This is a genomic window from Kribbella sp. NPDC048928 (assembly GCF_043197975.1).
GTDB lineage: Bacteria > Actinomycetota > Actinomycetes > Propionibacteriales > Kribbellaceae > Kribbella.
Genome location: NZ_JBICUC010000004.1, coordinates 337,602 through 564,461 on the forward strand (window position 1 = coordinate 337,602; position 226,860 = coordinate 564,461).

225 protein-coding genes, 4 tRNA genes and 2 pseudogenes (2 of these 231 running past the window's edge) are annotated in these 226,860 nt (G+C 68.4%); 81 read left to right on the forward strand and 150 right to left on the reverse strand.

All coding sequences use genetic code 11. The features are described 5' to 3' along the window. The 34 genes and pseudogenes from rplP to ACGFI6_RS19705 form a co-directional block, all read right to left on the reverse strand. Positions 1-341, reverse strand: the 5' portion of a protein-coding gene (gene rplP / locus ACGFI6_RS19540; protein WP_393120359.1) for a 50S ribosomal protein L16. The gene continues 79 nt to the left of window position 1, outside the view; only the first 341 of its 420 coding nucleotides appear in the window; it begins with the start codon at positions 339-341; its stop codon lies beyond the left edge, outside the window. Positions 342-345: 4 nt separating this feature from the next. Continuing rightward, positions 346-1,224: a 30S ribosomal protein S3 gene (rpsC, locus tag ACGFI6_RS19545; RefSeq protein ID WP_393120361.1), complete on the reverse strand. Its 879-nt coding sequence runs from the start codon at positions 1,222-1,224 to the stop codon at positions 346-348. A 145-nt stretch (positions 1,225-1,369) separates the two neighbouring features. After that, positions 1,370-1,831 (reverse strand): annotated as a pseudogene (gene rplV / locus ACGFI6_RS19550) (50S ribosomal protein L22); the annotation flags it as partial. A gap of 55 nt (positions 1,832-1,886) precedes the next feature. Beyond that, a complete protein-coding gene (gene rpsS / locus ACGFI6_RS19555) occupies positions 1,887-2,168 on the reverse strand; it encodes a 30S ribosomal protein S19 (protein WP_329003461.1) in 282 nt (93 codons plus the stop codon). A gap of 15 nt (positions 2,169-2,183) precedes the next feature. Next, on the reverse strand, positions 2,184-3,017 hold the full coding sequence (gene rplB, locus ACGFI6_RS19560; RefSeq protein WP_393120364.1) for a 50S ribosomal protein L2: 834 nt from the start codon (positions 3,015-3,017) through the stop codon (positions 2,184-2,186). Then, on the reverse strand, positions 3,017-3,322 hold the full coding sequence (rplW, locus tag ACGFI6_RS19565; protein ID WP_393120366.1) for a 50S ribosomal protein L23: 306 nt from the start codon (positions 3,320-3,322) through the stop codon (positions 3,017-3,019). The genes rplB and rplW overlap by 1 nt, the downstream gene beginning before the upstream one ends. Further along, positions 3,319-4,011: a 50S ribosomal protein L4 gene (gene rplD, locus ACGFI6_RS19570; RefSeq protein ID WP_393120368.1), complete on the reverse strand. Its 693-nt coding sequence runs from the start codon at positions 4,009-4,011 to the stop codon at positions 3,319-3,321. The genes rplW and rplD overlap by 4 nt, the downstream gene beginning before the upstream one ends. After that, positions 4,008-4,664, reverse strand: coding sequence for a 50S ribosomal protein L3 (gene rplC / locus ACGFI6_RS19575; RefSeq protein WP_393120370.1), 657 nt, complete (start codon positions 4,662-4,664; stop codon positions 4,008-4,010). The genes rplD and rplC overlap by 4 nt, the downstream gene beginning before the upstream one ends. Before the next feature lie 16 nt (positions 4,665-4,680). Continuing rightward, positions 4,681-4,989, reverse strand: a complete 309-nt coding sequence (rpsJ, locus tag ACGFI6_RS19580; RefSeq protein ID WP_012923688.1) for a 30S ribosomal protein S10 — start codon at positions 4,987-4,989, stop codon at positions 4,681-4,683. A gap of 373 nt (positions 4,990-5,362) precedes the next feature. After that, positions 5,363-6,556: an elongation factor Tu gene (gene tuf, locus ACGFI6_RS19585; RefSeq protein WP_393120372.1), complete on the reverse strand. Its 1,194-nt coding sequence runs from the start codon at positions 6,554-6,556 to the stop codon at positions 5,363-5,365. A gap of 72 nt (positions 6,557-6,628) precedes the next feature. Further along, on the reverse strand, positions 6,629-8,689 hold the full coding sequence (gene fusA / locus ACGFI6_RS19590) for an elongation factor G (protein WP_393121263.1): 2,061 nt from the start codon (positions 8,687-8,689) through the stop codon (positions 6,629-6,631). A 121-nt stretch (positions 8,690-8,810) separates the two neighbouring features. Further along, positions 8,811-9,281, reverse strand: coding sequence for a 30S ribosomal protein S7 (gene rpsG / locus ACGFI6_RS19595; protein ID WP_184840555.1), 471 nt, complete (start codon positions 9,279-9,281; stop codon positions 8,811-8,813). After that, a complete protein-coding gene (rpsL, locus tag ACGFI6_RS19600) occupies positions 9,281-9,655 on the reverse strand; it encodes a 30S ribosomal protein S12 (RefSeq protein ID WP_130384649.1) in 375 nt (124 codons plus the stop codon). Before rpsL ends, rpsG begins: the two co-directional genes overlap by 1 nt. 329 nt (positions 9,656-9,984) lie before the next feature. Continuing rightward, positions 9,985-11,268 (reverse strand): nuclear transport factor 2 family protein, encoded by a 1,284-nt coding sequence (locus tag ACGFI6_RS19605; RefSeq protein ID WP_393120374.1) that lies wholly within the window; start codon positions 11,266-11,268, stop codon positions 9,985-9,987. A gap of 141 nt (positions 11,269-11,409) precedes the next feature. After that, complete coding sequence (locus ACGFI6_RS19610; protein ID WP_393120376.1) at positions 11,410-15,270, reverse strand: DNA-directed RNA polymerase subunit beta'; 3,861 nt, start codon at positions 15,268-15,270, stop codon at positions 11,410-11,412. Positions 15,271-15,338: 68 nt separating this feature from the next. Next, positions 15,339-18,821 (reverse strand): DNA-directed RNA polymerase subunit beta, encoded by a 3,483-nt coding sequence (rpoB, locus tag ACGFI6_RS19615; RefSeq protein WP_393120378.1) that lies wholly within the window; start codon positions 18,819-18,821, stop codon positions 15,339-15,341. A 263-nt stretch (positions 18,822-19,084) separates the two neighbouring features. Further along, the gene (locus ACGFI6_RS19620) at positions 19,085-19,804 is read right to left on the reverse strand and encodes a hypothetical protein (protein ID WP_393120380.1); all 720 of its coding nucleotides are present in this window, start codon (positions 19,802-19,804) and stop codon (positions 19,085-19,087) included. Then, on the reverse strand, positions 19,804-20,298 hold the full coding sequence (locus tag ACGFI6_RS19625; RefSeq protein ID WP_393120382.1) for a hypothetical protein: 495 nt from the start codon (positions 20,296-20,298) through the stop codon (positions 19,804-19,806). The genes ACGFI6_RS19620 and ACGFI6_RS19625 overlap by 1 nt, the downstream gene beginning before the upstream one ends. After that, positions 20,295-21,581: an MCE family protein gene (locus ACGFI6_RS19630; protein ID WP_393120384.1), complete on the reverse strand. Its 1,287-nt coding sequence runs from the start codon at positions 21,579-21,581 to the stop codon at positions 20,295-20,297. Before ACGFI6_RS19630 ends, ACGFI6_RS19625 begins: the two co-directional genes overlap by 4 nt. Beyond that, positions 21,578-22,807 carry an MCE family protein gene (locus ACGFI6_RS19635; protein ID WP_393120386.1) on the reverse strand — a complete coding sequence of 410 codons (1,230 nt, stop codon included), beginning with the start codon at positions 22,805-22,807 and terminating at the stop codon, positions 21,578-21,580. The genes ACGFI6_RS19630 and ACGFI6_RS19635 overlap by 4 nt, the downstream gene beginning before the upstream one ends. Beyond that, complete coding sequence (locus ACGFI6_RS19640; RefSeq protein ID WP_393120388.1) at positions 22,804-23,991, reverse strand: MCE family protein; 1,188 nt, start codon at positions 23,989-23,991, stop codon at positions 22,804-22,806. The genes ACGFI6_RS19635 and ACGFI6_RS19640 overlap by 4 nt, the downstream gene beginning before the upstream one ends. Then, positions 23,991-25,004, reverse strand: a complete 1,014-nt coding sequence (locus ACGFI6_RS19645) for an MCE family protein (RefSeq protein ID WP_393120390.1) — start codon at positions 25,002-25,004, stop codon at positions 23,991-23,993. Before ACGFI6_RS19645 ends, ACGFI6_RS19640 begins: the two co-directional genes overlap by 1 nt. 160 nt (positions 25,005-25,164) lie before the next feature. After that, complete coding sequence (locus tag ACGFI6_RS19650; protein ID WP_393120392.1) at positions 25,165-26,196, reverse strand: MCE family protein; 1,032 nt, start codon at positions 26,194-26,196, stop codon at positions 25,165-25,167. 160 nt (positions 26,197-26,356) lie between these two features. Continuing rightward, positions 26,357-27,685: an MCE family protein gene (locus tag ACGFI6_RS19655; protein WP_393120394.1), complete on the reverse strand. Its 1,329-nt coding sequence runs from the start codon at positions 27,683-27,685 to the stop codon at positions 26,357-26,359. Continuing rightward, a complete protein-coding gene (locus ACGFI6_RS19660) occupies positions 27,682-28,512 on the reverse strand; it encodes an MlaE family ABC transporter permease (RefSeq protein WP_393120395.1) in 831 nt (276 codons plus the stop codon). Before ACGFI6_RS19660 ends, ACGFI6_RS19655 begins: the two co-directional genes overlap by 4 nt. A 1-nt stretch (position 28,513) precedes the next feature. Beyond that, positions 28,514-29,287, reverse strand: coding sequence for an MlaE family ABC transporter permease (locus tag ACGFI6_RS19665; protein WP_393120397.1), 774 nt, complete (start codon positions 29,285-29,287; stop codon positions 28,514-28,516). Between the two features lie 115 nt (positions 29,288-29,402). Further along, the gene (locus ACGFI6_RS19670; RefSeq protein ID WP_393120399.1) at positions 29,403-30,350 is read right to left on the reverse strand and encodes an ABC transporter ATP-binding protein; all 948 of its coding nucleotides are present in this window, start codon (positions 30,348-30,350) and stop codon (positions 29,403-29,405) included. A gap of 199 nt (positions 30,351-30,549) precedes the next feature. Beyond that, positions 30,550-30,939 (reverse strand): 50S ribosomal protein L7/L12, encoded by a 390-nt coding sequence (gene rplL, locus ACGFI6_RS19675; RefSeq protein WP_393120401.1) that lies wholly within the window; start codon positions 30,937-30,939, stop codon positions 30,550-30,552. Positions 30,940-31,002: 63 nt separating this feature from the next. After that, on the reverse strand, positions 31,003-31,617 hold the full coding sequence (gene rplJ, locus ACGFI6_RS19680) for a 50S ribosomal protein L10 (protein ID WP_393120403.1): 615 nt from the start codon (positions 31,615-31,617) through the stop codon (positions 31,003-31,005). A 194-nt stretch (positions 31,618-31,811) separates the two neighbouring features. After that, positions 31,812-32,996 carry an MFS transporter gene (locus ACGFI6_RS19685; protein ID WP_393120405.1) on the reverse strand — a complete coding sequence of 395 codons (1,185 nt, stop codon included), beginning with the start codon at positions 32,994-32,996 and terminating at the stop codon, positions 31,812-31,814. Next, positions 32,996-33,811 (reverse strand): IclR family transcriptional regulator, encoded by an 816-nt coding sequence (locus tag ACGFI6_RS19690; protein WP_393120407.1) that lies wholly within the window; start codon positions 33,809-33,811, stop codon positions 32,996-32,998. The genes ACGFI6_RS19685 and ACGFI6_RS19690 overlap by 1 nt, the downstream gene beginning before the upstream one ends. 82 nt (positions 33,812-33,893) lie before the next feature. Further along, positions 33,894-34,298 carry a RidA family protein gene (locus ACGFI6_RS19695; protein ID WP_393120409.1) on the reverse strand — a complete coding sequence of 135 codons (405 nt, stop codon included), beginning with the start codon at positions 34,296-34,298 and terminating at the stop codon, positions 33,894-33,896. A gap of 15 nt (positions 34,299-34,313) precedes the next feature. After that, on the reverse strand, positions 34,314-35,048 hold the full coding sequence (locus tag ACGFI6_RS19700) for an IclR family transcriptional regulator (protein WP_393120411.1): 735 nt from the start codon (positions 35,046-35,048) through the stop codon (positions 34,314-34,316). Beyond that, positions 35,045-36,007, reverse strand: a complete 963-nt coding sequence (locus ACGFI6_RS19705) for a sugar kinase (protein ID WP_393120413.1) — start codon at positions 36,005-36,007, stop codon at positions 35,045-35,047. The genes ACGFI6_RS19700 and ACGFI6_RS19705 overlap by 4 nt, the downstream gene beginning before the upstream one ends. A 133-nt stretch (positions 36,008-36,140) precedes the next feature. Between ACGFI6_RS19705 and ACGFI6_RS19710 the strand changes: the two genes are divergently transcribed. Genes ACGFI6_RS19710 through ACGFI6_RS19720 form a run of 3 tightly spaced genes read left to right on the forward strand, consistent with a single transcriptional unit; the run spans position 36,141 to position 39,669 of the window. Next, the gene (locus ACGFI6_RS19710; protein WP_393120415.1) at positions 36,141-37,442 is read left to right on the forward strand and encodes an amino acid deaminase; all 1,302 of its coding nucleotides are present in this window, start codon (positions 36,141-36,143) and stop codon (positions 37,440-37,442) included. Between the two features lies 1 nt (position 37,443). Beyond that, complete coding sequence (locus ACGFI6_RS19715) at positions 37,444-39,024, forward strand: amidohydrolase family protein (RefSeq protein ID WP_393120417.1); 1,581 nt, start codon at positions 37,444-37,446, stop codon at positions 39,022-39,024. Positions 39,025-39,036: 12 nt separating this feature from the next. Then, a complete protein-coding gene (locus ACGFI6_RS19720) occupies positions 39,037-39,669 on the forward strand; it encodes a bifunctional 4-hydroxy-2-oxoglutarate aldolase/2-dehydro-3-deoxy-phosphogluconate aldolase (protein ID WP_393120419.1) in 633 nt (210 codons plus the stop codon). 13 nt (positions 39,670-39,682) lie between these two features. On the opposite strand, the gene ACGFI6_RS19725 is transcribed toward ACGFI6_RS19720, so the two are convergent. Genes ACGFI6_RS19725 through ACGFI6_RS19740 form a run of 4 tightly spaced genes read right to left on the reverse strand, consistent with a single transcriptional unit; the run spans position 39,683 to position 43,729 of the window. Further along, positions 39,683-41,113, reverse strand: a complete 1,431-nt coding sequence (locus tag ACGFI6_RS19725; protein ID WP_393120421.1) for a serine hydrolase domain-containing protein — start codon at positions 41,111-41,113, stop codon at positions 39,683-39,685. Positions 41,114-41,161: 48 nt separating this feature from the next. Further along, complete coding sequence (locus tag ACGFI6_RS19730) at positions 41,162-41,860, reverse strand: DUF4097 family beta strand repeat-containing protein (RefSeq protein WP_393120423.1); 699 nt, start codon at positions 41,858-41,860, stop codon at positions 41,162-41,164. Beyond that, positions 41,860-42,504 carry a response regulator gene (locus ACGFI6_RS19735; RefSeq protein WP_393121265.1) on the reverse strand — a complete coding sequence of 215 codons (645 nt, stop codon included), beginning with the start codon at positions 42,502-42,504 and terminating at the stop codon, positions 41,860-41,862. The genes ACGFI6_RS19730 and ACGFI6_RS19735 overlap by 1 nt, the downstream gene beginning before the upstream one ends. 13 nt (positions 42,505-42,517) lie before the next feature. Beyond that, entirely contained in the window at positions 42,518-43,729 is a 1,212-nt protein-coding gene (locus ACGFI6_RS19740; protein WP_393120424.1) for a sensor histidine kinase, read from the reverse strand. Between the two features lie 231 nt (positions 43,730-43,960). Between ACGFI6_RS19740 and ACGFI6_RS19745 the strand changes: the two genes are divergently transcribed. Further along, positions 43,961-44,473, forward strand: coding sequence for a hypothetical protein (locus ACGFI6_RS19745; protein WP_393120426.1), 513 nt, complete (start codon positions 43,961-43,963; stop codon positions 44,471-44,473). Here ACGFI6_RS19745 and ACGFI6_RS19750 read toward each other — a convergent pair. Beyond that, positions 44,463-45,584, reverse strand: coding sequence for a hypothetical protein (locus ACGFI6_RS19750; RefSeq protein WP_393120428.1), 1,122 nt, complete (start codon positions 45,582-45,584; stop codon positions 44,463-44,465). The genes ACGFI6_RS19745 and ACGFI6_RS19750 overlap by 11 nt on opposite strands. A gap of 226 nt (positions 45,585-45,810) precedes the next feature. Here ACGFI6_RS19750 and ACGFI6_RS19755 point away from each other — a divergent pair, with 226 nt between their 5' ends. Next, positions 45,811-46,863 (forward strand): alpha-hydroxy acid oxidase, encoded by a 1,053-nt coding sequence (locus ACGFI6_RS19755; RefSeq protein ID WP_393120430.1) that lies wholly within the window; start codon positions 45,811-45,813, stop codon positions 46,861-46,863. Next, entirely contained in the window at positions 46,860-47,699 is an 840-nt protein-coding gene (locus ACGFI6_RS19760) for a methionyl-tRNA formyltransferase (RefSeq protein ID WP_393120431.1), read from the forward strand. Before ACGFI6_RS19755 ends, ACGFI6_RS19760 begins: the two co-directional genes overlap by 4 nt. Before the next feature lie 79 nt (positions 47,700-47,778). Here ACGFI6_RS19760 and rplA read toward each other — a convergent pair whose 3' ends face one another. The 5 genes from rplA to ACGFI6_RS19785 form a co-directional block, all read right to left on the reverse strand. Further along, complete coding sequence (gene rplA, locus ACGFI6_RS19765; protein WP_393120433.1) at positions 47,779-48,501, reverse strand: 50S ribosomal protein L1; 723 nt, start codon at positions 48,499-48,501, stop codon at positions 47,779-47,781. 108 nt (positions 48,502-48,609) lie between these two features. Continuing rightward, entirely contained in the window at positions 48,610-49,041 is a 432-nt protein-coding gene (gene rplK / locus ACGFI6_RS19770) for a 50S ribosomal protein L11 (RefSeq protein WP_130441571.1), read from the reverse strand. A 12-nt stretch (positions 49,042-49,053) separates the two neighbouring features. After that, positions 49,054-49,953, reverse strand: coding sequence for a transcription termination/antitermination protein NusG (gene nusG / locus ACGFI6_RS19775; protein ID WP_393121267.1), 900 nt, complete (start codon positions 49,951-49,953; stop codon positions 49,054-49,056). A 373-nt stretch (positions 49,954-50,326) separates the two neighbouring features. After that, entirely contained in the window at positions 50,327-50,569 is a 243-nt protein-coding gene (secE, locus tag ACGFI6_RS19780; protein ID WP_344191576.1) for a preprotein translocase subunit SecE, read from the reverse strand. A gap of 55 nt (positions 50,570-50,624) precedes the next feature. Next, a tRNA-Trp gene (locus ACGFI6_RS19785) sits at positions 50,625-50,697 on the reverse strand. Positions 50,698-50,976: 279 nt separating this feature from the next. On the opposite strand from ACGFI6_RS19785, the gene ACGFI6_RS19790 reads away from it, so the two are divergent. From ACGFI6_RS19790 to ACGFI6_RS19805, 4 genes are all read left to right on the forward strand, one after another. Beyond that, on the forward strand, positions 50,977-52,170 hold the full coding sequence (locus ACGFI6_RS19790; protein WP_393120436.1) for a pyridoxal phosphate-dependent aminotransferase: 1,194 nt from the start codon (positions 50,977-50,979) through the stop codon (positions 52,168-52,170). Between the two features lie 147 nt (positions 52,171-52,317). After that, complete coding sequence (locus ACGFI6_RS19795; RefSeq protein WP_393120438.1) at positions 52,318-53,352, forward strand: adenosine deaminase; 1,035 nt, start codon at positions 52,318-52,320, stop codon at positions 53,350-53,352. Then, positions 53,319-53,918, forward strand: coding sequence for a histidine phosphatase family protein (locus ACGFI6_RS19800; RefSeq protein ID WP_393120440.1), 600 nt, complete (start codon positions 53,319-53,321; stop codon positions 53,916-53,918). Before ACGFI6_RS19795 ends, ACGFI6_RS19800 begins: the two co-directional genes overlap by 34 nt. 63 nt (positions 53,919-53,981) lie before the next feature. Beyond that, a complete protein-coding gene (locus tag ACGFI6_RS19805) occupies positions 53,982-55,352 on the forward strand; it encodes a TrpB-like pyridoxal phosphate-dependent enzyme (RefSeq protein ID WP_393120442.1) in 1,371 nt (456 codons plus the stop codon). A 9-nt stretch (positions 55,353-55,361) separates the two neighbouring features. On the opposite strand, the gene ACGFI6_RS19810 is transcribed toward ACGFI6_RS19805, so the two are convergent. Beyond that, on the reverse strand, positions 55,362-55,862 hold the full coding sequence (locus ACGFI6_RS19810) for a hypothetical protein (protein ID WP_393120444.1): 501 nt from the start codon (positions 55,860-55,862) through the stop codon (positions 55,362-55,364). A gap of 259 nt (positions 55,863-56,121) precedes the next feature. Between ACGFI6_RS19810 and ACGFI6_RS19815 the strand changes: the two genes are divergently transcribed. From ACGFI6_RS19815 to ACGFI6_RS19825, 3 genes are read left to right on the forward strand one after another with little or no spacing between them, the layout of a single operon-like run. After that, positions 56,122-57,453 (forward strand): hypothetical protein, encoded by a 1,332-nt coding sequence (locus tag ACGFI6_RS19815; protein ID WP_393120446.1) that lies wholly within the window; start codon positions 56,122-56,124, stop codon positions 57,451-57,453. A gap of 13 nt (positions 57,454-57,466) precedes the next feature. Beyond that, positions 57,467-58,117, forward strand: a complete 651-nt coding sequence (locus tag ACGFI6_RS19820) for a 2'-5' RNA ligase family protein (RefSeq protein WP_393120447.1) — start codon at positions 57,467-57,469, stop codon at positions 58,115-58,117. Further along, on the forward strand, positions 58,114-58,752 hold the full coding sequence (locus tag ACGFI6_RS19825; protein ID WP_393120448.1) for a hypothetical protein: 639 nt from the start codon (positions 58,114-58,116) through the stop codon (positions 58,750-58,752). The genes ACGFI6_RS19820 and ACGFI6_RS19825 overlap by 4 nt, the downstream gene beginning before the upstream one ends. 19 nt (positions 58,753-58,771) lie before the next feature. Here the strand turns inward: ACGFI6_RS19825 and ACGFI6_RS19830 are convergent, their stop codons facing one another. The 9 genes from ACGFI6_RS19830 to ACGFI6_RS19870 all read right to left on the reverse strand — a co-directional run bounded on the left by ACGFI6_RS19830 (position 58,772) and on the right by ACGFI6_RS19870 (position 67,572). Beyond that, the gene (locus ACGFI6_RS19830) at positions 58,772-60,982 is read right to left on the reverse strand and encodes an FAD-dependent oxidoreductase (protein ID WP_393120450.1); all 2,211 of its coding nucleotides are present in this window, start codon (positions 60,980-60,982) and stop codon (positions 58,772-58,774) included. 11 nt (positions 60,983-60,993) lie between these two features. Next, complete coding sequence (locus ACGFI6_RS19835; RefSeq protein ID WP_393120451.1) at positions 60,994-61,869, reverse strand: MurR/RpiR family transcriptional regulator; 876 nt, start codon at positions 61,867-61,869, stop codon at positions 60,994-60,996. Position 61,870: 1 nt separating this feature from the next. Beyond that, a complete protein-coding gene (locus ACGFI6_RS19840; RefSeq protein ID WP_393120453.1) occupies positions 61,871-62,686 on the reverse strand; it encodes a carbohydrate ABC transporter permease in 816 nt (271 codons plus the stop codon). After that, positions 62,679-63,608: a carbohydrate ABC transporter permease gene (locus ACGFI6_RS19845; protein WP_393120455.1), complete on the reverse strand. Its 930-nt coding sequence runs from the start codon at positions 63,606-63,608 to the stop codon at positions 62,679-62,681. The genes ACGFI6_RS19840 and ACGFI6_RS19845 overlap by 8 nt, the downstream gene beginning before the upstream one ends. Further along, on the reverse strand, positions 63,608-64,780 hold the full coding sequence (locus ACGFI6_RS19850; protein WP_393120457.1) for an ABC transporter substrate-binding protein: 1,173 nt from the start codon (positions 64,778-64,780) through the stop codon (positions 63,608-63,610). The genes ACGFI6_RS19845 and ACGFI6_RS19850 overlap by 1 nt, the downstream gene beginning before the upstream one ends. Positions 64,781-65,161: 381 nt before the next feature. Beyond that, positions 65,162-65,716, reverse strand: a complete 555-nt coding sequence (locus ACGFI6_RS19855) for a hypothetical protein (protein ID WP_393121269.1) — start codon at positions 65,714-65,716, stop codon at positions 65,162-65,164. A gap of 13 nt (positions 65,717-65,729) precedes the next feature. Beyond that, positions 65,730-66,755 carry a UDP-N-acetylmuramate dehydrogenase gene (locus ACGFI6_RS19860; protein WP_393120459.1) on the reverse strand — a complete coding sequence of 342 codons (1,026 nt, stop codon included), beginning with the start codon at positions 66,753-66,755 and terminating at the stop codon, positions 65,730-65,732. Continuing rightward, complete coding sequence (locus tag ACGFI6_RS19865; protein ID WP_393120461.1) at positions 66,752-67,153, reverse strand: MaoC family dehydratase; 402 nt, start codon at positions 67,151-67,153, stop codon at positions 66,752-66,754. The genes ACGFI6_RS19860 and ACGFI6_RS19865 overlap by 4 nt, the downstream gene beginning before the upstream one ends. Further along, positions 67,150-67,572, reverse strand: coding sequence for a MaoC family dehydratase N-terminal domain-containing protein (locus tag ACGFI6_RS19870; RefSeq protein WP_393120463.1), 423 nt, complete (start codon positions 67,570-67,572; stop codon positions 67,150-67,152). Before ACGFI6_RS19870 ends, ACGFI6_RS19865 begins: the two co-directional genes overlap by 4 nt. A 70-nt stretch (positions 67,573-67,642) precedes the next feature. Here ACGFI6_RS19870 and ACGFI6_RS19875 point away from each other — a divergent pair, with 70 nt between their 5' ends. After that, positions 67,643-68,389, forward strand: a complete 747-nt coding sequence (locus ACGFI6_RS19875) for a hypothetical protein (protein WP_393120465.1) — start codon at positions 67,643-67,645, stop codon at positions 68,387-68,389. 83 nt (positions 68,390-68,472) lie between these two features. Here the strand turns inward: ACGFI6_RS19875 and rpmG are convergent, their stop codons facing one another. From rpmG to ACGFI6_RS19895, 4 genes are all read right to left on the reverse strand, one after another. Further along, on the reverse strand, positions 68,473-68,640 hold the full coding sequence (gene rpmG, locus ACGFI6_RS19880) for a 50S ribosomal protein L33 (protein WP_167205752.1): 168 nt from the start codon (positions 68,638-68,640) through the stop codon (positions 68,473-68,475). A gap of 63 nt (positions 68,641-68,703) precedes the next feature. Further along, positions 68,704-68,777, reverse strand: a tRNA-Met gene (locus ACGFI6_RS19885). A gap of 45 nt (positions 68,778-68,822) precedes the next feature. Next, positions 68,823-68,895 (reverse strand) — tRNA-Thr (locus ACGFI6_RS19890). A 112-nt stretch (positions 68,896-69,007) separates the two neighbouring features. Next, on the reverse strand, positions 69,008-70,024 hold the full coding sequence (locus ACGFI6_RS19895; protein ID WP_393120468.1) for an NAD-dependent epimerase/dehydratase family protein: 1,017 nt from the start codon (positions 70,022-70,024) through the stop codon (positions 69,008-69,010). A 122-nt stretch (positions 70,025-70,146) separates the two neighbouring features. Between ACGFI6_RS19895 and ACGFI6_RS19900 the strand changes: the two genes are divergently transcribed. From ACGFI6_RS19900 to ACGFI6_RS19910, 3 genes are all read left to right on the forward strand, one after another. Next, entirely contained in the window at positions 70,147-70,779 is a 633-nt protein-coding gene (locus ACGFI6_RS19900) for a DUF899 family protein (RefSeq protein ID WP_393120470.1), read from the forward strand. Between the two features lie 266 nt (positions 70,780-71,045). Further along, positions 71,046-71,981 (forward strand): M23 family metallopeptidase, encoded by a 936-nt coding sequence (locus tag ACGFI6_RS19905; RefSeq protein WP_393120472.1) that lies wholly within the window; start codon positions 71,046-71,048, stop codon positions 71,979-71,981. 185 nt (positions 71,982-72,166) lie between these two features. Next, a complete protein-coding gene (locus ACGFI6_RS19910; protein WP_393120474.1) occupies positions 72,167-72,352 on the forward strand; it encodes a hypothetical protein in 186 nt (61 codons plus the stop codon). Here ACGFI6_RS19910 and ACGFI6_RS19915 read toward each other — a convergent pair. The 3 genes from ACGFI6_RS19915 to ACGFI6_RS19925 are packed head-to-tail and all read right to left on the reverse strand — an operon-like array spanning position 72,349 to position 74,648. Further along, positions 72,349-72,858, reverse strand: coding sequence for a GNAT family N-acetyltransferase (locus tag ACGFI6_RS19915; RefSeq protein ID WP_393120476.1), 510 nt, complete (start codon positions 72,856-72,858; stop codon positions 72,349-72,351). The genes ACGFI6_RS19910 and ACGFI6_RS19915 overlap by 4 nt on opposite strands. A gap of 42 nt (positions 72,859-72,900) precedes the next feature. Further along, the gene (locus ACGFI6_RS19920; protein ID WP_393120478.1) at positions 72,901-73,989 is read right to left on the reverse strand and encodes a sensor histidine kinase; all 1,089 of its coding nucleotides are present in this window, start codon (positions 73,987-73,989) and stop codon (positions 72,901-72,903) included. Further along, positions 73,986-74,648: a response regulator transcription factor gene (locus tag ACGFI6_RS19925; protein WP_393120480.1), complete on the reverse strand. Its 663-nt coding sequence runs from the start codon at positions 74,646-74,648 to the stop codon at positions 73,986-73,988. The genes ACGFI6_RS19920 and ACGFI6_RS19925 overlap by 4 nt, the downstream gene beginning before the upstream one ends. 88 nt (positions 74,649-74,736) lie before the next feature. On the opposite strand from ACGFI6_RS19925, the gene ACGFI6_RS19930 reads away from it, so the two are divergent. Beyond that, entirely contained in the window at positions 74,737-75,363 is a 627-nt protein-coding gene (locus tag ACGFI6_RS19930; protein WP_393120482.1) for a M15 family metallopeptidase, read from the forward strand. Here ACGFI6_RS19930 and ACGFI6_RS19935 read toward each other — a convergent pair. Further along, a complete protein-coding gene (locus tag ACGFI6_RS19935; RefSeq protein ID WP_393120483.1) occupies positions 75,360-75,881 on the reverse strand; it encodes an arsinothricin resistance N-acetyltransferase ArsN1 family B in 522 nt (173 codons plus the stop codon). The genes ACGFI6_RS19930 and ACGFI6_RS19935 overlap by 4 nt on opposite strands. A 39-nt stretch (positions 75,882-75,920) precedes the next feature. Here ACGFI6_RS19935 and ACGFI6_RS19940 point away from each other — a divergent pair, with 39 nt between their 5' ends. Continuing rightward, positions 75,921-76,484 (forward strand): helix-turn-helix domain-containing protein, encoded by a 564-nt coding sequence (locus tag ACGFI6_RS19940; RefSeq protein WP_393120485.1) that lies wholly within the window; start codon positions 75,921-75,923, stop codon positions 76,482-76,484. Here the strand turns inward: ACGFI6_RS19940 and ACGFI6_RS19945 are convergent. Further along, positions 76,451-77,965, reverse strand: coding sequence for an FAD-dependent monooxygenase (locus ACGFI6_RS19945; protein ID WP_393120486.1), 1,515 nt, complete (start codon positions 77,963-77,965; stop codon positions 76,451-76,453). The two genes, ACGFI6_RS19940 and ACGFI6_RS19945, sit on opposite strands and share 34 nt — an antisense overlap. A 67-nt stretch (positions 77,966-78,032) precedes the next feature. After that, positions 78,033-78,641: a TetR/AcrR family transcriptional regulator gene (locus ACGFI6_RS19950; RefSeq protein ID WP_393120488.1), complete on the reverse strand. Its 609-nt coding sequence runs from the start codon at positions 78,639-78,641 to the stop codon at positions 78,033-78,035. A 100-nt stretch (positions 78,642-78,741) separates the two neighbouring features. Between ACGFI6_RS19950 and ACGFI6_RS19955 the strand changes: the two genes are divergently transcribed. After that, positions 78,742-79,953, forward strand: a complete 1,212-nt coding sequence (locus ACGFI6_RS19955) for a TerC family protein (RefSeq protein ID WP_393120490.1) — start codon at positions 78,742-78,744, stop codon at positions 79,951-79,953. A gap of 51 nt (positions 79,954-80,004) precedes the next feature. On the opposite strand, the gene ACGFI6_RS19960 is transcribed toward ACGFI6_RS19955, so the two are convergent. From ACGFI6_RS19960 to ACGFI6_RS19975, 4 genes are read right to left on the reverse strand one after another with little or no spacing between them, the layout of a single operon-like run. Then, positions 80,005-80,835, reverse strand: a complete 831-nt coding sequence (locus ACGFI6_RS19960) for a carbohydrate ABC transporter permease (protein ID WP_393120491.1) — start codon at positions 80,833-80,835, stop codon at positions 80,005-80,007. 2 nt (positions 80,836-80,837) lie between these two features. Further along, complete coding sequence (locus ACGFI6_RS19965; RefSeq protein ID WP_393120493.1) at positions 80,838-81,788, reverse strand: carbohydrate ABC transporter permease; 951 nt, start codon at positions 81,786-81,788, stop codon at positions 80,838-80,840. Then, positions 81,785-83,095 (reverse strand): extracellular solute-binding protein, encoded by a 1,311-nt coding sequence (locus ACGFI6_RS19970; protein ID WP_393120495.1) that lies wholly within the window; start codon positions 83,093-83,095, stop codon positions 81,785-81,787. Before ACGFI6_RS19970 ends, ACGFI6_RS19965 begins: the two co-directional genes overlap by 4 nt. 2 nt (positions 83,096-83,097) lie before the next feature. After that, positions 83,098-84,948, reverse strand: coding sequence for a glycoside hydrolase family 127 protein (locus tag ACGFI6_RS19975; RefSeq protein WP_393120497.1), 1,851 nt, complete (start codon positions 84,946-84,948; stop codon positions 83,098-83,100). 158 nt (positions 84,949-85,106) lie between these two features. Here ACGFI6_RS19975 and ACGFI6_RS19980 point away from each other — a divergent pair, with 158 nt between their 5' ends. Next, positions 85,107-86,105: a LacI family DNA-binding transcriptional regulator gene (locus ACGFI6_RS19980; protein ID WP_393120499.1), complete on the forward strand. Its 999-nt coding sequence runs from the start codon at positions 85,107-85,109 to the stop codon at positions 86,103-86,105. A 78-nt stretch (positions 86,106-86,183) separates the two neighbouring features. Then, the gene (locus tag ACGFI6_RS19985) at positions 86,184-87,371 is read left to right on the forward strand and encodes a hypothetical protein (RefSeq protein ID WP_393120500.1); all 1,188 of its coding nucleotides are present in this window, start codon (positions 86,184-86,186) and stop codon (positions 87,369-87,371) included. On the opposite strand, the gene ACGFI6_RS19990 is transcribed toward ACGFI6_RS19985, so the two are convergent. From ACGFI6_RS19990 to ACGFI6_RS20040, 11 genes are all read right to left on the reverse strand, one after another. Continuing rightward, positions 87,334-88,302 carry an acetylxylan esterase gene (locus tag ACGFI6_RS19990; protein ID WP_393120501.1) on the reverse strand — a complete coding sequence of 323 codons (969 nt, stop codon included), beginning with the start codon at positions 88,300-88,302 and terminating at the stop codon, positions 87,334-87,336. The two genes, ACGFI6_RS19985 and ACGFI6_RS19990, sit on opposite strands and share 38 nt — an antisense overlap. A 122-nt stretch (positions 88,303-88,424) precedes the next feature. Further along, positions 88,425-90,734, reverse strand: coding sequence for a polysaccharide lyase 8 family protein (locus ACGFI6_RS19995; RefSeq protein ID WP_393120503.1), 2,310 nt, complete (start codon positions 90,732-90,734; stop codon positions 88,425-88,427). Positions 90,735-90,870: 136 nt separating this feature from the next. Then, positions 90,871-91,686: a GDSL-type esterase/lipase family protein gene (locus tag ACGFI6_RS20000; RefSeq protein ID WP_393120505.1), complete on the reverse strand. Its 816-nt coding sequence runs from the start codon at positions 91,684-91,686 to the stop codon at positions 90,871-90,873. 446 nt (positions 91,687-92,132) lie between these two features. Next, positions 92,133-93,185, reverse strand: a complete 1,053-nt coding sequence (locus tag ACGFI6_RS20005; protein ID WP_393120507.1) for a nitrous oxide reductase family maturation protein NosD — start codon at positions 93,183-93,185, stop codon at positions 92,133-92,135. 136 nt (positions 93,186-93,321) lie between these two features. Then, the gene (locus tag ACGFI6_RS20010) at positions 93,322-93,843 is read right to left on the reverse strand and encodes a DUF624 domain-containing protein (protein ID WP_393120509.1); all 522 of its coding nucleotides are present in this window, start codon (positions 93,841-93,843) and stop codon (positions 93,322-93,324) included. A 110-nt stretch (positions 93,844-93,953) separates the two neighbouring features. Next, positions 93,954-95,954 carry a hypothetical protein gene (locus ACGFI6_RS20015; protein WP_393120511.1) on the reverse strand — a complete coding sequence of 667 codons (2,001 nt, stop codon included), beginning with the start codon at positions 95,952-95,954 and terminating at the stop codon, positions 93,954-93,956. Continuing rightward, positions 95,947-97,611, reverse strand: a complete 1,665-nt coding sequence (locus ACGFI6_RS20020; protein ID WP_393120513.1) for a heparinase II/III family protein — start codon at positions 97,609-97,611, stop codon at positions 95,947-95,949. The genes ACGFI6_RS20015 and ACGFI6_RS20020 overlap by 8 nt, the downstream gene beginning before the upstream one ends. Further along, positions 97,608-98,366 (reverse strand): SDR family NAD(P)-dependent oxidoreductase, encoded by a 759-nt coding sequence (locus tag ACGFI6_RS20025; protein ID WP_393120515.1) that lies wholly within the window; start codon positions 98,364-98,366, stop codon positions 97,608-97,610. The genes ACGFI6_RS20020 and ACGFI6_RS20025 overlap by 4 nt, the downstream gene beginning before the upstream one ends. Positions 98,367-98,389: 23 nt before the next feature. After that, positions 98,390-99,271, reverse strand: coding sequence for a carbohydrate ABC transporter permease (locus tag ACGFI6_RS20030; RefSeq protein ID WP_393120517.1), 882 nt, complete (start codon positions 99,269-99,271; stop codon positions 98,390-98,392). Next, complete coding sequence (locus ACGFI6_RS20035) at positions 99,258-100,232, reverse strand: carbohydrate ABC transporter permease (RefSeq protein WP_393120519.1); 975 nt, start codon at positions 100,230-100,232, stop codon at positions 99,258-99,260. Before ACGFI6_RS20035 ends, ACGFI6_RS20030 begins: the two co-directional genes overlap by 14 nt. After that, entirely contained in the window at positions 100,229-101,518 is a 1,290-nt protein-coding gene (locus ACGFI6_RS20040; RefSeq protein ID WP_393120521.1) for an ABC transporter substrate-binding protein, read from the reverse strand. The genes ACGFI6_RS20035 and ACGFI6_RS20040 overlap by 4 nt, the downstream gene beginning before the upstream one ends. A gap of 223 nt (positions 101,519-101,741) precedes the next feature. Between ACGFI6_RS20040 and ACGFI6_RS20045 the strand changes: the two genes are divergently transcribed. Together ACGFI6_RS20045 and ACGFI6_RS20050 are read left to right on the forward strand one after the other, a co-directional pair. Next, positions 101,742-102,809: a LacI family DNA-binding transcriptional regulator gene (locus ACGFI6_RS20045; RefSeq protein WP_393120523.1), complete on the forward strand. Its 1,068-nt coding sequence runs from the start codon at positions 101,742-101,744 to the stop codon at positions 102,807-102,809. Between the two features lie 40 nt (positions 102,810-102,849). Then, complete coding sequence (locus ACGFI6_RS20050; protein WP_393120525.1) at positions 102,850-103,650, forward strand: TrmH family RNA methyltransferase; 801 nt, start codon at positions 102,850-102,852, stop codon at positions 103,648-103,650. Here ACGFI6_RS20050 and ACGFI6_RS20055 read toward each other — a convergent pair. Then, entirely contained in the window at positions 103,633-104,427 is a 795-nt protein-coding gene (locus tag ACGFI6_RS20055; RefSeq protein WP_393120526.1) for a class I SAM-dependent methyltransferase, read from the reverse strand. The genes ACGFI6_RS20050 and ACGFI6_RS20055 overlap by 18 nt on opposite strands. A 165-nt stretch (positions 104,428-104,592) precedes the next feature. On the opposite strand from ACGFI6_RS20055, the gene ACGFI6_RS20060 reads away from it, so the two are divergent. Together ACGFI6_RS20060 and ACGFI6_RS20065 are read left to right on the forward strand one after the other, a co-directional pair. Further along, entirely contained in the window at positions 104,593-104,889 is a 297-nt protein-coding gene (locus ACGFI6_RS20060) for a putative quinol monooxygenase (RefSeq protein ID WP_393120528.1), read from the forward strand. After that, on the forward strand, positions 104,886-105,638 hold the full coding sequence (locus ACGFI6_RS20065) for an isocitrate lyase/phosphoenolpyruvate mutase family protein (RefSeq protein WP_393120530.1): 753 nt from the start codon (positions 104,886-104,888) through the stop codon (positions 105,636-105,638). Before ACGFI6_RS20060 ends, ACGFI6_RS20065 begins: the two co-directional genes overlap by 4 nt. A gap of 150 nt (positions 105,639-105,788) precedes the next feature. Here ACGFI6_RS20065 and ACGFI6_RS20070 read toward each other — a convergent pair whose 3' ends face one another. Continuing rightward, positions 105,789-107,066 (reverse strand): AlkA N-terminal domain-containing protein, encoded by a 1,278-nt coding sequence (locus ACGFI6_RS20070; protein WP_393120532.1) that lies wholly within the window; start codon positions 107,064-107,066, stop codon positions 105,789-105,791. Between the two features lie 84 nt (positions 107,067-107,150). Between ACGFI6_RS20070 and ACGFI6_RS20075 the strand changes: the two genes are divergently transcribed. Beyond that, positions 107,151-107,690 carry an AAA family ATPase gene (locus ACGFI6_RS20075; protein WP_393120534.1) on the forward strand — a complete coding sequence of 180 codons (540 nt, stop codon included), beginning with the start codon at positions 107,151-107,153 and terminating at the stop codon, positions 107,688-107,690. 104 nt (positions 107,691-107,794) lie between these two features. Here the strand turns inward: ACGFI6_RS20075 and ACGFI6_RS20080 are convergent, their stop codons facing one another. Beyond that, a complete protein-coding gene (locus tag ACGFI6_RS20080) occupies positions 107,795-108,679 on the reverse strand; it encodes an LLM class flavin-dependent oxidoreductase (RefSeq protein WP_393120536.1) in 885 nt (294 codons plus the stop codon). A 93-nt stretch (positions 108,680-108,772) separates the two neighbouring features. On the opposite strand from ACGFI6_RS20080, the gene ACGFI6_RS20085 reads away from it, so the two are divergent. After that, positions 108,773-109,195, forward strand: a complete 423-nt coding sequence (locus ACGFI6_RS20085) for a MarR family winged helix-turn-helix transcriptional regulator (protein WP_393120538.1) — start codon at positions 108,773-108,775, stop codon at positions 109,193-109,195. Positions 109,196-109,209: 14 nt separating this feature from the next. On the opposite strand, the gene ACGFI6_RS20090 is transcribed toward ACGFI6_RS20085, so the two are convergent. From ACGFI6_RS20090 to ACGFI6_RS20115, 6 genes are all read right to left on the reverse strand, one after another. Next, positions 109,210-109,728, reverse strand: coding sequence for a YciI family protein (locus tag ACGFI6_RS20090; protein ID WP_393120540.1), 519 nt, complete (start codon positions 109,726-109,728; stop codon positions 109,210-109,212). After that, positions 109,725-110,810: a hypothetical protein gene (locus ACGFI6_RS20095; protein ID WP_393120542.1), complete on the reverse strand. Its 1,086-nt coding sequence runs from the start codon at positions 110,808-110,810 to the stop codon at positions 109,725-109,727. The genes ACGFI6_RS20090 and ACGFI6_RS20095 overlap by 4 nt, the downstream gene beginning before the upstream one ends. 72 nt (positions 110,811-110,882) lie before the next feature. Further along, a complete protein-coding gene (locus tag ACGFI6_RS20100) occupies positions 110,883-113,075 on the reverse strand; it encodes a PQQ-binding-like beta-propeller repeat protein (RefSeq protein ID WP_393120543.1) in 2,193 nt (730 codons plus the stop codon). 88 nt (positions 113,076-113,163) lie between these two features. Beyond that, a complete protein-coding gene (locus ACGFI6_RS20105) occupies positions 113,164-116,580 on the reverse strand; it encodes a phosphodiester glycosidase family protein (RefSeq protein WP_393120545.1) in 3,417 nt (1,138 codons plus the stop codon). A 176-nt stretch (positions 116,581-116,756) separates the two neighbouring features. Then, the gene (locus ACGFI6_RS20110; protein ID WP_393120547.1) at positions 116,757-117,440 is read right to left on the reverse strand and encodes a hypothetical protein; all 684 of its coding nucleotides are present in this window, start codon (positions 117,438-117,440) and stop codon (positions 116,757-116,759) included. Positions 117,441-117,552: 112 nt separating this feature from the next. Then, positions 117,553-118,182 carry a TetR family transcriptional regulator gene (locus tag ACGFI6_RS20115; protein ID WP_393120548.1) on the reverse strand — a complete coding sequence of 210 codons (630 nt, stop codon included), beginning with the start codon at positions 118,180-118,182 and terminating at the stop codon, positions 117,553-117,555. A 47-nt stretch (positions 118,183-118,229) separates the two neighbouring features. Here ACGFI6_RS20115 and ACGFI6_RS20120 point away from each other — a divergent pair, with 47 nt between their 5' ends. Continuing rightward, positions 118,230-118,670, forward strand: coding sequence for an ester cyclase (locus ACGFI6_RS20120; RefSeq protein WP_393120549.1), 441 nt, complete (start codon positions 118,230-118,232; stop codon positions 118,668-118,670). Here the strand turns inward: ACGFI6_RS20120 and ACGFI6_RS20125 are convergent, their stop codons facing one another. Then, the gene (locus ACGFI6_RS20125) at positions 118,671-119,441 is read right to left on the reverse strand and encodes a hypothetical protein (RefSeq protein ID WP_393120551.1); all 771 of its coding nucleotides are present in this window, start codon (positions 119,439-119,441) and stop codon (positions 118,671-118,673) included. A gap of 856 nt (positions 119,442-120,297) precedes the next feature. Here ACGFI6_RS20125 and ACGFI6_RS20130 point away from each other — a divergent pair. Further along, complete coding sequence (locus tag ACGFI6_RS20130) at positions 120,298-120,699, forward strand: hypothetical protein (protein WP_393120553.1); 402 nt, start codon at positions 120,298-120,300, stop codon at positions 120,697-120,699. An 83-nt stretch (positions 120,700-120,782) separates the two neighbouring features. On the opposite strand, the gene ACGFI6_RS20135 is transcribed toward ACGFI6_RS20130, so the two are convergent. The 4 genes from ACGFI6_RS20135 to ACGFI6_RS20150 all read right to left on the reverse strand — a co-directional run bounded on the left by ACGFI6_RS20135 (position 120,783) and on the right by ACGFI6_RS20150 (position 125,016). Beyond that, the gene (locus tag ACGFI6_RS20135) at positions 120,783-122,813 is read right to left on the reverse strand and encodes an ATP-binding protein (RefSeq protein WP_393120555.1); all 2,031 of its coding nucleotides are present in this window, start codon (positions 122,811-122,813) and stop codon (positions 120,783-120,785) included. A 107-nt stretch (positions 122,814-122,920) separates the two neighbouring features. Next, positions 122,921-123,451: a flavoprotein gene (locus ACGFI6_RS20140; RefSeq protein ID WP_393120556.1), complete on the reverse strand. Its 531-nt coding sequence runs from the start codon at positions 123,449-123,451 to the stop codon at positions 122,921-122,923. Then, a complete protein-coding gene (locus tag ACGFI6_RS20145; protein ID WP_393121271.1) occupies positions 123,448-124,641 on the reverse strand; it encodes a helix-turn-helix domain-containing protein in 1,194 nt (397 codons plus the stop codon). The genes ACGFI6_RS20140 and ACGFI6_RS20145 overlap by 4 nt, the downstream gene beginning before the upstream one ends. 138 nt (positions 124,642-124,779) lie before the next feature. Further along, on the reverse strand, positions 124,780-125,016 hold the full coding sequence (locus tag ACGFI6_RS20150; RefSeq protein ID WP_393120558.1) for a hypothetical protein: 237 nt from the start codon (positions 125,014-125,016) through the stop codon (positions 124,780-124,782). A 110-nt stretch (positions 125,017-125,126) separates the two neighbouring features. Here ACGFI6_RS20150 and ACGFI6_RS20155 point away from each other — a divergent pair, with 110 nt between their 5' ends. The 15 genes from ACGFI6_RS20155 (at position 125,127) to ACGFI6_RS20225 (ending at position 136,495) form a co-directional block, all read left to right on the forward strand. Then, positions 125,127-125,333 carry a hypothetical protein gene (locus ACGFI6_RS20155; protein WP_393120560.1) on the forward strand — a complete coding sequence of 69 codons (207 nt, stop codon included), beginning with the start codon at positions 125,127-125,129 and terminating at the stop codon, positions 125,331-125,333. A 98-nt stretch (positions 125,334-125,431) separates the two neighbouring features. Continuing rightward, on the forward strand, positions 125,432-125,680 hold the full coding sequence (locus ACGFI6_RS20160; RefSeq protein WP_393120562.1) for a DUF6284 family protein: 249 nt from the start codon (positions 125,432-125,434) through the stop codon (positions 125,678-125,680). Then, a complete protein-coding gene (locus tag ACGFI6_RS20165; RefSeq protein WP_393120563.1) occupies positions 125,677-125,901 on the forward strand; it encodes a hypothetical protein in 225 nt (74 codons plus the stop codon). The genes ACGFI6_RS20160 and ACGFI6_RS20165 overlap by 4 nt, the downstream gene beginning before the upstream one ends. Continuing rightward, positions 125,898-126,881, forward strand: coding sequence for a hypothetical protein (locus ACGFI6_RS20170; RefSeq protein WP_393120565.1), 984 nt, complete (start codon positions 125,898-125,900; stop codon positions 126,879-126,881). The genes ACGFI6_RS20165 and ACGFI6_RS20170 overlap by 4 nt, the downstream gene beginning before the upstream one ends. Then, positions 126,881-128,473, forward strand: coding sequence for a DNA cytosine methyltransferase (locus ACGFI6_RS20175; protein WP_393120567.1), 1,593 nt, complete (start codon positions 126,881-126,883; stop codon positions 128,471-128,473). The genes ACGFI6_RS20170 and ACGFI6_RS20175 overlap by 1 nt, the downstream gene beginning before the upstream one ends. Continuing rightward, positions 128,470-128,694 carry a hypothetical protein gene (locus tag ACGFI6_RS20180; protein WP_393120569.1) on the forward strand — a complete coding sequence of 75 codons (225 nt, stop codon included), beginning with the start codon at positions 128,470-128,472 and terminating at the stop codon, positions 128,692-128,694. Before ACGFI6_RS20175 ends, ACGFI6_RS20180 begins: the two co-directional genes overlap by 4 nt. Next, a complete protein-coding gene (locus ACGFI6_RS20185) occupies positions 128,691-131,012 on the forward strand; it encodes a cell division protein FtsK (protein ID WP_393120571.1) in 2,322 nt (773 codons plus the stop codon). Before ACGFI6_RS20180 ends, ACGFI6_RS20185 begins: the two co-directional genes overlap by 4 nt. Positions 131,013-131,262: 250 nt before the next feature. Continuing rightward, the gene (locus ACGFI6_RS20190) at positions 131,263-131,577 is read left to right on the forward strand and encodes a hypothetical protein (protein WP_393120573.1); all 315 of its coding nucleotides are present in this window, start codon (positions 131,263-131,265) and stop codon (positions 131,575-131,577) included. A gap of 27 nt (positions 131,578-131,604) precedes the next feature. Next, positions 131,605-131,799: a hypothetical protein gene (locus ACGFI6_RS20195; protein ID WP_393120575.1), complete on the forward strand. Its 195-nt coding sequence runs from the start codon at positions 131,605-131,607 to the stop codon at positions 131,797-131,799. Beyond that, complete coding sequence (locus ACGFI6_RS20200) at positions 131,787-132,152, forward strand: hypothetical protein (protein ID WP_393120576.1); 366 nt, start codon at positions 131,787-131,789, stop codon at positions 132,150-132,152. Before ACGFI6_RS20195 ends, ACGFI6_RS20200 begins: the two co-directional genes overlap by 13 nt. After that, entirely contained in the window at positions 132,149-132,448 is a 300-nt protein-coding gene (locus ACGFI6_RS20205) for a hypothetical protein (RefSeq protein WP_393120578.1), read from the forward strand. The genes ACGFI6_RS20200 and ACGFI6_RS20205 overlap by 4 nt, the downstream gene beginning before the upstream one ends. Positions 132,449-132,642: 194 nt before the next feature. Then, complete coding sequence (locus ACGFI6_RS20210; protein WP_393120580.1) at positions 132,643-133,119, forward strand: DUF2742 domain-containing protein; 477 nt, start codon at positions 132,643-132,645, stop codon at positions 133,117-133,119. Beyond that, positions 133,116-134,786, forward strand: a complete 1,671-nt coding sequence (locus ACGFI6_RS20215; RefSeq protein ID WP_393120581.1) for a YfjI family protein — start codon at positions 133,116-133,118, stop codon at positions 134,784-134,786. Before ACGFI6_RS20210 ends, ACGFI6_RS20215 begins: the two co-directional genes overlap by 4 nt. A gap of 66 nt (positions 134,787-134,852) precedes the next feature. Beyond that, positions 134,853-135,053 carry a helix-turn-helix transcriptional regulator gene (locus tag ACGFI6_RS20220; RefSeq protein ID WP_393120582.1) on the forward strand — a complete coding sequence of 67 codons (201 nt, stop codon included), beginning with the start codon at positions 134,853-134,855 and terminating at the stop codon, positions 135,051-135,053. Between the two features lie 11 nt (positions 135,054-135,064). Next, positions 135,065-136,495: a tyrosine-type recombinase/integrase gene (locus tag ACGFI6_RS20225; RefSeq protein WP_393120584.1), complete on the forward strand. Its 1,431-nt coding sequence runs from the start codon at positions 135,065-135,067 to the stop codon at positions 136,493-136,495. Between the two features lie 115 nt (positions 136,496-136,610). Here the strand turns inward: ACGFI6_RS20225 and ACGFI6_RS20230 are convergent. Then, a tRNA-Tyr gene (locus tag ACGFI6_RS20230) sits at positions 136,611-136,693 on the reverse strand. An 81-nt stretch (positions 136,694-136,774) separates the two neighbouring features. Here ACGFI6_RS20230 and ACGFI6_RS20235 point away from each other — a divergent pair. Continuing rightward, a complete protein-coding gene (locus ACGFI6_RS20235; RefSeq protein ID WP_393120586.1) occupies positions 136,775-137,266 on the forward strand; it encodes a YajQ family cyclic di-GMP-binding protein in 492 nt (163 codons plus the stop codon). Positions 137,267-137,345: 79 nt separating this feature from the next. After that, positions 137,346-138,284 (forward strand): phosphotransferase enzyme family protein, encoded by a 939-nt coding sequence (locus ACGFI6_RS20240; protein WP_393120588.1) that lies wholly within the window; start codon positions 137,346-137,348, stop codon positions 138,282-138,284. Here the strand turns inward: ACGFI6_RS20240 and ACGFI6_RS20245 are convergent. Then, positions 138,268-139,509, reverse strand: a complete 1,242-nt coding sequence (locus tag ACGFI6_RS20245) for a vanadium-dependent haloperoxidase (protein ID WP_393120590.1) — start codon at positions 139,507-139,509, stop codon at positions 138,268-138,270. The genes ACGFI6_RS20240 and ACGFI6_RS20245 overlap by 17 nt on opposite strands. Continuing rightward, positions 139,506-139,796, reverse strand: coding sequence for a hypothetical protein (locus ACGFI6_RS20250; protein ID WP_393120592.1), 291 nt, complete (start codon positions 139,794-139,796; stop codon positions 139,506-139,508). Before ACGFI6_RS20250 ends, ACGFI6_RS20245 begins: the two co-directional genes overlap by 4 nt. A gap of 139 nt (positions 139,797-139,935) precedes the next feature. On the opposite strand from ACGFI6_RS20250, the gene ACGFI6_RS20255 reads away from it, so the two are divergent. After that, a complete protein-coding gene (locus ACGFI6_RS20255; protein ID WP_393120594.1) occupies positions 139,936-140,688 on the forward strand; it encodes a LuxR C-terminal-related transcriptional regulator in 753 nt (250 codons plus the stop codon). Here the strand turns inward: ACGFI6_RS20255 and ACGFI6_RS20260 are convergent. Beyond that, positions 140,685-141,416 carry a hypothetical protein gene (locus tag ACGFI6_RS20260; RefSeq protein ID WP_393120596.1) on the reverse strand — a complete coding sequence of 244 codons (732 nt, stop codon included), beginning with the start codon at positions 141,414-141,416 and terminating at the stop codon, positions 140,685-140,687. The two genes, ACGFI6_RS20255 and ACGFI6_RS20260, sit on opposite strands and share 4 nt — an antisense overlap. Before the next feature lie 10 nt (positions 141,417-141,426). After that, positions 141,427-142,206, reverse strand: coding sequence for a helix-turn-helix domain-containing protein (locus tag ACGFI6_RS20265; protein WP_393120598.1), 780 nt, complete (start codon positions 142,204-142,206; stop codon positions 141,427-141,429). A 99-nt stretch (positions 142,207-142,305) separates the two neighbouring features. On the opposite strand from ACGFI6_RS20265, the gene ACGFI6_RS20270 reads away from it, so the two are divergent. Next, a complete protein-coding gene (locus tag ACGFI6_RS20270; protein WP_393120600.1) occupies positions 142,306-143,175 on the forward strand; it encodes a phytanoyl-CoA dioxygenase family protein in 870 nt (289 codons plus the stop codon). Beyond that, positions 143,172-143,468, forward strand: coding sequence for a hypothetical protein (locus tag ACGFI6_RS20275; RefSeq protein WP_393120602.1), 297 nt, complete (start codon positions 143,172-143,174; stop codon positions 143,466-143,468). The genes ACGFI6_RS20270 and ACGFI6_RS20275 overlap by 4 nt, the downstream gene beginning before the upstream one ends. Positions 143,469-143,479: 11 nt before the next feature. Here the strand turns inward: ACGFI6_RS20275 and ACGFI6_RS20280 are convergent, their stop codons facing one another. Beyond that, positions 143,480-144,493 carry a lactonase family protein gene (locus ACGFI6_RS20280; protein WP_393120604.1) on the reverse strand — a complete coding sequence of 338 codons (1,014 nt, stop codon included), beginning with the start codon at positions 144,491-144,493 and terminating at the stop codon, positions 143,480-143,482. Between the two features lie 68 nt (positions 144,494-144,561). Here ACGFI6_RS20280 and ACGFI6_RS20285 point away from each other — a divergent pair, with 68 nt between their 5' ends. Continuing rightward, positions 144,562-145,416, forward strand: coding sequence for an arylamine N-acetyltransferase (locus ACGFI6_RS20285; protein ID WP_393120606.1), 855 nt, complete (start codon positions 144,562-144,564; stop codon positions 145,414-145,416). On the opposite strand, the gene ACGFI6_RS20290 is transcribed toward ACGFI6_RS20285, so the two are convergent. From ACGFI6_RS20290 to ACGFI6_RS20345, 12 genes and pseudogenes are all read right to left on the reverse strand, one after another. Further along, positions 145,400-145,921: a hypothetical protein gene (locus ACGFI6_RS20290; protein ID WP_393120607.1), complete on the reverse strand. Its 522-nt coding sequence runs from the start codon at positions 145,919-145,921 to the stop codon at positions 145,400-145,402. The two genes, ACGFI6_RS20285 and ACGFI6_RS20290, sit on opposite strands and share 17 nt — an antisense overlap. A 54-nt stretch (positions 145,922-145,975) precedes the next feature. Beyond that, on the reverse strand, positions 145,976-147,427 hold the full coding sequence (locus ACGFI6_RS20295; protein WP_393120609.1) for an NADH-quinone oxidoreductase subunit N: 1,452 nt from the start codon (positions 147,425-147,427) through the stop codon (positions 145,976-145,978). A gap of 115 nt (positions 147,428-147,542) precedes the next feature. Next, positions 147,543-149,090 carry a NuoM family protein gene (locus ACGFI6_RS20300; protein ID WP_393120611.1) on the reverse strand — a complete coding sequence of 516 codons (1,548 nt, stop codon included), beginning with the start codon at positions 149,088-149,090 and terminating at the stop codon, positions 147,543-147,545. Beyond that, positions 149,087-150,853: an NADH-quinone oxidoreductase subunit L gene (locus ACGFI6_RS20305; protein ID WP_393120613.1), complete on the reverse strand. Its 1,767-nt coding sequence runs from the start codon at positions 150,851-150,853 to the stop codon at positions 149,087-149,089. The genes ACGFI6_RS20300 and ACGFI6_RS20305 overlap by 4 nt, the downstream gene beginning before the upstream one ends. After that, positions 150,850-151,167 (reverse strand): NADH-quinone oxidoreductase subunit NuoK, encoded by a 318-nt coding sequence (gene nuoK / locus ACGFI6_RS20310; protein WP_393120615.1) that lies wholly within the window; start codon positions 151,165-151,167, stop codon positions 150,850-150,852. Before nuoK (ACGFI6_RS20310) ends, ACGFI6_RS20305 begins: the two co-directional genes overlap by 4 nt. A gap of 2 nt (positions 151,168-151,169) precedes the next feature. Beyond that, the gene (locus ACGFI6_RS20315) at positions 151,170-151,664 is read right to left on the reverse strand and encodes an NADH-quinone oxidoreductase subunit J (protein ID WP_393120616.1); all 495 of its coding nucleotides are present in this window, start codon (positions 151,662-151,664) and stop codon (positions 151,170-151,172) included. A 161-nt stretch (positions 151,665-151,825) separates the two neighbouring features. Next, positions 151,826-152,041, reverse strand: a pseudogene (locus tag ACGFI6_RS20320) (4Fe-4S binding protein); the annotation flags it as partial. Between the two features lie 181 nt (positions 152,042-152,222). Further along, on the reverse strand, positions 152,223-152,981 hold the full coding sequence (locus ACGFI6_RS20325) for a methylenetetrahydrofolate reductase (RefSeq protein WP_393120618.1): 759 nt from the start codon (positions 152,979-152,981) through the stop codon (positions 152,223-152,225). Positions 152,982-152,991: 10 nt separating this feature from the next. Further along, a complete protein-coding gene (locus ACGFI6_RS20330; RefSeq protein ID WP_393120620.1) occupies positions 152,992-154,203 on the reverse strand; it encodes an RNA polymerase sigma factor in 1,212 nt (403 codons plus the stop codon). After that, the gene (locus tag ACGFI6_RS20335; protein WP_393120622.1) at positions 154,200-154,541 is read right to left on the reverse strand and encodes a YciI family protein; all 342 of its coding nucleotides are present in this window, start codon (positions 154,539-154,541) and stop codon (positions 154,200-154,202) included. Before ACGFI6_RS20335 ends, ACGFI6_RS20330 begins: the two co-directional genes overlap by 4 nt. Positions 154,542-154,574: 33 nt before the next feature. Then, positions 154,575-155,891 (reverse strand): sensor histidine kinase, encoded by a 1,317-nt coding sequence (locus ACGFI6_RS20340; RefSeq protein ID WP_393120623.1) that lies wholly within the window; start codon positions 155,889-155,891, stop codon positions 154,575-154,577. Then, the gene (locus ACGFI6_RS20345; RefSeq protein ID WP_393120625.1) at positions 155,888-156,544 is read right to left on the reverse strand and encodes a response regulator transcription factor; all 657 of its coding nucleotides are present in this window, start codon (positions 156,542-156,544) and stop codon (positions 155,888-155,890) included. The genes ACGFI6_RS20340 and ACGFI6_RS20345 overlap by 4 nt, the downstream gene beginning before the upstream one ends. Before the next feature lie 106 nt (positions 156,545-156,650). On the opposite strand from ACGFI6_RS20345, the gene ACGFI6_RS20350 reads away from it, so the two are divergent. Genes ACGFI6_RS20350 through ACGFI6_RS20365 form a run of 4 tightly spaced genes read left to right on the forward strand, consistent with a single transcriptional unit; the run spans position 156,651 to position 160,160 of the window. Further along, positions 156,651-157,184 carry a hypothetical protein gene (locus ACGFI6_RS20350; RefSeq protein ID WP_393120626.1) on the forward strand — a complete coding sequence of 178 codons (534 nt, stop codon included), beginning with the start codon at positions 156,651-156,653 and terminating at the stop codon, positions 157,182-157,184. Continuing rightward, positions 157,184-158,236: a peptidoglycan-binding protein gene (locus ACGFI6_RS20355; protein WP_393121273.1), complete on the forward strand. Its 1,053-nt coding sequence runs from the start codon at positions 157,184-157,186 to the stop codon at positions 158,234-158,236. The genes ACGFI6_RS20350 and ACGFI6_RS20355 overlap by 1 nt, the downstream gene beginning before the upstream one ends. Further along, positions 158,233-158,898, forward strand: coding sequence for an ABC transporter ATP-binding protein (locus ACGFI6_RS20360; protein ID WP_393120628.1), 666 nt, complete (start codon positions 158,233-158,235; stop codon positions 158,896-158,898). Before ACGFI6_RS20355 ends, ACGFI6_RS20360 begins: the two co-directional genes overlap by 4 nt. Then, complete coding sequence (locus tag ACGFI6_RS20365; protein WP_393120630.1) at positions 158,895-160,160, forward strand: ABC transporter permease; 1,266 nt, start codon at positions 158,895-158,897, stop codon at positions 160,158-160,160. Before ACGFI6_RS20360 ends, ACGFI6_RS20365 begins: the two co-directional genes overlap by 4 nt. Here the strand turns inward: ACGFI6_RS20365 and ACGFI6_RS20370 are convergent. Next, complete coding sequence (locus ACGFI6_RS20370) at positions 160,157-161,107, reverse strand: NADH-quinone oxidoreductase subunit H (RefSeq protein WP_393120632.1); 951 nt, start codon at positions 161,105-161,107, stop codon at positions 160,157-160,159. The genes ACGFI6_RS20365 and ACGFI6_RS20370 overlap by 4 nt on opposite strands. Positions 161,108-161,169: 62 nt before the next feature. Between ACGFI6_RS20370 and ACGFI6_RS20375 the strand changes: the two genes are divergently transcribed. Then, entirely contained in the window at positions 161,170-162,366 is a 1,197-nt protein-coding gene (locus ACGFI6_RS20375) for an NAD(P)H-binding protein (protein ID WP_393120634.1), read from the forward strand. 250 nt (positions 162,367-162,616) lie between these two features. On the opposite strand, the gene ACGFI6_RS20380 is transcribed toward ACGFI6_RS20375, so the two are convergent. The 3 genes from ACGFI6_RS20380 to ACGFI6_RS20390 are packed head-to-tail and all read right to left on the reverse strand — an operon-like array spanning position 162,617 to position 164,867. Continuing rightward, positions 162,617-163,540 (reverse strand): GNAT family N-acetyltransferase, encoded by a 924-nt coding sequence (locus tag ACGFI6_RS20380; RefSeq protein WP_393120636.1) that lies wholly within the window; start codon positions 163,538-163,540, stop codon positions 162,617-162,619. Continuing rightward, positions 163,537-164,313, reverse strand: a complete 777-nt coding sequence (locus tag ACGFI6_RS20385) for an NADH-quinone oxidoreductase subunit C (RefSeq protein ID WP_393120638.1) — start codon at positions 164,311-164,313, stop codon at positions 163,537-163,539. The genes ACGFI6_RS20380 and ACGFI6_RS20385 overlap by 4 nt, the downstream gene beginning before the upstream one ends. Continuing rightward, positions 164,310-164,867: an NADH-quinone oxidoreductase subunit B gene (locus ACGFI6_RS20390; protein ID WP_393120639.1), complete on the reverse strand. Its 558-nt coding sequence runs from the start codon at positions 164,865-164,867 to the stop codon at positions 164,310-164,312. The genes ACGFI6_RS20385 and ACGFI6_RS20390 overlap by 4 nt, the downstream gene beginning before the upstream one ends. 97 nt (positions 164,868-164,964) lie before the next feature. Here ACGFI6_RS20390 and ACGFI6_RS20395 point away from each other — a divergent pair, with 97 nt between their 5' ends. The 7 genes from ACGFI6_RS20395 (at position 164,965) to ACGFI6_RS20425 (ending at position 171,684) form a co-directional block, all read left to right on the forward strand. Further along, positions 164,965-166,425, forward strand: coding sequence for a purine-cytosine permease family protein (locus ACGFI6_RS20395; RefSeq protein ID WP_393120641.1), 1,461 nt, complete (start codon positions 164,965-164,967; stop codon positions 166,423-166,425). Next, entirely contained in the window at positions 166,422-166,937 is a 516-nt protein-coding gene (locus tag ACGFI6_RS20400) for a cysteine hydrolase family protein (protein WP_393120643.1), read from the forward strand. Before ACGFI6_RS20395 ends, ACGFI6_RS20400 begins: the two co-directional genes overlap by 4 nt. Further along, positions 166,934-167,635: a GntR family transcriptional regulator gene (locus ACGFI6_RS20405; protein WP_393120645.1), complete on the forward strand. Its 702-nt coding sequence runs from the start codon at positions 166,934-166,936 to the stop codon at positions 167,633-167,635. Before ACGFI6_RS20400 ends, ACGFI6_RS20405 begins: the two co-directional genes overlap by 4 nt. Before the next feature lie 184 nt (positions 167,636-167,819). Then, positions 167,820-167,978, forward strand: coding sequence for a hypothetical protein (locus ACGFI6_RS20410; protein ID WP_393120647.1), 159 nt, complete (start codon positions 167,820-167,822; stop codon positions 167,976-167,978). A 346-nt stretch (positions 167,979-168,324) separates the two neighbouring features. Beyond that, entirely contained in the window at positions 168,325-168,453 is a 129-nt protein-coding gene (locus ACGFI6_RS20415) for a hypothetical protein (RefSeq protein WP_393120649.1), read from the forward strand. Positions 168,454-168,466: 13 nt separating this feature from the next. Continuing rightward, a complete protein-coding gene (locus tag ACGFI6_RS20420; protein ID WP_393120650.1) occupies positions 168,467-168,628 on the forward strand; it encodes a hypothetical protein in 162 nt (53 codons plus the stop codon). Between the two features lie 116 nt (positions 168,629-168,744). Then, positions 168,745-171,684 carry an AAA family ATPase gene (locus ACGFI6_RS20425; RefSeq protein ID WP_393120652.1) on the forward strand — a complete coding sequence of 980 codons (2,940 nt, stop codon included), beginning with the start codon at positions 168,745-168,747 and terminating at the stop codon, positions 171,682-171,684. A 26-nt stretch (positions 171,685-171,710) separates the two neighbouring features. Here ACGFI6_RS20425 and ACGFI6_RS20430 read toward each other — a convergent pair whose 3' ends face one another. Next, on the reverse strand, positions 171,711-171,941 hold the full coding sequence (locus tag ACGFI6_RS20430) for a hypothetical protein (RefSeq protein WP_393120654.1): 231 nt from the start codon (positions 171,939-171,941) through the stop codon (positions 171,711-171,713). Positions 171,942-172,160: 219 nt separating this feature from the next. On the opposite strand from ACGFI6_RS20430, the gene ACGFI6_RS20435 reads away from it, so the two are divergent. Further along, positions 172,161-173,063: an ornithine cyclodeaminase family protein gene (locus ACGFI6_RS20435; RefSeq protein ID WP_393120656.1), complete on the forward strand. Its 903-nt coding sequence runs from the start codon at positions 172,161-172,163 to the stop codon at positions 173,061-173,063. On the opposite strand, the gene ACGFI6_RS20440 is transcribed toward ACGFI6_RS20435, so the two are convergent. Then, positions 173,060-173,416: an NADH-quinone oxidoreductase subunit A gene (locus ACGFI6_RS20440; RefSeq protein ID WP_393120658.1), complete on the reverse strand. Its 357-nt coding sequence runs from the start codon at positions 173,414-173,416 to the stop codon at positions 173,060-173,062. The genes ACGFI6_RS20435 and ACGFI6_RS20440 overlap by 4 nt on opposite strands. A gap of 10 nt (positions 173,417-173,426) precedes the next feature. Then, a complete protein-coding gene (locus tag ACGFI6_RS20445; RefSeq protein ID WP_393120660.1) occupies positions 173,427-174,236 on the reverse strand; it encodes a hypothetical protein in 810 nt (269 codons plus the stop codon). Positions 174,237-174,506: 270 nt separating this feature from the next. On the opposite strand from ACGFI6_RS20445, the gene ACGFI6_RS20450 reads away from it, so the two are divergent. Next, complete coding sequence (locus ACGFI6_RS20450; RefSeq protein ID WP_393120662.1) at positions 174,507-176,522, forward strand: 2-oxoacid:acceptor oxidoreductase subunit alpha; 2,016 nt, start codon at positions 174,507-174,509, stop codon at positions 176,520-176,522. Next, complete coding sequence (locus ACGFI6_RS20455; protein ID WP_393120664.1) at positions 176,519-177,598, forward strand: 2-oxoacid:ferredoxin oxidoreductase subunit beta; 1,080 nt, start codon at positions 176,519-176,521, stop codon at positions 177,596-177,598. The genes ACGFI6_RS20450 and ACGFI6_RS20455 overlap by 4 nt, the downstream gene beginning before the upstream one ends. Here ACGFI6_RS20455 and ACGFI6_RS20460 read toward each other — a convergent pair. From ACGFI6_RS20460 to ACGFI6_RS20470, 3 genes are all read right to left on the reverse strand, one after another. After that, the gene (locus tag ACGFI6_RS20460; RefSeq protein WP_393121275.1) at positions 177,591-178,337 is read right to left on the reverse strand and encodes an alpha/beta fold hydrolase; all 747 of its coding nucleotides are present in this window, start codon (positions 178,335-178,337) and stop codon (positions 177,591-177,593) included. The two genes, ACGFI6_RS20455 and ACGFI6_RS20460, sit on opposite strands and share 8 nt — an antisense overlap. Positions 178,338-178,339: 2 nt before the next feature. Further along, complete coding sequence (locus ACGFI6_RS20465) at positions 178,340-178,993, reverse strand: HAD family hydrolase (RefSeq protein WP_393120666.1); 654 nt, start codon at positions 178,991-178,993, stop codon at positions 178,340-178,342. A 127-nt stretch (positions 178,994-179,120) separates the two neighbouring features. Beyond that, positions 179,121-180,272 (reverse strand): alpha-hydroxy-acid oxidizing protein, encoded by a 1,152-nt coding sequence (locus tag ACGFI6_RS20470; RefSeq protein ID WP_393120667.1) that lies wholly within the window; start codon positions 180,270-180,272, stop codon positions 179,121-179,123. A 136-nt stretch (positions 180,273-180,408) separates the two neighbouring features. On the opposite strand from ACGFI6_RS20470, the gene ACGFI6_RS20475 reads away from it, so the two are divergent. The 3 genes from ACGFI6_RS20475 to ACGFI6_RS20485 are packed head-to-tail and all read left to right on the forward strand — an operon-like array spanning position 180,409 to position 183,870. Continuing rightward, positions 180,409-181,407: a hypothetical protein gene (locus ACGFI6_RS20475; RefSeq protein ID WP_393120669.1), complete on the forward strand. Its 999-nt coding sequence runs from the start codon at positions 180,409-180,411 to the stop codon at positions 181,405-181,407. After that, positions 181,385-182,587 carry an MFS transporter gene (locus tag ACGFI6_RS20480; protein WP_393120671.1) on the forward strand — a complete coding sequence of 401 codons (1,203 nt, stop codon included), beginning with the start codon at positions 181,385-181,387 and terminating at the stop codon, positions 182,585-182,587. Before ACGFI6_RS20475 ends, ACGFI6_RS20480 begins: the two co-directional genes overlap by 23 nt. A gap of 35 nt (positions 182,588-182,622) precedes the next feature. Then, entirely contained in the window at positions 182,623-183,870 is a 1,248-nt protein-coding gene (locus tag ACGFI6_RS20485; protein ID WP_393120673.1) for a DUF445 domain-containing protein, read from the forward strand. Between the two features lie 29 nt (positions 183,871-183,899). On the opposite strand, the gene ACGFI6_RS20490 is transcribed toward ACGFI6_RS20485, so the two are convergent. Then, the gene (locus tag ACGFI6_RS20490) at positions 183,900-184,628 is read right to left on the reverse strand and encodes a D-Ala-D-Ala carboxypeptidase family metallohydrolase (protein WP_393120675.1); all 729 of its coding nucleotides are present in this window, start codon (positions 184,626-184,628) and stop codon (positions 183,900-183,902) included. A gap of 172 nt (positions 184,629-184,800) precedes the next feature. Between ACGFI6_RS20490 and ACGFI6_RS20495 the strand changes: the two genes are divergently transcribed. Together ACGFI6_RS20495 and ACGFI6_RS20500 are read left to right on the forward strand one after the other, a co-directional pair. Then, positions 184,801-185,340: a SigE family RNA polymerase sigma factor gene (locus tag ACGFI6_RS20495; protein WP_393120677.1), complete on the forward strand. Its 540-nt coding sequence runs from the start codon at positions 184,801-184,803 to the stop codon at positions 185,338-185,340. After that, positions 185,337-186,707, forward strand: coding sequence for a hypothetical protein (locus tag ACGFI6_RS20500; protein WP_393120679.1), 1,371 nt, complete (start codon positions 185,337-185,339; stop codon positions 186,705-186,707). The genes ACGFI6_RS20495 and ACGFI6_RS20500 overlap by 4 nt, the downstream gene beginning before the upstream one ends. Here ACGFI6_RS20500 and ACGFI6_RS20505 read toward each other — a convergent pair. Both ACGFI6_RS20505 and ACGFI6_RS20510 read right to left on the reverse strand, forming a co-directional pair. After that, a complete protein-coding gene (locus ACGFI6_RS20505; protein ID WP_393120681.1) occupies positions 186,704-187,456 on the reverse strand; it encodes a sugar phosphate isomerase/epimerase family protein in 753 nt (250 codons plus the stop codon). The two genes, ACGFI6_RS20500 and ACGFI6_RS20505, sit on opposite strands and share 4 nt — an antisense overlap. A 62-nt stretch (positions 187,457-187,518) precedes the next feature. Continuing rightward, positions 187,519-188,067, reverse strand: a complete 549-nt coding sequence (locus ACGFI6_RS20510) for a hypothetical protein (RefSeq protein ID WP_393120683.1) — start codon at positions 188,065-188,067, stop codon at positions 187,519-187,521. Between the two features lie 124 nt (positions 188,068-188,191). Here ACGFI6_RS20510 and rarD point away from each other — a divergent pair, with 124 nt between their 5' ends. From rarD to ACGFI6_RS20530, 4 genes are all read left to right on the forward strand, one after another. Then, positions 188,192-189,109, forward strand: a complete 918-nt coding sequence (rarD, locus tag ACGFI6_RS20515) for an EamA family transporter RarD (protein ID WP_393120685.1) — start codon at positions 188,192-188,194, stop codon at positions 189,107-189,109. Between the two features lie 43 nt (positions 189,110-189,152). Beyond that, positions 189,153-189,635 carry an RrF2 family transcriptional regulator gene (locus ACGFI6_RS20520; RefSeq protein WP_393120686.1) on the forward strand — a complete coding sequence of 161 codons (483 nt, stop codon included), beginning with the start codon at positions 189,153-189,155 and terminating at the stop codon, positions 189,633-189,635. A 94-nt stretch (positions 189,636-189,729) separates the two neighbouring features. Next, positions 189,730-190,185 (forward strand): cupin domain-containing protein, encoded by a 456-nt coding sequence (locus ACGFI6_RS20525; RefSeq protein ID WP_393120688.1) that lies wholly within the window; start codon positions 189,730-189,732, stop codon positions 190,183-190,185. A 422-nt stretch (positions 190,186-190,607) separates the two neighbouring features. After that, the gene (locus ACGFI6_RS20530) at positions 190,608-191,945 is read left to right on the forward strand and encodes a cytochrome bc complex cytochrome b subunit (protein WP_393120689.1); all 1,338 of its coding nucleotides are present in this window, start codon (positions 190,608-190,610) and stop codon (positions 191,943-191,945) included. Here ACGFI6_RS20530 and ACGFI6_RS20535 read toward each other — a convergent pair. From ACGFI6_RS20535 to ACGFI6_RS20640, 22 genes are all read right to left on the reverse strand, one after another. Further along, on the reverse strand, positions 191,923-193,077 hold the full coding sequence (locus tag ACGFI6_RS20535) for an XdhC family protein (protein ID WP_393120691.1): 1,155 nt from the start codon (positions 193,075-193,077) through the stop codon (positions 191,923-191,925). The genes ACGFI6_RS20530 and ACGFI6_RS20535 overlap by 23 nt on opposite strands. Next, positions 193,070-193,552 (reverse strand): (2Fe-2S)-binding protein, encoded by a 483-nt coding sequence (locus tag ACGFI6_RS20540; RefSeq protein WP_393120693.1) that lies wholly within the window; start codon positions 193,550-193,552, stop codon positions 193,070-193,072. Before ACGFI6_RS20540 ends, ACGFI6_RS20535 begins: the two co-directional genes overlap by 8 nt. A 7-nt stretch (positions 193,553-193,559) precedes the next feature. Continuing rightward, entirely contained in the window at positions 193,560-195,908 is a 2,349-nt protein-coding gene (locus ACGFI6_RS20545) for a molybdopterin cofactor-binding domain-containing protein (RefSeq protein ID WP_393120695.1), read from the reverse strand. Positions 195,909-196,033: 125 nt separating this feature from the next. Further along, the gene (locus ACGFI6_RS20550; RefSeq protein ID WP_393120697.1) at positions 196,034-197,188 is read right to left on the reverse strand and encodes a PucR family transcriptional regulator; all 1,155 of its coding nucleotides are present in this window, start codon (positions 197,186-197,188) and stop codon (positions 196,034-196,036) included. A 105-nt stretch (positions 197,189-197,293) separates the two neighbouring features. Further along, positions 197,294-197,746 carry a hypothetical protein gene (locus ACGFI6_RS20555; RefSeq protein ID WP_393120699.1) on the reverse strand — a complete coding sequence of 151 codons (453 nt, stop codon included), beginning with the start codon at positions 197,744-197,746 and terminating at the stop codon, positions 197,294-197,296. A 51-nt stretch (positions 197,747-197,797) separates the two neighbouring features. Next, positions 197,798-198,790 carry a polyprenyl synthetase family protein gene (locus tag ACGFI6_RS20560; protein WP_393121277.1) on the reverse strand — a complete coding sequence of 331 codons (993 nt, stop codon included), beginning with the start codon at positions 198,788-198,790 and terminating at the stop codon, positions 197,798-197,800. Positions 198,791-198,816: 26 nt separating this feature from the next. Beyond that, a complete protein-coding gene (gene nuoN / locus ACGFI6_RS20565; protein WP_393121279.1) occupies positions 198,817-200,397 on the reverse strand; it encodes an NADH-quinone oxidoreductase subunit NuoN in 1,581 nt (526 codons plus the stop codon). A gap of 5 nt (positions 200,398-200,402) precedes the next feature. After that, complete coding sequence (locus tag ACGFI6_RS20570; protein WP_393120701.1) at positions 200,403-201,926, reverse strand: NADH-quinone oxidoreductase subunit M; 1,524 nt, start codon at positions 201,924-201,926, stop codon at positions 200,403-200,405. Next, positions 201,923-203,791 (reverse strand): NADH-quinone oxidoreductase subunit L, encoded by a 1,869-nt coding sequence (gene nuoL, locus ACGFI6_RS20575; protein WP_393120703.1) that lies wholly within the window; start codon positions 203,789-203,791, stop codon positions 201,923-201,925. The genes ACGFI6_RS20570 and nuoL overlap by 4 nt, the downstream gene beginning before the upstream one ends. A 12-nt stretch (positions 203,792-203,803) precedes the next feature. Then, positions 203,804-204,103 carry an NADH-quinone oxidoreductase subunit NuoK gene (gene nuoK / locus ACGFI6_RS20580; RefSeq protein ID WP_130384807.1) on the reverse strand — a complete coding sequence of 100 codons (300 nt, stop codon included), beginning with the start codon at positions 204,101-204,103 and terminating at the stop codon, positions 203,804-203,806. Further along, entirely contained in the window at positions 204,100-204,936 is an 837-nt protein-coding gene (locus tag ACGFI6_RS20585) for an NADH-quinone oxidoreductase subunit J (RefSeq protein WP_393120705.1), read from the reverse strand. The genes nuoK (ACGFI6_RS20580) and ACGFI6_RS20585 overlap by 4 nt, the downstream gene beginning before the upstream one ends. Further along, positions 204,933-205,493 (reverse strand): NADH-quinone oxidoreductase subunit NuoI, encoded by a 561-nt coding sequence (gene nuoI, locus ACGFI6_RS20590; protein WP_393120707.1) that lies wholly within the window; start codon positions 205,491-205,493, stop codon positions 204,933-204,935. The genes ACGFI6_RS20585 and nuoI overlap by 4 nt, the downstream gene beginning before the upstream one ends. Beyond that, a complete protein-coding gene (gene nuoH / locus ACGFI6_RS20595; protein ID WP_393120709.1) occupies positions 205,486-206,817 on the reverse strand; it encodes an NADH-quinone oxidoreductase subunit NuoH in 1,332 nt (443 codons plus the stop codon). The genes nuoI and nuoH overlap by 8 nt, the downstream gene beginning before the upstream one ends. Then, the gene (locus tag ACGFI6_RS20600; protein ID WP_393120711.1) at positions 206,814-209,246 is read right to left on the reverse strand and encodes an NADH-quinone oxidoreductase subunit G; all 2,433 of its coding nucleotides are present in this window, start codon (positions 209,244-209,246) and stop codon (positions 206,814-206,816) included. Before ACGFI6_RS20600 ends, nuoH begins: the two co-directional genes overlap by 4 nt. Next, a complete protein-coding gene (gene nuoF, locus ACGFI6_RS20605; protein ID WP_393120713.1) occupies positions 209,243-210,553 on the reverse strand; it encodes an NADH-quinone oxidoreductase subunit NuoF in 1,311 nt (436 codons plus the stop codon). The genes ACGFI6_RS20600 and nuoF overlap by 4 nt, the downstream gene beginning before the upstream one ends. A gap of 2 nt (positions 210,554-210,555) precedes the next feature. Then, positions 210,556-211,371, reverse strand: coding sequence for an NADH-quinone oxidoreductase subunit NuoE (gene nuoE, locus ACGFI6_RS20610; RefSeq protein WP_393120716.1), 816 nt, complete (start codon positions 211,369-211,371; stop codon positions 210,556-210,558). After that, positions 211,372-212,709 (reverse strand): NADH-quinone oxidoreductase subunit D, encoded by a 1,338-nt coding sequence (locus ACGFI6_RS20615; protein ID WP_393120718.1) that lies wholly within the window; start codon positions 212,707-212,709, stop codon positions 211,372-211,374. Beyond that, positions 212,709-213,416, reverse strand: coding sequence for an NADH-quinone oxidoreductase subunit C (locus ACGFI6_RS20620; RefSeq protein WP_393120719.1), 708 nt, complete (start codon positions 213,414-213,416; stop codon positions 212,709-212,711). Before ACGFI6_RS20620 ends, ACGFI6_RS20615 begins: the two co-directional genes overlap by 1 nt. Next, positions 213,413-213,967: a NuoB/complex I 20 kDa subunit family protein gene (locus tag ACGFI6_RS20625; RefSeq protein ID WP_393120721.1), complete on the reverse strand. Its 555-nt coding sequence runs from the start codon at positions 213,965-213,967 to the stop codon at positions 213,413-213,415. Before ACGFI6_RS20625 ends, ACGFI6_RS20620 begins: the two co-directional genes overlap by 4 nt. Before the next feature lies 1 nt (position 213,968). Beyond that, positions 213,969-214,328: an NADH-quinone oxidoreductase subunit A gene (locus tag ACGFI6_RS20630; protein WP_393120723.1), complete on the reverse strand. Its 360-nt coding sequence runs from the start codon at positions 214,326-214,328 to the stop codon at positions 213,969-213,971. Between the two features lie 97 nt (positions 214,329-214,425). Continuing rightward, complete coding sequence (locus tag ACGFI6_RS20635) at positions 214,426-215,739, reverse strand: geranylgeranyl reductase family protein (RefSeq protein WP_393120725.1); 1,314 nt, start codon at positions 215,737-215,739, stop codon at positions 214,426-214,428. A gap of 163 nt (positions 215,740-215,902) precedes the next feature. After that, complete coding sequence (locus ACGFI6_RS20640; protein WP_393120726.1) at positions 215,903-216,601, reverse strand: demethylmenaquinone methyltransferase; 699 nt, start codon at positions 216,599-216,601, stop codon at positions 215,903-215,905. Positions 216,602-216,743: 142 nt separating this feature from the next. Between ACGFI6_RS20640 and ACGFI6_RS20645 the strand changes: the two genes are divergently transcribed. Together ACGFI6_RS20645 and ACGFI6_RS20650 are read left to right on the forward strand one after the other, a co-directional pair. Continuing rightward, positions 216,744-218,006 (forward strand): isochorismate synthase MenF, encoded by a 1,263-nt coding sequence (locus ACGFI6_RS20645; protein ID WP_393120728.1) that lies wholly within the window; start codon positions 216,744-216,746, stop codon positions 218,004-218,006. Between the two features lies 1 nt (position 218,007). Continuing rightward, positions 218,008-218,625, forward strand: a complete 618-nt coding sequence (locus tag ACGFI6_RS20650) for an MBL fold metallo-hydrolase (protein ID WP_393120730.1) — start codon at positions 218,008-218,010, stop codon at positions 218,623-218,625. On the opposite strand, the gene ACGFI6_RS20655 is transcribed toward ACGFI6_RS20650, so the two are convergent. Together ACGFI6_RS20655 and ACGFI6_RS20660 are read right to left on the reverse strand one after the other, a co-directional pair. Further along, positions 218,604-219,350, reverse strand: coding sequence for a GNAT family N-acetyltransferase (locus ACGFI6_RS20655; protein WP_393120732.1), 747 nt, complete (start codon positions 219,348-219,350; stop codon positions 218,604-218,606). The two genes, ACGFI6_RS20650 and ACGFI6_RS20655, sit on opposite strands and share 22 nt — an antisense overlap. A gap of 36 nt (positions 219,351-219,386) precedes the next feature. Further along, on the reverse strand, positions 219,387-219,914 hold the full coding sequence (locus tag ACGFI6_RS20660) for a GNAT family N-acetyltransferase (RefSeq protein WP_393120733.1): 528 nt from the start codon (positions 219,912-219,914) through the stop codon (positions 219,387-219,389). Positions 219,915-219,970: 56 nt separating this feature from the next. Here ACGFI6_RS20660 and ACGFI6_RS20665 point away from each other — a divergent pair, with 56 nt between their 5' ends. The 4 genes from ACGFI6_RS20665 (at position 219,971) to mptB (ending at position 224,367) form a co-directional block, all read left to right on the forward strand. Continuing rightward, positions 219,971-220,600 (forward strand): PadR family transcriptional regulator, encoded by a 630-nt coding sequence (locus ACGFI6_RS20665; RefSeq protein ID WP_393120734.1) that lies wholly within the window; start codon positions 219,971-219,973, stop codon positions 220,598-220,600. Positions 220,601-221,006: 406 nt separating this feature from the next. Beyond that, complete coding sequence (locus ACGFI6_RS20670; protein ID WP_393120736.1) at positions 221,007-221,996, forward strand: ATP-binding cassette domain-containing protein; 990 nt, start codon at positions 221,007-221,009, stop codon at positions 221,994-221,996. Beyond that, positions 221,993-222,757 carry an ABC transporter permease gene (locus ACGFI6_RS20675; protein ID WP_393120738.1) on the forward strand — a complete coding sequence of 255 codons (765 nt, stop codon included), beginning with the start codon at positions 221,993-221,995 and terminating at the stop codon, positions 222,755-222,757. Before ACGFI6_RS20670 ends, ACGFI6_RS20675 begins: the two co-directional genes overlap by 4 nt. 206 nt (positions 222,758-222,963) lie before the next feature. Further along, a complete protein-coding gene (gene mptB, locus ACGFI6_RS20680) occupies positions 222,964-224,367 on the forward strand; it encodes a polyprenol phosphomannose-dependent alpha 1,6 mannosyltransferase MptB (protein WP_393120740.1) in 1,404 nt (467 codons plus the stop codon). Here the strand turns inward: mptB and menD are convergent. Both menD and ACGFI6_RS20690 read right to left on the reverse strand, forming a co-directional pair. Continuing rightward, positions 224,354-225,994, reverse strand: a complete 1,641-nt coding sequence (menD, locus tag ACGFI6_RS20685) for a 2-succinyl-5-enolpyruvyl-6-hydroxy-3-cyclohexene-1-carboxylic-acid synthase (protein WP_393120741.1) — start codon at positions 225,992-225,994, stop codon at positions 224,354-224,356. The two genes, mptB and menD, sit on opposite strands and share 14 nt — an antisense overlap. Continuing rightward, positions 225,991-226,860, reverse strand: the 3' portion of a protein-coding gene (locus tag ACGFI6_RS20690) for an o-succinylbenzoate synthase (RefSeq protein ID WP_393120742.1). The gene runs 57 nt beyond the window's last position; the window shows 870 of its 927 coding nt (coding positions 58-927); its start codon lies off the right edge, out of view; the stop codon is at positions 225,991-225,993. Before ACGFI6_RS20690 ends, menD begins: the two co-directional genes overlap by 4 nt.

A 226,860-nucleotide genomic window follows, 5' to 3' on the forward strand; every position in this document is an offset into this window, starting at 1 on the left:
GCGATGTCCTCCGGGACACCGGACAGCTCGAACAGCACGCGACCGGACTTGACGTTCGCGATCCACCACTCCGGCGAACCCTTACCGGAACCCATCCGGGTCTCGGCCGGCTTCTTGGTCAGCGGGCGGTCGGGGTAGATGTTGATCCACACCTTGCCGCCACGCTTGATGTGCCGGGTCATCGCGATACGCGCGGACTCGATCTGCCGGTTGGTGACGTAGTGGCTCTCCAGGGCCTGGATGCCGAACTCACCGAAGGCGAGCGTCGTTCCGCCCTTCGCCGCACCAGTCCGCTTCGGGTGGTGCTGCTTGCGGTGCTTGACCTTGCGGGGGATGAGCATGTTGTCAGCTCTCCGTTCCGGTCGTCTCGGCGGCCTTGTCGGCTACCGGCGCGCTGGTCTCGGCGGCCTTGTCGGTCGCCGCGGCAGCGTTGTTGTCGTTGCGCGAGTCCCGACGGTCGCCACCGCGACCGCCACGGCCACCACGGTCGCCTCCGCGACCGCCACGGTCACCGCGGTCGCCGCCGTCACGGCGGGCCGGACGGCCACGCTGCTGGGTGGCGGCCCGGGCCGCTGCCTGCGCCTCGCGCTCCGCGCGGGTGCCGGCGACGTCGCCCTTGTAGATCCAGACCTTCACGCCGATCCGGCCGAAGGTCGTCCGGGCCTCGTAGAAGCCGTAGTCGATGTCGGCCCGCAGCGTGTGCAGCGGGACGCGGCCTTCGCGGTAGAACTCCGACCGCGACATCTCCGCGCCACCGAGCCGGCCGGAGCACTGGATCCGGATGCCCAGGGCGCCGCCACGCATGGTGGTCTGCATCGCCTTGCGCATCGCGCGGCGGAACGCCACGCGGCCGGACAGCTGCTCGGCCACGCCCTGCGCGACCAGCTGAGCGTCGACCTCGGAGTTCTTCACCTCGAGGATGTTCAGCTGCACCTGCTTGCCGGTGAGCTCCTCAAGGCTGCCCCGGATCCGGTCCGCCTCGGCGCCACGGCGACCGATGACGATGCCCGGACGAGCGGTGTGGATGTCGACCCGGACCCGGTCACGGGTGCGCTCGATCTCCACACGGGAGATGCCGGCGCGCTCCATGCCCTTGCTCAGCAGGCGACGGATCTTGACGTCCTCGCCCACGTAGTCCTTGTACAGCTTGTCGGCGTACCAGCGGCTCTTGTGATCGGTGCTGATGCCGAGACGGAACCCGTGCGGGTTGACCTTCTGTCCCACGTCAGGACTCCTTCTTCTCAGCGGTGGCCTTCTTGGCGGCCTTCTTGGCGGTCGCCTTCTTGGCCGGCTTCTCCGCGCCTTGGTCCTCGGCCGGCTTGTCGGCGGCCTTCTTGGCCGCCTTCTTCGCCGGCGCCTTCTTGGCCGTGGCTGCCTGGTCCGCGGTCTTCTTGGCAGCGGCCTTCTTGGCCGGTGCCTTCGGAGCCTCCTCCTCGGTGACCCGCGGCTCGACCACGACGGTGATGTGGCTGGTCCGCTTGTCGATCCGGGTGGCCCGGCCCTGGGCGCGAGGACGGTGACGCTTCAGCGTCGGTCCCTCGTCGACCAGAACCTTGGACACGACCAGGTCGGCCCGGCTCAGGTGCTCGGTGCCCTCGGCGTTCGCCGCGGCGCTGTCGACGACCTTGTACACGGTCGCGGCAGCAGCCTGCGGGGCGAACTTCAGAGTGGCGAGTGCGTCGTCGACGCCCAGACCGCGCACCAGATCGCCCACGCGGCGCGCCTTCATCGGCGTCACGCGGACGAAGCGCGCGACCGCGAAGGCCCCGGGCTGCTCGCCCAGCAGGCTCTCGCGACGGGCGCTGGTCGCCCTACGCTCTTGAACGCTCATGATGTTCGAATCTCTCCGTAGATTGCTATCGCTAAGTCACTGAACCCTGCGGGGATCAGCGACGCCGTGACTTGCGGTCGTCCTTCTCGTGACCCCTGAACGTCCGGGTCGGGGCGAATTCGCCGAGCTTGTGCCCGACCATCGCGTCCGTCACGAACACCGGCACGTGCTTGCGGCCGTCGTGCACCGCAATCGTGTGGCCGATCATGTCCGGCACGATCATCGATCGGCGGGACCAGGTCTTGATGACGTTCTTGGTGCCCTTCTCGTTCTGCACCTCCACCTTCTTTGCCAGGTGGTGGTCGACGAACGGGCCCTTCTTGAGGCTGCGTGGCATTCTGGCCGGCTCCTATCAGCGCTTCTTGCCGGCCTTGCGGCGCCGGACGATCATGCGGTCGCTTTCCTTGCGGGTGCGGGTCCGGCCCTCAGGCTGACCCCACGGGGACACCGGGTGACGACCACCCGAGGTCTTACCCTCACCACCACCGTGCGGGTGGTCGACCGGGTTCATCGCGACACCGCGGACGGTCGGGCGCTTGCCCTTCCAGCGCATCCGGCCCGCCTTGCCCCAGTTGATGTTGGACTGCTCGCCGTTGCCGACCTCACCGAGGGTGGCGCGGCAGCGTACGTCGACCATCCGGACCTCGCCGGACGGCATCCGCAGGGTGGCCATCCGGCCTTCCTTCGCGACCAGCTGGATGCTGGAACCGGCGGAGCGGGCCATCTTGGCGCCACCGCCCGGTCGCAGCTCGACCGCGTGGATGGTGGAACCGACCGGGATGTTGCGCAGCGGCAGGTTGTTGCCCACCTTGATGTCGGCGGCCGGGCCGTTCTCGACGACGGTGCCCTGCTGCAGGTTCGACGGGGCGAGGATGTAGCGCTTCTCGCCGTCCACGTAGTGCAGCAGCGCGATCCGCGCGGTGCGGTTCGGGTCGTACTCGATGTGCGCGACCTTGGCCGGCACGCCGTCCTTGTCGTAGCGCTTGAAGTCGATCAGCCGGTACGCCCGCTTGTGACCGCCACCGTGGTGCCGGGTGGTGATCTTGCCCGAGCTGTTCCGGCCGCCCTTCTTCGGCAGCGGACGCAGCAGCGACTTCTCGGGGGTCGAACGGGTGAGCTCGACGAAGTCGGCCACGCTCGAGCCACGGCGGCCCGGCGTCGTCGGCTTGTACTTGCGGATTCCCATTACGACTGGCCTCCGAAGATATCGATGCGGTCGTCACCCTTGAGGGTCACGATCGCCCGCTTGGTGTCCGGGCGCTTGCCGAAGCCGGACCGGGTCCGACGGCGCTTGCCCTTGCGGTTCAGGGTGTTCACGTCGCTGACCTTGACGTCGAAGACCTTCTCGACCGCGAGCTTGATCTCGGTCTTGTTGGCGTCCGGTGCGACCTCGAACGTGTACTTCTGCTCGTCGAGCAGGCCGTAGCTCTTCTCGCTGACGACCGGCCGGAGCAGCACTTCCCGCGGGTCCTTGTTGACTCCGTGGCTCATGCCTCTACCTCCTCGGCTTCAGTCGACGTGGCGACGGCCTTGACGGACTTGCCCTTCGGGGCGCCGGCCACGAACGCGTCCAGCGCTCCCTTGGTGAACACGACCGCGTCGCTGACCAGAACGTCGTACGCGTTCAGCTGGTCGGCAGCGATCAGGTGCACGTGCTGCACGTTGCGCAGGCTCAGCCAGGTGAGCTCGTCCGCGCGGTCGACGACAACCAGGGCCTTGCCCGGGTCGGTGACCTCGCTGAGCACCTTCAGGGCCGACTTGGTCGACGGCGTGTCGCCGTCCACGAAGCTCTCGACCACGAACACCCGGCCGTCACGGGCCCGGTCGGACAGCGCACCGCGGAGCGCGGCGGCGATCATCTTCTTCGGGGTCCGCTGGCTGTAGTCGCGCGGCACCGGGCCGTGGACGACGCCACCACCGGTGAACTGCGGCGCGCGGGTCGAACCCTGACGGGCGCGACCGGTGCCCTTCTGGCGGTACGGCTTGGCGCCACCGCCGGACACCTCGCCCCGGGTCTTCGCCTTGGCCGTGCCCTGACGGGCGGCGGCCAGCTGCGCCACCACGACCTGGTGGATCAGCGGCACGTTGACCTGGACGTCGAACAGCTCGGCCGGAAGCTCGGCGGAACCCTTCTTGCTGACCTTGTCGCCCTTGACGACGACGACGTCGACGGTGCTCACTTGGCAGCTCCCTTCGCGGCGTTGCGGATCAGCACCAGGCCGCCCTTGGGGCCGGGAACCGCACCCTTCAGCAGGATCAGGCCGCGCTCGGTGTCGATCGCGTGCACGGAGATGTTCTGCGTGGTGACCTGCTCGTGGCCCATCCGGCCCGCCATCCGCAGGCCCTTGAAGACCCGGCCCGGGGTGGCGCAGCCGCCGATGGAACCCGGCGAGCGGTGCTTCTTGTGCACACCGTGGGTGGCGCGCAGGCCGTGGAAGCCGTGCCGCTTCATGACACCGGCGAAGCCCTTGCCCTTGCTGGTGGCGGAGACGTCGACGCGCTCACCGGCGGCGAAGGCCTCGGCCTTGATCTCCTGGCCCAGGGTGTACTCGCTGGCGTCGGCGGTGCGCAGCTCCAGCAGGTGGCGCCGCGGCGTCACGCCGGCCTTGTCGAAGTGACCGCGCATCGGCTTGGTCACCTTGCGGGGGTCGATGTCGCCGAAGGCGATCTGGACGCCGTCGTAGCCGTCCCGGTCCGACGTACGGACTCCGGTGACGACACAGGGTCCGGCCTGGACGACGGTGACGGGGACGACGCGGTTGTTCTCGTCCCAGGTCTGGGTCATGCCGAGCTTGGTGCCCAGCAGCCCGCGCGTGTTCTTCACGTGGCTCATTGGTCTTTCCGCGTCCTCAGAGCTTGATCTCGATGTCGACACCAGCCGGCAGGTCGAGACGCATCAGCGAGTCGACGGTCTTCGGCGTGGGGTCGATGATGTCGATGAGCCGCTTGTGAGTGCGCATCTCGAAGTGCTCGCGGCTGTCCTTGTACTTGTGCGGCGAGCGGATGACGCAGAACACGTTCTTTTCCGTCGGCAACGGCACCGGGCCAGCAACCTTCGCACCAGTACGCGTCACCGTGTCGACAATCTTGCGCGCCGAGCTGTCGATGACCTCGTGGTCGTAGGCCTTCAGCCGGATGCGGATCTTCTGTCCCGCCATCGCTTCGCTTCGTCCTTCTCTATCGTCTTCCGTTGCGTTGCTCCGACCCCCGCGGTCGGGTGTGTCGCCGATCGAGTGCAAAACTGCGCCGCACACACGTGACTCACCGCTCTTCGACCCTGGTGGGAATCGGGGCCCCGGTCTCGGACCGGAGCCTCGGCTTGGTCTCCGGTCCGGCGCACCAGCCAGATCAAGAAGATCTGGGGCGCACCCCGGCGGCCTAGCCTGAGCAACCTGAATATTGTGCCAGAGATCAGCGCCGGAACGCCAATCGGTGGCTTTGCCGCCCGATCCGGTACCACCTGAGCGCCGGATCGGGCGCAAAGCAGAGGTCCGCGGGGCTCAGGATCGAGCCCTCGCGGACCTCATGAGATCACTTGATGATCTTGGTGACCCGGCCGGCGCCGACGGTACGGCCACCTTCACGGATCGCGAACTTGAGGTTCTCCTCCATGGCGATCGGCTGGATCAGCTCGACCGTCATGTCGGTGTTGTCGCCCGGCATGACCATCTCGGTGCCCTCGGGCAGCGTGACGACACCGGTGACGTCGGTGGTACGGAAGTAGAACTGCGGGCGGTAGTTCTGGAAGAACGGCGTGTGACGGCCGCCCTCCTCCTTGGAAAGGATGTAGACCGACGCCTCGAAGTTCGTGTGCGGGGTCGTGGTGCCCGGCTTGATGACGACCATGCCGCGCTCGACGTCCTCGCGCTTGGTGCCACGCAGCAGCAGACCGACGTTCTCACCGGCCTGGCCCTCGTCGAGCAGCTTGCGGAACATCTCGATGCCGGTGACCGTGGTGGTCTGCTTGGCGTCGCGGATACCGATCAGGTCGACAGTCTCGTTGACCTTGACGACGCCGCGCTCGATCCGGCCGGTGATGACCGTACCGCGACCCGTGATGGTGAAGACGTCCTCCACCGGCATCAGGAACGGCTTGTCGATCTCGCGCTCCGGCTGCGGGATGTAGGAGTCCACCGCGTCCATGAGCTCGAGGATCGACTCGGCCCACTTGGCGTCGCCCTGCAGCGCCGGGTGAGCGGCGACGCGGACGATCGGCGCGTTGTCGCCGTCGAACTCCTGCTCCGAGAGCAGCTCGCGAACCTCGAGCTCGACGAGCTCCAGGATCTCCTCGTCGTCGACCATGTCGCACTTGTTCAGGGCGACGACCATCGCCGGCACGCCGACCTGACGGGCGAGCAGCACGTGCTCACGCGTCTGCGGCATCGGGCCGTCGGTGGCGGCGACGACCAGGATCGCACCGTCCATCTGGGCCGCACCGGTGATCATGTTCTTGATGTAGTCCGCGTGACCCGGGCAGTCGACGTGGGCGTAGTGCCGGGCCTCGGTCTGGTACTCGACGTGCGCGATGGAGATGGTGATACCGCGCTGGCGCTCTTCCGGCGCCTTGTCGATCTGATCGAAGGCCGATGCCTCGTTGAGCGTCGGGTACTTGTCGTGCAGCACCTTGGTGATCGCCGCGGTAAGAGTGGTCTTACCGTGGTCGATGTGACCGATGGTGCCGATGTTGACGTGCGGCTTAGTCCGCTCGAACTTCGCCTTAGCCACTGGGGCCCTCCTGGAAAATGTTGACTTACGCCGTACGCCGACGCGCTGTGGGTTGGTTGGTCCGGGGCGAGATTACTCGCCGCGAGCCTTCTTGATGATCTCTTCCGCCACGTTCTTCGGAACCTCGGCGTAGGAATCGAACTGCATCGAGTACGACGCGCGGCCCTGGGTCTTCGACCGTAGGTCACCGACATACCCGAACATCTCGGACAGCGGCACCGAAGCCTTGATCGCTCGGCTGCCACCGGGGCCCTCGTCCATGGACTGGATCGAGCCACGACGGGAGTTGAGGTCGCCGATCACTTCACCCATGTAGTCCTCGGGCGTGATCACCTCGACCGCGAACATCGGCTCCAGGATGACCGGAGTCGCCCGCCGGGCGGCGTCCTTGAAGGCCATCGAACCGGCGATCTTGAAGGCCAGCTCGGAAGAGTCGACATCGTGGTAGGCACCGTCGGTCAGCGTGACCTTGACGTCCACCATCGGGTAGCCGGCCAGTACGCCGAACTCCATTGCCTCCTGGGCGCCCTCGTCCACCGACGGGATGTACTCCCGGGGGATGCGGCCACCGGTGACGGCGTTGACGAACTCGTAGCCACCCTCGCCACCGGCCTCGACCGAGGTCGGCTCGATGTTGATGATCACACGCGCGAACTGACCCGAACCACCGGTCTGCTTCTTGTGCGTGTAGTCGACCTTCTCGACCTTCTTCTTGATCGTCTCGCGGTAGGCGACCTGCGGCTTGCCGACGTTGGCCTCGACGCGGAACTCGCGCTTCATCCGGTCGACCAGCACCTCGAGGTGCAGCTCACCCATACCGGCGATGATCGTCTGGCCGGTGTCCTCGTCGGTCCGGACCTGGAAGGTCGGGTCCTCCTCGGCGAGCCGCTGGATCGCGACACCCAGCTTCTCCTGGTCGGCCTTCGACTTGGGCTCGATGGCGACCGAGATGACCGGGGCCGGGAACTGCATCGACTCCAGGACGACCGGCTTCGAGGCGTCCGCCAGCGTCTCACCGGTGGTGGTGTCCTTCAGACCCATCACCGCGACGATGTGGCCGGCGCCGATCGAGGCGATCTCCTCACGCTTGTTCGCGTGCATCCGGTAGATCTTGCCGATCCGCTCCTTGCGGCCCTTCGTCGGGTTCAGCACCTGCGTGCCGGTCTCCAGCTTGCCGGAGTACACCCGGATGAAGGTCAGCTTGCCCAGGTGCGGGTCGGCCGCGATCTTGAACGCCAGCGCCGAGAACGGCTCGCTGTCGTCCGGCTTGCGCAGCACGACCTTCTCCGGGTCCTTGACGTCGTGGCCCTCGATGGCCGGGACGTCGATCGGGCTCGGCAGGTAGGCGTTGATCGCGTCGAGCAGCGGCTGGACGCCCTTGTTCTTGAAGGCGGTACCGGTCAGGACCGGGGTCAGCTTGCTCGCCAGGGTCGCGCGACGGATACCCGCCACGAGCTGCTCCTGGGTCGGCTCCTCGCCCTCGAGGTACTGCTCCATGATCTCGTCGTCGGCCTCGGCCAGCGTCTCGATCAGCTTGTCGCGCCACTCGGCGACGATCTCGGTGTGGGTGGCCGGGATCTCCTCGACGGTGTAGTCCTCACCCATCGTGGTCTCGCCGCGCCAGGTCAGCGCGCGCATCCCGACCAGGTCGACGACACCGATGAAGTCGCCCTCGGAACCGATCGGCAGCTGCAGCACCAGCGGCACCGCGGCCAGCCGGTCGACGATCATGTCGACCGTGCGCATGAACTCGGCGCCGGTCCGGTCCAGCTTGTTCACGAAGCAGATGCGGGGTACGCCGTACCGGTCAGCCTGGCGCCACACGGTCTCGGACTGCGGCTCGACACCGGCAACACCGTCGAACACCGCGACGGCGCCGTCGAGGACGCGCAGCGAGCGCTCCACCTCGACGGTGAAGTCGACGTGCCCGGGGGTGTCGATGATGTTGATGGTGTGGTCTTTCCAGGTGCAGGTCGTCGCGGCGGACGTGATCGTGATGCCGCGCTCCTGCTCCTGCTCCATCCAGTCCATCGTGGCGGCGCCGTCGTGGACCTCACCGATCTTGTAAGTGATACCGGTGTAGAAGAGGATCCGCTCGGTCGTCGTCGTCTTGCCGGCGTCGATGTGGGCCATGATCCCGATGTTGCGGACCTTGGCCAGGTCGGTGGTGATTTGTACGGCCACCTCGGTGGTCTACCTCTCGATTCTGTACTGCGTCAAAGGGTGTGAGCTGGGGTCCGGATCGGACCCCGGATCACCAGCGGTAGTGGGCGAAAGCCTTGTTGGCTTCGGCCATCTTGTGCGTGTCCTCGCGGCGCTTCACCGATGCACCGAGACCGTTGGACGCATCCAGGATCTCGTTCATCAGGCGCTCGGACATGGTCTTCTCGCGACGAGCCCGCGAGTACGACGTCAGCCAGCGCAGCGCGAGCGTGGTCGACCGGCCCGGCTTGACCTCGATCGGGACCTGGTAGGTCGCGCCACCGACGCGGCGGCTCTTCACCTCGATGCTCGGCTTCACGTTGTCCAGCGCACGCTTCAGCGTGATCACCGGGTCGGTGCCGGTCTTGGTGCGAGTGCCCTCGAGCGCGCTGTAGACGATGCTCTGCGCGATCTGCTTCTTGCCGTCGACCAGGATCTTGGAGATCAACTGGGTGACGAGCGGCGAACTGTAGACCGGGTCGATGATGACCGGGCGCTTCGGGGCCGGGCCCTTGCGCGGCATTAGCTCTTCTCCTTCTTCGCGCCGTAAAGGCTGCGAGCCTGCTTCCGGTTCTTCACACCCTGGGTGTCGAGCGAACCGCGGATGATCTTGTACCGGACACCCGGGAGGTCCTTCACCCGGCCGCCGCGGACGAGCACGATCGAGTGCTCCTGCAGGTTGTGGCCGACGCCCGGAATGTAGGCGGTGACCTCGATACCGCTGGTGAGGCGAACACGCGCAACCTTGCGGAGCGCCGAGTTCGGCTTCTTCGGCGTGGTCGTGTAGACGCGCGTGCACACACCACGACGCTGAGGGGAACCCTTCAGGGCCGGCGTCTTGTTCTTGGACACCTTGTCCTGGCGGCCCTTGCGGACCAGCTGGTTAATGGTGGGCACCGCGTGGGTCTCTTTCTGTCGTCCGGCTGGGTTTGTAGCTTTTACCTGACCCCCGCGGTCGGGTGTGTCGCGTGCGCACGAGCAGACCGACGCCGTAATCTTCCAGACTGTCGGCGGGAGTCCCGTGCCACGCGGCCCGGTTCGTTGGACGAGGGGCACGCATGACGGCCCAGGAAAGACCCCGGGCACGATCGTTAAGACTAGCGGGTGCCTCAAGCACGGTCAAAATGAGTAACCGGCCGCGGTCGAGGACCCTCCGCCTGACCAGTGTACAGGGCCTCCGGGACAACCCTTGGCAAACGCTTCCAGAGGCCCTGCGCAGGTGTCGTTCAGACGCGGAACTCGACGTCGGTGATGAGGCCTTCGCTGACCCGGTACAGAGCCAGTTGCGGGACCGCCGCGCCCTCGTCGTAGGTGAGGACGTGCTCGACCACCCACTCCCCCAGCGTCAGCTTCTGGATGATCTCGGTCTTGCAGCGGCCGGCGTCGAAGCGCGGGCGGTAGAACTCCCGCAGGAAGCGCCGGCCCTTGAGCTCCGAGCCGTCGGCGAGCCGGATCCGGGCGGTCGGCGAGTACATCGCGAGGAACGCCTCGAGGTCGTGCGCGGCGTACGCGGCGTGCTCCCGGGCGACCGCACGCGCGGCCGCTGTCTCGGCGGTGACGGCCGCAACGGTCGTCACCCCCAGGTCGGCCGGCGGAGGCTGTACAGAGCCGCCTACGGGCGTCGGAGCGGGCGCGGACACCGGTGCAGGGACAACGACCGGAGCGGGCGCCGGAGCGTTCTTGACTGCCAGGGCTTCCCTGGATCTGGCGGCGGGTGTGGTCCGCCGGGGCGTGGTGGTCTTCTTCTTGGCCGGGGGTGGGACGAGGAGCTTGCCGTCGGTGCCGGGCTCCTCGCCGAGGTGGGCGATCGCCCAGTCGAGAGCCTTGGTCACGGCGGCGCGTGATTCTTCGGTGTGGTCGAGCATGTCGAACCCGTGGTGCCCTTTCGGTACGTCGATGATGTCCAGCGCGGTGCCACCCGCGGAGACGAACTCCGCTACCGGACCGGCGAGCTCCTCACGCTCGAGTCCAGCTCTTGTCAGTAGCACCGGCAGGTCCTTGAGGTTGCCGATCACGTCGGCGGCGGTTACCAGATCGTCGACACCGGGCGGGGTGGCGAGCAGGGGGTAGCTGAGAGCCACGAAGCGCAGCCAGTCGGGGCGGCTGTCCAGCCACTCCCCGGCCAGCAGGCCGGCGCCCGAGAAGAACCACAGCCCGACCCGATCGGGGTCGACTCGTGGATCCGAACGCAGTACGCCGACCGCAGCCTCCACCTCGTCCGCGGCCTCGACCAGGCGGTCGAGTCCGTGGATCAGGCTGTGGTCGACGACTGCGGCCACCAGGCCTCGCCTGGCGGCAGCGGTCGCGTAGCCCTTGTAGACCGGCCAGTCCCGAGGCATCACCTCGAGCTCGGCCGGTCCGGGTCCCCCGTGCACGAAAAGAATTGCGCCGCCTCGGGCGGTACCGGGCGGGCGGTACAGGTCGATCTCCCCCAGGCGATCGACGCGTACATCAGAACCTTCCAGAACCCCCAAGACGAAAGGCCGCAGGTAGGCCGGCAGATCCGTCATGCACCAATCTTGGCGCATGACGGGCACACTTTCAGCCGCCACCCCGAGTGTCTTTTCCGGCACCCGCCGTACCGGCTGGTAAAAGCCGCGAGGGCGGCACCTCCCGTTGGGGAGATACCGCCCTGCGCGGAGTGACTCGGCTCAGTTCTTGTAGGAACCGAGGTCGAAGTCGTCGAGCGGGACCGACTGTCCGGACGACGGGCCGAAGTCGTAGTCGTACGACTCGTAGCCGACCATCGAGTACATCGCGGCCTTCGCCTCCTCGGTGGGCTCCACCCGGATGTTGCGGTACCGGTCCATGCCCGTACCGGCCGGGATCAGCTTGCCGATGATGACGTTCTCCTTCAGACCGACCAGGGAGTCGGACTTGCCGTGGATCGCGGCCTCGGTCAGGACCCGGGTCGTCTCCTGGAAGGAGGCGGCCGACAGCCACGACTCGGTGGCCAGCGAGGCCTTGGTGATACCCATCAGCACCGGACGACCCGAGGCCGGCGTACCGCCCTCGGCCACGACGCGGCGGTTCTCCGCCTCGAACATGATCCGGTCGGCAAGCTCACCCGGCAGCAGGTTCGCCTCGCCGGACTCGATCACCGTGACCCGGCGCAGCATCTGCCGGACGATGATCTCGATGTGCTTGTCGTGGATGGCCACACCCTGCGACCGGTACACCTCCTGGACCTCGTCCACCAGGTGCTCCTGCGCCTTGCGGACACCCAGGATCCGCAGAACCTCCTGCGGGTCCGGCGTACCCTGCGTCAGCTGCTGACCGACCTCGATGTGCTGACCGTCCTCGATCAGCAGGCGGGCCCGCTTCGACACCGGGTAGGCGACCTCCTCGGAACCGTCGTCCGGGGTGAGCACCAGCTTCCGGGTCTTGTCGGTGTCCTCGACGGCGATCCGGCCGGCTGCTTCGCCGATCGGCGCCTTGCCCTTGGGCTGACGTGCCTCGAAGAGCTCGACCACACGCGGCAGACCGTGGGTGATGTCATCACCCGCGACACCACCGGTGTGGAAGGTACGCATCGTCAGCTGCGTGCCCGGCTCACCGATGGACTGGGCCGCGATGATGCCGACCGCCTCGCCGATGTCGACCGGCTTGCCGGTCGCCAGCGAACGGCCGTAGCACTTCGCGCAGGTACCGGTCTTGGCGTCACAGGTGAGCACCGACCGGACCCTGACCTCTTCGATCCCGGCCGCGACCAGCTTCGCGATCGACACGTCGCCCAGGTCGGCGCCACCGGCGAGCACGACGTTGCCGTCGGCATCGATGGCGTCGGTGGCCAGGGTCCGCGCGTACGCGCTGGTCTCCACGTTCTCGGCGTGCACGACCTTGCCGCTCGGGTCCTTCTCGCCGATCTGCTTCGGCAGGCCCCGCTCGGTCCCGCAGTCCTCCTCGCGGATGATCACGTCCTGCGACACGTCCACCAGACGACGGGTCAGGTAACCCGAGTCGGCGGTCCGCAACGCGGTGTCGGCCAGGCCCTTCCGGGCACCGTGGGTGGCGATGAAGTACTCGACCACCGACAGGCCCTCGCGGAAGTTGGACTTGATCGGCCGGGCGATGATCTCGCCCTTCGGGTTGGCCACCAGACCACGCATACCGGAGATCTGCCGGATCTGCATCATGTTGCCTCGGGCACCGGAGTGCACCATCATCCAGATCGGGTTGTCCTTGGCGAAGTTCTCCTCCATCGCCTTACCGACCTCGGCGTTGGCGCCGGTCCAGATCTCGATCAGCTCCTGACGCCGCTCGGACGAGGTGATCAGACCCCGCTCGAACTGCTTCTGGACCTTCTCGGCCTGGGACTCGTACCGGGCCATGATCTCGGGCTTGCTCGGCGGGGTGCTGAAGTCGTCGATCGACACCGTGACACCGGACCGGGTGGACCAGTAGTAGCCGAGGTCCTTCAGCGCGTCCAGCGCGTGCGCCACCTCGACCTTGGTGTACCGCTCGGCGAGGTCGTTGACGATCCCACCGAGCTGCTTCTTGCCGACCTCGGTGTCGACGAACGGGTAGTCCGCCGGCAGCGCCTCGTTGAACAGCGCGCGGCCCAGGGTCGTCTCCATGCCGAAGCCACCGCCCGGCAGCTCGATCGCGTCCGCCGGAGCACCCGAACCGCTCAGCCGCAGCGTGATCTTGGCCTGCAGCGCGAGCTCACCGCGGTCGAAGGCCATGATGCCCTCGGCCACCGAGCCGAACGCCCGGCCCTCGCCCTTGGCGCCGTCCTTCAGCATCGTCAGGAAGTAGATGCCGATGATCATGTCCTGCGTCGGCATCGTGACCGGACGGCCGTCGGCCGGCTTCAGGATGTTGTTGGTCGACAGCATCAGGATCCGGGCCTCGGCCTGCGCCTCGGCCGACAGCGGCAGGTGCACCGCCATCTGGTCACCGTCGAAGTCCGCGTTGAACGCGGAGCAGACGAGCGGGTGGATCTGGATCGCCTTGCCCTCGATCAGCTGCGGCTCGAACGCCTGGATGCCGAGCCGGTGCAGGGTTGGTGCACGGTTCAGCAGGACCGGGTGCTCGGTGATGACCTCTTCCAGTACGTCCCAGACCTGGGCGCGCTGGCGCTCCACCATCCGCTTGGCGGACTTGATGTTCTGCGCGTGGTTGAGGTCGACCAGCCGCTTCATCACGAACGGCTTGAACAGCTCCAGCGCCATCGCCTTCGGCAGACCGCACTGGTGCAGCTTCAGCTGCGGGCCGACCACGATGACCGAACGGCCCGAGTAGTCGACGCGCTTGCCCAGCAGGTTCTGACGGAAACGACCCTGCTTGCCCTTGAGCATGTCGGACAGCGACTTCAGCGGCCGGTTGCCCGGGCCGGTGACCGGACGGCCACGGCGGCCGTTGTCGAACAGCGCGTCGACGGCCTCCTGCAGCATCCGCTTCTCGTTGTTGACGATGATCTCCGGCGCGCCCAGGTCGAGCAGCCGCTTGAGCCGGTTGTTCCGGTTGATCACCCGGCGGTACAGGTCGTTCAGGTCCGAGGTGGCGAACCGGCCACCGTCGAGCTGCACCATCGGGCGCAGGTCCGGCGGGATCACCGGGACGCAGTCCAGGACCATGCCCATCGGGCTGTTGTTGGTGGCCAGGAACGCGGTGACGACCTTGAGCCGCTTCAGGGCGCGGGTCTTGCGCTGGCCCTTACCGGTCTTGATCGTCTCGCGCAGGTTGTCCGCCTCGGCCTTCAGGTCGAAGGTCTCCAGCCGGCGCTGGATCGCGGCGGCACCCATGGCGCCCTCGAAGTACTTGCCGAACCGCTCCTTCATGGCGCGGTAGAGGATCTCGTCGCCCTCGAGGTCCTGGACCTTCAGGTTCTTGAACCGGGTCCAGACCTCGTCGAGGCGGTCGATCTCGCGCTGCGCACGGTCGCGCAGCTGCTTGACCTCACGCTCGGCGCCTTCCTTGACCTTGCGGCGGACGTCGGCCTTGGCGCCCTCGGCCTCGAGCTGCGCCAGGTCCTCCTCGAGCTTCTTCAGCCGCGTCTCGATGTCGTTGTCACGACGGTTCTCGAGCTGCTTGCGCTCCACGTCGACCCGACCCTCGAGCGAGGACAGGTCGCGGTGCCGCGACTCGTCGTCGACGTCGGTGATCATGTACGCCGCGAAGTAGATGACCTTCTCGAGGTCCTTCGGGGCGAGGTCGAGCAGGTAGCCGAGCCGCGACGGGACACCCTTGAAGTACCAGATGTGGGTGACCGGCGCGGCCAGCTCGATGTGGCCCATCCGCTCACGGCGCACCTTGGAGCGGGTGACCTCGACGCCACACCGCTCGCAGATGATGCCCTTGAAGCGAACGCGCTTGTACTTGCCGCAGTAGCACTCCCAGTCCCGGGTGGGACCGAAGATCTTCTCGCAGAACAGACCGTCACGCTCGGGCTTGAGCGTCCGGTAGTTGATCGTCTCCGGCTTCTTGACCTCGCCGTGCGACCACTGGCGAATCTCGTCCGCAGTGGCCAGGCCGATCCGAAGCTCGTCGAAGAAGTTCACGTCGAGCACGATGTGTTATCTCCCGTTGCTAAAGGTGGTCTGAGTGAGTTGGTTGTTGATGTCAAGCGGCAACCCGCTCAGACCTCCTCGACACTGTTCGGCTCGCGCCGGGACAGGTCGATTCCCAGTTCCTCTGCCGCCCGGAAGACGTCCTCCTCGCTGTCGCGCATCTCGACCCGGCTTCCGTCGGACGAGAGCACCTCGACATTGAGGCAGAGGGACTGCATTTCCTTGACCAGAACCTTGAACGACTCCGGGATACCCGGCTCCGGAATGTTCTCGCCCTTGACGATCGCCTCGTACACCTTGACCCGTCCGACGACGTCGTCGGACTTGATGGTCAGCAGTTCCTGCAGCGCGAAGGCGGCACCGTAGGCCTCCAGGGCCCACACCTCCATCTCGCCGAACCGCTGGCCACCGAACTGGGCCTTACCGCCCAGCGGCTGCTGGGTGATCATCGAGTACGGACCGGTCGACCGTGCGTGGATCTTGTCGTCGACCAGGTGGTGCAGCTTCAGGATGTACATGTAGCCGACACCGATCGGGTCCGGGAACGGCTCACCCGAACGGCCGTCGAACAGGCGCGCCTTGCCCTGCCCGTTGACCATCCGGACACCGTCCCGGTTCGGCAGCGTGGAGGACAGCAGGCCGGTGACCTCGTCCTCGGTCGCACCGTCGAAGACCGGGGTGGCGACGTTCGTCATCGGCTCGGCCGCGCCGGCGCCGATCTTGATCAGCCGCTGCGCCCAGTCCTCCTCGTTCTCCGGGTCGACCTCCCAGCCGCGGGAGGCGATCCATCCGAGGTGGGTCTCCAGCACCTGGCCGACGTTCATCCGGCCGGGCACGCCCAGCGGGTTGAGGATCACGTCGACGTGGGTGCCGTCCTCGAGGAACGGCATGTCCTCGACCGGAAGGATCTTGGAGATGACGCCCTTGTTGCCGTGCCGGCCGGCCAGCTTGTCGCCGACCGAGATCTTCCGCTTCTGGGCCACGTAGACGCGGACCAGCTGGTTGACGCCCGGCGGCAGCTCGTCGCCGTTGTCGCGGTCGAAGACCCGGACACCGATGACGGTGCCCTCCTCGCCGTGCGGCACCTTCAGCGACGTGTCGCGGACCTCGCGCGCCTTCTCACCGAAGATCGCCCGGAGCAGCCGCTCCTCCGGGGTCAGCTCGGTCTCGCCCTTCGGGGTGACCTTGCCGACCAGGATGTCACCGGTGGTGACCTCCGCGCCGATCCGGATGATGCCGCGCTCGTCCAGGTCGGACAGCATCTCGTCGGAGACGTTCGGGATGTCCCGGGTGATCTCCTCCGGGCCCAGCTTGGTGTCGCGGGCGTCGACCTCGTGCTCCTCGATGTGGATCGAGGTCAGCAGGTCCTGCTGCACGACGCGCTGGCTGAGGATGATCGCGTCCTCGTAGTTGTAGCCCTCCCACGTCATGAACGCGACGAGCATGTTCCGGCCGAGGGCCATCTCGCCCTCGTCGGTGCACGGACCGTCGGCCAGCGGCGTCCCGATCTCGACCCGCTGCCCGGCGTCGACCAGCGGGCGCTGGTTGATGCAGGTGCCCTGGTTCGAGCGGCGGAACTTCGCCATCCGGTAGGTCTGGTACGTACCGTCGTCGGCGGCGATCTCGATCAGGTCGGCCGAGACCTCCTTGACCACGCCGGGCTTGTCGGACACGACCACGTCGCCGGCGTCGACAGCACCGCGGAACTCCATGCCGGTACCGACCAGCGGGGCGTCCGAGGTGATCAGCGGCACCGCCTGGCGCTGCATGTTCGAACCCATCAGCGCGCGGTTGGCGTCGTCGTGCTCCAGGAACGGGATCAGCGCGGTCGCGACCGACACCATCTGGCGCGGCGACACGTCCATGTAGTCGACGTCGTCGACCGGGACGAGCTCGACCTCACCGTGCCGGCGGCGAACCAGGACGCGCTCCTCGGCGAACCGGTTCTCGTCGTTCAGCGCGGCATTCGCCTGCGCGATGACGAACCGGTCCTCCTCGTCGGCGGTCAGGTAGTCCACCTGCTCGGTGACCTGACCCTCGACGACCTTGCGGTACGGCGTCTCGACGAAGCCGAACGCGTTCACCCGGCCGTACGACGCGAGCGAGCCGATCAGGCCGATGTTCGGGCCTTCCGGGGTCTCGATCGGGCACATCCGGCCGTAGTGCGAGGGGTGCACGTCGCGGACCTCGAAGCCGGCCCGCTCACGGCTCAGACCACCCGGGCCGAGCGCGTTCAGGCGACGCTTGTGGGTCAGACCCGCGACCGGGTTCGTCTGGTCCATGAACTGCGACAGCTGGGAGGTTCCGAAGAACTCCTTCAGCGCCGCAACCACCGGACGGATGTTGATCAGGGTCTGCGGCGTGATCGCCTCGACGTCCTGAGTCGTCATCCGCTCGCGGACCACCCGCTCCATCCGGGCCAGGCCGGTACGGAGCTGGTTCTGGATCAGCTCGCCGACGGTGCGCAGGCGACGGTTGCCGAAGTGGTCGATGTCGTCCTCTTCGACCACGATCTCGCCGCGCGGGGCCGGCAGCTCGGTCTTGCCCTCGTGCAGAGCGACCAGGTACTTGATCGTGGCGACGATGTCGTCGACGGTCAGCACCGCCTGGTCGTGCGCCTCGTCACGGCCGAGCTTCTTGTTGATCTTGTAGCGACCGACCTTGGCCAGGTCGTAGCGCTTGCCGTTGAAGTAGTAGTTCTCCAGCAGCGCCTGCGCGGCCTCGCGGGTCGGCGGCTCACCCGGACGCAGCTTGCGGTAGATGTCGAGCAGCGCGTCGTCCTGCCCGGAGGTGTGGTCCTTCTCCAGGGTGAGGCGGATCGACTCGTAGTCGCCGAACTCCTCGAGGATCTGCGCGTCGGTCCAGCCGAGCGCCTTCAGCAGGACGGTGACGTTCTGCTTGCGCTTGCGGTCGAGGCGGACGCCGACCATGTCGCGCTTGTCCACCTCGAACTCCAGCCACGCGCCGCGCGACGGGATGATCTTGGCGGTGAAGATGTCCTTGTCCGAGGTCTTGTCCGGCGTGCGCTCGAAGTACACACCGGGAGACCGGACGAGCTGCGAGACCACGACACGCTCGGTGCCGTTGATCACGAAGGTGCCCTTGCGGGTCATCAGCGGGAAGTCGCCCATGAACACGGTCTGGCTCTTGATCTCGCCAGTCTCGTTGTTCATGAACTCGGCCGTGACGAACAGCGGGGCGGAGTACGTGACGTCCCGCTCCTTGCACTCGTCGACCGTGTTCTTCGGCGGCTCGAAGCGGTGGTCGCGGAACGACAGCGACATGGTGCCGCTGAAGTCCTCGATCGGGGAGATCTCTTCGAAGATCTCTTCCAGGCCGCTGGGGCCGGACAGGTCCGACCGCCCCTCGGCCTCGGCGGCGGCCACACGGGCCTGCCACGTTTCGTTACCGACCAGCCAGTCGAAACTATCCACCTGCAACGCAAGCAGATCCGGAACCTGAAGAGGCTCGGAGATCTTTGCGAAAGAGATGCGGCGGGGGCCGGTGACGTTGGAAATGCTGTCGGACTGGGGGTTGCGCGAGGCGACCAAGGGGCGTCCTTCCACGGGCTCGCAAAATCACATCGGTGCTGGGAGCGCACGCCAAGCCGCCCCAGTCAAGTCGAGAACTCGAGCGAGGGCGAGAGAAAAGGCAGCGCAAAGGAATAGGCTACATGATCCGGGCAAGCCTGTCCAATGGGGTCCAACAGTTTGCCGTCGGACCACCCTCTCCGTCAAGGACCGACCCGGAATCTCCAGTGAGCAGATCACTCACGAGACTTCCGGCGCCCCTCTGGTGCGGAGTCACCTAGAGATTACAGTCCGGCGATCTCCTGGACCAGCCATCGGCCGCCGTTTCGGACCATTGTGAACCGGGTCCGGTTCAGGTCCACCCGGGGACTACCCTTCGTGATCGTGCTGGTGGTGGTCTGGTTCACGAAGATGATCAGCGTGACCCGGTCGGCGTCGCCGTCGCGGACCGCGACCTCGCGGACGTCGGCCTTCACCGTGGCCTTGGTCTTGGTGGCCAGCTCGCCGGCCACCTTCGCGGTCGCGTCGAACTTCGCGGCGAAGTCCGGGGTCATCGTCGCCCGTGCCGCGGCGAAGCTTTTGTCCAGGTCACGGTAGTCATAGCTGAGCGCGGTCTCGGCCGCCTTCCGGCCGGCCACCGATGCCTGGTCACGGGCGTCCTCGGCCTGCTTGCCGTGCCACGCCTTGACGCCGAGCACCGCCGCCACGGTCAGTGTCAGGACAACGACGACAGCCAGGGCCGCGGTCAGCAGATTACCCAGTCCACGATTACTGTCCGTAGCCGAAACCGGCTCGGGCGGGGGCTTGGGTACGACCTTGGACGCCTCCGTTGTGGCCGGGGTCACAGTGTCTTGGACACGCTCCTCAGCGACCGGCTCGGTCTCGACGGCCTCGGACTCGGTGGTCTCGATGTCGGTGCGGTCGTCCGGGGTCTCCGGTTTGGCGGTCCGGCGCTGGCCGGCGATCCGGGGGCGATTGCGGGGGCTGCCGCTGGGACCGGGCATCAGCCCACCGCCTGGAGGTCGGCGGTCAGCCAGCGGTTGTTGTCGCGGACCATGTCGAGCTTGAAGCGGTACCGGCGCTCGGTGCCGGTGGTCGAGGCGGTGTTGGTGATCACGGCATCCACGATCAGCAGCACCTGGGCGGAGTCCTTGTCGTTGGACACCACACCGACCTCCTTCACGTCCCCCTTCGAGGTCGCCTTGTTCTGCACGATGGCCGTCTTCACCGCGGCGATCCCGTCCTGGAACTCCTGCTTGAACTGGCCGGTGGACTCGTCGGTCACGCGCTTGAGGTCCGCGTCCGACGTTTTGTAGTCGTACGTCGTGAAGTCCAGCGCCAACTGCCGCGCCGCCTTCATCGCGCCGTCGCGCTGCGAGTCGTCGGCCCGCTGCTTGCGCAGCGCCACCACCGACAGCGTCAGCCCGGCGAGTGCCACCACGAGCAGCACGCTGAGCGCCCAGGCCAGCACCAGCCGGCCGTTGTTCCGTACCTTCACTTGCCGGTCACCGGTCCGAGAATGAGTGCCTTCCAGGAGTCGCTGCCGAGCAGCTCCTGCTGTCCGCCGGTCGAGCCGAGCACGATGTCCGGCATGCCGGCCGTCCCACCCGCCTCGCCGGTCGCCGGGTCGTAGCCGATGCCGTACCCGGTCCGATTCAGGTTCCGCGACGACGGGGACGGCTTGTTCTGCGAGCCGCGGACGTTGATCCCGCTCGACGGGCTCGCCGTACAGCCGGCCTTGACGTTCGCCTTGGTGTTCCCGAGGTCCTGCGGGACCCGCTTGTCGGTACCGCCGTACCCGGGCCGGCAGGCCGGCGGGCTGAGCCCGACGACCAGTCCGAAGTGCGCGTCGTAGTGCCCGTCCGCGTTCTTCGCCGGTACGACGTACCCGCCCATCGCCACCGCCGGGTAGACGACCATCAACTGCTCGACGGCGTCCAGCCGGACCGCGGTCAGCTGGCTCACCGTCAGCAGGTTGCCGAGCAGCACCGCGACGTCCGCGCTGTTGTCCTTGATCAGGCCGGTGATCTGTGTCGAGGCCAGCGAGCCCTGGTCGATCACCGTCCGCAGACTGGTGTCCGAGCTGACCAGGGTGTCGGACAGCAGCGCCAGGTTCTTCGCCCAGGTCTTGATCGCGTCGCCGCTGGCCACCTGGGTGGCGAGCACGGTGTCGCCGTCGTTGATCAGCTTGATGGTCTGCAGTACGTTCGCGTCCGCGTCGTCGATCAGCTTGCCGGAGCTGTCGATGATCTTCTGCAGGTCGGTGCCCTTGCCCTTCAGCGCCGCACCGAGCTCGCGGACGGTGGTCTTCAGGCTCTCCTTGTCGACCGAGTTCACCAGCTGGTCGAGGTTCAGCAGCAGCTCGGTGGTGTCGATCGGGACCGCGGTGTCCTTGCGGGCGATCTTGGAGTTGTCCTGCAGGTACGGCCCGCCGTCGCGGCGCGGCTGCAGGTCGACGTACTGCTCGCCGATCGCGGACCGGTCCGCGACCACCGCGATCAGGTCGTTCGGGATCTTGAACTTCTTCTCGATGTCGAGGTTCACGTCGACGCCGTCGGGCAGCAGCTTCAGGTCACCGACCCGGCCGACCGGCTGGCCGCGGTACGTCACCTCGGCGCCGGAGAAGATGCCGCCGGACTCCGCGAAGCTGGCGCTGACCGTGTAGTCCTTGTCGACCACCAGCCGGTCGACCTGCGCGTACCGGGCGCCGACGAACGCGACGCCGACGACGGTGATCAGCAGGAACACCATCAGCTGGATCCGGACCGCTCTGGTGATCATCCGACCGCCCCCGGCATCAGTGCGCGGGCCAGGTCGGGATCGAGCCCGGCGCGCTTCAGCTGTGGTGTGCAGACCGGCAGCCCGAGCAGCGTGATGCAGCTCGTCGCGGTCGAGGTCGGGACCGGCAGCGGCGGCACTGCCCCGCTCTTGGCCGGCTGGGTCGGCAGGTGCACCGGGAGGCTGATCCGGCCGGTCGGGAGCGCGGTCGGGCCGACGGTCGGCAGGTTCAGGTTCAGCAGGCTCTTGAGTGCCTTCTGGGTGTTCACGTCCAGCGTGATCCCGAGGTTGGTGAAGTCGCCCTTCGCGGCCTTGGCGGCCTGGTCCGGGAACGGATAGGTGAACAGCAGCTCCAGCGACTTCGGCAGGTTCGCGCCCGCCTCGGCCAGCTTGGTCAGGATCGGGTAGAGCGACTGCAGGTTCGCGACCAGGTCCTTCTGGGCCGAGGTGATCACCCGGGTCGCGGTGTTGCCCAGCGTGGCGAGTGCCTGCAGCGTCTTGACCAGTGCGGCGCGCTGCTGGTCGAGCGTCTTGATCGACTTCGGCAGCGAGTCGATCGCGGTCGCCAGCGTCGCCTTCTGCGCGTTCAGCTTCTTGGCCAGCGCGTCCACCGACTTGATCGCGGTGATGATCCGGGCTTTGTTCTTGTCCAGCGTGCCGACGAAGATGTTCAGCTGGGTCAGTACGCTGCGGATCGCCGGCTCGTTCCCGGTCAGAGCCTTGTTCAGCTCCTGGGTGATGATCTGCAGCTGGGCGACACCGCCGCCGTTCAGCAGCAGCGAGAGCGCGGACAGGACTTCCTCGACCTCGACGTTGCTGGTCGTCCGGGACAGCGGGATCAGCTCGCCGTTGTCGAGCTTGCCGCGCGGCTGCTCGGCCCCGGTCGGCCGCGACAACGACACGAACTTCTCACCGAGCAGGCTGGTCTGGCGGATCGTGGCGTGCGTGTTGTCCGGCAGGTCGAGGCTCTTCGGCAGCTTGATCCGTACCTTGGCGACGTACCCGTCCAGCCAGACCTTCTGCACCGTGCCGACGGTGACGTCGTCGACCTTCACCGACGACTTCGGCACCAGGTCCAGTACGTCGGCGAACTCGACCGTGACCGTGTACGACGGCCCCTTGATCTTCGCGCCGCCGGGCAGCGGCAGCGAGTAGACGGAGAAGTCGCAGCCGGTCAGCAGCATCGCGAGCGCCGTCACTCCGGCCACCAGTGCTCCACGCTTGCTCATTTGACCAGCCCCCCGAGTGTCGGGTCCACCGGGTCGGGGCGGTTCAGCGGGGCCTTCGGCGCGGGCGCCCAGGGCGTACCGGCCGGGCCTCCGCTGACCGGTCCGGTGCCGGTCAGCCCCTTGATCAGGGGCAGCTTGGCGAGCGCGTCGAGCACCGGCTTCAGGGTCGAGCACAGCGACTTCGACTGGCCGGCCTGCAGCAGCAGCGAGCAGACGAACGTGGCCGGGTCGTCGAGCTGACCGGGGTTGATCCGCTGGTCCAGCGTTCCGAACTGCGGGTTGTAGATCCGGGCCAGGTTGCCCAGACCGAGCGGTGCGGTGTCGAGGACCTCGGCGATCGCGGTCTTCTCGTTCACCAGGATCTGCGACAGCGCGGTGGCCTGGGAGACCGTGCCCTTGATCAGGGTCCGGTTGTCCTTCACGAACGAGGCGACCTCGCCGAGCGCGGTCGCCAGCAGCGACAGCGCCGAGCCCAGGTCCTTGCGTTCGCCGGCCAGCGTGGTCGAGACCGCCGCGAAGTTGGAGTTGAACTGCTTGACCAGCCCGTCGTTCGCGGCCAGCGCCGACACGAACGTCTGCAGCTGACGGATCGTGTTGAACAGCGCCGACGAGTTCCCCGACAGGGTGCTGGTCAGCTTGGACACGTCGGTGATCGTCTGGTTGAGCTTCGCGCCCTGGCCGTTCAGGTTCTTCGCCGAGACGTCCAGCAGCCGGGCCAGCGCGCCCTGGTCGTTGGCGCCCTTCGGACCGAGTGCCACCGACAGGTCGTTGAGGCTCTGGTAGATCTGGTCGAGCTCCAGCGGTACGGCGGTCCGGTCGAGCGGGATCTGGGCCCCGTCGGCCATCACATCGCCCTTGGTGTACGCCGGCGTGAGCTGCAGGTACCGGTCCGCGACGATCGACGGCGAGGCGATCACCGCCTTCGCGTTCGCAGGCACCTTGTGCTTCGCGTCCCACCAGAACTTCACCCGTACGGAGCGGCCGGCCGGCGTGATGCTGTCCACCTCGCCGACCTTGATGCCGAGGATCCGGACGTCCGACCCCGGGTACACCGAGACCGCGCGCGGGAAGTACGCCGTCGCGGTCACGCGCTCGGGCTTCGGCCAGAGGGTGACGGCGCTGACCGCAATGATCACGACGACCACCGCCGCCGCGATCAAGCGGGAGATTGCGTTGATCCGCATCAGCCGCCACCTCCCAGGATCGGCGGCAGCCCGGGCGGCAGCACCTTGGGCAACGGGATCTCCGGTACCGGCGCCAGGTTCTGCAGGTACGTGTCGAACCACGGCCCGGTGCCGAGCGTGTTGGTGAAGACGCGGACGAACGGCGCCAGGCCCTTGATGCTCGCGTCCAGTGAGGTCTGGTTCTGCAGCAGTACGCCGAGCACCGCGTTCACCTTCTGCAGGGTCGGCGCGAGGTCCTTGCGGTTCTCCCGGACCAGCGCGGTGATCTGCGCGGACAGCGCCTGCGTCGACACCAGCAACTGGTGGATCAGCGCACGCCGCGCCTGGACGGCCTGGAAGACCTTGTTGCCGTCCTTCATCAGCTTGATCAGCTGCGCGTTGCGGTCGGCAAGGACCTTGGTGACCACGTTGGAGTGCTGCAGCAGCAGCTTGAGCTGCGCGTCCCGGGCGGCCACGTTGCGCGACAGCCGGGACAGCCCGGTCAGCGAAGCCCGTACCTCCTCGGGGGTGTTCTTGAACGTCGCCGACAAGGTGTCCAGCGCCTTCGCGAGCTGTGCGGTGTTGATCCGCTCCGTGGTGTTGGCCAGGTCGGTGAAGGCGTCCACGACGTCGTACGCGGCAACCGTCCGGGCCAGCGGGATCTCGGAGCCCGGCTTCAGCACGCCCGAACCACTCGGGTCCAGCTTCAGGTACTTCTGGCCGAGCAGTGTCTTGATCTTCATCTCGGCGCCGGTCTCGTCGCCGAGCTTCACGCCCTTGTCGACCACGAAGTCGACCCGGACGTGGCTGCCCTCGAGCTCCACCTTGCGGACCTTGCCGACCCGTACCCCGGCGACCCGGATCTCGTCGTTCGCCTTCAGGCCGCCGGCCTCGGAGAACTGCGCGGAGTACTTCGTCCCGCCGCCGATCAGCGGCAGGTCCTGCGCCTTGAACGCGGCCAGCATGATCAGCCCGATCACCGTCAGGCCGATGACGCCGATCGTCACCTGGTTCTGCTCGCGGAAGGGCTTCACGGAGTGACCCCCCTCGGCTGTTGGTGCGTAGCTCCGGTGTCCAGGTGGGTGCATCGCAAGGCGGAGGAGGTGCTCGATGCGGGTTTCATCGTGCGCCGACGACAACGCAGCGAGGCGCCCGCCTGGGCGCCGGAGCTGCGTGCCGAACAGTCGAGGGGGGTCACTTTGTGCACCTCGCCGAGTTCAGGTCGTAGGCGACCGGGATGCGGGTGCCGGTGGGCAGCGTGACGTTGCCGTCGAAGTTGCACAGGTAGAAGTTGAACCAGGAGCCGTACGACGCGGTGCGGGTCATCGTGTTCAGCTTCTGCGGCATGAACTGCAGGGTCTTCACCCAGATCGCCTGGGTGTCGTCGAGCGTGGTCGCGACCGCGCGGAGCTTGTCCAGGTCGGACTTGATCGGTACGCGGGTCTGCTTCAGCAGGCCGGCGGTCTTGGTGTTCAGCGAGTTGATCGACGTCAGCGAGCTGAGGATCGGGTTGATGTCCTGACTCAGGCCGGTGATGAACTGCTGCAGGTTCACCAGCAGGGTGGAGAAGTTCTGCTGCCGCTGGGAGACGATCTGCAGCGTGCCGGTCAGGTTCGTGATCAGGTCACCGATCACCTGGTCCGCGTCGGCCAGCGTGGTGGTCAGCGACGCGGTCTTGGCCAGCAGCGACTCGATCGTGCCGCCCTCGCCCTGCAGCACCTTGATCACCTCGAACGCGAACTGGTTCACGTCCGCAGGCGTCAGTGCGGTGAACAGCGGCTTGAAGCCGTTGAACAGCACCGACAGGTCGAGCGCCGGCGTGGTCCGCTCCTTCGGGATCACGCCGTTCTTCTTCAGCCGCGCGCCGCCGCCGACGCCGTCGGTGAGGGCCACGTACCGGTTGCCGACCAGGTTCCGGTAGCGCAGCGTCGCGTGTGTCGAGGCGTCGAGCACCTGGTCGGAGTCGACGCTGAACGACACCATCGCGAGCTTGTCCTGGTACAGCTGGATCTTGTCGACCTGGCCGACCTTCACGCCCGCGATCCGGATGTCGTCACCCTGGTTCAGCCCGACCGCGTCGGTGAACACGGCGCGGTACTTCGTGGTCGGGTTGAAGCTGATGTTCCCGATCGTCACCGCCAGCAGCGCGGTCGCGATCGTGGTCACCACGACAAAGATCCCGAGCCGGATCGTGTCGAACGTGGTCTTCCGATCGAGAAAGCTCATTGGGTGACGCCCCTCGGCTGTTGGTGCGCAGCTCCGGTGTCCAGGTGGGTGCATCGCAAGGCGGAGGAGGTGCTCGATGCGGGTTTCATCGTGCGCCGACGACAACGCAGCGAGGTGCCCGCCTGGGCGCCGGAGCTGCGTGCCGAACAGTCGAGGGGGGTCACCTTAGATTCACCTGCCCGCCGCGGAGGAGGGGGCCGACTAGCAGCGTGGTCAGATCCGGTACGTCGGTTGCCGGGATGCCCATTTTCGGCGCGACGACCGCGTCGACGACCTGCTGCTCGGCCGGCGTACCGACGCCCTGGGTGTCCATCGCGAAGCCAGGCATCGCGCGGTTCAGCTGCAGATTCACCGGGAAGCGCTGGTTCTTGTTGTGGTCGCCGATCACACCGTCGTCACCGGTGATGTACGGCGCCGGGTTCTGCTGCGTGTACGGACCTGGCTTCGAGCCCGGGTGGCTGTAGTTCTTGCCGACGCAGGTCGGGCCGCGATGGTCCTTGTACGCCGGGAGCTCGTTCGGCTCGTACGGCGTCGGCTGGTTGGTGATCAGCTCGAGGTTGATGTTCAGCCGGCCGTCGCGGAAGGTGTCGTTCAGCGCCGGGAGGGTGTCGGTCATCACCTGCAGGAAGCACGGGATCTCCGGCGAGTACCGCTCCAGCAGGTCCAGCACCGGACGGCTGACCTGGCCGAGCCGGATCACCCGGTCCTCGTTGGACTTCAGGAACGCGTCGCCGGTGGTCGACAGCGTCTGGACGTTCGCGAAGAACGCCTGCAGCTGTTGCTGCTTCTCGACGACGGTGTTGCCGGTGATGGTCAGGTTGTGCAGCGCGCGGACCAGGTCGGGCGTCGCGTCCCCGTACAGGTCCGAGACCTGGGTGAGCTTGGCGAGCGCGTCCATCAGCTTCGGGACGCTCGGGTTCAGCTTCTTCAGGTACGCGTCCAGCTGGGTGAGCGTGCCGGCGATCTCGGTCCCGCGGCCCTCGAGCGCGGTGGCGAGCGTGTTCAGCGTGGCGTTCAGGTCGGCCGGGTCGACCGCCTGGAGCAGCGGCAGCGCGTCGTTCAGCACCTTCTCGATCTCGATGCCGACCGCGGTCTTGTCCCGGCTGATCACATCGCCGGCCTTGATGTGCGCACCTTCCGCACCGGTCGGTGGCACGAGCGCGACGTACTTCTCGCCGAACAGCGTCTTCGGCAGGATCCGGGCGCTGACCGCGGCGGAGATCTCGCTGACCTGGTCGGGCTTGAGCGCCAGGTCGACGGTCGCCTCGTCGCCGTCCGTGGAGACGCCGCGGACCTCGCCGACGATGATGCCGCGCAGCTTCACGTCCGCGTGCTCGTTGAGCTGCAGGCCGATGTGGCTGGTCTTCAGCTCGACGTTCACGGTCTTCACGAAGACCTTCGCGTAGAACGCGTACGTCAGCCACAGCAGGAACACCAGGACGCCGATGAACGCGACGCCCAGCACCTTGTGCGAGATCAGTCTGGTCATCCGGCCAACCTCACGGTGGTCGTCGTACCCCAGATGGCCATCGACAGCAGCAGGTCGACGACGTTGATCACGACGATGGACGTCCGTACGGCGCGACCGACCGCGACGCCGACGCCCGCCGGACCGCCCGTGGCGTGGTACCCGTGGTAGCAGTGCACCAGGATCACCAGCACCGAGAACACCAGCACCTTGCCGAACGACCAGAGCACGTCTCCGGGTGGCAGGAACAGGTGGAAGTAATGGTCGTACGTGCCCGTGCTCTGCCCGTAGAACGTGGTGACGGTCAGCCTGGTGGCGAAGTACGACGAGAGCAGACCGACGACGTACAGCGGGACGACCGCGATCAGCCCCGCGATGATCCGGGTGGTGACCAGGAACGGCAGCGACGGGATCGCCATCACCTCGAGGGCGTCGATCTCCTCGCTGATCCGCATCGCGCCGAGCTGCGCGGTGAACCCGCAACCGACGGTCGCGGCGAGCGCGATGCCGGCGATCAGCGGGCCGATCTCGCGGGTGTTGATGTAGGCCGACACGAAGCCGGCGAACGCCGACGTACCGATCTGGTTCAGCGCCGAGTAGCCCTGCAGACCGACCTCGGTCCCGGTGAAGAAGGCCAGGAACGTGATCACGCCGACGGTGCCGCCGATCACCGCCAGCGCGCCGGTGCCGAGCGTGACCTCGGCGAGCAGCCGGAAGATCTCCTTGCGGTACCGGGTGACGGACTTGCCGGACCAGGCCAGCGCCTTGATGTAGAACGCCAGCTGCTCGCCGAGATGGTCGAGCGAGTTCAGCGGCTTCTTGACCAGGGTGTCCATCAGGGCCGACATGTCAGGCCCCCTTCGGCGGAACGAGCTGGAAGTAGATCGCGGTCATCGAGAAGTTCGCGACGAACAGCAGCATGAACGTGATCACGACGGACTGGTTCACCGCGTCGCCGACGCCCTTCGGACCGCCGCCCGCGTTGACACCCTTGTACGCCGCGACGATCGCAGCGATCGCCCCGAACACCAGGGCCTTCGCCTGCCCCTGCCACAGGTCCGGGAGATGCGCCAGCGCCGTGAAGCTCGCGATGTAGCTGCCCGGCGTACCGTCCTGGAGGACCACGTTGAAGATGTAGCCGCCCATCACGCCGACCACGCTGACGAACCCGTTCAGGAAGAACGCCACCAGCATCGTCGCCAGCACCCGCGGTACGACCAGGCGCTGGATCGGGTCGATGCCGAGCACCATCATCGCGTCCAGCTCCTCGCGGATCTTCCGCGAGCCGAGGTCCGCGCAGATCGCCGACCCACCCGCGCCCGCGATCAGCAGCGCGGTCGCGATCGGCGACGCCTCCCGGACCACGGCGAGGACCGCGGCCGAGCCGGTGAACGCCTGCGCGCCGAACTGCTTGATCAGGCCGCCGACCTGCAGCGCGATCACCGCGCCGAACGGGATCGCGACCAGCGCGGTCGGGACGATCGTCACGCTCGCGACGAACCAGGCCTGCTGCAGGAACTCCTTCAGCTGGAACGGCCGCCGGAACATCGCCCGGCCGGTGTCGAGCGCAAAGGCGAACAACGACCCCGCGTGCTTCAGCGGAGCGGTCGCGCTAACGGTCACGGGGCCTCCCAGTCTGGACTGAGGAGCGCAGGGAGCGAAGCGACTGGAGCGACGAGGGAAGACTGGGAGTTGAAGCCCCGTGACCCGCCGCGCGGCAGCGCGGCATCCAATACGGTCACCGCGCCCCCACCGTTGCAGTCGCGAACGAGCCGGGTGGCGGCGTGATGCCGTTCTCGCGGCACCACTCGCCGGGCGGGCGCTGGGTCGGGCGGAGCATGCCGCTGCTGGGCAGCTGCTGGATCGGGATCGGCGGCAGCGGCGGGAGCTCCTGGCCGGCCTCGGCGGCGAGCTCGTCGGCGTCCTTCTCCTCGGACATGCCGATCGGGCCGACCATCTGCGCGTTCAGGAACTGCCGGACGACCGGCTCCTCGCTGGACAGCAGCATCTCCCGCGGGCCGAACATGGCCAGGTGCCGGTGATAAAGCATGCCGATGTTGTCCGGCACGGTCCGCGCGGTGTTCACGTCGTGCGTCACGATCAGGAACGTCGGGCTGAACGCCTCGTTGAGGTCGATCATCACCTGGTTCAGGAACGACGTACGGACCGGATCCAGACCTGAGTCGGGCTCGTCGACGAGCAGGATCTGCGGATCCAGGACCAGCGCACGGGCGAGGCCGGCGCGCTTGCGCATCCCGCCGGAGATCTCGCCCGGAAGCTTCTTCTCCGCGCCGACCAGGCCGACCATCTCCATCTTCTCCATCACGATGGAGCGGATGTCGGACTCGGACTTCTTGGTGTGCTCGCGGAGCGGGAACGCGACGTTGTCGTACAGGTTCATCGAGCCGAACATGGCGCCGTCCTGGAACAGCACGCCGAACAGCCGGCGGACCTCGTACAGCTCGCGCTCGCTGCAGGTCGCGATGTCGGTGCCCTCGATGAACACGTGGCCCTTGTCGGGCTTCAGCAGGCCGATCAGCGTCTTCAGGAACACGGACTTACCGGTACCGGAAGGGCCGAGCATCACGCAGATCTCACCGGCCGGCAGCGTCAGGGACACATCGCCCCAGATCAGCTGGCTGCCGAAGGACTTGGTGAGACCTTCGACGCGGACTTCTACGCCCACCGGCCCTCCTCACGGGATGTCTGCTCGTCCCCGTCAACGGGGCAGTGGCCTAGGTTACGCACGAGTACGGTTTTGCGTAACCCCTGGAAGTCAAGCGATTGCGATAGTAACCATCGCCAAATGCAAGAAGAGCGGCCCCCTGGCAGGGACCGCCCTTCTCTACACATTCGTTACGTCCCGAAACGGAACGTAGCGGAGGTCACTTCAGGGAGACGGTGGCGCCGGCGCCCTCGAGGGCCTCCTTGGCCTTCTCCGCGGCGGCCTTGTCGACCTTCTCCAGAACCGGCTTCGGGGCCGACTCCACGAGGTCCTTGGCCTCCTTCAGGCCGAGGCTCGTGAGACCGCGCACCTCCTTGATGACCTGGATCTTCTTGTCGCCGGCCGACTCGAGGACGACGTCGAACTCGTCCTGCTCGGCGGCTTCCTCGGCGGCCGGGGCACCCGGCGCGCCTGCGGCGGCGGCAACGGCGACCGGGGCGGCGGCGGTGACGCCGAACTCCTCCTCGAAGGCCTTAACGAACTCCGACAGCTCCAGCAGGGTCAGTTCCTTGAACTGGCCGAGGAGCTCTTCGGTGCTGAGCTTCGCCATGATGGCGGTCCTTCCTGACAAATGGTGCTTGGTGATCACTGATGGGGTGTTGCATGAGCTGCCTCAGCTGTCTGCTGCGGCAGTCTCCTCGGTGCTCGCCTCGGCAGGTGCCTCGACCGTGTCCTGCACCTCTGCCACTGCGTCCTGCACAGCGGCCGGGGCCTCGGCCGGCAACTTGTCCTGCAGCGCCGCGAACAGGCGCGCGGCCTGCGACAGCGGAGCAGCGAACAACGACACCGCTTGCTGCGGAGCCGCCTTCATCGCACCTGCGAGCTTCGCGAGGAGAACCTCACGCGACTCCAGGTCAGCGAGCTTGCTGATCTCGTCAGAGCCGAGTGCCTTGCCTTCCAGCACTCCACCCTTGATGACGAGCAGGGGGTTCGCCTTGGCGAAGTCCCGCAGACCCTTGGCCGCAACCACCGGGTCGCCCTTGATAAAGGCGATTGCCGAGGGGCCTTCGAGCAGGTCGTCGAACGTGTCGACGCCGGCGTCCTTGGCCGCGATCTTGGTCAGCGTGTTCTTCACCACGGCGTAGTTCACGTCGTCACCGAGCGAAACTCGAAGCTGCTTGAGCTGCGCAACGGTGAGACCGCGGTACTCGGTCAGCACGGCGCCGTTGGAGCTACGGAACTCGTCCGTCAGCTCCGCGACAGCGGCTGCCTTGTCCGGCCTCGCCATGGGGGTCTCCTTCTATCGGCTTCCACGCCTCGGACCCCTGAACAAAAGAGAAACGCCCCTGCGCAGGCGCAAGGGCGTGAACATTCGTGCTTCACTTCCAAGTCACCTGCGCGGGCCGCCCACCTGAGTGGGACTTTCAGCTACCTAGGGCAGCAACCAGCGGTCTTCGGCAAGGTCCAGAGTAATAGCTGAAGTCACTCAGACAAAATCGGTCGTGGGTGCGGGGGAATCCAGCGGTGCATGGCGGTCGCCGCGGCCCAGCCCGTTCCGGCCATGATGACGATCGCCGGTCCGAGCCCGAGGAGTGCGGTCGCACCGGCCAGCAGCAACGGTCCGGCACCGTTTCCGGTATCCGCGAACAACCGGAACGCCCCCAGGAACTGGGCTCTGCCGACCGGTGGCGACGCGTCCGCGCCCAGCGTCATGATCACGCCGGCGCCCAGACCGTTCCCGATCCCCATCAGCAACGCGACCAGAGTCAGCGTGACGGTCGTGTGCGTCAGCGGCAGTAGGAGATGTGCGAGCCCCAGCACGATCATCGACGGTACGGCGACCCACTTGCGGCCGAGGCGGTCCATCACCGACCCAGCTGGATAGAACAGCAGCATGTCCACCGCACCGGACAGTCCGAAGATCACGCTGGTCGTCTGCGCATCCAGTCCGATGTGCAGCGCCCACAGCGGGATGACGACCTGACGCGAGGCCCGTACGGCCCCCACCAGCAGCGCACCGACGCCGAGTGTCCGCAGTACCGGGAAGTGGTCGCGGATGACGATCCAGGTCGACTGGGCTGCGACCGGTCCGCGCCCACGCCGGTGCTCGACGTCCGGCAGGCTCAGGAGAACACCACAGGCCAGTACGGCGGCCACCAGGTGCACCCAGTACGCGCCGTCCGTACCGAGGAACTTCATGACACCGGCACCGAGGAACGGGCCGATGAACGACCCGATGCGCTGTACGCCGCCCAGTGTGGACAGTGCGCGCGCCCTGAGCTCGATCGGTACCGCCTCGCTCAGGTACGCCTGCCTGGCAAGGCCCCAGACTGCACCGGCCAGCCCGGTGCAGCCGATGGCGATGGCCAGGCCCCAGACGTTCGTGACGAGCAGACAGGCTGCCAGTGCGAACGCTACGAGGACAGTGGCGGCCAGCATCGCGCTGCGCTCACCAATGCGGTTCGTCAGCGCACCAGCTGGGATGTCACCGATCACCTGCCCCAGACCAGCGGCCGCAACGACCAGACCGGCGACAGCGACCGAGGCGCCGAGGTGGGTGGCCGACAACGCCACGACGGGCGCAATAGCGCCCTGCCCGATGCCGTAGAGCAGTGCGGGCAAGTAGACAGCAGGTGCGATCTTCCAGAGAGTACGGGCCTGTGACATCACCGGCCGCCGGCCAGTGCCGTACTGCGATCCCGTGCGGCCGGGGTGGCCCCCAGCAGCTCCGACACCGACCAGGCACCGTCAGCGACCCGCATCCCGAACTCCTCCATCCGCTCCACCGGCATCCGCATCTCGGGGCCGGACACACTCAGACAGCCCGCCACGTCGCCGGAGTAGCCGAAGACCGGTGCGGCCACGCTGCAGATCCCTGCGGTCCGCTCGGTCCGTGACATCGCAAAGCCGCGCCGGCGGATCTCCGCGAACTGCTGAGCAAGCACCTCGGGGTCCGTGATGGTTGCCGGCTGCACCTGCTCCAGCGAGCCCTTCAGTACCTCTTGCTGCTGCTCGAACGGCAGGAACGCCAGCAACGCCTTGCCCGGCGCACCCAGCGGCAGCGCGACGGGCAGGCCGAACTCCGTGTACGTACGGCGCAGTTGGTGGTAGCTCTCCACCTGGTCGAGCACGACGCGCTGCCCGGACGGCAGCAACTCGTGAACCGCCGCGGTCTCCCCTGTGTCATCGCGGAGTGCACGCAGCACCGGCAGGGCAGCGTCGCGCAGGTCGGCCGGGATACCGCCGCTGTGCGCCAACTGGACGACCAGCGGGCCGATCGCGTACCGCCGGTGGGCGGTCTGGCGGACGAGCCCGTTCTCCTGCATGGCCAGCAGCAGCCGGTGCACGGTGCTCGTCGACAACCCGGTCGCCCGGGCCAGATCACTGATCCCGAGGTCCGGCGTCCGCGCGTCGAAGCAGCGGAGGATCGCCACCGCACGGTCGATCGACTGCACCGACCCGCGCTTCCCGTGTTCCTGCATGCCGAAATCATATCCCGCGATACGGGAAGCTGCGCGGGCATTCCAAAGCCCGGACCACCGGGCCCGGGCTCTGGAAGGGGGTTCAGCTGAGAACGGCGAGCGCGTCGATCTCGACGAGCATGTCCGGCAGCGGCAGGCCGGTGAACACGGTGGTCCGCGACGGCAGCACACCGCTCGGCGTCCGGGTCGACACGAAGTCGGCGTACGCCTCGTTCATCGCGGCGAAGTCCTCGCGCTGGGTCAGGTAGACGCGGAGCATCACCACGTCGTCGAGGCTCGCCCCGCCGGCCTTCAGGATCGCCTCGATGTTCTGCAGGACCCGGGTGGTCTGGCCCTTGACGTCACCGGCGAACACGAAGTCGCCGCTGGCCGGGTCGACCGAGCCCTGGCCGGACACCTGCAGGATGTTGCCCTTGCGAACGCCCTGCGAGAACACCGGCATCGGCGGCGGCGCGTCGGTGGTGGAGACTGCGCTCTTGTCGGACATCAGGTCTGACACCTCTCAGTTGTAGTCGGCAGTGATGGCTTCAGCGGTGGCGAGCAGGTCAGGCAGCAACTCGAGCACCTGCTCATAGTTCAGCAGTACGTCGGGTACGGACAACGACACGGCCCCCACAACGCGGCCCGTGCCGTCCTTGATCGGCGCACCGATGCAGTTGATGAACGACTCGTGCTCAGCCTTGTCCTGGGCCCAGCCACGCTCTTTGGTGGTCAGCAACTCATCCCGGAAGCGGTCCGGATCGGTGATCGTGTTCGACGTGTACGCCTTGTAGTCCAGCGTTGCGAGCACCGCGTCCCGCTGCCGCTTCGGCTGGGCTGCAAGGAGCACCTTGCCGACCGCGGTGCAGTGGAGTGCAGCCGGTACGCCGACCTGCGAGTACATGCGTACTGCGCGCATGCTGTCCAGCTTGTCGACGTACACGACCTCGCCGTTCTCCCACGCTGCCAGGTGGACCGTCTGGCCGGTCTTCTGGTTCAGCTCGCGCAGGTGCGGTGCAGCCACCTGCCGTACGACGTGCTGCTCGCGGGCGACGTCTGCCAGCGCGAAGAGGCGTGAGCCCAGGCGGTACCGGTGGGCAGCGTCCCGTCGTACGAACCGGTCCGCCTCCATGGTGCGCAGCAGCCGTAGCACTGTCGTCTTGTGAACGCCCAGCTCGGCAGCAAGCTGGTCGAGCGACCGCTCCCCCTCACCGAGGCTGGTGAGGATCTGCAGCGCACGGCCGAGGCTCTGGCTCATGCGGCACCGATCTTTGTTGCCGCCCACTCCTCGTCCGTCGCGTTGAGCAACCTCTCGCGCTCAGCTGCCACGGGAGGTGGCGCATGGTCCTCGGCGACCGTCAGCACAGCCGCAGCCGTGAGATGCCCCAGCCGCAACCGCTGCACCGCAGGCAACCCCTGCAAGGTCCCCGCCAAGAACCCGGCCGCGAACGCGTCACCGGCCCCGACAGTCTCCACAACCTCGACAGACAGTGCTGGGACCTCAGTGCGTCCGCCTGGCTCCAGCAGGATCGCGGTGTTCGCGTCGTCCTTCACGATCAGAGTCTTCGCGCCCAGCCGTTCGTACAGCTCGTCCGCATCGCCCGTACCGGCGAAGACCTCAGCCTCATCCGCCCCGATCAGCACGATGTCGGCGGCCTTCAGCAACCGCCACAGCGGCTCCGGGTCGCGCTCCCGCCACAACACCGGCCGCCAGTTGAGGTCAACGCTCAGCAGGAACTCCCGCGGCTCCGTCGCCAGCCGCTCCAGCATGTCCGAGCTGCTCGCCGAAATCGCCGCAGTGATCCCCGTGGTGTGTACGAGCTTCGCCTGCGCCAGCCGCTCACGTACCTCCGGCCGATCCAGGAACCCAGGCGCCATCGCAGCAGCCGCTGAGCCGGTCCGGTAGTAGTGCATCCGGGACCGGCCGTCCTCGGACTCCTTCACGTAGAGCGCCGTCGGCCGGTGCGGATCCAGCTCCACGCCCCCGACGTCGACGCCACGCGCCTGCAGGTCCCGGAGCACGTGCTGGCCGAATCCGTCGTCACCCAACCGGGAGATCCACCCGGTCGGTACGCCGAGCGCGGCCAGTCCGCCGGCCACGTTGCACTCCGCGCCACCGACCGACCGCCGGAAGATCTCGACGTCCGCCAGCGGCCCGGCGCCACCCGCGAGCATGATCATCGCCTCACCCAGGCAGATCGCGGCCGTTTCGGGCATCGGCACTCCTTTGCGGGCAGAGGTGATGGGATAGGTGTGCGTTGACGCGACTTCGGGCGCGATGCTACAACCGACGAGTCAGAATACGCAATGAGCGTTGCGTATTCTGCAATCCTAAACCCCAGGGGGTCTGATGCCTGCTTACGATGCCGACGCCGTCGCCGCTCTCGCCGATCAGCAGGTGAGCTGGCGGGACAAGGCGCTGCCGCCGGGTTTCTGGGGCCGAACGGTCGCCGAGGTGCTCGCCGACCGGCCGCGGCTGTCCCAGCTCCCCACGCCGCTGATGACGCTGTCCGCGTCCGGCCTGCGGCACAACGTCGACACACTTGCCACCTGGTGCACCCGGCACGGCGTCGAGCTCGCGCCGCACGGAAAGACAACGATGGCCCCCGCGCTCTGGGCGATGCAGCTGGACGCCGGCGCGTGGGCGATCACCCTCGCCAACGGGTTCCAGCTGGGGGTCGCCCGCGCGTACGGCATCCAGCGGGTCCTGATCGCGAACGCGGTGATCTCGCCGCTGCAGCTGCGCTGGATCGCCGACGAGCTCGCCGCCGACCCGTCGTTCGAGGTCTCGGTCTGGGCGGACTCGGTGCGCACCGTCGAGCTGATGGAGGAGGCCCGCTCGGCGTACGTCGGACCCGGCGCGCGGCCGCTCGACGTGATGGTCGAGGTCGGTGGCCTCGGCGGCCGGACCGGTGCCCGTGACGCCGAGACAGCACTGGCTGTCGGGCAGGCGATCGCCGACGCGTCGACGCTCCGGCTCGTCGGCGTGGCCGGGTACGAGGGCGCGATCGGGCACGGAGTCGACGAGGCCAACCTGGAAGAGGTCCGCGCCTATCTACGTGACCTGGCATCCGTCCACCACCGGCTCCGTCCGCTGTACGACGCGGACCTCGTTCCCGTGGTCAGCGCGGGCGGCAGCCAGTACTTCGAGCAGGTCGCGAAGGTCCTCGCAGCCGAGGCCGGCGAAGGTGCTCGCGTGGTCCTGCGTTCCGGCGCCTACATCTCCCACGACGACGGTCTGTACCGCCGGGTGTCGCCGCTCGGCGAGCACCCGCGAACCGATGGCGAGCAGCTCGTCGCCGCCATGCACGGATGGGTGCGGATCACGTCGCAGCCCGAGCCCGGCCTGGCGATCTTCGACGCGGGCCGCCGGGACTTCCCGTTCGACCAGGACTGGCCGGAGCCGCAGCTGATCCGGCCGCGTACCGCCGATGCAGAGGTGCTGCCGGCTACCGGGATGACGGTGACGAACCTCAACGACCAGCACGGTTTCCTGCACTTCGGCGACGTACCGGTGGTGATCGGCGACGAGCTGCGCGTCGGCCTGTCGCATCCGTGCACCGCCTTCGACAAGTGGGGTCTGATCCCGGTCGTCGACGATGCCGACGCCGCGGACCCTGTCGTGGTCGACCTGGTCCGGACGTTCTTCTGAGATGCTGAACATCACGGGGGCGCTCGTCGTCGACGGGTCCGGATCGCCCGGGTACCAGGCGGACGTCGCCGTCGACGGCGGCCGGATCGTGGCGATCGGCAACGACCTGCCGGCCGCGCACCGGACGATCGACGCGGACGGGCTGGTGCTGGCGCCCGGCTTCATCGACATGCACTCGCACTCCGACCTGCAGATCCTGGCGAATCCCGACCACACCGCGAAGGTCAGCCAGGGCGTCACGCTGGAGGTGCTCGGTCAGGACGGCCTGTCCTTCGCGCCGATCGACGACCCGACGCGCGCCGTCGTACGCCGGCAGATCGCGGGCTGGAACGGGGAGCCGGACGACTTCGACTTCTCCTGGTCCACCGTCGCCGGGTACCTCGACCGGCTCGACCAGGGCATCGCGTGCAACGCGGCGTACCTGGTCCCGCAGGGCACGTTGCGGATGATGGTCGTTGGGACGTCCAACCGTCCCGCGACGGCCGCCGAGCTGTCCCGGATGCAGCAGTTGCTCGCCGACGGGTTGCGGGACGGTGCGGTCGGGATGAGCAGCGGGCTGACGTACACGCCGGGGATGTTCGCGAGCTTCGACGAACTGGTCGCGCTGTGCACGGTCGTCGCGGCCCATGGCGGGTACTACGCGCCGCATCAGCGCTCGTACGGGAAGGGCGCGCTCGAGGCGTACGGCGAGATGATCGAGGTGGCGCGCCGTTCGGGCTGCGCGCTGCACCTGACCCACGCGGTGATGAACTTCGCGCCGAACGGCGGCCGCGGGGCCGATCTGGTCGCGATGATCGACAAGGCGCTGGCCTCCGGCGTCGACGTCACCACCGACACCTATCCGTACTTGCCGGGAGCAACGACCTTGGCTGCTGTCCTGCCGAGCTGGACCGCCGAGGGCGGGCCGGACGCCCAGCTCGCGCGGCTCCGCGACCCGTCCGCGCGGGAGCGCATCACGTACGAGCTCGAGCAGGTCGGCACCGACGGCTGCCACGGGTGCGTCGTCGAGTGGGACACGATCGAGATCGGCGGCGTCCGCAACCCGGCGCTGTCCGACGCTGTCGGCCACACCGTCGCAGTCCTCGCCGAGCAGTCCGGGAAGCCGGCCGCGGACGTGTTCTACGAGCTCCTGCTCGCCGACGACCTCGCCACGTCGATCCTGCAGCACGTCGGCCACGAGGAGAACGTACGCACGATCATGCGGCACCGGTCGCACACCGGCGGCTCGGACGGGATCCTGGTCGGCGGCAAACCGCATCCGCGCTCGTGGGGTACGTTCCCGCGCTACCTGGCGCACTACGTCCGCGAACTCGGCGTACTCGAGCTCGCCGACTGCATCCACCACCTCACCGGCCGCCCCGCCCGCCGCCTGCGCTTGACCGACCGCGGGCTGATCCGCGACGGGTACGCCGCGGACCTGGTGCTGTTCGACCCGGACACGGTCCGCGACGCCGCGACGTTCCCGGAACCTCGTCAACCGGCCGAAGGGATCCCGTACGTACTGGTCAACGGGGTCCCGGTCATCGACAACAACCACCGCACCGAGGCCAACCCCGGCCACGCGGTGCGCCGTACCACCTGAGAGGAAGCTGTTGTGAACACTCTGGACCTGCTCCGCGCCGACCGGGTTCTGACTGTCGTCCGCGCCCCGGAGATCTCGGACGCCCGCGACCTGTGCGCCGCGCTGGTCGCCGGCGGCATCCACGTCGTCGAACTCACCTACACCACCCCCGACCTCCCGCGACACCTCGAACGCGCCGCCTCCACGGCCGCCGAGACCGGCGCAGTCGTCGGCGCCGGCACCGTGCAGACCGCGAACCAGGCCACGCAGGCGATCAACGCCGGCGCCCAGTTCCTCGTCACCCCAGGTCAGGGGCCCGAGGCGGCCGCGATCGCCCAGGCCGCGGTGGCCGCCGGCATCCCGGTCGTCCTCGGCGCCTTCACGCCGTCCGAGGTGATGACCGCGCTCGCGCTCGGCTCCACCGCGGTGAAGATCTTCCCGGCCCACCACCTCGGCCCGAAGTACTTCAAGGACCTCAACGGCCCGTTCCCCGGCGTCCCGCTGATCCCGTCCGGCGGCGTCAACGCCACCAACGCGCACGACTTCCTGGCCGCCGGCGCCCTCGCCGTCAGCGCCGGCACCGACGTCGTCTCCCCCGCCGACGTCGCCGCCGCCAACTGGCAGTCCATCACCACCAAAGCCAAGTCCTTCTGCGCCGCCCTGTAGCTGCGTCGAGACGTCAGGCGACGTCTGGGCGTGTCATCAACGGCGCACGCAGGTGCAACTCGAGACTCGAGGTAGTCAACGGCAGGACGTTCCACGTCGCCGTAGCGATCCCCGCATCGGAGTCGACAACCAGCCGCACCCGATGCGGGCTCGTGATGACGAAAAGATCGGCCACGAACCTGCCGCCCTGCCAACCGCCGCTCGCCACGACAGGACGGCCGAGCGGCGAGCTCTCGCGCCACTCGCCATTGCCGACCGCGACCTGCAGAGCCGGCCCAAGCCGCACGAGCCAACCGCCGTCCACAGCTTCGACGGCAACCTCGGTCCCATCAGGCAGTGCCGAATCCTGAGCAGACGCGTCGATCTTCGCTGCACCGGACCTCGACTCCGCAGCCGAGCCCGGCACCGGAACGAACGACAGAGTCCGCAGCCGATCATCGAGGAGCTCATCGTCAGCTGCACTCGCGGCGATCCCCAGACTGGGCAACAGCAAGTCCCAGAAGACGCCCGGCACCGCAGCTGTTTCCTCGATCGCACCGGTGACGACAACCACGAGATCGTGCTCCGGGACGACCACGCAGTACTGACCGAACGCCCCGTGACCGTGGTAGCCGTGCCGCGACATCCAGAACTGGTAGCCGTACCCGCACAGGAAATCGGGATTCGGCGACCAGTTCGGCAACGGCACGCAGTCGACGTGCCGCCTGGTCGCGAGCTCCACCCACGCGCGCGGCACGAGCTGGCGATCGCCCCACAGACCTCCGCGCAGCAGCAGCTCACCGAAAGCGGCAACGGCCTCGGTCGTGAGATGCAGCCCATGGAATCCGAACGCGGCACTACTCGCCACCCGATCCCATTCGGCCCCCTCGATCCCCATCGGCGCGAAGATGCGCTCGTCGAGGAACTCCGGAAGGCCCTGGCCCGTCACTCGTTCGACCATCCGGGCGAGCACGAACGTGGTCGCGTTGTCGTACGTGTGCCGGGTCCCCTCAGGCTCCGCGGCCGGCACGCGCAGGAAGCCCTTTACCAGGTCGTCGGGCTCGAGCTGCCAGGCCTCGGCGAGGCTGTCCTCGTGGTGCCCGGCCGTCATGGACAGCAGGTGGTGAACGGTCAGGCGACGTCCCTGCTCCGAGATGTCGGCCGGTACGTGCTCGGGCAGCACGTCCACCACGCGGTCGTCCAGCGAGAGCAGGCCGTCCGCGATCGCGATTCCCACAGCGATTGAGGTGAACGACTTCGTCAGCGAGTAGAGCAGATGCGGCCGCTCGGCCGAGTACGGCGCCCACCAGCCCTCGGCGACGACGTGTCCGCGATGCACGATCATCAGGGAGTGACACTCGATGGACAGTTCGTCGAGCCGGTCCAGCAGCGCAATCACTGCGCGGGACGAGATCCCCGACGCAGCCCGCGGCGCCCGTGGCAGTAGTTCGCGTTGCGGAGACATCCCGGCACCATAACCGGCAGCTGCCCGCTCGCGCTCCGGAATTCCAACCTACTGCACGGTGATGCTGCCGTAGCTGGTCCGCAGGTAGACGTGATGCGAGGCCGAGGCATCGTTCGGTACGGCGACATGGGTCGACCCCTGCGCCGCGACAGCATCGATCGCGTAGTTCGTTGTCCGGGGCAACTGCAGCGTGATGGAGCCGTCGCTGGCGGTCGCGGCGAGCTGGTCCGGCGGGGCGTCGAACGCCATCGAGATGGAGCCTCGCCGGACGTCCACCGACACCTGCGTGCTGCGCACCCGCGCCAGGTCCACGGACCCGTCGCTGACATCGACCGCCAGCGGCGACGACAACCCGGCGACGTTGACCGTTGTCCCCTCGATCTTCGCCTTCACCGCTGCGACCGCCGGCACCTCCACCACCAGGTCCACGTGGCAGTGCGAGTCGGGGCACGTCGCCTGTACGACCAATTGACGACCGGCCGACGCGACTTGGACGTCGGGCCGTTGCGCCGTGTATGTCCCGTCGACCGTGACGTGCACCTGGCCGTCGAGGCTCGCCTCGATCTGCGTCGGCACATCGGCCTTGATCTGGACCCCGTCGGCACCGGGCGTGAAGGCCGCCGAATAGCTGTACGGCAGCTTCCCGCGGATCGTTCCGACCGTCACTGCCGCCCCGCCCACGACAACCGCGAGCAACGGCAACAACCCGACCAGCAACATCGTCCGCTGCGCCTTGGTGAGCTTCATCAGGTCCCCAAGTACCTGAGGACCGCGAGTACGCGCCGGTGCTCACCGTCTGTCGGCGCAAGCTGGAGTTTGAGGAAGATGTTGCTGATGTGCTTCTCGACCGCGCCCTCACCGACCACCAGCGCCTGTGCGATCCCGGCGTTCGACTTTCCCTCCGCCATTGCGCGGAGAACGTCCTGTTCCCGTCGGCTCAGCACAGCCAGCGGATCCGCCTTCCGGGACCGCACCAGCAGCTGCGAGATCACCTCCGGGTCCAGCGCCGCGCCGCCGGCCGCGACCCGGCGCAGTCCGTCGAGGAACTGATCCACGTCTGCGACCCGGTCCTTGAGCAAGTACCCGACACCGCCCGGGTTCCCGCCGATCAGTTCGCTCGCGTACCGCTCCTCGACGTACTGCGACAGCACCAGCACACCGACGTCGGCGTACTGCTCGCGGATGACCAGCGCCGCCCGCAATCCCTCGTCGGTGAACGTCGGTGGCATCCGTACGTCCACCACGCAGACGTCCGGCCGCTGCGCCGCGACCGCCTTCAGCAACGCGTCGCCGTCGCCGACCGCCGCGACCACCTCGCAGTCCTGCTCGTCGAGCAGCCGCACGATCCCCTCGCGCAGCAGCACCGAGTCCTCGGCGATCACGACCCGCATCCGTTGAACCTCCTCAGCCACACGGCACCTCCGCGATCAGCGTCGTACCGCCGCCCGGTGGACTGTCCACCGTCAGCCGTCCGTCCACCCCGGCCACCCGATCGGTCAGCCCCTGCAGTCCAGTGCCGCCGGCCGGGTCCGCTCCGCCGCGGCCGTCGTCTCGTACCTCGACCCGCAGGACGTCCTCCTCCCGGGTCACCCGCACCTCGGCGAGCGCGGCGTCGGCGTGTTTGGCGACGTTGGTCAGCGCCTCGGTCACGACGAAGTACGCGATCGACTCGATCGTCAGTGAAGGCCTGGGCCGTACGTCGACGCTCAACCGGACCGGTACCGGCGATCGGGCCGCGACCGCCGACAGCGCCGCGTCCAGACCGCGATCGGTCAGCACCGGCGGATGCAGTCCCCGGGTCAGGTCGCGGATCTCGGCGATCGCCTGCATCGCCTCGGAGTGCGCCTCCTCGATCAGCACCCGGACCGCCGGGTCCTTGTCACCGAGCCGGTTCTTCGCCCGGCCCAGGGTCATCGCCAGCGAGACCAGCCGCTGCTGGGCACCGTCGTGCAGGTCACGCTCCATCCGGCGCCGCTCGGACTCGACCGAGTCGACCACCTGCTGCCGGCTCTGCACCAACTGGTGGACGCGCTCGGCCAGTGCTCCGGACTCGGACGGCCCGAGCAGCTCCTTCACCAGCCAGCCGTCGAACGCCGACGCGGCCCGCATGATCAGCGGTGAGACGAAGATCAGGAAGACGCCCGCGAGCACGGCCACGATCGTGGCCGACGTCATGTTGTCGATCACGAACGGCCCGAGCTGGGCCTGGGACGCGGCGAAGCGCGTGTAGTACGCCGGGAGTGCGATCAGTACGGGCGGGATCGACCAGGCCACCACGACCGCGAAGATCCAGACTGTTGCCAGCAGCAGCAGTGCGACGTAATACGCGAACTGGCGCCAGAGTCCCGGATCGCCGAGCGCCAGCAGTGCGTCGTCGGTGCGGGAAGCGGTCGGCTGCCGCGGTACCAACGGCTGGACCTGCTGCCCGCGGGTGATCCGGGCGCGAGCCCGCTCCCAGCCGGCGATGACGTAGACCAGACGGTTCGCCCACATGCTGAGGGGGATCCCGATCAGCGCGAACGGCAGGCCGAGCAGGACCACGACGGTCGCGCACAGCACGAGCAGACCGGACGTCAGCACGACCACCGAGTCACCGAGCAGGTGGATGGTTGCCAACCACAAATAGGGGGACCGCCAGAGTCCCCACGGCGTCCGGGGAACCGGACTCGCAGCAGCATTCATCCGGGTCACCTCCCCGCGTCGGCGCCTGCTCGCGGTCACAACTTACGTGGTCGGTGCGGCGGGCGGCATCAGGACAACCCACGGATTCGACCGGGGGTTATCCCCACCTTTGTTCGTGGGCTGGCCGGACTGTGCGGAGCGTCCCGCGCCGGGATGCTCGATGACATGACGACGACAGATCTTCTCCGTACCGAGTCCGACCGGGCCATGGACGGGAAGCTCGGTGACGCGATCGACGACCGCGTGGCCGACGCGCTCGAGGACTACCTCGCCGAGGGCAGGCTGGACGGACGCATCCGCGCCCGCCGCTCCCCCGGCGGTCTGGCCGCGCTGGTCGCCGCTGGGGTCGCCGCGATACTCCTGCCCTGGTGCCTGATTCTCGCGGCCACGTTGCCGAGCAGCTACGAGGCCGGCCATTGGAAGCTGACCTGGATCGGTCTCGACTGCGGTACTGCGATCGCCGCCGGCCTCACGGCGTACCTGCTGCACAAACGCAACAGGCACGCCGCTCTGACCGCGATGGCTGCCGGAACGATGCTGGTGGCTGATGCCTGGTTCGACGTCAGCACGGCGGCGGCCGGCTTCGACCGCACACTGTCGCTCACCGAGGCGCTGCTGCTCGAGCTCCCGCTGGCCGTGTGCGCGTTCGTGGTCGCCGCCCGCGAGCTCAAGCGCTGATCAGCTCCAGCACCGGGCCCTCGTGCAACGCGCGGTAGACCTTGTCCCGCAGGGCATTCGCCTCCGCGTCGGTCAGCGTACGGTCCACCGGCCGCAGGACCAGCCTGACCAGGAGGTTCCGTTGACCGGGGGTCATCTGGAGACGCTCACGGGCACTCGTCGGCAAGTCGTCGTACGACGTTTCGCCCAGCACCTCCAGCGACTCCGCCGCATCCGCGTCCGGGCCCAGGGCATTGCGGACCTGGTCGCCGAGCACCTCCTCCGACACGTCCGTCGATGCGCCGACCACGACCGACAGGTCCCGCCGGACGGGAGGCATGGACGAGACCGCCTTGTACGGCATCAGATCGAGCAACTGTGCGGCCACCCGCGGATCGGTGGACCTGAGCAGCCGGATGTCGCGGATCCCCTTGCGGAGCATCAACAGCCGGTCGAGGCCCGGCCCCATTGCCAGACCGGTCCAGCTCTCGTCCAGCCCAGCCAGCCGGAGCACGTGTGGCGCCGCCACGCCACACTCACCGATCTCGATCCACTGATCGTCGAGCAGGACGTCGATCTGACGTCCGTGGATCGTGTACGGGTGGACCGCAGGAACGGTCCGGTACGTCTGGCCGGGCAGCACGGTGTCGACCAGCCGGGCGATCATGTCTTCCAGCTCCGGCTCGCCGAGCGTGACGTTGCGGCTGATCCGCCACAGGTCCAGCTGATGCGGCGTACCGGTGTGCTGCCAGTCGACGGAGTCCCGGCGGTAACAGATCCCCGCGCAGATCATCAGCACGTCGGAGGTGTCGGAGCTCGCTAGTTCGCGCAAGGCCGGCGGGATCATCGCCGAGGTGTGACTTCGCAACACCTCGTTCTCCGAGACGTAGCGGGTGTAGCGCGCCTCGCGCGTCACGGCATCGGTCGCGTAGCCGAGGTTGTCGTAGTTGTCGGCCAGTGGCACGACGGGATGATCGCGGCGCGTCCAGATCTCGGTGTACGGCCACGCGGAGCCGAGCGCGGCGCGGATCGCGTCGACGACGAGCTGGACGGCGTGCGGGCCCTGAGCCGGATCGCTGAGGTCGCGGAGCGTCAGGGCAGCGTGCAGTTCTTCAACAGTGAGGACAGGCATGGGTTTCTCTCCAGGATGACGGTCTCGACGGGGGTCCACCCCGGTCGGCCGCGGTCACCTCAGGAGAGAGCGCAGCAGCAGCTCACCCCGTCGGCACCGTCGTGCCGGCCGGGGCGCAGAAATCGCCGCCCGTGCTGCGTCATGTCCTCAACTCTACCCTCCCTGCACCAGCCGCACCGGTAAATTCCTGGACCGGTGCGACCGGCCTGGTGCGACGATGGGCCGCATGCGATGGATCGACACTCTGGACAGCGCGGCCGCCGAGAAGCTTCCCGAAGCCGTACACCGCTACTTCCGGCAGGGCTCCGCCGGCGGAGTCAGCGTCGGCGAAGCGACCGCGGCCTGGTCGGCGTACCGCTTCCGTCCGCACGTGCTGAACGACGTGTCCAGCATCGACATCAGTACGACGGTGCTCGGGACGCCGGTCGACGCCCCGATCCTGGTCGCGCCGTCCACGATGCAGCGGATGGCCGACCCGGACGGCGAGGTCGCGATGGCACGCGGCGTCAGCGCGGCGAAGTCGGTGCTCGGCGTCTCCAGCAACGCCGGCACGACGTTCGCCGACTTCGCGTCGACGGGTGTGCCGTGGTGGCTGCAGCTCTACGTCCTCCGGAACCGGGAGATCACCCGTCGGATGCTCGACGCGGCGGTCGCGGCCGGTGCCCGGGCGATCGTGCTGACCGTCGACACCCCGGTCGTCGGACGCAAGGAGGACGAGGGCGAATCGGTCTGGGATCTGGTGCAGCCCGGCCAGCTGCTGGCCAATCTGCCGGACGGCGACTGGACCGACGACGACCTCGGCAAGGCCGACGATCTGAACCCGGACGTGATCGGCTGGCTGCGGGAACGCACCGGCCTGCCCGTGGTGGTGAAGGGTGTCCTCCGCGGCGACGACGCCAAGCGCTGCGCGGACGCAGGCGCCGCCGGCATCATCGTGTCGAACCATGGCGGCCGCCAACTCGACGGCTCGATCCCGACCGCGCAGGCGCTGCCCGAGGTCGCCGAGGCGGTCGCGGGTAGCAACGTCGAGGTGTACGTCGACGGTGGGATCCGTCGCGGCGAGCACATCCTCGCCGCGCTCGCGCTCGGCGCACGTGCGGTGTTCGTCGGCCGTCCCGCGCTGTGGGCGCTGACCGTCGGGTCGTCCGAGGGCGTCACCCGCCTGCTCACCGACCTCGGCGAGGAGCTGGACCACGCCCTGCGGCTCGTCGGCGTCTCGAGGCCGTCGTCCCTGACGCCTGACCTGATCACCACCCGCTCGACGATCGGTGCGCAATGAGCCTGCGGATCGTCGCGCTGAATGCGTTCCTGCCCGGGTTCCGCGTCGTCCACGACTTCGCCAAGCGGAACGGGCACGAGCCCGCGCTGATCGTGACGCTGCCGGAGACCGGCAGGTACGGCGCGCCCGACCCAATGGTCGCGGGCCTGCCGGACGGGATGAACGTCCTCATCACCCGCAAGCTCAAGGCGGTCGCCGCGCCGGTGATCGCGGCGCTGCAGCCCGACGTACTGATCTCGGCGGCGTTCCCCCGGCTGATCCCCGACGAGATCCTCGCCATCCCGAAGTACGGCGCGATCAACTGTCACCCGTCACCGCTGCCGGCCGGGCGTGGGCCGACTCCACAACGGCTGATCTACGAAGGTGACGAGCGGGTCGGGGCGACCGTGCATCGCACCGCTGCCGAGTTCGACACCGGAGCGATCCTGGCGCAGCGGATCGGTCCACTGCCCGAGGACCTGAACGGCGCCGGGCTGATGCAGTCCTGGTACACCCTGCTCAGCGCCTGTCTCGACGAGGCCGTACCGCGCCTGGTGGCCGGCGACCCGGGCGAGCCGCAGGACCCGGCGGGCGCGTCCGAGGCACCGTTCTTCACCGACGCCGAGCGCCTGCTCGACCTGACCGAGCCGTCCCACACCATCCGCCGCAAGGCCGCGGCCCTCAACGTCACCGCCCCTACCGCCCAACTGAAGCTGGACGGCACCACCCACCAAATCACCCGAACAGATCGGGCCACCACCACGACTAGCTCCACCCCCGGGACCATCCTGGAGACGCATGCCGACGGCTGGACAGTCCAAACCGCCGACCACCCTCTCCGCCTGACCCGAGGCTGACAAGGGAGATGGCTCGAGATGGCCGGACATGCAGAAAGCCCCCGCGGGAGCGGGGGCTTTCTGGTGGAGCGTGGGTGGATCAGGCGTCGGCCTGCTCCTCCGAGAGGTTGCTCGTCGCGTTCGGGTCAACCTGAACGCCCGGACCCATCGTCGTCGAGAAGACCGTCTTCTTGATGTAGCGGCCCTTCGAGCTGGCCGGCTTCAGACGAAGGATCTCCTCGAGGGCGGCGCCGTAGTTCTCCGCCAGCTGAGCCTCGTCGAACGACGCCTTGCCGATGATGAAGTGCAGGTTCGCGTGCCGGTCGACCCGGAACTCGATCTTTCCGCCCTTGATGTCGTTCACGGCCTTGGTCACGTCCGGCGTGACCGTACCCGTCTTCGGGTTCGGCATCAGACCACGCGGGCCGAGGACCCGGCCGAGGCGGCCGACCTTGCCCATCAGGTCAGGGGTCGCGACGACGGCGTCGAAGTCGAGCCAGCCGTCGGTCACCTTCTTGATCATGTCGTCGTCACCGACGAAGTCGGCGCCGGCGGCCTTCGCGGCCTCGGCCTTGTCACCGGTGGCGAAGACGAGGACCCGTGCCGTCTTGCCCGTACCGTGCGGAAGGTTGACGGTGCCACGCACCATCTGGTCGGCCTTGCGAGGGTCGACCCCGAGACGCATCGCGACGTCGATCGTCGAGTTGAACTTCTTGCTGCCCGCCGCCTCCTTGGCCAGCTTGATGGCCTCGAGAGGGGTGTACAGGTGATCGAAGTCGATCTTGTCCGCGATCGCGCGGTATGCCTTGCTGCGCTGTGCCATTTCTGAGTCTCCTGTGTGCGAACGGTTGCTCGTCGTTCGCGGGTTGTGGTGATCGGGCGAAGTGCGCCCTGCCACTCCTGCTGGTCCACCGCGGCGGACCGGGTGACGTTACTTGTCGACGACGACGCCCATCGAACGGGCGGTGCCCTCGATAATCTTCATCGCGGCGTCGATGTCGCGCGCGTTGAGGTCCGGCATCTTGGTGGTGGCGATCTCGCGGACCTGGTCCTTGGTGATCTTGCCGACCTTGTCGCGCTGCGGAACGGCGGAGCCCTTCTGCAGACCGGCGGCCTTCTTGATCATCTCCGGCGCCGGCGGCGTCTTGGTGACGAAGGTGAAGGAACGGTCTTCGTAGATCGTGATCTCGACCGGTACGACGTTGCCGCGCATGGACTCTGTCTGGGCGTTGTACGCCTTGCAGAACTCCATGATGTTGACGCCGTGCGGACCGAGCGCGGTACCGACCGGCGGTGCCGGCGTCGCGGCACCGGCCTGGAGCTGCACCTTGACCAGGGCAGCAATCTTCTTCTTGGGAGGCATTCTGTCGGGTCCTTAGACTTTCTGGATCTGGTTGAAGCTGAGTTCCACCGGGGTCTCCCGGCCGAAGATCTCAACCAGGGCCTTGATCCGCTGGGCCTCGGCGTTGATCTCCGTGACTGTGGCGTGCAGGGTCGCGAACGGCCCGTCGACCACCATGACCGAATCGCCGACACCGAAGTCGGCGACCTCGACCTTCTTCTTGGCCGCGGTCTTGGCAGGTGCGGCGCCGGCTTCGGCTGCCGCCGCTTCGGCCGCCGCCACGACGGCCGGAGCAAGCATCTTCTCCACCTCTTCGAGGCTGAGCGGGACCGGCTTCTGGCTGTTCCCGACGAAGCCGGTCACCGACGGCGTGTGCCGCACGGTCGACCAGGACTCGTCGGTCAGATCCATCCGGACCAGCACGTAGCCCGGCAGCACCGTGCGCTTCACCATCCGGCGCTGCCCGTTCTTGATCTCGGCGACCTCTTCGGTCGGCACGATGATCTCGAAGATGAAGTCCTCCATGTTCAGGGAGTTGATCCGGTTCTCCAGGTTGCCCTTGACCCGGTTCTCCATCCCTGAGTACGTGTGCACGACGTACCAGTCGCCGAACTGCGAACGCAGCCGGCTGCGCAGCTCCTCGAGCGGGTCGCCCGGCTCTTCGGGCTCCGCCTCCGCGGCGTCGTCGTCCTCGTCGCCGTCGGTCGCGTCCGCGGAAGCAGCTGCGGTGGCGTCCTCGTCGTCATCGTCGGTGTCGTCGTCGTCGGAGTCGGCGCTGGAGAAGACCACCTCGTCCGGCGCGGCGGCCGGCTCCTCGGTGCTCAGCGGCGCGGTCTCCGCGGTCTCGTCGGCGAGCTCCTCGGCGGCATCCTCGACGTCGTCCGCCGTCACCACTTCACTGGCCTCGGACTCGTCGGCCGCCGGGACCACCACGACCGGCTCGTCGTCCGACGTGTCGGCATCGGCCGGCGGCGTCTCGGCCTCGTCGTCGGCGGCGTACTCCGCGACGTCCACTTCGCTGTCGTCCTCGTCGTCGTCCTCGTCCTCGTCGTCGAGGTCCGCGAACGGGTCGTCGCCATCGTCGGCGGCGTCACCGAACAGGTCGTCATCGTCGGTGGCGTTCTCGTCGAAGTCGACCTCGAGGTCATCGGAGGCGGATACGTCGAACTCGCCCTCGTAGTCGAGGACCTCGTCGTCGCGCTCGGACACGTCGTACTCCGTCATCTGTTCATCGGGGTCTTGGCTGCTTCGGATCGGGCCTGGGGCCCGGGGCCTTCGGGAGGTCGTTGGTCGTCGCGGGCGTTCCTCAGCCGAAGACCTTGAACATCGCCCAGCCGAAGGCGAGGTCGAGAACCGAGACGATCGCGATGACGAACACCACGAAGGTCAGGACGACCACGAAGTAGGTCGAGAGCTGCTTGCGGGTCGGCCAGACGACCTTGCGGAGCTCGGCCACCACCTGCCGGTAGAAGCGCAGCAGGCCCCTGCCCTGCTTGCCTTCAGCAGGCTTGCCGGCGCCGGACGGTGCCGGGGTGCGCGTCTCCGTCACGACCTACCTCTTTCGCTAGCGGCGGCCTGACCGGCCCTGCGCCGGTCAGGATTTGCAGGGCACGAGGGACTTGAACCCCCAACCTTCGGTTTTGGAGACCGATGCTCTGCCAGTTGAGCTAGTGCCCTCTGCAATCCATCTGGACGCCGCGTCGGACCTGATCTCGGGCATGCCGGATCAGGGCCATCAACGCCCGGACTAGAGAAGTGTACGGGGTCTGCGCCCCATGGTCGAACTGAGGCCCTCGCCCGCACGACCCCTGTACCGAATTACTCAGCCGGGCGCCGCACCGCGTTGAGAACCATACAGCCTCCACGTGCTGCCAACGGACCACACCCCCTGGGCGTTCCCGCCTCAACCAGTGGAACCCGGTGGGTCCGTCGGTGGCGGGGTGCCAGGATGGATGCATGGGTTCCAGGATCTCGGCGCGGATCGGCGCCATCAGTGAATCGGCGACGCTGGCGGTGGACAGCAAGGCGAAGGCGCTCAAGGCGGCCGGGCGCCCGGTGATCGGATTCGGCGCCGGCGAGCCGGACTTCCCGACACCGGACTACATCGTCGAAGCCGCCGTCGCGGCCGCCCGCGACCCGAAGAACCACCGCTACACCCCGGCCGGCGGCCTGCCGGAGCTCAAGCAGGCGATCGCCGCGAAGACCAAGCGCGACTCCGGGTACGAGATCGACCCCGCGCAGGTGCTGGTCACGAACGGCGGCAAGCACGCGGTCTACAACGCGTTCGCGACGCTCCTCGATCCGGGCGACGAGGTGCTGCTCCCGGCCCCGTACTGGACGACGTACCCGGAGGCGATCCGGCTGGCCGGCGGCGTACCGGTGGAGGTGCTCGCCGACGAGAAGCAGAACTACAGCGTCACCGTCGAGCAACTCGAGGCGGCCCGGACCGGGAAGACCAAGGCCCTGCTGTTCTGCTCGCCGTCCAACCCGACCGGTGCGGTCGACAGCCCGGAGGCGATCGAGGCGATCGGCCGGTGGGCCCTCGAGCACGACCTGTGGGTGGTCACCGACGAGATCTACGAGCACCTGACGTACGGCGACGTTCGCGCGACCTCGATTCCCGTTGCGGTACCCGAGCTCGCGGACAAGACCGTCGTACTGAACGGTGTCGCGAAGACGTACGCGATGACCGGCTGGCGGGTCGGCTGGATGATCGCCCCGCTCGACGTGATCAAGGCCGCCACGAACCTCCAGTCGCACCAGACGTCGAACGTCAGCAACATCGCCCAGCGCGCCGCCATTGCCGCGGTGTCCGGCGACCTGAGCGCGGTCGACGAGATGAAGGTCGCGTTCGACCGGCGCCGACGGACCATGGTCCGGATGCTCAACGAGATCCCCGGCGTCGAGTGCCCGGAGCCGACCGGAGCGTTCTACGCGTACCCGTCGGTCAAGGGTGTGCTCGGCAAGGAGATCGGCGGCCGTACGCCCACATCGTCCGCGGAGCTGGCCGACCTGATCCTGGACGAGGTCGAGGTGGCGGTCGTACCGGGCGAGGCGTTCGGCGCGCCCGGGTACCTGCGCCTGTCCTACGCCCTAGGCGACGACGACCTGGCCGAGGGCCTGACCCGGATCGCCAAGCTGCTGAGCTGACATGGACGCCCACCACTCACCAACCTCACCCGGCGCGGGACTCTCGCGCTCGGCGGCCGCGACGCGGGCAGCTGCGCGGGGTTTGGTGAGTGCTGCAGGTCCGCCGCCGATTTCTCTCTCGGCGCTGTGCGTCGGTAACCTTCTGTGATGACGCAGCGGGATCTGCGGGTGCTGCCCAAAACACACCTGCATCTGCACTTCTCCGGGTCGATGCGGCATCTGACGCTGGTCGAGCTGGCGGACAAGCACGGCGTCCGGCTGCCGGACGCACTCCGGACGGACTGGCCGCCGGACCTGTCGGCGGCCGACGAGCGCGGCTGGTTCCGGTTCCAGCGGCTGTACGACATCGCGCGGTCGGTGCTGCGGACCGAGGACGACGTCCGGCGCCTGGTGCGTGAAGCCGCCGAGGACGACCGGGCGGACGGCTCGCGCTGGCTGGAGATTCAGGTCGACCCGTCCGGGTACGCCAATCGCTTCCACGGGATCACCGAGTTCACCGACCTGGTGCTGGACGCTGCGCGGGACGCGTCCGCGTCGACCGGGATCGACGTCCAGGTGATCATCGCGGCGAACCGCACGCGGCACCCGCTGGACGCCCGAACGCTCGCGCGCCTCGCCACGCAGTACGTCGGACGCGGTGTGGTCGGGTTCGGGCTCTCCAACGACGAGCGGCGCGGTACGACGTCGGAGTTCGCGGCAGCCTTCCGGATCGCGCGGCAGGCCGGCCTGCTGTCTGCACCGCACGGCGGCGAGCTGTGCGGAGCCGCGACCGTCCGCACCTGCCTGGACGAGCTGGGCGCGGGCCGGATCGGGCACGGCGTCCGCTCGGTCGAGGATCCGGATCTGCTCAAGCGTGTGGTCGACGCGCAGATCGCCCTCGAGGTCTGCCCCGCGTCGAACGTCTCGCTCGGCGTCTACCGCAGCCCCGAGGAGGTCCCGCTCCGCAAGCTGTACGAGGCCGGCGCCCGGATCGCCCTCGGCGCCGACGACCCGCTCCTGTTCGGCTCCCGCCTCGCCGAGCAGTACGAGACCGCCCGCACCGTCCACAACTTCACCGACCCCGAACTGGCCGACCTCGCCCGCTCCTCGGTCCTCGCCTCCACAGCCCCACCGGAAACCCAAAAGTCCCTCCTCACCGAAATCGACCAATGGCTGGGCGCCCCAGCACCAGTCCCGGCCTGACCACCTACCTCGCCCGCCACGGCCAGACCGAGTGGAACACCGCCGGCCGCCGCCAAGGTCGCCTCGACTCACCGCTTACTCCGCACGGCTCCGACCAGGCCCACAGGAACGCCCAGCTGCTGAGTGGCGAGGGGATCGACGCGGTCTTCGCCAGCCCGCTCGGTCGTGCGCGTCGGACGGCGACGATCATCGGCACGGAGCTCGGCCTCGGCATCCGGGTGGTCGACGACCTGGCCGAGATCGACCACGGGTTGTGGTCAGGCCTCACGGCCGCTGAGATCGATGCGAGGTGGCCGGGGCAGCGGGCAGTTCGGGAGCGGGACAAGTACACATTCCGGTTTCCGAACGGCGAGAGCTATGCCGATGGGGCGGCACGTGCCGGACGCGTGCTCGCGGAGATCGCGCAGACCGGGGTGCGGCGGCCGTTGGTGGTGTCGCACGAGATGATCGGGCGGATGCTGCTCCGGCAACTCGGCGTACCGGATGCGCTCGGGATGCAGCAGCCTTCGGACGTTGTCTTCCGCGTGCGGGCCGATGGGATGCTGGAGCGGCTGGGGTCCGGATAAGTGCTGGTTGGGTTCTGGTTCGGGTCATTGTTAGGGCGTGCGGGCGGGCATAACTTTGCGTACATGACGCCGACGAAGATCCTGTTGCCAGAGGACGAGCTGCCGACCCGTTGGTACAACGTGCTTCACGACCTGCCGACGCCTCCGCCGCCGGTGCTGCATCCGGGGACAGGGCAGCCGATCGGGCCGGACGATCTTGCGCCGCTGTTCCCGATGGACCTGATCATGCAAGAGGTCTCCCAGGAGCAGTACGTCGACATTCCCGGAGAGGTGCTGGACGTCTACCGGCTGTGGCGGCCGAGCCCGCTCTATCGGGCGCATCGCCTGGAGAAGGCGCTCGACACCCCGGCGCGCATCTACTACAAGTACGAAGGCGTCTCCCCGGCCGGATCACACAAGCCGAACACGGCAGTCCCGCAGGCGTACTACAACGCGAAGTCCGGCGTCCGGAAGCTCACCACCGAGACCGGCGCAGGCCAGTGGGGTACGGCCCTCGCGTTCGCCTGCGCGCAGTTCGGGCTGGAGTGCGAGGTCTGGCAGGTGCGCGCGTCGTACGACCAGAAGCCCTACCGGCGGACGATGATGCAGGTCTTCGGCGCGACCGTGCATCCGAGCCCGTCGGACCTGACCGAGTCCGGGCGGAAGATCCTCGCCGGCGACCCGGACTCGACCGGCTCGCTCGGGATCGCGATCAGTGAGGCCGTCGAGTCCGCCGTGCAGGATCCCGAGGTGCACTACGCCCTCGGCTCGGTGCTCAACCACGTGCTGATGCATCAGACCGTGATCGGCGAGGAGGCGCTGATCCAGCTCGCGATGGTTGGCGAGACCCCCGACCTGATCGTCGGCTGCACCGGCGGCGGGTCGAACTTCGGCGGTCTGGCGTTCCCGTTCCTGCGGGAGAAGTGGGCCGGCCGGATGTCCCCGGTGGTCCGCGCCGTCGAGCCGGCCGCGTGCCCGTCGCTGACCCAGGGGACGTATGCGTACGACTTCGGCGACACGATCGGGATGACGCCGCTGATGAAGATGCACACCCTCGGCCACGACTTCGTCCCGGACCCGATCCACGCGGGCGGCCTGCGCTACCACGGCATGAGCCCGTTGATCAGCCACCTCTACGAGACCGGCGAGATCGAGGCCGTCGCCAAACCACAGTCCGAATGCTTCGCCGCCGGAGTCCAGTTCGCCCGTACGGAAGGAATCGTCCCCGCACCCGAGCCCACCCACGCTCTCGCCGCCACCGTCGAGGAAGCCCAGCGCTGCAAGGAGTCCGGCGAGGAGAAGGTCATCCTCACCGCGCTCTGCGGCCACGGCCACCTGGACCTGGCTGCGTACGACGCCTACCTGTCCAACGCCATCACCGACCGCACCTGGGAGGACGCCGACATCCAGTCAGCCGTGGCCGCAGCCCTGACCCGACTCCCCGCCCTCAGCTGACCCCGCAGGTCAGCGGCCTCCGCGCTTCCACCAAGGCTTGGGCCGCTTGGCCACCGCGGTCAGCCAGTCCTCGGGGATCGCCCAACCACGCGAACTCACCGCATCGAAGTACTCGACCTTCAAGGAGTCCGGCAGCCAGTACGTAGCCCGGTGCCGCCCGGACGCCTCGAAGTAGGTCGTGCGCTGCCGACTGCTCCACACCGTCGCCTGGTTCGAGCTGTACGCGAGCCGGACGTAGTCCCAGCGCGCCTGCTCGTCGTCCATGTCGTACCCGCGCTCGACCACGCGGCCCTTGGGTTGCTCCTGCGCGAGCTCGTCGATCAGCCGCTGGACGACGGCGCGGTCGTCGGTGAGCTCCGTGGGCAACTGCAGGCCGACCGGATCGAGCACCACCGCACCGAGCCGCGGCCGCGCGACGTCGAGGAACACCTCGAGCAGCGCGAGCCCCTCCTCCACTCGGCCGAACCGATCCAGCTCGGCGCGCAGCGTCGTCACGGCTTCCTCGGGCACGCGACCACCTTAGCTAGGGCGTGTCTCCTAGTCCCACGCCCTAGGCAGGGGCTGCCCCTGTCTGCCCCGGGATGCCCCGGCTGATCACGCTCAGCAAGCACTCCTGGGCGCGACCGAACCGGCCGCATACCGATGCGCGGAGGCCGGGAACCCCTTTTTCGCCAGGGATTCGGGGCAGATCGGGGCAGCTTGGGGCAGATCGTCCACAGGGCCCGATTTGGCCGTCGCGGAGGGTGTTCGGCGCCTTACAGTTACCGCCATGTCAGGGCCGAACGACTTGCTCCGCGAAGCGCGGGAGAGCACACCATCACGGCGCGCGCCGGGCGAACACATGTCCCGGGGTGAGCTCGCCGACTCGATCTGCGCCTGGCTCTGGGACACGACCGAGATCAAGTACGAGCTCGACGGCCACTACATCGCCAAGCTGGAACGCGGCGCGGTCCGCTGGCCCGGCGCCGCGTACCGCTCCGGTCTCCGGCACGTGCTCGGCGTTGCCGCGGACAACGAACTCGGATTCTTCCCGCCGGCCGGTGTCGCGCCGGGCGAGCCGGAGCCGATCCCCCCGTCCTCGATGGCCGGCCACGACGACGACCTGGTGAACGCGGGTGACGAGTCGATCGCGCTGCTGTCGTTCGCGGAGGAGTCCAACGTCGGCGAGCTCACGGTGGAGCAACTGCACGCGGACATCGAGCGGATCGCACTGTCGTACCTGCGCACACCCCTGCGGCCGATGTTCGCCAAGAGCCGCGCGATCCGGGACCGCGCGTTCACGCTGCTGGCCGGCAACCAGTCGCCGCGGCAGTCCCGCGACCTGTACGCGGCGGCCGGCTGGGCGATCACGCTGCTCGCCTGGATGTCCGTCGACCTCGGCCGCCCGGACATCGCCGAAGGCCACACCCGTACGGCCTGGGCGTGTGCCGAGGCCGCGGATCACGACGTCCTGCGGGGCTGGATCCGCGCCACGCAGCACACCGCCGCGTTCTGGCAGGAGGACTTCAACCGTGCGGCGGCGTACGCGGAGGACGGCCTGCGCTACAACGCCGGCACCGCCCGGCTCTTCCTCGCCAGTGCGGCCTCGGTCGACCTGGCCCGCGCCGGCCGCACCGACAAGGCCCGTGAGCTTCTCGACGTCGCCCGGACGCTGACCGTCCGCCCGGCCGAGTCCGAACCCGGCGGCGTTCTCCTCTGTACGCAAGAACGCGCGGAGGGGCTGTGGGCGGACACCCAGCTGGCGTTCGGCGATGCGCACCGTACGGCAGAGCATGCCGATCGCAGCGTCGCGTTGTTCGAGTCCGTCCCGTTCGCGCTCCGGAACGCCGGCTCCGAGCGGATGGCCCGGCTGCAGCAGGCGAAAGCGCGGTTGCTCCTCGGCCAGCTCGACGGTGCGATCGAGGCCGTCGAGCCGGTGCTCGACCTGCAGCCGGAGTACCGCGTCCGTCCGCTCGTCCAGCGACTCGCGGAGGTCGCCGCCCTGACCGCGCCGTACGTGCGGAGCCCGAAGGGCCGGCTGTTGCGGGACCGCATTGCCGAGTTCACCCAGCGGCCGGGGCTACCGACCCGCCCCGCGGCACCGAGCCGACGTGGCGCGTGAGAAAGGAGCAGGCATGATCCGCGAGGTCCGCGACCACTGGTACTGGCGCCCCAATTGGCGCCCGGGTCGGTCGTTCTACGCCTGGCACGTCATCTTCCCGAACGATGCCGTGCTGACCGACGTGCACACGGCGTACCAGCGCCTGGTCGGCTCGCTGCCCGGGATCTCGCCGGTCCCGGTGCAGTGGCTGCATCTGACGTTGCAAGGTATCGGCTTCGTCGACAAGGTCCCGCAGGCGGATCTCGATCCGATCATCGAGGCTGCGCAGCGCCGGCTCGAACACTTCCGGCCGTTCGAGATCAAGCTCGGGCCGGCGGTCGTCGACGTCGAGAGCCTGCAGCTGCCGGTGTCTCCGGTCGACCGGATGCGGCGCCTCCGAGCCCAGCTGCGCGCCGCGGTCACGGACGTGTGGGGCCGCGACTCGGTCCCTGAGCTGCCAGAGCTCGACCCGCACGTCTCCCTCGGCTACTGGAACCAGATCGCCCCGGCCGAGCCACTCCGCCAGCGGGTCAACGCCTTGAGCGGCGGCGTCGCCATCACCGAGGTCACGCAGGTCAGCCTGATCAACCTGAGCCGCGACCACAACCAGTACGAGTGGACGAAGTACGCCGACCTCCGGCTCGGTGCACTGCCGCCACCCGGCGACCTGGGAGCGCCCCTGTGAGCACGGCGAACCCATTGTCCGGTGACGCGGCAGCGCTGATCATCCGCGCCCTCCTGGACTTCCGCAGCCTCTGGACGACGCACGACCTGGTGTCGACCAGCGGCGTCCCCGCGCCGACCTGCCGTCGCGTGGTCGCCCTCCTGGAACGCGAGGCGCTCGTGGAACGTCAGGCGCCCGGCGTGATCGCGGTACCCAACTGGCTGCGCCTCCTACGCCGCTGGACCGAAGACACCCACACCCCGCGGGCCACACACTGGCGCAGCAGGCATCGCTCCCAGCACGTGCTGGACCGCGTCGCCACCACACAGGTCCGCCACGCTGTCACCGGCGTCCAGGCCGCACGCCACTGGACCCAGGACGTACCAGCCGGCCCGACCGTGATCTACACGCCCGACGTCCACCGAGCAGCCGCCGACTGGGACCTCGCACCAGCCACGAGCAGGTCCGTAGTCCTGGTCGAGTTCCGAGCAGACCTGGTCTACACCCGCACCCGCAAGACCCGCAGCGGTCTCCGCCTCGCAGCGCCGTCACAGGTCCTCTCGGACCTCCTGACGAGCGGTGCGGCCAAGTCCACCGCCGGCGCAGACTCCCTGACCCACTGGATGCTCGAGCACGAGCTCGACTGGCGGTACTAGTGCCCTCCGACGCAGGGCACTAGTACGCCCGCAGCGAGACCACGTGCGCCCTGGACGCTCCGTTCGTACGACGAGCAATCAACCGGAGGTGTGTGATCTGCGCAGCCGCCTCCAGGTAGTGGTGCTGGGTGCGGTGATGGTTGCCGGTGACCTGCGCAATCGGCTGCCACGGGCCGTCGCCGTTGCGCACCTCGAGGTCGTAATCCGCCAGTAGCGTCGGCAGACAGTCGAACGGGGTGCGGTGGTGGTGGAGGTTGATCAGGTCCTCCTGCACGTCGTCGTCCAGTACAACGACGACTTCGGACAGCTCGACCGCCGACGGCCAGGCCAGCTCCAGCCACGGGTTGGGATCCCAGGCCAGGTCCTCGGACGACCACAGGTTCGGGCCGCCGTACGGACGTGCGTAGCCGCCGATGACCTGGCTTGGTGCGTACGCCGACGTGTCGCCGAGGCGGATGCACAGGCCGGCGCGCGGCAGGATGTGCTTCCAGGCGCGGAACTGTTCTGTCCACTGCTCGTCCGGCGCCGGATCGCGATGCGCGAAGTGCACCGTACCGGGCAGAGCCGTCGCCGCGGTGTGAACTGCGATGTCCGGCGTCGCCCGCAGCACGACGAAAACGTTTGACGGATCGGACGGCTGCCACGCGATCGGGACGTGCACCCAGCGTTTCTCGCCGGCCGGCACGTCGATGGTGCAGGAATCGATGACCTGTGCGGGCAGGTAGTTCTGCGGCTTGACCGGATCGTGGAGCTCGACGGTCAGTGCACCGCCGCTCGAGTCGACGAGCAGTTCGAAGCCGTCCAGCGCCGGGTCCACCGGGAGCACCATTCCGATGTCGGTGGTCAGCGGCAGGGTCCCGGACGAGACCTCGAGAGCGGGCCGCGTCATCGTGGAGGACGCGGTGGCGGTCGCTGTCAGCGCGAGGTTGGCCGGGTCGTCGTCGACGACGCCGAGGACCGAGGAATCGGCACGGGTCAACGCGTTCCGCATCAGTCCGAAGTTGTCCTGGGCCAGCTCACGCGGCGTCAGCCCGTTGCGCAGGGCAACAGCTGCGCCGATTCCGGCCGCTTCGCCGAGCAGAGCGCAGGTCGCCATCACCCGTGTGGTCCCGAACGCGACGTGGCTCGCGCTGATGTTCCGCCCGGCCAGCCACAGGTTCCGTACGTTCCGCGAGTACAAGGATCGCAGCGGAATGTGGTAGTTCCCGTCCGGATGCCAGTGCTTCGACCCACGCTCGGACGCGTACACGCCCCCGGGCGGGTGCAGGTCGATCGACCAGCCGCCGAACGCCACCCGGTCGTCGAACTCGGTCTGCTCGAGGACGTCCTGCTGGGTCAGCACGTGATCACCGAGGAAACGCCGGTACTCACGTTTTCCGGGCACCGACCCGATCCACTCCAGCGTCAGGTTGTCCGCGTCGAACCGGCCGCTGTTCTTGATGTAGTCCCAGATCCCGTAGACCACCGCCTGCAGCTCGTCGCGGATCGCCTCGTTGTCGTCGACGACGTTCAGCTCGCCGCCCCACTCGATCCACCAGAACGCACACCCGTTCAGGTCCGTCCGGATCACCCGGCGTTCCGGAATCGCGGTTTCCGTGACGTTCCGCGCGAACGCCGGCGGCACGAACCGGACCGGCTCCCCCGCATCCTTGCTGTAGAAGAGGATCGTGCTGCCGAGCGTGTTCGAGTCCGGTACGTCGGGCGCCCACGACTCGTCGTACTGCGATCGCGGCTCCCGCCCGGTCCGGAACTCGGCGCCGGCCAGCATCCCGACGAACCCGTCGCCCGAGCAGTCGACGAAGACCGGACTGACGAACCGGATCTCCTTCTCCGATCCCATCTGCCACCCGGTCACCGACCGGATCTCGCCGTCCGCCGCCTCGACGGTCCGTACGTCGGTGTTCAGGTACAACGTGATCCGGGGCTCGGCACGGACCGCCTCGAGCAGCACGAGATCCCAGTAGTACGGGTTTCCGAGCGGATTGCGGAACTGGTTCTCGACGAACAGCTCACCCATGATGCCGGTCTCGCGCGCGAAGCTCTGGACGCCGTGCGCGGTCGCACCGCACACCCACACCCGTACCTCGCTGGACGAGTTACCGCCGAGCACCGGCCGGTTCTGCACCAGCGCCACGGTGCTGCCCTGCCGCGCGGCGCCGATCGCCGCACAGATCCCGGCGAGCCCACCACCGACGACGGTCAGATCGGACTGGACCTCGAGCTGCTGCATGCACGAACCTTTCAGAGATCTCGCTGGACGACGGGCTGCCCGGGCCCGTTCGGATGATGGGCGGTCAGGTGATCGGGCACCCGCTGCGCGACCAGCACGAACAACAACCCGGCGGTCAGGACGTCGCTGGCACGGCCCGCGAAGAACTCGGTCCAGTTCGCACCGTTCGGCGTACCGGTGTCGAGCGTGACGTCGGCGACCCGGCTGATCGGAGCGTCCGGCATGCCGGTGATCGCGACCGTCAGCGCTCCCTCCGCACGCGACCGGGTGATGTAGTCGAGCGTGGTCGGATCGATCCCGGACCGGGTCACGGTGAGCGCGACGTCGCCCGCGCCGAGCAGGCCGGCGGCGATCTGCGACGACTGCGGACCGTCGAAGAACCACACCGGGATCCCGATCCGCAGCAACCGGATGTACAGCTCGCGGGCCGGGATCGCGTCGCCCCACTCGCCGTAGATGTGCGTCCGCCGGGCGCCGGCGATCGCGTCCGCGATCCGCGTCGCGGCGGCCAGGTCGATCGCGGACAACGCGTTCCGCAAGGCGTTCGCCTGTGTCGAGGCGAGCACGTTCAGCACCTGCTCGGGCGGATCGGCCGGCCCGATCGCCGACCCGATGTCACTCGCCCAGCCGGCCTCGCGGCCGCGGCCGACCTCCATCGCCAGCGCGGCCCGCAGCGCCGGGTAGCCGGCGTACCCGAGATGGGTCGACAGCCGGGTCACGGTCGCGGCCGAGGTCTGCGCGGTCTCGGCCAGCTTGGTGATCGACCCGCGCGCGACCTCGTCCGGGTTCTCCAGAATGTGTTCGGCGACGCGTTGCATCGCGCCGTTCAACTCGGGCAGGGCACGCTTGACCTGCTGCAAAGGGCTCGGACTGTCTGCTCGTTCCATCTCACTTGATCCCGGTGTGTGTCATGGCGGCGATGAAGCGGCGCTGGAGGACGACGAACACGATCAGCACCGGCACGATCGAGATGACCGATGCAGCCATTGTCAGGCCCGGGGCGATCTGCCCCTGCTCGTCGACGAAGTTCGTCAGGCTGAGCGGCAGCGTGTACCGGTCCGGGTTGCTGATCAGCACCAGCGGCGTCTCGTAGTCGTTCCAGGACCAGACGAACGCGAGGATGCCGAGCGCGCTCATCACCGGCGTTGCCAACGGCAAGTAGATCCGGGTGAACACCCGCCACTCGTTCGCGCCGTCCATCCGGGCTGCTTCGGCGAACTCGGACGGCTGGCTGACGAAGAACTGCCGCATCAGGAAAGTACCGAGCACGGTGAACATTCCGGGCAGTACGAGCGCCCACAAGGTGTCGTACAACCCGAGCTTCTGGAAGTAGATGAACCGCGGCACGAGCAGCAACTGCGCCGGGATGATCGCCGTCGCCAGGTACAGCAGGAACAGCTTGTCCCGCCCCCGGAACGACATCCGCGCGAACGCGTAGCCGGCCATCGTCGCGGTGATCAGCTCCCCCGCGACCCGCAGGACGGCGACGAACACCGACCGGCCGAACGCGGGCAGTACCGAGGTCGCGCCGGTCAGCACCGTAGTGAAGTTGTCCCATTGGAACGGGTGCGGGATCCACTGCATCGGGATCTTGTACGCGTCGACGTCGGGCTTCAGCGCGGTCGAGATCATCCACGCGAACGGCGCCAGGAACGCCAACGCCAGGATCCAGAGCGGGATCCCCCACAACCATTTCTTACTCATTGAGAGCCCTTCCTCGCTGCGCTCGCCACGTCACCAGCGTCAGGACGAGTACGCCGACGAACGTCACCAGCCCGATCGCCGACGCGTAGCCGAACCGGTAGAACTGGAAGCCGGTCTGGTACATGTAGTACGAGATCGTGGTGGTCGCGTCGCCCGGACCGCCCGCGGTGATCAGCGCGATCAGGCCGAAGCCCTGCGAGGCCCCGATGATCAGCGTGACCAGCAGAAAGATCGTTGTCGGCAGCAACGACGGCCAGGTGATCACGCGGAACTTCGCCCACGCGGAGGCCCCGTCGATGTCGGCCGCCTCGTACAGCTGCGCCGGCGCGTCCTGCAGCGCGGACAGGTAGATCAGCGAGCAGTAACCGGCGCCGCCCCAGACTGCCATCACGATCAGCGCCGGCAGCGCCCAGTGCGAGGACGCGAACCAGGCCGGCTGGATCCCGAAGGCGTCGAGGACCTGGTTGACCAGGCCGGCCTTCGGGTTCATCAGCATCAGCCAGGTCATGCCGATCGCGACCACGTTGACGATGTACGGCAGGAAGAAGATCGCCCGGAGGACGGCGCGCCCCGGCAACGGGCGGTTCAGCGCGATCGCGAGACCGACTCCGAGTACGAGGGTGAGCGGGACCGACACGACGACGTACACCAGCGTCAGGCCGATCGCGTGCCAGAACCCCGGGTCCCGCGCGATCGCGACGAAGTTGTCGAGGCCGTTGAAGGTGATGCCGCCGAGGCCGGACACCAGGTTCCAGTCGGTGAACGCGAGCACCACCACGCTGATCAGCGGGATCAAGGTGAACGCGATCACGCCGAGCAGGTTCGGGGCGATGAACAGGAAACCGATCCACCCGGACGGACGGATACCGGGCTGCTTCTCGGTGCGGACCGCGGGGGCGGCCGCGACGGTCGCGGTGGCCATCAGGGCCTCCTCTGGTTGCGGGCGATCGCGGCGTCGGCGAGCCGCCGTACCTCACGGATGGCGACGCCCGGGTCCTTCTCGCCGAGCCAGCACAGGTCGCGCTGCTGCTTGACCGCGAGGGTGATTTCCGGGAAGCCGGTCAGCCGGGTATCGGTCGCGAGCTTGGGCTCCGACTCCAGGACGACCCGGCGGAACGAGTCGAGGTCGAAGTACTTTTCCGGTTCTTTTCCGAGCATTCCGGAAACGATCTGCTCATCGGTGACGTTGCCGAGCGCGGGCATCTTGCCGCCCTTGAGCATCGGCGACGCACCCTCGGTCAGCCAGAACTTCACGAATGCCCAGGCCGCCTCGAGCTTCGGCGACTTCGGGTTCACCATGATGAAGTTGCTGTACGAGCCGCCGTTCCAGTCCTGGCCGTCCACGGTCGGCGACGGCGCGAACGCGACCTTGAAGTCGTGCGGGTACTTCTTCGCGTCGTACAGGTACCGCAGGTTGAACGGCGCCGTGGACCAGAGGTGGAACTCCTCGGCGAGGAACGAGTTCTGCTGGTACGCGTCCAGATGCCGCGACAGCACCTCGGTCCACGGGAACGCCGTACCGTCGGCGATCATCTCGCGGCCGATCCGGAAACCCTGCTCGAAGTGCGGGTCGCCGAAGTTCGAACGGTTTCCGTCGTACCAGTAGTTCGGCCCGAGGGCGATCCGGGCGACGTCCGGGACGGCGTACGTGCCGATCGTCTTTCCGGACGTCAGTTTCCGGGCGGTCGCGCGAAACTCCTCGATCGTCCACGAGTCCGGGAGGTCGACGCCGGCCTGCTGCCGGAGCTTCTCGTTGAACAGTACGAAGAACGGCTCCCGCGCGGTCGCGAGCGCCTTCACCTTGCCGTTCTCGATGTACGACCGCGGTTGCTCGGTGTCGAGGAACACCTGGAGCTCGGGGTCCGCCTGCACCCGGTCGGTCAGGTCCGCGGCCAGCCCGGACCCGGCCCGCAGCGCCATCGCACCCTGCGAGTAGGTGAAGTACACGTCGATGTCGACGCCACCCTGGAGGGCGGTGTCGAGCTTGAGGTTGCCGCGGTCGTCGTTCACGAACCGCGTGTAATTGACCTTGTACTGCGGGAACTTCTGCTCGAACGCCTTCACCACATCGGCCGGCCCCGACGCCGCCGGCACTCCGCCCCACACCTGCAGAGCCCCGGACCGCCCACCGTCGTCCCCGGAACACCCAGGCACCACAGCAGCCGCCAGCCCCGCTCCAACCCCGGCCAAGACCTCCCGCCGAGAAAATCTTTTGCGCCTCACACTCCACCTCCCACCAGATCCCGCAAAAGATTAGCGACCACACCAAGGCATGGGAACCCCCAACCGCAAATCTTTTTCAGAGGCTCTAACGACAGGAGGTAGCGCCCTCGCGAGCCCTGACCAGCGACCACCGGCAGCCTGACGAGGCCACCCGACCGGGACTACCTCCTGTCGTTAGCGCGAGGCCAGCGCACTCCGAACGGTCTCCACCACCCAGGCCGGATCTCCCAGCACCCTCAATGCCCGCCTCGATCAGCAGGCTCCGCAACATCGACTCGAGAAAGCTCTCCGAGCACGTATCGCCTCGCAGGCAACACGAACCGCGTTCGGGCGGCCTGGGCCGCGAAGGGCGTCGGCGCCTGCCTCCAACTCGTCCTTCGTCAGGCCCCAGGTCGAGAGCGCAGCATCCGCCACCGCGAGCGCCTCACCGAACGGAAGCACGCGCGAACAGTCAAGCACCGTGCGCAGCGGAGACGTCAGGCGAGCAGCACGTTCCGCCGCCGAAACCGGGGCCCAGTGCAGCTCCGCAGGACGCCCCGGCCGAGGTCGGCGCTGGGCCGGCACCGTGACATGGGGTTTCTCCGGCCGCACCAGGACGGGCAGTCCCCACGCGACCGCGGCGCTGGTGTAGGAAAGGACGCCGTCGTAAGCAATCGCGGCCAGCCGGTCCGGCCCGAGCACAGGTAGCCCGTACACGCCACGGGCAAGCCTCTCCACTGCACCTCGCTGCACAGCCGAATTCAGAGCGCCGGGCGTGACCAGAGAACGCAGCTCGGCAGCTGTGGCACAGCCGCCGAGCCGGGCCAGGACTTCGGCGGCATTAGAGGGTGCAGTTCACCAGGACTGGTTCGTTGACCAGGGTGATGTTGAAGGAGTGCTGGACCTGGGTGCGGACGTGGGTGGCCAGGGTGAGGAGTTCTTTGGCGGTGGCCTGGCCTCGGTTGGTGAGGGCCAGGGTGTGCTTGCTGGAGACGGCGGCGTTGCCGATGCTGAAGCCCTTCGAGACGCCGGCGTGCTCGATCAGCCAAGCGGCGCTGGTCTTCACTCGGCCGTCCGATTGCGGCCACTGCGGCGCGCCGGCAGGAACCTCAGCGGGCGTGTCCAGCATCGGGTTGGTGAAGAACGACCCTGCGCTCCACGTGTCGTGGTCGGCCGGATCCAGCACCATGCCCTTGCTGCGGCGCAGGCCGAGAACAGCCTCCCGTACCTCGGTCATCGGCGCCCGCGACCCCGGCTCGAGGTCGAGTACCCGGGCCAGCTCTGCGTACCCGACCGGCGCCGACAGATCGCCCAGCGTCAGCTGGAGCGTGACCTCGAGGACGACGTAGCGCGCCGGATCCGCCTTGAACCGGGAGTTCCGGTACGAGAAACCGCACTCGGCCGCGAAGATCGTCTCGACCTTGCCGGCCACCCGGTCCCAGACCCGCACCGACGCGATCGTCTCCGCGACCTCGTGCCCGTACGCCCCGACGTTCTGCACCGGGGTCGACCCGGCCAGCCCCGGGATCCCGGACATCGACTCGAGCCCGCTCCACTCCTCGGCGATCGCGCGCTGGACGAAACCGTCCCAGTCCTCACCGGCCGCGACCCGCACCATCGCCCCGGAACACAGGTCCGCGTCGACCCGTACCCCGGTGGTCGCGATCTTCACGACGGTCCCGCGGAACCCGTCGTCGCCGATCACCACATTGCTCCCGCCGGACAGCAGCAGCACCGGCTCCCCGGCGGCGTCGGCGTCCCGCACCGCACCGATCAGCTCGTCCTCGGTGCGGGCCTCGACGAACTTGTCGGCCGGCCCGCCGATCCGCAGCGTGGTGTAGTCGGCCAGCGAAACGTGGGTGCTCATCGGACCCGCACAACCGCTCTGGCCCTGCCGAGGACCTTCTCCTCGCCGGCGACCGCGGTGATGTCGATCTCGGCCAGCCCGTCCGTGACCTTGTCCACCTTCGCCGAGAACGTCACGCTCGCGCCCTTGTCGTCATCCGGTACGACGACCGGCTTCGTGAACCGGACCCCGTACTCGACCAGGTCGGCCGGGTCGTCGATCCAGTCCGTGACGACCCGCACCGCGGACGCCATCGTGAGCATCCCGTGCGCGATCACGCCGGGCAGACCGAGCGCCGCGGCCATCCGGTCGTTCCAGTGGATCGGGTTGAAGTCGCCGCTCGCCCCCGCGTACCGGACGAGGTCGTCCCGCTTCAGCGTGACAGTCAGCGGCGGAAGCTCCGTACCGATCTCGATCATGCGTCCGCCCGGTTGTGCGAGAGCGTGGAGGTCGACGTAGCGATCGGCTCGCCGTCGACGGTGGTCAGGGCGGTCTCGTACATGATCACCTCGACGGCACCAGCCTTGCGCACGGTGGTGATGGTGGCGGTCGCGGCGATCTCGTCGCCGGCCTTGATCGGGCGGGTGTAGCTGAACTTCTGCGCGCCGTGCACGATCCGGTCCAGCCGGAGGCCGAGCTCCTCGTCGCCGAGCAGTTCCTCGAGCGCGCGGCTGCCGATCACGAACGCGAACGTCGGCGGCGCGACCGCGTCGGCACCCCGGTACGCCGGGTTGCTGTCACCGATCGCGTCGGCGAACTCGCGGATCTTCTCCCGGCCGACCTGGTAGGACTCGGCGGCCGCGTAGCTCCGGCCGACCATCGTGGCGTCGATCGTCATATCCGCCAACCTTACTGGCACACTATGACCCGGGTTTCCGCCGCCTACGATTCCGGACGGAAGGTTGATCGTGACGGCAGTGGCGGCGCTGGCTGACTATGCGCCTCGGTACCGGGTCCAGATCGGCGAGCCGGAGGGCTCCGAGTGGCTGCCCGTGGACCACCTCCTGGAGCCGGGCAGTCCGGAGCTCACCGAGTTACTCAAGCGCGACGACGAGGCGAGTTGTCACCGTACCGCGCACGCGAACGCGCTCAGCATGCTGTCGTTCTACGCCGGCCGCGCACCGGCGACCGCGCTGCTGCTGTGGGCGCTGGAGGGGCGTGTCCTCGACATCCGCCCGCAGAACCTCTGGGTCCGGCCGCATGAGGGGCACGGGATCGCGGCGGTCGCGGTACGGTCGGCCGATTTCCTGCCTGGTGGGCTCGAGACGCTGTACGACGTCGTACTGCGGCAACATCTGCTCCCGCTGGCCGAGGAACTGCATCGACGTACGCGGGCCGGGGTTCGGCAGGTGTACGGCGGGGTGGCGGCGGGCTGTGCGATGGGGTTCTGTGCCGCGACGCGCGAGGAGGTGACGGTGGAGCCGGCGTACCTGCTGGAACGGTGGCGGACGTTCGTCGCGAACGCGCCTGGCGGTTTGGCGCGGCTGGGCGAGGTGGAGGTCGCGGACGGGAAGCTCGTGTACCTGCGCAACACCTGCTGCCTCTACTACACGAGCGAGACCGGCAAAGGCACCCTCTGCGGCTCCTGCTGCCTCACCCCACGTGACGAACGCCTCACCGCCTACAACACCGGCCGCCCCATCCTCACCGTCTGAACAACACAAAGCCGCCCGGGAATCCTCCCAACACAGCACAAAGCCGCTCCGGAAAACCGGAGCGGCTTGTGGGAAGAACTGGGTCAGCGGGTTTCGCGGTGCTCCGTGTGGTCGTTGCACCGGTGGCAGTACTTCTTCAGCTCAAGACGATCCGGGTCGTTGCGCCGGTTCTTCTTGGTGATGTAGTTCCGCTCCTTGCACACCGTGCACGCCAGCGTGATCTTCGGACGGATATCGGTCGACTTGGCCACTGCTACCTCTTCATGTCATGAGTACGCAACTTGGGTGATCGCACTCTCGAAGTACTGATTCGGTAGCGGGGGCGGGAGTCGAACCCGCGACACCACGATTATGAGCCGTGTGCTCTAACCACCTGAGCTACCCCGCCGGGTGAGATGAACGATCCCACCCGAAGGTGGGATGCCGCTCTCCGAGCCCCTTTACGGAATCGAACCGTAGACCTTCTCCTTACCATGGAGACGCTCTGCCGACTGAGCTAAAGGGGCGGGCCGAGGAGAGAGATTACACGGTCCGCCGCCTCGATGTGAAATCGAGCCGGACACACCCTGCAGACCCCTCAGTCCGTCCCGGAAAGCATACCGGTTCCCCGGAGTGCTCCTAACCAGTTTTCACCCCGAGCAGCTCGTCATCGGCGGAGAAATCGTCCGACCCGTCGGCCGGCGGGTTCGCGAGGTGCCAGCGCACCGCGGTCCGCAACGTCGCCGCCGGATCGGCCGGCGCCCATCCGAGTACGTCACGAGCCTTCGACGAGTCCACCAGCAGGTGCTGGGTGAGCGCGCCGGTGAGCGCCAGATCCTCCGGCAGCAGATCGTCCCGGACCCGCACCAACTCGGTGTCCTCGGCGCCCGCAGCCGCCAGGATCTGCTCCGCGAACAGCCGGTACGGGGCGGTCGACGGCTCGGTGATGTTGAACGCACCGGGGAAGTCGCCATCGAGCGCCTTCGACACCGCGGCCGCGACGTCGCCGACGTACACCCGGCTGAAGAGGAACTGCCCAGAGCCGACCGGGATCCGCCGCCGCCCGGCCCGCACCCGGCGCAGGACGAACTCGAACCTCTTCTGGTAGTCGTGCTCGCCGTACACCGCCCCGAGGCGCAGCACGGTCGCACCGCGCGGCAGGTACCGCTCCTCCATCTCGAGGTTCTCGTACTGCGGCCCGTCGACGAACCGGCGCTCGCGCAGCGGCGACTCCTCGGTCAGCGGCAGCGAGTCCGTCGTACGGTCCGAGTGGACGCCGTCGTACGCACGGTAGGCGTCCACGCTGGAGAGGGCGATCAGCTTCACCGACGGACCGACCGCGCCGAGGGCGGCGTCCGCGGCGGCCGCGTTCATGCCGGAGATGTCGACCAGCGCCCCGGGATCGAACGGTGTCAGCGCCGCGGCCAGGGCCGCACCGTCGTGCCGGTCGAGGTGCGCATGCTCGACCGCCGCCGAGCCGCCCTGACCGGGCTGACCGGGCTGACCGGGCTGACCGGGCTGACCGGGCTGACCGGGCTGACCGTCCGGCTCGTGGTCGCCGCGGTGCACCACGAGAAGCGTGTGACCTTCCGCCGTAAGCCGCTCGACCACGGCGCGCCCGATGAACCTCGTACCGCCCAAAATCGCGATTCTCATGAGCCAACGTGTATCAACCCGGACGCCCTGGCACCGGCTCGATCTGCGATCGGCAGAAACCGATGTCGAAATCCCGGGGACGGCTTCGTCATCAGGGCAAGACCTACGAAAGGAACCAGATCATGTCCGAGACAGCGATGCCCCCGGTCGCGTCGGCCGCCGAATGGGAGCAGGCCCGGGCCGAACTGCTCGCCGCCGAGAAGGAAGCCACCCGCGCCGAGGACCGACTCGCGGCCCGGCGCCGGCGGCTGCCGATGGTGCGCTTCGACGAGTACACGTTCGCCGCGCCGGACGGCCCGGTCACGCTCCGGGAGCTCTTCGGCGACCAGCGGCAGCTCGCGCTCTACCAGTTCATGAACGCCGGGCCGGATGCCTTCTGCCCCGGCTGCACGTACTTCACCAAGAACGTCGCCAACCTCGCCGGCCTGGCCCGGAACGGCATTTCCTGGGCCACCGTGTCGGACATGCCGCTCGACCAGATGTCCGGGTACTGGAAGGAGATGGGCTGGGGGCACATCCCGTTCGCGTCCTCGGCCGGTACAACGTTTTCCGCGGACTGCGGCGCGGGCGGCGGGTTCCTGCTGAACGTCTTCCTCCGCGACGGCGACGCCGTCTACCGCACCTACTCCACCGGTCAACGCGGCGTCGACCGCCTGCTGTTCAGCACCACCGTCAGCGACCTCGCCCCGTACGGCCGCCAGGAAGACTGGGAGGACTCCCCCCAAGGCTGGCCCCAAGAGCCGACGTACGGCTAGGCCCAGCATCGGGAGGGCTTATACCGCTCCGGGGGGCCTGTTCAGCGCCAAAGTTCGGGTGATCCGCGTCACGCGGGCAGCGACTTTCTTGCCGGACCGGTTCCCGCGTGAGCATCCACCGGGCGGCAGGGAACCCTCACTGAGGGTGTTCGATTTCGTTCAACTTTTGGCAATCCGTGTTTGGGGCGGCCGTGATCTCGTCGTTATGGTCGTTGAGCTGCCGTTCCCCCTCAGCGGCAGGTTCCCCTCCCCCGGAAGGCTTTCTCGTGCCCACTCACCAAGACGCGCCGTCAGCAGATCGGCAGGCGTCCAGCCGCCCGACTGCTCCGCGCCAGGTGGCAAAGCACCGCTCCGGCCGTCGCGGTTCCGCTCGTCGTACGCAGCTGATCGGCCTCACGGCCGCTTTGGCTGCCGCGGCCGGGACCGTCGGTCTCAGCTCGTCTGCGAACAGCACCGCCGCCCCGTCGTCCGGCAGCACCGGCCTGAGCCCCTCACAGGCCGGCGCTCTGACGGCGGCGCGGATCGACCGCCGCGACCTCGGCTCCCGGGACGCGTCCCGGATCGACCTGTCGCTCGAGGCGACGCAGAAGGCTGCCGCCGCGACCGCCGCACGGCAGCGCGCCGCGAAGCTGGCCGCGAACGCCACACTCACCCAGCGCCGCGCCCTGGCACTGGCCGCGGCGAAGGCAGCTGCGGCGAAGAAGGCCGCCGACAGCGCGAAGGCGCTCGCCTCGGCGAAGGCGGAGGCCAAGGCCAAGGCGGCGGCGATCGCCAAGGCGGCCGCTGCGGCGAAGGCGGCGGCGCCGAAGATCGTGCTGCCGACCACCGGCTACCACCTGACCGCCCGCTTCGACCAGGCCGGCGGCCGCTGGGCGCACAACCACACCGGCCTCGACTTCGCGGCCCCGATGGGGACGCCGGTTCGCTCGGTGATGGCCGGCGAGGTCATCCAGGCCAGCTGGGCCGGCGCGTACGGTCGACAGGTGAAGGTCCGGCACGCCGACGGCACCGTGACGTCGTACGGTCACATGTCCGAGTTCGACGTCTCGGTCGGTGACTCGGTCGAGGCCGGCTCGATGGTCGGCCGGATCGGCATGACCGGCAACACCACCGGCCCGCACGTCCACTTCGAGGTCCTCCCCGGCGGCGGCTCCCCCGTCGACCCGGAACCCTGGCTCCGCGAGCACGGCCTCAACCCGTAACCGCTACGGTTTCCCCACACATACTTCGAACTTGGGGAACTCTTGAAGCTCCGCACCATCGCGCCGGCCGCCGTCCTCGTGGCGGCCGGCCTGTTCACCACCCAGCCGGCAGCGCGACCGGCCTGAACGGCGTCAAGGTCGCCGACCTGGGATCCGCGACCTCGGTCTCGAAGTGCTCGACGGCGGTGGCGCTCACGGGTGGCCGCAAGGGCAGTCGTACGGCACTGCTCACGACCGTCTCGTACTGGCGTCCCAACAGCGTTGGCCAGGTGACGTACAACTACTACCCGAACCGGACCCGGCGCCACCGCGTGTACGTGGTGGGCACAAGCAGCGTGTGGAACGCCTTCTCGGCGATGATCAGCCGCTAAAGAGTTTTGGCCATGTCGAGGGCGTCGACCGGGGCGCCCTCGATCAGGAACTCGGCGGGGTGTACACCTTCGACGATGTAGCCGTGGCGCTCGTACAGGTGGCGGGCGGCCTGGTTGACGCCGTGCACGTGCAGGCTGACCTTCCGGGCGCCGCGCCGCCGGGCCTCCTCCGTGGTGGCCTCCATCAGCGCGTTCGCAACCCCGAGCCGGCGCGCGTCCGGTGCGACCGCGAGCCCGTTGATCGTCAGTACGCCGGAACCCTCCGGAAACGGGTACTTGTCCTGGAGCCGGAGGTAGCCGACCACCACCCCGTCGTACTCCGCGACCAGATGCGCCTCCGGCCCGCTCCGGGCGAAGAACGTGTCCGGCAGGCTCTCCTGGTACGACGGGAACCCGGACGACGCGTCCCATGCGACGCGGTCGATCGCCAGCAGCGCCGCGTCGTCCTCCTCGGCGGCACGTCGTACGGTCACCTGATGGTCAACTGATCGACGCTCGTCACTCACCGCACCATCCTCGCCCGCGCACCGGGCCAACTCGCTGCCAGGTCAGCTGTCAAGGATCGGACCGGGAAGGAAGACGGTGGCCGTCAGCCCGCCGTCCGGGTTCGGCGACAGCTCCAGGCGGCCGTGATGGACCTCGACGATCCGGTCCACGAGTGCGAGCCCGAGGCCGTGCCCGGCGCCGTACCGGCGTTTCGCGAACGGTTCGACGAACGTCCGGACCTGCTCCGCGGCCAGCAGTTCGCCGTCGTTGCGAACCACCAGCCGGCCGGGGAAAACGTGTGCGGAAACCGTTCCACCGCCGTGCCGGATCGCGTTCTGGACCAGGTTCGTCACGAGCTGGTGCAGCAGGACGTCGTTACCCTCGACGACCGATTCGGACTGCTCCACGGACAACGTCACCCCGGCGTCCATCGCCTCCGCGGTCAGCGCCGGCCAGGCGGCCCGGACGACCGCGGACAGATCGACCGGGTCGGTCTCCACCTCACGGTTGTTGAGCGCGGTCAGGCTCAGCAACGCCTCGACGATGTCGATACCGCGCTGATTCGTTTCCGCGAGCCGTTTCACGAGTTGCGGAACGTTCTGATGCTCCGGATCAGCCTGTGCCACCTCGAGCATCGTCTTCATTACCGCATGCGGCGTGCGCAGCTCGTGTGACGCGTTCGAGGCGAACCGCCGATACTGCTCGAACGAGCGCTGCAACCGCTCGAGCATCTCGTCGAAGGTGTCCGACAGGTCGGTGAACTCGTCCCGGATCCCGGTCAGTCCGACCCTGTGATCCAGTGATCCACCCGATGCCCGGCGCGCCGCGGCGGTGATCTCCTGCAGCGGCCTCAGCATCCGCCCGGCGAGGATCCAGCCGCCTGCCAGCCCGACGATCGCGAGGAACGTCAGCGACAACGCGGACAGCTTCACCACCAGGTCGAGGATCTCGCCACGCGACGGCGGCGGACCGGCGCTCAGGTCCCGCGGGTTGGCGGCAGTCAGCGGGTAGTTCGGAACGATCCGGAAAACCAGCCAGATGATGGCGGAAACGACGATTCCGGAGACGACCAGCAGGCCGGCGTAGCTCAGTGTCAGCCGGAGGCGAACCGTCAGTCGCGGCCGCCAGGTCATCAACCGCTCGTCGCTCATGCTTCCCCGACCCGATAGCCGACGCCCGGGACGGTGTGGATCACCCACGGGTCGCCGAGCCGCTTGCGGAGTACGGAAATCGTGATCCGGACCGCGTTGCTGAACGGGTCCGCATTCTCGTCCCAGGCCTTCTCCAGCAAGGTTTCGGCGCTGACCACACCGCCACGCGCGGTGATCAGCACCTCGAGCACGGCGAACTGTTTCCGGGTGAGTTTCACGTACCGCCCGAAGCGGTGCACCTCGCGCCGGAACGGGTCCAGGCGCACCCCGGCGTACTCGATGACCGTCGGCACCGCGACCACCGGACGCCTGAGGAGAGCGCGTAGCCGGACCACGAGCTCGCGCAGCTCGAACGGTTTCGTCAGGTAGTCGTCGGCACCGAGCTCGAACCCGGTCAGCTTCGCGTCGAGGTCGCCGGCCGCGGTCAGCATCAGCACGCGGCATCCGATGCCCTGCGCAACGATCTGCCGGCAGACCTCGTCACCGCTGATCCCGGGCAGGTCCCGGTCGAGGACCACGACGTCGTAGTCGTTCACGGCCAGCGACTCCAGCGCCGTGACGCCGTCGAAGGCCAGGTCGGCCGCGATCGCCTCCAGCCGCAGCCCGGCCTGGATCGCCTCCGCGAGATAGACCTCGTCCTCGACGACCAGCACCCGCATACCGTCCATTGAACCAGGTCCGGGGTATCGAAAATGTATAGGAAACTGCAGACGTTCCGGCAACATCGCCTCGGATGAACTGTCTCCCATGCTGACCGATCAGACCCGTAAGCGCGACCGCCGGCTGTCCGTTCTCGCCGGGTTCGCGATCGTTGCCGCAGTCATCAGTCTCACCTTCGCCGCGTGTACAACGGTTTCCGCGCAGAACGACCCGCCGTCGGCAGACGCCAAGTCCTCGGGTGCGACCCACTCGAAGAACTCGGGCGCGAGTCGCAGCGGTCCGCCCGGCGCGGAGGACGGCGTACTGCCGGACCACACATCGGCGTACGACACCAGCCTGCCCGGCGTCGCGAAGCTCGATCCCGCGCTCCGCAAGGCCGTCCAGCAGGCCGAGACCGCGATGAAGGCGGATGGAATACGTATGCAGGTCACCACCGGCTGGCGCAGCAAGAAGTACCAGGAAGAGCTGCTGGAGAAGGCGATCCGCCAGTACGGCAGCAAGAAGAAGGCCCTCGAGTACGTCGCCGACCCGGACGAGTCGCACCACGTCACCGGCCACGCCGTCGACATCGGCCCGACCGACGCCGACGACTGGCTGAACCGCAAAGGCAACCGCTACGGCCTCTGCCAGACCCTCTCCAACGAGATCTGGCACTTCGAACTGGTCACCAAGCCCGGCGACGACTGCCCACCGATGACGGACCCCACCCGCTAGTGCGGCTCTTCGGGCGGGTCGGGGAGTTGGGACAGTGGGCGTTGGGACCAGGCGACGTCGTGCCAGGTGTCGTGCTTCCAGCCGATGTTGCGGTAAATACCGATGGGCTCGAAGCCGAGCGATTTGTGCAGGGCCTCGCTGGCGGGGTTGGGGAGCGTGACGCCGGCGACGGCGGTGCGGTAGCCGCGGGCGGTGAGGCGGGCGAAGAGAGCGTCGTACAGGGTGCGGCCGGCGCCCTTGCGGTGGTGGGTGGGGGCGACGTAGACGCTGACCTCGCAGGACCAGCGGTACGCAGGGCGGGGCTTCATCGGCCCGCCGTACGCATAACCGACGACCTGGCCGTCGTCCTCGAGGACCAGCCAGGCATGCCGGGACTGGAACTTCGCGATCCGCTCGGCCATCTCCGCGACGGTCGGCGGCTCCAGTTCGAACGTGATCGCGGTGCCCGTGACGTAGGGCGCGTAGATCCGCGCGCAGGCCTCGGCATCCGCGGCCGAGGCGTCTCTAACCTGAACCATGACACGATAGTAGCCATATGTGCCGCTATAGTGGCAAGCGTGATCGACGATCTGTCTCGCTCCCTGGCCACCACCGTGCAACAGGCCCGCGTCGCGCAGGACCTGTCCGTGAACGCCCTCGCCGAACGGTCGGGCGTCTCGCGCGCGATGATCGGGAAGATCGAACGCGGCGAGGCGCAGCCCACCGCCGTGCTGCTGGGGAAACTGTCCGGCGCCCTCGGCATGACCCTGTCCGAGCTGGTCGCCCGCGCGGAGAACACCGGCGAGTTGCTCCGCCGGGCGAACGACCAACCGGTCTGGACGGATCCGGTCACCGGGTACCACCGCCGTGCGGTGTCCCCGGTGACCGACGGGCCACTGGAACTGGTCGAGGTCGAACTGCTGCCGGGCGCCTCGGTGTCGTACCCGGCCGACGCCTACATCTTCAAGTACCAGCAGCTCTGGATCCTGGGTGGGCACCTCCGATTCCACGAAGGCTCGCAGGTTCACGATCTGCACACCGGCGACTGCCTGCAACTGGGCCCACCGACGGCGACCACCTTCCACAATCCCGGTACGGCGGTGTGCCGCTACCTGGTCGCGCTGGTCAAGGGACGCGGCTGAAACCACTGCTCGAGTGCATCCTGCAGCCCGTCCCGCTCGGCTTCACCGTCCTGATCCGCGGCCCAGGCGACATACCCGTCCGGGCGGATGAGCAGCGCGATCGGCTCGGCACCCTTACCGGTGATCACTTCGACCTGGTCCGGAACACGTGTTCCGGAGAACGCACCGGACGGCGTGAGGTCGATGAGCAACGGGCGGCCCGACCGGGTCAGCTCGGCCAGCCGCACCGAGTCCACCGTCAGATCGGGCGCCCACCGGCCGACCAGCGGATGCGCGCCGGCGGCGTACCGGATGTCCGCGCCGGACATCAGATCCGCGATCCGCTGCACGTTGCCGGCATCGGCCAGAAACTCGCCGAACAGTTTCCGCAACGCCGTCACGTCGTTGCCCGGAGCAATCAAGGCGGACTGCGCCTGGGTCTGCATCACGACGCGTTCGCCGACCGGGCGACGCTCGGACTCGTAGGTGTCGAGCAACCCCGGCGGCGCCCAGCCCTGGACCTCGGCCGCCAGCTTCCAGCCGAGGTTCACCGCGTCCTGCAGCCCGAGGTTCAGCCCCGGGCCGCCGATCGCGGAATGGACGTGTGCGGCATCGCCCACCAGCAACACCCGCCCGGACCGGAAACTCGACGCGACCCGGCTGTTTCCGCCGGTGACCCGCCGCAGTGCCCGGTCCGCCTCGTCCGTCGGCACCACCAGCGGCAGGTGGACACCGAGCACGCGGTCGACACTGTCCTGCAGTTCCTCGAAGGACATCTGACCGTCCGGTGGTGTGTCCCACTCCCCCGTACTGATCCCTGGCAGCCGGTCCTGCCACGGCGCCCAGACGAAGAGCCCGCGCTCGGTCCGCTGGTGCATGAACGGCGGCACGGGACCGTATCCCGGAATGTGCAGCACGCCGTCGACGACGTACTCGGGCGGCACCGTCGCACTGCCGCTCCGGGACACCATCAAGTCATTGGTGACGCCGATGAAATCGATCCCCGCGAGTTTCCGTGTCAGGCTGCGGCCACCGTCGGCGCCAACCAGATGGCCGGTCCGCAACTCGTAGTCGCCGTCCGGCCCGGTCAGCGAGAGCGTGACACCGTCCGCGTCCTGGGTGAAGCCGACGAGTTCGTGGCCGCGGCGGATCTCCGCACCGAGCTCCAGCGCGCGCTCCTGGAGCACCTCCTCGATCCGCACCTGCGGCACCGACAACCGGTACACCGGGTTGTCCTCGAGAACGTACAGCGGCAGGGGCATCGCGCCGAAGACGAACCCCGGCATCGGCTGCGGCACCTTCGGCGTACCGCCCATCCGTTCGTAGAGTCCGCGCCGGTCGAGCATCCGGACGACCTGGCCGACCAGGCCGTTCGCCCGCGGAATCGTGCTGCGTTCCGGCAGTTTCTCGAGCACGATCGGCTGGACTCCGGCCAGCCGTAGTTCGGCGGCCAGCATCAGACCGTTCGGTCCGGCCCCGGCAATGACGACATCTGCGTCCATGACAACCCCTCCAATTGGGCATGACTGAGCACCCCGGCGACCGGCCAGGGTCAGGTAGTTAGGTTGGCTATTCGGGGACGGGCAGGCCGGCTTCGATCTGGTCGAGCGCTGCCGCCAGCAAGTCGGCGACCGACTGCGGTGGATCGGCCCGCATCCACTGCGCCGTCACGACCGACCGGGCCGCACCGATCACCTCGGCGACCAGGTGCGGGTACAGCCCCGAGGTCCCGGTCCGGTCGGCGATCGCGGCCGCGAGCTCCTCGCCCGCCTGGGTGTAGGCACGCACGATCGCGCCCTGCAGCGCCGGCTCGGTCATCATCAACCGGATGCCGGCGAGCCATTTCTCGTCCGGCGGCCGCTGCCCGCCGTGCCCCTCCTGGCCGAGCGCGAAGTGCTTCTCGACGGCCGCGCGGATCGCGACCCAGAGCGGCTCGTCGGCCGGCCGGGCGCGGAGCTCCTCCGCGATCCGCAGGCTGCGGTCCACCTCGCGGGCGGCGATCGCGTCCGCCTTGCTGTCGAAGTAGTTGCGGAACGTCCGCAGCGAGACCCCGGCCTCGGCGGCGATGTCCTCGATCCGCACGTTGCCGTACCCGCGCTCTGCGGCGAGCCGGACCGCTGCCCAGCTCAGCGCGATCCGCGTCTCCTGTTTCTTCCGCTCCCGCAACCCATCGGCCATGTGCCAACCGTAGCAAAACTTGCCCAAAGAGCAAAGATGCCTTTTAAGCAATTTTCTGGAAGTGGGCAGTGCAAGGGCCCCACCATGGTTGGGTTGGTACATGACGACGGTGACGCCGCTGGTCTGGGTGCTGACGTTGCTGGCGATTGCCGGCCTGTTGCTGTTCGACTACTTCTTCCACGTCCGGTCGGCGCATGTGCCGACGCTGCGCGAGGCCGCGACCTGGTCGGCGGTGTACGTCGGGATCGCGATCCTGTTCGGGCTCGGGACGCTCGTGATCGGCGGCGCCGGCATGGGCTCGGAGTACTTCGCCGGGTACATCACCGAGAAGGCGCTGTCGGTCGACAACCTGTTCGTGTTCCTGATCATCATGACCGGTTTCCGCGTGCCCCGGGAGAACCAGCAGAAGGTGCTGCTCGTCGGGATCGTCGTCAGCCTGATCGCCCGGGCGGGGTTCATCTTCGTCGGATCGGCGTTGCTGCACACGTTTTCCTGGGTGTTCTACCTGTTCGGGATCGCCCTGCTGCTGACCGCCGGCAACATGCTCAAACCGGAAACCGAGGAATCCCACCAGGCGCAGAACCTCGTCGTCCGGCTGGCCCGGCGGCTGTTCCGGACCTCCGAGGAGTACGACGGCGACCGGCTCACCACCACGGTGGACGGCCGCCGGATGCTGACGCCGATGCTGCTCGTGATGGTCGCGATCGGCGCCACCGACCTGATGTTCGCGCTGGACTCGATCCCGGCGATCTTCGGGCTCACCCAGAACGTGTTCGTCGTGTTCACCGCGACCGCGTTCAGCCTGCTCGGGCTGCGGCAGCTGTACTTCCTGCTCGACGGGCTGCTGGACCGGCTGATCTACCTGTCGTTCGGGCTGGCGGCGATCCTGGTGTTCATCGGCGCCAAGCTGATCCTGCACGCCCTGCACGAGAACAACCTGCCGTTCGTGAACGACGGCGGCCACGTCGAGGTCGGCGAGATCAGCACCGGCCTCTCACTGGCGGTGATCCTGGTGGTGCTGCTGATCACGATCTTCGCGTCGCTGTTCAGCACCCGCGGGCGGACCCAGACCGCGATGGCCCACATCCGCCGGGACGCGACCGCGTACCTCGACCCGGAGTACACCGACGACCCGGCGGAGCGGGAGCGCGTCTTCCAGCGTCTGCTGCGGGCCCGCGACCACATCACCGACCTGGGCCCGAAGGCCAAGCAGCAGGTCCGCAACGAACAGGACCTGATGGACCTGTGCCGCCAGGTCGGCGAGGCCCACGCCGCAGTCCACACCGACCACGAGATCCACCCACGACTTTGAGCACCCGCCACTCACTTCCGGGCCAGGGAGACGGTTGACGGGTGCTCAAGGTCAGCCTTTGACGGCTCCTGAGGCCAGGCCGGAGACGTAGAAGCGTTGCAGGCCGACGTACAGGACCACGCACGGGATCATCGCGATCACCGACCCTGCGACCAGTGAACCGAAGTTGATCTCGCCGTACGCACCGGCCTGGACGTTCACCAACGCGACCGGCAGCGTGTACAGCTCGTCCTTGGTCAGGAACGTAAGGGCCCCGAGGAACTCGGTCCAGGCCGCGAGGAACGCGTAGAGCGCGACGGTCGCGGCACCCGGCGTGATCAGCGGACGCAGCACCGAGCCGAGCATCCGCAGCGTCCCGCAGCCGTCCACGTGCGCGGAGTCCTCCAACTCCACCGGCACCGAGGAAAACGAGTTCCGCATCACGAAGACACCGAACGGCAGGTTCACCGTGGTGTAGAACAGCACCAGTCCGAGCAGGCTGTCCGTCAGCCGCAGGGTGTTCATCTCCAGGTACAGCGGCGTCAGGATCGCCTGGAACGGGATCATCATCGACACCACCACGAGCGCGAACAGCACCGGCCCGCTGCGGAACCGGAACCGCGCGAACCCGTACCCGGCGAACGTGGCGAGCAGTGCCGTCAGTACGGCCGTGCTGACGGCGACGACCAGGCTGTTCCCGACCGCGCGAACCAGGTTCCCGGGGCCTTCGATCAGCGTCCGGAAGTTGTCCCACGTCAGGTCGAAGAACGTTTTCCCGTCCGGCGCCGCGACGATCACGTCGTTCGGCTGCATCGACCGGAAGAGGGCCCACAGCAACGGTACGGCGAAGACCAGGAACGCACCGCCACCGCCGATCACGTAAAACGTGTTCTTTCCTCGCATGGTCAGTCCTTCTCCCGGAGCAGGCGGAACTGGGCCGCGGTGACCAGGCCGACCACGATCACCAGCACGATCGACAGCGCGGTCGCGGCACCGAGCTGGAGCTGGACGAACGCGCGGTTGTAGATGTACTGCACGACCGTCGTGGTGTCCGTGCCCGGACCGCCACGGGTGAGGATGTAGAACTGCGAGAACGCGAGCAGCGAGCCGATCACCGAGATGATCACCGCCATCGCGATCGTCCGGCGCAGGATCGGGATGGTGATCTCGCGTTCCTGCTTCCACCAGCCCGCCCCGTCGAGCTCGGCGGACTCGTAGTACTCCCGCGGGATCGCCTGCATGCCGGCCATCAGCAGCATCATGGTCAGCCCACTGACCGCCCACACCACCAGCACGCAGATCAGCCCGGTCGCGAGCGGTCCGTCGACCAGCCAGGCCGTCGTACCGTCGGTGATCCCGAGCTTCTCGAGCACGATGTTGATCACGCCGCTCTGCGGCTGTGCCTCCAGAACGGTGACGAAGCTGAGCGTCGAGAGCCCGACCACGAACGGCAGGAAGAAGACCGTCCGCAACACCGTGGATCCCCGGCGTTTCCGGCGGACCAGGACCGCGAGCGCGTAGCCGAGCACCAGGATCGGCCCGGTCACGATGACCGTGTAGAGCAGCGTGTAGAGGACCGACTTGGCAAACGCGGCGTCGGAGACGATCGCCGTGTAGTTCTTCAAGCCGCTGAACTTCACGGATCCGATCAAAGGCCAGTTGGTCAACGAGATGATCAGCGCGAAGACCAGCGGGGCCAGCACGAAGACGGCGACGAACAGCACCGCCGGCGTGACCAGCAGCAGTCCGGTCCGGGACGGATGGGTGAGCGAGCCGCGGCCGATCCGGCGCGGCGGTGATCCTGCGATACGGGTGCCGGTGTGGCCGGCGCTCCGGACGCCGACGCCGGTACTCACGCCTGCCCCTGACGAAGGATCCGGTCGTAGTTCTGCTGTGCTTCCTTCATGGCGGCCTCCAACTCGCCGTCGAAGACGGCTCGGCGGAACATCTGCAACCACGGCCCGTCCGGCTGGTTGTAGAGGAGGTTGTAGGAAAGCGTTGTCGGCGCGTACCCCTCCTGGATGCGCTCCAGCGGCAGCGTCGCCAGCGGGTACTTCTTCGCGAACTCCGGTGTCCGCGCGTCCGACCGGACCGGGGTGTAGCCGCCGGCCGGCAGATCGATCTGCTGCGGCAGGTCCAGCGCGAACCGGACGAACTCCCAGGCGCCGGAGGCGTTCCGGGCACCGCGCGGGATGCACATGTTGTCGCCACCGTCGAAGAACGCGGATCCGCCGTCCGGCCCGGACAGCAGTCGCGGCGTCACCTTCTTCTGGAACGCCGCGTCGGACGCCGACACGACCACGCTGTAGTTGGACGGCAGGATCCCGATCTTCCCGGCCCGGAAGTCGCTGCCCCAGCGGGACGCGTCGTCGGAGAAGTTCGCCCTCGGCACGAGCCCGTCCACCCACAACTGCCGGTGCAGCTCGAGCATCTGGCGGACCGCGTCGTTCCCGGTGATGTGCCCGGACTGGCTGCCGACCGGGCCCTGGATCAGGTCGGTGTCGGCGGCCCAGACCATCGGCTGAACGACGAACCCGAGCGCGCCCGGGCTGTTCGCCGGGAAACTCCACGCATAAATGTCGTCGCCGAGTTTCCGAATTTTCCGGGCCGCGTCGAGCAGGTTTCCGAAAGACTTGACGGCCTCGTCCGGGTCGACGTCCGCCCGGTCGCACAGCTCGGTGTTGAACCAGAACATCGAGTTGTCCGCGAGGTACGGCACGCCGTACACCCGGTTCTGTTTGGTCGCCAGCCGCAGGTGCCCGGGGCTGAGCTTGTCCCGGAAGTCCAGCGCGGCGAGCGGGTCGGTGAGATCGGTGAAGGCGTCGCGGTAGATGAACAGCATCGAGTTGATGTCGTCGATGTCGACCAGGTCCGGCACACTCCGGCCGCGGATCGCGGTTGCCAGCTTGGTCACGTACTGCGCGTCCAGGACCGGCGTCAGCTCGACGGTGAGCCGGTTCTGGGACGCGTTGAACTTCTTCACCAGGTCGGTCAGACCGCTCTGCGTCGCTGCCCGGCACCACACCTGCACGGTGCCGGTCGAGTCCTGACCGAAGCCCGCCGCCTGGACGTCGGGTTCGGTCAGGACCGAGCTGCAGCTGGACGCAAAGCCGGCCGTGGTCACGCCGGCCGTGAGGCCGAGGAACGTCCGCCGGGTGAGCATCGTCAGGTCCTGGGCAGCCAGACGCGCATGGCACCGATCTCCCGGTTCGCCCACGCGTAGTACGGAACCGCCACGACCTCAACGTCCGCACCGGTCGAATCCGCCGCCCCGGTGCGGAAAGACCAACCAGGCTGATGCCCTGTTCCTGCCCGTCCCTGGGCTCTCAGCACGGTCACCCCGTCGAGCAAATCCGAAGTCCCGGACACAACAGGTGCCTCAGGCAACAGATGCAGGTCGTCGACGTTCGCGGCGTTGTCCGCCTGCTCGACGGCGTACACCAGCGGCCCGCGCTCGATCGCGACACACCCGCGGACGGCGTCGATCCGCGGATCGGCACCCACGACGCGCGGCGTGAGTGGGAGAACGAGTTCGATCTCGGTTCCCTCCGCCCGGGCGTAGCCGCCGGCGTCGACCGAACGTCCGTTGACAGTCGCACCCTCCGCCCACGCAGGAATGCGGAGCTCAACAGCAGTCGGCGCAGTCGCCGTGATGCGGACGGTGCCGTCCCAGGGGTAGTTGGTCTCGACCGTCAGCTCCACGTCGCCGGACTTGATGGTTCCGGCCGCGTACTGATGGATCTGGACCGCATCGTCGGTGCTCGTCGCCAGGTACCCGTCGAGACTCGCCAGCGTGCGCATGATGTTCGGCGGGCAGCACGCACAGTCGAACCAGCCGCGCCGCCCGTGCGCCGGGCTCCGGCCGTTGTCGGCGTACGCGTCCCCGCGCAACTGCAGCGGATTGACGTAGAAGTACTCCGAGCCGCCGAGCGAGACGCCGGCCAGGAAACCGTTGTACAGCATCCGCTCGATCGCATCCCCGTACGAGGCCTCGCCGGTCGCGAGCAGCATCCGCCAGGCCCACTGGATTCCGCCGATCGCGGCACACGTTTCCGCGTACGCACGGTCCGGCGGCAGCTCGTACTCGTCGCCGAACGCCTCACCGTCCCAGCGCGCACCGAGCCCACCGGTGACGTAGGTCTTCGTCGACCACATGTGGTCGAACTGCACCTTCAGCGCCTCGAGCAGTTCGGTGTCGCCGGTCTCCAGCGCGACGTCGGTGGCACCGGCGGCGAGATAGACCGCGCGCACCGAATGGCCCTCGACCGTGGTCGCCCGGCGGACCGGGACGCGGTCGGAGAAGTACGCCGGCGAGTGTCCGTGGCGCTCGATGATCCCGTGGCCGCGGGCGTCCACGAACCACTGCGCGAGATCCAGGTACGCCGGCGTACCGGTTTCTCGATAAAGCTCGACCAGGGCCATTTCGATGACCGGGTGGCCGTCGACGTCGACGGTCTTGTCGTCGCCGAACGTCGCGCCCAGATGGTCGGCAAGCTTGATGGCGACGTCGAGTAACGCGCGGTCGCCGGTACAGCGGACCTGCGCAACCGCCGCCTGGATCAGGTGGCCGGCGCAGTAGTGCTCGTGGCTCCAGACGAGTTGCTGGTAGCGGCCCTCGTCGCCGTACCGGAGCTGGACGACCGAGTCGAGGTACCCGTCCTCGCGTTGCGCGGCCGCGACCACCGCGGTCAGGTCGCGGATCCGCTGCAGCAGTTCCTCGTCGGGGTTGCGGCCGTACTCCCACGCCGCGGCCTCGAGCCATTTGTAGACGTCGGAGTCGGCGAAGACCGGGCCGATCGCCTCGCCTTCGCCGATGCCGGCCGCGAGCCGGAGGTTCTGCAGGTTGCCGGCCTTCTCCAGCTGGTCCTGACCGCTGGGGATCGCGTCGGCACCGTTGCGGGCCTGGCGCGGTGCCCAGAAGCCGCCGGTGATGGTCGCCTGGCCGAGTCCGAGGGGGCGTCGTCGGCCCTTCGTCGTGGCGGCCGGGCTGAGGGAGGTCTCCGGGGGTGCACTCATAGCGCGTGACTCCTGAGTTAGGAAAATCCGGAACACGTTTTCCTGCACGAAGGTAGGTACCCGGAAGCGCCAGGTCAACCCCTACCTGTGGATAAACTCCGCGCTCTTCGAGATCCGTGCGGTACTGTCTGGCGGAAACTTAGGAAAGGAGTTGCCGCATGGCGTCACGGAGCATCCGCACGCCCGGAATCAAGGACGTGGCCGCGCTGGCCGGCGTCTCGGCGAGCACGGCGTCGAAGGCGCTGAACGACGTCGGGCAGCTCCGCGCGGAGACCCGCGAGCGGGTCCGGAGGGCCGCCGAGCAGCTCGGCTTCACACCGGACAGCCGCGGCCGCGCACTCTCCTCCGGGCGCAGCTTCACGGTCGGTCTGATCACCACCGACAGCTCCGGACGGTTCAGCATCCCGATCATGCTCGGCGCCGAGGACGCGCTCAGCGCCGGCGAGATGGCGCTCGTGCTCTGCGACACCCGCGACGACCCGCTCCGCGAGCAGCACTACCTGAAGTCGCTGGTCTCCCGCCGCGTCGACGGCATCATCGTGACCGGGCGCCGGGTGGAGCCCCGCGAGCCCATCGACGTACCGATCCCGGTCGTCTATGCGTTCAGCCCGTCCTCCAATCCGGAGGACACGTCGGTGCTCGTCGACGACCACGCGGGCGCCGCGTCGGCGGTGCGACATCTGCGGGCGCTCGGCCGTGAGCGGATCGCACACGTCACCGGACCGGAGTCACATCTCAGCGCGCAGATCCGGGCCGCCTCGACGATGAATTCGGCGCGTACGACATTTGTCGGCGACCCGTTGTACGGCGAGTGGAGCGAGCGCTGGGGCCGGCACGCTGTCGACGTACTGCTCCGCACGCAGCCGAAGGTCGACGCGATCACCTGCGGCAGCGACCAGATCGCGCGGGGCGTCTGCGACCGGCTGCGGGAGCTCGGCCGCTCGGTCCCCGACGACATCGCGGTCACCGGCTACGACAACTGGTCGGTGATGGCACTGGCCAGCCGGCCTCCGCTCACCACCGTGGACATGGAGCTCGAGGAGCTGGGCCGCCGGACCGCCAACCTGTTGCTCGACGCCATCGCCGGTTCGCCGCACCCCGGCCCGGTCGAGCTCCCGACCCGCCTCATCACCCGGGAGTCGACCCTCGGAACCTGACCTCGGGGCGAGTCCAGACTCCGGATGGTCATCCGTTCGTCCGCCGCTGGTTGCCGAAGACCCTCTAGATTGATGCGGGTGCTGCGCAAGATTGTGATCGGCGTGGCGGTGATTGCCACGCTGGTGGCAGGGGTGGGCACCGCGCGCCTGGTTCTCCCATGGACCGATCCCACCCACGGCGTCGTCAAACAGCTGGCGTTCCTGCGCGCGGAAATCGACGGCGGCGCGGACCGGGCGGCGCAGAAACAGTTTCCGGAAGGGTATTTCTTCCTCAACGTGCTGTACGGGCTCAGCTGGGTCCAGGTCGGCGTCGACGACCCGTCGAAGGCCCCCGAGGCAACCGCGGAAGTACGGTTCGCGCTCGACCGGATCGCCTCGGCCGACGGGACCGCGCCGTTCGACGCGTCGCTGCAACCGCGGTACGGCGTCTTCTATGCGGGCTGGACGAACTGGCTGCGCGGCGGTCTGATCGCGCTGGGCCAGTCCGGCGCCGCCGACCGCGAGCGGTTCAGCAGCGAGTCGGTCGAGATCGCGACCGCGTTCCGGACCGCGGAAACGCCGTTTCTGCCGGCGTACCCGGATCAGGCCTGGCCGGTCGATTCGGTCGTAGCGATCGCCTCGTTGCGCTTGTACGACGCGTTGGTCGCGCCGCGCTTCGGGCAGATCGCGCGGAACTGGGTGACCACCGCGAAGACCAGGCTCGATCCGGCGACCGGTCTGCTGCCGCACCAGGCGGCACCGCAACTGTCCGGTGCGCGCGGCTCGTCGCAGGCGATGATCCAACGTTTTCTGGTCGACATCGATCCGACGTTCGCGCGGACGCAGTACCAGCTCTTCAAAGCCAAATTCGTCACCGGGCTCGGCGTTCGCGAGTACCCGAAGGGCACCGGCGGAGAGGGCGACGTCGACTCCGGACCGCTGGTGTTCGGAATGAGTCTTTCCGCGACCGTGGTGGCGATGGGCGCGGCCCGGGCGCACCGCGATCCGCTGGGCGAGCGGCTGTCGCGGACCGGCGAGGTGGTCGGGTTGCCGGTCAGCGGGTTGAAGACGAAGCGGTATGTGTTCGGCGCATTGCCGATCGGGGACGCGTTTCTCGCCTGGTCGACGTCCGCGCGCCCGTTGGTCGCCACCGACCAGCCGGCGCTCGACGGTGAGTCCGGCTGGTGGCGGCTGCCCTGGCTGATCGTGCTGTGGTTACCTGCTCTGCTGCTGTGGGCCGGGCTCCGGCTCAGGCATCGCGGCCGAAGGCGGAAGCGAGCGCACTGAGCTTGCGCGGCAGGTCGTACTCAGCCCCGCCTTCGTGCCCGTTGTACGTGAACACCTCGATCTCCGCCGGACCCGCATAGCGGTGGTACGCGGCGAACACCGTCGACGGTGGGCACACGTTGTCCATCAACGCGACCGAGAACCACGCGGGGCAGGTCGCTCGGGCTGCGAAGTTCACCGCGTCGAAGTACGACAGCGTGCCGATCGCGGTCTCGGTCCCGAACCGGTGTCCCTTCAGCCAGCGGGCGATCTCGGCGTACGGGCCGTTGTCGGTGATCTGGGACGCGCGCCGGAAATGACAGAGAAACGGTACGTCGGCGATCGCCGCGGACAGGTCGTCGCGGAGACCGGCGACCGCGAGCGCGAGGCCGCCGCCCTGGCTGCCGCCGGCCACCGCGACCCGGTCGCTGTCGACGTCGGGGCTGCTCTTCGCCGCGTCGACCGCGCGGACCGCGTCGGTGATCAGCCGCCGGTAGTAGTGCTTGGCCGGATCCTCGATTCCGCGGGTCAGGAAACCGGGGGCCGACGATCCGTGTCCGTCGGGTGCGATGTCCGCAGTTTCCGAAACGGTTTTTCCGCCGCCGCCCTGCCCGCGGTTGTCCATGATCAGATGCGCGTACCCGGCCGCGCTCCAGGTCAGCCACTCGTACGGGATCCCCCGGCCGCCGTTGTAACCGATGTACTGCACGACCGCGGGCAGTGGGCCGGTGCGGTGCAGCGGCAGGATCAGCCAGGCCTTCACGGGTTGCCCGCCCCAGCCGCGGAACGTGACGTCCTGGACCTCCACGGTCGCCAGGCGCGCGTCGTACGGGGTGAAGACGGCGTCGACGGGGTGGTTGGCCGTGTCGTCGAGCGTCTGCTTCCAGAACGCGTCGAAGTCCGCGGGTTCCTCGGGCTCCGGCCGGTACTCACGCAATCGGTCCAGAGGCATGTCGACCAGCATTCAAAGTCCTTTCAGCAGAAGGGAAAGACGGCGGCGTGATGGCCCAGCGGAGGTGACTGCGACGGCCATGCCGTGGTCAGTGGAAGGTGATGGTGGCGGGCTTGGCGTGGTCAGTGGAAGACGATGGTGGCGGGGGTGCCGTGGCGGTTGGTGGTGTCGACGACGATGCGCCAGCCGTCGGCGCGGCGGGTGACTGTCACGCCGGCGTCGGCTGTCGGCCGGTTCAGGCCGGGTTTGTCGAGGTCGACGGTCACGGACGATCGGGTCTGCGTCGGATCCGCGATCGCCACGGTCCCACCGGCAACGACCACCGAGGCCGGTCCGTCCGCCGTCAGCTCGGCTACCGTTCCTGCCGTCCAGAAGTTCGCCGCCAGGACGCTGCGCAACCTGATGGCGTGTGCCGTACCGTCCGCCCGCAACCGCTGCACGGGGAGCCGCCCGGCAAACGTTTTCGTCTGCTCGAGCGTTGCCGTCGGCAACTGTAGGTAGTAGTACCCCGCACCGGCCGGCGCGGTACCGTGCGCAAACCACACCGTCTGGTACGGCCGGGCGATGACCTCGTCGGTGCCGTACTTCAGGTTGATCTCACGCCACGTCGCGGTCCGGTTCTCGCGCAGCGTCCGTACCGGAGCGCGGTCCGGGAATACGTACCCACCGGTGCCCTCAAGGTGGCACCAGCCCGGCGCATCCGTGAAGGTCTCGTTCCCGGTGCGCAGCTTGCGGTTCTCGACGATCGTCTCGACCTCGCCCTCACCGCTGATGTCCGACCCGAGACAGACCATCACGTCGTCGATCAGGAACCAGCTCTTCAAGGCCCGCAACCCGGTGCCGTACCCCCTCAGATCCATGCCGTAGGCACCGATCGTCCGGCCGGCGATTGACGTCCCGCCGACCCAGTCGGCCTCGCTGGTACTGCGGAAACCGTAGGAATCCGCCAGCCGCCGAGTGTCGACCGTTGTCCCCGGCAATCGGTACGGATCGACCGTCGGCCAGTAGTCGCCCGAGTAGTGCCCGAGGTCGTCGTCGTACACGAGCACCATCCCGTCGGACAGGTGCCAGCCGTGCAGGTTCTCGTTCTGGATCGACTCGTAGTTGTAGATCCGCGACGAGTACGCACTCAGCCCGATCGTGAACGCCGGACGGTGGTGCGCGGCCTTGTCCATCCGCGGGTACTGCTTGTGCAGCACGAGCGGGCCGCGCGCAGTGGCCGGCGACGCGAGCACGGTCCGGGCTGCGACCAGGGATGCAGGGTCGGTGACCGTCAGAAAGTTGCGGAAAGTGTCCTCGGTGATCCACTGCTTGACCAGTGCGGTGAGCTGCTCGGCCCGTTCCGCCGGTGCGGCCGGGATCAACCGCAGTGTGCCTTCGATGACGGTCTGCGTCGGCGCGTGGTTCTGCTTGCTGGGCCGGGCGATCTCACGGCCACAGACCGAGCCCATCAGGTCACCGCGCACGATCAGCGGATCGAACGCGTCGTTGATCCAGCCGTAGATGTTCTCGAGGTCCGGATCCGTGACGGTCCACTCCGTGCCGCCTAGAAGGTAGAGCAGCGACGAGAGCGTTCCGAGTAGTTCCTTTCCGTAGCCTCCGTTGTACGGGTGCTTGTAGTGCTGGAGGAACGAGCCGTCGCTGTAGAAGCCTTCACCGGTGCCGTCGACCCGGCCGGGTGCGTCGTTGAACGCGAGCACGCTGTTCGCACCGTTGTCCTCGACATCGCTGATGGCGTCCCGGACGCGGACGAGCGCGGCGGTGTCGCTGTCGAGGACCGCGCGGACCGCTACCACCGTGGCGATCCAGACCCGGTTCGCGCCGGTGGCGATCTGGCGGTCGGCGCGCCACAGGTTCGGGTCCGGCGTGTAGTAGTTGATGGCCTGCGTGTACGTCGCCCGGACGTCGGCGGGGAGTACGTCGTACAGCAGGACCAGCGTGTCGGCGAAGGCGGAGGCGCCGCCGATCTCCCAGTCGTAGTCGTTGTCGTAGCGCGGGAGGGCCGGGCTGTAGCGGTTGGTGTGCATCCATTCGAGGGCGGCGCGGATATCCTCGGCAACTGCCTCGTTTCCTTGGTACGCCGATCCGTTCGTGGCCCAGGCGACGGCGAGTTGCTTGATGCGGCGGAAGTTCGAGGCGACGTGGTTGGACAGGGTTGTGCTCGCAAGGTCCGGCCAGAGGGTAGTGCGGTTCGCGGAGCGGTCGAGGGTGGCGAGAGCGGACTGCGCGAGCCGGTCGACACGGGCGATCGCGACGGCGAGATCCGGATCGCTGGGGTCGACGGTCGGGCCGCCGGTCAGCAGGGTCTGCCAGCGGAGGCGAAGGTCGTCGGTGGCACTGCTCGCCCAGCTCGGCGACGGAAGCGCCAGAAGCGCGGTCCCACCGATCAGGCCGCCGAGCACAGTACGCCGGCGGAGCGTGAGGTCAGGCATGAAAGTCCTCCCAAGAAGTACGAACACGGCTGTTGCACAGGCCGCCGCAGCGGGTGGATCAAAGGTCCCCGGCGGCCACCCACTCACCGGCGGGGTCAGGCGCGGAGGGAACGAGACGGGACAGGGGGCGGTGAGGTTAGAGGGTCGCGGCGATTGTTCGGGCGCCGGTGGGGTTGGGGTGTAGGCCGTCGCCGCTGTTGAAGGTGGGGCGGAGTTGTGCGGGGTCGGCCGGGTCGCGGAGCGCGGCGTCGACGTCGAGGAGGCGATCGAACAGGTGGCCGCGGCGGAGTATCGCGTTGACATCGTTGCGGACCTGGTCGAGGGCGGCGGTGTAGCGGATCCAGCCCTTGAACGGTCCGATGGTCGCGCCGATCACCTCGAGGTCATGGTCGTGCGCTCGTCGTACCAGCTGCTCGTAACCATCCAGGATCTGCTGCGGATTGGTCTGGCTCGGCGGCTGCTGGATGTCGTTGATGCCGAGGAAGACCACCAGGGTCCGGAGGTTCGGCACGGCGAGTACGTCGCGGTCGAAGCGGGACTGCCCGCTCGGGCCGAAGCGCGCGTCGTCGAGCAGAACACGGTTTCCGCTGATTCCGAGGTTGCTGATCGCGGGGCGACGACGGAACCGGGCGGCGTACTGGTCGGGCCAGCGGAGGTTCGCGTTGTCCGGCGTTCCGACACCTTCGGTGATCGAGTCTCCGAGCACGGCCAGCGACGCGCGTCCGTTCGCCGGTACGTCGACGCCGGTGAGCAGGAAGACCGAGTTCGTCGGCCGGTCACCGATGTATCCGGTGGCATGTACGTTCCGGTGGAAGCTGAGCGGTCCGGTCGGCCCGGGCAGGTGCATGCTCACCGCGAGATCTCCACCATCCGGCACGGCGATCCCCACCGGATCACTCACCACCGTCGCACCCGCTGCGAGCACCACCTGCGATTCGCCCCCGAACAGCACCCGCCGCTCACCTCCCGACTGACCGGATGCAACACCCACCGGCCCGAGCACAACCGGCGAGACACCAAACGGATTCGCAAACCGCAACCGCACCGCCGGCCCGACGCCCAACCCCACCCCAGAGCCGGAGCCCGCCACCACGCCGGCGCCCGGCCACGAGCCCGACCCCGCACCCACTCCCGCGTCCGAGCCGAGAGCGAGTGGGATTGTTCCGGCGGAGAGGTGGAGGGTGTGGTGGATTGTGGTGCTGGTGAAACCGTTGAAGGCGTCCGGGTCGGTGGGCGTTGGTGCGGTCTGTGCGGTCGCCCAGCTAGTGACCCAACGGCGACGCGTGCCACCCGTGCCTGTTGCGGCAGCCGGTCCCCCCAGAGTCGTGGTTCCGACGAGACCGCCCACAGCACCGGCGGCGGTTCCTCGGAGAATGGTGCGACGGGACGGCGTCGCCATCAGCAGGCAGCTGTCGGGGTGAAGCCGGAGCCGAAGGTTCCGACCGAGTCTCCGCCGGCGTTTCCGGACATGGTGTTCCCGCAGACCTGACCCTGCGGGCTGCGCATGAACTTGATCCCACCGGACGCGTTGTCCGTGATGGTGTTTCCGTAGATGTTGTTGTCGATCCCATCGGTTTCCGTGTCACCACCGAGGCGAATCCCCGCGCCGGAATTGTCGTGGATCGTGTTGTTGCGGAAAGTGTTTCCGCTGCCCCGCGCGTCCAGACCACCGGAGCTGGGATCCTTCTGCGCGCTGCAGTCGTTGTTCTCGACAACGTTTTCCGTCGAGTTCTCCTTGACGTCCACGCACTCGTTCCCGGAGGTCGCGATCGTGTTGTCGTGGATGCGGTTGTTCCGGCTGCGGTCGGGCTGGTCGTCCGGGGCGCCGTTCTGACCCTGCTGCTCCGGCGCGGTGCCGAGGTAGATCCCCTCGCCGTTCTTCCCGCCGTCGTCGAACTTGAAGTCGTACACACCGCACGGGCCGATGGTGTTGTCGTGGACGTCGGCATTCGTGATCAGGTATCGCAGCCGCACACACTCGCCGCCGGCGTTCTTCAGCCGCAGGTTCCGCATCGTGAGCGTGCCGACACCGTCACCGGGCGAGGTGCTCATCACGTACACGAGCTTGTCGCGGTACCCGTCCTTGCTGGACGCCGACCCGAACAGTCCGTCGATCGTGAACCCGTCCAGTGTGACGCCGTCGTGCTGGACCTGGAAGATCCGCGAGTTCCCCGCGCCCTTCACGATCGCGTTCGACGGACCGGTGATCGTGACGCCGGAGCGCACCGTCACCGCATCCTGGAGATAGGTGCCCGAGGCAAGGTGTACGGTCGCGCCCCGCGGGGCGGTGTCGAGGGCCTTCTGGATGGTCGCGAACGGCGTGCTCGACGACGTACCGGAGCTCGCGTCGCTGCCGGACGGGGACACGAAGTAGTCGGTCGCGGCGTGGGCCGGCACTGCGGGCAGCACCAACGCGGCGCCGAGGAGCAGGATCGGAACGGCTCTGGACATGGTGGTCCTCCTGATAGGGCGGTCAAGAACGGACTAGGGCGCGTCTCCCAATTCCACGCCGTGGCGAGGAGGCGCTCGGTGCGGTAGCTCACCGTGCCGAGTGCCCCGCAGTAGGCGCTGAATCATCTGACCTGGCCTATGCGCGGTCGGCGACGAGCAGGCCGACCAGAACCGGAACTGTGGTGCCTAGGAGAAGCGGGCCTGCGGGAACGACGAGGGAGAAGACGGGTGCGGTGATGGCGGCACCGAGGATTGCGGTGCCGCGGGGAACCGAGGTGAAGGCCAGACGGAACGCTGAGCGGCGCCAGTCGGCGGCGGAATCGGAGGGTTTCCGGCCGGCCGCGACGGCGAGTGCGAGGTGGTAGGTGACCGCGGCGGCGAGTAGTCCGATGTGGATCATGAACAACGTCACGACGAGCGGGCCGGAGTGCGCGGCGAGGAACGACAGGTTGCTGATGGCAATAAGTACGGCGATCGTCATCAGGATGGAGTGCGGGAGGAGCGGGCGCCAGTAGGTGCGCCATCCAGTGAAGACGCCGGTGAAGCAGCGAGTGTCGCCGTCAGTGCGCCAGCGGTGGAGGGCGAACCCGACGGCGGCGAGCGCGGGCAGCCAGGTGACGATCCCCAGACAGAGGATCGTGAACGCGGCCCCCGCCATCGCAGGACTGGCGATCCACCCGAGCAGATCAAGAGCCCGCCGCCCCAACCCCGCGCCTGCCGCAGGGGATCCGGCTGAAGCGGAGTCCTTGGTTACCACGGACGCGGCGGTCATCGGGGCAGGTCCGGGGGGACGGTGATGTGGCGGTTGGGGGTTTGGAGGATGGCTCGGAGCCGCAGGCCATCACAATTGGCCGGGCCCGGGTGGTCGCCCGCTCCGGCGGTCGCCGGGCCGTCAGTTCTGATGGCCTGGGGATCCGCCACCAGCCCGTCGTCGCCGGCCAGCAGCACGGTTTCGCCCTCGAACGCGATGCCGTACCCGTGGGCGACTTCCAGTCGGCGGGCGGTGGGTGGTGACGGGTGCAGTGACGACGTCGGCTCGATCGTGGTCAGCAGCGTGACGGCCCGGGACTGGCGGGCGGTGGCGCGGAGGGTGTGCATAGTGCGGGTCAGTTTGAGGCTCGGCGTGCTCGACGTCGGGTTCGCCTCCACCTCGGTCACGGCAGCCTCGACGTCGAGCGGTGTGTGCAACCGGACCCACGCCTGCGCGGATCCGGAGCGCAGCGCGATCTCGTCGCCGTACTCGATCGGCCAGTCGGCGTGCAGCAGCAGAGTCCAGTCCCGCGGCGAGTCCGCGGCACATCGGTCCAGCAGCACGATCCGCCCCGCGGGGGTGAAGACGAGCGTCCGGTCGAGGCGCGTGATCCCCAGTTCCGGCGGGTACATCGCGGCGAGCTGGGCAGTCGCGTGCGCCATCCCGTCGGCGGCGAGTACGTCGACCATCCGCGCCTGCCGCTCGTACGGGATCCCCTTGTAGACGTGGTACCGGTCCTCGTCGGCGTACCCGAGGCCGTCCACCAGGATCAAGTTGTGATCGCCCGCGCGCTTCCGGTTGCTGTACCCCTCGTCGACCGCGAGGAACGCACCCCGCGACGTCAGCACGAACGACCCTGAGTCGGGATGGTGATGGCCCGCGCTCAGCGTGTCCCAGCCGCGTTCGCGATCCAACTGGTGCGACGTCTCCCACGCCTGATGTCCGCCACCTGGGGCAGCCTTGAACGACACCATCGTTGCCTCGTCGTCCCATCCGGTCCGCGCCGTGACGAGCCCGAGGTCCGGAAAGTACGCCGACAGCGGTGCGCTCTTCGCCGGGTCGACCGGCGGCAGCGTGTCGTCGTACCAGAGCAGCTCGAGGTACGCCTCCGGCATCACGCCCGGCTTCACGCCACTCGCGTACGCCTCGCGCCAGAAGAAATGCCCGGAAACCAGATCGGCGAGCCACTGCGCCTCGCCGATCCGGTACGCGGCCGCGAGTTTCCGGTACAGGGCGACGCTGTGCCCGCTGCGCCGGTCGTGGCAGTCGCCGTGGTCGATGTTCTCCTCGAACCCCGGCGCGCACTGCTGCAGCCGGTAGGAAAACGTGTTCGCGAGGAACGGGCAGCGGTCCCACCAGTCGAGAGCTTCCTGGTCCTGCAGCAGATCCAGGTACGTCGCCAGCCACGGCACGCCGTACCGCCAGTAGACGACGCCCTCCATGTCGGAGCCGTCCGCCGGCAGCAGGCCGATCACGGTCTCGAAGTTCGTCCGGGCCCGATCGGTCCACTCGGTCCGGCCCAGCGCGTACCCGGCCGCGGCCAAGCCGGTGTAGCAGATCCAGTTGTGGTTCTGCCAGTACGACGAGCTCCACCAAGTGCCCTCGGTCTCGACAGCGAACTTGTACAGCCGCGAGCCCTGCAGCTCGAGCTTGGCGCGCAGCTCGTCCGCGAGCTCGAAGTCGTCACCGAGCCACGTCGACGCGAGCGACAGGCCGTGCAGCAACCAGCCGGCGTCGAGGTCGTGGTCCGGCAGATGCGCCTTGCCCCAGTGCGGGAACCCGATCGCGGCCGAGATCCAGCGCGCGGCTTCGGCGCGGTACCCCTCGTTGCCGGTCAGCCGGTACGCGAGCGCGAGGTTCGCGGCGGCAGGCCCGAAGTACGTGATGCTCGCCGACGGGTGTTCGACCGGCGGCGTCTGCGTCCGGTACCAGTCGCACTGCTCGCGCAGCCGCCGCCACTGCGCGGCGTACCGCCCGTCGAGACCGGCACGCAGTACGTCGATGCGCTGCTCATACATTGGTGATCACCTCGGCGAGCTCGTCATCGATCGGAGTGGTCGAGTAGACCGTGCAGAAGGTGGCCTCCGTACCGGTCACCGTCCAATCGATCCAGGTCCGCGTCCGCTGCGGGTCATCAGCGGGCCCAGGGCCGGGCCGAGTCACCGGTACGCCGTCGCCGCGGTGGTAGCCGTACAGCTTCTCGTCACCGACCCACGTGGTACGAGTAGCCCGCGGGCCGACCTCGACGGTGAGGTCCACGTCGGGACGGAACTGGAGGACGATCTCGCGCTCCCGATCAGCTGTCACGCGGACGATGTCCAACAGGTAGTTGTCTGCGGCAATCAGCTGCCGCGTGGCGCGGACGCCGCCGTACCAGCCGTCAACCGTCGCGGTCACCGACCTGTCGTCGTGGGTGACCTCGCCCGTCGCCTCGGCCGGTTCGAGGCCGTCGATGCGGATGGTCGGGTGGGAGACAACGGACTTGTAGTGCGCTCGCCATTGCGCATGCCCGTACGGGACCTGGCCGGGATCAGGCTGCCAGGGCGTCTTCGCGCCGTACAGGTAGAGCGCGAGCTTGTCGTGATGCCCGTGCGACCCGCCGTGCGGTCCATGATCGAGAACGGCGTGGATACCGGCCGTACGGACGACCGCGTAGCACGAGGTGAAGTCCCGAGCTGGTGCGGCGCCGGTCCGTGGAGGTCCGCTGAACCAGCCCTCGAACCTGTCCTCCAGCCCGTCGTACTCCTGACCAACCTCGGCGCGAGCATGCGCTGCGACGGCGGACAGATCGACCGTCGACGTGAACTGGCGGGCGAGAGCCGCGATCTCGAGCCACTCGAGCGCCAGCGGCACCCGCCGGTACGGACCGTCGTGCAGCGCCGGAAGGATCCCGCCGTCGGTCGCGATGCCGGCGAGCGCCGCTAGCATCGCCTCCAGCCGATCGGGTACCGCGGCCGGGTCGTGCCCACGCAGGCTCAGCAGGTACGCGCGCAGAACGAACCCGTGGTAGTACGTGCTGCCCTCCCACTCCCAGCCGTCCTCGCCGGTCGCCACCTGCAAGTGCGCGAACTGGCCGTACTCCCCGGTCAGCCACTCACCCGCCGCGTCCCACTCCTCGCCGCGGACGGCGGCCGCTGCCTGGCTCGCCGTCGTACCGAGGGCGTTGAACCAGGCCGTGTAGTTCGACGAGAACTTGTCCTGGGCAACCATCGCGTCGCGCGCCCGCCGCGCCCCGGCGACCATGTCGTCGAGCATCGGCAGGGTCTCGTCGAGCGGCGCTCGTCCCGCCAGGTTCAGGATCGAGTGCGCGATCGGCACGCCCCACACCGCATCGGTGAGCGCCTGGTGGAAGAGCCGGCCGCGCTGCATCCAGCCCTGCGCCTGCTCGTGCTCCCCCGCCTTGGTCAGCTCCGAATACAGCCGCGCGTACGACGAGAGCAACTCCGCCCCGCCTCCGTCGTACGACAGCAACCGGATCCGCCGGGCCCAGAAGTGGTGTGCGAGTACGGTCCATGCGCCGCGTACCGCGGGGGTGTCGACGCGGCAACCGTACGGACACGGAACGCCACCGGCCGGAAAGTTTCCGGAATCGAATCCGGCCGGCGTCAGCTCGACACCGTGCGCCGGGCAGACGTACTCGTGCCACCAGCCGCCGCGTTCGGTCGGCGGATTCATCGGGGCCACGTGCCACCGTCGATGTCGATGGTGATGCCGGTCAGGTAGCCCGACGCCGGCAAGGCGAGGAAACGGACCGCGTTCGCGACATCCTCCACCTGGCCGGGGCGGCCGATCGGCGTACCGGCCACCATGGCGGCCTGCGCCTGCTCAGTGGAAAACGTGTTATGGAACGCGGTGTCGGCGATGTAGCCGGGCGCGACCGAGTTCACCGTGATGCCGCGCGGGCCGAGCTCCTTCGCCAGGCCCTTGGTGAAGCCGCGGATCCCGGCCTTCGCCGCGGCGTAGACCACCGACCCCGGCCCGCCGCCGTTGTGCCCGGCGAGCGAGGCCATCGTGACGATCCGCGGGTTCGCGGACTGCGCCAGGTGCGGGATCGCGGCCCGTGTGGTGCGGAACGTCGCACCCAGGTTGACGTCGACGACCTGCTGGAAGTGCTCGTCGGACATCTCCTCGACCTTGACCCGGCCGATCAGGTGGCCGGCGTTGCAGACGAGCACGTCGAGACCGCCGAGGAAACCGATGGTTTCGTCGAGCAGCCGGTTCACGTCCGCCGTACTCGTCACGTCGGCACCGACCGAAATCGCTTTCCGGCCGAGCGCCTCGATGTCGGCGACGGTCTGCGCCGCGGCGTCGGCGGAGGTGCCGTAGTGCACCACCACATCCGCCCCGGCCGCGGCCAGCCCGAGCGCGATCCCACGGCCGATACCGTGCCCGGCTCCGGTGACCAGTGCGCGCGTCCCCTGCAGTTCCATATCCAGCTCTCCTTCGATCAGTGTCATTTGATGCCCGCGGTCGCGAAACCTTGGACGAAGTAGCGCTGCCCGATCAGGAACAGCACCACCATCGGCACGGTGGCCAGCGTGGTTCCGGCCATCAGGAACGCCCACTGGGTGTCGTTCTCGGTGCGGAACACCGACAACCCGACCTGGATCACCCGCAGGCTGTCGCTCTTGGTCACCAGCAGCGGCCAGAGGAAGTTGTTCCACGACCCCTCGAAGGTGAGCAGCGCGACGGTGATGAACGCGGGCTTCACCAACGGCGTCATGATCCGCGCGTAGATCCCGAGCTCGCCGAGGCCGTCCAGCCGGGCCGCCTCCTCGAGCTCCACCGGCAGGTCCAGGTAGAACTGCCGGAACAGGAACACCGAGAACGGACTGACCGCGCCCGGGATGATCAGCGCCCACCAGGTGTCCAGCCAGCCGGTGCCGCCCTGCCCGGTGATGTCGTTCCCGCCGAACAGCGGCATGAACCGCACGATCAGGAACTCCGGCAGGATCTTCGTGTACGTCGGGATCATCAGCGCGCCGACGAACCCGAGGAAGATCAGCGAACTCCCCCGGAACCGCAACCGCGCCAGTGCGTACCCGGCCATCGACGCGATCACCACGTTCAGCACCGTGTGGCTGACGGCGATCACGAAACTGTTCCGCGCGTACGTCGCGAACGGCGCCGCGCGCAACGCGTCCGCGTAGTTGCCGAACGCCCAGTGCGTCGGCAGCAACCGGGGCGGTACGGCGGCGATGTCGCCCGGCGTCTTCACCGAGGTCAGCAGCATCCAGACGAACGGCACGATCATCACCAGCGAGATCGCGGCCAGGGTCAAGTAGAGCGCGAGCCGGCCGGCCCGGGCCCGCCCAGCGGTGTCAACGGGTGCCACGGTCGCCTCCCGTGATCCGCCGGTTCAGCAGGGTCAGGAACAGCAGCAGTGCGAACAGCACCAGGCTCTGCGCGCACGCGTAGCCCATCCGGAACTCGCGGAACGCGGACTTGTAGATCTCGTACGTCATCATCGTCGTACTGTTCGCCGGCCCGCCGTCGGTCAGGATGTACACCTGGTCGAAGGACTGGAACGCCCCGATCACCGAGGTGACGAAGACGAAGAACGTTGCCGGCCGCAACAAGGGGATGGTCAGGCTGAAGAACTGCCGGACCTTGGACGCGCCGTCGACCGCGGCCGCCTCGTACAGCTCGGTGGGCAGGCTTTGCAGCGCGGCCAAGTAGATCAGCATCTTCAGGCCGATCCCTTGCCAGATGCCGACCACGATCACCGCCGGCATCGCCCAGTCCGTCGACGACAGCCAGGCCGGGCCGTCCAGCCCGAGGAACGACAGCACGGCGTTGGCCAGGCCGCTGCGCGGGTCGTAGATCCACAGCCACACCAGCGCCACGGCGATCGTCGCGGTCACCTGCGGAATGAAGATCGCGGTCCGGAAGATCGCGCGCCCGGCCAGCCGGGTGTTCAGCATCAGCGCGATCAGCAGCGCGATCCCCATCGCCACCGGGACGGTGAAGAACGTGTAGATGCTGGTGTTCAGTACCGCGCGCCGGAAAACGTTGTCGGACCAGAGGTCGCGGAAGTTCTGCAGGCCGGCGAAGCGCGGTGGCGTGAGCACGTCGTACGAGGTGAAGCTCAGCACCACCGCGGCGACCAGCGGAATGCCGATCCAGATCAGTGCGTGCAGCAGCGCGGGCGCGACCATCAGCAGGCCGGCCCGCCGGCGGCTGCGCAGCAAACGGTTTCGGTGCGGAGCCGGCGACGCCGGACCGGGCGCGGCCGCGCGCACCCGGTTCCGGGCGTGCGGACGCCGGCGTTCGGTCGGGACGATGGTTTCGCTCACAGCCGCGAGATCGCTTCCTTGCTCAGGTTCGCCAGCTCGTCGATCGCTTCCTTGGCGGTCCGCTTGCCGACCACCGCGGTCTCCAGGGTGGTCTTGATCTTCTCCCGGATCTCCATCCAGGCCGGGGTGCCGCCCTCGGAACGTGCCTTGCTCATGTTGTCCAGGGCAAGCTTCACGAAACCGTTTTCCTTGACGTAGTCCGAGGTCCGCAGGTCCTGGACGCCCGGCACCGAGCCGCGCTGCTGCGCGGTCGGCAGGATCGATTCCGGCGTCCCCATGAACTCGACCAGCGCCTGCGCCGCGGCGGCGTGCTTGGTCGACGCCGAGCGGGACACCATCGTGCCGCCCTGCAGCATCGCGGGCACCTTGTTGGCCAGGATGAACGCGCCGACCTTGTCCTGCTTCAGCAACTCCGGCGACTGCTGCTCGAGCTGCACCCAGAGCGAGTTGTTCGCCATCATCATCGCGGCGCGTCCCTGCTGCAGCGTGCTCGGCTGACCGGCCGACGACTTGAACGTGTAGTCGGCGGACTTGTCGCTGATCACGTCCAGGAACAGCTGCAGCGCCTCGATCCCGCGGTCGTCGTTGAACTTCACCTGCTGCCCGGACTCGTCGAACATGTTCCCGTCGTTGGCGAACAGGAACGTCTCCCAGCACTGCCGGAGGTCGATCGAGAACGGGTCGAACCCGACCCGGGTGAGCTTGCCGGAGCTGTCCTTGCGAGCCAGCTCCTTGGACATCTCGCGCAGCTCTGCCCAGTCCTTCGGCGGCGCCTTGATGCCGGCCTCGGCGAACAGGTCCTTGCGGTACGTGACGATCCGGGTGTCCAGCACCATCGGCAGCGCGTACAGCTTGCCGTCGAACCGGGAGGGCTCGAGCACGCGGTCCTCGTAGTCGTACCGCTTGGCCAGGTCGTCCGGCAGCGGCGCGAGCACCTTCTTGTGCGCGAACGGCGGGATCCATCCGACGCCGAGCATCACCACGTCCGGCATCAGGCCGCCGGCCAGGCTGGTGGTGAGCTTCTCGTTCAGCGCGCCGTAGTTCGTGTAGTCGACCTTGACGGTGACGTTGGGGTTCTTCTGCTTGAACGCCGGCAGCAGCTTGCCCTCCAGCAACTGCTTGCCGGTACTGCCCTCGAACAGCGGGGTGAGCAGCGTGATCTCGCCTTCGGCGGGTCCGTCCGCGGCCGCCTGGCCGGTGTCGCCGGACGATGCGGAGCACCCGGTGGCGGCGGCGACCGCGCCGAGCCCCAGGGCCGTCAGGACTGATCTGCGGGTGTACTCCATGGCGCGCCTTTCGTGGTGCTGCGGAAGAGGAGTGGTGCAACGATCTACCAGCCGGAGCGACGCCGCTGGTGCGCGGCCGGTGCAACGATGCACCGCATGCTAGGAAGGGACTTCGTCCAGAGTCAAGAGGTGGGCGCCGAGCAAACTTGACTGGACTTTCGGCGATCGGTGTTGCATCGTTGCACTGCGAGACGGCAACACAACGGGGTGACAGAATGCGCGGGTGGGCGGTGAATTGAGAACTGGTGAGGCGACGATCCAGCAGGTCGCGACCGAGGCGGGCGTCTCGCCGAGCACGGTGTCGAACCTGCTCAACGGGCGCAACCACCGGATGCTCCCGGAGACCCGGCAGCGGATCGAGCGCGCAATCGACAAGCTCGGCTACCGGCCGAACCGCGCCGCCCGGCAGTTGCGCACCGGCCGCACCACCACGATCGGGCTCGTGGTGCCGTCGGTCGGCAACCCGTTCTGGGGCGCGCTCGCGCGCTACCTGGAGTCCGCGGCCCTGGCCGAGGGATACCACGTCCTGCTCTGCAACTCCGAGCGCGATCCGCGCCGCGAGCGCGACTACGTCGACGAGTTGTGGGCCGACGGCGTGCACGGCGTCGTACTGTGCTCGTCGCTACCGTCACTGGAACACGTGATGCCGCTGGTGGAACGCGGCCTGCAGTTGGTGGCGTTCGACCGTACGTCGCAGGCGGGCGACCCGGCATCGCTGGTCAGCATCAGCGTCGACAACTCGATCGGCAGCCAGCTCGCCACGCAACATCTCACCGACCTCGGGCACCGCCGGCTGGCGTTCGTGTCCGGGGCGCTGGCGAGCGTGAACCGCGCGGAGCGGTACCGCGGGTTCACCGCCGCACTCGAACGGGTCGGGATCGATCCCAAGACGTCGGTCCGCGCGCCGGTCAAGGGCGACGCCGACGATTTCGGTGACGTTGAGGCATCCGAGCTGGGGCGTGCCGCCGCGGCCGAGTTGCTCGCGCTGGAGGATCCGCCGACCGGGATCGTCGCGATCAACGACATGTGCGCGCTCGGCGTCTGCCGCGGACTGCGGGACGGCGGGCTCGAGGTGGGCAAGGACGTGTCGGTGGTCGGGTTCGACGACATCGTGCTCGCGGATCTGTACGCGCCGACGTTGACCACTGTCCGGCAGCCGATGAAGGAGATGGCCGCGGCCGCGTTCGCGCAGCTCCGGTCGCGGCTGGACGACTCCGGACCGACGCAGGGCCAGTCCCTGCTGTTCCGCCCGGAGCTGATCGTCCGGGAGTCCACGGCACCACCCGCCTGAGCAAGTCGAGTCGTGGGCGCGCGCCGCGTAGGGTGAGGGCGTGCAGCGGATCTCGTCGCGGAACGCCCGGTTCCAGGTTTGGCAGGCGTCACTGACCAACCGGACCAAACGGCAGCGGTCCGGCGAGTTCCTGGTCCAGGGCGTACGGCCGATTTCGGTTGCCGTCGACAACGGCTGGCCGGTGCGCTCGGTGATCTACGATGCGTCCCGGCCGTTGTCCCGCTGGGCTTCGGAGCTGCTCCAGCGACTGCCCCAGGTCGAGCGCGTCGCGATGGCGCCGGACCTGCTCGCCGAGCTCGGCGAGAAGGAGGAGCCCGAGCTGATCGCGGTACTGGAATTGCCGCCCGACGATCTCAGCAGGATCCCGGTCGGGCCGGACTTCCTGGGCGTGGTGTTCGACCGGCCGACCGGCCCCGGGAACATCGGGTCGGTGATCCGGTCCGCCGACGCGTTCGGCGCCGACGGCGTGATCGTCACCGGGCACGCCGCGGACGTGTACGACCCGAAGGCGGTGCGCGCGACGACGGGATCGCTGTTCGCGGTTCCCGCCGTCCGCGCGCCCTCGCACCGCGAGGTCCTCGACTGGGTCCGGCAGCGCCCGGTCGTTGTCGTCGGCACCGACGAGCACGGGACGACGGACGTCTACGACTTCGACTTCACGCAGCCGGTCCTGCTGCTGATCGGCAACGAGACCGCCGGCCTCAGTACAGCCTGGAAGGAAGCGGCCGACCACCTCGTCCGGATCCCGATCACCGGCTCGGCCAGCTCGCTCAACGCCGCGAACGCCGCAACCGCGGTGCTGTACGAGATCTCGCGGCAGCGCTCACGCGGTGCACAGTAGTTCGCCGTGGAGGATCGAGATCCAGCCGTCGGGATCGGCCGTCCAGGCCTGCCAGGCCGCTGAGATCGCGGCGAGTCTCTCCTCTGGTACGCCGGCCGCGCGCGCCTGATCCGAGAGCGCGGACTTCAGGATCCGGTCGGCCCACATCCCGCCCCAGAACGCACGGTCCTCCGGATTCGTGAACGCCCAGGTGGACGTGGTCGCGTCCACGCGCTCGAAGCCTGCCGCGTGCGCCCACGACAGCAGGCGTCGGCCCGCGTCCGGCTCACCGCTGTTCGCGCGCGCCATGGTTTGGTAGAGGTCCATCCACTCGTCGAGCTCGGGCAGCACCGGGTACCAGACGAAGCCGTGATAGTCGGAGTCACGGACCGCGACGATGCCGCCGGGCTTGCAGACGCGGCGCATCTCGCGCATCGCCTGCACGGGATCGGCCACGTGCTGCAGAACCTGATGAGCATGGACCACGTCGTACGTGTCGTCCGGGAGATCGAGTGCATGCACGTCGCCGACGACGAACTCCACGTCGGCCTCGACCCCCTCGAACGCCTTCCGGGTGATGTCGAGCGCCGCGTCGTTCGCCTCGAGCGCGGTCGTCCGGCCAGGCGCGACCAAGCGCGCGAGATCGGCGGTGATGGTGCCGGGGCCGGCACCGACGTCGAGCAGCGCCATCCCGGGCCGCAGGTGCGGAAGCAGATAGCCGGCCGAGTTCTCCGCGGTCCGCCAACTGTGCGACCGCAGGACCGATTCGTGGTGGCCGTGCGTGTAAACGTTGTTCATCTCAGGCTCCTTTGCCCTCGCCATCAGTCTCCACGCTAACCCAAAATCTTGATAAATGAGACATATTATCTCGCGATATGAGCAGACGTACATGACCGAATATGGCCAGACCGGGCGCCGGCCGGCGGCGAACCTTGACGTAGTTCGAGACCGAGGAGGATTGCCATGCTGGCAAAGGTGTTTCCGATCAAGCTGAAGGACGGCAACCAGGCCGCCGCCGAGGCGATCGTGCAGGAGTTCGCGCCGCGTGGGCCGGCGACCGAGGCAGGCACGCTGTCGTTCCGGGTGTACCGCGACCCGGCGAAGCCCGACTACCTGTTGTTCGTCGAGCACTTCGCGGACCAGGCGGCGTACGACACGCACACCGGGTCGGCGGCGTACAAGGAACTGATCGCGGGCCGCTTCGCCGACCTGATTGTGGAGTTCGTCGAACTCGACCACGAACTCCTGGTCAGCCTGTGAACGCGCAGAACGAGTTGGCGGCGCGGCTGCGCGAGCTGCACGGGCAGCCGCCGTTGGTGTTGCCGAATGCGTGGGACGCCGGCTCGGCGCGGGCGATCGAGGAGGCCGGCGCGTCGGCGATCGCGACGACGAGTGCGGGCGTCGCATGGGCGTACGGAGTCGACGATGCCGGCGGGCTGGACCGAGCGGCCGCGATCGCGACGATCCGTGCGGTGTGCGCGGCGGTGTCGATCCCGGTCAGTGCCGACATCGAAGCGGGGTACGGCGACGTGACGCGCACTGTCACCGAGGCGATCGAGGCGGGCGCGGTCGGGATCAATCTCGAGGACAGTACTGGGCGAGTGCTCGACGACCCGCTCGTGCACGCGGAACGGATCAGGGCGGCGCGTGCGGCGGCGGTTGCTTTGGGCATCGATCTGGTGATCAACGCGCGCACCGACACGTACCTGTTCGGCGATCGGACCGGGACGATCGAGCGGGCGAAGGTCTACGCGGACGCGGGCGCGGATGTGTTGTTCGTACCCGGCGTGGTCGACGGACCGACGATCGGCGAACTGGTGACGGCGTCACCCCTGCCGCTCAACGTGATGGTCGGCCCGGGCGCGCCGTCCGTCGGCGAGCTCGCCGAGCTGGGCGTGGCACGCATCAGCGTCGGTCCGGCGATCACCACCGCGGCCTACGCTCTGGCCGCCACTGCCGCCAAGGAACTCCTGACCACCGGCACCTACAAGGCCCTCACCACCGCCTGAACACACCAGGAGCAGTTCCTGCGGAGGCAGGGCGGGCTAGGCGGGTGGTGCCCGCAAGCCGCGGGTGGGCTAGGAGGTGGTGGGTGACGGGGAGGCACCACCGCGAGCAGGTGGGTCAGGAGGTGGTGGGATGCATCCACGGCAGATGGGTTAGGGGGTGGGGTTTAGGAGATGGTGGGTGGCGGCTAGGGAGCGGTAGGAGGGTGGGCGGGGGGTAGGGGTGTTGAGGGGCCAGGCGTTGGGGGCTCCGAGGCGGAGGGCGACTTCTTGCGCGGCCCTGGCGCTCGCGACCGGCTCCAGTGCGCGGATCAACGCGTCTGCATCGGCCCCGACCTCGAGCGCAATGTTGCCGCTGGCAACTTCTCGGGCCAGCGGGGCGACCAGCTCGGCCTCGGTCAGCGCCTCTGGACCCGGGAATAGGTGGGTCAGACCATGGCCGAGGCCCGGCACCGGTACGCCGTACACCTCGACGATCTTGCGCAACGCCTCCGCCGCATCCGCGGCCGGCAGCCGATCCCGGACAACGATCTGGACGGCAACCTCGAACGGCCCCCACGCACCAGGAACCCGAACCCCCGGCCGCGCGGCCACCAACGGGCCGACCACAGGATCCGCCGACAACTCAGCACGAGCGCGCACCGGCTCGCAGTCCAGCCCCACCAATCGCGCGGCGCGATCCACCACATGAATCACGCCCTCCCAGTACGGCAGATGCGCTCGCAGCAACAGGTAGTCGTCCCCGCCCGCGCCGATCTCCAGCATCCCCGGCGCACCGTCGAGCGAGATCGTCCGCCGGTACACACCGTCGACGACCGACTCCACCCCAGGAATCGCCCGCTCCCCGAGGAACGCGCACATCGCCTCCCAGTCGTACGGCGGTGTGAACGGCAACCGCAGCACCAGGCCCCCGTCCGCGGCGAGCCGGTCGCCGCGCCGCCGCCGATCGCGCAGCTCACGCGGCGACGCCCGGAAGATCTCCCGCATCGCCCGGTTGAACTGCCGCAGACTCCCGAAGCCGGACGCGAACGCGATCTCCGCGATCCCGAGGTCGCTGTCATCGAGCAGCCGGCGCGCGAAGTGCGCCCGCCGCGACCGCGCGAACTGATCGGGCGTCACGCCGAGGTGCTCGTGGAACATCCGCCGCAGATGCCGCGCCGACATCCCGAGCCGCGCACCGAGCGCCTCCTCCCCCGACTCGTCCAGCAGCCCGCTGATGATCAACTGCACCGCGCGGCAGACCAGCTCGGGCGCCTCGTCCGCGACCGTGCCGGCAACCCGGTACGGACGGCAACGCAGGCAGGCGCGATACCCGGCGGCCTCGGCCGCGGCGGGCAGCTCGAAGGTGCTCACGTTCTCCGCAAGCGGCTTCGCGCCGCACCCCGGCCGGCAGTAGATGCCTGTCGTCCGGACCGCCGAATACGTCGTCACCAGCACCACGCTAGGCGGCCCCACCGACAGTTCCTGACACGCGCTTTACACCGGGCACCCGCGGTCAGGGCTAAGGTACGGCGAGTGCATTCGAAACCCATGCTGGTCGTGGTCAGTGGTCCGCCCGGGACCGGGAAGACGACGCTGGCGCACCGGATCGCCACCGCGATCGGCTGCCCGGCGATCTGCCGGGACGAGATCAAGGAAGGCATGGCGCACGCGACCCCAGGGTTCGTGCCGGGCCCCGGTGATCCGCTGACGATGCGGACCCTGTCGACGTTCTTCGACGTGATCGGTCTGCTGATCGGTCGCGGTACGACGGTTGTTGCCGAGGCAGCGTTCCAGGACCGGCTGTGGACGCCCGGCCTGAGCCCATTGCTCACCCGCGCGGAACTGCGGATCGTGCACTGCACGGTCCCGGCGGAGGTCGCGCTCGAGCGGATCACCAACCGGACCGGTTCGGACCCGCGACGGGCGGCGCACGAGGACAACCAGATCAGCCCGGAGGCACGGATGCGGACCCACAACGCCTTCCAGCCGGTGGATCTGCCCGTTCCCACCCTCACCCTGGACACCACCGAACATCCGGACCTGGAACAGGTTCTCAAGTTCTTGTCGCGCTAACGACAGGAGGTAGTCGACTCAGAGCGGTCCTTGCCGAGGCGCTCACGCGGGCGGCGGCCAGCCGTGGTGGACTACCTCCTGTCGTTAGCGCGATCGCGGGGCAACTAGCTGACGGCGGCGCGGACGGCGGGGGCGATCTCCTCCGACCAGCGGGAGAGTTGTACTTCAAACGATTCGGCGCCGCGCGGGAAGAGCGTGAAGCCGGTGGCGTTGTGGTCGATGACCGCACCGGTGAGCTCCTCGATCCATTGCGCCGGAGAGCCACCGATCCAGCGGCCCTCGTCGTCGCGCGTGCGGCGCAGCGGGTCCGCGGTGATCGTGCCGGGGAAGTTGTAGATGGTACCGATGTCGGACGGTTTGCGGCCGACCGCGAGCGCCGCCTCGTCGATGATCGGCCGGGACCACCGGTACCGGTCGCTGAGCCAGTCGGCGGCGTGGCCCGGGATCCAGCCGTCGGCCTGCCGGCCGGTGGCGGCGAGCGACTTCGGTCCGTTCGAGCCGGTCCAGATCAACGGTGCCGGTACGGGGGCGGGGCGGAGCGCTCCGATCGGGTAGTGCTTGGTCGGCGCCGGCGTACCACCGTCGGACAGCGAACGTACGAGCTGCATCGCCTCCTCGAAGGCCTCGACCGCCGCGGCCGGGCGGAGCTCCGGCACGCCCATCGTGGTGATCCGGTCCCACGCGCCACCGGCCCCGAGGCCGAGCACGAACCGCCCGCCGGACAGCGCCGACAGTGAGGTCGCGGTCCGGGCGAGCACCGGGGCGGGCCGCAGCGGCAGGTTCGTCACGTTCACGAAGGCCGACAGCCGTTCGGTCCGGCCGAGCAGGAAGGCGATCGCCGCGTACCCGTCGAGCATGTCCGGGACGTACGGGTGGTCGGCGAGGCTGACGTGGTCGAGGCCGTCGGCGTCCGCCCGCTGCGCGAGCCGCACGATCGCGGCCACCTCGCGCACCGAGTCCGGCGAGCCGTATCCGAACCGCACGCTCATATCGACTCCTTCAAGTAGTTCGCTGTTCTAACTAGTTGTAGCACGGAAACTTAGAACCGCAAACTATTAGTTCAGCGGACTATCATGGAGTGCATGGTGACGACGACCGCTGCCCGGGACACCGATCTCGCGAGCGCGCTGGTGCAGACCATGCACCGGTTGCAGGACCTGCACGCCGAGACCAGCCGCCCGCTCGGCCTCACCCCGCAGCAGGCGCATCTGCTCTGTGTGCTGATCTCCGGCCCGCTCGGCATGACCGAGCTCAGCGGCATCCTGAGCATCGAGCGCTCCAGCCTCACCAGCATGGTCGACCGCCTGGAGCGCCGTTCCCTGGTCGCCCGCATCCCGAGCCCCGGCGACCGCCGCGCCTGCCGCATCGAGCTGACCGCCGACGGTCTCGCGGTCGCGCACCAGGCCCACGACGCGGTCGTCACCCGCATCAACTCCCTCACCGCGGCGCTCCCCGCGGCCGTGCGTCAGACCGTCATCAACGCCCTGCAGTCCATCACGGCGTGAGCCACTACTAGGGTCTACCGGCGGCCGCCGAACTCCCAGGGATGTACTTCGGCATGCTCGGACTGCACCAACGCGCGCGCCGCGTCCTCGGACGGAGCCTCGAGGAGCGCGGCACGGCCGACGTGGTCGTTACCGGTGAACAAGTCGCCGTACACGATCAGCTGGTCCGAGATCAGCGGCCGTACGGCGTCCTTGGTGAGCACCAGGTACCGGTTGTACGTGTCGACCGCGTTCGTGAACTCCCACATCGTGCGGCCGGTGTGGTTCTCGAAGCGGTACAGCTCCACCGTTTCGAACGCGCCACCCACGTAGTACGGCTCGTCGTACGCGAACGTCCGCAGCGCGTCCTCGGACGGAAGGTCGACGATGTGCAGGCTGCCCGTCGACTCCTCGCGGTCCTCGGTGAGCGTCGGCCCACGCGCGACGAGCTCCTCGGCGTACCGGTCCATGAAGGCCCAGTGCTCCGGGGTCAGACGTTCCTTCAGCTCGCCGGCCCCGGCCCGGTCGCGTCCGTAGACGAAGTACTGCGTCACGAGGCGAGGTGCAGCCGCAGGATCGTGTCATAGTCGACGATCTCGACACCGGCGGCCGGTGTGACCGTCTCCTGTGACGGCACGATCAGCAGCAGCCGCGGGTCCTCGACGTCGACGTCGTACTTCGACTTCACCTGCGAGCGGTTGTCCGCGGTCTTCAGGTACTCGGCGTACTTCGCCAGCTCCGCCGCGCTGTCCTGCACCGGCGTCCGGAAGACGCGGCGGCGCTTCTTGCCGTTGGCCGTGTCGGCGACCGGGAGCTCCAGCCGTCCGACGATGTGGCTGCCGTCCGCACGCTCCAGGATGAAGTCGGGCTGCAGGTCGTCGCCGAGCGCCGGCTCGCGGACAAGCTTGGTCGCGCCGAACGCCGACAGCAGGATGCTCTCGTGCTTGTCGAGGAATTCGTCGACGCTGCTGTCCTGCAGACCGTGCGCAAGGTACGTGCTCTCGAAGGCGTCAGCCTTCAGTACGTCGGCGTCGAGCGGCAGGCTCATGGTGCCGATCGGGTCCAGGTGCGGACGGGCGTTGGAGTACGTCTGCAGGAAGCTGAGGTACTTGTCGGCCGGCTCCGAGCGGTGGATCGCGAGCGCGAAGAACACCCAGTGCGCCCGCAGCGAGTCACCCGCGGTGTGCACGAGCAGCGTCCGGTCGAACGTCGCGTAGTTGCCCGGCGCGAACCGCAGCAGCTCCTCGCCCGCCCCCACGAACTCGTCGCCCAGCACGTTCGCAGCGGCCGGGAACCGCTCCTCGAACGCCTGCTTCCCCGCAGTGGTCGCGACGGTCGCGTCCTTGAACAGGTTCTCCCCCGGCAGCGACACCACGGGGGCGCCGTCACCGAGCCCGAAGTACTCCTCGACGCTGCCCACCTTCTGCCGCCGCACCTCGAGCGTCCGGTACGTGCGGCTGATTCCGACGAGCTCCAGAATGTTCCAGTCCGGCGTCTCGGTCAGCACCATCATCCGCGGGAACAGCATCGGCCCCGGCAGCTCCGTACGGTGACTGACCGGCAGGTGCCCGGCCGCCTCCTTCAGGTGCTCGCCCCAGAACTGACCGTTCACCTTCACGAATTCGGTGGGTTTCATCGCTCTCCTTGCTCGACGCACTCGGACGAGGGCACTAACTTGCAACTTCCGCCCGAGGCGAGCCTATTCCCGCTACCGCAGCGCGATCAGCGAGCCCCTGCCGCCGACCAGGACGAGGTTGCCGGCGGCGACCACGCCGGCGCTGCAGTCGACGTCTTCGCCCAGGTCGAACCGTTCGACGGGCGCACCCTCGGTGAGCTTCGCGATCCAGCAGGTGTCGCGCTTCGACCAGCCGGCCACGAACACCCGGTTGCCGATCGCGGCGAAGCGCGACTCGGCCGGCAATCCGGCGTCCATCGTGGCGACGGCCGTCCCGGTCGCGGGATCGATCAGTCGTACGACGGTGTCGGTGCGGCGCTGCGCATCGTTCGGGCAGGCGGCGAGTACGACGCGTTGCCCGGACCAGGCGATCCGCAGGGTGCAGGACCATTCGGCCGGGATCTTGGACGCCCACTTGTCGGCGCCGGTGTGCGGATCGATCGCGGTCAGTTGCCGGCCACCGCCGTCGGCGGGCGTCCCGATCCCGACGACCAGGTCGCCTGCCGCGGTCACGCTCTGGAGTGACACGTCGCGGCTCCACCGCTTCTTGCCGTTCTTCAGATCGAGGCCGACGACCTGGTCGGGGTCGCGGCCACAGCTGTGGTGGAGCGTGACGACGGCCATGTCGCCGACTGCCGCCGAGCTGATGCTGGTGCAGCGGCCCGGCGCGTACGTCCAGCGCCCGGAGCCGTCCAGGTTCGTACCGAAGAGCTTGTCCGAGCCCTTGCTGACCGTCTTGCCGGTGACGAGCGGATCGCTGTTCTGGATGTCGTAGTCGCGGGTGCCCGCGGACCAGGTCGCCGTGCGCCGGCCGGTCTCGGTGTCCAGGACGAGGTAGCCGACGTCGTCGTACGAGACGAGCAGGTGCCGGCCGCCGTCCAGCGGGTACAGGTCCGGCGTCTCCTCGGTGTTGGCGCGGATGTAGCGCCAGCGGGTGCGGCCGGTCGCCGGGTCGATCATCTCGACGGTGCCGCGGCCGCGCGCCACCGCGATACCGTGGGCGGTCCCAACGGTCTCACCGAACTCGATCCGGCCCGGGCTGGTCCAGAGCGTCGCGCCGTTGACGACGGACGTCACGTTCAGGTCGGCCGGCTGCTGCAGGTCTTCGACGTACTCCGTCGCGCCGTCCAGGTAGGCGTTCTGGACCGGGACGATCACGAACAGGACCAGAAGAACCACTACGGCGACGGCGCCGAAACCTGCGAGCAGCTGACCGCGATTCCGCGGGATGCCGGGCTTGAACCTGGTCGCCGCGAAGGCCGCACCGCTCGCGAGGATCAGCAGGACAGACACGATCATCAGCAGCGGGACACGCTGGCCGACGCCTGCCGCACCGGTGGTCGGCGGCACGTTGAACATGATGACGAGCACGCCGACGACACCGACCGCGGCCGGGATCACCGTCACGACGCGAGCCTTCCGCCCGGTACGGCGTACTGCCCACCAGAGCGCGCCGACCGAGCCCGCGGCAACGGCCGCCATCAGGATCGCCTGCCATTTCGGGTCGCCTTCGAAGGCGGGGATCCGCCACGGCTGCCCGATGGCGCCGACGCCGGCCAGGAAGGCGATGAATGCGGTCAGTACGGCAAGCACCGCCAGCCCTCGACGCTGCCATCCGCGCCAGGCGGACGGCTCCAGGCCGTCGAGGAGTTCGAGTTCCGCGGCGAGGTGCGTTCGCGCGGCCGCGTCGTACCGCTCGGCGGCCAGGTCGGTGCGGTAGATGCGTTCCGAGTCGAGCAGTGCCTGGAGCTGCTCCCGCCGTACCTTGACGTCGAAGCGGCTGTTCCGCCGTACTTCCGACGCGTGCGTCACGTACTGCGGATCCGCGAGGAAGGCGTCGACCGCATCGAGCAGCACATCTCCGTTGGCGCCGGCCTGCGCCGACTCCGCGCCCGTCAGCCGGACGAGCCGCGCGACCTCGGCGGTCCGCACCGCGTTCACGCCGTACGTCGGCAGCAGCTCCTCCGCCAGCCGCGCGGACGCCTCAGCGTCCTCGCGTGCCGTGTTCGCCTTGGCATGCACCGCACGGTGGAACCACGCCGCGAGCCGCACCGCCACGGGATCCGTGCACAGCTGCTCCAACGTGTCGAGTGCCTCGAGCACGCCGATCAAGTACCGCTCCCGGTACGCCATCCGCCGCTTAGCGCCGTACCGCGCCACCAACTCGTCGGCGAGTGCTCCCGCGTCGGGGATCACATCGCGCCACAGCTCCCGTAGTCCAGCCACGGGCCGATAGTTGCAGACCTCCGGCTCTCTACGGGCAGAACCGCCCCCGATCGTGCGTTTCCACAGGTCAGGGGCGGTTCCGCAGGAGTCAGCGTTTGATGGTGATGCTGGTTGTGCTGGTGATCGGGGACAGGGAAGCGGCGTCGGTGTACGGGCGCATCGAGTCGTTGGTCACGCCGATCGTCACTCTGCCGGGGCGGAACGCGGTCAGTTTGCGGGTCGCCGGATCCAGGACCGCGATCTTGCCGGTACGGCGAGCCTGGGCGATCGCGGCCGGACCGGAGCCGATCGCGAGGTTGGACGAGCCGGACCAGTGCACCGACATCGGGTAGCGCAGCGGCACGACGCGGGTACCGGTGCCGACGCCTTCGGGCTGCACGATGCTGCCGTTCAGCTGCGTCGACGTACCGACGGCGACCGCGGTCGGGGCGTCGAGCGTGATCGACTGCGCGAACGCCCGGACGTCGGCCTCGAGCCACTGCTGGCCGGCGTCCCGCCGGGCGTCGACCGACCAGTCGACCCAACCCGTGAAGCCGCCGCGGTCCGGCGTACCGTACGGGTCCTTGCCGGACGACGGGAGCACCGTGTACGGCACACCCTCGACGCGGTGCACGTTCGCGACCTGCGCGTGCGAGCCGACCATCGCCGCACCCTCGTCGGTGCTGTTGCGGAAGTTCGTCAGCAGCTTCTCGATCAGCGCGACCTCGTCCCGGTCGCCGAGCTGACTGGACTTGGTCTCCTCCGGGTCGTCGACCGGGTGGTGCGCGAAGACCATCACGTTGTGGATCGACTTGTCCTTCGCGGCACCGTCAAGAGCCTGCTTGAGCATCGGGAGCTGGTCCCACGCCGACGTACGCAGCGTGCCGAGCGAGCTCGCGAGCAGGATGAAGCGGGTGCCCTTGTGGTCGAACGTCCGGTACGGCTGCCCGAACTCGTTGGTGAAGTTCGTCAGGTCCGACTGGGTGTTGTTGAGCCCGTACGACTCGTGGTTGCCCGGCACGTAGTAGCACGGGACGGTGCTGCCCTTCGGCGTACTGTCCGGCGCCGGTTCCTTGCCAACGGCAATCAGATCGCAGCCGGCCTCGGTCAGCACCTTGCGGGCGAGCGACAGGTCCTGCGGCAGGCCGCGGTCGATGATGTCACCGTTCAGCACCACCAGATCGGGGTGGGTCTGGCGGATCCGCGCGAGCGCCGCGGTCGCAACCTGCGAGAGCGCCGGGTTGTCGGCGGTGAACTGGACGTCGGACAGCGTCGCGAACTTCCAGGTGTTGTTCTCGAGCTTGCCGTCGGCAGAGATCAGCGGGTCGGCGACCAGGTCCGGCTGGGCCGGCAGGTCGATCGACGTCGGTACGTCGGCCTCGAACCGGTCCAGGACGAACGTACCGGCCTTCTGCTGCGCGACCGCGGTGTTGATCCCCTGGAACGACGAGATCGAGATCGGGTAGACGGTGTTCGCGGGCAGCGTCCACGTCACGTTCTGGTAGTCCGGGCCCGCCTTCAGCCCGGTCCCGTACACCCCGAGCGCCTTGCCGTTCCCGTCGTACAGACCGATGTAGTCGAGCCCGCTCGGTACGTCGATGGTCGACTTGATCCGGAGCCGGAGCCGCAACGGCTGGCCCGGGACCGGGATGCGGTTCGCGGCGCCGTTCGCCGAGATCCCGACGTTCCGCATCGCGGGGAAGTCGATGCGCAGCCCGTCGGCGTCGACCGAGCGCGTGGTGGCCGCGGTGCTGTTGTTGTTCCAGTGCTGCAGTACGTCGTCGTCGAAGTCGTACACGATCTTGGTCTCGACGCCGACCGTGATCGGCAGCTTCACCTCACGACCCGCGGCGGTGACGGTGAGGATCGTGCCCGCGCTGGTGAGCGGCGTGATCTTCAGCTTGCCGTCGACGGGCTGTACATCGACGACGCTGTGGTCGTAGTCCAGCTTCAGGTCCCGCGGATCGATCGGCGCGGTGTAACCCTGGTCGTCGCGACCGGTGACCGCGACGCTGACCGCATTCGCGGGAGTTGCCTCGGGCAACGACAAGCGGCCGGTCGACAGCTCCAGGCTGTGCAGCGGTCCTAGTACGTCGACCTGCTGCTCGGCACTGTGAACCCTGCCGACGGATGCGCTCACCCTGATCGGGCCGTGCTGCGATGCCGTCAGCGACCCGTCCTTGATGTTGCCGCCCTTCGCCTTCCAGACCAGCTTTCGCGGGTCGGTCGCGACCGGGGTCAGGTGGTTGTCGACCGCCTTCACGGCGAGCCGGCGATGCATCCCGGGGAAGACCTTCACCCCACCGTCGGCGGCGGCCTGACCGGCGCCGGGCTTCACGAGCAGTTGGTGGATCTTGCGGTCGCCCGGGCTGACGAAGACGCCAACACCGTTCGGGTCGTTGCGCTCCTGGCCGTCGGACGGGGTGTTGCGCACCGTCGTACTGTCCTCACCGAGACCGCGCGCGACCATCGTTGTCGAGCCGCCGCCGTCGAGGTTGACGGCGGTCTGGATGCCGCGGTCGGCCAGGTCCTGGGCCTCGCGGTCGATGCCGATGCCGCCCTTGCCGGTGCCGCCCGGGCCGTCCCAGGTCGCGAGCACGAGCGTACGGCCGCCGTTCTTGAAGCCGAGCGCGGTCCGCGGCGCGATGGACTTGTCGAGTCCGGGCACTGCCTTGCCGTCCTTGACGATCGTGCCGCCCTGACCGAGCGCGAACTTCATCGACTTGGCCAGGTCGTTCGCGAGCTCGTAGTGCAGCGTGACGGCGTCGCCCGGCTTGAGCGCCCGGAGCGCCGTCGCGGCCGCGTCCCGCCCGACCAAGTAGAAGCCGCCGGCCGGAATCGCACCGGCACCCGCACCGGTCGCGTTGACCGATACGACCTTGCCCTGCTGGACGAGCACCTCGGCGACGTCCGCGTTCGCGAAGCCCCGGGCGCGGCTGTACTCACCCCAGATCGGCGTGTACGCCACCAGCCCGTCAGCCGGTACGCCGCCACCGTTGGCAGCGTTGATGGTCAGCACCTTGTGGTCCGTACCGGCGAACGTCGCGGTCGAGTCCACCGCCAGATCGACCAGCTGAGCGATCCCGTCCTTGCTGACGCCGACGTGCTGCCGCCCGCTCGCATCGGCCGACTTCAGGAGCTGCCCGTTCTGCACTTCACCACCGAGCGCGGCGTTGCTGTTCCCGATGTCGAAGAACTCACCGTTGACCCCGGCCACCGCGCCGGCCTTGTTGGCCGCCGTACTCAACGGCCCACCCGAGGCGACCGGACCGGACGTCAGCAGGTCGGTACTGACCGCCTTGTCCGCGAGGTCGATGGTCAGGTACTGCGCGTCCACCCAGCCGCGCTGATCCACGCTCTTCACGTGGTTGAGCAAGATCCCCGGCCCGACCGTCTCGGTCGAATCCACCAGGGCAAGACCGGCCACCGGATGGTCGTCGGCGTACCCGACGGCCGGCAGCGACCACAGGGAACCGGCAGCCACCACGGCCGCAATCCCGGTGGTCAAGCGATGACGAACTTTCATCGTCGACCTGCACTCTCTGACGCTCCACGCCGGACACCCCCAGCCCGACCGCTCCGCCCCCACGGCGGCGCAACCACCCACCGTTCCCTGACACAACAACATCCCGGTAAACCACTGACGACGTACCCCCATCAGACCGAAGACGTCTTACCGCCGAACGGACGTGCGTCGGCCGGTCAGCGCAGGGCGATACCAGGTAGCCGCCGGTCGTCGGCGTTCTTGGCGTAGCGGCGGGCGGCAACGGCCAGGAAGCCACCGCCCAGGAGATAGACCGCCGCGAACGGCCAGAAGATCTCCTGCACGCTTGGCCACAGGAGATTGGTCACGACCCCGACCACCAACGCCGACACGATCGCCACCAGCGGAAGCAGCCCCGCCAGGCCGACGACGGCATCCATGCCCGCGGTCCCCCGACGGCGGACCAGCCGCCACACGGCGCCAACCAGGAGGAGTAGACCACTGGGAACGATCGCCAACGCGATCCCCAAGGACCGCTCGCGCATGTCACCCGGCGCCTGATCGGTCTCCTGGCTGGCGCCGTCGGCCGCGATCGCCATCAGCCGCCCACGCCAGATGGTGCCGGTCACCCGATCACCGTCCTTGATCCGATCGAGCACCGGCCCGGCGCCGGAGTACCGCGTCTCCCATCTGGCACCACCCGCGCTGACCAGGACCGCCGTACTCGTGCCTCTCTGATAGCTCCGAATCGCATGCAGGTCGGACACGGTGAACTCTTCCGTCCACAGGCACTCGGCCGGCGCCGACGGAGCCTTCGGACACCGCGCAGCACTCTCGTACGCATGCAGATCCCGATCGCCGTGCGGTACGTCCTTCACCACCAGGAAAGCCCCAACAGCCACGAGCGCAAGTCCGCCCAGCAGCGTAAACACCGACGCAACAGCCGTACGTAAAATCCCCACCGATCAAGCATCTCGCGATGTCAATATTTGACAAGCGGTTTTCAGTTGGCCCTCAGCCGGCGACGGCCGTCTCCAGTTGGCGGGCGAGCCAGCGCTCGTACTGCTGCGGGGACCAGCCGCGGCGCCGGACGAGCCGGTCGTAGATCTCGGGCGCGGTGAGCGTCCAGACCGCGTCGACGACCGACGGCTCCTTGCCCACCGGGAGGCCTTGCAGGCCGGCGAGGTTGCCGCGGCCCCGCTCCTCCTCGATCGTCGCGACGAACTGCTCGAGCGCACGATCGCCGCCAGGACCTTCGGCCAGAATCATCCCGAGCAACGGCCCGACCCGATCCCAGATGGCGCACACCCAGGCCGCGTACGCCACCGCATACGAACTCGCGTCCGCCGCCTTGGTGACCGCGCGGAACGCCGGCCGCTCACTCATCGGCGTCGGATCCTCGTCCCCGGCCAGCATCACGTCATAGACCGCCTTGACGACCTCGGCCTTGCCGCCGATCGAGTTGTAGACCGTCTGCGGACTGACCGCGGCACGCTTCGCGAGCAGCGGCACGGTCATCGCGGCGTACCCCTCACCGAGCAGCAGTTCGCGCGCGGCAGCCACGATCCGCGCCCGGGTCTCGCGCGCCTGCTCCTCCCGCTTCACCGTGCTGTACGACCTCTTCCCGCCCTGCCCGGATTCCATTAGACTCCCATTCCATTGGAATGCACTTCCATTGAAAGGGTAGTCGAATGGACAACACGATCAGCACGTCCCCCGCCCTGGACCGGGCCCTGGCCGTGTTCGCGGCCATCAACGACGGGGACTTCTCCTGCCTCGAGGACGCCGTCACACCCGACTTCGTCGATCACGGTTCACCCGTTCCGCTCCCACCGGGGCCGGCGGGCTACCGCCAGATCCTCACCCTGGTCCACAACCTGCTCGGTATCCGCTACACCGTCTTGGACGCTTTTGGTTGCGAAGACCGGGTTGTGATCCGGGCCATCGCCCGCGGCGTCGGCGTCGACGCGGTCCACGGCGCGGGGTCCGCGGGAAAGACGTACGAGATGCAAACCGTCCACATCTACCGCGTCACACCAGACCATCACCTGGCCGAGCACTGGGGCGTCCGCGACGAGCTGGCCGCGCGCATCCAGCTCGGCACAGTAGCTCCGCCCGACCTGGCGAGCTGATCACTCGCCGAAGAGTTGCGGGGCGGACCGGGGGGAGGCGACGTGGCGGAAGTAGACCTGGTCCGCGAAGGTGGCCGGCACCTTGCCGAGCCCCTGAATGACCGTCGCAGTGCCGTTGGCGTGACCAACGGCGTACAGGTAGCCGGACTTCGTGTCCTTGTCGATGCCGAGCAGCAGCGTGCCGTACTGGCCGCACTTCTCGGCGATCAACGCGTCGAACCCCTGCCAGGTGGACGTACGGAGCTTCTTCACCACCGGCTTCATCGTCGAGGTCAGCGGGAGCCGGATCGTGTAGAGGGCGCCGCCGCGCGTGGTGGCCAGGAAGGTGTCGTACGTCGCGGTCTGGCTGATCAGCGTCATCGTCTTCACCGCCGCGAAGCCGCCCGCGGACCGTGGGTTGGTCCAGCCGAACCCGCCCTTGTCGTCCCACCGGGTGAGCGTGCCGTCCGGCCGCAGCGCGTAGTGGTTGACCAGGGCGAACGCATTCGTGTCGTGCGGGTAACTCGTCTCGAGGAAGCTGACGTCACCCCAGCCGCCGCCGATCCGGTCGTTGAGAGCCTGCGACCGATCGACCTCGCCGTTCTCCTTGACGATGTAGTAACTGTTGTAGAGCCCAGCCCCCATCACCACATGGCCGTAGTACATCCGCCCAGGACTGGGCAGGACGGTGTCGTTCCCCACCACCGTGCTCAGCCGAGGCTGCCCGTCCGGATAGATGTCGGTGTGCCCCCGCTTCTGCTGCACCCCCACCGGCGACCCAGCCGTAATCACCCGATCGGTATGGTCCCCACCCGCCGTAACCGACCCAACCTCCACCGAACAAGCCGCCGCAACCCCGGCCGTCCCCGCTGCCCCCGCTGCCCCCGCTACCCCCGCAGCCCCGGTAGCCCCGGTAGCCGCCGCCGTCCCTGCCGCTCCGGTGCCGGCAGCCACCGCCTGCCCCGGCCCCCCGGCCAACACTCCCGCCACCAATGCGGCAGCAACCACCAAGCGCCCCGCCACACCCAGCCTTCTCGCCATGCCGCACACTCCCAAGCCCCGGCCGGACACCACCCTGACAACCCCACTGCCTACAGTGATACCCGCCGGCCTCGAAAAGTTGCCCCCCCCCCACACACAGACCTGGCAACTCGAGGCTTGGGGAGGATCTTCTGCCCGATTCGGGACAGGATCCTCCCCAGGTGCTTGGCTGCGCCGCACGTTCCCGGCGCAGGGCCGTCCCAAACTTCCTCACGTACTCCGCACAGACAGCCGTGGTGGCTCGGACTTGCCCGGACGTGGCCGGACAGACGAAGACAGCCCCTGACCTGCGTTTCCGCAGTTCAGGGGCTGGTTTGCAGCCTGGTGGCGGGTGCAGGGTTCGAACCTGCGTAGGCATACGCCGACAGATTTACAGCCCACCCCACAACCCGGGCGCTGACCAGGCAAAACATTGTCCTCCTGAGAGGTAGGGGCACGAACAGGGCAGGACGCTCTATCGGTCCGCCTCCCAGTTCAGCCGACGAACGCGCACACACGCCACGCCGACCCGGGTCCGGCAGGTGCGAAGGGCAGCGCGGCAAGAATGTGCGCAGCCCTTGGAAAGCAGACGTCGGAGGAGCATTGCATGCCAGCTTGGCTACAGCTCGTGAGCACTCTTGGTGCGGCGCTGATCGGCGGGATCATCGCGCCATACGTGACGAAGAGCCGCGAACGTCGGGAGGCTCGAGCCGAGGTCTTGAACGCGATTCTGGAGCTTGAACAGCGGCGCTGGGGCGAGATTGGTTACGACCAATTCCAGCGGGCGGCTTTTGCACTTCAGGCGACTGCGGTGATTGCACGCGTACCTCGCTGGGCAGTTGTGGCGTACCTCGACGTTGCGAAGGCTGCGAGGGACACGAGTCGCGAGTTTGACAGCGACGACGGTCCGACGTGGGTCATCGACAGCTCCGAGGAGGCCAAGGTCCAGCGGGAACTCAATAGGCTCACCCGTGTGATCTGGCATCCGGTGCTTGGGCGCCTGTACGGGCGCCGGCGGGGCCGGGGGTGAGCCGGACGTGGGACCACGGAGCCCTCGCCAGGTCTCCCCATGAGCCCGACTGGCGGCCACTCGCAGGGCACCTCTCGCGTTCTCTAGGTACTCGAACCGGGATCAGCTTCGGTGACCACTGACGCGGTCGTCGCCACAGCGGCGACCGCGTCGTTGTCCAGATCCGGGGCGTCAATCTCCATCGCGACCTTCGGCAGGAACCTGCCGTGAGCCCGTCGCAGATACTCAAGTCCTCGATCGTTGGTGGTGCTGTACTCGAGCGCAGTTCTGACGAAGCTCATGCGGTGGCGGGCGTCCTGGATGATCTTTCCCCACGTCACCGCCCGCACGACAAACTTTCCGTCAGGACTAATCGTCACAATCCCCGGCTCGCGATTCGCCTGGTTCGCCTGCATAGCTACTGCATCCGTTATCGCGTCGCCCACTATCCAGAAGTCCCACCGTGTATCCGTTCCAGCAAATCGTGGATCTGCCTTCACCGTCGTGGCGTAATTGAGAATCTGCTGGAGCTCATCCGAACCTATGTGAACCGTTGGTCGCTTCAGCTCGATGACGATGTTCTCTCTCTCGTTATGCGCGTGCTCAATCACCCGGCTGAGCATCATATCCACCACAACCCTGCGACCATCGGCGTCGAGGACCTCGTGATCCAGGTCGGCTGGCTCAAGATCCTCCCGCCCCAGCAATCGGGTGTGAGCCTTTAGCGCGGTGCGCAGCGTGACATCGTCAGCAGTGAGCGCGTATTCCTCTCGAAACACCCACGTTTCATTAGCCAGCATCCGATGCAGCTGACTTCGCTCTAAGACATGCTTCTTCAATTCTCGATCAAACACCATTTGCTCCAGGCCCTGAAGGAAGTCCAACCTGTCGGTCACCTTCCGCGCCGCTGCGATTATCGCGCTCAGCGATGTACTCTCGATCAGCAAGCGGAGCTCATCCAGCCTATCTGGCGGCAGGTTGAGAACCTCCTGGAGAACTTGGTGGATCGTCCCTGGACTCTTCTCAATCGCCTCGCGAAGAAGCCTCAAAGAAAGCTTCCGGGACCTAAGATCGGAGCCTTCAACGACCGGCGCGGCTGCTACCGCAACGATGTTGAAGAGATCCCGCTCGGACCTCTCGACACTTGATGCCGGTTCGTCTTGATACGGGTAGGTCAGATCGTCTTTCCACGCAGAGATAAGCTCACTGCCGCGTTCTGCGGAACGCTCTTTGAAGTACTCACGAAGAACGGCCTTGCCTGCAGAAATAACTCTTGCAAACCCTTCATCGCTCATCTCTTCAAGAACCAGTTGACTCAGGGAATCCCTGAAACCATTCCAGCGAAGGTAGGCGGTGAACTCAAACCCAGGGGCTTGGATCCCAGGCGCCATTTCATGCAACGCAATACCGGATTCATCACAGAGAATTAGGGCGCGCTTCATTGGCTTGAGCCACTCGATAATGTCGATCTCTACACCGGGAATATCATCAACAGCAACAGGTAACGTTGCGCGTTGAGACTGCAGATCAGCCGGATTAACACGCTGCCCACGCCATCGAATATTGATCTGATACTTCTCGATAACGAAGGCGAATATCGCAGCCAACTGCTCAGCGACGTCATCGCGAACAAAAAGCCCCTGAGCGTCCTCAGTCAGGTTGGTGCACTCAACCTCCGTCCCGGTCGGCCGACCGGAGGCGTCCACTGGATCCGAGACATCGAACTCACGAAGGCTTGATCGACGCCCGGTTACCGCGATCTCCTGGCGAGCACCTGTGACGTCGTCCGCGACACTCGTCCACCTGACAGTCGCACCGATCGCGAACGCTGAAAACCGGCCCTGCCCAGTGCGCCCGTGAAGCTGCCGTCCGGTCTCACTGAGAGCCGTCGTCTTCTTCCACGACCCGCCGAGTTGCCCGAAGTCCGCATCAACTCTCTGAAGGTTCATGCCCAGACCGTTGTCTCGGACGTGTAGAACCTCCACTCCACCGAGCAGGTTCTCCTCGACTGTGCACTCAATCTCTGTGGCGTCCGCATCCAGTGCGTTCCAGATCAGTTCCGAGAGCCCAGCGATTGGCCGCCTGACAAGCCTCTCTAGGTGGTCCTGATCGACGGCAACTGTCAGCCGCCCCATTTGCTAGCGCTCCCCATGCTCACAATCCCCCCTCCGCCCTGGTCCACCCCGGACCATGGGCACCCTCGATGCATCTTCTTACGATCGGACGAATCCGCGCTAGTCCCCTAATCCAACTGACGGAGCACCCACTCCCAACGAAAGCGTCGGGCTACCTCGTCACCGGTTCCCGAGGTCAGGGGCTCAAGCCACGCGGTTGAGCCGTCGCGCGGGTTCACAACGGTCACGCCGGCGTACCGAAGCACGGCGATTGAGGCGAGCCAAGCGGGGTGACCCGCAAGGTCATGCTTCGCGAACGGAACGGCCGCGATCGGCGTGTGTGAGCCGAGAGCCGCGCACAGGATCGTCAACGGATACGTGTTCGCGTTGCCGTTCGCCCAGGCGTTCAGCGTGTTGAAGGTCGTGGGAACAACCGCCACAGCATCAGCCGGTGGAGTGCGCTTGGGTTCACCAGGTGCACGATTGCCTGTAATCACCGAGGTGTCAGCCAAATCTTGCCCTTCGAGCCACGGGCGTGCAGCATCCGTCGGGATGACATAGGGATTCCAGCCACGATCGCGGGCAGCTCGGACGCCGTCCTTGACTCGTGAGGCGAGCGGAGCTCCGCACGTGACGATGTACAGGGTTCGATCGGTCACGCGAGGACTCCTGCGCGGGTTGCGATGGCGGTCAGGGCTGGGGTGGGTTTGCGGGAGCGTTTGAGGAGTTCGCGGACCAGCTCACGGGCGATGGTGTGGTAGCGGATCGACTCGGGGGCGACGCGTTCGGCCTGCTGTAGATGGAACACCGCTTCCATGTCGTTCTTGGCTTGGGTTTGCGCCCAAGCGAGATCGAGATGCAGGCGAGATCGACGGCCCTGGAGACCCGCCGGCATGGCCTCGGTGTCGACCTCGGTCGCTACCCGCAGCACACCGGCCGGATCTCCGAACTCGGCGGCAACTGATGCGCGGTGGATCAGAACGTTCGTCGGGCCGAAGGCGGTCCACCAATGGTTGCCGTCGTGCGCCAGGAGGTCGGCCAGCCGCGCAGCTTCGGCCAGCCGTTCAGTGGAACTTGCGCGATCGGAACGGCGTGCCGCGATCACGGACGAGATGAGCCAGAGCGAACCGGCCAGCGAGGCGGCGTCCGGGGCATCCGAGCCGGCAAGCGCCATGAGCCCTTCGGCGGATCGTACGGCGACGCGTTCGGCGTCGTCGGTTCGCTGGCTGCGCAGCAGTGCGATGACCACCTGATACGCGGCCATTCCCTGCGCAGGCTTCGATTCGGCCGCGAGAGCTGCGTGGGTTGCGCGGTCGGCTGCCAGCCAGCCGAGCTGGTGTTCACCAACCTTGGTCAGGAGCTTTGCGGCCGCAGCGTAGACCGAGCAACGGGCTAGGTGCGTCTCGCGGCCGTCGCGGCCCTGATAGCCGTCATACGCGTCGGCGGCCTGGACAAGATCCGGCAGCATCGCTGTCGCCTGCCGGTATTTCGCCGCCTGATACGCCTTGTTGACCAACACCGAACCGTTCCGAAGCTGCGGAAGGGGCCAGGGTTTCGTAGGCTCGCCGAGCAGGTGGTGATAGCTCGCAAGCTGGCTCCGTACGGCGTCAACTGCCGTCACCTGCTCTGGAGCGTCCGGCGCGAGAACCCAGTCACGGCCGATCAGGTCGGCCACGTCGATGCGCAGGACCGCGGCCAGGTCGTTCAACGTGGACAGTCGATCGACACCACGAATGCCGCGCTCGACCTGAGACAGCCACGAACGCGACATTCCGATGAGGCCGGCCAGGGCGTCTTGCGACATGCCGCGTCGCTTGCGGTAGGCCCCGATGCGCTCACCTACGTGCATCTGCACTTCCCCTCGTTGTTGGTCCCTCTAGTGAACCGCCTTCGAGCACAACTAATGCGCACAAAAGTGCGCAGCTTCCAGAGTGCACTTCAATCGCTCGTTTCGCCCCGACGCTGGAGCCATGAACGAGCCGACCACTCAGGAACTGACCCGCTTCGGGCCAGGCGACGCCGGTGGGATGCCCTCAGCACGTGCCGTACGGCGGATGTACGCCGCCGTGAATGGCGACAAGCGCTCGACCTCCGTCGGTGGCACGCCGCCCTTCAAAGCAGCGAGCACGGCCGCCATCAGCTCTTGCCGAGCCTCGTCGTGGGCGGACTCGGTTCGTCGATATCGGCGGGTTGCCGCTGACAGATCTTCCCTCAAGTCACTCACCGCATCAGTGTACCGCACCCCACTTGCGCAACTCCGGATCAATCGATACCGTGGTGCGCACCTTAGGTTCGCTTCATCGAACCTTCCGCTTACCGATCGGAGACAGCGAAATGGCAAAGCTGACGCAGCGACAGAAGGCCGACGAAAGGCGCGACCGGGCTGAGGCCCGCAAGGTCAACAAGGCCTTGCTAGCCGGGCATCTGCGGTCCGAGTCCAAGGGCCGAGAGCCCACGACCTCGCCGAACATGCGCGCATTGGTCAAGCGGCTGGAAGACCTCGATGACCGCATCGTTCGCCGTCGTACCGGCCGGCTCTGACTCCACCGCTAGAGGTTCCACGAGTGACGCCCCGGCGGTTGCACCCGCCGAGGCGTCCGGGTCGCACCAATCCATTTGCGTAGAGGAGCACAACCCTGATGACCATCATCCACCTTTCCCCGGTCGCTGGCGATGAGCCGACGGCGGCCGATCTGGCTGCGATCGAGGCCGAGTGGCCGCTGATCGAGGCTGATCTGGACCTGTTGAACGCGCAGATCGCGGTGCTCAACGCGGGTCCGCAGGCATCGGCACTGGACACCCGCCGGGTACGACGGGCCGAGCGTCGGGTCCTGGACGCGACCCGCGTGCTCGCTAACCGCGATCCCGAGACGGAGGACGCCGCATGACCGCGCAGCTTGTCGAGACAGCCGGGCCGGATCTCGTGCGGGTCGATCTGGGCTGGTGGAAGTGCGCTGGCTACGACCTGGTGCAGGTCGTGTCACCGCGTACGACGCTGGGAACGGCTTGGATCGTCTGGCACGGCGACCACGTCCTGTACACCACCGACACCCTGCCGCACGCCGGCGGCTGGGTCGCCGACCACCTCATCGGAGGTGAGACGCGATGACCACGACGGAGATGGTTGCGGCTGGCAACGGCAAGCCGACTGGTGTGGACAAGCTGCGGGCGTCGGCGGCTGAGGCGTCGCAGGTGCGGGCGTTGTCGACGCACCCGGACGTGGTAGCGCTGCGGGTGGAGTCGGTGCGGACGCAGGTTGACCGGTGCATGTGGGTTGGGATCGTGCTCGGGTTGGCGTTCACGATGGTCAACGTTCAGGCGTTCGCCGCGCAGGGCGCCGGGTTCGGTTCGCTGCCGTGGGTGGCCGCGTGGCTGCTGGACCCGATGGTTTCGCTGGTGCTGATTGCGGTGCTTCGGGCCGAGCAGATCACTGCCCGGTACCAGGTCGGCGATCACACGCGGTGGATCGGGCGCACGAAGCGGTTCGCGTTCGCGGCGACGTACGCGATGAACACGTGGGCGTCGTTCGGTCACGGCGATGTGGCCGGCGTGGTGCTGCATTCGGTTCCCCCGGTGCTGGTGTTCTGCGCTGCTGAGACCGCGCCGGTTCTACGGGACAGGCTCACCGAGGCCGTGTTGCGGGCCGAGCGTGCGGCGGTTCTTGCGGACCCGCAGAAGGCCGCTGAACGGCTCGATGCCCCGGAACTGGCACCGCCGTCCCCGGAGGCGCTGGAACCCGCTCAAATCGCCGTACAGCCGGGCGAGCCAGCCGAGGCCGGTGAGGTCTCGTCTCGGCAGCATGTGGCACGGAAGGCGGCATCGAAGCCGCGCAAGAAGGCGCCGGCCAAGAGTGGCCGGAAGCTGCTAGCCGACTACGTGGCCGACGCCCTCGCAGCCGTTGAGCCGGGAACGACCGCGGACGACATCACTCCGGCTTGGGCACGCCACACCACCGGATGTTCTGCCGGGCTGTCCTCGAAGGTCGCCTCCGGTGTGCAGCTGGTGCTGATCGGCAGCGAGCGAGAAGCCGCGAGCGCTAACGGCGGCGATGACGAGACGACGGACGCGTTCGAGAGGAAGGCTGCCTGATGTTGACGATGACGGATCTGTTCTGTGGCGCGGGTGGTTCGAGCACGGGCGCGACTGCGGTGCCTGGGGTCACGGTGCGGCTGGCGGCGAATCACTGGCAGCTCGCGGTGGAGACGCACAACAGCAACCACCCGGCGACCGATCACGACTGTGCGGACCTGTCGCAGGTTGATCCGCGCAAGTACCCGCGCACGGACATTTTGTGGGCGTCGCCTGAGTGCACGAACCATTCGCAGGCCAAGGGCCGCAAGCGCAACGTGGACGCGACGCCGGACCTGTTCGGGGAGACGCTGCCGGACGAGGCTGCGGAGCGATCGCGGGCAACGATGTGGGACGTGGTGCGGTTCGCCGAGCACCACCGCTACGCCGCGATCGTGGTCGAGAACGTCGTGGACGCGGCGAAGTGGGTGCTGTGGCCCGCGTGGCGCAACGCGCTGGCTGCGCTCGGGTACTGCTCGCACCCGGTCTACATGAACTCGATGCACGCCCAGGCCGGCGGGCTGCCGGCACCGCAGTCGCGGGACCGCCTGTACGTGGTCGCGCACCTGCACACGGCGCCGTGCCCGGACCTTGACCGGTGGACTCGTCCGGTCGCGTACTGCTCGCGGTGTGACCAGACGGTGCGAGCGATGCAGGCGTGGAAGAACACCGACCGCCAGTGGGGCCGCTACCGGGCTCAGTACGTGTGGCGCTGCCCGCACGTCGCCTGCCGCAACGAGATCGTGGAACCCGGCTGGCTTCCGGCCGCTGCCGCGATCGACTGGACGCTGACGGCAGAGCGGATCGGCGACCGTGCCCGGCCGCTCGCAGACAAGACCATGCAGCGCATCCGCGCCGGACTGACCCGCTACGCCCGTCCGGAGCTGCTGGTCCCGGTCGAGGGCCGCGACGGCAAGACCGCCGCGTCGGCGTGGGACGCGCTGCGCACCATGACGACCCGCAACGAGACCGGGCTCCTGGTCCCGGCGGGCGGCACCTGGAACGAGACCGCGACCCACACCGGGCAGGTGATGAGGACCCGGACGACAACCGAGTCTGAGGCGCTGGTGGTGCCGCTGCGCAACAACAACACCACCAAGGCCGCGTCGGCCGAACCGTTCGACACGTTCGCGGCGAACGGCAACCACCACGCGCTGCTGATGCCGTACTACGGCAACGCCACCATGCGACAGGCGAACTTGCCGCACGGGACGTTCACGACTCGCGACCGGTACGCGCTGGTGATGCGCAACAACAGCTCACGTGGCGACGGTGCGGAGATGTGCACGCCTGCCGGTGAGCCGCTGCGCACGCTCACCACCGCCGGGCATCAGTCGGTCCTCGAGTACGCCGTTCCGGTGACGGTGCCTGCGGTTGAGGACTGCTTGTTCCGGATGCTGGAGCCTCACGAGGTTGCCGCCGGCATGGCGTTCACGAGCGGCTACGTCGTGCTGGGCAACAAGCGCGAGAAGGTCCGCCAGCTCGGCAACGCCGTCACCCCGCCCGCTGCCCGTGACCTGATCTCGGCTGTCGCCGAAGCGCTCGGTCACGAGATCCCCGACCACAGCGTGACCAGCACGCTCGGCGAGCTCGGTTCGGGGGTCGCGGCATGACGGTCAAGGTCCGGCTGTCCGGCGAACCCGCGCAGATCGCCGCCGTTGTCGAGCTGCTGCGCGAGAGGTACGAGACCGCGGGCGGTGACCGCGCCTACCCGAACCGTGGAGCGTTCGGCGTCCGCGTCTACCTCGAAGTCCGTCCCACCACCCTACCGGCCACTGCACCGGCCAGTGCACCGACTCAGACCAGCACCGGCGACTCCGGGAGGCAGTCATGAACACCAACCACGACAACGTGCACCACCTTCACGACAGCACTCGGGACCGCGTTCAGGACGAGGTTCAGGAGGACGTTCACGACACCGAATCCGGCATCGTTCATGAAACCGCCGAGCGGATCGACCCGACCGAGGTTCACGGGCAGATTCAGGACGCCGTTCACGGTGACGGTGAGGTGATCGATGCCGAGGTGATCGAGGGCGAGGTGCTGACCGAGGAGGAGTCGGCGGAGCTGGATCGGCGGTTGGAGTCGCGGGGGGCGCTGGTGGTGCGGCGTGCGATGGCGCCGGCGCGGGTGGCGAAGTCGGCGGCGGTCGCGGTCAAGTCCCACGAGCCGACGGTGAAGGTTGGCAAGGCGACGTTGCGGCACACCTGGACGGTGGTCCAGGGCGCGGAGTCGTTCGCGAAGCGGGCGTGGGACGCGTCCACGATGGGTGTCTACCGGCGCCAGATCAAGGCCGCTGAGGCGGTCGGTGACCGGGAGGCGTTGAAGGAGTGGGCCGACCGCAAGGAGATGGCCACCGAACGCCGCCACCGCCGGTTGATGGACCTTCCCCGGCTGTTCATCGGCCTGGTCAAGGTGCTCGCCGCGACGCTCATCGGTATCCCGCTGGCCGTGTTCGTGATCGCGGTGCTCACCAAGCTCACGGGCAACGGGTCGTTCACGGGCGTGTGGTTGGGGTTCTTCGGCGTGATCGGTTTCGTGATCGCCGCCGTGACGTTCGTGTGGGGCCTGTTCGTGATGGCGCTGCCGGTACTGCTCGTGCTGGCCCTATACCGCGAGGGCAAGCGCCGTGCGGAGCCGCCGAACTGGCTGGTCACCACCGGCGACGACACCTACGAGGCGACGGTGGATGAATCCACGATCGCACGGGCCCTGGACGCGCTGCGGATCGGGAACATCACCCGCTACCTGAAGGAGGGCTACAAGCTCCAGTTCATCACGCCGGCGCGGCAGTTGGGGCGCGGTACCCACGCTGTGGTGCGGCTGCCTGCCGGTGTGCCTGCTGCCGAGATCGGCAAGCGCCGCACCGACCTGGCGACCGGTCTTCACCGGGCCGCGTCGGAGGTGTGGCCGACCGTGGGCGACGAGGCCGGAATCCTTGACCTGTGGGTCGCCGACAAGGGCGCGCTCGCCGAAGGTGCCGGGCCGTACCCGCTCCTCGAAGGCGGTCTGGTGGACGTGTTCAAGGGCATCCCGGCCGGCCGCACGCTGCGCGGCGACCAGATCTACATGCCGATCACCGGCCGGAACACGATCGTCGGTGGCGCACCCGAGCAGGGCAAGTCGAGCGCCGCCCGAATCGCGATGATGGGTGTCGCGCTGGACCCGACCGCCGAGCTGCGGATCTGGGTGCCGGACATGAACTTCGACTTCGAGCGGTTCCGGCCACGCTGTTCCCGCTACGTCCGTGGCGCCGACGACGATTCGATACGGCAGATTCGCGACGACCTCAAGGAACTGTTCGAGGAGATGCAGTCGCGTGGCGACCTGCTCGACCGCTACGAGATCCCCGAGGTTGACCGCAAGATCGCCGACAAGAACGTCGGTCTGCACGTCATCGTGGCGCTGCTTGAGGAAGCGCACGTGGCCTACAACCACGCCGAGTACGGCAAGGAGATCAGCTACTACGCGACCCAGATCGTTCAGCTCGGACGCAAGCGCGGCATCCATCTGATCACCTCGACCCAGGCGCCCACCGCAACCTCGATTCCGCGTGACATCACCCGCAACTCCACCAACGGCATCGCGTTCTACGTCGCCGACCACACCGCCAACGACGCCCTGTTGGGCCAGGGCGCCTACAAGCAAGGCATCCGCGCCACCGACCTGATCGCCGGTAAGGACCGGGGAACCGCCGTCACACGGGGATTCACCGCCTCGCGGTCGGAGATCGTGCAGTGGTACTTCCTGTCCGTTGCCAAGGACAACGACCAGATCACGCCGCTGATCGATCGGGCATTGGCCGCGATCAAGAAGCGCAACATGCCCGCGCCGACCGACAACGACCGGCCCGCGATCGAGACCCGCGACCTGCTCGCCGACCTGGACGAAGTCCTCGAAACCGATCTGGTCGCGATCGCCGACGTGCCCGCGCTGCTGAAGCGGCTCGCGCCGACCTGGACGCCGTACCAGACCCTGACCGGCAAGGCGCTGCGGGAGATCCTCGCCGCCGACTACGGCATCAAGGTCCCCTCGACCGGGAACCGCTACCCCCTCGACCCGACTACCATCCGTAACGCGATCGTGCTCCGGGAGCGGGACGCCGGCGCGACCGACGACAGCGCGCCCGGCGCCGATCCGATCGCCAGTTAGCCCCGAGATCCGGGCCGGAACCCGCGCTGAGCGGCCCTGGCCCGCGGATTTCCGACCCCGGTTAACTCGGCTCACTCGGTAACTAACCGCAGGTCAAGGCCACAATCGGCCGAGCTCACCCGCCGAGTGAAGAACCTAACCCGATCACCGGCAGCTAACCCCGGGCCCAGATCCCGGCAGACGACCCGCCACACGGTCGCCGCCTCCACCAGACACACCGACATCCGACTACAGAAGGTGACTGACTGTGGTGCCCGCGAACCATCTCCTGTGGCTGTTCGCCGCGACCGAGCTGCCCGCCAGCATCGTGATCGAACACCAGCCGCTCACTCACACCCAACGCGTCGCCGTCTGGATCGGTACCGGCGTCGCCGCCGTCGCGCTCTACCTGCTCGGCTGCCTCATCTTCCCGTTCGCCAACTGCACCAAGTGCGCAGGCTCGGGCAAGTCCCGCGCCCCGCACGGCAAGGCGTTCCGCGACTGCGGTCGCTGCAAAGGCACCGGCCGGCGGACCCGGATCGGACGCCGACTCATCGACCACAACCGCGACCGCCGCAACCGCTGACCCACCATCCGAGGAGACCGAACCGTCATGACCCGCAAACCCCGCAAGACCAGCACCCGCCACCCCGACACCACGGACGAGGCGCCGACCCCCGAGCAGGAGTACCGGGCCGCACTCGCCGACTTCACCCAGTACTCCACCGAGAACGAAACCGCCGAAGCACTCGCCGCCCGCGACCGACTCGACACCGCCGAACGGCGCCGCCGCTGGTGGCACTTCTGATGGCGGGCCAGCCCGGCGGGTTCGACCCGTTCCGGCCGCCGATGATCGGCGCCCAGATCTGGGCAGAAGCCATGATCGCCGCCGAGTGGCGCTGCGAGTGCACGGGCCAGTGCGGACGACCCCACACCAAGACCGCAGGCCGATGCGGCGTCGTCCACGGCATCGCACACCGCCTCGCGGTCGTCGCCGCCGACCCGCTCGCCACCCTGACCGCCGCCGTCACCGCCACCGATCGGCTCGCGCTGTGCGCGACCTGCGAGACCGGCGCACGACGCACCGCCATCGCCGCCCGGGTTACCACCGAGCCCACCCAAGCCGACCTGTTCGACACCACTGGAAACGAGGCCGCATGACCATCCACATCAACATCCCGCCCACCATGCTCGTGCCCGACCACTACGCACCGGTCGCCGCCGAGTGGGACGCCCAAGTCCAGCGTGAACGCCGCAACCTGGAAACCGCACTCGGCTACTCCGTCTCCTGCCTGGACGACAGCCTGCGCGCACTGCTCAACCTCATCGACTTCGAGGACCCGCAGTTCACCCGCACCGACGCCGGCCGCGACGCGCAACAGCACCTCCGTAACTCGGGATCGTCGCTGCGCGACGCGATCCGGTGCATCACCGCCCCCTCCGTCTACCCCGACTGACGAGCCCGGACAGAACGGACAAAACCCCGGGTCGGGAGGCCCCGACCTCCGGGACAGAACGGACAAAAGCGCCAAAACCCCCAGTTCTGTCCGTTTTGTCCGTTCTGTCCAGCCTTCTCGCCTCTGAACCACCCGCGCCATCGATCGACCCCGGACCCACCCACGCGACCCCGAGCTGAGGAAGGACCGAGCTGATGAAGCTCCCCCGCTGGACACCCGTCGACCCCGCCACCATCACTGCGCGCAGGGCCTGGGCGAAAGCGATGGTTGCCCACATCACCCACCGGACCGCCGACCCCGCCTACGGCTCCCCGCGCTGGGCAGCGCTGGCCGACGACGACCCCCGCAAGCTGGCCGCCGCCGTCATCGCCGCCGAGTGCTGGGCAACCGACACCGACGATCTCCCCGACCGAGTACGCCGCGACCTCGCCGACCTCCACCAGGTCGACGAACACCACTGGGCCGAACGGTTCGACCACGCCCGGAAGATCGCACAGGCCGCCGCCAGCCCGGCCGCGTTCACACTGCGCGCCCACTACGCCCACACCCAAGCCGAACGGATCGCCGACGCCCGTCGACACCGCCCCGGCGACTATCCCGGACAGCACCTCAACCGATCCCGCCACATCAACCAGCACACGGACGCCGTACAGGACGGAGAGGCCGCATGAGCGCCGCGCAAGTCCCCGACTGGCTACCGCCTCTGCCGCCGATCACCGAGCCGCCAGACGACGACCCATGGGCCACCGAACCCGCCGTACCCGCAGCTCCGATTCAGCTCCGCACACCGACAGAAACTCAGATCACACCTAGGCATCCCGATCGGACGGCCGGTCCGGGCACACCGGCGGACCAGAGCGGGACACCTTGGGACGGCGACCCGGTACCGCTGAAGACCGACCGGCTCGTGCGCCCGTTCCCGGTGGCTGTGTTCCCTGAGTGGCTGTCCGAGCAGGTGACCGCGGTCGCCGAGGCGACACAGACTCCGGTCGACCTCGCAGCGTCGGTCGCGCTGGCCTGCCTGTCCACGGCCGCCGGCGGGAAGGTGCTGGTGCGTGTCGACCGATCGTGGGTCGAACAGGTCAACCTCTACGCCGTCACCGCGCTACCACCGGGGTCGCGCAAGTCGCCCGTCTTCCGGGCGATGACCGCGCCCCTCTCGGCGGCCGAGGAAGCCCTACGCGACCGGGCAGGCGAACGGCGCGTGGAAGCCGAGCTGGCGTCACGGGTCGCGTGGGCCAGAGCCGAACAGCTCGCCAAGAAGGCCGAGACCGCACAGGCCGAACCCCAAACCGCGCTCGCTGACGCCACCGCAGCCGCCAAAGAAGCTGCCGAGATCGGCGTACCCGAACTGCCCCGGCTCATGACCGACGACGTCACCCCCGAATCCTGCATCTCCCTGCTCGCCACCCACGGCGGCCGGATCGCCGTCCTGTCCGCCGAAGGTGACGTGTTCGCCACCCTCACCGGCACCCGCTACTCCGCCGCACCCAACCTCGGCGTGTTCCTGAAGGGCCACGCCGGCGACAAGCTCCAAGTCGACCGCAAGGGACGCGCCTCCGAGACCGTCGACCGCCCGGCCCTGACCCTGGGCGTCACCACCCAGCCCGGCACCCTCGCCGGACTCGCCGCACAACCCGGCTTCCGCGACCGAGGCGTTCTCGCCCGCATCCTCTACAGCCTGCCCGTCAACACCGTCGGGCAACGCGACAACCAAGCCGAGCCCGTACCCGAAGACACCGAGACCACCTACACCGATGCCCTGACCACGCTCGTCCTGCTCCTGGCCGACCACGACACCCACCACGAGATCAGGCTAACCGACGAAGCACGTCAGGTCCTCCTCGAGTTCCAAGACTGGATCGAACCGCGACTCGACCCGCGCACCGGGCAGCTCGCCCTCATCACCGACTGGGCATCCAAGCTCGCCGGCGCCGTCGTACGCCTCGCAGGACTCCTCCACGTCGCCCACACCTTCACCACCGGCTACGCCACCCCCATCACCGCCGACACCATCCGCGCCGCCGAACAAATCGGCCGCTACTACCTCGACCACGCCCTCGCCGTCTACGACCTCATGGGCCGCTCCGACCCCGACCTGGACGACGCCCGCGCCCTACTCGACTGGATTCGGAAACAAGGCCACGACACCTTCAGCCGACGCGACGCACTGCGAGGAAACCGCAGCCGATTCCCCACCGCCAAAGACCTCACCCCTGCCCTTGAACTCCTCACCGACCACGGCCACATCCGCCCCAGGTCCACACCCATCAACAGCAACGGAGGACGCCGTACCGACGCCTACGAAGTCCACCCCGCAGCACACGACAACCACTGAACGCTCTCAGGTTCTGTCCGTTCTGTCCGTTCTGTCCCAGCGCTCCGGCCCCAAGGAGATACCCGCATGAGCACGGCAACCCGCACCCGGCACTCGCACTTGACCATCGCCGACCTGTGCGCCGAACTCGGCGTCGCCCGCTCGACCTTCTACGACTGGCGAGCGGCACGGAAGGCTCCCCGCTGCATCAAACTCCCGAACGGCGAGATCCGCATTCGCCGTGCCGACCTCGAAGACTGGCTGACCACCCTGGAGGACGCCGCGTGAGCAACCCCCGAATGGAACTCTCCTACGACGTTCGCCTCTACAAGACCGAAGTTGTCGTAGGCAAGCGATCGACCAGCTACAAGGTTCGTTGGTCTGTCGCGAAGCGGTCGAAGAAGGCGGCATTCGGCGGTTCCAAGCTCGCCGAGTCGTTTCGATCCAAGCTCGTGACGGCAGCCCGCGAAGGCGTTCCATTCGATACGAAGTCCGGGCTACCAGCGCCCATGGCCAAGGCGCTGTACAGCCGATCGTGGTTCGATCACGCATGTCAGTACGTCGACACGAAATGGCCGCGCATCTCGCCAGGACACCGGCGCGGGATCTCCGAGACGCTCACGCTCGCCACACTGGCATTGCTCGGTCGCGGGAATGGGAGGCCGACCGATGAGGAGATTCGGAGGGCTCTGCACAACTGGGCTTTCAGCAAGGCGGCACGCACCGGGCAACCGGCTGCAGACGCTGTGCCACCAAAGGAATACGAGACAGCGATTGCGTGGCTGAAGCGCAACACTGTCGACCTGTCCGACGTTGAACAAAGCGACATTCTGCGCGCAGCTCTCGACCGACTCGCGACGAAGCGGGACGGAAAGGCGGCAGCGGCCAAGACGATCACCAGGCGCCGAGCCACATTGCACGGCGCGTTGCAGTACGCGGTCGAGCTCGACCTGATGCCAGCGAATCCGCTGGACAACCTTCAGTGGGACTCACCGCAAAGCAGCGACCGCCTCGACCCTCGGCTGTTGCCGAATCGTCAGACGGTCGCCCGAATGCTCGCTGCAATCGGAGAGTTCAACCCGCCACTAAAGGCGTATTTCGCCTGCCTGTACTACGCCGCGATGCGACCTGCAGAGGCGCGGCACCTCAACGCCGACAACCTGATCAGCCTGCCCGAAGAGGGCTGGGGTGAACTGCTGTTGGACGGCTCGACTCAGCAAACCGGGAAACGATGGACCGACGACGGAGAGGTTCGTGAGGAACGCACGCTCAAGCACCGCGCCGAAAACACAACGCGACGAGTACCCGCCCCGCCAGCACTCGTTCGGGCGCTGCGCAGCCATGTGGAGCGCTTTGGCCCCGGTCCTGAGGGCCACTTGTTCGTGACCCGCGCCGGCCGGTTTGGTCGGCCGCTCCCGGCGGCCTACTGCACGCCGGTTCATCCGAACACCGTCACCCGCACCTGGGCGAAGGCCCGTGCGAAGGTGCTGACAGCGGATCAGATCGCGAAGCGCCACGCAGCCCGGCCGTACGACCTCCGCCACGCAGGCATCACCTTCCAGCTGAACGCCGGCGTACCCGCCACGCAGGTAGCCGAGTGGGCGGGCAACTCGGTCAAGATGGTGATGGAGGTCTACGCCGGGTGCATCGACGGCCAGACGAGCACAGCCCTCAAGCGGCTGATGGACGCGACGGACGAGGACGAGGCCGGACCAACCTCGAAGAGCTAGGGCACGAATAGGGCAAGCAAGGCCGTTGCTCGCCGGTGCTGCCCGGACACCACCGGACACAACGAATCAGCCCCTGACCTGTGTTTCCGCAGGTCAGGGGCTGATATTGCTCCTGTGGCGGGTGCAGGGTTCGAACCTGCGTAGACATACGTCGACAGATTTACAGTCTGCTCCCTTTGGCCGCTCGGGCAACCCGCCAGGGTGCTGCCGGTTCGTGAACCGGCGTGGGAGACGATACAACAGGTAGTGGCCCTGACAGCAAATCGGAAAGGAAGTGCCATGGCTTCGGAGTCCTCCTTCGACATCGTGAACAAGGTGGACCATCAGGAGGTGGACAACGCCGTGAACCAGGCGGCGAAGGAGATCAGCCAGCGGTTCGACTTCAAGAACGTGGACGCCGCGATCAAGTGGTCCGGCGAGTCGATCGACATGCAGGCGAACACCGAGGAGCGGGTGAGCGCCGTCCTGGACGTGTTCAAGGACAAGCTGGTGAAGCGGCAGATCTCGCTCAAGGGGCTGGAGGCCGACGAGCCGAAGCTGTCCGGGAAGATCTACAAGATCGTCGCGACGATCGACGCCGGCATCACCCAGGAGAACGCGAAGAAGATCTCCAAGCTGATCCGCGACGAGGGCCCGAAGGGCGTCAAGGCGCAGATCCAGGGCGAGGAGCTGCGCGTGTCGAGCAAGAGCCGCGACGACCTGCAGGCAGTCCAGTCCCTGATCAAAGGCCAGGACTACGACTTCGCCGTCCAGTTCGTGAACTACCGCTGACTTTCGCGGTCGTCGCCCAGCGTGCGGCGTGCCCGGCAATCGGTTCGCTCCGGAGCGGATTGGCGGGCATGCTGGCGGGGTGGGTGAGACGTTGATGCGGAAGTGGTTGCTGGGGGACTTCGGGCTTGAGGTGGTGGAGCTCACACCGGTGGCGTACGGGGCGGACGTTGCGGCGCAGGTTTGGAAGGCGAGTACGGCGACCAACGTGTACGCCGTGAAGTGGAGCGGCGCCGGGACGAACACGGGGCATCAGCTCGCGGCGTTCCTCGCGGACAGCGGTCTGGCCGGCGTACCGGAGTTGATCCGGACGACCGAGGGCGGGCTGTGGAGCGTCCACGCGAAGAAGCGGTTGACGATCACGCCGTGGATCGATGGGCTGCGCGCTGCGGAGACGGGGCTGACGGACGAGCAATGGTCGGAGTACGGCGAGTTGTTGCGGCGGGTGCACGACGCGGAACCCCCGCACCGGCTGCGCGACGCCTTGCCGAAGCACAGTCACATTGATGCCCGTACGCCGGCGATCGCGGACGAGGTTGCCAGGCGACTCGAGACGCCGGTCGGGGAGGTCGCGGAGGAGCTCGCGGCGGTGTGGGCGCAGTACGAGCATGTCATCACCGATCTACGTACCAACCGCCCGCCGCGGCCGGACGGTCCGCGCGTGGTCTGCCACGGCGACCCGCACCTCGGCAACGTACTCGTCGACCGCGGGCTGCACCTGATCGACTGGGACGACGTCATCTACGCACCCCGCGAGCAGGACCTGATGTTCATGCTCGGCGGCATGGGCGACGTCGGCCCCACCACCCCCGCCCAGCAGAACGCGTTCCTCACCGGCTACGGCCCCCACACCCTCGACCAGGACGCAATCCACTACTACCGCCACGTCCGCGCCTTCGAAGACGTCATCGGCTGGGCGCACCAGGCCCTGACCGGCCCCGAAGAGACCTACGCCCTGGCCGTGGTCAAGGGCATCCTCAGCCACGGCCTGGCAGCTTTGGCGGTCAGTGCCGAGCGCTGATCCAGTCAGCGACCTGAGTGCCCAGTACGTCGCCATCGAGCATCGAGTGCCGGAAGTGCAGCCCTGAGACGATCCGGGCCTCCCGTACCTCGCTCCGTACGGCGGACAGGTCCGGGTACACGCGGGTCGTACCGGTGACCAGGCTGGACATCACCAAGCGCACATGTGACGTGTGGAAGAACGCCTGCAGCGCCCCAGCCGCACCAGCCGTGAAGCAGGCGTGGCCGGACGGGTACTCCGGGTGGTTCACGTTCAGCAGCGACTGCCAACTCGGATCGGCCTGCGTACGCGGGTTGCCGTCCGTGTCGGCTCGCTGCACAGCATGCACAGGCCGCCACGACAGATAGTGGAATTTGGCATCCCAGCACGCGATCAGCGAGTCTCCAGCCGACACATGCGCCAGTACGAGCATCTGCGCCGCACCTGACAATGACAGATGCCGGTCAGCCGCCAACTGCACCAGCGCCCGACTCCACTGCTGCGCAGTCTGCTCGGACCAGAACCGCGCCGTCTTGCTCTGCTGAGCAGTCCGCGTCGTACTGTCCGCCCGCCCAAGCGAAGCGACCTCAGCCACGTCCCGCGCGTACCGCTTGCTGGTCAGCGAGTCCGGCCCGTCCGGACGGAACTGCGCCCGGTACCGCAGCGCCAGCGGCCGGACCTGCGTCAGCACGATGTCCACGGGTGGCGTAGGCAGAGTCGGCTCCCACACACCCGGCCCCGGCGTCGTCTGCACGTACGGCACGGCGTTGCCCAGCCCATCCCCCGCACGCCATGCCAGCACTGCGGCCGCCACCGACTGTCCCAGTGCCACACCGCGGTCCTTCGCGCGCCCGGCCGGCACACCGGCCAGATAGTCGGCGTACGTCGCGTCCAGCCCAGCCGCATCAGGTACGCGAGCCCGCAGTACGTCGTACGCGGCCGTGGCAACCGCCGCCGCCGGAGACGCCCCATGATCCTGCCGTACCGCGAACTTGAACGGCCGACCGTAGCCGAGCCCGGCCACTGTGTCCGCAATCGCAATGTGCACGATCCCGAGCAGCACCTCCGAACTGGCCGGCGGACGACCGGTCACGATCGTTTGCGTCGCGTACCGACTCCAATCAAGCACCGGCGCAGCACCTGCCGACCTCACCCCGGCCGAGCTGGCCGGCGGCGACAACCCGACCCCGGTCAGAACCAGCGCTCCACTGACCAGCAACGCGACCCGGCGGGGCAGCCGCTTCATGAGATCCCCTGCGCGTGCATGCGGGGCCGGTGCAGGACGACGACAGTCAGGAGCGAGGCGATGATGGCTGCGCACAGCATCAGGCCGATCACCTGCAGTGTGGACGGTCCCACAGCACCAACGATCGACGGCGCGACATTCGAGGGCGGGGTGCTCGCGGGCACCGCAGCAGGGACTGCATGCCCCCAAGGATCACGCGGCTCCATTGCGAATGCCGTACCGGACAACGCCGCTCCGGACAGGACCAGCGCGCCGAGCAGCGCGGCAAGGCGAGTCAGTACTTTCATGGTTGTTCCCTCCCGAGGACGAGCGGCGTGATACCGCCCTCATCCACCGTCGCCGCGAGCGGACCCGGCGGGCCATACGCAGTTCGGCGTATTGCCCCGCGACGGATCGGGCCTAAGCTGAGCCAGGGGGAGTACGGCCATGGAACAGTTGACGGTCACCGAACGCGATCTGCGCCGGATGCTCGACGTCGTCGACCACAAGCGGTGGGGCGGTGCCGGCCAGGAGTTCCCGCGGGAGGTGCTCCGCGCGCTCCACGAACTGATTCCGGCCGACGACATCACGTTCCAGGTGAGCCGGCCGCACGATCGCGTCTTCATCGGCCTGGAGGAGCTGACCACCCTGCCTCCGGAGCCGGTGGACGACGGCGGGGACGACCTGTTCTGGACGTTGTACTGGCGGCACAAGACGTGCAGCCGCCCGCAGGTGACCGGTGACCACGAGAGCGTCTGGATGATGTCCGACTACCTGTCCGCGCGTCAGTTGGTGAACAGCGAGGAGGGCCTGTGGGATCGGATGCACGGGGTACGCAGCGAGATCGCGGTGCCGTTTCCGGAGCACGACGGTGAAGACCGCCGGCTGCTCCTGTTCCGTGGCGACGGGCCCGCCTTCTCGGAGCGTGAGCGGTTGATACTTCAGCTGCTCCGGCCGCACCTGATCGACATCCGGCGCGACCTTGAGCGCCGCCGCGCCGGCATCCCCGAGCTGACCAGCCGCCAGTGGGAACTGCTCCGCCTGGTCGCCGCCGGGCACAGCAACATCCAGATCGCGCGTCGGTTGTTCGTTGCCGAGGGCACCGTTCGCAAGCATCTGGAGAACATCTACGAGCGCCTCGGCGTGAACAGCCGAACAGCCGCCGTGGCTACCGCGTTCCCGGTCGCCGATATCGCCTAGGCGTGGCGGAGCCAGATGTTGGGTTCGATGTAGAGGCCGGTGTCGGCTTCTCGGTCGATGGCGAGGGTGGTCAGGCCTGCGGGGATTGTGTAGGTGCCGGTCGAGGGGAACTGCATGTTGGTCCACTTCTCCCAGTCGGCTACGGAGCCGGTCATGGTCTGGGAGGCGGGGGCGGGGGCCAGGAGGGTGGCGCCGAGGCGGACGTGGGTGCGGAGCCACGGGTCCAGGGGGAGGCCGTCGTCGCGTGTCCAGGTCATGAAGGTCTCGATGGGGGTCAGCGGGTAGCTCGACTTCAGGGTCGGGCGGACCGGCGCGATCACCTGCGGAAGGCCGTTGGCGGTCGCGTGGTCGCGGACGGCGGTGATGACCCGGCCGGCGTGCCCCTGGCCCTGTTCGTCGGAGCGTACGGCGGCCGCCATCAGCACGAAGGTGTTCGGTACGACCTTCTTCTCGTGCTCCGTCACGGACCGCGCCAGCGTGTCCGTGAACCCGCCGGGCAGATCCGGCACCGTTGCGTCCCAGGCGATCGGCACGCCCCAGCAGCCGGCGATCAACCGCTCGTCGGCCGTGTAGTAGAACTCCCACTCGGGGAAGTACGACACCCGTCGCTCGCGGTACTTCGCCACCTCGGCGTCGTGGAAGATGAACTCGGGCCAGTCCTCGGCGAACCGCACTTCGGCGTCGGCGTCGTACTGCGGGGCATCGCCTGCCGGGGTCAACTGATACATACCGCGCACGCTAACCCGCCGATCCGGCCCCGGCCACCCCATAACGCACCGCTCGCGGCGAGGCGCCGAGCTCTCGCCGGCAGGTCTTGTTGAAGGCCTGCAGGTCCGGCACACCCACCGAGGCCGCGATCGCCGGGATCGACAGCGTGGACGAGACGAGCAGGTGCCGGGCGCGGGTCATCCGGCGGCGGCGCAGGTACGCGACGACCGTGGAGCCGGTCTCCTCGACGAACAGTCGCGTCAGGTGGTTGTGCGAGACGCGCGCGATCCGGGCCAACTCGGGGACGGTGAGCGGCTGCGCGAGGTTGGCCTCGATGTGCGCGATCGCCGTCGCCACCGCGGGATGGCCTGCCTCCACCGCGGCCGGGGTCAGCTCGGCGATCCGCCACAGCGCGGTCCACACCTCGGCGGTCGTCCGCGCCGAGGCCGACGGGGAGGACTCGATCGCCGAACGCAGCAGCCCGGACAGCAGGGGCGCGGCTTCACCCGCGTCCTGTACGACGGGAACGTACGACGGCTCGCCCGCGACGACCGGACGGAAGTGCACGTACAGATGCTCGGACCGGCCGCGGTAGTCGAACTGCACCTGCGTCCCGGCCGGGGTCAGTGAGACGTATCCGGGCGCGACGGAAAACGTTGTACCCAGCAGGGTCAGCTCGGCCGAATAGTTGTACAGGTGTAGCTGCCAGAGGTCCGGCAGCCGGAAAACGTCGCGCAGTCCGCGGGTTCCGTGAATTCCGGCGCCGGCGTTCACGACCTCCGGCGGTTGCGCCAGGTGCAACTCGATCACGGTGAGAATTTACCAGCAGTGGTGATCACAGCCCACGCGAGAAAACGGTGGCCGACTCTAGCCTGGAGGAGTAGCAACCACTACTCCATGGGAGTTTCCATGCCCCATCCGCATCGCAAGCACCTGCTCACCTCGGTACAGATGGCGCACTTCGTGGCCACCGGCGCGCTCCGGATGGACGCCGTCGTACCGGACGACATGAACCAGCAGGCGATCGAGGTCCTGAACGTCGGAATTCCGGGTGTTCCGTACGGAACGCCGTTGTCGGAGGCGTTCGTGGACAGCGAGTTCGTCCAGCGGCTGGTGCAGCTGCCGGAGGTGGCGGGCGCGATCCACAGCCTGGTCGGTCCCGAGCCGACCGTCGACCACCACGCGGTCCACATCCGCAAGGCGCACGAGGGCGAGGCGCAGAACCTGCACGGTGACGCGATCATCGACGTCCGTACCGACGCGTTCGACGTCCAGCTGATGTACTACCCGCAGGACGTGACGCTCGAGATGGGCGGCACGCTCAGCGTCCCGGGTAGCCACCTGCGCCGGACGAACGAGTCCGACACCGGCCGCTACCAGAACCTGCTCGGCCAGACGCGACTGGTCTGCCCGGCAGGCACCGTGCAGTTGCTGCACCACGGCATCTGGCACGGCGGCCGCAAGAACGACAGCGACCTGGACCGCTACATGTTCAAGATCCGGTTCAACCCGACCGTCCGTCAGGTACGGCTGTGGAACACCGACGACCTGTACGACGACGCGGTCGCGGCCGAGCTCGAGCAGAACTTCCCCTGGTACGAGAACGCCACCGGCCGGCTGGAGCGCTACAACCGCATCCTGATGTGGCGCGCGATCAGCGGTGACGACACCTACGACCCGAACTACTGGGTCACCCGGGTCAGCAACCGCCCGCAGCGGGTCGTCGCCGACCGCGCCGACAACCCGCACGCCACCCGCCAGAAGGAGACGGCAAAGTGACCGCCACAGCTGAGAACCCAGTGCAGACCGGCCTTCGCCAGCAGGTGCTCGTGCTCTACCTGGCCTCGTCCGCGCTCGACGCGCGCGTGGTCGGCTGGTCCGAGTACGACGGCACCGGCGCGACCCACCCCACCACAGGTGACAGCGACGAGCCGCCGTACGCGACCGGGCTGGACGCGCTCAAGGACGGCTGGCGTCTCTTCCAGGCGTCACAGCTGAACCCGCCGTACCCGGGTCACGAGTACGACGTGTCGTTCCTCAAGCACGAGTTCTTCTTCGAGAAGCTCGTCTAGGGAGATACGCCCTAGACCGGCAGGATGCAGACCGGCCGCGGCCAGCTGATCGTCTCGCCCTGAGCGGTCAGCCGGCCGTCGTCGATCGCGAACACGGCGATCTCGTCCGACTGCTCGTTGGCGGCGTACAACGTTTTCCGGTCGTTGCCGAAGGCAAGGTGCCGCGGCCAGTTGCCGCCCGACGCGATCGTCTGCACCAGCTCGACGGACAGCCCGTCCGCGGCGATCGCGAAGACCGCGACCGTGTTGTCGCCGCGGTTCGACCCGTACAGGAACCGGCCGTCCGCGGAAATGAGCAGCTCGGCCGGGTAATTCTCGCCCGGCGAGTCGGCCGGCCGGGTGGAGGCGGTCTGGACGATCTGCAGCTTGCCGTCCGCGTAGCTGCAGACGGTCAGCGTCGAATCGAGCTCGTTGATCACGTACGCCGCGCCGGCGGTCGGGTGGAACACCAGGTGCCGCGGCCCGGCGCCCGGGTGCAGCTGCAACTCGTCGACCTCGTGCAGCGTGCCGTCGTCGCCGAGCGTCGACGTGTACACCTTGTCGGCGCCGAGATCGACGTCGAACACGTACGCACCGGCCGGGTCGAACGCGACCTGATGCGCGTGCGGTCCCTCCTGGCGAGCGGTGTTCGGCCCCGTACCGGAGCGCTGGATGAAGTACGCCATGTCACCGAGCGCACCGTTCTCGTTCAGCGGGTGCACTGCGACCGAGCCCGACGAGTAGTTGGCCGACAACAGGTAGCGGCCGGACGGGTCGATGTCGAGGTGGCACGGATCGGCGCCGCCGGTCGGTTGCTGGTTGAGCGGCTCGAGCCCGCCCTCCGGCTGGATCGCGAACGCCGAGACCCTGCCCTCCTGCTCCTCGTTCGTGGAGTAGAGGAACCGCCCGTCCGCGGACCTGACCAGGAACGACGGGTCGGCAACGGTCGCCGCCGGCGCGATCCCGTCCAGCGGCCCGAACGCGATCCCGTCCCCGCCACCATCCTGACTCGTGTAGCTCCCGACATAGATCCGCTCAGAGGTCATGCCCATACCTTGCCAGGTCAGCGGTCTGCGGGCACCTGAGTGTCCAGCGACGGCTTAGCCTGGGGCGCATGGACACGGTGGCGTTTCTGCGACGGATCGGGATCGACGGGTACGACGGGCCGCCGCGGCTGGAGGCGCTGACCCGGCTGCACGAGGCCTTCGTGGATCAGGTGCCGTACGAAACCGTGCAGTACCAACTGACGCCGGGCGGCCCGCTCGACCCCGAGGAAGTGGCGAAGCGAATCGTGGCGCGGGAGGCCGGCGGGTATTGCTTCCAGTTGAACGGCTCGTTCGCGCTACTCCTGACTGAGCTCGGCTACCACGTGCAGATGCACCGCGGTGGCGTACAGACCGTCAACCGGCCGGGCGACATCGACGGCAGCCACCTGGTGCTGACGGTGAGCGGTCTCGTCGAGGATCTGGAGCGTGTCTGGCTCGTCGACGCGGGCCTCGGCGACGGGCTCCGGCAACCGATGCCGTTGGAGCCCGGTACGGCCGAGCAGTACCCGTTCACGCTGCGCCTCCGTCCGTCCGAGAAGACCGACGGCTGGCGTCTTGACCACGACCCGCGCGCCAATCTGATCGGCATGGACTTCGAGTCGGCGCCTGTCGAGCTCGATGCGTTCGCGACCCAGCACAAGCAACTTTCCGCGGACCCGTCGTCGCGGTTCGTACGGCTGGCGTCCGCGTTCCGCCGGACAAAGGAGTCCGTGGTCGTACTGCGTTCCATCGGCCTGAGCGAAACGTTTTCCGACCGCGTCGACAACCGGCTGCTCGACACGCCTACCGACTACTTCGCCGCGCTGGCGGACGTGTTCCACCTCCCGCTCCCCCATTACTCGGCCGCCGATCGGGACGACCTGTGGCGCCGGGTCTGGGCCCAGTACGAAGATTTCCTGTCGTCGGCTACTTCGTCGTCGTGAAGGCCGCGACGACGGTGTCTCCTTCGGCGTAGCTGAGGGTGGCGGTGTGCGACGGGCGGCCAGCATCGTGCCAGCTGACCGCGACGATGCCGCCCGCAATCCCGCCGACGCTGCCGCCGCCGGTCCGGCTGGCGCCGCTGCCATCGCGGCCCAAGGAGATGTACCCCTTCGCGTCGGTCAGTTTGAGCGTGCCGTTCGCCACCGTCGCAGTGAACTTGTCGCCTTTGAGGTTCAGGGCGGCCTTCGTCCGGATCAGCACCTCGCAGGTGCCGTCGAGACAGGCCTTGTAGTTCTGCCCGTCCTTGGCCGCCGGCCCCGCCGGCGCACTCGAAGAAACAGGCGCACTTGAAGCAGGCGCTTTCGAAGCGGGAGAGGGTGGTGCACTCGACGACGGCGACGTCACCGGAGTGCTCCCAGCACTCCCCGGCGCGGGCGTCAGCTTCTCGCTGCTGCAGCCGACCAGCGCAGCGAGCAGAACCAGTCCGGCGACTCCTCGTGAGATCACCCGCGCCACGCTACCGACGGCCGGCCCCACAGATCCGGCGATGACAGGAACGTGTCAGGTCGCCAGCGCGAACACGATGCTCGGCAGCACCGACAGTACGGCGGTCAGCGCCGCGAACAGCGTGATCATGGCGACCGCCGGCGACTCGATGTCCACCGAGAACGGATCGTCCGCAGGCAAGCGGAACAACTCCGCGATCCACCGCAGGTACACCGCCAGCCCGATCATCACGTTGATCGCCATCACGATCGCCAGCCACCCGAGGTGCGCGTCGATCACCGCCTGGAACGCCGCAAACTTGGTGAACAGCCCGGCCAGCCCCGGCGGCAACCCGGCGAGCACCACCAGGAAGAAGATCAGCGCCGCCGCCAGGCCCGGCTCGGAGCGAACCATCCCGCGGTAGTCGGTGAGCAGTCCGCCAGACCGGTGCCGTTGCACCACAGCGACCGCTCCGAACGCGCCGAGCGTGACCACGACGTACGCCGCCAGGTACCCGACGACTGCCTGCGCGTCACCGACGGCGAGCGGGGCGAGCAGGAACCCGACCTGCCCGATCGACGACCACGCGAGCAGCCGGACCGCCTCGACCTGGCGCAGTGCCGCCAGGTTGCCGACCGTCATCGTCAGCGCCGCCAGGATCGCGATCACGGTCCGCAGCTCCGAACCGGCCGGTGCGATCCCGGACGCCACCAGCACGAGCAGCCCCGCGACGCCGGCCGACTTCGACACCACGGCGAGGAACGTCGTGACCTCCACCGGCGCCCCGACGTACGTGTCCGGCAGCCACCCGTGGAACGGCACCGCCGCGATCTTGAACGCGAACCCGACGATCACGAACAGCCCGGCCGCGAAGGCCACCCGCGCGAGGTCGGGGTCGAGCCCGCTGAGCCGGTTGGCGATCGTGGTCAGGTACAGCGAGCCGGTCACGCCGTACAGATAGGAGATGCCGAACAGCATCACCGCCGTCGACAGCACCGACACGAGGAACGCCTTCAGCGCGCCCTCGGATCCGCGCCGGTCGCGCCGCAGCCCGACCATCGCGAACGTCGGCAGCGACACCACCTCGAGCGCGATCACCAGCGTCGCGAGGTCCCGCGCACCGGCCAGTACGGTCGCGCCGGTCAGCGCGCTCAGCAGCAGGAAGTGGTAATCCCCGATCGGCACATCCTTGGCCAGCAGCCGGTACGTCGACAGCCCGACGACGCCGAGGCCGCCGATCAGCAGCACCGCCCACAACCCGGCCGTCAACGGCTCGAACACGAGGCTGCACTCCGCCGGGCCCTCGACCGCCGGACGGCAGAACGCGGGCTTGAAGTCGCCCCGCTGCGCCCAGACGAACACGAGCCCGAACAGGATCACCACACTGGTCAGCAGCGTGACGACGGTGTGCCGCAGCTCCGCCGTCGCGCTCTTCCAGAAGCTGTCCACCAGCAGCACAGCGATCGCACCAACCGCCAGCACCAGCGGCACGGCGACAGCCTGCCAATCCGTCCACGAGACGGTCACGGGGCCTCCCGGTCTGGACTGAGGAGCGGAGGGAGCGAAGCGACCGCAGCGACGAGGGAAGACCGGGAGTTCCAGCCCCGTGACCCGCCGCGACGGAGTCGCGGCATCAGTACCGTCATAGGAGCATCCACTCGTTCAGGAGCGTGAACGGCCAGAGGCCCAGGGCCACGATGAGTACGGCCAGTGGTGCGAAGGTGGCCAGCTCGATGCGGCTCAGGTCGACGGCGAACGGGGCGGCGGGATACTCGGCCGGGTCGCCCTGGTTGAGGTTGCGGATCAGGCGCAGGAAGTACGCGGCGGTCAGTACGGCGCCGAGGCCGGCGATCACCATCAGGACGATGAACGTTGTCCGGGGCAACCAGTCGGCCGGGTGGTACGCACCGAGCAGGATCAGCATCTCGCCCCAGAACCCGGCCAGCCCGGGCAGCCCGAGGGACGCCAGGCAGGCGTACGTGAGCAGGCCGCCGATCCGCGGCAGCCGGGCGTACAGCGCGCGACCGATGGCCCGCAGGTCGCCGGTGTCGTGCCGGTCCTTGATCGCCCCGGCCAGGAAGAACAGCAGGCCGGTGATGATGCCGTGCGCGATGTTCGCGTAGAGCGCGCCGTTCAGGCCCTCCGGCGACATCGTCGCGATGCCGAGCCCGATGAAGCCCATGTGGCCGACGCTCGAGTACGCGATCAGCCGCTTCACGTCGGTCTGCGCCAGGCAGGCGAGCGATCCGGCGATGATCGCGACCACCGAGAACCCGGCCAGGTACGGCGCGATGGTGGCGGTCGCATCGGGCAACACCGGCAGCAGGACGCGGATCATGCCGTAGCTGCCCAGCTTCAGCAGCACGCCGGCGAGCAGCACCGAGCCGACCGTCGGTGCCTTCGCGTGCGCGTCCGGCAGCCAGATGTGCAGCGGCCAGAGCGGCATCTTGACCGCGAACCCGAGCGCGATCAGCACCGCCGCGGCGAGCGGGATCCCGTGCCCGCCACGCAGCGGATGCTCCCCGAGGAACACCAGGTCGAACGTCCCGGTCTGCCGGTGGATGAGCAGGAATCCGAGCAGCATCAGCGCCGACCCGAGCACCGTCATCAGCACGAAGGTGTTCGCGGCCCGCCGCCGTCCGGGCCGGTCGTGGTGGTCGCCCCAGATGTCGATCACGAGCCACATCGGGATCAGCACGATCTCGAAGAACACGAAGAACAGCACCAGATCGGCGGCGCTGAACGTACCGATCACGCCGGTCTCGATCACCAGCAGCAGCGCGATCAGCGAACGGACCCGGCCGATGCGCGGCGTGATCTTCAACGAGTACAGGCAGCATACGAGGACGAGCAGCGCGGTCAGCGTGATGAGCGGCATCGAGATGCCGTCGACCGCGACGTGGAAGCGCACATCCAGCTGCGGAATCCAGGACAGGTCGGTATCGGCGTACGGCAACAACTTGCCGGGCAACGTCCGCAACGCCGGAGTGTCCACAAATTCATGGGTACAGGGACAGTGCGGATGCCGCAGGTCCCACCACAGCACCAGCGAGCCGATCAGTACGAGACCCGACACGATCGAGCCGACGAGCGCCGCCACCCGCTCACCCACGACGACCGGCAACGACCACAGCACCACGGCCGTCAGCACCGGAACGGCGAGCAGGGCGATCAACAAGTACTGGCTCACGAGCCGATCACCCCCGCCAAGATCGCGAGCGCGACGACACCAACCACGGCGGCGGTCAAGTACGTCTGCACATTCCCCGTCTGCAGCTTCCGGAACCCAGCCGATGCCAGTACGCCAGCGCGCCCAGTCGCCCGTACGTACGCGCCGATGACGTCCCGATCTCCGCCGACCGTCAACTGAGCAAGCCACCGCACGGGCACGACGAACAGCTGCTGGTACGCCGGATCGACGCCGTACTCACGCTCCAGCACGAGCGGCCGCGGATCGGCACCGCGCCGCCACAGCGAGTACGCCGGGAGCGCCCCGAGCACCGCTAGCACCGTCGTCACGAGCGCGATCGGCCAGTTGAGGTGGACGCCGTCGGTGTAGCCGAGTCCGATCGCCCCCACGGTCAGCAGCACCATCGGCGCAAGCATCAACCACGAGCCCTCGCGGAGCTTGCGGGCGTCCGGCTCGTCCAGGTCTGCCATCGCGTCGTCGTCCTCGAACGCACCGACCGCGCCGACCACCGCGGGCGTCCGGAAGAAGACCCAGAGCCAGAGGCGGAAGCAATAGAACGCGGTCATCATCGCGGTCAGACAGACCGAGACGAGCACGATCCACCCGACCGCCGAGCCGTCCCGCGCGGTCTCCCAGGCGGCTTCGACCACGGAGTCCTTCGAGAAGAACCCCGCAAACCCCGGCACGCCGGCGAGCGCGGCCAGGCCGATCGTCATCGTCACGAACGTCACCGGCAGCGCCTTCCGGAGCGCGCCACGGCGGGAGTACCGGCGGAGTACGACGAAGGCCGCACTGCCGACCTGATGCAGCAGGACGCCCGCGCAGAGGAACAGCAGCCCCTTGAACGCCGCGTGCGTCAACAGGTGGAAGAGCGCCGCATGCCGACCGTCCTGGCTGCCGAGCGCGAGCCCGGAGAACATGATCGCCAACTGGCTCACGGTCGACCAGGCGAGCACCCGCTTCACCTCGACCGCCGCCATCGCGCACGACGCCGCGAACAGCATCGTCACGCAGGCGACCACGGCCAGTACGGGCAAGGTGGTCTCGGCCTCGACGAACAGGTCGAACAGCCGGGCGATCAGGAACACGCCCGCGGCAACCATCGTGGCCGCGTGGATCAGTGCGCTGACCGGGCTCGGACCGGGCATCGCGTCCGGGAGCCAGGTCTGCAACGGGACCTGCGCCGACTTGCCGACCACGCCGACGAGCAGCAGCAGCGTGCCGATCGTCAAGGTGTGCGGCTGGATCGGGCTACTCCCGAGCTCGGAGATCCGGAACGTGTGGTACCCGACGCCGAGCACGAAGATGCCGAACAAGAAGCCGACGTCCGCGAGCCTGGTGACCAGGAACGCCTTCATCGCGCCGGCCCGGGCGTCGCGGCGCTCCCAGTAGTGGCCGATCAGCAGGTACGAGCAGGCGCCCATCAACTCCCAGCCGATCAGCAGCAGGAAGAGATTGTCCGACACGACCACGGTCACCATCGCCGCGGTGAACAGCGTGACGAGCGCCGTGTACGACGCGATGCGCTCCTGGACGTACCCGATCGAGTAGACCTGCACGCACGCCGAGACCACGCCGACGACGGCGAGCATCAGTACGGTCAGGTTGTCGGTGCGGAACTCGTACGCGAACCAGAAGTCTTCGCCGATCCCCGCCCCGGCGGCCGTGGTGTGCTGCGGGTCCACGCCGTGCAGGAGCGCGGCCGCGAGCACCACGAGAAGCGAGAAGCCGACGCCGACGACCCGCCAGGCCGTCGCGATCACGACGCCTCCTCGCGCTCGACGAGGTCCCGGGCGGCGTCGGCGTCGACGTGGCCGTGAGCGCGGAACAGCAGCAGGACGATCGCCAGCCCGAGCCCGATCTCAGCGGCCGCGAGCGTGATCACGAAGACCGCGAGCGTCTGGCCGGTGGCTTCGGTCACCCGCCAGGCGTCGAAGGCGACCAGGTTCAGGTTCACGGCGTTCAGCATCAGCTCGAACGACATCAGCATCGTGATCACGTTCCGCCGCGCGAGCACGCCGTACACCCCGATGCAGAACAGCACCACCGCCAGCAGCAGCGGGAGGACCAACGGCATCGTCAGTCCTCCTTCTTCCGCTGGGACAGGGCGATCGCGCCGATCAGCGCGGCGAGCAGCAGGACCGAGAGGACCTCGAACGGGAGCACCCAGTTCTTGAAGACCTGCGTCCCGACGGCCCGCGCCGACCCGTCCGCCACCGGCTTCACCTTCTCATTGCCGAAGGCAAGCACCACGCCGGAGCCGAGCAGCACGGCGAGGACGAGGGCAACGACGGCCGCGAACGGGCTACGGCCGGTGGTCAGCTCCGGCAGCGGATTCGTCGGGGCCTTCGTGAGCATCAGCGCGAACAGCACCAGCACGACGATCGCGCCGACGTACACCAGGATCTGGACCAGCGCGACGAACTCGGCCTGCAGCGCCCCGAAGCAGCCGGCGACCGCGCCGAGCGCGAGCACCAGCCAGAGCGCGGCGTGCACGATCCGGCGTGAGGTGACGACCAGGACGGCGGCACCGATCGCCACGACGCCGGCGATCGAGAACAGAACGGTCGTCACGCGCCACCCGGCCGGTTGTTCTCCTCAGCGGTTTCAGTGATCTCGGCGGCGGGCCCGGGGTCGATCGGTTGCGGCGCCGGGACCGTCCACATCCAGTCGCGGAGCCGGTCCTTCTCGTGCGTCAGGTTGCGCAGGTCGGTCTCGGCGTACTCGAACTCCGGCGACCAGAACAGCGCGTCGAACGGGCAGGCCTCGATGCAGATCCCGCAGTACATGCACAGGCTGAAGTCGATCGCGAACCGGTCCAGGACGTTCCGGCTGCGCTCGCGGGCCTGCTCACCGACCGACGGCGCGGTCTCGGTGTGCGAGTCGATGTAGATGCACCAGCTCGGGCACTCGCGGGCGCACAGCATGCAGGAGGTGCAGTTCTCCTCCATCAGCGCGATCACGCCCCGGCTGCGCGGCGGCAACTCCGGCAGCACGTCCGGATACTGCTCGGTGACGGACCGGCGGGCCAAGGTCCTGGCCGTGACCTTCAGCCCCTCGACCAGCCCCCTACCAGGCAACCCCATGTTCCACCTCCCGTCTGCTTACAGGACACTAGCGGATCCGCCGCGCTCAGAGCTCGCGTTCGAGCCGGGCCGCGACCTGCCGGTAGCGACTGACCGGTACCAGATGAACGCCCTCGAACGCGCCCGAGTCACGAATCTTCAGAATCTGCTCGCAGGCGTGGTCCACCCCGGCGTCCCGATCCTTCTCGACCGCCGCCACCAGATCGTCGGGGATCGTGAGCTGCTGCAGCCCGGACAGGTTGCGCGCCATCTGCGCGGACGCGAGCACCATCACGCCGGCGTACACCGGAATGCCGAGGTCGACAGAGTCGCGCCAGCGGAGCAGTTCGTCGAGGTCGTAGCTGACCTGGACGTACAGGAAGTCGGCCTCGGCCTTCCAGCGCGGGACCGGCCGGAGGCGCGTGGCGGCGCCGACCTGGAACGGCTTGCAGCCCGGGTACGTCGTCTCGCGGGCCTGCTCGATCATCTGCCGTACGGTCAGCTGACTGGTCCGCGCGCCCTCGGCCGGATCGTCGCCGTGGACGAACAGGAACTGCTCGACGCCGTACGCCGCCGCGGTCAGCAGATCGCGGCGGAAGCCGAGCAGGTTGCGGTCGCGGGAGTTCAGGCAGGCGATGCCGCGGGCGCCCATCAGCTGTACCTCGTTCGCGACCGCGACGCTGGACACGGTAGCCCTGCCGATGTGGTTGTCCGGGATCAGGAAGCCGTCCGCGATCGGGCTGAGCACCCCGATCTGGTGGCGGACCTTCTTCAGGTCCGGACGGGTCGGCGGCTCGACCTCGCAGATCAACTCGAATTCCGGCACGGCTCGGACCCTACAGAAAGTCCGTCCGGCGCAGGCGGGATCTCAGGAATTCCTGCTCGGCCAGGTTGGTGCTGTGGGTCAGCGCGGTCTCGTACGCCGCCTGGGCCTCGGCGTCGCGGCCGAGCTGGCTCAGGAACTCGGCGCGGATCGCGTGGAACAGGTAGTAGGTGTGGAGTGGCAGGTCGTCGACGAGCCCGAGCGCCACGGCGGGGCCTTCGACCTCGGCCACGACGACGGCGCGGTTGACGGCAACGACAGGCGTGGGCTCCAGCGTGAGGAGGTGATCGTAGAGCTGGAGGATCTGGCGCCAGTCGGTCGCCTCGGGGGTTGCGGCGTCGGCGTGGACGGCGTTGACGGCGGCTTGAAGCTGGTACGGGCCGGGCTGGTTGCGGCGCAGGCATCTGCGGACGAGCGCCTGGCCTTCGTCGATGAGCGTGCGGTCCCAGAGCGCGCGGTCTTGGTCGCGGAGCCGGATCAGCGTTCCGTCAGGTGCAACGCGGGCCGGGCGACGGGACTGCTGCAGGAGCATCAGCGCGAGAAGGCCGACAGCTTCCGGCTCGTCCGGCATCAACTCGACCAGCAGCCGACCTAGTCTCAGGGCCTCGCTGGCGAGCTCGTCGCGGACCAGGGTCTCGCCGGACGAGGCTGCATACCCTTCGTTGAAGATCAGGTAGACGACAGCCAGGACGCCGCGGACGCGCTCGGGCAGATCCGCCTCGTACGGGACGCGGTACGGAATGCCCGCGGTCCGGATCTTCGCCTTCGCGCGGACCAGGCGCTGCGCCATCGTCGGCTCCGGCACCAGGAACGCGCGCGCGATCTCCGCCGTACTGAGACCACCGAGCATCCGGAGCGTGAGCGCGACCCGGACGTTCAGCGCGAGCGCCGGATGGCAGCAGGTGAAGATCAGCCGCAACCGGTCGTCCTGCACGGCACCCACCTCCTCTGGCTCCGTCTCGGCATGCAGCAGCGCGGCCTGGGCGTGCTTGCCGGCCCGCGCGGACTCGCGGCGCAGGCGGTCGATCGCCCGGTTCCGCGCGGTCGTGATGATCCATCCGGCCGGGCTCGGCGGAACCCCGTCGGCCGCCCACTTCTCGACCGCCGCCGCGAACGCGTCCTGGACGGCGTCCTCCGCGATCTCCAGATCGCCGAAGACGCGGGTCAGTACGGCGACCGCGCGCCCGTGCTCGGCCCGGAAGATCCCCGCGACGTCGGGAGTCACGACCGTGCGGGCCTGACCTCGATCGGCAGCCGGAGGATCTCGGCATAGTGGCGGGCCCAGTGCAGCGCGGCGTCGAGGTCCTCGACCCGGATCACCGTGAAGCCGCCGAGATGTTCCTTGCCCTCGGTGAACGGCCCGTCGGTCACCAGGACCTCGTCGCCCTCGGCCCTGAGCACGGTGGCGGTCTCGGGCGGATGCATGCCGGCAGAGAACACCCACACCCCGGCGGTCTGCATCTCCGCGTTCAGCGCGGTGAGTTCACGCATCATCGGGTCGAGGATCTCGGGCTCCGGGACCGGGCCGTCGGGCTGGTAGATGCTGAGCACGTACTGGTTCATCGTTCCTCCTTCTCGTCACCTACACGAACGCCCTCACCCTGGATCGACAGGCAGCACCACAGTAATTTCCAGACCGCCACCGGCCCGCGGTACGGCGGCCACGGTCCCGCCGTGCGCCTCGGCCACGGACCGGACGATCGACAGCCCGAGCCCGGCGCCCTGCCCGCCGACGAGCCGCTCCGCGCCGAGGCGGTAGAACGGCTTGAACAGACTCTCCACCTCGTACGGCGGAATCTCAGGCCCCGTGTTCGTGACGACGACCTGCACCCGGTCGCCCACGCGCTTGCTGGCGACCCGCACCCAACGTCCGGACGCCAGGCCCATCACATCCGCCGTCTCGCCGGCACGTCCCGCCTGCGCGCCCGCGCGGTCGTCGATTGTGATGGCGTAGCGGTCCGGAGGAAGGTTGTGCCGGATGCCGTTCTCGACCAGGTTGTGCACCAGGCGTTCGAGCAGCAGCGCATCACCGCGGGTCGGTGCGTCGCCCGGGCCGCGGATCACCTCGACACCCTTGGCGCCCGCCTCGCCCGAGAGTTGTGCGGCGACGTGGCTGACGATGTCGCTGAGGTTCACCGGGTAGACCGTCGTCAGCTGCTTCTCCGAGTCCGCGAGGATCAGCAACCCGTCGATCAGCTGCTCGTGCCGGGCGTTGATCGTCAGCAGGCTCTCGCCGAGTTCCTGTACGTCCGCGGATGCCGTACGGCGGTGCATCGCGACCTCTACGAGCGCGCGACCGAGCGTCAACGGCGTACGCAACTCATGGGAGGCGTTGGCGACGAACCGGCGCTGACCGTCGAACGAGTGGTCCAGCCGCTCGACCATCGTGTCGAACGCGTCCGCGAGGTTCTTCACCTCGTCGTCGGGGCCGCGCAGGGCGATCCGTTCGTGCAGGGCCGATGGTGACGCCGCGATCCGGCGGGCCGTGTCGGTGACCCGATGCAGCGGTGCCAGCACTCGCCCGGCGACCAGCCAACCGAAGCCCGCGGCCAACGCGCCAACGGCGATCAGGGCGATACTCCCCTGCGTCAGCATCGCCTTGATCGCAGCCTGCCGTACCTGGTCGCGCTGCTGCTGCATGACACGTTCGGCGTCCGAGCCGGTGAGTACGGCACCGTCCTTGTTCAGCACGTACACGTCGTTCGTGGGAGGTGGCGGCTGGCTGTGTCCGGGCGCCGGGCTCAGGTACGTACCCTTCACGATCACGCGGTACTGCTGGCCGAGGTTCGCGGTGAAGAGCGCGTACGTCACCCCGAGCAGCAGGACGCCGGCGACCATGAACAGGCCGCCGTACAGCAGCGTGAGCCGCCCGCGCAGAGACAGCCGGCGGAGGGGATTGCTCAGGCCGCTCACGTGATCCGGTAGCCGACGCCAGTGACGGTCTCGACCAGTCCCGGCTCGCCCAGCTTCCGGCGCAGCTTGAGGATCGTCAGTCGTACCGCTCCCGTGAACGGGTCCACGTGCTCGTCCCATGCCTTCTCCAGCAGTTGCTCGGCCGACACGGTCGCGCCGTCGGCCCGCAGCAGCTCTGCGAGGACGGCGAACTCCTTCTTCGACAACGGCACGTACCGGCCGTCGCGGAACACCTCGTGCCGCGCCGGGTCCAGCGTCACCCCGGCGCGCCGCAGGACCGGCGGATCGGCCGGGCGGCTGCGGCGGCCCAGCGCGAGCACCCGGGCCGCGAGCTCGGCGAACGCGAACGGCTTGGTCAGGTAGTCGTCGGCGCCGAGCCCCAGGCCCTCCACGCGGTCCGTCACCGCGGCGGCCGCGGTCAGCATCAGCACCCGGGTCGCGGATCCGGACGCCACCAGTTGGCGGCACACCTCGTCGCCGTGGACGACCGGGAGGTCGCGATCGAGCACGAGGACGTCGTACTCGTTCACGGACAGCCGTTCCAGTGCGGCGGCGCCGTCGGTTGCCACGTCGACGGCGTGCGAGTCGTCGCGCAGCCACTCCGCGATCGCTGCCGCCAGCAACGGTTCGTCCTCGACCACCAGTACGCGCACGCACCCCATGATCCCCGACGGTCCCGTTTCCGCAGTGTTTCCGGTCCCGGAAACGGTCCGGAAACGGCGGAAAGAGAAGGGTTCGGCGGAAACGAGAGGAGCACCGATGCGTACCACCATTCTGGCTGTTTCCGCCCTGGCGGCCGGCCTGATCCTGACCGGCTGCGGCGCCGACCAGCCCGACGCCCAGGTCGCCTCCGGGAGCGGAGCCGGACAGTCCACAGCACCGGCCACCGGACCGGGCACAGCGCCGAGCAGCGCGCCGGCGAGTCTCAGCCGGGACGAGCTGGCGGTCAAGTTCACCCAGTGCCTGCGGGAGAACGGCCTGAACGTGCCGGACCCGGAGCCGGGCAAGGGCCCGATGCTGAAGTTCGACAAGAACTCCGGTGTCACCAAGGAACTGGTCGACAAGGCGATGGAGGCGTGCCGCCAGTACGACCCGCAGGCGCAGGGCAGCGCCAATCCGCAGCAGCAGGAGAACGGCCGGAAATATGCGGAATGCATGCGGAAAAACGGCGTCGAGAAGTTCCCGGACCCGAAGCCGGACCAGCGCGGCATCATGATCGGCCCGGGTGTCGCGGACGACCCGGACTTCAAGACAGCACAGGCCGCCTGCCAGAGCATCCTGGCGGCCCGGTGATGCGCAAGGCCCTCACCGCCGTGGTCGTCCTGGCCGCCGGGGGCGCCGCGAGCGCGTTCCTGGTGAACCGGGGCGACACCGGGAACGCGGCGAGCCCGGCCGCGCAGACCGTACCGATCAACACCACCAAGGTCACGCAGCAGACGTTGAAGGACACCGAGACCGAGGACGGCACGCTCGGGTTCGGCGCCACCTCGGCGGCGGTCAACCGGGTCGCCGGCACCGTCACCGGCGTACCGGACAGCGGTCAGGAACTGCGGCGCGGGAACACCGTCTACAGCATCGACGACAAGCCGACGACGTTGCTGTACGGAGCACTCCCGGCGTACCGCAGGCTCACGGTCGGGACCGAGGGAACCGACGTGCTGCAGCTCGAGCAGAACCTGGACGCGATGGGCTACACCGGGTTCACCGTCGACGACGAGTACACCTCCGCGACGGCAGCGGCGGTCGAGGAGTGGCAGGACGATCGCGGGGTGGACGAGACCGGGGTGGTCGAGCTCGGCAGTGTGCTGTTCGCACCCGGTCACATCCGGGTCGACAGCGTGCCGGCCGCGGAAGGATCGCCGCTCGGGCCGAACCAGCCGGTGCTCAACTACACCGGGACCACGCGCGCGGTCACGGTCCGGCTGGACGCGGCCGACCAGCGGCTCGCGACCCTGGGCGCGGCCGTCTCGGTCGCGCTGCCAGACGGAAAGCCGGTTTCCGGAAAGATCCAGAAAGTTTCCACGGTGGTGATCCCCGCGGAAAGTCCGGGCAAAGATCCGGAGACCAAGGTCGAGGTGATCGTTGGGATCGCCAACCAGAAGGCGGTCGCTGCGTGGACTTCGGCGGCCACCGACGTCACGTTCACCGCGTCGGAGCGCAAGAACGTACTAACCGTCCCTGTGGCGGCCCTGGTCGCGCTCCGGGAAGGCGGGTTCGGCGTCGAGGTCACGGACGGGACGGCCTCGCGGTACGTACCGGTGAAGACCGGGCTGTTCGCGAGCGGCCAGGTCGAGATCACCGGCACCGGCATCGCGGCCGGCACCACGGTGGGGATCCCTAAATGATCGAGCTGACCGACGTGACGAAGGTGTACGCGGGCGGGGTGCACGCGCTCGGCGGTGTGAGTCTGCGGATCGAGCCCGGCGAGCTGGTCGCGATCGTTGGACCGTCCGGTTCCGGCAAGTCCACGATGCTGAACGTGCTCGGGACGCTCGACCGGCCGACCTCCGGGACGGTCCGGATCGACCGGTACGACGTGGCGCGACTGTCCGATGCGGGCCTGTCGGCGTTGCGGGCCACCCGGATCGGCTTCGTCTTCCAGCAGTTTCACCTGGCGGCAGGGGTCCGCGCGGTCGACAACGTCGCCGACGGGTTGCTCTACTCCGGACTGCGGAGGTCCGTACGTCGCAAGCGCGCGGCAGCCGCCCTGGAACGAGTAGGGCTCGCGCACCGCCTGGACCACGAGCCACACGAGTTGTCAGGCGGCGAACGGCAACGCGTCGCGGTGGCCCGGGCAGTTGCCGGCGAACCCGCCGTACTGCTGGCCGACGAACCGACCGGAGCGCTGGACTCGGCGTCCGGCGCAGGCGTGATGGAACTCCTCCGCGACCTGCACGCCGCCGGTACGACGGTCGTCGTCATCACCCACGACCGCGACATCGCCGCGTCGCTCCCCCGCCAGGTCCGCATGCGCGACGGCCACATCATCGAGGAGCTGACCACATGAACGACGACTCTGTGCACCAGATCCGTACCGGAGCCGCCGAGACTCACGGACACCGTGCACAAAGTGCGCGGGAGCTCCGGGCGGCGCGGCTCGGGGTGCGCGACGTGGTTCGGGTGGGGGCGGTTGGGTTGCGGACTCGGCCCACTCGGGCGTTTCTGTCGGCGCTCGGGATTGCCATCGGGATCGCGGCGATGGTGGCCGTGGTCGGGATCTCCTCGTCGTCGCGGGCGGAGCTCGACGGGCAACTCGATGCCCTCGGCACCAATCTGCTGACCGTCACGCCGGGTACCCGGCTGACCGGCGAACAGGCGCAGCTCCCGCTCACCGCGGAGGCGATGGTCGGCCGGATCGCCCCGGTCCGCGCCGAGTCCGCGGTCGGCAAGGTCGACGACGCCTCGGTGTACCGGACCGGCAAGATCCCCGACGTCGAGACCAACGGGATCATCGCGTACGCGGCCCGGACCAACCTGCTCGACACCATCGGCGCCGGCATCCGCAGCGGAAAGTGGATCGACGCGGCCACCGGAAACTTCCCGGCAACCGTGCTCGGCGCCAGTGCGGCGGAGCGGCTCGGCATCACCAAGGCCGGCCCGGACACCCAGGTACTGATCGGCAACACCTGGTTCACGGTGCTCGGCATCCTCGCGCCCGCCGCGCTCGCGCCTGAGTTGGACAGCGCCGCGCTGATGGGCTGGCCGGCCGCCGCCAAGCTGTCGTTCGACGGCCACCCGACCACGATCTACACCCGCTCCGACGACGCCCAGGTGGCGGCGGTCCGATCGGTGCTCGGGGCCACGGCCAACCCGGAGGCACCGAACGAGGTCGAGGTCTCGCGCCCGTCCGACGCACTCGCCGCGAAACAGGCCGCAGGCCAGGCGTTCACCGGACTGCTGCTCGGTCTCGGCGCGGTCGCGCTGCTCGTCGGTGGGGTCGGGGTCGCGAACATCATGGTGATCTCGGTCCTCGAGCGCCGCACCGAGATCGGCCTGCGCCGCTCGCTCGGCGCGACCCGCGGCCAGATCCGTACCCAGTTCCTGACCGAGTCGCTGCTGCTGTCCGCACTCGGTGGCGTCGGCGGGGCGCTCCTTGGATCAGCCGTCACGGCCACGTACGCCTCGTACCAGAACTGGCTGACGGTCATCCCGCTCTGGGCGCTCACGGGCGGCGTCGTCGCCACCCTCGTGATCGGCGCCCTGGCCGGCCTGTACCCAGCCGTCCGCGCCTCCCGCCTCTCACCAACCGAGGCACTCGCAACGCCCTAGTGGAAAACGACGACGCCTACGCCGGTCAGCGCCAGCTGTACGAGCGCGACCGGCACCAGGCCCTGCCAGGCGAGCTTCTGCAGCTGGTCGGCGCGCATCCGCGGGAACGAGACCCGTACCCAGATCACCACGACCGACACCAGCGCGACCTTCACGACGGTCCAGATCCAGCCGATCGACTCCGGCCCCGGACCACTCCAGCCGCCGAGGAACAGCACCGTGGTCAGCGCCGCGAGCACGACGATGCCGGCGTACTCGGCGAGCAGGAACATCGCGAACCGGAGCCCGGTGTACTCGGTGTACGGCCCGAAGATCACCTCGGAGTCCGCGACCGGCATGTCGAACGGCGGCCGCTGCAGCTCCGCGAGACCGGCGATGAAGAACACGATCATCCCCGGCAGCTGCCACAGCAACCACCACGGATTCCAGGCGTGGGCGATACCGGTCAAGCTCAGGGAGCCGGCCGCGACCGCGACACTCGCCGCGGACAGCACGAACGGCAGCTCGTAGCTCATCAGCTGCGCCGCCACCCGGAGCCCGCCGAGCAGGCTGTACTTGTTACCGCTGCCCCACCCCGCCATCAGCGAACCCAGTACGCCGATGCTCATCACCGCGAGCACGAAGAACAGCCCCGAGTCGAGGTCCGCGCCGACGATCCCCGGCGCCAGCGGGATCGCGGCGAGCGCGGCCAGGTACGGCAGGATCGCCACCACCGGCGCCCACTCGAACACCCGCTTGTCCGCTGCGGCCGGGACCACGCTCTCCTTCTGCACGAACTTCACGCCGTCCGCGACCAGCTGCGCCCAGCCGTGGAACCCGCCCGCGTACATCGGGCCGAGCCGTGACTGCATGTGCGCCATCACCTTGTGCTCGGCCTGCCCGACCAGCAACGGCGCCACCAGGAAGGCGACCAGCACGCCCACCACCCGCACCACGAACTCCAGCATGCGCATCAGACTAGTGCGTCCGGCTTGACCTCAACCAACGTTCAGGTCGGAGGGTGGGTCGCATGAGAACAATTCTTGTCACCGGAGCCACCGGGCGCGTCGGGCGGCACGTCGTCGACGGGCTGCGCGCCGCGGGCGTCTCCGTTCGAGCCCTTGTCCGTACGCCGGAACGTGCCGATCTCCCGCGCGACGTCGAACTGATCCAGGGCGATATCAACGATCCGGGTGCTGTGAAGCGCGCGGCCGATGGGGTCGACGCGGCGTTCCTGCTGTGGCCGTCGTTCAGTGCCTACGGTGCGGCCGAGGTGGTCCGCGAACTCCCGCGGCGGGTCGTCTATCTGTCCTCGCTCAACGCGGCACCGGGCAGTGTGTGGGGCGATGTCGAGGAATTGCTGAAGGGCAAGGACTGGACGTTCGTACGGCCGAGTGGCTTCGCCGTCAACGCGCAGGGGTGGGCCGGCGACTTCCGTACCGGCGAGGTGGTCCGCGTCGCGTCGCCGGAGGCGAGCCGGTCGCTGATCCACGAGCAGGACATCGCCGCGGTCTGCGTCCTTGCGCTGCTCGGCGAGCATCACATCGGCCGGAGTTACGACATCACCGGACCCGAGGCACTGACCCAGTCCGAGCAGATCGAGACGATCGCGCGGGTGGTCGGCAAGCCGATGCGCGTCGAGGCCATGCCCGACGACGTGGCGCGGCAGGCGATGCTCGACCTCGGCGCCGACCCGATCCTGGCCGAGAGCTCGATCGCCTACTTCGCCGCACTCGTCGACAACCCCGAACCAGTCACCACAACCGTCGCCGAACTGACCGGCCGCCCCGCCCGCCCCTTCACCACCTGGGCCCAAGACCACGCCCCCGAATTCCGAACCCCGCCCACCACTCCCTCGACTGCGGAGGTTGCTCGGCTGTACGTCGACGCATTGAAGGGTGGACGGCTCGACGAAGCGCTTGCGCTGACGTCCCCCGACGTAGTCCGGGTCGCACCGCTCGAGACCGACGGCGAAGAGATCGAACTGAAGGGCACCGAAGCCATCCTCGAGAACGCCGACCGCCTGACGGCCGACCTCGTGTACGACCACATCGACGTACTGGGCCCGCTGGTACTCGACAACCACTTCGCGATCCGCTTCATCTTCACCCACCACAATCCCCGTACCGGAGCCCCCGCCCACACCACCAAACTCTCCCTCTGCACCGTCACCGCCGGCCAAATAACCCGAGAAGAAGTCTTCTACTACACCCCACCCCGCCCCTGACATCATCAGAAGCGAACAGGAGGCGATGCGATCGGAGGTCGCCGTGACCGTTGCCGACCTGAAGCGATTCTTGGAACTGGCCCGCGACCTGGCGGACCCCGAGGTCATGCAACAGGCCTGGTCATAAGGCGGGCTCAGGCGCCGCCGGCGCTGTCCAGTCGTGGCGAATGGTTCTGGGGCTGTTCGGCGAGTCGTGGAATGGGGTTGTGAAATCGAGCCATTTTCCACGACTCGGGGTGGGAACGAGTGGCTACAGGGGGAGTTGGAGCCAGCCGCCGATGTCTTGGCGGCCGGCTTGGAGGGCGGCGGTGCGGGCTCCGTGGTTGGCGTTGTGGATGGTGCCGATCAGGATGCGGGTGGGGTCGGGGAGGGCCTGGGCGAGCAGGGCGCTGAGGTGGCGGCCGTAGCCGTGGCCGCGGTGCTCGGGGGCGAGGATCATTTCGCGGACCACGTACGCGGGCAGGCCGAGGGCGTCGTCGGGCTTGATGATCGCGGCGGCGTACCCAGCCCATTCGCCGTCCACCGTCACCTCGTACAGCAGACCGTCCTCGGCGGACTCTTCCAGGTCGTCCAGGTCCTGGAGACTCGCTTCCTCGGCGTGGTGCGGGTGGTCGGCATCCACGGCGGCGTACGCATCGCGCGCCTCGTCGTAGTGGTCGACGGTCTTCGCCGGGCGGAGCGCGAGGCCGGGCGGTACGTCGTGCGGCTGCAGGTCGCTGATCGGGGCCGCGAGGAAGCGGCGGTCCGGGAGCGTGCCGTCGACAGCGGCCTCGGCGGTCCACAGGCGGACATACAGAGGGTTGTGGACGCCGTAGTACTGCTGGGCGGCCGCAGCGATGCCGGGTAGGTCGCGCGGTTCCGGGGAGCGGGTCATCGGGGTGGCGTCGACGAACGGCCTTGCCAGGTTGAGGTTCTCGAAGCGCATGCTGAACATCACGTACAGGTCGTTGCCGACGGCAACCCAATGGTTGAGCATCGACTCGGCCGGTTTTCCGGGCGCCAGGCGGGCGGTGCGCTGGACGGCGATGTCGAGGTCCTCGGCGAGCAGGATGTCCAGCGCGGCGTGTTCCTCGGTGAGGATCGCCAGCCGGCGCGCGTCATCCACCCACGTACGAGTCAGCGGATGTTGCCGCTCCAACGTCCATCGAGCCAGCTCTTCAGGCGCAGGAATCACGACACATCGTCTCCGGTCGGAGGATCAGCAGGCGGCGCGTCAGGCGCGGCGGTGGGCGGCGCGTTGGTGGGCGGGGCTTCCGTGGGTGCGGGTGGGGGTTGGCGGCGGGCGCGGCGTTCGCCGGGGGCGCCTGCGCGGCGCGGGCGGGCGGGGGTGGCGGCGGCTTCGGCGGGGGCCAGGGGGTCGGGGTCGGCGGATCCGGGTGGGCGAGGACCCCAGGTTTCCGGGTCTGGAACGCCGGGTGGGAGCGTACGGCGGCGGCTCGGCGCACCTGCCGGCGCATGGTCGGACTCGCCCGGCTCCTTCGCGCCCGGCCACGGTTTCGCGACCCGCGACGCGAGCACGAACTCCTTCCGCAGCGGGTGCCCCTCGAACTCGTCCGGCAGCAGCAGCGTGATCAGATTCGGATGCCCGTCGAACCCGATCCCGAACATCTCGTGCGTCTCGCGCTCATGCCAGTTCGCCCCGGCGTACAGCTCGGACAACGTCGGCAGCACAGCGCCTTCACGCGGCACCAACGTGCGCACCAGCACATGCTCCACGTGCGACCCGCCCCAGAAGTCGGCGAGATGCGTCACCACCCGGAAGCCGGCCTTGAGCTCGTCGGACGCACTCAGGAAATCGAAGAACGTGAACCCGACCGTATCCCGCAGGACCTCATGTGCAGCGACCCACGACTCCACCGGTACGTCGATGGCGACCGGGCCGAAGCTGTCCACCTGAGACGCCGCGATGCCCGCACCGGTGAGCGCCTCCAGAGCGTCCGCGCTCAAGGCTGCACCAGCCCCCGCGTCAGCGCGGCCGCGGACGGCTCGTCGTACCGGCTTGCGAGCGTCTCGCCGGCGATCTTCTCCTGCAGTTTGAGGATGCCCTGCAGCAGCGCCTCGGGCCGCGGCGGGCAGCCTGGTACGTAGACATCGACCGGGATGATCTGGTCGACACCCTTGGTCACGCAGTACGAGTCCCAGTACGGGCCGCCGGAATTCGAGCAGGAGCCGAACGAGATCACGTACTTGGGCTCGGGCATCTGGTCGTAGAGCCGCTTGATCGCCGGCGCCATCTTGTCCGTGACGGTGCCGGACACCACCATCAGGTCGGCCTGCCGCGGGCCGGGCGCGAACGGGATCACGCCGAGCCGGATGAAGTCGTGGCGGCCCATCGACGCGGCGATGAACTCGATCGCGCAGCAGGCGAGGCCGAAGTTGAAGACCCAGAGCGAGTACTTCCGTCCCCAGTTCAGCAGGTACCGGACGGGCTCCGGCGCGAGCTTCGCCAACGCGCCCACGGCCGGCCGCACGGTCGGCATCCCCAGCTCGGTCTCAGCCATGTCGCTCAGCCTAGTCCGGTTAACTCGTTGACCGCCGGGGCGCCGCGTCCTACCGTCGATTTGAACAGGACTGAACAGGTCCTTCGAAGGAGCCGGCATGACCGACCAGGTCGAGGTGCAGCAGACCCGTACGCTCTCCGTCGAGAGCAACGGGCTGAACGTGATCGCGGACGCGGACCGCAAAGGCCGCCCGAGCCAGTTGTTCTGGCCGTGGTTCGGGGCCAACGTGTCGGTACTCGGACTGAGCTACGGAGCGTTCGCGCTCGGGTTCGGAATCTCGTTCTGGCAGGCGGTGATCGCCGGGCTGATCGGGGTGGTGTTCTCGTTCCTGCTCTGCGGTCTGATCGCGCTCGCCGGAAAACGTGGTTCGGCGCCGACCATGGTGCTCAGCAGGGCTCCGTTCGGGGTCCGCGGAAACAAGCTGCCGGCACTGGTTTCCTGGTTGCTGACCGTCGGCTGGGAGACCGTACTGACGATCCTCGCGACCCTCGCCACGGCAACCGTTTTCGAACGCCTCGGCTGGGGTGGCGGCGCGGTGACCAAGGTGATCGCGCTGATCGTGGTCGGCCTGCTCACGATGGCCTGCGGCGTGCTCGGCTTCGACCTGATCATGCGCGCGCAGACGATCATCACGGTCGTCACCGGCGTCCTCACGGTCGTCTACATCGTGCTCGTCGCCGACCAGATCCACTGGAGCGCGGTGTCCGCGCTGCCGAGCGGCTCCGCGCAGGCCGTGATCGGCGCACTCGTTTTCCTGATGACCGGGTTCGGTCTCGGCTGGGTCAATGCGGCCGCTGACTACTCGCGGTACCTCCCGCGCCGGGCATCGAGTCGCGGCGTCGTCGGCTGGACCACGTTCGGCGGCTCGGTCGCTCCGGTCGTACTGCTCGTCTTCGGCCTGCTGCTCGCCGGCTCGTCGAAGGATCTGAGTACGGCGATCGGCGCCGACCCGATCGGTGCGCTGGCGGCGGCGTTGCCGACCTGGTTCCTGGTGCCGTTCGTGATCGTCGCGGTGCTCGGTCTGGTGGGCGGCGCCGTACTGGACATCTACTCGTCCGGGCTCGCACTGCTGTCGCTCGGGCTGCCGGTCAAGCGGTACGTCGCGGCCTTCGTCGACGGCGTGGTGATGATCGCAGGGACGATCTACGTGGTGTTCTACGGCGGCGAGTTCCTCGGCCAGTTCCAGGGATTCCTGATCACGCTCGGCGTACCGATCGCGGCCTGGTGCGGGATCATGCTCGCCGACATCGCGGCGCGGCGCCGCGACTACGCGGAGGCGGACTTCTACCGCTCGACCGGCCGGTACGGCGACATCCGCTGGTTGCCGGTCGCAACGATGGTCATTGCCACCGGCATCGGATGGGGTCTGGTCACGAACACGCTCGCGTCCTGGCTGACCTGGCAGGGCTACCTGCTCGGGGCGTTCGGGCTCGGCGGCAAGGAAGGCGCCTGGGCGTACGCGAACCTCGGCGTCCTGGCGGCGCTGGTGATCGGTTTCGTCGTGCAGTGGTTCGGCGGACGTCCGGCCGTCCGACGGCAGGAGGCGATCGACGGATGACGCTGGCGCTCATCGACCTGCAGCGGATCTTCGCGGATCCGGCGTCCGGATGGGCGACGCCCGATTTCCAGCGCGTCGTCGAACCTACGCGCGAGCTGATCAGGCTGTTCTCGCCGGACGTGGTCTTCACCCGGTTCGTCGCACCGGAGCGGCCTGACGGAGCGTGGGTCGATTACTACGAACAGTTTCCGTTCGCGCTGCAACCGGCCGATACGGCGGACTACCAACTCGTTGACGAGTTCAAGGGCGCTCCAACTCTGGACAAGACGACGTTCGGTGCCTGGGGCCCCGAACTCGCGGCCCGTACCGACGGACGGCTGGTACTGGCCGGCGTGGCCACAGATTGTTGCGTGATCAGTACGGCGCTGGCCGCGGTCGATGCCGGTGTCCACGTCCAGGTGGTCGAGGAGGCCTGTGCCGGGTCGACGGACGAGAACCACCGCAAGGCGATCGATCTGATGCGGCTGTACGGACCGATGCTGGAGATCGTGAGCGTGGAGCAGTTGCGATGATCCGGCTCAAGCACGAGCGGGTGGCGCGGGTCCTCGCGCGGGAGATCAGGTCCGGCGTCGTACGGCGGGGCTCGCAACTGCCCGGTGAGGTCGAGCTGGCGAAGCGCTTCTCGGTCAGCCGGAACACAGTGCGGGCGGCGCTCGCCGTACTGGCCGAGGACGAGCTGATCGCGACCCGCACCGGCAAAGGTTCGTACGTGTTGTTCGACGGTCGGCCGCTGGACGGGCGGCTCGGGTGGACGCACGCGCTGTCAGAGCAGGGTGTGGAGACCCGGATGCGTACCGTCCGGATCGAGCTCGAGAACGATCCGGACCTGGCGGAACGGCTCGGGCTGCCGTCGCCCGCGCTGGTGGTGATCGAGCGCGTCCGGCAGCTCACCGACGGTACGGCGATCTCGCTCGAACGCAGCCGGATCCCCGCGATCGACGAGCTCCGCGACCTGCCCGTACGCGGACTGGACAACGGCTCGATCAGCGTCACCCTGAACCGGGCCGGCCTGTACCTCGACCACTGCGAGCAGCGCCTCCGCGGCCGCCCGCTCACCCCCGTCGAGGCCGGCCACCTGGAACGCCCCGACGACACCTGGTTCCTGCACACCACCCGCACCAGCTGGACCGCCAACGACCAGTTCGCCGAGCACGCCGACGAACTCCTCGATCCCACCCACTACGAACTCAGCCTCACCTACCGCAGCTGATGCTGGTCGCCCAGGCAGGCAGAAGTCTCCCGACACGCCTGCGACAGCCCTCGTATGGGCACTTCTGCCTGCCTGGTCGGCCACCTAAGGCTCCAACCGCCGGCGCATAGGGAGTAGTGCTGATGTGGGGGGTCTCCTCAGGAGGCGACTGTTTTCTCAGGCAGAGAGAGCAGCGGAGGAGATCATGTTCGTTTACTCGACCGACGCGATGCGTGCGGAGATGACGTACCGGCAGGAGCGGATCCGCCGGGACTTCCAGCGGCCGTCCTGGTTCCAGCGCAGGCGCGCGGTGCAGCCGCCGCAGCCCTGCGCGCCCGAGCTCCGGGCCCGGCCCGCGATGTGACCGCACGTTCACCACCCCAATCCCCCTCCCCCCAAGGGGGGGGGGGGGGGGGGGGGGGGGGGGGGGGGGCGGGGGGCGGGGGGGGGGGGGGGGGGGCCCCCCCCGGCCCCCCCCCCCCCCCCCCCCCCCCCCCCCCCCCCCCCCCCCCCCCCCCCCCCCCCCCCCCCCCCCCCCCCCCCCGCCGCCGTCGTTCCGGGGCCCTTAGGCACCACCTAGGACCCCCTCAGAGCGCCTAAGGCCCACGGGCCCGGAGGGATAGGGAGGAGTTCCGATGTGCGGCCCCACCTCAGACGAGCAGATTTACACCTGTCGGCAGGGAGCCGGCGGCAACCAAACGGAGGACCACATGTACACGAACGCAGCGGTCAAGGCCGAGGTCGACTACCGCAGGGAGCGCCTCAGCCGCGACTTCCGGCAGCACCGGACCACCCGGAGCCGCCGGGCCATCAACCACCTGTTCGGCCGGAAAGCCTGAAGGGAGGGACACCATGATCAACATTCCACTGACCCCCGACTCGATGAAGGCGGAGGCGGCGTACCGCCTGGAGCGCGCCAAGCGTGACTACCGGGCCGCGAATCGCCGGGAGCGCACCGCGAAGGCGACCACGCCGAAGCCGCGCCACCTCCTCCGACCCCGACCGGTCGCATGACCGCCGGGACCGCCGTCCCTGATCGCCGATCGACGATCAGGGACGGCGTTTCTGTACCCGGTTCGGGGCACCATTCAGGGGCCGAGAGCACTCGTAGAACGGGATACCGTCGATTTGTGTCGGCGCCAGGGGCGAAGATGGACGACGTGCCCTGGAATTCGACACCTCTCGTCGGCCGCTCGTCCGAGATGGCCGCCATGCTCAGCGCCGTGGATGACGCCCGTACGCGGCGCGCCGGCGCTGTGCTGCTGTCGGGCGACGCCGGTGTCGGCAAGACCCGGATGCTCGACGAGGTGGCGACCGGCGCCCACGAGCGCGGGTTCGGGGTGCTGGTCGGGCACTGCACCGACTTCGGCGACGCCGGCCTGCCGTACCAGCCGTTCTCGGAGATCTTCGGCCGGCTCGCGGGCGACCGCCCCGACCTCGTCGAGGGCGTCCTGACGAACTTCCCGGCCATCGGCCGGCTGCTGCCGGCGCACCGGCTGCTCGGCGCCCAGCCCGCGCCGCAGGAAGGACAGCTCGACCGAGCAGCCCTGTTCGACGCGGTCCTCGGCGCCTTCACCGCGCTCGCCACCAGCGAGCCGTTGCTGGTGATCATCGAGGACGTGCACTGGGCCGACGACTCGACGCGGGACCTGATCGGTTTCCTGATCACCCGGCTGACCGCGCAGCGCCTCGCGCTCGTGGTGTCGTACCGCAGCGACGACCTGCACCGCCGGCACCCGCTCCGCCGGCCGATCGCCGAGTGGGCCCGCAATCCGCGCGTACGCCGGGTGAACCTGCTGCCCCTCGACGCCGACGAGGCCCGCACCCTGCTGAACTCGCTGCTCAGCAACCCGCTCCCCGCGGACGAGGAGCGCCGGATCCTGGAGCGGGCCGGCGGCAACGCGTTCTTCACCGAGGAGCTCGCGGCCGCGGCCTCGATGGGCGACGACGACGGCGTACCGCCCGATCTCGCCGATCTGCTGCTCGTCCGCCTCGATCCGCTGTCCGACGACGCCCGCCAGATCGCCCGCGTGATCGCCGTTGCGGGCCGGCGCGTTCCGCACGACCTGCTCACGGCCGTCGCCAAGCTGCCGGACCGCGAGCTCGACGACGCCCTCCGCGAGCTGATCGACGCGCACATCATCGACGTGCCGATCAGCGATCGGTACTACTTCCGCCATGCCCTGCTGGCCGAGGCCGTGTACGACGACCTGCTGCCGGGCGAACGCGTCCGCGAGCACGGCGCGTACGTACAAGCCCTGGAGAACCAGACCGTTTCCGGTACGGCGGCGGAGCTGGCCGGGCACGCGACCCGCTCGCACGACCTGGCGACCGCGTTCGAGGCGCGCGTCCGGGCCGGTCAGGAGGCGCTCTCGGTCGCCGCACCTCAAGAGGCGTTGAAGCACTACGAGATGGCGCTCGAGCTCTTCCCGAACGCCGGCCCGAAGAGCACGGTCGACAAGACCTGGCTGATCGTCGACACGGCGACCGCGGCCACCTTGTCCTCGCAGCACCTGCGCGGGCTCAAGCTCCTCAGGAAGGCGCTCGCCGACCTGCCGGCCGACGCACCGCAACAGCAACGGGCCGAGCTGCTGCTGCCGCTGGCCGACATCGCGCTGATCATCGACCAGGACAACGAGGCGAACGAGGCGATCACCCAGGCGCTCAAGCTGGTGCACGACGAGCCGGCCAGCGTCCTCAAGGCACAGGTCGCCTCGCTGTACGCCCGCGTGTCCGACGCACTCGGCCGGCCGATGGAGGCGGAGCGCTGGGCGCACAAGGCGCTCGAGATCGCCCGCGACGCCGGGCAGGAGTCCGCGGCCAGTGATGCCGGGATCACGCTCGCCCAGCTCCGGCGCCGCGCAGGCGATCCGGAGACCGCGGCCAAGCAGCTCGAGGAGGCCGCGGTCCGGGCACAGCTGACGGGTGATCCGGCGGCCGAGGTGCGGAGCCGGTTCCTGCTCGGATCCTTGCGGTACGAGCAGGGCGACCTGATCAATGCGAAGTCGGCGCTGGCGCTCGCGACCAAGCGGGCCGGTGAGCTCGGGCGGCAGTGGGCGGCGTACGGGTTCGACGCGCGGCGGATGCTGGCGCTGACGGAGTTCATGCTCGGCGACTGGGAGGCTGCGTCGGCGACCGCCCGGACGGACTCGATGACGCCGGCCGCGGCCGGGGCGGCGTTGCGGGCGGTGGAGTTCTCGGTCCGCGGCGCGCGTGGCGACACGGAGGTCGCGGAGGAGTTCGAGCTGTCCCGCAGGTGGTGGGACCTGGACGTCATGCTGCCGATCATCGGGCTGCAGCCTGCTGTGGACGCGTACCGCGAGCTGGACAAGCCGGCCGCGGCGGAGAAGCTGATCGCCGACGTGGTCACGCTGTGCACGGACCTGTTCCAGACCGAGTGGTTCCTCGGGCGGATCCGGTTCGCGGCGCTCGGGCTGCAGCTGCTGTGCCATCGCGCGGTCGGCGAGCCGTCGGCCGCCGCGGACCTGGTCGCGCGCGGCGCGGAGCTCGTCTCGATCGGTCAGACGACCGCCGAGAAGGGCTTACCGCCCGGGCGGTTGATGGGCGTCGAGGGGCTGGCGTGGCTGGCACGGCTGGAGTCGGAGTGGGAGCGGTTGCGCTGGCTGACCGGGATCGACCCGCCGTCGCCCGAGGAGCACGTCGCGTCCTGGCATCGGACCACGGACGCGTTCGGGTACGGGTACGTTTTCGAGCAGGCGTGGTCGCGGATCCGGCTGTCGGCCGCGCTGCGCGCCGCGGGCCGGGTTGCCGAGGCGAACGAGCAGCTGGTGCTGGCGGCCGAGGCCGGTCGCGAGCTGGGTGCTCGGCCGCTGGTCGAGGAGGCCGGCGGTGGTGAGGCTAACGGCGCGAGTGCGCTGACGTCACGGGAGACCGAGGTGCTGCGGCTGCTTGCCGAGGGGCGTACCAACCGGCAGTTGGCGCGGGAGCTGTACATCAGTGAGAAGACCGTCAGCGTGCACGTCTCGAACATCCTCGCCAAGCTCGGCGTCCGCTCCCGCACCGAAGCAGCCGCCGTCGCCCGCCGCGACGGCCTCCTCGAAGACAACTGACAGGTACTGCCGCGCAGGAGCGGGAGTCAGCCGTGTTTGCGGTGCGGGTTGGGCTCGTGGGTGACGTGGCGGGCGCGGGCCTGGGCCAGCTCGTCGGGCTCGGCTTCGACAGCCGCGGGGCTAGCGCGGCGGTGCGCCGGGCGGTTGACTTCGGTGATGTCGTCGAAGACCTTGCGGGCGTGCCGCATCCGCGCCACGGCCAGCAGCGCCAGCCCTGCAGCAGCGAGGGCAATCAATACCCACAGTTGCCAAGACATAGCCTCACCACCATGTACTCGCCCCGTTCCCCCGAGTAATCACCATAGCCCTGAACCCAGCGCTTGGCGACCAACTGTACGCATTCCGTTAATACCGGCGCTTGAAACTCGCGTTTGTTGCTGAACGCAATCACAAACGGTGACCGGGCAACGAGTCCCGGCCGCCAAAGTTGCAATTACTTTCAGTTACGCTCCGGCGGAGCGAATATGCTCGGCCGGGTGCTCGTGCTCACTGCAGAAGACGTCCGACGGTCCGTCCCGATGAACGTGGCGGTCGACGCCGTCCGGGACGCGTTCACCGAGCTCGCCGCCGGGCATTTCGTGCTGCCGCCGCGACAGATCTTCGGCAACGGCGCGGTGCTCGTGATGTCGGCGTACCACTCCCCGACCGGGACCGCCGTGGTGAAGAAGATCGGGATCGCGCTCGACCAGGTGCCGGCGATCCGCGCGACCCTGGTCTGGACCGGCAACGGCGAACAGATGGTCGCCGAGGGCAGCTCGATCACCACCCTGCGGACCGGAGCAGTGGTCGGTGTCGCGACGGACCTGCTGGCCCCGGCGGAGGCGAGTCGGTTGACCGTGATCGGCTCCGGCGCGCAGGCACCGGATCAGGTCCGGGCAGTGCTCGCCGTACGGCCGATCGCGGACGTCACGATCGTGGGCCGCTCGGCCGACCGCGCCGCCGCACTCGCCGGCGAGTTGGGTACGGAGTTTCCGGACGTACGGTTCACGTCGAGCACGGACATCGACGCGTCCATCGCGGACCCGCACATCATCTGCTGCGCCACCTCGTCCGCCACCCCGCTCTTCAGCGCGGACTCCCTCCCCGAATCGGTCCACGTCAACGCGGTCGGAGCCTTCCGCCCCACCATGCGCGAACTCCCCCGCGACCTGTTCGCCACCGCCAGCACGGTGTTGGTCGACCAGACCGAAGCCGCCCTCGAAGAATCCGGCGAGGTCATCGACGCCGTCACCTCCGGCACCCTGACGACCCAGGACCTCCTCGAACTCGGCCCGGCCCTGTCCAGTCCCCCGCCCCGCAGCGGCCGAACCGTGTTCAAGTCGGTCGGAGTCGGCTGCCAGGACTGGGCGATCGCGGCAGCCCTCGCAGAGATGCCCTAGGTCCAGCGGAGGACGTTTTTGCGGTAGGCGTACAGGAGGCCTACTGCGACGAAGGCGAGGAAGACGAACATCTCGATCAGGGTCGCGACGCCGAGCGTGGCGAAGATCGTGGCCCACGGGAACAGGTAGATCGCGTCGACGGCGAAGATCACGTAGAGGTAGGCGAACAGGTAGTACCGGATGTGCACCTGGGCCCAGCCCTCGCCGACCGGGTCGACGCCGGACTCGTACGTCTTGAGCTTGCCCTCGGTCGGATACGTGACGGTCAGCGCCTTGTTCAGCGCGAACGCGCCGATCAGCCCCACCAGGCCGAGCGCGACCACCGCGGCGACAACGCCATAACTGTCCGACACGGCTGGGAGTCTAGTTCGTGCAGAGCAGTTGGGAGTCGATTGAGACGTACGGGCCGTAGCCGGAGCGGACGTCGGCAGCCTGGAGGCGTAGGCGGGTCACGCCGGAGATGTCGTAGTTCAGCCAGGCCTCGGTCTCTTGGTTCATCCGCAGCGACGTCAGCGCCTTCGTCCCGTTGTGCAGCGACACCCGCACCAGCCCGTCGGTCAGGTTGCCCAGCCAGTTCCGCGAGTAGCGGCAGCCGGTCGAGTCGACCTCGCCCCAGACGTACCCGCCCTGATTCGCCAGCAGGTCGGCCTCGGAGCGTCGCGGCCCTTCGTTCGGCGGTACGACGGTGAACTGCGGCTGCCCGACACCGCCGGCCGCCAGCACACCCTTCTTGAACATCCCGCGCCAGACGTAGTGCTTGAAGCTGATCATCGGCGAGATCGCCGTACCGTACGGCGCCTGCGCACCGACCGCGATCCGGTACGTACGAATCGACCCGGGCTGCACCGTGCTGATCGTCACGCTGCCGCTGGACGAGTACCCGTGCGCAACCTCCTGCCAGCGTTTCAGCGAGGGGATCCACTGGTGCAGCGGGATCCGGGTCCCCGCCGCGGGCGCCGGCGTCAGCGTGCCGACCACCGTGATGACACCTTTGGTCGCGTCCGTCGTACGGATGCTCGCGATCTTCGCCGTACGGGTCGGTATGGTCACGGACACCGGCGCCGCTGCCGCCGTACTGCCAAGACTCAGTGCACTGTCCGCGGGGGCGACCGGAGCCGCACACCCGGGCACCAGCAAGGTCAGCAGTCCGGCCAGCAAACGCACACGGCGCATGAAACAACTCCCTGAATCTGCAACAAGACGACGCCACCCTGCCGGTTCTCACTGCGGATCGCAAGCGAGCGGACGCGGAGGGTGACGTACGGAACCGTTCCGCTCCTACCCGACCGCACCGGCTTTTAACACCGCGTCCCAGGCTGTGGACCACCGGGGCTTCCGCATGGTTCCGTTCCAACAGCGAACTAATATTGGGGTTATCGCCCTGACGGGGGGATCGACCTGTCGCCCACGAAGCGGCAGACCGACCCAAGCTTCGACTTGGAGATGAACAGAACAGTGACCATCGAGGTCAAGCAGCTCGACCGCGTGGTGATCCGGTTCGCCGGCGACTCCGGTGACGGGATGCAGCTCACGGGGGACAGGTTCACAGCGGAAACGGCATCGTTCGGCAATGACCTGTCGACGTTGCCCAACTTCCCCGCAGAGATCCGGGCACCAGCCGGGACCCTGCCGGGCGTGAGTTCGTTCCAGTTGCACTTCGCCGATCACGACATCCTGACGCCGGGTGATGCGCCCGACGTCCTGATCGCGATGAACCCGGCGGCCCTGAAGGCGAACCTGAAGGACGTGCCACGGGGCGCGACGCTGATCGTCGACACCGCGGACTTCACCGCGCGCAACCTGAAGCGGATCGGCTACGAAGAGAACCCGCTGGAGACCGGCGAGCTCGACGGCTACCACGTCGTCCCGCTGAACCTCACCGGCATGACGGTTGAGTCGGTCAAGGAGTTCGGCCTGTCCCGCAAGGACGCCTCCCGCGCGAAGAACATGTACGCGCTCGGCCTGGTGTCCTGGCTGTTCCAGCGGCCGGTCGAGTCGACGATCACGTTCCTGGAGACCAAGTTCGCGAAGGTGCCGGACATCCGGGACGCGAACATCGCGGCCTTCCGCGCGGGCTACAACTTCGGTGAGACCGCCGAGGAGTTCTCCGTCCGGTACGAGGTGAAGCCGGCCCGGATGGCGACCGGCACCTACCGGAACATCTCCGGCAACCTCGCGCTGGCGTACGGCCTGGTGGCGGGCGCCCAGCGGGCGGGCCTGCCGCTCGTGCTCGGCGCGTACCCGATCACCCCGGCCTCCGACGTCCTGCACGAGCTGTCCAAGCTCAAGCGGTTCAACGTCACCACGATCCAGGCCGAGGACGAGATCGCCGGTGTCGGCGCCGCCCTGGGCGCGTCGTTCGGCGGCGCGCTCGGCGTGACCACCTCGTCCGGCCCCGGGATCAGCCTGAAGTCCGAGACGATCGGGCTCGGCGTGATGCTCGAACTGCCGCTCGTGGTCTGCGACATCCAGCGCGCCGGCCCGTCCACCGGCATGCCGACCAAGACCGAGCAGGCCGACCTGCTGCAGGTGATGTTCGGGCGTAACGGCGAGGCTCCGCTGCCGGTGCTCGCGGCGCAGTCCCCCGCGGACTGCTTCGCGATCGCGATCGAGGCGGCCCGGATCGCGATCACGTACCGGACGCCGGTGATCGTGCTGTCCGACGGCTATCTGGCGAACGGCTCCGAGCCGTGGCAGATCCCGGTGATCGAGGACCTGCCGACCATCGAGCCGAATTTCACCGTCGAGCCGAACGCGACCGACGACAAGGGCGCGCCGGCCTACCTCCCCTACCTGCGCGACCCGGAGACCCTCGCCCGCGCCTGGGCGGTGCCCGGTACGGCGGGCCTGGACCACCGGATCGGTGGTCTGGAGAAGGAGGACAAGACCGGCAACATCTCCTACGACCCGGCGAACCACGACCTGATGATCCGCACCCGCCAGGCGAAGGTGGATGCGGTCGCGCGGTCGATCCCGCCGGTCGAGGTGGACGACCCGGAGGATCCCGAGGGCCGGGCGAAGGTCCTGGTGCTCGGGTGGGGTTCGACGTACGGGCCCATCGGCGCGGCCGTTCGCCGGGTCCGCAAGGTCGGCGGGAAGGTTGCGCAGGCACATCTGCGGCACCTGAACCCGTTCCCGGAGAACCTCGGCGACCTGCTGAAGTCGTACGACAAGGTCCTGGTCCCGGAGATGAACCTCGGGCAGCTCGCGATGCTGCTGCGGGCGAAGTACCTGGTCGACGTCGTCTCCTACGCGCAGGTCCGCGGCATGCCGCTGGGCGCCGCGGAGCTGGCCGAGGTGATCGGCAACCTGGTCGAGGAGACCGAAGGCATCGACGACGACGCCCGCCACCTCGGCGAGGCCGCCGCCGCGCTGAAGCACGGTGAGGCACTGGCCGACCAGAACGGTCACACCCCAGGCCTCAAGGATCCCGGATTCAAGACGGAGGGTGCACGATGAGCACCGTCGAGCTGGGCATGCCCAGCCTGCCGAACGGTCTGAGCGGCGTCCCGGCCGCGACCGAGCCGCAGAACCGCAAGGAGTACGTGTCGGACCAGGAGGTCCGCTGGTGCCCGGGATGCGGTGACTACGCCGTCCTCGCGGCCTTCCAGGGCTTCCTGCCCGAGCTGGGGATCAAGCGCGAGAACGTCGCGATCGTCTCCGGGATCGGCTGCTCGTCCCGCTTCCCGTACTACCTGTCGACGTACGGCATGCACTCGATCCACGGCCGCGCGCCGGCGATCGCGACCGGGCTGGCGACCGCCCGGCCGGACCTCAGCGTCTGGGTGATCACCGGTGACGGCGACGCGCTGTCGATCGGCGGCAACCACCTGATCCACACGCTGCGCCGGAACGTGAACCTGAAGATCCTGCTGTTCAACAACCGGATCTACGGGTTGACCAAGGGGCAGTACTCGCCGACCTCGGAGCCGGGCAAGGTGACGAAGTCGACGCCGATGGGCTCGGTGGACAACCCGTTCAACCCGGTCTCGCTGGCGCTCGGGGCGGAGGCGACCTTCGTGGCACGGACCGTCGACTCGGACCGCAAGCACCTGACCTCGGTGCTGCGGGCCGCCGCCGAGCACCGCGGTACGGCGTTCGTGGAGATCTACCAGAACTGCCCGATCTTCAACGACAACGCCTTCGACGCGTTCAAGAGCCCGGAGACCCGGGACGACGCGATCATCCCGCTGGTGCACGGCGAGCCGATCCGGTTCGGCACCGACGGTCACCTCGGGGTGGTCCGCGACGGGTTCGCGTCGCTCGCGGTCCGCGAGGTCGCCGAGTTGCCGAACGGTGAGGCCGACCTGGTCGTGCACGACGCGCACGTCGACGACCCGGCGTACGCGTTCGCGCTGTCCCGGCTGACCGACGCGGGCGTCCTGCACCGCGCCCCGGTCGGCGTGTTCCGCAACGTCGACCGCCCGGCGTACGACGACCTCGTCCGCCAGCAGGTCACCACGTCCCAGGAAGCCCAGGGCACCGGCGACCTGCAGAGCCTGGTCACCGGCGCCGACACCTGGTCGATCAGCTGAGGAAAGCCCGGACGACCTGTGTGAAGGCGTCCGGGTCTTCCACCCACGGGTAGTGCCCGACACCGTCGAGCACTACCCGTTCCGCGTTCGGGAGCGCCGCCAGCAGGCGGTCGGTGACCGAGGGCGGCCGCAGGTCGGCTCCACCGTGGACGAGCAGCGTCGGTACGTCGATGCGCGCGCAGTCACCAGCTCTGTCGGGGAGCGCCTTGAGCTCGGCGAGCAGCTCGTCGGCACCGTCGCGGTTGGGTTCGAAGCGCGGAGTGTTGAGGTGGTGGGCATGGTCGAGGGCGGTGCTGCGGTCGGCGAAACCCGTTGAAATACGGGCGATCCAGGGATCGTCCTCGGGTGTTTCGGCAAGGAGCTTGGCGACCTCTTCGCGGTAGTTCGGGGGTGGTCCGTCGAAGCCGACAGACGAGACCAGGACGAGCTTCTGGACCTGCTCGGGATGCTGCTGGACGTACTGCAGCGCCAGCGCGGCGCCCCAGGAGTGACCCAGGATCATCGTCGGTTCGGGACCGCAGACGGTGGCGAGATCGGCGACCGACCGGGCGAGGGTGTACGGGCCTGTGCGATCCGATCGACCGGCCCCGCGCTGATCCCACCTGTGCAGGGTGAACCCGGGCAGCTCCAGATCCTGGAACACGTCCCACCAACCGGGACCTCCGTGCACGAGGACGACGGACGGCCCGGTGCCGCGGGTCTCCGTCCAGAGCCGGCAACCGTCGTCGGTCGTCAGCATTCTCACACCAACTCCGTCAGTGTCATCCCGGCCGGACGGTCGAGATGGCGGGCGGTGAGACCTGCCGCTCGGGCACCCTGGACGTCGTTCTCCAGGTTGTCGCCGATCATCAACACGTCCATCGGCTCGACGCCCAACGCTTCACACACCCGCTGATAGGCCAGCGGATCGGGCTTGCTGACCCCAAGAGATTCAGAGGTGCACACGACGTCGATCTGGTCGGCCAGCCCGATGGATTCCAGCTTGGCGTTCTGCTGCTTGGTGCTGCCGTTGGTGAGTACGCCGATCCGCAACCCGTTGCCCCGCGCAACTTCCAGGGCCGGTCGCGCATCCGGGTAAGCGACCCAGTTGGCGCGATACTGCCGGAGATACCCGTCGAACACCTCGTCCAGCTCGGCGTCCGTCCCCGGCACCTCGAGCTCGAGCAACGGCAGGAACGCCCGCAGCCGCTCGCGCCGCTGCCCCTGATGCGTCAACTCCCCCGCCAGCCACGCCGGGTACACCCGCTCCTCGATCACAAACCACTCGGCCACCAGCTCGTCCGTCACCGGAAGCCCCAGCCCCGCCACCCATCCCCGAAGCCCCCGCTCCGCAGACCCACTGTGATCGAACAACGTGTCATCCAGATCAAAAACAACCGCTCTCACAGGCGCCATCTTCTCCCGGCGTACCGAAGAACGGGTAGTGATGTGTCCATCGCCACCACGAACTGCCGGGAGCCACCGTGAGCAACCCGCCGGCCGGCGTTCGAACGCCACCACTACCCGTTGTTCGGTACGGCGATCAGCTCCGCACCACTGAGTCTCGGGTCAGTTCTCGGTGGTTGGCGTGGCCGGTCAGGGCGAGGGTGAGGTCCAGGTCGGCCAGGAAGCAGCGGAGGACGTGTTCGACGCCTGCTTGGCCGGCCAGGGCGAGACCGTAGAGGAGGGGGCGGCCGAGCAGGACCGCCTTGGCGCCGAGGGCGAGTGCCTTGGCGGCGTCGGCTCCGGTGCGTACGCCGGAGTCGAACAGGACCGTCAGTTGTTCACCGACCGCGTCCGCGATCGCCGGGAGCGCGTCCAGGGAGGCGATCGCGCCGTCGACCTGCCGGCCGCCGTGGTTCGAGACCACGATCCCGTCGACGCCGTGCTCTGCGGCGAGCTTCGCGTCCTCGACGTGCGTGATGCCCTTCAGCACGATCGGGCCGTCCCAGTTGTCGCGCAGGAACGACAGGTCGTCCCACGCCAAGCCGACGTTCGGGAACATCTGCGCCCACTGCATCACCGCCGCGCCCGGGTCCTCGGCGACCGGCTTGGCCAGCTTCGCCTGGAATGCGGGGTCGCTGAAGTAGTTCGCCAGCCCCTCCCCCTTCAGGAACGGCAGGAACCCGCGATCCAGGTCGGCCGGTCGCCACCCGATCGTCCCGGTGTCGAGCGTGACGACAAGTACGGCGTACCCGGCGGCCTTGGCGCGCTGCAGGAAGCTCAGGCAGACGTCACGATCGGTCGGGTAGTACAGCTGGAACCACTTGCTCGCCGCCTCGATCTGCTCGATCGCGTGACTGGCCTGGGTCGAGTGCGTGTACGTGAGGCCGAGCGTGGACGCCGCCCGCGCGGTCGCCAGTTCTCCGTCCGGGTGCGCCAGGGTCTGGACGCCGATCGGCGCGACCAGGACCGGCGCCGGCATCGACGTACCGAGGATCGTGCAGGACAGATCGCGGTCGGTACTGCCGCGGAGCATCCGGGGCACCAGGCGCCAGCGGTCGAACGCCACCTGGTTCGCCCGCGCGGTCGCGCCGCTGCCCGCGCTCGGGACGATGTACCCCATCGCCTCGACGGGCAGCTTCCCGGCCGCCTGCGACTCCAGCCGCGCCAGGTCGGTGGTGATCTCCGGTGTCGTCCCCTGCAACATCCCCTGCAGGTAGATCTGCAACTGGTAGTCCCCGAAGTTGGCCATGCCGGATGCTCCCACGCCCACCACGGCAGCTCAACCACGCCGTGACATCCGTCAGGCCTCGAGGCGGACGTCCGTCAGCGCGGGATCGGGACGGATCGCATCCGCACGACCGGGCCGCGGCCAGGAGAGTGAAGTCATGACGAACACGACTGTGGTGACCGCTCCCCGGCAGCGCTCCGTACGACGAAGCCTGCCCGCGCTCGGGCTGTTCTTCCTGTCTCCCCTGGTGGCCGAGTTCCTGCTCGGAAACATCCCGATCAGCGCGATGTTCGCACTGTTCGGCCTGGCTCCGCTGTACGGCGGCGGCGCTGTACTGATCCGCGAGCTCGTTCGGCGGCGCGGCTGGGGTTACCCGAGCGTGGTGGTCCTCGCACTCGCGTACGGCGTGCTCGAGGAGGGCATCACCACACAATCGCTGTTCAACCCGAACTACGCCGATCAACGGCTCCTCGATCCGGGGCACATCGGCTTCCTCGGCATGGGTGCTCCGTGGACCGTGTTCGTACTGGGGCTGCACACGATCTGGAGCATCACCGTGCCGATCGTGCTCGTCGAGTCGATGTCCCGCCGGCCGCGCGAGCCGTGGCTCGGCAAGGTCGGCCTCAGCGTGTACGGCGCACTGTTCGTGGTCGGCATCATCTCCACCACCGCCATCCAGCTCGGCATGGACTCGTTCGTCGCGTCGCCCGCCCAGTTCGCCGGCGTTGTGGTCGCCATCGCCGTCCTGATCGTCGTCGCGATCCGGATCGGCCGGCGTACACCCAAGTCCACCGCGGGCAAGGTCCCGACGCCCTGGCTCTTCGCGGTCGCGGGCCTGGTGGTGAGCTCGGGCTGGATGCTGATCAGCGACCTGGTGCAGAACGGCTGGCTCGGCGCGGCCCTGATGCTCGCCATCAGCATCGCCGCAGCGGTGGTCCTGGTGCGTACGTCGCGCCGTACGGGCTGGACCCGGCAGCACGCGCTCGCGATCGCGGGCGGCACGATGCTGACGTACGCCTGGCACGCATTCCCCGAGGACCCGATCTTCCCGGCTCCGCACGTGGTCGACCTGATCGGGAACGTGGTCTTCGCCGTGCTGGCAGTGGCTCTCCTGATCTCTGCGACAATCAGGTGTGACAAGTTCAGTCGCTCCTGACACGACCTCTCGGCACGTCACTCTGGCGATCTTCGCGCTGGCGACCGGTGGTTTCGCGATCGGGACCACCGAGTTCGTCACGATGGGGCTGCTGCCGCAGATCGCGGACGGGGTCCGGGTCTCGATCCCGACCGCCGGCCATGTCGTCTCGGCGTACGCGCTCGGGGTCGTGGTCGGCGCCCCGGTGATCGCGGCGCTCGGTGCACGGACCGGCAGAAAACGTTTGCTGCTCGGGTTGATGGCGGTGTTCGTGGTCGGCAACGTGCTGTCGTCGGTTGCCTCGAGCTACCACTTCCTGCTCGCCGCGCGGTTCCTGTCCGGGCTGCCGCACGGCGCTTTCTTCGGGATCGGTGCGGTGGTCGGCGCGTCGATGGTGCCGGCCGACCGGCGCGCACGGGCGGTGTCGATGACGATGGTGGGGCTGCCGGTCGCGAACATCATCGGCGTACCGGTGACGACCCTGCTCGGGCAGCAGTTCGGGTGGCAGGTGCCGTTCCTGGCGGTCGGTGTCCTGGGCCTGCTGACGCTGGTCGCGGTCTGGTTCTGGGTGCCGCCGCAGCCGGTCGGGAGCGACGTGAACGTCCGCAGCGAGCTGAGCGCGCTGGCCCGGCCGCAGGTATGGATGGCCCTGCTCGTCGGGATGGTCGGCTTCGGCGGGATGTTCGCGACGTACTCCTACATCACCCCGACGATGACGGAACTGTCCGGTTTCTCGGAGACCGCGGTGACCATCGTGCTCGGTGTGTACGGCGTCGGCATGACCGTCGGCACCGTCCTCGGCGGCCGGCTCGCGGACCGCTCGCTGATGGGCAGCGTGTACGGCGGCCTGATCGCGGTCGCCGTCGTCCTCGGAATGTTCGGCTGGCTCGCGCAGAGCCGCCCCGGCGCGCTGGCCGCGGTGTTCGCGATGGGCTGCTCGGCGAGCATCCTGGTGCCGGCGCTGCAGACCCGCCTGATGGACGTCGCCCACGAGGGTCAGTCGCTGGCCGCCTCGCTGAACCACTCCACGCTGAACATCGCCAACGCGCTCGGCGCCTGGCTGGGCGGCGTCGTCCTGGCCGCCGGCTACGGCTACGAGTGGCCCAGCCGGCTCGGCTCCGGCCTCGCACTGGCCGGTCTGGTCCTGGCCGTGGTCTCCGGCCTGATGGAACGTCGAGGGTCGACTCAGGTGCTTGCCTGAGGGATTCGTTCCCACGGACTTGGTTAGATCGGGGTATGGCGACCTTGACGTTGGGCGCGGCCGATCTGGTACGGCGGCGTGGGCTGCGGCGGATGCGGTCGGTGGCACTGGCCCTGCTCGTGCTCGCCGCCGTGATCTACGTGCTGACGCTGCACCGGGACGGCGGCTGGGCCTACCTGAACGCGGCGGCCGAGGCGGCGATGGTGGGTGCGCTCGCGGACTGGTTCGCGGTCACCGCGCTGTTCCGGCACCCGCTCGGGCTGCCGATCCCGCACACCGCGATCGTGCCGACCCGCAAGGACAGCCTCGCGGAAAGCCTCGAGCAGTTCGTGACGGAAAATTTCCTGTCCGAGGAAGTCGTTTCGGAAAAGATGCGCACGGCGGAGATCAGCCGGCGGGCCGGCGAGTGGCTTGCCGACGGCAACCACGCCGAGCGGATCGTGGCCGAGGGGGCGCGGACGATCGGTGCGGCGCTGCCCAAACTCGGTGACGACGACGTGGCCGCGTTCGTCAGCGGGTCGTTGCTGCCCCGGTTCGTGAAGGAGCCGTTGAGCCCGATCGCCGGGCACTTCGTCGAGTCGGTGGTCGAGGACGGCGCGCATCACGCGTTGTTCGACCTGCTGATGGTGGAGGCGCACGACTGGCTCGCGGGCAACCGCGACCTGCTCGCGGACGTGGTCGGTCCGCGAGCGCCACGCTGGTCACCGCAGTGGGTGGACCGGATGGTGATCGACCGGATCCACCGCGAGGCGCTCTCCTGGCTGGCCGACGTACGGGACAACCAGACGCATCCGGCGCGGCGGGCGGTCGACCGGCTGCTCGGGCAGTTGGCCGAGGACCTGCAGAACGATCCGGAGACGATGGAGCGGTTCGAGGCGTGGAAGGCGCGGATGCTCACGCATCCGGACATGGGCAACAGCCTGACCGCGGTCTGGGACGCGATGCGGACCGCGCTGATCGGCTCGATCAACGACCCGGACAGCACCCTCCGGCGGCGCGGCGTCCGGGTCCTGCAGGACCTCGGCCGGCGCCTCCAGGAGGAGGAACCGCTGCGTGCCAAGGTCGACGCCCGCGCCGCCGAGGCCGTCGGCTACGTCGTACGCACCTACGGAACCGAGATCGTTTCCGTCATTTCCGACACCATCGAACGCTGGGACGGCCGGGAGGCCGCGGCCCGCATCGAGCTGCACGTCGGCCGCGACCTCCAGTTCATCCGCATCAACGGCACCGTCGTCGGAGCCCTCGTCGGCCTCACCATCCACACCGTGAGCCAACTGCTCTAGGGCGTGTCTCCTGATCCAGGAGGCACGCCCTAGATGCCGCAGTTGGGGGCGGACCAGGTGTTGGTGGTGCGGATGTCGACGTGGGTGTGGTCGTTGTGGTCGGGGTAGCCGGGGCCGAAGATGCCGCCGAACCCGTGGCTGCGGGCCTCCTTGGCCATCGTGCAGAACGAGTGCACCCCGGTCAGGTCCGCCGAACGGCCGTACAGGTGCTCACTGTTGCTCGCGCCACCGACCGAGCGGTTGCACGGAATGCTCCGGAAACCGCTGGAGATGTTCAGCGCCTGGTCACCCAGTGCGTGCCGGAGCGCCTCGAGCTGCCACATCGTGCGCAGCGCGTTCGCCTTCGTGGCCGCCTCGGACAGCGGGCCGCCGTCGTACCCGGACCCACCGCAGCCGTCGTCGAGTTCGGCGTAGGTGAAGTGGATCGGCGTGCAGTCGTCGTCCTGCAGCGCGTAGATCTTGCTGTACGTCGCGGACCCGGCGATCCCGTCCGCGCCGAGTCCGTACGCCGACTGGAAGCGCTGCACCGCCGCCTTGGTGGCCGGTCCGAACGCGCCGTCGATCGCGAGATGGGCGCCGTACCCGGGATAGCCGGCGACGCGGATCTGGAGTTGCCGCACGTCCTCGCCGGACGCGCCCTGACTGAGGGTGCGGCCCCACGTGTAGCAGCCGTCGGCATGCGCGACCGTCGTGGCCACGACCTGCGAGGTGGTGAGGGTTGCGGCGAACAGCAGCAGGACTGCCAGCAGTCGCGGCACGGGTCGGATGATGGACATCGGAACCTCCGGGGCGGTGAAGGGAACCTGTCCCGGCCCAGCATTCCGGGACTTTCCGCCACTTGACCAGTACTTGCGGAAACTTTCCGCCATCAACCGACTTTCGTCGTTCGGCGAGGCAACCATCTGGCGGGGCCAGCCGGTCCAGCAGGATGTGAGCATCGACGACGGCGTGGTGACGGGGGTGAGAGTGGTGCCGACCGACGGCGCGGTCAGCTTCGACGCCTTCGTCGCGGCGCGCTCGCAGGCCCTGGTACGAACCGCCTACCTGCTGACCCACGACCACGCGCTGGCCGAGGACCTGGTCCAGACCGCGCTGGCGAAGGCCTGGTTCCAGTGGTCCCGGATCCGCGAGGACAGCCCCGAGCCGTACGTCCGGCGGATCCTCGTCACGACGTACGCCACCTGGTGGCGACGCCGCTGGAACGGTGAGATCCCGACCGCGGACCTACCTGAGGCACCCACGGCGCACGGCGACGACCGCCTCGACCTATGGGACGCGATAGGCCGCCTGCCGCGCCGCCAACGCATCGTCATCGTCCTGCGGTACTACGAGGACCTCAGCGAGGCCGAGACCGCCCGCCTGATGGGCAGCACCGTTGGCACCGTCAAAAGCCAGACCGCCAAGGCCCTGGCCAAACTACGCGTCGACCCCTCCGTGACCACCCCGGCCGATCTGGAGACCCCCCGATGAACCTCCAGGAACTACGCGACGAGCTCGCGACCCACGCCACCTCCGCCGACGGCGACTCCGCCGATCTGCTCCCCGGCGTACAGCACAAGATCCGCCGCACCAGGCAACGCCGGACCGCAACAGTCCTCGGCGCTGCCGCCGCTGTCGCCCTCGCGGCCGTGATCCTCCCTGGAGCGCTCACCAAGCCGGCTCCCGGGCCCGCGAACACGCCGTCGTACAACCAGAACGGATTCACCCTGCCCGGTGAGATCGACGGCGACGCCCTGCTCAAGGGATGGGCCGGTCAGGCCGGCGCGAACCACGTCGAGTTCGACTGGACGCCGACGACCAAACACCTGCGGTTCGACGGCCGCTGCGGGTCCGACTCCGACGGGATCCTCTGGGTGCGCGTCAACGGGTTCACCGTCGACTCCCGCCCGTGTGTGAAGGACAACGGCCCGATCCAGGGCACCGGTATCTCCGACGAGAGCGCCCTCTGGGCGGACGCCCCGATCGGCAAGCCCGCGAAGGTCACGCTCGACCTCGTCGGAGCCGACGGCCGGTCGGTGCAGGACGCGAACGAGCAGCTTGCCGTGGGCATCTACAGCGACCAGAGTCCGCGTTCAAGTGCCTGGGGGCCGACCCGGCCGGGCGACTACGTCCGCGACGGGCTGCGATTCCGGGGGCAGGCGGGCACCGCCGACCGGCTGGCCGCGGTGATCGGCGACCGCGGCGGCAACCAGGTCACCACCAGCTTCGTCCCCGCCAGTCACAACGTCGTCGTGCAGACCTTGGGTACGCCGGACGACTACGTCCTGAACCCGCCCGAGTACCGGGTACAGGTCCGGTTCGGCGACGGGAGCGCGATCAACGGGTACACCGGGTACGGCGACGAGGTGCAGCAGAGCTCGGCCGGCGCCGTCCAGCTGACCGCGCCGATCGGGAAGCCGCTGACCGTGACCGCCCGGCTGGTGGACAAGAACGGCCGGGAGGTTTCGGTGCCGAAGGCAAGGATCGGTGTCGCGATCTACGATCCCGGTCCGCAGGTCACGCAGGACGGGATCGACTTCGACCGCGAGAAGGAGGCGGACGGGACGACATACCGGTTCGTCCGCGCGGTGGTCGTACCGGCCGCCCAGGGCAAGGTGCAGCTCGCCACCCCGGTCGGGAAACCGTTCCTCTGGAGCTTCGGCAGCGTCGGGATCGGTCCGGACGTGTGGACCCGATGGGACGGCCTGACCGCTCATCAGGACGGCCCGATGACCGGCGGCTTCCGGTGGACCACCGAGGACCCACAGACCGCACCCGCGACGGTCGGCTTCTACATCAACGCCGGCAAGCCAACCGGCGGCAAGCTAGCCATCGCCCTGTACGAACCTGTGCGCTAGACCCAGCTGTGGAGGTCGGCGGCGTCTCGGGTGAATTGTTCGGGTGAGTCGTCGGCGACGAACTCGAGCAGGGCGTTGATCTCGCGGGGAGCGGCGGCGAGGCGGTCGAGGACGGGGCGCCACAGGGACTCGCGGGCGGCCAGCGGCAGGCGGTTGTTCGACGGCCACCACGAGAAGACGTGCACCGTACTCAGCCACGGCATCAGGGCCTCGAGCTGCTGCAGGCATTCCTTGTCGTCGAGGTCGACGGGCGGCTGCCAGTACGTCGTGAGGTTCGGCGCGCCGACGTCGAGCAGCAGCGTGATCGTCGAGTCGACCTCGTCGGTGAGCGTGTTGCGATGGAACTCCATCGCGATCTCGATGCCCGCGCCGGCGGCCATGTCGGCGAGCTCGCCGAGCCCGCGGGTCACCGCCATCCGGTCGCCGACGCCCGCGTCCGCCGTACCGACGTTGCCGGCCCAGACCCGGATCCGGGGCGCGCCGAGCGCCTCGGCGGTGGCGACCGCGGACCGCATCTCCTCACGGTCGACGTTGCCGGCCCGCAGGTACGAGCCGTACGCCGCCACCTGCAGGCCGTGCACCTCGGTGAGGTTGCGTACCCGCTTGGCGTTCACCAGGTTGCCGAGCGGGACGTGCACGTCACCGCCCCATTCGATCGCCGCGAGCCCGGACTCCGCCGCCGTCTCCACCACCTGGTCGACGGCCAACTGACGGAACGTCACCGAGACCAGACCGGTCCTCACACCCACGCGCGCCTCCTGGTGTTCACTCCTCCATCCAACCGCATCACACCAGCGGCTTCACGTCGCAGTCACCCGATGGACGGTCCGCCCCGGCCGTTCGCCGACCGCGGCTTGGCGACATGTCCCGCCTTCACTGCGGCCACCGGCACAGCCGTAGGACCGGCAGCGGCAGCACCACGGGCGGCGGCAGGAGCCTGCGACGGACCTCCGGACACCTTGCCCGCCTCAGCTTGAGCGGCGAAGGCCGCGGCGTGCGCGATGTACTCCTGCGCCCTAGCGGTTCGCGCCGGATCCATCTTGTTGATCCGGTCGTCGGATGCCACGAGTTCCGCCGCCAACTGCCGCGCCGGCGACTCGGCGTCCTGCTCGACCCGGTACTGCCGATCGCCGTGCACGTACCCCTCGAACGCCTCCGCCTCCGCCTCTGGCCGGTCGGCATCGCCGTGACTCGCCGCGACCACATCGCCGTGGGCTCCGAGCGCATCCCGCCGGATCGCCTGCCGGACCCGCTCGCCGGCGAGCACCCGGTCCTCCGGCGACAGGTTCGCCGACCTGACCGCCGCCCGCGTGATGTCGTCGACCAGTGCGTTCATCATTTCGCCGCGGGACTGCGCCATTCGATTCCTCCTGTGGGCCGTGGCCGGATCGCCGCACACCGTACCGGCGGGGGAGGTCGCGGCCGTCTCACGTCATGAGCAAACGGTTTGGATGCGACTGTCGCGCGGGCTTACGCTGAGAGCCGTGCCGGAACAGCGAAAAGGATTCACCTACGGGTTCACCGCGTACCTGATCTGGGGATTGTTCCCGCTGTACTGGAAGCTCCTCGACTCCTCCGGTGCGATCGAACTGCTCGCGCACCGGATCCTCTGGTCCGTGGTCACGATCGCGATCCTGGTCGCCGTACTGCGGAAGTTCGGCCGGCTGAAGGCACTGCTCGCGGAACCGCGCCGCCGCTGGCCGCTGATCGCCGCCGGGTTCCTGATCTCGGCGAACTGGGGCACCTACATCTGGGGCGTCAGCAACGGGCACGTCGTGGAGACCTCGCTCGGGTACTTCATCACGCCACTGTTCACCGTCCTGCTCGGCGTCTTCGTCCTCAAGGAGCAGCTCCGCCCGATCCAGTGGACCGCGCTCGGGATCGCCTTCGTCGCGGTCGCCGGCCTGACCATCGAGAACGGGAAGCCGCCGTGGGTGGCGATCATCCTGACGTTCTCGTTCGGGTTCTACGGACTGGCGAAGAAGCAGGCCGGCGCCGGCGCGATCGAGGGCATGGCGATCGAGTCCGGCACCGTCGCACCGCTCGCAGCAGCGGCGATCCTCGTCCTCGGCCTGCAAGGAGACGCCACGATCACGCACCACGGGACGGCGTACCTGGTCCTGGTCCTGCTGACCGGCCCGATCACCGCCGTACCACTGCTGCTGTTCGGCGCCGCCGCCACGCGGGTCTCGATGACCACCCTCGGCCTGCTGAACTACATCGCCCCGATCATGCAGTTCATCTGCGGCCTGGTGATCTTCCACGAGCAGATGACCACGATGCGTTGGGTCGGCTTCAGCCTGGTCTGGGTTGCGCTCGCTCTCTTCACCTTCGACAGCATGCACACCCGCCGCCGCACCCTGGCCCTAGAACGAGCCGCCCTCACCGCCTCCGCCGCCTGAAAGGTGTTGACCTGGAGTATTCAGGACATTTAATATCCAGGTTATGAAGATGAACGAGGGCGTCGAGTGGGCGATGCACAGCTGCGTGAATCTCAGCTGGATGCCTGGTGCGGCGGTCACCGCCAAGCGCCTCGCCGCCTTCTACGACCTGCCGACGGCGTACCTGAACAAGCAACTCCAGGCGCTCGCGCGGGCCGGCATCCTCACCTCGGTCTCCGGGCCGAAGGGCGGCTTCCAGCTTGCCCGCGACCCGCGCAACATCTCGCTGCTCGACATCGTGGTCGCGATCGACGGACCCGACGAGGCGTTCCGGTGCATGGAGATCCTGAAGGCCGGCCCGGGCGCCGACCACCGGACCGACTACACCAAGGCATGCCTGATCTCCCAGGCGATGCGGTCCGCGGAGCTGGCCTACCGGCGCGAGCTGGCCGGGCAGAGCATCGCGGACGTCGCCGGACGGGTGATCAGTCAGACCCCCGAGGCACCTGAGAACACCCGCAACCACTTCGCGAACCTCAAGTCCTGAAGCCTTTCACCGCACCTTTCCCCAGGAATTGATTCTGGATGCCAAATATCCTGAATAACTGCCTCTTGCCCTTAGCAACTAAAAGGAGAAGTTCATGTCTTTCCTGATCCGCTCGAACGACGCCGAGGTCCTGTCCGCGAGTGGCGTGACGCTGCTGGCCGACGTACCCGACACCGGCGGGCACCTGACCAGCCACCGCTCGATCTTCCAGCCCGGTAAGGAGGGCGCTCCCCCGCACCTGCACCAGGAGGCGGCCGAGCTGTTCTACGTAATGTCCGGCCGGCTCCGCGTCCTCACCGGCGAGACGCTGACCGAGCTGAACCAGGGCGATTTCCTCCTCGTCCCGCCGAACACCCCGCACGCCTTCGAGGCCGCCGGAGACGCCCCCACCGAGGTGCTCTTCGTCCTCACCCAGGCCAAACCCCGCTTCGGCTACTACCGCCTCCTGGAATCCGCCTACCGCGGCGAAACCAGCTGGGACCAGGTCGCCCAAACCAGCGACCTCTACGACAACCACTACGTCGAAAGCCCCACCTGGCAGCACCGCTGAGCACGGCCGTGCTGCCCCCACTGTCGGCGGTCGGGCTGTCGGGATCGGACAGCTCGACAGGACGTGTCGGTCACCCGTGGGTCAACTACCTAGTGCACCTGAGCGTGAAAGCGCTGGATGCGTACGGTGTACTGAGGTGCTCTACCTGTCGAACTGCACATCACTCGCCGGCGTGGTTGGGGAGGCTCGAGGCAGCAGCCGGTGGTGTGGACAGGTACAGGTGGGTGCGGGCATCTCCTGCCCTGTCCCCACCCACCACTTCCCATCCCGGCCCACCGCTTCCTGCCGTCACCCACCGCTTGCTGTCCTACGCCCAGGTCGCTGTGCTGCGCCTCGGCAGTCTGGGCGAACGTGAGGTGCAACACCTGGAGTCACAAAACAGGGGGCCGCGGGGTCGTATGGGGTGACGGAGGAGGTCGCTCATGCAGCGTCCGTGGAAGAACCTGCGCGGCAGGGTGTTTCCCGATCATTGGTCGTTGTTGTTCGGGCAGATCGCGTTCTACAGCTTCGTGATGCTCATCGTCAGCGGCGTGGTCCTGATGGTGTACTACGAGCCATCGGTCAATCACGTCGTGTACGACGGGCCGTACGGACCGCTGCGCGGCATCCCGATGTCCCGCGCCCTCGACTCGACGCTGCGACTGACGTTCGAGGTCCGTGGCGGCCTGCTGGTACGCCAGATCCATCACTGGTCCACGCTGCTGATGGTCGCGGCGATCACCCTGCACCTGCTGCGGCTGTTCTTCACCGCGGCGTTCCGGCGGCCGCGCCGGCTGAACTGGCTGATCGTCTTCGGCCTGCTCGTCCTCACCCTGGGCGCCGCGCTCACCGGTACGTCGCTCCCGGACGACACCGCCTCCGGCACGAGCCTCGCCGTACTCGACGGTGTCCTGCAGGCAACACCGTTCGTCGGGTCGGGTCTCGCGTCGTTGCTGTTCGGCGGCGAGTTCCCCGGTGACGTGATCTCGCGCTTCTACCCGCTGCATGTCGTGGTCCTGCCCGTCGCACTGCTCGCGCTGTTCGCGGCCGCGGCACTCCGCACGCTCAAGCAGAAGCCGGTCCAGCTCGTCAGCAAGCGGACGAAGACCGCGAAGGTTGCGGCAGTGCAGGGCGTGGGCCTGTTCGCGTTCGTGGCCGGCGTCTCGATCCTGCTGGGCGCGACGGCGACCATCAACCCCGTCTGGCTCTACGGCCCAGCCGACCCGGCGGACACCTCGGCCGGCGTCGGCCCGGCCTGGTACCTCGCGTTCCTGGACGGCTCGCTGCGGCTCGCGCCGGGCTGGGAGGTGGTCTGGTGGGGCAAGACGATCAGCCTCGCCATCCTCGTACCGGTCGCGATCTGCACGCTGTTCCTCGCGCTCGTGGCCGTGTACCCGTTCATCGAGGAGCGGGTGCTCAAAGACCGGAAGGAGTACGACCTCCTCGAACGGCCGCGCAACAACCCCACACGGACCGGCATCGGTGTCGCCGGGATGACCTTCTACAGCGTGCTTTGGGCGGCGGCCGGCGCGGACACCATCGCTCTCCAGTTCCACCTGTCCATGAACACGCTCCTGCACTTCTTCCAGGTCCTACTGGTCGTCGGGCCGCCGGTCGCGCTGTGGCTGACCCGTCGCATCTGCCTGGGTCTGCAGCGGGGCGAGACGGAGGTCGCGGAGCACGGGATCGAGACCGGGCGGATCATCCGGCGTCCGGACGGCGGGTACGTCGAGGTGCACGGACCGGCCCGGAACCGTCCTACCGAGCTGCCATCGCACTGAGCACGCCGGCCTCGCTCAACGATCCCGACGGGGTTCCACCGTGGATCCGGCCGGTGGTGGCGGACAGCGGACGGGCGCTCGCGGCGCTGCGGCTCGCGATGATCTCCGCGGCGATCGAGATCGCAGTCTCCTCAGGCGTCCGGGCGCCGAGATCCAGACCGGTCGGCGAGCACAGCCGGGCCAGCTCGCCGGCCTCCAGGCCCGCGGCACGCAACCTGGCCAGCCGATCCTCGTGCGTACGGCGGGACCCCATCGCGCCGATGTAGCCGGCCTCCGTGCGCAACGCCAGCTCCAGCAGCGGTACGTCGAACTTCGGGTCGTGCGTCAGCACACACAACGCCGTACGGGCGTCGACCTGATCGAGCACCCCGGCCAGGAAGCGGTGGGGCCAGTCGACCACCACTTCGTCTGCCTCGGGGAACCGGGCCCGGGTCGCGAACACACCACGGGCGTCGCACACCGTCACGTGATAGCCCAGGAACTTCCCGACCCGCGCCACCGCGGCCGCGAAGTCGATCGCCCCGAACACGAACATCCGCGGCGGTGGCGTGAGCGCCTGCACGAACACCGAGACCTCGGTACGGCGGCACTCACCATGCGTCCCGTACTGCCGGATCGCCGTGGATCCCGTACTGAGCATGCCGACCGCGTCCTCGACCACGGCGCTGTCCAGACCCGGATCGCCGAGGCTGCCCGAAACCTCTGCAGGCGTGACGACGAGCCGCCGCCCCAGACCGTCGCCCGTGGCCACGGTCGCGACCGCCACCGGCCGCCCCGCCTCGATCGCAGCCGCCACCGACTCGAACTCGCCGAACGCCGTGCGATCAACCGGCTCGACAAGGACCTCGATGAGTCCACCGCAGGTCAGCCCGATCGCGAACACGTCGTCATCGGACACCCCGTACCGACGGACCACTGGAACGCCCGTCCGGATGACCTCCTGTGCCACCGCGTAGACGTCGGACTCGACGCAGCCACCGGACACACTGCCCACCGCGACACCGTCCCCGGACACCGCCATCGTCGCGCCCGGCCGGCGAGGCGCCGACCGGAACGTGTCGATCACCGTCGCCAGCGCGAACCGCTCACCGTCCACGTACCACCCACGAACCTGCTGGAGGACGTCACGCACCCATGTGCTCCGCGCCGGCCTTGACCGCCTCCCGGATCCGCGTGTACGTACCGCAGCGGCAGATGTTGCGCAGCTCGTCGAGGTCCGCGTCGGTGATGTCGCGGCCCTCGGCGCGGGCCTGCTTCACCTTCGCGACCGCCGCCATGATCTGTCCCGGCTGGCAGTAGCCGCACTGCGCCACGTCGTACGTCAGCCACGCCTCCTGCATCGGGTGCAGGTCCTTGCCGACGGTGTCCGGCAGCCCTTCGATCGTGGTGATCTCGTCGGTCGGGGAGATGTCCTTCACCGGCACCGAGCACGGGTTGAACGCCTTGCCGTTGATGTGCGAGGTGCAGGACTTGCAGACGTTCAGCGCGCAGCCGTACTTCGGCCCGGTGACTCCGAGCAGGTCGCGCAGAACCCACAGCAACCGCACGGAGTCCTCGGCGTCGACGCTGATCTGCTTGCCGTTGAGCTTGAAGGTGTGAGTTGGCATGGGTTCCTCAGAACGTGTGGTCGAGGCCGTCGGTCGGCGACTGCGGGGTGGACGGCTGGACCGGCAGCGGCTCGAACCCGAGCTTGCCGTGGTTGATCGGGAAGTACGTCGGCAGCGTGCCGGTCGCCCTGGCGTACGCACAGGCGATCGCGGCGAAGGCCGGCGCCACCGACAGCTCGCCGGCGCCGCTCGGGCTGTCGCTGGTGTTCGGCATGATCACCACCTGCACGTCCAGCGGCGAGTTCCACTCGCGGGTGTAGAAGTAGTTGTCCCAGCTGCCTTCGAGCGGGATGCCGTCCTTGATGTGCAGACTCGACGTGAGCGCCAGCGCGATCGCGTCCTGGAGCCCGCCGAACATCTGCGCCTCGAGGCCCTTGGGGTTGATGCAGAACCCGGGATCGACGACGATCACCGCCTTGGTCACCCGCGGGCCGGTCACCGCCTCGCCCTCGATCGGCCGGTTCACGGTCTCGGGCCGGCAGTCGATCTCGACCAGGGTCGCGACCGCGGCCCGGTACTCCGAGTGGATACCGACGCCCTGCGCCGTACCCTTCGGCATCGCCTTGCCCCAGTCGCCGACCTCGGCCGCCTTGTTCAGCACGGCGAGCAGGCGCTGGTCCTTGAGGAAGTTCCGGCGGAAGCGGACCGGGTCCTGGCGGAACTTCGCGGCCAGCTGGTCGACCATCAGCTCCTCGGCGCAGACCACGTTCGGCGAGTAGATGTTGCGCATGCTGCCGGTGTTGAACTTCAGCGGCACCTCGTTGAGCAGCTGCGTCGTGACACCGAAGTTGTACGGCGAGGACTGCGTGAGTTCGAAGATCGTCTCCGCGAACGACAGGTTCCCGCCGACCGGGAGATCCGCGGCGAACGCCGTGATCATCTCGCCGAGCCCGTGCCCGAAGTCGGTCTGCACGCTGGTGTGCCGCTGCTCGTAGCTGAGCACGTTGCCGGCCGCGTAGTTCACCCGGACCCGCGACGTACACATCGGATGGGTCCGGCCCTGGCGGAAGTTGTCGGTCCGCGACCAGGACAGCTTGACCGCCTTGCCCATCTTCTGCGAGATCTCCGCCGCCTCGGCCGCGACGTCGTGGAACAGGTGCCGGCCGAACGAGCCGCCGCCCTGTACGACATGCACCTTGACCGCGTCGATCGGCAGCCCGAGCTGCTTGGCGATGTCCTCCTGCGCCACGATCGGCACCTTCAGGCTGGACCAGATCTCGGCGCTGTCCGGGCCGACGTCCGCGATCGCGCAGTCCGGCTCGAGCGGGCTGTTGCTCGCGAACGCGAACACGAACTCGGCGTCGATCGTCTGGGACAGCAGCGGTGGCACCACCATCGGCAGCTGCGCCGCCCGGAGCTTTGCCAGTACGGTCGCGTCGGACTCGTCGTCGACCGTGCCCGGGCCCCAGGTCGCGTCGACCTTCTGGATCGCGTCGATGCACTGGCCGAAGGTCTCGCCGCGGATCGCGATACCGTGGGCGATACCAACGACATCGGTGATGCCCGGCAACGCCCGCAGCGCGCCCAGGTTGTTGATCCTGCGCAGCGTCCCGTTGATCGTCGGCGGCCGTGCCACCATGGTCGGCTTCGCGCCCGGAACCTGCAGATCCATCGCGAACTGCTTGCTGCCGGTGACGATGCCGTGCGCGTCGACGCGGTTGTGCGGCTTGCCCAGCACCTTGAAGTCCGCCTCGGCCTTCAGCTGGGCGGCCACCTTGACGGTCTTCGTAACCGCAGCCGCCCGGGCGAGTGCGCCGTACGTCGCCGTCACCCCGTTCGGCCCGGTCAGTACGCCGGCGGCCGCGGTCACCTTGTCGACCGCGACGTTCCATTGCAGCGCGGCCACCTCGACCAGGCGCTGACGGGCGATCGCGGCAGCCGTACGGACCGGGACGTACATGCTGCGCATCGAGTTCGACCCGCCGGTGAGCTGGTTCATCAGCAGCTCCGGGCGGGCGTCGGCGAGGCCGATCTCGACCTTCTCGATCGGCAGGTCCAGCTCCTCGGCGACGATCATCGCGAACGCGGTCGTGATGCCCTGACCGACCTCGGCCCGCGGCACCGCGAAGAACGCCGTCCCGTCGGTGCGCAGCTCCACCGTGATCAGGCCGGACGTCGGCGCGGCGGCCAGGTTCTGCAGGTCGCCGAGGTCGAACACGTCGGCCGGCTGCGGCACCGACGGCACCGCCGCGTCCGCTGCCCGCGGATCGGATTCGTTGGTCGCCCAACTGACCCCGACCGCCAGCGTCGGCGCGGCAATCAGATACCCGAGGACGCGCCGCCGGCCGAGCAGACCGGGCTTCTTCTCGCTTGGTGGCGCCAACGATCGACGATCTTCGGTGCTGTGTTCGACCATTGGGAGACCTCCGTGCTCGAGCAATGCTGGGAACGCAGTCTGGCACCGCCGGAGTCGCTACGGGATAGCCGCAGTGCCTAGGTTTCCGGCGCTTCACTGTGCACAACGCACAGCGGGCCGTTCGGTCACGCGGGGAAGAGCCGGAAAGCCCGCAGGGCAAGGCCGAGTTCGAGTTGGCAGCCGTCGGCGGTGACGTCACGGCCGGTGATCTGATGGACCCGGTGCAGGCGGTTGATCACCGTGTTCCGGTGACAGTGCGCGAGATCCGCCGTACGACGGACCGATCCGGCCGCCGTCACCCACTTGTCCAGAGTGTCCAGCAGGAGTTCGCGTTCCGGCACGGGTACGGTCGTCAAGGGCCGGAGCCAGGTCTGGACCAGTTGCGCGGCCAACTCCGGTGCGCTGAGCAACAGCGCATCGGGAAGCCGCTCCGTCAACGCTGCAACGTCGATCCGGCCGGCCGGCAAGGTGCGGCGGGCCAGCATCGCCTGCCGGTACGCAACATCCACCTCCGCCAGACCTGCGACCACGCCAGACAGTCCCGCGGGCGCATCTACGAGTTGCCGGAGGAGGAGCAGTACCGCATCCGCGGATTCGATGCCGAGGGCAAGTAACCCGACGACGGTCTGCGGCCGGACCTGCCAGGCGGACGCGACCCGCACTCCGGCGAGCCGGCGCGCGAACGACGTCGTCGTACAGTCGTCGTCGACCAGGTTGTCGATCGCGACCACGACGTACGGGCCGTTCACCGGGATGTCCAGGACGCTGGCCGCCTCCTGCACGAAGACGCGATTCGCCCGCCCCTGCAGAAGTCCTTCCCAGAGCGTCGATCTGCGCTGTTCGTCGGCGCGGACCAGGTTGCGCTCGGCGGCGTGGTAGGCGGTCGCGACCTGTGACGACGTCCGGTCGACGACCTCCCAGACCTTTCCGGCAACGTCCAGCAGCACCTCGGACTCGACCGTCCCCTGGGCCCGCGCCTCGTCGATCAGCGCCTCCCAGACCTGCCGTCCACCGAGCCGGAACGACTTCAGTACGTCGTCCAACGGCATTCGCTGCTCCGCCCGCCGCCGCCCGGTCGCCTGCGCCGCATCGAAGTGGTCGTCGCTGTCGGCAATCATCTGCACGACCCGGGCAACGTTGTCATGACACGACCGCCACAGGTCCTGTCGCGGCACCGAATCCAGCTCGAGGTACGAGGGATTCTGCTCGTAGATCGTCGCGACCAACGCGTCTGTCAACTCCGGCAGATGCCCCAGCACACTCTGTGCCAACCACTCCACCGACAATCCGGTACGCTCCACAGCACTACCCATAGTCGGCACAGCATCGCACACCGTCGCCGCGTCGCACAGAGCCCAGCACACACGCCGCCGCAAATCCAGCAGCTACCTCTGCAGTTCCTTCCGGACCTTGCGCAGCACGTCTTTCAGTTCCTTCTGGATCAGGTCGTGGCGACTCTCGAGGTCTTGTTGATCGTTGGCCTTGCTGAAGTCGTGCACCGCAGCGTGGACCGAATCGAACCTGTCGTCCAAACCATCTGTCCCACTCAGGTACACGGCTTGGCCGATCGCCGCCCGCGCTCTGGCCTCACACCGGTAAACCTCCTGCCGAAGCACGTCTCGGGCAGCCTCAGTCTGTCCCTCGATGCGAGCCCTTGCACGACCGAAGTTCGCCCGTGCGTACTCGTACAACGCCTCGGTGCACTCGCCGAAGACTCGCATCTTCGCGTCGAGGATCCTCGCGTTCCGTTCGCCCCTCTGCTGCAGGCGCTGCGATATCACGATGCCGATGACAGACCCCAGCAGCGCGATCGTGCCACCGACCAGTGTGCCGACCATCCGCTCACCCTACGGAATCACCCGTGACCGGCCAAGCGCTTCAATCGGGTGCTACACCGAGCGGGTGGCTACCAGGTCGCAGAGGGTGTCGAGGGCTTCTCGGCCGGGGCCTTCGGGGAGGGAGGCGAGGAGTTTGCGGGCGTCGGCCGCGCGGCGGCGGACGTCGTCCTCGGCCCGGCGGAAGGTGTCGTGGGAGCGCAGCAGGTCGAGGGCCTCGGCGAGCCGGGCGTCGTCGGACAGGTCCGAGTCCAGGAGGTTCAGGAGCCGGGCGTCGGTGGGGTCCTCGGGATCCGCCTGGGCGCGGAAGATCAGCACCGGGAGGGTCGGAACGCCCTCGCGGAGGTCGGTACCGGGCGTCTTGCCGGACTGGCCGGACTCGGACGCGATGTCGAGCAGGTCGTCGGCGAGCTGGAACGCCACGCCGATCTCCTCGCCGAAGGCCCGCAGCAATTCCTGTACCTCGGCCGACGCGCCGGCGTACCGGGCACCGAAGAGGACGGATGTCGCGATCAGCGAACCGGTCTTGTCGGCGACCACCGACAGGTAGTGCTTCAGGGGGTCCTGGCCGTCGCCGACACCCATGGTCTCGCGGATCTGCCCCTCGACCAGGCGGCCGAAGGTACGGGCCTGGATCCGGACCGCTTCCGGACCGAGATCCGCGACCAGGTCCGACGCGCGGGCGAACAGCCAGTCGCCGGACAGGATCGCGACCGAGTTGTCCCAGCGCGCGTTCGCGGTGGACGAGCCGCGGCGCAGTGCCGCCTCGTCCATCACGTCGTCGTGGTGCAGCGTCGCCACATGGGTCAGCTCGACCACGACGGCCGCCTTCACGACGTCGTCAGACGACTGCTCGGCCCCGAACTCGGCGCCCAGCAGCACCAGCAGCGGCCGGAACCGCTTGCCGCCGGCAAGCATGACGTGCTGCGCCGCCTCGGTGACGAACGGCGCCTCCGACTGGGTCGCGTCGAGCAGCGCCTGCTCCACACGCTCCAGCCCAGCACGAACCCGGGACCCGAGCGCCGCGTCGGCGAACTCGAATCCCAGGCTCTCGGCCGGCAGTTGGTTCGGACTCAACGGATGAACTCACCAGCTCGGGCCGCCAGGTCGAGCACCGGTCCGGGAACCAGACCGAGGACCACCGTGGCGGCGAGACCCAGCGCGACCGCCGACGTGGTCTGCCAACCCGGCAGCGCCACGTCCGGCGCGTCGGCCGGCAGGTCGGAGAAGAACATCAGCACGATCACGCGGACGTAGAAGAACGCGGCGACCAGGCTGGACAGCACCGCGACCACGACCAGCGGCCACGCGCCACCGGTCCAGGCCGCGCTGAAGACTGCCCACTTGCCGGTGAAGCCCGCGGTCAGCGGGATGCCGGCGAAGGACAGCAGGAAGAACGCGAAGATCGCGGCCAGCAGCGGCGACTTCTTGCCCAGACCCGCCCAGCGGGACAGGTGCGTCGCCTCGCCGCCCGCGTCCCGGACCAGCGTCACGACCGCAAAGGCACCGATCGTCGGGAACCCGTACGAGACCAGGTAGAACAGCACCGCCTGGGTCGAGGTGATCCCGTTGTGCACGCCGCTGCCGGACTGCGCCAGGCCGACGAACGCGGTCAGCAGGAAGCCTGCGTGCGCGATCGACGAGTAGGCGAGCATCCGCTTCACGTCGGTCTGGGTGATCGCGACGATCGAGCCGACCACCATCGTCAGGATGGCGACGATCCACATCATCGGCGCCCAGTCCCAGCGGGTCCCGCCGAGCGCGACGTAGAAGACCCGCATCAGGCCGACGAACGCGGCGATCTTGGTGCAGGCCGCCATGAAACCGGTGACCGGCGTCGGGGCGCCCTGGTACACGTCCGGGGTCCAGGAGTGGAACGGCACGCCGCCGACCTTGAACAGCAGGCCGACGCCCAGCAGACCGGTACCGGCCAGCAGGATCGTGTCGCCACCGGTCTGGGTGCCGAGCGCGTCCGCGATGCCGCCGAGCGACATCGTGCCCGCGTACCCGTAGAGCAGTGCGATCCCGAACAGCAGGAACGCCGACGAGAACGCGCCGAGCAGGAAGTACTTCATCGCGGCTTCCTGCGAGATCAGCCGGCGACGGCGCGCCAGCCCACAGAGCAGGTACAGCGGCAGCGAGAACACCTCGAGCGCGACGAACAGGATCAGCAGGTCGTTCGACGCCGCGAACAGCATCATGCCGCCGACCGCGAACAGCGTCAGCGGGAAGATCTCGGTGTGCTCGATGCGCAGCGCCGTACCCTCACGCTCGGCCTCGGAGCCCGGTACGGCGGCCGCCTGGCCGGCGAACGCGGACAGGCCGCCGTCGATCGAACGCTCCGCGAACAGCAGCACGCTGATCAGCGTCAGCGCCAGCAGGATCAGCCAGGTGAACAGCGCCGGGCCGTCCACCGCGACCGCGCCCTGGACCGCGATCAGTTCCTTCTTGTCGTGCATCAGGATTCCGGTCAGTACGCCGGACACGACCACGGCGAGCACCGTGATCGCCAGCTGCACCAGGTGCCGCAACTGCCGGGGCAGGAACGCCTCGACCAGGACCCCCACGGCGGCCGCGCCGAACACGACGAACAGCGGCGCCAGCTCGCTGTACTCGATCTTCGGCGAGGTGAAGTCCGCCAGCGGCAGCAACATCGCGCTCACTTCTGTCCCTCCGTCACGGGGATCTGCGGTGCCTTGTCGGTCACGCCCACCCGCTGCATGGTCGAGTCGACCGCGGGCTTGATGATGTCGATCACCGGCTTCGGGAAGATGCCCAGGCCGATGATCAGGATCACGAGCGGTGCGATCGCCAGCACCTCACGCGCGTTCAGGTCCTTCAGCTTCTCGATCCCGTCGCGGACCGGCCCGGTCATCAGGCGTTGGTACATCAGCAGGATGTACAGCGCGGCGAGCACGATGGCGACCACCGCGATCACCGCGATCACCTTGTGCCGGCTGAAGGTTCCGGCCAGCACCATGAACTCGGAGATGAACGGCGACAGGCCGGGCAGCGCCAGGCTGGACAGGCCGGCGAACAGGAACGTACCGGCGAGCACCGGCGCCACCTTCTCCACCCCGCCGTAGTCGGCGATCCGCGCGGATCCGCGCCGGGAGATCAGGTACCCGGCGACCAGGAACAACGCGGCGGTGGAGAGACCGTGGTTGAACATGTACAGCGTCGACCCGGTCAGGCCCTGCGACGTCAGCGCGAAGATGCCCATCACGATGAAGCCGAAGTGCGAGATCGAGGTGTACGCGATCAGCCGCTTGATGTCGGTCTGGCCGATCGCCAGCAGCGCGCCGTACAGCACCGAGATCAGCGCCAGCACCAGCACCACCGGGGTCGCCCACTGCGATGCGTTCGGGAACAGGCCCAGGCAGAACCGGATCATCCCGAAGGTGCCGATCTTGTCCAGGATGCCGACCAGCAGCACCGACGTCCCCGGCGTCGCCTCACCGGCCGCGTCCGGCAGCCAGGTGTGGAACGGCACCATCGGCGCCTTCACCGCGAAGGCGAAGAAGAAGCCGAGGAACAGCCAGCGTTCCGTGTTCTGGCTCATGTCGAGCTTGATCATGTCGGCCAGCAGGTACGACGGGTCGCCGTGCTTGGCGGAGACGACGTACAGGCCGACGACCGAGGCCAGCATCAGCAGACCACCGAGCAGCGAGTACAGCAGGAACTTCACCGCGGCGTACGAACGCTGCGGGCCGCCGAAGCCACCGATCAGGAAGTACATCGGGATCAGCGTCGCCTCGAACAGCACGTAGAACAGGAACACGTCGGTGGCGGAGAAGACGCCGATCGACAGTGCCTCGAGGCCGAGGATCCAGGCGAAGAAGGACTTCTCCGACCAGCGGCCGTGCTGCGCGTCGTTCCAGGAGGCGATCAGCACGATCGGCGTCAGCAGCGCGGTCAGTACGACCAGCACCACGCCGACCCCGTCGAGGCCGAGCGCGTAGTGCGCGCCGAACGCCTTGATCCAGGTGTGTGTCTCGGCGTACTTCTCGCCGCCGTTGTTGTGGTAACCGATCGCGACGATCGCGGTCAGGACCAGCGTGACGAGCGAGAACCCGAGCGCGACCTGCTTGGACAGCAGAGCCTTCGCCTTCGGGACCAGCATCGTCACGATGGCTCCCACGAACGGCAGGAGCAGTAACAGGGTCAGCCAACCGATGTTCACGACAACCTCACCGCGAGGAGGGCGACGACCACGAATGCGGCGCCGAAGACCATGCTGAGTGCGTACGAACGGACGAAGCCCGTCTGGAACCGGCGCAGCCGGCCGGACAGTCCGCCGAAGAGCGCAGCCAGCCCGTTCACCAGGCCGTCGACGCCCCGGTTGTCGAGCCAGACCAGCGTCCGCGTCAGGTACTGACCGGGGCGCATGAGGACCGCCTCGTTGAGCGCGTCGCCGAACAGGTCACGCCGTGCGAACCGGGTGACCGGCGAACCGGCCGGCGCCTCCCGCGGGATCTCCCGGCGGTACATCATGACCGCGATCGCGATTCCCACCGCGACCACCGCGAGCGTGATGATCGTCATCACCGTGGCGTTCAGCGGCGGGTGCGCCTCCTCGTGCCCGACGATCGGCTCGAGCCAGTTCACGATCCAGTGACCGACGAAGTACAGCGCACCGCCACCGAGCGAGAGCGCGGCCAGGATGATCAGCGGCCACGTCATCACCTTCGGGGACTCGTGCGGGTGCACATCCTCGGCCCAGCGCTTCTTGCCGAAGAACGTCATCAGCATCACCCGCGACATGTAGAACGCGGTGATGCCGGCGCCGAGCAGCGCACACAGACCGATCACCGTGTTGTCCGCGAACGCGGCCTCGATGATCTTGTCCTTGCTGAAGAAGCCCGCGAACGGCGGGATGCCGAGGATCGCCAGGTAGCCGAACGCGAACGTGACGAAGGTGATCTTCATCGGCGTCCGCAGTGCACCGTAGTGGCGCATGTTCACGTCGTCGTCCATACCGTGCATCACGGATCCGGCGCCGAGGAACATGTTCGCCTTGAAGAAGCCGTGCGTGAGCAGGTGGAAGATCGCGAACACGTACCCGACCGGGCCGAGGCCGGCGGCGAGCATCATGTAGCCGATCTGGCTCATCGTCGAACCGGCCAGCGCCTTCTTGATGTCGTCCTTGGCGCAACCGATGATCGCACCGGCGAGTGCGGTGACCGTACCGACGATCACCACCGCGGTCGAGGCCGCGTCGGTGACCGCGTAGATCGCGTGCGAACGAACCACCAGGTAGACGCCCGCGGTGACCATCGTCGCCGCGTGGATCAGCGCCGACACCGGGGTCGGGCCCTCCATCGCGTCCAGCAGCCAGGACTGCAGCGGCACCTGCGCGGACTTGCCGCAGGCGGCGAGCAGCAGCATCAGGCCGAGCAGCGTGGCCCAGGTCTTCGACAGGTGCGGGGCACCGGCGTTCACCGTGGAGAACGCCGACGAGCCGAACAGCGCCCACATGCTCATCACCGCGAGCGAGAGGCCGATGTCACCGACCCGGTTCACCACGAACGCCTTCTTCGCGGCGACCGCGGCCGAGTTCTTGTGCTGCCAGAAGCCGATCAGCAGGTACGACGCCAGACCGACGCCCTCCCAGCCGACGAAGACCAGCAGGTAGTCGGCGGCCAGTACGAGCAGCAGCATCGACGCGATGAACAGGTTCAGGTAGCCGAAGAACCGGCGCCGCCGCGGGTCGTGCTCCATGTAGCCGATCGAGTAGATGTGGATCAGCGAACCCACACCGGTGATCAGCAGCACGAACAGGATCGCCAGCGGGTCGATCAGCAGCGTGAAGTCGACCTTGATGTGGCCGACCGAGAACCACTCGAACAGCCGGACCGTCTCGGACCGCTCGTCGTCCGAGTGGCTTCTCATCTGGACGAACAGGACGACGCCGAAGGCGAAGGAGATCACCGGCGCCAGCGTGCCCAGCAGGTGACCCCAGGTGTTGGTGGCCTTGCCACCGAGCAACAGGATCGCCGCGGACAGGGCCGGTACCGCGACCAGCAGCCACGTCAGCTCATGACTCATCGGTTGCTTACCTCAGTACTTGAGCAGGTTGGCGTCGTCGACCGAGGCCGAGCGACGCGTACGGAAGATGGCCATGATGATGGCCAGCCCGATAACCACCTCGGCCGCGGCCACCACCATCACGAAGAAGGCGGCGATCTGGCCGTCGAGGTTGCCGTGCTGGCGGGCGAAGCTGACGAACGCCAGGTTGGTGGCGTTCAGCATCAGCTCCACGCACATGAAGACGACGATCGCGTTCCGGCGGACGAGCACGCCGAGCGCGCCGATGCTGAACAGAATCGCCGCGAGCACGATGTACGGCTCGGTAGTCACTTCTCGTCCTCCTTCACGAATCCAGTCGTGTCGGTGCTTTCCGCCTCGCGCGGGTAGGCCTCGCCGAGGTCGAGTTCGCGGACCTCTTCGACGTCCGCGCGCTCCTCGGACTCGGGGAACACCGTGCCACGTGCCTGGAGCACACGCGAAACCGAGGTCGGTGCGATCGACCCGTCGGGCAGCAGCGCCGGGGTGTCGACGGCGTTGTGCCGGGCCAGTACGCCGGGTGTCGGCAGCGGGCCCGGGTGGATCCCCTGCTCGGCGTACTTGCGGATCCGCTCCTCGGCGTGGTCGCGCTGGGTCTTCTTCTTGGTCAGCCGCTCGCGGTGGGCCAGCATCATGGCGCCCATCGCCGCGGTGATCAGCAGCGCCGACGTCACCTCGAAGGCGAACACGTACTTGCCGAACAGCAGCTGCGCGATGCCCTTCGGGTTGCCGTCCGGCTGCGCGTCGGCGAGGCCGGTCGGGTGCCCGTAGATCGCATTGCCGACCGCGGCGACGAGCAGGACGCCGAAGGCGACGAAGGCGATCCCGGCCAGCAGCCGCTGCCCGCGGATGGTCTCGACCAGCGAGTCCGAGGCGTCGACGCCGACGAGCATCAGGACGAACAGGAACAGCATCAGGATCGCGCCGGTGTACACGATGATCTGGACCGCGAACAGGAACGGTGCGTCCTGCGCGGCGTACTGGACCGCGAGGCAGACCATCACGGTCGCCAGCAGCAGCGCCGAGTGCACCGCCTTACGGACCAGGATCATGCAGATCGCGGCCAGGATCATGACCGGGGCCAGCAGCCAGAACGCGACCTGCGAGCCGGTGACCAGGGGCATCATTTGGCGTCACCCCCCTGCGCCTGACTTCCCTGGGGCTTCGCCGCACCGGTCAGGCCGAGGTAGTAGTCCTTCTCGGTCGTGCCCAGTTGCATCTCGTGCGGCGGCTCCTGCATGCCCGGGAGCAGCGGCGCCAGCAGGTCCTTCTTCTCGTAGATGAGGGACGCGCGGCTGGTGTCGGCGAGCTCGTACTCGTTGGTCATGGTGAGCGCCCGGGTCGGGCAGGCCTCGATGCACAGACCGCAGAGGATGCAGCGCAGATAGTTGATCTGGTACACCCGGCCGTACCGCTCGCCCGGCGAGAACCGGTCGCCCTCGGTGTTGGAGGCACCCTCGACGTAGATCGCGTCCGCGGGGCAGGCCCACGCGCACAGCTCGCAGCCGATGCACTTCTCCAGCCCGTCGGGCCAGCGGTTCAGCTGGTGCCGGCCGTGGAACCGCGGGGCGGTCGGCTTCTTCTCGAACGGGTACTGCTCGGTGAACACCTTCCGGAACATCGTCCGGAAGGTGACGCCGAACCCGGCTACCGGGTCCCAGAGGGACTCTTTGACACTAGCCACGGGAGGCTGCCCCCGATTTCGTCTCGGACTGTTGAGTGGTGATCGGTGGTGGCACCGGGAAGCCGCCGGCGAAGGCGTCGAACTCACTCACCGGTGCGGCCTCCTCAGCCTGCTTCTCGGCCTTCTCGGCCCGCTCTGCCATCCGCCCCTGGATTGCGCTGACGACGAGCAGCACGACGATGACCGCGATCGCGATCAGCAGCAGCTTGTTCCGCAGGTCGTTGTTCGTCTCCCGGCCGACCGCGCGGACCGTGGCCACCAGCAGGATCCAGACCAGGGAGGCCGGGATCAGGACCTTCCAGCCGAGCTTCATGAACTGGTCGTAGCGCAGTCGCGGCAGCGTTCCGCGCAGCCAGATGTAGAAGAAGATGAAGCACATCAGCTTGCCCATGAACCACAGCACCGGCCAGAAGCCGGAGTTCGCGCCGTCCCAGATCGAGATCGGCCACGGCGCCCGCCAGCCGCCCAGGAACAGCGTGGTGGCCAGCGCGGACACGGTCGCCATGTTGATGTACTCGGCCAGGAAGAACATCGCGTACTTGATCGAGGAGTACTCGGTCAGGAAGCCCGCGACCAGCTCGCCCTCGGCCTCCGGGAGGTCGAACGGCGCCCGGTTGGTCTCACCGACCATCGAGATCACGTAGATCACGAAGGACGGGAACAGCAGGAACGCGTACCACCCGGGCAGCGGTATGTTCGCGCCGAACCAGTGCACCGTCTGGTGCCCCTGCGCGGCCACGATCTCCGAGGTGGACATCGAGCCGGCGAACAGGAACACCGTCACCAGCGCCAGGCCCATGCCGACCTCGTAGGAGATCATCTGGGCGCTGGAGCGCAGACCACCGAGCAGCGAGTACGTCGAGTTCGACGACCAGCCGCCGAGGACGATGCCGTAGATGCCGATCGAGGCGATCGCCATCACGTACAGCACCGAGACCGGGAGGTCGGTGAGCTGCAGCCGGGTGTAGGTGTCGGTGCCCGGGATCTTCACCGTCGGCCCGAACGGGATCACCGCGAAGGTGAGGAAGGCCGGTACGGCGACGATCGCGGGCGCCAGGACGAAGACCGCGCGGTCGACGCCCTTGGGCATCAGGTCTTCCTTCAGCATCAGCTTCACACCGTCGGCCAGTGACTGCAGCAGACCGAACGGTCCGTGCACGTTAGGGCCGATCCGGTGCTGCATGCGCGCCACCACCCGGCGTTCCCACCAGATGTTGAAGAGCGTCAGCACCACCAGGAAGACGAAGATGAACAGCACCTTGATGAGAATGACCCACCAAGGATCGTGCCCGACGCCAACGTCAGGTACCGCGAGCGGCATCATGCATTCCCTCCGGCGATCGTCACGATCGAGCCATGGTCAGCGTGCAATGAACGGCGGACGTGGGAGTCGGCCGAGTTCGTCGGCAGCCAGACCACGTTGTCGGTCATCGGGGTGATCACGACCGGCAGCCGGATGCTTCCGGCGTCGGTGCTCACCGCCAGCTCGTCCCCTGCGGCGACGCCGATCCGGCGCGCGGTGGTGAGCGAGATCCGGGCGACCGGCGTGCGCGCGGTCGCGGTCAGGTGCGGTTCACCGTCGCAGGCCCGGCTGTCGTCGATCAGCATCCGCCAGGTCGCGAGCCGCGTGGAGTCGAACGCCCCGAGCGCCGGGCCGGCGTGGTACGTCGGCTCCTGCGCGCGGTCGCCGTCCCAGCGGCCGAGCTCGTCGAACTCCCGCTTCGCGCCCTCGGTGGTGCTGAACCCGAGCGACTGCCCCATCTCCTGGGCCAGCGCGGCCAGCGCCCGCGTGTCCGGCATCGCGGTCGGCACCTTGAGCACGGCCGGGAACGGCCGCTCGCGGCCCTCCCAGTTCACGAAGGTGCCGGACTTCTCCACCGGCGGTACGACCGGGAAGACCACGTCGGCGTACTCGGTCACCTGCGACTTGCGAACCTCGAAGCTGACCACGAACGGCGCCGCCTCGAGTGCGGTGAGTGCGGCGGCCGGGTCCGGCAGGTCGTCGATCTCGACGCCCGCAACCACCAGCGCCTGCAGCGATCGGGCGCCCTGCGGTCCGAGGTCGGCGACGATCTCGCCGAGGTCCTTGCCGATCTCGGCCGGCAGCGAGTCGACGCCCCACGCGGCCTGCATGTCCACGCGCGCGTGCGCGTCGGTGACCAGCCGGCCACCGGGCAGCAGGGCCGGCAGGCAGCCGGCCTCGAGCGCGGCCCGGTCGCCCGCACGGCGCGGGATCCAGGCCAGCTGCGCACCGGTGTCGAGCGCCAGCCGCAGCGCGGCCGAGTACCCACCTGGGGAGCTCGCGAGCCGCTCGCCGACGACGATGATCGAGTCCGCACCGAGCGCGGCCCGGGCAGCAGCCCCGGCCTCACCGGCGTTGCCCAGGTCGCCGAGTACGGCGGCCTCGGTGCCCGGCGACGTGTGGACGACAACGCCGTCGAGCTTCTCGATCCCGCGGGAGCCGAACGCCGCGAGCGTGAAGACCTTGGTGCCGTGCTTGCGCACGCCCTTGCGGACGCGGAGGAACACCGACGGCGTCTCCTCCTCGGGCTCGAACCCGGCGAACAGTACGGTGCCGGCCTTCTCCAGGTCCGCGAACGTCGTGCCGAGTCCGGTGCCGGCCACGGCGGCGGCGAGGAAGTCCGCCTCCTCCACCGAGTGCGGCCGGGCGCGGAAGTCGATGTCGTTGCTGCCCAGCGCGATCCGGGCGAACTTCGAGTACGCGTACGCGTCCTCGACGGTCAGCCGGCCGCCGGTCAGTACGGCCGTGTTGCCCCGGGCCGCGGTCAGCTTCTGCGCGGCGAAGGTCAGCGCCTCCGGCCAGGACGCCGGCCGCAGCTCGCCGTCCTCGCGGATCATCGGGTGCGTCAGCCGGTCGCCGGTGCTCGCGTACTGGAACGCGAACCGGTCCTTGTCCGAGATCCACTCCTCGTTGACCTGCGGGTCCTCGCCGGACAGCCGGCGCATCACCTTGCCGCGCCGGTAGTCGACCCGGATCGCCGAGCCGGACGCGTCGTGCTCGGCGACCGAGGGCACCGAGACGAGGTCGAACGGCCGGGACCGGAACCGGTACGCGGCGCTGGTCAGCGCGCCGACCGGGCAGATCTGGATCGTGTTGCCGGAGAAGTAGCTCTCGAAGGGCTCCTTCTCGTAGATGCCGACCTGCTGCAGCGCACCGCGCTCGATCAGCGCGATGAACGGGTCACCGGCGATCTGCTCGGAGAACCGGGTGCAGCGCGCGCAGAGGATGCAGCGCTCGCGGTCCAGCAGCACCTCGGCGGAGATGTTGATCGGCTTCGGGTAGGTCCGCTTCACGCCGTGGCTGGCATGGAACCGGGACTCGCCGCGGCCGTTGCTCATCGCCTGGTTCTGCAGGGGGCACTCGCCGCCCTTGTCGCAGACCGGGCAGTCGAGCGGGTGGTTGATGAGCAGGAACTCCATCTGCCCGTGCTGCGCCTTGTCGGCCACCGGCGAGCTGACCTGGGTACGAACCACCATGCCGTCGGCAACGGTGATCGTGCAGGAAGCCTGCGGCTTGGGCATCCCGCGGCCGTTGCCGGCATCGGTGATCTCGACCAGGCACTGGCGACAGGCGCCGACCGGGTCGAGCAGCGGGTGGTCACAGAACCGTGGGATCTGCACCCCGATCTGCTCCGCGGCGCGGATCAGCAGGGTGCCCTTCGGGACCTTGACCTCGATGTCGTCGATGGTGACGGTGATCAGGTCGGTCCGCTCCACTTCAGCAGTGGTCATGCGCTAGCTCCAGCGGTCGCGAAGACAGTGCTTGCCATCGGGTCGAACGGGCAGCCGCCGTGGGCGAAGTGCGCCAGGTACTCGTCCTTGAAGTGCGCGATCGAGCTGGTGATCGGCGCGGTCGCGCCGTCGGCCAGCGCGCAGAACGAACGGCCGGTGATGTTCTCGCTCAGGTCGAGCAGGGTTTCCAGGTCCTCCTCGGACCCTTCCCCCTTCTCGAGCCGCTCGAGGATCTGCACCAGCCACCAGGTGCCCTCACGGCACGGGGTGCACTTGCCACAGGACTCGTGCTTGTAGAACTCGGTCCAGCGGAGCACGGCGCGGACGACGCACACCGAGTCGTCGAAGATCTGCAGTGCCTTGGTACCGAGCATCGAGCCGACCGACCCGACACCCTCGTAGTCCAGCGGGACGTCCAGGTGCTCGGAGGTCAGCAGCGGCGTCGACGAACCACCCGGCGTCCAGAACTTCAGCTCGTGGCCCTCACGGACCCCGCCGGCCAGGTCGATCAGCTGGCGCAGCGTGATGCCCATCGGCGCCTCGTACTGGCCCGGGTGCGTAACGTGCCCGGACAGCGAGTACAGCGTCATGCCCTTGGACTTCTCGGTGCCCATCGAGCCGAACCAGTCCGCGCCGTTCTTGATGATGGCGGGAACTGATGCGATCGACTCGACGTTGTTGATAACAGTGGGGCAGCCGTACAGACCGGCCACGGCCGGGAAGGGGGGACGCAGCCGAGGTTGACCGCGACGACCTTCCAGCGAGTCCAGCAGCGCCGTCTCCTCGCCGCAGATGTAGGCACCGGCGCCGGCGTGCACGACGACGTCCAGGTCGTAGCCGCTGCCGAGGATGTTCTGGCCGATGAAGCCGGCGTCCTTGGCCTCCTGGACCGCCTGCTGCAGCCGGCGGATCACGTGCAGCACTTCACCGCGGACGTAGATGAAGGCCACCGACGCGCGGATCGCGTAGGACGAGATGATGACGCCCTCGACCAGCGTGTGCGGCGAGGCCATCATCAGCGGGATGTCCTTGCAGGTGCCCGGCTCGGACTCGTCCGCGTTCACCACCAGGTACTTCGGCTTCGGGTTGTCCTGCGGGATGAACGACCACTTCATCCCGGTCGGGAAGCCCGCGCCGCCACGGCCGCGCAGACCGGAGTCCTTGACCGTGGCAACCACATCGGCGGGCTGCATCGTGAAGGCCGTGCGGAGCGCGTCGTAGCCACCGGAGCGCTGGTACGACGACAGCTGCCAGGACCTGATCTGGTCCCAGTTGTCGGACAGCACCGGAGTCAGCGTGTCAGCCATGGTCAGTCCTCCTTCCGGGCGTCGTCGGTGTGGACGGCCTGCGACTCACGGCCGGGCTGGTCCTCCGGACGCGGTCCGGGGACCGGGTCCAGCGGGGCCGGGGCGCCGTTGTTGCCGTTGTTGCCGTTCGGTGCGGTCCAGTTGCGTTCGCGGGCCAGGCGGAGGCCGGCCAGCGAGGCCTTGCCGCCGGTCGGGCCCTCGTCAGCGCGTCCGTCGGGGAAACCGGCGAGCACGCGCTCGGTCTCACGCCAGCTGCAGATCGTCGCACCGCGCGGCGACTTCACCTCGGTGCCCTCGCGCAGGTCGTCGACCAGCTGGGTCGCGGTCTCCGGCGTCATGTCGTCGAAGAACTCCCAGTTGACCATCATCACCGGCGCGTAGTCGCAGCCGGCGTTGCACTCGAGGTGCTCGAGGGTGATCTTGCCGTCCTCGGTGGTCTCGTCGTTACCGACGTCGAGGTGCTGCTTGAGCCGGTCGAAGATCAGGTCGCCGCCCATCACCGCGCACAGCGTGTTGGTGCAGACGCCGACGTGGTAGTCGCCGACCGGGCGGCGCTTGTACATCGTGTAGAAGGTGGCCACCGCCGACACCTCGGCGCCGGTCAGCCCGAGCAGCTCGGCGCAGATCTCGATGCCTTCCGGGGTGACCCGGCCCTCGACCGACTGCACCAGGTGCAGCATCGGCAGCAGTGCCGACTGGGCCTGCGGGTACCGCGCCATCAGCTCGCGCATCTCCGCGATGGTGGCGTCGGTGATCTTCGAGTCGCCGGTGCTGTAGGGCACCGTCTTGTCGGTAGCAGTCGCGTGGTTCTCGGCCATTTAGCGGTCCACTCCACCCATCACCGGGTCAAGGCTGGCGACGGCGACGATCACGTCGGCGACCTGGCCGCCCTCGCACATGATCGGCATCGCCTGCAGGTTTGCGAAGGACGGGTCACGGAAGTGCACCCGGAACGGCTTGGTGCCGCCGTCGGAGACGACGTGCGCCCCCATCTCGCCACGCGGCGACTCGATCGCCACGTAGGCCTGGCCGGCCGGCACCCGGAAGCCCTCGGTGACCAGCTTGAAGTGATGGATCAGGGCTTCCATCGACTCGCCCATGATGTGCTTGATGTGGTCGAGGGAGTTGCCCATCCCGTCGGCGCCGACGGCCAGCTGGCTCGGCCAGCCGATCTTCTTGTCGGCCACCATGACGGGCTCGCCGTCCATCTTCTCCAGCCGGTCGGCGCACTGCTCGACGATCTTCAGCGACTCGTGCATCTCCTGCAGCCGGACCCGGAAGCGGCCGTAGGCGTCGGAGGAGTCCCAGGTCGGTACGTCGAAGTCGTACGTCTCGTAGCCGCAGTAGGGCTGCGACTTGCGCAGGTCCAGCGCGTACCCGGTGGAACGGACCGTCGGGCCGGAGATGCCGAGCGCCATGCAGCCGGCCAGGTCCAGGTAGCCGACGTCCTGCAGCCGGGCCTTGAAGATCGGGTTCGCGTTGCAGAGCTCGGCGTACTCCACCAGGTGCTTGTTCATCCAGGTGATGTACTCGCGGATCTTGTCCAGCGCACCCGCCGGCAGGTCCTGCGCGACGCCGCCCGGCCGGATGAACGCGTGGTTCATCCGCAGGCCGGTGATCAGCTCGAACAGGTCCAGCGTCTTCTCGCGCTCGCGGAAGCCGATCGTCATCACGGTCAGCGCGCCGATCTCCATACCGCCGGTGGCGATACAGACCAGGTGGCTGCTGATCCGGTTGAGCTCCATCAGGAGCACCCGCATGACGTTCGCCTTCTCCGGGATCTGGTCCTCGATCCCGAGCAGGCGCTCGACCGACAGGCAGTACGCCGCCTCGTTGTAGAACGGCGACAGGTAGTCCATCCGGGTGACGAAGGTGACGCCCTGCGTCCAGGACCGGAACTCGATGTTCTTCTCGATGCCGGTGTGCAGGTAGCCGATGCCGCAGCGGGCCTCGGTCACGTTCTCACCGTCGAGCTCCAGGATCAGCCGCAGGACGCCGTGCGTGGACGGGTGCTGCGGGCCCATGTTGACGACGACGCGCTCTTCGGGCTCCTCGCCGAGACCGGAGACGACGGAGTCCCAGTCCTGGCCGGTGACCGTGAAGACCTTGCCTTCGGTGGTGTCCCGGGTCGTCGCGTACGGATCTGTTGTGGTCATCAGTTGTACGACCTCCGCGTGTCGGGCGGTGGGATGACAGCGCCCTTGTACTCGACGTCGATCCCGCCGAGCGGGTAGTCCTTGCGCTGCGGGTGTCCCGGCCAGTCGTCCGGCATCAGGACCCGGGTCAGCGCCGGGTGCCCGTCGAAGACGATGCCGAACATGTCCCAGGTCTCCCGCTCGTGCCAGTCGTTGGCCGGGTAGACCGCGACGATCGACGGGATGTGCGGGTCGCCGTCGGGCGCCGACACCTCCAGCCGGATCCGGCGGTTGTGCGTGATCGACAGGAAGTGGTAGACCGCGTGCAGCTCGCGACCGGTCTCGTGCGGGTAGTGCACCCCGCTGACACCGGAGCAGAACTCGAAGCGGAGCGCCTCGTCGTCGCGCAGGTGCTGACACACGTCGACCAGGTTCTCGCGCTTGATGTGCAGGGTCAGCTCGTTGCGGTCGACGACGACCTTCTCGACCGCGCCGTCGGCGACCAGGCCCTCGAGCCGGTCCACCGCGCCGTCGAACCAGGACCCGTACGGCCTCGGGGTCGCACCGGGCAGCGCGACCTGGCGGCGCAGACCGCCGAACCCGGAGGTGTCACCGGAGCCGCGGACACCGAACATGCCCTCGCGCTGGTCGATCACCTCGGCCTGCGGCGTCTGCGCGTCACTCCCCGCAGCGGTAGCCGGAAGGTTCTCCGGCTGGGAGTCGCTCATCGGAGCAGCCCCTTCATCTCGATGGTCGGCGCGGCGGTGAGGGCCGCGGCCTCCTCCTCGGTCTGCAGTGCCTTCTTGTGCGCGCCGAGCTTCATGTGCTGGATCTGGTCGTGGATCTTCAGGAACGCGTCCAGCAGCATCTCGGGCCGCGGCGGGCAGCCGGGCAGGTACATGTCGACCGGGACGACGTGGTCCACGCCCTGGACGACCGCGTAGTTGTTGAACATCCCGCCCGAGGAGGCGCAGACGCCCATCGCGAGCACCCACTTCGGGCCGGGCATCTGGTCGTAGATCTGGCGCAGCACGGGGGCCATCTTCTGGCTCACCCGGCCGGCCACGATCATCAGGTCGGCCTGCCGCGGCGACGCCCGGAAGACCTCCATGCCGAACCGCGCGGCGTCGTAGCGCGGGGCGCCGGTGGTCATCATCTCGATGGCGCAGCAGGCCAGCCCGAAGGTTGCCGGCCACAACGAGGCCTTGCGCATGTAGCCGAGCAGTCCTTCGACCGTGCTCAGCAGGACGCCTGCCGGAAGCTGTTCCTCAAGACCCATGTCAGTCCCACTCCAGTCCGCCGCGCCGCCACACGTAGGTGTACGCGACGAAGACGGTGACGATGAAGATGACCATCTCGACCAGCCCGAACAGTGCCATCTGGTCGAAGGCGACCGCCCACGGGTAGAGGAAGATGATCTCGATGTCGAACACGATGAACAGCATCGCGGTGATGTAGTACTTCACCGGGAAGCGGCCACCGCCGACCGGCTGCGGGGTCGGTTCGATGCCGCACTCGTACGAGTCCAGCCTGGCCCGGTTGTAGCGCTTCGGGCCGACCAGCGCGCTAATCGTGATGCTGCCCGCAACGAAGAGCAGCGCGAGCACACCAAGAGCGAGAATCGGTGTATATGGGTGCATCGCTCTCGTGCTCCCTCCTTCAGCCGGTGTTCTGTCTGTGTCTGGTGTTACCAGTTGTTATCAGTACTGCTGTGGCTCAGCTCACCCGACCCACCGCTCAGGCGGCAGGAGCGAGCTTGGTGAGCCCGTTGATGATCTTGTCCATCACGTCCCCGTCGCGCGGGTCGGTGAGGTTGGCAAGCAACTTCAGGGTGAACTTCATCAGGGTGGTGCGCGGCAGACCGTACTTCGTGCAGAGCCGCATCACCTCCGGATTTCCGATCAGCTTCACGAAGATCCGGCCGAGCGTGTAGTAGCCGCCGTACTCCTGCTTGAGCGCCTTCGGGTACGCCGAGAGCGCGCGCTCGCGCTGGTTCGGCTGCCGGCGCAGCGCCTGGGCGGCGACCTCGGCGGCGAGTGCCCCGGACTCCATCGCGTACGGGATGCCCTCGCCGTTGAACGGGTTGACCATGCCGCCGGCGTCGCCGAGCAGCATCAGGCCGCGGGTGTAGTGCGGCTGCCGGTTGAAGCCCATCGGCAGCGCCGCCCCGCGGATCGGGATGGTCTGGAACTCGTCGCGGAACTGCCACTCCTCCGGCGTCACCTTCAGCCACTGCTTCAGCAGGTCGGCGTAGTCGACCTTGCCGAACGCGTCGGAGGTGTTCAGGATGCCGAGGCCGACGTTGACAGTGCCGTCGCCCATGCCAAAGATCCAGCCGTAGCCCGGGAGCAGCACCTTGCCGCCTGGCTGCTTCGGGTCCGCGGCCCACAGCTCCAGCCAGGACTCGAGGTAGTCGTCGTGCGTACGCGGGCTGGTGAAGTACGTCCGGACGGCGACCCCCATCGGGCGGTCGTCGCGCTTGTGCAGCCCCATCGCGATACTGAGCCGCGACGAGTTGCCGTCGGCGGCCATCACCAGCGGTGCCCGGTACTCCAGGTCGTCACCCGCGCGGCGACCGTTGTCGTCGACCGGCTTGGCGGTGACGCCGACGATGTTGCCGCGGCTGTCGACGATCGGGCCGGTCACGTTGGTCCGCTCACGCAGCCGCGCGCCGGCCTTCTCGGCCTGCCGGGCGAGCATCTCGTCGAAGTCCATCCGGTTCCGGGTGAGGCCGTAGTTCGGGTGGCTGGACAGGTCCGGCCAGTCGAGCTGCAACTGGTGCCCGGCGCCCTGGATGCGGAGGCCGTAGTTGCGGATCCAGCCGGCCTCTTCGGAGATGTCGATGCCCATGTTGATCAGCTGCTTGGTGCCGCGCGGGGTCAGCCCGTCGCCGCACACCTTCTCCCGCGGGAACGCGGTCTTCTCCAGCAGCAGGACGTCGAGACCGGCGTTCGCCAGGTGGTACGCGGCTGCTGATCCGGCGGGTCCGGCACCGACGACGATCACATCGGCGGTCTCCGCCTGCTGCCCGCTCGGCACGCTCTGGCTCATCTCTTCCCGGCCTGGATTGGGGGCTGTGCGCTCGTCCGTGCCCATTAGTGAAGGCATTCACGAACCCTCTTCACCCGACAGTCTAGGACTGCCTGACGTGGACACGAAACTCGCCCCAACCTCCTTGCAGGCAAGCCATTTACGCTTAAGTTCCGTTGCGTAATTAACTGGGCTTGACGCCCCGGTGGATGGCCACCAGCCCGCCGGTCAGGTTCCGCCACTGGACCCGGGTCCAGCCGGCCTCCTGGATCGCCCGGGCGAGGGGCTCCTGCGGCAGCCAGGCGCGGGTCGATTCGGCCAGGTACTCGTACGCCTCCGGGTTGGTCGAAACCACCTTCGCGACCGCCGGCACCGCGCGCATCATGTACTCCAGGTACACCACGCGGAACGGCTTCCAGGTCGGATGCGACTGCTCCAGGACGACGAGCCGCCCGCCCGGGCGGGTGACCCGGAGCATCTCGGCGAGCGCGACCGTGACGTCGTTCACGTTCCGCAGCGCCCAGGAGATCGTCACCACGTCGAACATGTCGTCGGCGAACGGCAGCCGGAGCGCGTCGCCGGCGATCAGGTCCAACTCCGGGTGCCGACGCTTGCCGACCGTGAGCATGCCGACCGAGAAGTCGCACGACACCACCTCGGCGCCGGACTCCCGGAGCCGGATGCTGGACGCACCGGTACCGGCCGCCAGGTCGAGGATCTTCATCCCCTTCCGGGGCGCGATCTCGGCCAGCGTCGCCGGCCGCCAGTAGAGCTTCTCCAGCCCCATCGTCGCGACCGCGTTGGTCCGGTCGTACCCCTCGGCCACGTTGTCGAACATCGCCGCCACGGCCTGCGGGTCCTTGCTCAGGTCTGCACGCGTCACCTGTCTAGTTGATCACGGGGTGGAGCGGCACCGAAATTGTGTGGACAGCGGACAGGCATACTCTTGCGTTTCGTGAGTGCATCTCCAGTGAGCCGTCCGGCCACCGCGACCCGGGGCCGGGGCACGAGCGAGGAGTGGTGCTGTGAGCTTGTCTGACCCGATCGTGAGCCAGGCTCCGCGTCTGGTGATTCGCAGCCAGGCCGTCGACGGCGTGTCGGCGCAGCTGCTGGACCACCTGCCGGACGCCGGCGGGCTCGCCTGGGTACGGCGGGGCGACGGGCACGTCGGCTGGGGCGTCGCCGCCCGGCTGGACGTTGCCGGGAGCAACCGCTTCGAGAAGGCCACGTCCTGGTGGCAGGAGCTGACCGGCGCGGCCGTGGTCCGCGACGAGGTCGGCGTGCCGGGCTCCGGGCTGCTCTGTTTCGGGTCGTTCGGGTTCACCGACGACGACCCGAGCGAGCTGGTCGTTCCCGAGGTGATCGTCGGCCGCCGGGCCGGCACCACCTGGGTGACCACGATCTCGCCGGCCAGTTCGCTGGTCGCGCCGCCGGATCTCGAGGTGCACGAGCCGTCCCCGGTCTACGACGTGACGTTCGCGGACGGCGCCCGGACCGGGACCGCCTGGTCGAGCATCGTCGCCGACGCGGTCCGCCGGATCACCGCGGGCAACCTCGACAAGGTCGTACTGGCCCGCGACCTGATCGCGATCGCCGAGCAGCCGATCGATCTGCGCTGGCCGCTGCACCGGCTCGCGACCGCGTACCCGAACTGCTGGACGTTCTCCGTCGACGGCCTGATCGGCGCCACGCCCGAGCTGCTGGTCCGCCGCGAGAAGGGCCTGATCACGTCCCGGGTGCTGGCCGGCACGATCCGGCGGACCGGCGACGACGCGCACGACCTGGCGCTGGCCGCGTCGCTGGCCCGGTCGAGCAAGGACCTCGAGGAGCACGAGTACGCGGTCCGCTCGGTCGCCGACGCCCTCGAGCCGCACTGCAAGTCGATGAACGTGCCCGAGACGCCATTCGTCCTGCACCTGCCGAACGTGATGCACCTGGCCACCGACGTCGCCGGTGTCGCGAACAACGGCGCCTCCGCCCTCGGGCTGGCCGCCGCGCTGCACCCGTCCGCGGCCATCTGCGGTACGCCGACGCCGGTCGCGCGGGACCTGATCGGTGAGATCGAGGGCATGCAGCGCGGCCGGTTCAGCGGACCGGTCGGATGGATGGACGCCACCGGCGACGGCGAGTGGTGCATCGCGCTGCGCTGCGGCCAGGCCGACCCGGACGACGCCCGCAAGATGCGGCTGTTCGCCGGGGCCGGCATCGTCGCGGGGTCCGACCCGGACGCCGAACTGGCCGAGACGAACGCCAAGCTCGTTCCGATGAGAGATGCGCTAGGAGACTGAGTTGAAGCTCACGAAGTTCGCACATGCCTGTGTCCGGGTGGAGAAGGACGGCAAGGTCCTGCTCGTCGACCCGGGATCGTTCAGTGAGGACGCGGCGTTCGAGAAGGCCGACGCGATCCTCGTCACGCACGAGCACCAGGACCACCTGGACGTCGACCGGGTGGCCGCACTCGACGCGCCCGTCTACACCAACGCCGGCGTGGCCGCGCAACTGACCGCGCTCGGCGACCGGGTGCACGTGGTCGAGGGCGGGCAGTCGTTCGACGCGGCCGGGTTCTCGGTCAGTGCCTATGGCGAGGACCACGCGGTGATCCTGCCCGAGTGGGGCGTGCCGTGCGAGAACATCGGCTTTCTGATCGACGACGCCGTGTACCACCCGGGCGACTCGTTCACGCAGCCCGACCGGGCCGTCCACACCAACCTGGTGCCGATCTCCGGCCCGTGGTTCTCCCTGCCGCCCGCGGTCGACTACGCGCGCGCCATCAAGGCGGAGCAGCTGGTCGGCGTCCACGACGCCTTGCTCAGCCCGATCGGCCTGAACATGTTCCAGCGGTTCCTCAACACCGACGAGCTCCCGTACCACGGCCTGACGCCGGGTCAGACGCTCGAGATCAGCTGAAACCTCCGCAGGTCGGCAAGGGCCTCGAAGCCGACCTGCTGATAGACGCGATGCGAATGCGGGTTGCCGAGATCTGTCCGTAGGCAGATCTCGGCCGGCTGCAGGTTCTGGGCCACTTGCGCGGTCAGCGCAGCACCGTACCCGCGTCGTCTGAGGTACGGCGGCGTGTAGATCGGTCCGAGCCGTACGACGCCTGCGCGCGGTCGGCGATGCCCGGCCAGCGCCACCGGTCCGGCCCCGTCCTCGAACACCCACAGGCGGCGCTCGTCGATCATTCGCCGGACGCGTGTCAGCGGCCGGGTCATCGTCCAGCCGCGTTGCGCATCCTCTTCACGGGCCATCGCGGTCAGCCAGTCCGCACACAACTCCGTCTCGGCCTGCCGGGCGAGGCGGGCGCTCCCATGCGTGTCCGGGACCTTCAACTCGCCGAGCCGATACAGGCGTACGCCGCCGCGCTCCTCGACTCGTTTGCCGACGGCAACGGCCCACGCCGCGGCGAAGGCCCCGGCGACCTCGCCCTCACCCTCGACCGCGGACGACTCCGGCGCCGCGTCGAGCAACGCGGTCACCAAGTTGTCGACCTGATCGGGCGCAACGGCGCCCAACCGGATCCCCCGCGGCTCGCGTGCCACGGCGGTGGCGCCGCCAAGGGTTTCCACCCGTACGCCGCCGGCGTCCAGTTCCTCGAGCAGAACGACGTGCCGAACCGGATCAAGCGACGACATGGCTGCTCCGGGGATCGTGGACTGCGCTGGCGGTCATCAGGTGAAGTCCACATCGACGAAGTCGGCGACCGGGCGGTAGCCGGCCTGGTGGTAGAGCTTGTTCGCGGTCGGGTTGGCCAGATCCGTGTAGAGGCAGGCATAATTGCCCTCAGCAAGTATTCGCACGGTCACGTGACTGGTGAGCGCTCCGCCGTACCCGCGCCGCCGATGCTCCGGCGGGGTGTGTTCGATCAGCTTGTGCAACCGGGTGCCTCTGCCCTCGGTCGCGTTCACGTTCCGCAGCTCGGGCAGTACGTCGGCGTACGCCTCGGCGACCGGCTGGGCCAGCTCCGCGCGCAAGGCGCCGAGGTTGACGCCGCGTCCTGGTGTACGCGTCGCGGCGCCGATCATGTCCGGGTCGTGGACGGAAACGAAGTACGACGGCTCGTTCTCGGCCTGCGCGCTGCCGTTCGCCCGCTCGTGGACGTTCGACATGATGATCGTGTGCAGCACCGGATCGCTTTGCAGGAAGGGGAAAACCGTCTTCCCGAACGACTGTGGATCGCTTGTTACGCGGACCTCCATGCCTCGGAGCGTACGCCTGCGGGCGTTCAGCAGTCGTACCGATTTACACTGCGACCATGTCCACCACGCGGTTGTTGCTGCTCGGGGTCGTGCGGATCTTCCAGCCGGCGTACGGGTATCAGCTGCGGCGTGAGCTGCTGACCTGGAACGTCCAGGACTGGGCGAACATCAACCCCGGCTCGATCTACACCGGTCTGCGGACGCTCGCCAAGCACGGCTACCTGCAGGAGATCGAGCAGGACGGAGCACACCGGCCCGGACGTACGTCGTACAAGCTGACCGCGGACGGCGAGACCGAGTACTTCTCACTGCTGCGCGGCATGTTGTGGACGGTCGACGGGTTCCACCCCGACAAGATGCAGGCGACGATCAGCTTCATGTGGTCGCTGCGCCGCGACGAGGTGATCGCCGCGCTCGAGGCGCGGATCAGCCAACTGGAGGCGCTGCTCAAGTCCGAGCCGTTCGCCGAGCGCCAGATCAGCGAGGACCCCGCGACCCCGAACCACGTCGTCGAGATGTTCCGCATCACCTCGGCCCGCGACCGCGGTGAACTCCAGTGGACCCACGACTTCCTGGCCCGCGTCCAGGCCGGCGCCTACGCCTTCGCCGGCGAACCCGCCGACTGGGTCCCCTCACCCGGCCAAATCACCGCGTGGGGCGAAATCCCGAGCCCCCCATCCATCTGACCCCCCACCCCGTCACCCACCCACCCCGTCGCACCCACCCCCGCTCTCGTCGAGTCGTGGGATTTGGCTGCCATCCCGAACGCCGAGTCGTGGATCGTGGTCGGTTTCCCCAGCCATTTCCCACGACTCGACGATCCGCCCCTGCCGCGAAGGCCCCTCGGACGGATGCACGAGGACCGGAGGCACCAGGTGGAGCCTCCGGGCCCGGCATCGGGTGGATGGTGCCGCCCCACAGACGCGCCGTTTCAGCGGTTAACCGCTGAGCTGGTGGGTTGTCCGCCGTCATACCGGTGGCGAACCCACAAGCTGAGCGGTTATCCCCTGAACGCCTGCCGCCGGCCCGACGCGGCGAGAACCGCGTTAATCAACATTGACTAGTCAATGTTGAGCATTCAGACTGGGGCGCATGATGATCGAGGCGCGCGGGTTGGTGCGGACATTCAAGACGAAGCGGGGGGCGGTACAGGCCGTTCAGGGGGTTGATCTGGATGTGGCCGATGGGGAGATCGTCGGGTTCCTGGGGCCGAACGGGGCCGGGAAGACGACGACGCTGCGGATGCTGGCGACGCTGATCAAGCCGACCAGCGGTACGGCGACGGTGGCCGGCTGCGATCTTGCGAAGGATCCGGTCGGCGTCCGGCGCGGGATCGGGTACGTGCCGCAGAGTGGGTCCACGCTGCCCGAGGCGGTTGCGGGCGACGAGGTGGTCGATCACGCCCGGCTGTACGGCGTACCGAAGGCGAAGGCTGCGGCGGACGGGCAGCGGCTGTTCGAGGAGCTGGATCTGCCGGGGCTGTGGCGACGGCAGTGCAAGACGCTGTCCGGCGGGCAGCGGCGCCGGCTGGACATCGTGATGGGCCTGATCCACGATCCGAAGCTGATCTTCCTGGACGAGCCGACCACCGGCCTCGACCCGCAGGCCCGGGCGAACCTCTGGGACCACATCCGCGGCCTCCGCGACCGGGGCGCCACGATCTTCCTCACCACGCACTACCTGGACGAGGCGGACGCCCTCTGCGACCGGATCCTGGTCATCGACCACGGCAAGATCGTCGCCTCCGGTACTCCGGAGAACCTGAAGCAGCAGGTCTCCGGTGACGCGGTCCGGCTGAGCCTCGCGGATCCGGCGCAGGCGCCGTCGGTGATGAAGATCGCCGAGGCGCTCGACGGTGCGACGCAGGTGGAGACCGACGACGACGTGGTCGGGTTCCGGATCCCGCGCGGCGGTTCGGTGCTGCCCGCGCTGCTCCGCTCGATCGATGCCCAGGGCATCGAGTTGCACGGCGTCGAGGTGCATCGCCCGACGCTCGACGACGTGTTCCTGACCATGACCGGCCGCTCACTGCGCGACGAGGACGCGGCGGCCCCCGAGGAGAAGAAGGAGACCGCCGCGTGAATGTCCTGCGGGAAACCTGGATCGTGTTCCACCGGGCGATGCGGCTGTCGCTGCGGAATCCGATGTGGTCGATCCTGATGCTCAGCCAGCCGCTGATGTACCTGTTCCTGTTCGGCCCGCTGCTGAAGCCGATCACCGCGCAGATCAGCCAGGGCGCCACCACGAACGCCTACCAGGTGTTCATTCCCGGCCTGATCGTGCAGCTCGGCATGTTCGGCGCGATGTTCGTCGGCTTCGGCCTGATCGCCGAGTACCGGGCCGGCGTCATCGAGGCCGACCGCGTCACGCCGGCCTCCCGGATCGCCTTGATGGCCGGGCGAGTACTGCGCGATGTCGTGGTGCTCGTGGTGCAGTCCGTGCTCCTGCTGCTCGCGGCACTCCCCCTCGGCCTCCGTGCTCCGTGGGGCGGCGTACTGCTGTCGCTGGTGATCGTCGCACTGCTCGGCGCCACGTTCGCCTCGCTGTCGTACTCGGTCGCGCTCATCACGAAGAGCGAAGACGCCCTGGCTCCGCTGCTGAACGGCATCGCCATGCCGCTCCTGCTGCTGTCCGGCATCCTGCTCCCGATGCAGATCGGCCCGACCTGGCTGCAGCGGCTGTCCGACATCAGCCCGCTCAAGCACGTGGTGAACGGCGTCCGGGCCCTGTTCCGCGGCGACATCGGCAGCTCGTCGTCGCTGTGGGGCCTGTTCTGGGTGGTCCTCCTGACCATCATCGGCCTGACCGTCGGCGCCCGGACGTTCCGCAAGGAATCCGCTTAGGGTGCGTCTCCCGATTCCACGCCGTAGCGAGCAGGTGCTCGGCGGAGTGCCTCGGTGAGCGGGAGTGGAGGGTTCGATGTGGGTTTCATCGTGCCCTTCGCTCCCGCTCAGCGAGGTGCCCGCCGAGTGCCGCGCAGTAGGCGGGGAATCGGGAGACGTACCCTAATGTTCATCGACGCGTCGCATGGGCGGGCTACGGTCCGCTCATGCGTTCGCCGATGGTTCGCGGGGTCGTCGGCTCTGTCGTAGTCGCTCTCGCGAGCCTGGTGACGTCGGTGGTGCCTGCGTCCTCGTGGGTCGCCTCCATCCTGCTGCGGCACTCCTTGACCGGCCGCATGGTCGGGCTCACGTTCATGGTCGCCGGGCTCGGGCTGATGGCCTGGGCCTGGCTGACCGTGGGCCGCCGGGTCATGATGGGCGAGCGGTTCCCGCTGGTACGGATGACGACGTACTGGAGCATCCCGCTGCTGCTGGCGCCACCGCTGTTCAGCCGCGACGCCTGGAGCTACGCCGCGCAGGGCGCACTGGTGGCGAAGGGCTACAACCCGTACGACGTAGGGCCCGGCGTGCTGTCCGGCCACATCGTCGAGGCTGTCGACCCGATGTGGATGCAGACACCGGCACCGTACGGTCCGCTGCCGCTCGCGTACGGCGGTCTGGTCGCACACCTCACCATGGACCCGTACGTGCTGATGCTGGCGCACCGCCTGCTCGCCGTACTCGGCATAGCGCTCATAGCGTGGGCTGTGCCGCGTCTAGCGACCGCATGTCGCGTTGATCCTGCCGTTGCGACCTGGCTGGTCGTGCTGAACCCCATGCTGATCACACACGGCATCGGGGCGGCCCACAACGACATCTTGATGCTGGGACTGGCCTGCAGCGCCTTCGCGCTCGCCCTGACCGGCCACTGGGGTACGGCGGCAGTAGTAGCCGGCGCTGCCGCCGCGGTGAAGCTGCCAGGCGGGCTGGTTGCTATCGCTATCGCCGCTGTGATGAGTCCTCTGGCCGGGCGGCTGCACCGCTTCGCCAGTCTGGTCATTGCGGGTGCGGTGTCGGTACTGACACTCGTCACCATCGGAGCACTGACCGGTGTGGGCTCCGGCTGGCTCGGTGCGCTCGACGTACCCGGACTGGTCCGTTCACCGTTCTCCATCGCCAACCTGATCGGCATGGCCGCGTCCGGCGTACTCGGCTGGCTAGGCGACGATACGGCTGCCGCACAGGCGCTGCAGATCGTCCGGCTGGTCGGCATGGTCGCGGCACTCGGTCTGATCGCGTGGCTGAGCCTCCGGTCCTCGATCCACTACGCAGCCCGGGCCGTAGGAGTCGCACTGCTCGCGGTGGTCGTACTCGGGCCGAGCGCACACGACTGGTACTTCCTGTGGTGCCTGCCGTTCCTCGCTGTCGCCCGCCCCGGCCGGCGCCTGACGACGATCATCACCGCGGTCAGCCTGATTTTCACGATCGCCGCGCCCCTCAACTCCTCGCTGCGCGGCGCGACGATCCCGATCCTGACCACCACCGCCCTGGTGATAGCGATCGCGCTGCCGTTGCTGAACCACCTACGTACGTTGCAGCCGGCCCAGAAGGTCCCGGTTACAGCTGCTTGAGCGCCTCGACCAGCGACTCGTTGAGCGGGCGGTGGCCGTCGCGGGAGATCTGTACCTCGACCACGTCCAGCCCGGCGATCGTTCGTACGAGCACCGCACGCAGCTCGTCGGCCGTCCGCACCAGCGTGTACGGCGTCCCGCTGGCGGCGCACAGCGCGGACAGGTCGACGTTGTGCGGCGTACCGAAGACCCGCTCGAAGTGCGTGGCGTGCGTCGGATCGCCCTGCTCGAGCGTGGAGAAGATGCCGCCGCCGTTGTCGTTGACGACCACGATCCGCAGGTCGGGGCGGGCCTCGTCGGGTCCGATGACGAGGCCGTTGCTGTCGTGCAGGAAGGCGAGGTCACCGATCAGCGCGTACGTCGGGCCCGCGTTCGCCAGCGCGGCGCCGACGGCCGTGGAGATGGTGCCGTCGATCCCGGCCAGGCCGCGGTTGGCGATCGTACGGATCGGGACGACCGGGGCGAGGTCCAGGTCGCGGACCGGGTTCGAGGAGGCGACGACCAGCATGCCGTCGGCGCCGGCCGCCGCGCCCACGAGTGCCGCGACCCGCGGCCCACTGAGGCCGTCCGCGAGCACCTTGCCGATCGCCGGGCGGGCGAGCTCGTCGGCGTGCTGCCAGCGGGCCAGCCAGTCGGTCGGGTCGGGCCCGGTAACCTCGAGCCCGGTCACCACAGACTTCGCGCGGCGCGCCGGATCCGGCCACAACCCGGTCGGCGACACCACAATCACCTCGACGTCCGGCCGCGCCAGCAGCTTCGAGATCGGCCGCGACAGCGTCGGGTGGCCGTACACGATCACCCGCTCGATCTCGTCCCCGAGAGAGCTTGCCTGCAGCAACAACCGGTACGCCGCAACAACTGCGGGCCCCGTCCGCGCGCGGCTGGACGGCTCCGCGAACAACGGCCACTGGCCGGCTTCGGCAGCCAGCCGGGCCGCCTGCGATGCCCCATCCCCCGCAACGACGACAGTTCGGGGTCCTGGGGACACTGCAGCAGGCTGACCAGTCGCAGCATGCACAGCGGTCCACGGCCCAGTACTGCGGCCAGCCAACGGCTCCGGCCACTCAGGACCATCAGTAGGCACCAGGGGCTCGCTGAAAGGACAGTTGAGCTGCACAGGTCCCGGGTCGGCGGAGCGGGCACCTGTCGCGTTGGCTACGGCTCTCGCGACCTGCGAGCGCCAGTACGCGACCTGTCCGATCTCACGTACCGGCGTACCCATCTCGTGGAACATGCGGACCGCTGAGCCGAACACCTTCAGTTGGTCGGTCGTCTGGTTCGCACCGCTGCCTCTCAGCGCAGGTGGGCGATCAGCGCTCAGCACGATCAGCGGGAGCCCGCTGTGCGATGCCTCGAGTACGGCGGGATGCAGGTTCGCTACTGCAGTGCCAGAGGTTGTGACGACAGGTACCGGTAGACCGGTCCCCCGCATCAGCCCGATGGCCAGAAAGCCCGCCGTACGTTCGTCGATGCGCACGTGCAGTCGGAGACGCCCGTCACGATCGGCAGCCGCGAGTGCGAGAGCCAGCGGGGCGCTACGGGAGCCGGGAGACACCACGGCCTCCCGTACGCCGCAGCGGATCAGCTCGTCAACCACCACAGTCGCGAACGCGGTGGACGGGTTCATCCAGCACTCCTTACTCGGGACAGGCGCTCTTCCCACACCTGGGTCCGCTCTGCGTCCGCCTGTGCGGCCTGCAGTAGTTCAGGATCCGGGGCGACACGTTTGACCGGCAGGAACCCGTTGACGGGCAGCAACGGCTCAGCCACGACCTCTCGGGTGAACATCGACACCGTGGCGAGGCCGCACGCGTACGGGAGCTCCGGCAACGCGGCAGCGAGTGCGACACCGGCGGCGATGCCTACGGAGGTCTCCAGCGCCGACGACACCACTACCGGCAGGCCGATCTGCTCGGCGATGTCCAGGCAGGCACGGACACCACCGATTGGCTGCACCTTCAGTACTGCGATGTCAGCGGCGTCCAGCTTCTTGACCCGCAGCGGGTCCTCGGCTCGGCGGATCGACTCGTCAGCGGCGACAGGTACGCCAGTACGTCGCCGTACGTCGGCCAGCTCCTCCACAGTCGCGCACGGCTGCTCGACGTACTCCAGGTCGAATCGCTGCAGCTCTTTGAGGTTCTTCACGGCCTGGTCCACCGACCACAGCCCGTTGGCGTCGATGCGGACCTGTCCGCTGCCGATGGCGTCCCGTACTGCCTCAACACGTTCCAGATCGTCGGCGAGCGTTTGACCTGGCTCAGCCACCTTCACCTTCGCCGTACTGCAACCGGATGCTCTGACGATCTCAGCCGCCTTGGTCGGTCCTACTGCGGGCACAGTGCAGTTCACGGGTACGTACTCGCGTACTGGCGCCGGCCAGCCGTCTTCGGCGGCCTCACGCGCAGCGCGTAACCAGGAGACACAGGTGGCGTCGTCGTAGTCCAGGAACGGACTCCACTCCGCCCAGCCCGCAGGACCCTCGTACAGCATCCC

Bases quoted from the DNA above. Each gene is read 5' to 3' on its own strand.
- ACGFI6_RS19815 (WP_393120446.1), top strand. From the start codon at position 56,122: ATGTCAGGGCCGAACGACTTGCTCCGCGAAGCGCGGGAGAGCACACCA.
- ACGFI6_RS20060 (WP_393120528.1), top strand. From the start codon at position 104,593: ATGCTGGCAAAGGTGTTTCCGATCAAGCTGAAGGACGGCAACCAGGCC.
- rplK (WP_130441571.1), bottom strand. From the start codon at position 49,041: ATGCCTCCCAAGAAGAAGATTGCTGCCCTGGTCAAGGTGCAGCTCCAG.
- ACGFI6_RS20015 (WP_393120511.1), bottom strand. From the start codon at position 95,954: ATGTATGAGCAGCGCATCGACGTACTGCGTGCCGGTCTCGACGGGCGG.
- ACGFI6_RS19995 (WP_393120503.1), bottom strand. From the start codon at position 90,734: ATGCCTGACCTCACGCTCCGCCGGCGTACTGTGCTCGGCGGCCTGATC.
- ACGFI6_RS19745 (WP_393120426.1), top strand. From the start codon at position 43,961: ATGACGACGACAGATCTTCTCCGTACCGAGTCCGACCGGGCCATGGAC.
- ACGFI6_RS19920 (WP_393120478.1), bottom strand. From the start codon at position 73,989: ATGAGCGACGAGCGGTTGATGACCTGGCGGCCGCGACTGACGGTTCGC.
- ACGFI6_RS19870 (WP_393120463.1), bottom strand. From the start codon at position 67,572: ATGACGATCGACGCCACGATGGTCGGCCGGAGCTACGCGGCCGCCGAG.
- ACGFI6_RS20615 (WP_393120718.1), bottom strand. From the start codon at position 212,709: ATGACCACAACAGATCCGTACGCGACGACCCGGGACACCACCGAAGGC.
- ACGFI6_RS20135 (WP_393120555.1), bottom strand. From the start codon at position 122,813: ATGGGGCGGCTGACAGTTGCCGTCGATCAGGACCACCTAGAGAGGCTT.
- ACGFI6_RS20405 (WP_393120645.1), top strand. From the start codon at position 166,934: ATGATCCGGCTCAAGCACGAGCGGGTGGCGCGGGTCCTCGCGCGGGAG.
- ACGFI6_RS20485 (WP_393120673.1), top strand. From the start codon at position 182,623: ATGGCGACCTTGACGTTGGGCGCGGCCGATCTGGTACGGCGGCGTGGG.
- ACGFI6_RS19700 (WP_393120411.1), bottom strand. From the start codon at position 35,048: ATGAGCCAGAGCCTCGGCCGTGCGCTGCAGATCCTCACCAGCCTCGGT.
- nuoK (WP_393120615.1), bottom strand. From the start codon at position 151,167: ATGCCGTTGGTCCTCCCGCTGCTGCTGGCGGTGGTGCTGTTCTGCATC.
- ACGFI6_RS20450 (WP_393120662.1), top strand. From the start codon at position 174,507: ATGAACAGAACAGTGACCATCGAGGTCAAGCAGCTCGACCGCGTGGTG.
- ACGFI6_RS20390 (WP_393120639.1), bottom strand. From the start codon at position 164,867: ATGGCTGAGACCGAGCTGGGGATGCCGACCGTGCGGCCGGCCGTGGGC.
- ACGFI6_RS20460 (WP_393121275.1), bottom strand. From the start codon at position 178,337: ATGCTGACGACCGACGACGGTTGCCGGCTCTGGACGGAGACCCGCGGC.
- ACGFI6_RS19930 (WP_393120482.1), top strand. From the start codon at position 74,737: ATGCTGACCGATCAGACCCGTAAGCGCGACCGCCGGCTGTCCGTTCTC.
- ACGFI6_RS20370 (WP_393120632.1), bottom strand. From the start codon at position 161,107: ATGCTGGAGTTCGTGGTGCGGGTGGTGGGCGTGCTGGTCGCCTTCCTG.
- ACGFI6_RS19750 (WP_393120428.1), bottom strand. From the start codon at position 45,584: ATGCCTGTCCTCACTGTTGAAGAACTGCACGCTGCCCTGACGCTCCGC.
- ACGFI6_RS19950 (WP_393120488.1), bottom strand. From the start codon at position 78,641: ATGGCCGATGGGTTGCGGGAGCGGAAGAAACAGGAGACGCGGATCGCG.
- ACGFI6_RS20630 (WP_393120723.1), bottom strand. From the start codon at position 214,328: ATGCACCCATATACACCGATTCTCGCTCTTGGTGTGCTCGCGCTGCTC.
- rplW (WP_393120366.1), bottom strand. From the start codon at position 3,322: ATGAGCCACGGAGTCAACAAGGACCCGCGGGAAGTGCTGCTCCGGCCG.
- ACGFI6_RS20445 (WP_393120660.1), bottom strand. From the start codon at position 174,236: ATGCGCCGTGTGCGTTTGCTGGCCGGACTGCTGACCTTGCTGGTGCCC.
- ACGFI6_RS20625 (WP_393120721.1), bottom strand. From the start codon at position 213,967: ATGGGTCTTGAGGAACAGCTTCCGGCAGGCGTCCTGCTGAGCACGGTC.
- ACGFI6_RS19970 (WP_393120495.1), bottom strand. From the start codon at position 83,095: ATGCTCACCCGGCGGACGTTCCTCGGCCTCACGGCCGGCGTGACCACG.
- ACGFI6_RS20115 (WP_393120548.1), bottom strand. From the start codon at position 118,182: ATGGAATCCGGGCAGGGCGGGAAGAGGTCGTACAGCACGGTGAAGCGG.
- ACGFI6_RS19715 (WP_393120417.1), top strand. From the start codon at position 37,444: ATGCTGAACATCACGGGGGCGCTCGTCGTCGACGGGTCCGGATCGCCC.
- ACGFI6_RS20655 (WP_393120732.1), bottom strand. From the start codon at position 219,350: ATGTCGTCGCTTGATCCGGTTCGGCACGTCGTTCTGCTCGAGGAACTG.
- ACGFI6_RS19975 (WP_393120497.1), bottom strand. From the start codon at position 84,948: ATGAGTGCACCCCCGGAGACCTCCCTCAGCCCGGCCGCCACGACGAAG.
- ACGFI6_RS19690 (WP_393120407.1), bottom strand. From the start codon at position 33,811: ATGCAGGAACACGGGAAGCGCGGGTCGGTGCAGTCGATCGACCGTGCG.
- ACGFI6_RS20660 (WP_393120733.1), bottom strand. From the start codon at position 219,914: ATGGAGGTCCGCGTAACAAGCGATCCACAGTCGTTCGGGAAGACGGTT.
- ACGFI6_RS20335 (WP_393120622.1), bottom strand. From the start codon at position 154,541: ATGAACCAGTACGTGCTCAGCATCTACCAGCCCGACGGCCCGGTCCCG.
- ACGFI6_RS20415 (WP_393120649.1), top strand. From the start codon at position 168,325: ATGTACACGAACGCAGCGGTCAAGGCCGAGGTCGACTACCGCAGGGAG.
- ACGFI6_RS19800 (WP_393120440.1), top strand. From the start codon at position 53,319: ATGGCTGGGCGCCCCAGCACCAGTCCCGGCCTGACCACCTACCTCGCC.
- ACGFI6_RS20395 (WP_393120641.1), top strand. From the start codon at position 164,965: ATGACCGACCAGGTCGAGGTGCAGCAGACCCGTACGCTCTCCGTCGAG.
- ACGFI6_RS20500 (WP_393120679.1), top strand. From the start codon at position 185,337: ATGAACCTCCAGGAACTACGCGACGAGCTCGCGACCCACGCCACCTCC.
- ACGFI6_RS19605 (WP_393120374.1), bottom strand. From the start codon at position 11,268: ATGACGGATCTGCCGGCCTACCTGCGGCCTTTCGTCTTGGGGGTTCTG.
- ACGFI6_RS20085 (WP_393120538.1), top strand. From the start codon at position 108,773: ATGGTGACGACGACCGCTGCCCGGGACACCGATCTCGCGAGCGCGCTG.
- ACGFI6_RS19760 (WP_393120431.1), top strand. From the start codon at position 46,860: ATGAGCCTGCGGATCGTCGCGCTGAATGCGTTCCTGCCCGGGTTCCGC.
- ACGFI6_RS19830 (WP_393120450.1), bottom strand. From the start codon at position 60,982: ATGCAGCAGCTCGAGGTCCAGTCCGATCTGACCGTCGTCGGTGGTGGG.
- ACGFI6_RS20155 (WP_393120560.1), top strand. From the start codon at position 125,127: ATGGCAAAGCTGACGCAGCGACAGAAGGCCGACGAAAGGCGCGACCGG.
- ACGFI6_RS20670 (WP_393120736.1), top strand. From the start codon at position 221,007: ATGATGATCGAGGCGCGCGGGTTGGTGCGGACATTCAAGACGAAGCGG.
- ACGFI6_RS19725 (WP_393120421.1), bottom strand. From the start codon at position 41,113: ATGTCTCCGCAACGCGAACTACTGCCACGGGCGCCGCGGGCTGCGTCG.
- ACGFI6_RS19900 (WP_393120470.1), top strand. From the start codon at position 70,147: ATGTCCGAGACAGCGATGCCCCCGGTCGCGTCGGCCGCCGAATGGGAG.
- rplJ (WP_393120403.1), bottom strand. From the start codon at position 31,617: ATGGCGAGGCCGGACAAGGCAGCCGCTGTCGCGGAGCTGACGGACGAG.
- ACGFI6_RS20205 (WP_393120578.1), top strand. From the start codon at position 132,149: ATGACCATCCACATCAACATCCCGCCCACCATGCTCGTGCCCGACCAC.
- ACGFI6_RS20260 (WP_393120596.1), bottom strand. From the start codon at position 141,416: ATGTATCAGTTGACCCCGGCAGGCGATGCCCCGCAGTACGACGCCGAC.
- ACGFI6_RS19925 (WP_393120480.1), bottom strand. From the start codon at position 74,648: ATGCGGGTGCTGGTCGTCGAGGACGAGGTCTATCTCGCGGAGGCGATC.
- rplL (WP_393120401.1), bottom strand. From the start codon at position 30,939: ATGGCGAAGCTCAGCACCGAAGAGCTCCTCGGCCAGTTCAAGGAACTG.
- menD (WP_393120741.1), bottom strand. From the start codon at position 225,994: ATGAACCCGTCCACCGCGTTCGCGACTGTGGTGGTTGACGAGCTGATC.
- ACGFI6_RS19705 (WP_393120413.1), bottom strand. From the start codon at position 36,007: ATGCCCGAAACGGCCGCGATCTGCCTGGGTGAGGCGATGATCATGCTC.
- ACGFI6_RS20210 (WP_393120580.1), top strand. From the start codon at position 132,643: ATGAAGCTCCCCCGCTGGACACCCGTCGACCCCGCCACCATCACTGCG.
- ACGFI6_RS20620 (WP_393120719.1), bottom strand. From the start codon at position 213,416: ATGAGCGACTCCCAGCCGGAGAACCTTCCGGCTACCGCTGCGGGGAGT.
- ACGFI6_RS20080 (WP_393120536.1), bottom strand. From the start codon at position 108,679: ATGAGCGTGCGGTTCGGATACGGCTCGCCGGACTCGGTGCGCGAGGTG.
- ACGFI6_RS19990 (WP_393120501.1), bottom strand. From the start codon at position 88,302: ATGCCTCTGGACCGATTGCGTGAGTACCGGCCGGAGCCCGAGGAACCC.
- ACGFI6_RS20145 (WP_393121271.1), bottom strand. From the start codon at position 124,641: ATGCACGTAGGTGAGCGCATCGGGGCCTACCGCAAGCGACGCGGCATG.
- ACGFI6_RS19865 (WP_393120461.1), bottom strand. From the start codon at position 67,153: ATGATCGAGATCGGTACGGAGCTTCCGCCGCTGACTGTCACGCTGAAG.
- ACGFI6_RS20250 (WP_393120592.1), bottom strand. From the start codon at position 139,796: ATGAAAGTACTGACTCGCCTTGCCGCGCTGCTCGGCGCGCTGGTCCTG.
- ACGFI6_RS20665 (WP_393120734.1), top strand. From the start codon at position 219,971: ATGTCCACCACGCGGTTGTTGCTGCTCGGGGTCGTGCGGATCTTCCAG.
- ACGFI6_RS19795 (WP_393120438.1), top strand. From the start codon at position 52,318: ATGACGCAGCGGGATCTGCGGGTGCTGCCCAAAACACACCTGCATCTG.
- rpsJ (WP_012923688.1), bottom strand. From the start codon at position 4,989: ATGGCGGGACAGAAGATCCGCATCCGGCTGAAGGCCTACGACCACGAG.
- ACGFI6_RS19660 (WP_393120395.1), bottom strand. From the start codon at position 28,512: ATGTCGGCCCTGATGGACACCCTGGTCAAGAAGCCGCTGAACTCGCTC.
- ACGFI6_RS20465 (WP_393120666.1), bottom strand. From the start codon at position 178,993: ATGGCGCCTGTGAGAGCGGTTGTTTTTGATCTGGATGACACGTTGTTC.
- ACGFI6_RS19630 (WP_393120384.1), bottom strand. From the start codon at position 21,581: ATGATCACCAGAGCGGTCCGGATCCAGCTGATGGTGTTCCTGCTGATC.
- ACGFI6_RS20010 (WP_393120509.1), bottom strand. From the start codon at position 93,843: ATGGCGGGGGCCGCGTTCACGATCCTCTGTCTGGGGATCGTCACCTGG.
- ACGFI6_RS20375 (WP_393120634.1), top strand. From the start codon at position 161,170: ATGAGAACAATTCTTGTCACCGGAGCCACCGGGCGCGTCGGGCGGCAC.
- ACGFI6_RS20180 (WP_393120569.1), top strand. From the start codon at position 128,470: ATGACGGTCAAGGTCCGGCTGTCCGGCGAACCCGCGCAGATCGCCGCC.
- ACGFI6_RS19650 (WP_393120392.1), bottom strand. From the start codon at position 26,196: ATGAGCTTTCTCGATCGGAAGACCACGTTCGACACGATCCGGCTCGGG.
- rplB (WP_393120364.1), bottom strand. From the start codon at position 3,017: ATGGGAATCCGCAAGTACAAGCCGACGACGCCGGGCCGCCGTGGCTCG.
- ACGFI6_RS19655 (WP_393120394.1), bottom strand. From the start codon at position 27,685: ATGACCAGACTGATCTCGCACAAGGTGCTGGGCGTCGCGTTCATCGGC.
- ACGFI6_RS20555 (WP_393120699.1), bottom strand. From the start codon at position 197,746: ATGGTCGGCACACTGGTCGGTGGCACGATCGCGCTGCTGGGGTCTGTC.
- ACGFI6_RS20270 (WP_393120600.1), top strand. From the start codon at position 142,306: ATGCCCCATCCGCATCGCAAGCACCTGCTCACCTCGGTACAGATGGCG.
- ACGFI6_RS20360 (WP_393120628.1), top strand. From the start codon at position 158,233: ATGATCGAGCTGACCGACGTGACGAAGGTGTACGCGGGCGGGGTGCAC.
- ACGFI6_RS20545 (WP_393120695.1), bottom strand. From the start codon at position 195,908: ATGGTCGAACACAGCACCGAAGATCGTCGATCGTTGGCGCCACCAAGC.
- ACGFI6_RS20255 (WP_393120594.1), top strand. From the start codon at position 139,936: ATGGAACAGTTGACGGTCACCGAACGCGATCTGCGCCGGATGCTCGAC.
- rplC (WP_393120370.1), bottom strand. From the start codon at position 4,664: ATGAGCCACGTGAAGAACACGCGCGGGCTGCTGGGCACCAAGCTCGGC.
- fusA (WP_393121263.1), bottom strand. From the start codon at position 8,689: ATGGCCCACATCGACGCCGGCAAGACGACGACGACCGAGCGGATCCTC.
- rpsG (WP_184840555.1), bottom strand. From the start codon at position 9,281: ATGCCGCGCAAGGGCCCGGCCCCGAAGCGCCCGGTCATCATCGACCCG.
- rpsS (WP_329003461.1), bottom strand. From the start codon at position 2,168: ATGCCACGCAGCCTCAAGAAGGGCCCGTTCGTCGACCACCACCTGGCA.
- ACGFI6_RS19860 (WP_393120459.1), bottom strand. From the start codon at position 66,755: ATGAGCACCCACGTTTCGCTGGCCGACTACACCACGCTGCGGATCGGC.
- ACGFI6_RS20225 (WP_393120584.1), top strand. From the start codon at position 135,065: ATGGAACTCTCCTACGACGTTCGCCTCTACAAGACCGAAGTTGTCGTA.
- ACGFI6_RS20400 (WP_393120643.1), top strand. From the start codon at position 166,422: ATGACGCTGGCGCTCATCGACCTGCAGCGGATCTTCGCGGATCCGGCG.
- ACGFI6_RS20170 (WP_393120565.1), top strand. From the start codon at position 125,898: ATGACCACGACGGAGATGGTTGCGGCTGGCAACGGCAAGCCGACTGGT.
- ACGFI6_RS20540 (WP_393120693.1), bottom strand. From the start codon at position 193,552: ATGCCAACTCACACCTTCAAGCTCAACGGCAAGCAGATCAGCGTCGAC.
- ACGFI6_RS19820 (WP_393120447.1), top strand. From the start codon at position 57,467: ATGATCCGCGAGGTCCGCGACCACTGGTACTGGCGCCCCAATTGGCGC.
- ACGFI6_RS20585 (WP_393120705.1), bottom strand. From the start codon at position 204,936: ATGATGCCCCTGGTCACCGGCTCGCAGGTCGCGTTCTGGCTGCTGGCC.
- ACGFI6_RS20020 (WP_393120513.1), bottom strand. From the start codon at position 97,611: ATGAATCCGCCGACCGAACGCGGCGGCTGGTGGCACGAGTACGTCTGC.
- ACGFI6_RS19635 (WP_393120386.1), bottom strand. From the start codon at position 22,807: ATGAGCAAGCGTGGAGCACTGGTGGCCGGAGTGACGGCGCTCGCGATG.
- ACGFI6_RS20005 (WP_393120507.1), bottom strand. From the start codon at position 93,185: ATGTCCAGAGCCGTTCCGATCCTGCTCCTCGGCGCCGCGTTGGTGCTG.
- ACGFI6_RS20195 (WP_393120575.1), top strand. From the start codon at position 131,605: ATGACCCGCAAACCCCGCAAGACCAGCACCCGCCACCCCGACACCACG.
- ACGFI6_RS20525 (WP_393120688.1), top strand. From the start codon at position 189,730: ATGTCTTTCCTGATCCGCTCGAACGACGCCGAGGTCCTGTCCGCGAGT.
- ACGFI6_RS19895 (WP_393120468.1), bottom strand. From the start codon at position 70,024: ATGAGAATCGCGATTTTGGGCGGTACGAGGTTCATCGGGCGCGCCGTG.
- nuoE (WP_393120716.1), bottom strand. From the start codon at position 211,371: ATGGCCGAGAACCACGCGACTGCTACCGACAAGACGGTGCCCTACAGC.
- ACGFI6_RS19685 (WP_393120405.1), bottom strand. From the start codon at position 32,996: ATGTCACAGGCCCGTACTCTCTGGAAGATCGCACCTGCTGTCTACTTG.
- ACGFI6_RS19840 (WP_393120453.1), bottom strand. From the start codon at position 62,686: ATGAGTAAGAAATGGTTGTGGGGGATCCCGCTCTGGATCCTGGCGTTG.
- ACGFI6_RS20280 (WP_393120604.1), bottom strand. From the start codon at position 144,493: ATGACCTCTGAGCGGATCTATGTCGGGAGCTACACGAGTCAGGATGGT.
- ACGFI6_RS20530 (WP_393120689.1), top strand. From the start codon at position 190,608: ATGCAGCGTCCGTGGAAGAACCTGCGCGGCAGGGTGTTTCCCGATCAT.
- ACGFI6_RS19845 (WP_393120455.1), bottom strand. From the start codon at position 63,608: ATGGCCACCGCGACCGTCGCGGCCGCCCCCGCGGTCCGCACCGAGAAG.
- ACGFI6_RS20025 (WP_393120515.1), bottom strand. From the start codon at position 98,366: ATGGAACTGCAGGGGACGCGCGCACTGGTCACCGGAGCCGGGCACGGT.
- nuoN (WP_393121279.1), bottom strand. From the start codon at position 200,397: ATGTTGCTGCCGCTGGCGGACTTCACCTCGCCGAAGATCGAGTACAGC.
- ACGFI6_RS20350 (WP_393120626.1), top strand. From the start codon at position 156,651: ATGCGTACCACCATTCTGGCTGTTTCCGCCCTGGCGGCCGGCCTGATC.
- ACGFI6_RS19945 (WP_393120486.1), bottom strand. From the start codon at position 77,965: ATGGACGCAGATGTCGTCATTGCCGGGGCCGGACCGAACGGTCTGATG.
- ACGFI6_RS20430 (WP_393120654.1), bottom strand. From the start codon at position 171,941: ATGTCTTGGCAACTGTGGGTATTGATTGCCCTCGCTGCTGCAGGGCTG.
- ACGFI6_RS20510 (WP_393120683.1), bottom strand. From the start codon at position 188,067: ATGGCGCAGTCCCGCGGCGAAATGATGAACGCACTGGTCGACGACATC.
- ACGFI6_RS19960 (WP_393120491.1), bottom strand. From the start codon at position 80,835: ATGCGAGGAAAGAACACGTTTTACGTGATCGGCGGTGGCGGTGCGTTC.
- ACGFI6_RS20410 (WP_393120647.1), top strand. From the start codon at position 167,820: ATGTTCGTTTACTCGACCGACGCGATGCGTGCGGAGATGACGTACCGG.
- ACGFI6_RS20040 (WP_393120521.1), bottom strand. From the start codon at position 101,518: ATGGAGTACACCCGCAGATCAGTCCTGACGGCCCTGGGGCTCGGCGCG.
- ACGFI6_RS20455 (WP_393120664.1), top strand. From the start codon at position 176,519: ATGAGCACCGTCGAGCTGGGCATGCCCAGCCTGCCGAACGGTCTGAGC.
- ACGFI6_RS19620 (WP_393120380.1), bottom strand. From the start codon at position 19,804: ATGCCCGGTCCCAGCGGCAGCCCCCGCAATCGCCCCCGGATCGCCGGC.
- ACGFI6_RS19730 (WP_393120423.1), bottom strand. From the start codon at position 41,860: ATGAAGCTCACCAAGGCGCAGCGGACGATGTTGCTGGTCGGGTTGTTG.
- mptB (WP_393120740.1), top strand. From the start codon at position 222,964: ATGCGTTCGCCGATGGTTCGCGGGGTCGTCGGCTCTGTCGTAGTCGCT.
- ACGFI6_RS19735 (WP_393121265.1), bottom strand. From the start codon at position 42,504: ATGCGGGTCGTGATCGCCGAGGACTCGGTGCTGCTGCGCGAGGGGATC.
- nuoH (WP_393120709.1), bottom strand. From the start codon at position 206,817: ATGATGCCGCTCGCGGTACCTGACGTTGGCGTCGGGCACGATCCTTGG.
- rplA (WP_393120433.1), bottom strand. From the start codon at position 48,501: ATGGCACAGCGCAGCAAGGCATACCGCGCGATCGCGGACAAGATCGAC.
- ACGFI6_RS19955 (WP_393120490.1), top strand. From the start codon at position 78,742: ATGACGACGGTGACGCCGCTGGTCTGGGTGCTGACGTTGCTGGCGATT.
- ACGFI6_RS19935 (WP_393120483.1), bottom strand. From the start codon at position 75,881: ATGGTTCAGGTTAGAGACGCCTCGGCCGCGGATGCCGAGGCCTGCGCG.
- ACGFI6_RS20160 (WP_393120562.1), top strand. From the start codon at position 125,432: ATGACCATCATCCACCTTTCCCCGGTCGCTGGCGATGAGCCGACGGCG.
- ACGFI6_RS20175 (WP_393120567.1), top strand. From the start codon at position 126,881: ATGTTGACGATGACGGATCTGTTCTGTGGCGCGGGTGGTTCGAGCACG.
- ACGFI6_RS20120 (WP_393120549.1), top strand. From the start codon at position 118,230: ATGGACAACACGATCAGCACGTCCCCCGCCCTGGACCGGGCCCTGGCC.
- ACGFI6_RS19710 (WP_393120415.1), top strand. From the start codon at position 36,141: ATGCCTGCTTACGATGCCGACGCCGTCGCCGCTCTCGCCGATCAGCAG.
- ACGFI6_RS20235 (WP_393120586.1), top strand. From the start codon at position 136,775: ATGGCTTCGGAGTCCTCCTTCGACATCGTGAACAAGGTGGACCATCAG.
- ACGFI6_RS19695 (WP_393120409.1), bottom strand. From the start codon at position 34,298: ATGTCCGACAAGAGCGCAGTCTCCACCACCGACGCGCCGCCGCCGATG.
- ACGFI6_RS20105 (WP_393120545.1), bottom strand. From the start codon at position 116,580: ATGAAAGTTCGTCATCGCTTGACCACCGGGATTGCGGCCGTGGTGGCT.
- ACGFI6_RS20420 (WP_393120650.1), top strand. From the start codon at position 168,467: ATGATCAACATTCCACTGACCCCCGACTCGATGAAGGCGGAGGCGGCG.
- ACGFI6_RS19790 (WP_393120436.1), top strand. From the start codon at position 50,977: ATGGGTTCCAGGATCTCGGCGCGGATCGGCGCCATCAGTGAATCGGCG.
- nuoF (WP_393120713.1), bottom strand. From the start codon at position 210,553: ATGGCTGACACGCTGACTCCGGTGCTGTCCGACAACTGGGACCAGATC.
- ACGFI6_RS20470 (WP_393120667.1), bottom strand. From the start codon at position 180,272: ATGGCCAACTTCGGGGACTACCAGTTGCAGATCTACCTGCAGGGGATG.
- ACGFI6_RS19805 (WP_393120442.1), top strand. From the start codon at position 53,982: ATGACGCCGACGAAGATCCTGTTGCCAGAGGACGAGCTGCCGACCCGT.
- ACGFI6_RS20355 (WP_393121273.1), top strand. From the start codon at position 157,184: ATGCGCAAGGCCCTCACCGCCGTGGTCGTCCTGGCCGCCGGGGGCGCC.
- ACGFI6_RS19980 (WP_393120499.1), top strand. From the start codon at position 85,107: ATGGCGTCACGGAGCATCCGCACGCCCGGAATCAAGGACGTGGCCGCG.
- ACGFI6_RS19835 (WP_393120451.1), bottom strand. From the start codon at position 61,869: ATGGAACGAGCAGACAGTCCGAGCCCTTTGCAGCAGGTCAAGCGTGCC.
- ACGFI6_RS20215 (WP_393120581.1), top strand. From the start codon at position 133,116: ATGAGCGCCGCGCAAGTCCCCGACTGGCTACCGCCTCTGCCGCCGATC.
- ACGFI6_RS19755 (WP_393120430.1), top strand. From the start codon at position 45,811: ATGCGATGGATCGACACTCTGGACAGCGCGGCCGCCGAGAAGCTTCCC.
- ACGFI6_RS20475 (WP_393120669.1), top strand. From the start codon at position 180,409: ATGACGAACACGACTGTGGTGACCGCTCCCCGGCAGCGCTCCGTACGA.
- ACGFI6_RS20220 (WP_393120582.1), top strand. From the start codon at position 134,853: ATGAGCACGGCAACCCGCACCCGGCACTCGCACTTGACCATCGCCGAC.
- nuoL (WP_393120703.1), bottom strand. From the start codon at position 203,791: ATGAGTCATGAGCTGACGTGGCTGCTGGTCGCGGTACCGGCCCTGTCC.
- ACGFI6_RS20165 (WP_393120563.1), top strand. From the start codon at position 125,677: ATGACCGCGCAGCTTGTCGAGACAGCCGGGCCGGATCTCGTGCGGGTC.
- ACGFI6_RS20095 (WP_393120542.1), bottom strand. From the start codon at position 110,810: ATGAAACCCACCGAATTCGTGAAGGTGAACGGTCAGTTCTGGGGCGAG.
- ACGFI6_RS20635 (WP_393120725.1), bottom strand. From the start codon at position 215,739: ATGAGCCAGAGCGTGCCGAGCGGGCAGCAGGCGGAGACCGCCGATGTG.
- ACGFI6_RS20245 (WP_393120590.1), bottom strand. From the start codon at position 139,509: ATGAAGCGGCTGCCCCGCCGGGTCGCGTTGCTGGTCAGTGGAGCGCTG.
- ACGFI6_RS20185 (WP_393120571.1), top strand. From the start codon at position 128,691: ATGAACACCAACCACGACAACGTGCACCACCTTCACGACAGCACTCGG.
- ACGFI6_RS20520 (WP_393120686.1), top strand. From the start codon at position 189,153: ATGAAGATGAACGAGGGCGTCGAGTGGGCGATGCACAGCTGCGTGAAT.
- ACGFI6_RS20055 (WP_393120526.1), bottom strand. From the start codon at position 104,427: ATGAACAACGTTTACACGCACGGCCACCACGAATCGGTCCTGCGGTCG.
- ACGFI6_RS20600 (WP_393120711.1), bottom strand. From the start codon at position 209,246: ATGACCACTGCTGAAGTGGAGCGGACCGACCTGATCACCGTCACCATC.
- ACGFI6_RS20285 (WP_393120606.1), top strand. From the start codon at position 144,562: ATGGACACGGTGGCGTTTCTGCGACGGATCGGGATCGACGGGTACGAC.
- ACGFI6_RS20365 (WP_393120630.1), top strand. From the start codon at position 158,895: ATGAACGACGACTCTGTGCACCAGATCCGTACCGGAGCCGCCGAGACT.
- ACGFI6_RS19640 (WP_393120388.1), bottom strand. From the start codon at position 23,991: ATGCGGATCAACGCAATCTCCCGCTTGATCGCGGCGGCGGTGGTCGTC.